This is a genomic window from Pseudoxanthomonas sp. (assembly GCF_035999195.1).
Taxonomy (GTDB): domain Bacteria; phylum Pseudomonadota; class Gammaproteobacteria; order Xanthomonadales; family Xanthomonadaceae; genus Pseudoxanthomonas_A.
The window spans coordinates 227,305-457,990 of the sequence record NZ_DASYGY010000009.1 but is presented as its reverse complement, the minus strand read 5'-3'; the positions used below and the strand labels follow the sequence as shown (position 1 = coordinate 457,990).

Sequence of the window (230,686 nt, the reverse complement as noted above, 5' to 3'; positions counted from 1 at the left end):
GTGCCGTTGCCGTTGGCGTCGGCGCAATCGTCCACGTCGGCCTGGTCCATGGTGGCGTAGGGTGCGAACTCGGGCACGGCGGTCGCCAGTGCCCGCTGCGCCGACAACAGGCCGGGCAGGCGGGTGCACAGTTGCGCGACCATCGGCTTGATCTTCGCCTTGGCCTGGTCGCCGACCTGCTTGCCGATATCGTCGCCGGACTGGCCGGCCAGCATGCCCTTGAGCGCGGAGGCCGCAGCGTCGATGCCGACTCGCGCGCCTTCCATGCCGATGGCCATACTGTCGCCGACCACGCCCAGCAATTCGTTGCGGTAGGCCAGCACCAGCGCCTTCTGTTCCGGCGTGGTGGCGATTGCCTTGCCCTCGATCAGCAACTCGCCGGCGGGCGTGATTTCCGCCTTCGGCAGATGCTCGGTGGTGTCGCGGTTCAGCGACAGGTTGGCGAGGGCCAGCTTCTCGCGCGCTGCGGCGATTTCCCCGCGCGCCTTTTCCATTTCCTGGCTGGCGTCGCCCAGGCTGTTGGCCGCTTCGTCCATCGCCTTGGCGACGACGCCCGTGGGCATCTTGTCCGTGTCCTTGTCGGCCGGCTGGCAGGCGGCGAGCGTCAGCACGCCGACCATCAAGAGGGGCCGCATCAGGGAAAGAGAGGTCTGCATGTCCGTGTCCTTGTCGGCGGCGGGCCGGTCGCGGCCCGCCTGAGGGAGTGGGTTTATTCGCTCTCGCGCCAGCGGCGCAGGTAGATCGCGCCGACGATCAGGGCGATGCCGATGACCGCGCCGATCCACAGGTCGGCCGAGGCGAAGGCCTGCCAGCTGCGGGTCAGGTCGATGGCATTGGCCAGGTCGTCCGGCGTATTGATCTCGGCCTGCGGGTTGGCGGCGCCGCCGGACAGGGTGGGGAACCAGGCGCCGGGAATCACGCTGGCCAGGCCGCGGTAGACCACGGTGTACCAGATCAGGTCGTGGCGGATCTCCAGGCCCGGCAGGATGTCGGTCATGCTGATGATCACGCAGGCCAGCACCGGCACCAGCACCGCCCACAGGAACGGCTTGCTGCGCGACCAGGCCGAGCAGAACATCAGCCAGCCCACCGCCGGCAGCGCCCAGAAGGCGTAGACCGGCAGCGAGGACAGCACGCCGCCGATGATGCGCAGCGGATGCGAGTGGGTGAAGATCGCGCCGCCCGCCGGCAACCCGTTGACGGTGATGGTCAGCGCCGAGATCAGCCACATCGCCAGCCCGATCAGGATGCCCACGCCGACCGCCAGCAGCGGGGCCAGCAGCAGTGCCCAGGTCAGCTTGGACAGCACCATGTGCGTGTCCGAGATCGGGAGCGACTTCCAGAACAGCACGCTGCGGTCGCGACGGTCGTCGTACAGCGTGCCCAGCGCATAGAAGAACACCACGAAGGCCAGCACCACGCAGGCCAGCATCACGCCACCCAGCAGCATGCCGTCGCCGATGCCGCCGACGATCATCTCCGCCTTGCGCGGCGCTTCATCGATGTCGAAACCGCCGCCCATCGAACCGCGTGCCGCGATGCTGCCGACGACCGCCAGGATTACGTTCAGCACTACGAAGATGCCGCCGGTGATGACCGGGGCCCAGAAGAAGCCGCCGCGGTTCTCCCAGAACTCGCGCTTCAGCAACCACGTGAACGCGCCCGGCTTGGAGGATTTGCCCAATGTCGATGTCACGGCGTTCATGCGTAGGTTCCTTTCATGATGGCGACGAACAGGTCGGCCAGGCCAGGGGTGCGGGTTTCGCCGAGGGCGGCGAGCTGTCCCTTCGGTGCGCCGTCGAACAGCAGCACGGTCTTGCCGAAGGGCAGGGCGCGCTCGTCGATGGGTTTCAGGGCGCGCGCCTGGTCCACGGCATCGCCGCTGACCAGGACTTCGGTGTAGCGTTCGGCCACGTCTTCCATCTGCGCGGTCAGCACGATCTTGCCGTCGCGGATGAACATCACGTCGGTGAGGATGTGCTCGATCTCCTCCACCTGGTGGGTGGTGACGATGATGGTCTTCTGCTCGTCGAAGTAATCCTCCAGCAGGCGCTGGTAGAACTGCTTGCGGTAGAGGATGTCCAGACCCAGCGTGGGTTCGTCCAGCACCAGCAGCTTGGCGTCGATGGCCATCACCAGCGCCAGGTGCAGCTGCACGATCATGCCCTTGGACATCTCACGCACGCGCAGGTTGGGCTTGAGCTGGGTGTTGGCGATGAAGCGCTCGCACTTGGCGCGGTCGAAGCGCGGATGGACGCCGGCGACGAAGTCGATGGCTTCCTTCACCCTCATCCAGCGCGGCAGCACGGCGACGTCGGCGATGAAGCAGACGTCCTTCATCAGTTCGTCGCGGTCCTTGCGCGGGTCCAGGCCCAGCACCTTCAGCTGGCCCTCGAACGGCGTCAGGCCCAGGATGGCCTTCAGCGCGGTGGTCTTGCCGGCCCCGTTGGGGCCGATCAGGCCGATGATCTTGCCCGCTTCGATCTCGAAACCGGTGTTGTCCAGCGCAAGCTTGTTCCGGTAAGCCTTGCGCAGGCCGTGGGCCGACACCACGGTGTTGGCGATTGCAGCATTCATCACTTGTTCCCCTTGGATTGCAGCAACTCTTCGACGGACAGGCCCAAGCGCTCGATGCGCTCGGCGACGGCCGGCCACTCTTCGGTCAGGAACCGCTCGCGCTCGCTGCCGCGAAGCTTCTTGGCGGCTTCGTCGGTGACGAACATGCCCAAGCCGCGGCGCTTTTCCACCAGCGCTTCGTCCGCCAGTTCCTGGTAGGCGCGCGAGACGGTGATCGGATTCAGCTGGTACTCCGCCGCCACCTGGCGGACGGACGGCAGCGCGTCGCCCGGCTTGAGGATGCCGTCCAGCATCATGGCGATCACGCGGTCCTTCAACTGACGGTAGATGGGAGCACCGTCGCTCCATTGGATGGGCGCCATGGCTCAGCTCCTCGGACGCAGGGATTGGCCGAAGGAGAAGTACGGCATGGCCAGGGAGGCCCGCGCACGACGCTTGTGCTGGGTGGGTTCCGGTGCGCCGTCGTCGCCGGTGATCTCGCGGACGTCGGACTCTAGCGCGCCCACCAGCGCGCCCGGGTCCACCTCGGAGGTGCGGGCGCCGGACACGGCGGCCAGGGCACCGGCCGCCAGCAGCAGGCCGCCGACGGCCAGGCTGGGCAGGGTGTGGGTGAGTCTCTGGTTCATGGCATCTCCCCGTGAGTTGGGTGAGTGGTGATGTATTCAACTATAACACCAAAACACGGGCCGTCAACTCCCTCGCAGGGTTTTGTCACCCAACTGAAGGCATACTTGTCATGTTCGTACTAGTGGAGTCCGTCGTGAAGTCCAGGTCATTGAAATTGTTCGCTTTTGTCGCGCTTCTCGGGGTATCGGCCGCGGCCCTGGCCGCCGGCCTGCTGGATGTCAGCTATCGCCCGCTGGCGGGCAAGGCCCCGGTCAACCTGAAGGAACGCTATGCCGGCCAGGTGCTCCTGGTCGTCAATACCGCCAGCAAGTGCGGCTACACGCCGCAGTACGAGGGGCTGGAAGCGCTGCATCAACGGTATGCGTCCCGGGGATTCGCCGTGCTCGGTTTTCCCTCCAACGACTTCAGGGGCCAGGAGCCGGGCAGCGAAAAGGAAATCCAGGAGTTCTGCACGCTGACCTATGGCGTGAAGTTCCCCATGTTCGAGAAGGTCGCGGTGACCGGCGACAAGGCGACGCCGCTGTATGCAGCGCTCACGAAAGCGACGGGCACCGCACCGGGCTGGAACTTCCACAAGTACCTGATCGGCAGGGATGGACGCGTGGTGGCCAACTTCCCCAGCAAGGTCTCGCCGGACGACCCTGCCGTGGTCGCCGCGATCGAGCGCGAACTCAAGGCGCCGCGCGCCACGCGTTGATGCAGTGCCTTCGCGGCGGGCGGGCGTGCCACAATATCGGTTTGGCGCCGCCATCGCGGCGCAGGTTCCAGGAGCAGAAAGGATGAAGCGGTCGGTCCGCGGCGCAGCCGTGTTGTTGGCAATCTCGTTTTCGATGCTGGGAGGCAGCGTGTCTGCACAGGAAAAAGCCGCGCTGGTGTCCGAGCGCGACAAGGTGAGCTACGCCATCGGCGTGGACGTGGGCAATTCGCTGCAGCCGGTCGGGCCGTTCATGGACCTAGACGCGTTCCAGCGGGCCATCGGCGATACGTTCGCCGGCAAGCCGAAGGCGATGAACGAACAGGAAGCGCAGGCCACCGACCAGCTGCTCCGCCTCAACATCGCCGTGGCCGACGGCCAGCCGATCCCCGGCATGCCGCCGGGCAGCACGCCGCCGCCGGTGGACAAGGCCAAGGTCGGCGTCTTCCTCGGCACCTATGTGATCGGCCCGTCACTGGCGCCGTTCAAGGACGAGATCGACGTCGCCGTCCTGACGCAGGCGGTGAAGGCCGTCGCCACCGGGAGCGGCACGCCGCTGCTGACGCTGGAACAGGCGCAGGCCGAGATGCAGGCCTACATGGCCAAGCGCCAGGCCGGTGCCGCACAGCGCAACCGCGACGAGGGCGCCAAGTTCCTCGCCGAGAACAAGACCAAGCCCGGCGTGGTGACCACGCAGTCCGGCCTGCAGTACATGGTGCTGCGCCAGGGCAATGGCCAGCGTCCGATGCCGACCAGCCGCGTGCGCGTCAACTACGAAGGCAAGCTGCTCAACGGCGACGTCTTCGACAGCTCCTACGCGCGCGGCGAGCCGGCCGAGTTCGGCCTGAACCAGGTGATCGCGGGCTGGACCGAAGGCGTGGCGCTGATGCCGGTGGGCGCGAAGTACCGCTTCTGGATCCCGTCCAACCTGGCCTACGGCCCCAACGGCGCGCCGGGCGGCAAGATCGGGCCGGACGCGACGCTGACGTTCGATGTCGAGCTGATGGGCGTGCTGCAGTAATCCGCATCGCGGTGTCCGGCGTTGAACTCTCACTGATGGAAATGGGCTGATGCGTGTAGCGATTTTCGGTACCGGGTACGTGGGCCTGGTGACCGGCACCTGCCTGGCGGAAGTGGGGCACGATGTGGTCTGTGTCGACATCGATCCGATCAAGGTCGAGGGCCTGAACAACGGCATCGTGCCGATCTACGAGCCGGGCCTGTCGCCGATGGTGAAGGCCAACCACGCGGCCGGGCGCTTGCGCTTCACCACCGACGCGGCGCAGGCGATCGCCCATGGCGAGATCGTGTTCATCGCCGTCGGCACGCCGCCGGACGAGGACGGCAGCGCGGACCTGCAGTACGTGCTGGCCGTCGCCCGCACCATCGGGCGGAACCTCGAGCGCGGCTGCACGGTGGTCAACAAGTCCACCGTGCCGGTGGGTACCGCGGACAAGGTGCGCGCCGCCATCCAGGCGGAACTCGCCACGCGGGGCGTGGATGTCGCCTTCGACGTCGTGTCCAATCCCGAGTTCCTCAAGGAGGGCGATGCGGTCAACGACTGCATGCGGCCGGACCGCATCGTCGTGGGCGCGTCCAGCCCGCAGGCGGTGGAGAAGCTGCGCCGCCTGTACGCGCCGTTCAACCGCAACCACGAGCGCATCGTGGTGATGGACGTTCGCTCGGCCGAGCTGACCAAGTACGCGGCCAACGCCATGCTGGCCACGAAGATCAGCTTCATGAACGAGATCGCGAACATCGCCGAGCGCGTCGGTGCCGATGTCGAGCACGTCCGCCAGGGCATCGGGTCGGACCCGCGCATCGGCTGGCACTTCATCTATCCCGGCGCCGGCTACGGCGGCTCGTGTTTTCCCAAGGACGTGCAGGCGCTGGCCCGCACCGCCCAGCAGCATGGCTATGCGCCCGCCTTGCTGGAGGCGGTGGAAGCGGTCAACGAGCGGCAGAAAGGCCATCTGTTCGAACTGATCCAGCAGCACTACGACCGGGGCGAGGATGAAGGCATCCGCGGCAAGACTTTCGCGGTGTGGGGTTTGTCGTTCAAGCCCAACACCGACGACATGCGTGCAGCGAGCAGCCGCCGGCTGCTGGCCGAGCTGTGGGACGCCGGCGCCCGCGTGCGCGCCTACGACCCGGAAGCGCGCGCGGAAGCGGCGCGCATCTTCGGCGAGCGCGAAGACCTGGTGCTGTGCGACGACGCGCGTGCCGCCACCGAAGGCGCGGACGCGCTGGTGGTCGTGACCGAGTGGAAGCAGTTCCGCAGCCCCGATTTCGCGCGCCTGCACGAGACGCTCGGCGACGCGGTGATCTTCGACGGACGCAACCTGTACGACCCTGCCGAGGTCGAGGCCGCCGGCCTGGCCTATTACGGGATCGGCCGCGGGAGGTCCGTGCGTGCAGACTGACCTGCCATTGTCCGGCGACGCGCTGGAGCGTCGCCTGGTGGAACTGGAGACCCGGCTGGCGTTCCAGGAGCATTCGCTCAACGAGATGAGCGAAGCCCTGGCCGATGCGCGCGCGGAGAACGAACGGACCGCCCGCCTGCTGCGCCACATGGTGGAAGAACTCGGCAAGGTGCGCACCGCACTGTACGAGGATCCCGCCAGCGAGCCGCCCCCGCCGCATTATTGATACGCTTGCCGGACGGCAGTCCCCCGCGAAAGACCGATGACCGATTCACTCCGTGACCAGCTGCTCGGCCTGGGCTTCAAGCCTGCGCCCAAGCCAGAACGCAAGCCCGAACGCCGTCCCGACCCGCGCCGCGACGCGCACAAGCCCGCCGGCAAGGGCACCGCGCAGCCGAAACCGGGGCAGGGCGGCAAGCCGCGTCCACCGCACGGTGCGCCACGTCCCAAGCGCAGCCAGGAAGACATCGACCTGGCCAAGGCGTACGCGATACGTGCGCAGCGCGAGAAGGACGAGCGCATCGAGGCCGAGCGCATCAAGCAGGAAGAGGCGCGCGTTCGCCGCGAGGCCAAGGCGGCGCTCGAGGCCTTCCTGAAGGACAAGGCACTCAACGACGCCGATGCGGATATCGCGCGTCACTTCCCATACGGCGGCAAGATCAAGCGCATCTACGTCAACGCGGCGCAGCTGAAGGCCCTGAACGCCGGTGAGCTGGGCGTGGTCCAGCAGAATGGCCGCTACCTGCTGGTGACGGCCGCCGTGCTGGCGGAAGCGGAAACCATCTTCGCCCCCGCCATCGCGCTGAAAGTCGATCCTGACGCGCCGGCGGCAGACGATCCCTACGCCGATCCCCAGTACCAGGTGCCCGACGACCTGGTGTGGTGACGATGCCCGGCCGGCCACGGCTCTGCCTGTTGCCGGGGCTGGACGGGACCGGGCGCCTGTACGCGCCCTTGTCGGCCGAACTGGCGGACGTGGCCGAGGTGGATGTGCTGTCCTACGACGGCACGCGGTTCCAGGACTATCCTTCGCTCGCCGATACGCTTGCGCAGTCGGTGCGGCGGCAGGGTGATGTGGTGCTCGTGGCGGAATCCTTCGCGGGACCGCTGGGCGTCCTGCTTGCCCATCGCCATCCCGACCGGATCCGGGCCCTGGTGATGGCGGCGAGTTTCGTCCGCTCCCCGCTGCCCTTTACCAGGATCGGCGCGGCCATCCTGCAGCGCGTGCCCGCCGTGGCTCCGCCGCTGTTCGCCCTGGAACGCGTGCTCGCAGGCAGCGGCCTGCCGCCCACGTTGCATGCGGAGTTCGATGCGATCGTGCGCAGCATTCCGCTGCAGGTATTGCGTCAGCGCGCCCTGGCCGCGCTGCGCGTGGATGTCAGGGAACACCTGGCGTCGCTGGACATGCCGGTGCTGTATCTGCAGGCCAGGCACGACAGGCTGATCCGGCCATCGGCCGGCCGTGAGGTGCTGCGGCTCGCGCGGCAGGCACGCCACGCCGTGATCGATGCACCGCATTTCCTGTTCCAGATGGCGCCACGCGCCGCCGCTGCGGGCATCCGGACGTTCCTGGGCGAGATCGGGGCGCGCGCTCCGAGCTAGGCCGGCGAGGGCTCCCGGACCAGCCAGCGCCAGACGATGGCGGCGGCGATCAACGCGATGCCCGACGAGCAGAGGAAAGCGGTTTCACCGCCGAAGCGCCACAGCTGTCCGGCCAGCAGGGCGCCGCACACGCCGCCGACGCCGGACGACAACCCGTAGAACACCCCTTGCCCGTGGCCGTTCATCCGCCCGGGGAAGAAGCGCACCAGCAACTGCATGGCGGCGGCGAAGAAGGCGCCGAAATTGAGCGCGTGGGTCAGCTGGGCGAGCACCATCACCGGCATGTTGTCGGGGAACAGCGCGGTGACCAGCCAGCGCAGCGAAGCGCTGAGCAGCGCGATCATCAGCACGCGGCTGGCATCCCAGCGCCGGAAGATGCGGCTGGACAGGAAGAACACGCCGATTTCCGCCAGCACGCCCACGGTCCACAGCACGCCCTGGGTGGCGGTCGGATAGCCGTGCTCGGACAGGTAGATCGAGAAGAACGTGTAGAACGGCCCGAACGATATCTGGATCAGGAAGGCCGCGACGAAGAACGCGATCACCTGCGGCTTCCGCAGGCGGGCGCGGAAACTGTCGTCCGCCGCGTGCGCCGGCACGGTGGGCTCGTGCGCATAGCGGTTGGCCAGCGCTGATGCCAGCACGCCGACGAGGACCGGCAGCATCAGCCAGGGAAGCGACCCCACGCCCAGGCGCCGCTCGTCGATCAGCCAGCCGAACGATGCCACCACCACGATGAAGCCGATCGATCCCCATACCCGGATCAGGCCGTAGCGATCGCTGCGCGCGCCGAGGTGCGACATCGTGATCGATTCGAACTGCGGCATCACGGCGTTGTAGGCGAAGCAGAAGCCCAGCATCACCGCGAACAGGCCCGCGTGCTCCAGCGGCAACAGGAACAGCGCGAAGCAGCCCAGCGCCAGCGCACACCCCCGATGCAACCACCGGATCGGATGCCCGGAACGGGCGGCCAGCGTGGTCCACAGGCTCGGCGACACGATGCGGGTCGCATACCACAGGCTCATCAACACGCTGATCGCCGCAACGCCCAGCCCGCGCGACTCCAGGTACAGGCTCCAGTAGGGCGTGAACGCACCCAGCGCGGCGTAGTAGAAGAAGTAGAAGCTGGACAGGCGCGCGGCGGGGTAGGGATGCGAAGGGACGGCGCCGGGCGATGTCATGGCGCATTGTAGCGGTGGGTGATGTCGGTCGAGCCGCGACCGGGTCTGCGGGAGGTGTGGTTTGCGGGAGCGGGTCGCGAGCTCTGGTGGTTTTGTGATGGTCACCAGACGACGTGAGTCGTGCGCATGGCGCACGCTACGGTCTGCATCGCGCGCTCGGCCCGTCAGGACGGCCGTCCTTGCCCGTCATTCCAGCGGAAGCTGGAATCCATTGCCCGGTGCAGGCCTGGTGTTCATCGCACAGGCAAGATGGATCCCATCGTTCGCTGGGGCGACCGAGGATTTGTCCACACTTCAGAAGCGAACGGGATCGCGACGGTTCGCCCTCACCCCTTGCCCGCTCCCGGCGGGAGAGGGGGAGCTGGTGCCATGCGGGTTCGGCTTCGGGAGGCGTGCTTGCGTCCGTGACGTTGAGGGGTCCGGTGAGTTTCTTTACTCGGGGTCGTAATCGAGGTTGGACGCCAGCCAGCGTTCCACCTGCGCCAGCTCGACGCCCTTGCGCCTGGCGTAGTCCGCGGCCTGTTCCTTGGAAACGCGACCGACGACGAAGTACTGGCTCTGCGGATGGCTGAAGTAGTAGCCGGACACCGCTGCCGTCGGCAGCATCGCGAAGCTTTCGGTGAGCGACATGCCGGCGTTGCCGGGTGCGTCGAGCAGGCGGAACAGCGTGTCCTTCTCGCTGTGCTCAGGACAGGCCGGATAGCCGGGGGCGGGGCGGATGCCGACGTACTGCTCGGCGATCAGCGCATCGTTGTCCAGCACCTCGTCCGGGGCGTAGCCCCAGAACTCCTTGCGCACGCGCTGGTGCAGGCTTTCGGCCAGCGCTTCGGCCAGCCGATCGGCCAATGCCTTGAGCAGAATGGCGTTGTAGTCGTCGTGGTCGGCCTCGAAACGGGCGACATGCCGGTCGATGCCGATCCCCGCGGTGACCGCGAACATCCCGATCCAGTCCTGCTTGCCGGAGTCCTTGGGCGCAATGAAATCGGCCAGGCAGAAGTCCGGACGCTCGACCGGCTTGTCGACCTGCTGGCGCAGGAAGTGCAGCAGCGTTCTGCCTCCTCCCCCGCTTGCGGGGGAGGATTGAGGTGGGGGCGAGCCCATCGCGTTGCCCCCATCCCAACCTTCCCCCGCAAGCGAAGGAAGGGGCTGAATCTCCACGTCATCCCCCACGCTGTTCGCCGGCCACAGACCGAAGACCGCCTTCGCCGTCAGCCACTTCTCCGACACGATGCGGTCCAGCATCGCCCGCGCATCGCGGTAGAGCTCGCTGGCCTGGGGGCCGACGACCTCGTCGGTCAGGATCGCCGGGTACTTGCCGAACAGTTCCCAGGCGTTGAAGAACGGCGTCCAGTCGATGCAGTCCACCAGCTCGGCGAGCGGGTAGTCGTCGAACACATGCAGGCCGGGGTGCTTCGGCACCGGCGGGGTGTAGGCATCCCAACCACCATCGAACTTCTGCGCGCGCGCCTTTTCCAGGGACACCAGCCGCTTGGCATCGCCGCGGTTGCGGTGGCGTTCGCGGATCTCGGCATAGTCGGCGTCGTTGGCGGCGACGAACGCCGCACGCATGTCGCGCGAGATCAGCGACTGCGCCACGCCGACCGCACGCGACGCATCCTTCACCCATACGGTCGGCGCGTCGTAGTGCGGGTCGATCTTCAGCGCCGTATGCGCGCGCGAGGTGGTGGCGCCGCCGATCAGCAGCGGCATCTCGAAGCCCTGGCGCTGCATCTCGCGCGCCACATGCGTCATTTCCTCCAGCGACGGCGTGATCAGCCCGGACAGGCCGATCAGGTCGGCGTTCTCGGCGCGCGCGGTGTCCAGGATCTTCTGCGTGGGCACCATCACGCCCAGGTCCACCACGTCGAAGTTGTTGCACGCCAGCACCACGCCGACGATGTTCTTGCCGATATCGTGCACGTCGCCCTTGACCGTGGCCATGACGATCTTGCCGTTGGACTTGCCCACGTCGCCGGTGCGCAGCTTTTCCGCCTCGATGAAGGGCAGCAGGTAGGCCACCGCCTTCTTCATCACGCGCGCGGACTTGACCACCTGCGGCAGGAACATCTTGCCGGCACCGAACAGGTCGCCGACCACGTTCATGCCGTCCATCAGCGGACCTTCGATCACGTCCAGCGGACGCGAGGCCTGCTGCCGCGCCTCCTCGGTGTCCTGGTCGACGAACGCATCGATGCCGTGCACCAGCGCATGCGCCAGGCGTTCGCGGACCGGCCTCTCGCGCCAGGCCAGGTTCTCCGCCTGCGCCTCGCCCTTCCTGCCCTTGTAGCGGTCGGCGATTTCCAGCAGCCGCTCGGTGGAATCCTTGCGGCGGTTGAGGATCACGTCCTCGACGCGCTCGCGCAGGTCGGCGTCCAGGTCGTCGTAGACCGGCAGGCCGCCGGCGTTGACGATGCCCATGTCCATGCCGGCCTGGATGGCGTGGTACAGGAAGACGGAATGGATCGCGGCGCGCACGGGCTCGTTGCCGCGGAAGGAGAACGACACGTTCGAGACGCCGCCGGACACGTGGCAATGCGGCAGCGTCCGCTTGATGATGCGCGTCGCTTCGATGAAGTCCACCGCGTAGTTGTCGTGCTCCTCGATGCCGGTGGCCACGGCGAAGATGTTGGGGTCGAAGATGATGTCTTCCGGCGGGAAGCCGACCTCTTCGGTCAGGATGCGGTAGGCGCGTGTGCAGATTTCCACCTTGCGCGCGCAGGTATCCGCCTGGCCGGTCTCGTCGAAGGCCATGACCACGGCCGCGGCACCGTAGCGCAGCACCTTGCGGGCCTGCTCGACGAAGGCGGCTTCGCCTTCCTTCAGCGAGATGGAGTTGACCACGCCCTTGCCCTGCAGGCATTTCAGGCCGGTTTCGATGACGCTCCACTTCGACGAGTCCACCATCACCGGGATGCGGGCGATGTCCGGTTCCGAGGCGATCAGGTTGAGGAAACGGTGCATCGCCTTCTCGGAATCGATCAGGCCCTCGTCCATGTTGACGTCGAGGATCTGCGCCCCGTTGGCGACCTGCTGCCGCGCGACTTCCACGGCCTCCTCGTAGCGCTCTTCCTTGATCAGCTTGCGGAACTGCGCGCTGCCGGTGACGTTGGTGCGCTCGCCCACGTTGACGAACAGCAGGTCCGGGGTGATGACCAGCGGCTCCAGGCCGGACAGGCGGGTATGGCGCGCGGCGCCGGTCATGCGGCCTGCTCCAGGCGGGCGGGCACCTTGCGCGGCGGAATGCCCGCGACCGCCTCGGCGATCGCCCTGATGTGCGGCGGCGTGGTGCCGCAGCAGCCACCGACCAGATTGAGCAGGCCCGACTCGGCGAATTCCTTCAGCGTGGCCGCCATCTCCTCGGGCGTCTCGTCGTACTCGCCGAAGGCGTTGGGCAGGCCGGCGTTGGGATGCGCGCTGACATAGGCGTCGGCGACGGTCGCCAGCGTCTCCACATGCTCGCGCAGGTCCTTGGCCCCGAGTGCGCAATTGAGCCCGATCGACAGCGGACGGCTGTGCGCCACCGAGGTGTAGAACGCCTCGGCCGTCTGGCCCGACAACGTGCGCCCGGAGGCATCGGTGATGGTGCCGGAGATCATCACCGGCAGGCGGCCGCCGCGCGCATCGAAGACTTCCTCGATCGCGTACAGCGCCGCCTTGGCGTTGAGCGTGTCGAAGATGGTCTCCACCATCAGCGTATCGGCGCCGCCGTCGATCAGGCCTTCGATGGCCTCGCGGTAGGTGCTGCGGAGTTCGTCGAAGCTGGTGTTGCGATAGCCGGGGTCGTTGACGTCGGGGCTGATCGAGGCGGTGCGGCTGGTCGGCCCGAGCACGCCGATCACGAAGCGCGGCTTGTCCGGCGTGGCCGCCTCGGCCGCATCGCAGCACTCCCGCGCGACGCGGGCGCCGGCCTTGTTCAGTTCGTACACCAGGTGTTCGAGGTGGTAGTCCGCCTGGCTGATCGAAGTGGCATTGAAGGTGTTGGTTTCGATCAGGTCGGCGCCGGCTTCCAGATACGCGGTGTGCACGCCGGCGATCACCTCCGGCTTGGTCAGCAGCAGCAGATCGTTGTTACCCTTCAGGTCATGGCCGCAACCGGGGCCGTGCGTGTGCGGATGCTCGGCATCGCAGCCGTCGGCGAAACGCTGCCCGCGATAGTCCGCCTCCTGCAGGTCGTGCTTCTGGATCATCGTGCCCATCGCGCCGTCGATGATGAGGATGCGCTGGGCCAGTGCTTCTTCCAGCCGCCGTTCGCGCTCGGGCTTCAGCCAGGGCAGGGGCTTCATGGCTTCACCGCCGTCAGGGAGATGACTTCGAAATGCGGAGGGCGGCGCTCGCGCGTGACCGTTTCGGCGTTGGCGATCTCCAGCCCGGCCTTCTCGGCGAACTTGCGCAGTTCCTTCTCCGAGAACCCCAGGTTCACGTGTCCGTAAGCCTCCACCACCGATCTGTGCTCGTGCTTGCCCAGGCTGCTGAGCAGCAGGCGGCCGCCGTGGCGCAGCACGCGCGCGGCCTCCGCGACGGCCTGCGCGGGCTTGGTGGAATAGGTCAGCGCATGCATCAGCACGACCAGGTCGAAGCTGGCGTCCTTGAAGGGCAGCGCATGCATGTCGCCCTCGCGGACTTCCACGTTCGGGAAGCGGCGCAGGCGCTCGCCCGCGGCGGCCACCACGCGGCTGCTGGTGTCGATGCAGACATAGCGCTTGGCGTGCGGCGACAGCAGTTCGGCCAGCACGCCGTCGCCGGACGCGATGTCCAGCACGTCACCGGTTTCCAGCAGGGGCAGGGCGGTGCGGGCCAGTGCTTCCCACGTCCGTCCGGGCGAGTAGTGGCGCTCCATGTCGCCGGCCACGCTGTCGGCCCAGTTCTGGTCGGCGGCGCGGTTCGCCAACACCGCGGCGATGCGTTCCGCGTCCTGGCGCAGCAGCGGATCGTCGCTGCCGTCGCGCAGGCTGCGCCACAATTCGCGCTGCACGCTGTCGAGATTGTCCTCGTCGAAGCGGTAGTACGCCGACACGCCGGCGCGCCGGTCGCGCGCCAGCCCGGCCTCCTTGAGCTTGGCCAGGTGCGTGGATACGCGCGGCTGCGCCAGCTGCGTGATGGCCGACAGTTCGGCGACGGTCAGTTCCTCGCGTGCCAGCAGCGCCAGCAGGCGCACGCGGGTGGCGTCGGCAAAGACTTTGAGCCGGGTCGACCAGGCTTCCAGATCCATAAATATCTCACTATCGCGATATAGAGATATTTTGGCTGGGGCCGCCCGATGCGGTCAACCCATGGCATACGCCTGCGCATGGCCGCGGGTTACAATTGGTATCTAGTTATCTGGTCGAGGGGTACCCGTGGACTTCGCATTCACCGAAGAGCAGTTGATGATCCAGGACGTGGCGCGCCGGATCGCCCAGGAAAAGATCGGCCCGAGCGCCGAGCATCACGACAGGACCGGCGAGTTCCCGCTGGAGAACATCCGCCTGCTCGGCGAGAACGGCCTGATGGGTATCGAGGTGCCGGCCGAGTACGGCGGCGCCGGCATGGACCCGGTCGCCTACGTGCTGGCGATGATCGAGATCGCCGCCGCCGACGCGGCGCATTCCACCATTGTTTCGGTCAACAACTCGCTGTTCTGCAACGGCATCCTGACCTTCGGCACCGAGGAACAGAAGCAGACCTACGTGCGCGCCATCGCCGAAGGCCGCGAGATCGGTGCGTTCGCGCTGACCGAGCCGCAGTCCGGCTCCGACGCCACCGCGATGCGCTGCCGCGCCGTGAAGCAGGCCGACGGCAGCTTCGTCATCAACGGCAAGAAGAGCTGGATCACCTCGGGGCCGGTGGCGAAGTACATCGTGCTGTTCGCCATGAGCGAGCCGGACAAGGGCGCGCGCGGCATCACCGCCTTCATGATCGACACCGAGAAGGCCGGCTTCCATCGCGGCAAGACCGAGCCGAAGCTGGGCATCCGTGCCTCGGCGACCTGCGAGATCGAGTTCACCGACTATGTCGCCACGGCGGACACGGTGCTGGGCAAGGAAGGCGAGGGCTTCAAGATCGCCATGAGCGTGCTGGACGCCGGCCGCATCGGCATCGCCAGCCAGGCCATCGGTATCGCCCGCGCCGCCTACGAGGCGACCATCGCCTACGTGAAGGACCGCAAGGCTTTCGGCGCGCCGATCGGCACCTTCCAGATGACCCAGGCGAAGATCGCCGACATGAAGTGCAAGCTGGACGCCGCCACGCTGCTGACCCTGCGCGCCGCGTGGGTGAAGGGCCAGGGCCAGCGCTTCAGCAACGAGGCGGCGATGGCCAAGCTGTTCGCCTCCGAGGCGGCGATGTGGATCACCCACCAGGCGCTGCAGATCCATGGCGGCATGGGGTACTCGAAGGAAATGCCGATCGAGCGTTATTTCCGCGACGCCAAGATCACCGAGATCTACGAAGGCACCAGCGAGATCCAGCGTCTGGTGATCGCGCGCAACGAGACCGGCCTGCGCTGAGCCGTGCGTTGCCCTGGTCGAATTGAGAACGCCGCCGCAAGGCGGCGTTCTTCGTTGCGGGACGCGGTTCTCGCGACCCCCGTCTTTCGTCACGGGACCGCCGGGACGGGGTCGGCTAGAGTGGCCCGATGCGGGGGTCCGTCCCCCGTTTCCCTCCTGGAGACCCCGATGCGCAAAACCCTGATCGTCTGTGCCCTCACCCTGGCCCTGGCCGCCTGCGACAAGGGCAATGCCCCCGCAGCCGGCGCGGCCGCCGATGCCCCGGCTCCGGTCGCGTCCGCCGCCGATATCGCCGCCGAGAGCAAGCGGCTGAACGAGTGGTTCGAGAAGAAGTACGAGGAGCAGCTGAAGTTCAGCCCCATCCAGCTGACGTTCCAGGGCCGCAAGGACCTGTACGACCAGGTCGACGACATGTCCGAGCAGGCCCAGCGCGACCAGGTCGCCTGGCAGAAGGCCAGCGTCGAGGAGATGGAAAAGTCGTTCGACTACGCCAAGCTCGACGACGAAACCAAGTTCTCCTACGACCTGTGGAAGCTGCAGTACGAGAACGCGCGCGATGGCCTGCCGTTCCTGCTGGACGGCTACGCGTTCGACCAGATGAACGGTGCGCAGGGTTTCTGGCCGACGTTCCTGATCAGCTTCCACAAGGTCGAGGAAGAGTCCGACTACACCGCCTACATCGCCCGCCTCAAGGCGACCCAGCGCGCGTTCGACCAACTGCTCGAGCGCGCGCGCGCGTCGGCCGCGCAGGGCGTGCGTCCGCCGAAGTTCGCCTATGAAGGCGTGATCGACCAGGCGAAGAAGGTCGTCGCCGGCGCGCCGTTCTCGGCCGGCAAGGATTCGGCGATCTGGGCCGACGCCCAGGCCAAGGCCGACGCGCTGGTGAAGGCGGGCAAGATCGACGCCGCCCGCGCCACCGCCCTGAAGGACGAGGCGCGCAAGGCGCTGCTGGAACAGTTCAAGCCGGCCTACGACCGCGTGATCGCGTGGAGCGAGGAAGAACTGCCGAAGGCCGCCGTCAACGCCACCGGCGTGGGCACGACCCACAAGAACGGCAAGGCGTACTACGAGTACCAGCTGCGGCAGATGACGACCACCGGCATGACCGCCGAGGAGATCCACGCGCTGGGCCTGAAGGAAGTCGAGCGCATCAAGGGCGAGATGACCGCGCTGAAGGACAAGGTCGGTTTCCAAGGCGACCTGGATGCGTTCTTCACCTTCATCGACACCGACAAGCAGTTCAAGTATCCCAACACCGACGCCGGCCGCCAGGCCTACATCGACGACGCCACGCGCGCCATCGACAACATCAAGAAGGTGCTGCCGGAGTACTTCGGCCTGCTGCCCAAGGCCGACCTGGTGGTCAAGCGCGTCGAGCCGTTCCGCGAACAGGACGGCGCCGCTCAGCATTACTTCCCGGGCACGCCGGACGGCGCGCGGCCGGGCGTGTACTACGCGCACCTGTCCGACATGGACGCCATGCCGAAGCCGGAGCTGGAGGTCATCGCGTACCACGAGGGCCTGCCGGGCCACCACATGCAGATCTCCATCGCGCAGGAACTGACCGGCGTGCCGAAGTTCCGCACGCAGTACGGCGTGACCGCCTACGCGGAAGGCTGGGGCCTGTACTCGGAATGGCTGGCCAAGGAAATGCCGGGCACCTACCAGGATCCGTATTCCGAATTCGGCCGCCTGAGCTCGGAGATGTGGCGCGCGATCCGCCTGGTAGTGGATACCGGCCTGCATGCGAAGAGCTGGACGGAGGAGCAGGCGGTGGAGTATTTCGACGCCAACAGCGCCGTGCCGCGCGCGGCGATCGAATCGGAAATCAAGCGCTACCTGATCATGCCGGGCCAGGCCACGGCCTACAAGATCGGCATGATCAAGATCCAGGAACTGCGCAGGAAGGCCGAGACCGAACTGGGCGACAGGTTCGACATCAAGGGCTTCCACGACACCGTGCTGGGCGGCGGTGCGCTGCCGCTCACGTTGCTGGAGCGTCGCGTGGACCAGTGGATCGCGAAGCTGAAGGCGGAGAAGGCGGCCTGACGTCCGATCCCTGCCAGGTATCACCGGGAACCCCGGCCTCGTGCCGGGGTTCTTCTTTTCCGGTTCAGTGCGCCTTGGTCAGTAGGTCGAGGTTCGCCGGCAGCCAGGCATCGAGTGCGGTCGGCGCCCGGCCCGTGAGCTGGCGGTAATCGTTCGTGACCTCACCGAGATCGCCGGCCGCGGTCGCAGCGTCGAACGAGGCGAACACCCCGGCCAGCACCGGCGGGAAGCCGTGTGCTTTCAGGCCGTCGCTCAGTTGCTCAGCAGTGATGTCGACCACAGCCAACGGTTTGCCGGTCAGGGCGGACACGTGGCGGGCGACGTCGCGTGCGGACCATGCCTGTTCGCCGGTCAGGGTGAGGATCCGGTTCGACGTATCGTCGGAGGCCAGCACGACCGCAGCGGCGCGGGCCAGATCGTCGCGGGCGATGTAGGCGATGCGTCCGTTGCCGGCGGCCGAGGCCCATTCGCCGGATGCCAGCGCGCCCGGCACCGAATAGGCGAGATTCTCGAAGTACCAGGCGTTTCGCAGCACCGTCCAGGTGAGCGGCGACGCGGACAGTGCCTGTTCGGTACCCCAGTGGTCCGGCGCGAACGACACCTGCGAGGTGTCGGCGGAGGGCAGCGAGGTGTAGACGATGTGCTTCACGCCGGCATCGACCGCCGCCTGCACGGCGGCGCGATGCTGGGCCAGGCGCTTGCCCGGTTCCATCAACGCGTCGGTGCTGACCAGCAGCAGGCGATCGACCCCGGCGAAGGCGGTAACCATCGAATCCGGCTGGTCGAAGTCGGCCGTCCGGACGGTGACGCCGCGTGCGGTCAATTCGTTCAGCGCTTCAGCGTTGCGGGTGGTGGCGATGATGCGTTCGCCCGGGATCTGCAGGGTGTCCAGCAGATGGCGGACGACGGCGCCGCCCAGGTGTCCGGAGGCGCCGGTGACCAGCAGGGAGGGGGCGGGGGAATTCATGCGGGCTCCTGATTCGGTAACGGAAAGGATGTCGGTTACGCTATGGTAGTAATGGCCGGTGCGCCCACAAGCAGGGCGGCCGAAGTAACCCGGTTATCGCCCGGTAACCATGCCCCGGACATCGCCCATGACGCTGCATCGCCAATCGCTGATCCTGACCGAGAACTGCCCGATCCGCGACGTGCTGGACCGGCTCGGCGACCGCTGGACCGTGCTGGTGCTGCATGAGCTGGCCGGCGGCACGCTGCGCTTCACCGAGGTGCGCAGGCGCATCGCCGACATTTCGCCGCGGATGCTGGCGCAGACGCTGCGCCGGCTGGAACAGGACGGGCTGGTGCGGCGCGAGGTGTTCCCGACCGTACCGCCGCGCGTGGAGTACACGCTGACGGCCCTGGGCGCGTCGTTCTTCGAGCGCATCGAAATGCTGGCGCAATGGGCGGCCGATCATCACGATGAAGTGCGGGCTGCGCGCCAGGCCTACGTCGCGCCGTCGGCCAACGCACCGCTTTGAGGTAGACGCGCCTGCAGGGCGGGGCCTCCGGAGCGGGATGGGTCTGGCCGGAAGAACCGCCTGCAAGGGGGTCGATATGTCGCGCAAAAGGAAACCCCGGCAGCGCCGGGGTTTCCAGATCTTGCGGAGAAGATGCCTATCGTGGCTCAGTGACCGGTCGCCGGCTCCGTCGGCAGAGCGTCGCGGTCGTCCTGTGTCGCGTTCTCCCGGTCATGCGCATGGTCGCGGGCCAGGTACAGGTAGAACGCCGGCAGCACGAACAGCGTGAACAGCGTGCCGATGGTCATGCCGGAGGCGATCACCACGCCCATCGAGAAGCGCGAGGCGGCGCCCGGGCCACTGGCGATCAGCAGCGGGATCATCGCGAACACCAGCGCGGCGGTGGTCATCAGTACCGGACGCAGGCGGATGGCGGCGGCTTCCTCGATCGCGTCGCGCTTGGACAGGCCGCGTTCGACCTGCAGCTTGTTGGCGAACTCCACGATCAGGATGCCGTGCTTGGAGATCACGCCGACCAGCGTCACCAGGCCCACCTGGGTGTAGATGTTGATGCTCATGCCGGGGAACGCTTCGATCTGCATGAAGCCCAGGATGCCGCTGAGGATCGCCAGCACGTTGACCGTGAGCAGCGCGCCGCTGATCGCCATCGGCACCGTGAGCAGCATGATCAACGCGTCGCGGAAGCTCTCGAACTGCGCCGCCAGCACCAGGAAGATCACGATCAGTGCCAGCGCCAGCGTCACCAGCATCGCGGCGCCTTCCTGCTTGAACTGGCGCGACTCGCCGGCGTAGTCCACGGAGTAGCCCTGGGGCAGGACCTCCTTGGCCGCCTGGTCCAGGATCGCCAGCGCCTCGCCCTTGCTCACGCCGGGGCGGGGGGCGAAGGTGATCGACACCGCGTTGAGCTGCTGGAAGCGTTTGAGCGACTGCGGCTGCGCACTTTCCTTCAGCGTCACCAGCGTCGACAGCGGGATCAGCTCGCCGTCGCGGGTGCGGGTGTAGTAGTTCTCCAGGTCGCTGGCATTGAGGCGGTCGCTGCGCTGCACCTGCGGGATCACCAGGTACGAGCGGTTCTGCATCGCGAAGCGGTTGGTGTAGCCGCCCGACAGCATGGCCGCCATGTCGGCCGCCAGCGTGCGCATGTCGATGCCCAGGCTGGCCGCCTTTTCGCGGTCGATGTTGACCTCGATGCGCGGCTTGTCGATCTTCAGGTCCTTGTCCAGGAAGATGAAGCGCTTGCTCTCCATCGCCTTCATCAGGATCTGGTCGGCGAGTCCGGCCAACTGGCTCAGCTCGCCCACGCCGCCGATGATGAACTCGCCGCCACCGCCGTCGCCGCCCGCGCTGGGCAGCGAAGGGGGCACCAGCGCGAAGATGTTCAGGCCGCTGACCTGGCTCATCTTCGGCTGCAGTTCCTGCTGCAGCACCGCGTTGGTCGAGCGCTCGCGCTCGCTCCACGGCTTCAGCACGAAACCGGCCATCGCCATCGGGCTGGCGCCGCCGCCACTGCCGCCGAAGCCGCCGTTGAACAGGAAGTAATCCTGCACTTCCGGTACGCCCTTGGCGATCGAGGTGACCTCTTCGGTGTAACGCTCCACGTAGTCCAGGGTGGAGTAGGGGTCGGCGCTGGCGACCGAGAAGATGAAGCCCTCGTCCTCCAGCGGTGCCGGTTCCTTCGGTGCGGTGATGTACAGGAACACGCACGACACCAGCACCAGCAGGCCGAACACGCCGACCACGGCCTTGGTCTCCAGGGTGCCGTGCAGCCGTCGCTGGTAGCCGGCGTTGAGTTTCTCGAAGCGCGTGTCTAGCCACTTCTCCAGCTTGCCCTTGCCGCCCTCGCTGTGCGGCTTGAGCATCTTGGCGCACATCATCGGGCTGAGCGTCAGCGCGATCACGCCGGACAGCAGCACCGACCCGGCCAGGGTGAAGGCGAACTCGGTGAACAGCACGCCGGTCAGGCCGCCCTGGAAACCGATGGGCAGGTACACCGCGACCAGGGTGGTGGTCATCGCCACGACAGGCCAGGCCAGCTCGCGCGCTCCCTTGATCGCGGCGTCGTACGGCGACATGCCTTCTTCGATATGCCGGTGGATGTTCTCCAGCACGATGATGGCGTCGTCCACCACGATGCCGATCGCCAGCACCATCGCCAGCAGGGTCAGCAGGTTGATGGTGAAACCCATCAGCAGCATCAGGAACAGCGAGCCCACCAGCGACAGCGGTACCGTCACCGCGGGGATCAGCACGCTGCGCAGCGAGCCCAGGAACAGGAAGATCACCACGATCACGATGATCACCGCCTCGACGATGGTGCTGACCACCTCGTCGATGGCGTCCTGGATCTGCTCGGTGCTGTCGTAGGGGATGGTCGCCTTGATGCCTTCCGGCAGCTGCGGGACGATCTCGTTGTCCCACAGCGTGCGCACGTTCTTGATGACCTCCAGCGAGTTCGCGTCCGGCGACACGAAGATGCCCATGAACGTGGCCGCCTCGCCATTGATGCGGACCGAGGTGCCGTAGCTTTCCGAACCCAGCTGCACGTCCGCCACGTCGCCCAGCCGCACGATTGCGCCGTTCTGCTCGCGGATGATCAGCTGGCGGAACTCGTCGGCATTGCGCAGGTCGGTGCGCGCGGTCATGTCGATGGCGACCATCTGGCCCTTGGTCGAACCCACCGCGGCCAGCACGTTGTTGGACGAGAGTGCCGTCGACACGTCGCTGGCCGTGACCTGCAGCGCGGTCATGCGGTCCGGCTTCAGCCACACGCGCATCGCGAACGTGCCGGCGCCCAGGATGTCGGCGCGCTGCACGCCTGCCACGGTCACCAGCTTCGGCTGCACCACGCGGGTTAGGTAGTCGGTGATCTGGTTGTTGTCGAGCGTCTCGCTGGCGAAGGACACGTACATGGCCGCGATCTGCTGGCCCTGCTGCAGGTCGATCACCGGATCTTCCGATTCCGGCGGCAGCTGGCCGCGCATCTTGTTGACCTTGGCGGCGATCTGGGTGAGCGCCTCGTTCGGGTCCTGTTCCAGCTTGATGTAGGCCTGGATCACGCTGACGCCGGCCGAGCTGGTGGAGCTGAGGTACTCGATGCCCTCGGCGCTGGCGACCTCACGCTCCAGCGGCGTGGTGATGAAGCCCTGGATCAGGTCGGCGTCCGCACCGTAGTACGTGGTGCTGATGTTGACCACGGCGTTGCGTAGTTCGGGGTACTGGCGCACGTTCAATTCGGTGAACGAGCGCAGGCCGAACAGCAGGATGAACAGGCTGACGACGATCGCCAGCACCGGCTTGTTGATGAAGATGTCGGTGAATTTCATGCCGTCGCTCCGTCAACGGTTTTCGGGCTTGGGCTGGGCATCGGTCACCGGCGGCACCTTGTTGTTGATCGTCACCTCGGCGTCGTTGCGCAGCTTCAGCAGGCCGGTGGTGGCCACGCGCTCGCCGGGCTTGAGGCCCTCGACGATGGCGATCAGGTCGCCGCGGGTGGCGCCGGTGGTGACGAAGCGCTGGCGCACGATCAGCTTCTTGCCGGTCAGCGGCTTGCCCTGCATGTCCTTCTCGCCTTCGGCGCGCGGCACTTCCTGGATCACGTACACCGCATTGCCGTAGGGATTGAAGCTGATCGCGGTCTGCGGCACCACGACGACCTTGCGCGCATCGCCGGTGTCGAAGCCGACGTGCGCGAACGCGCCCGGGCGCAGGTTGTACTCGCCATTCGGCAACGTGGCCTGGACCTTGAAGTTGCGCGTGGCGGGATCGACCTGCGGTTCGACCGCCGTGACCTCGCCCTCGAACACCTGGCCGGGCAGGGCGTCGACCGTGGCGCGGATCTTCGCGCCTGGCAGCACCTGGCCCACGCGCTGCTCGGGCAGGGTGAAGTCCAGGTAGATCGGGTCCAGCGCCTGCAGGCTGACGATCGGGTCACCCGGATTGATGAACTGACCCAGGTTGACCTTGCGGATGCCCAGCACGCCGTCGAACGGCGCGCGGATGGTCTTCTGTGCGATCAGCGCGCGCTGCGCCTCGACCTGCGCCAGCGAGGTCGCCGCCACCGTGGCGCGCTCCTCGGCCTCGGCCTGCGAGACCAGCTTGTCGCGCGCCAGCGCCTGCCAGCGGTCGCGCTGCACGGCCGCGAGCCTGGCTTGGGCTTCCAGCGATTTCAGCACGGCCAGCTCGTTGGCGGTGTTGAGCTGCGCCAGCACCGTGCCCGCCTTGACGGGCTGGCCGACATCGATCGACAGGCTGCGCACCACGCCGCCGGCCTCGGTGGTGACGTCGGTGCCATTGATGGCCACGAAGGTACCGACCGCCTGCTGCGCGTCGATCCATTCCTCTTCCTTGGCGGTCCAGTCGGTCACCGATGCGGCCGGCTGGGGCATGTTGTCGAAGAAGTCGTTCATGCCCTTGCCCATGAAGTACTTGACGACGAACACGCCGCCGAAGATCACCGCCACGACGATCAGCATCAGGATCATGCGCTTGGTGGTGGAGGGCGTTTTCCGTGCGGTGGGGTCTTTCCGTGTCATGGGATGTCTTCGGCTGGTCGGGGGATGTCGCCATGGCGACGAACGGGGAGGGGTGTGATCGACAGGATCAATCGGTGGATTATCACGGATTGAGACGGCTGCAAGAAGTGCATGACGGCATCATCCGTGGCACGGACGGCCGGCGCCGGTCGGTACGCCGGGTTGCGGACACCGGATGCACCGGGACGTCCGCGGCCGGCGCATACGAAAAGCCCCGGACATGCCGGGGCTCTCGTGGAAGGGACGGCGCTCAGCGCGAGGCCGGCTTCTCCTGTTCCAGCAGGTATTCCTTCGAGGGCTCGTCCATCTTGTCGCCCAGCACGCGCCGCACGGCGACGAAGAACACCGGGATCAGCAGCAGGCCGAGGAAGGTGGCGAAGAACATGCCGCCGATGACACCGGTGCCGATGGCGTGGCGCGCATTGGCGCCGGCGCCGGTGGAGATGGCCATCGGCAGCACGCCCATGATGAAGGCGAACGAGGTCATCAGGATCGGCCGGAAGCGGAGATGCGCGGCCGAGATCACCGCATCGCGCAGCGTCCTGCCCTGCTTGCGTTCCATCACCGCGAACTCGACGATCAGGATCGCGTTCTTCGCCGCCAGGCCGATGATGGTGATCAGGCCGATCTTGAAGAACAGGTCGTTCGACAGGCCCGGACGCAGCATGGTGAACAGCACCGCACCCAGGGCACCCAGCGGTACCACCAGCAGCACGGCCACCGGGATGGACCAGCTCTCGTACAGCGCCGCCAGGCACAGGAACACCACCACGATCGACAGCACCATCAGCAGCGTGGCGCTGTTGCCGGCCAGGATCTCCTGGTACGACATGCCGCTCCAGTCGTAGCCGAAGCCCTGCGGCAACTGCTCGGTGACGATGTTCTCCATCGTCGTCATCGCCTGGCCGGAGGAACTGCCCGGCGCGGCCGACCCGTTGATGTTCACCGCCGAATAGCCGTTGTAGCGCGACAGCGAGGGCGGCACCGACGACCACGACGACTGCACCACGTTGGACAGCGGGATCATCGCGCGGCCGCCGCTGGCATCGGTCTGCTGGCTGCTGGGCGAGTAGATCCGCGCCAGCGATTCGGCGCCGGTGCGGTACGGCGCATCGGCACGCATGTTGACGCGCTTGATGCGGCCTTCGTAGAAGAAGTCGTTGACGTACACCGGCGCCAGCATCAGCTGGATGCCGTTGTAGATGTCGCTCAGCGACATGCCCATCGACTGCGCCTGCACGCGGTCCACGTGCAGCTGCAGCTGCGGAGCGTTCTCCAGCGTGTTGGGACGCACGCCCATCAGGCTCGGGTCCTGCGAGGCGGCGCCCAGCAGCTGGTTGCGCGCCGCCATCAGGGCTTCCTCGCCCAGGCCCGCACGGTCCTGCAGCCACATGTCGAAGCCGCCGAACTGCCCCAGGCCCTGGATGGTCGGCAGGTTCACCACGAAGATCTGCGCGCCCTTGATGCCGTAGAAGCGCTGGTTCGCCTGCTGGATGAACTCCGGCACGGTGATGTCGCGTTCGTCCCACGGCTTCAGGCGGATGAAGGCCATGCCGACGTTCTCGCCGCGGCCCAGGAAGCTGAAGCCCGCCACTTCCATCACGCCGTCGAAGCCGTCCATCTGCTGTAGCGTGCCGCGGACCTGGTTGAACACCTGCTTGGTCTTCTGCAGCGAATTGCCCGGCGGCAGCTGGACGATGGCCAGCGCGTAGCCCTGGTCTTCTTCGGGCACGAAGCTGCTGGGCAGGCGGGTGAACAGGAAGCCCGCCAGCACCGTGAGCAATGCGAACACCACCATCCAGCGCGGCGCATGCCTGATGGCCGAACCGATGTGGCCGACGTAGGTCTTCTCGATCCTGCCGTAGTACTTCTCGAACGTGCGGAAAACGATGTTCTTCTTCTCGTGGCTGTCGTGCTCGTGCTGCTTGAGGAACGTGGCGCACAGCGCCGGCGTGAAGCCCAGTGCCAGGAAGGCCGAGAAGGCCATCGAGATGGCGATGGTCAGCGCGAACTGCTTGTAGATCTCGCCCGAGGCGCCGCCCTGCAAGGCGGACGGAATGAACACCGCCGCCAGCACCACGGTGATCGCGATGACCGCGCCGGTGATCTGGCCCATCGCCTTGATGGTCGCCTCGCGCGGCGGCAGCTTCTCTTCCGCCATGATGCGTTCGACGTTCTCGATCACCACGATGGCGTCGTCCACCACGATGCCGATGGCCAGCACCAGCGCGAACATCGTCAGCTGGTTGATGGTGAAGCCGATCAGGCTCAGGCCCCAGAACGTGCCCAGCAGGGCGACCGGGATGACCAGCGTGGGAATGATGGTGGCGCGGAAGTTCTGCAGGAACACCAGCATCACCAGGAACACCAGGATCACCGCCTCGATCAGCGTCTTGACCACTTCCTCGATCGAGATCTTGACGAACGTGGTGGTGTCGTACGGCGAGAACCAGCTGACGCCCTGGGGAAAGCTGGGTGCCAGTTCGTCCATCTTGGCGCGCACGGCGTCGGCCACGTTCAGTGCATTCGCGCCCGGCAGCAGCTGGATGGCGAAGGCGCCGACCGGCTTGCCGTTGAACTGGGTGTCGAAGCCGAAGTTCTGCGCCCCGAACTCCACCCGCGCCACGTCCTTCAGGCGCACGGTCGAGCCATCGTTGTTGGCGCGCAGGATGATCTGCTCGAACTGTTCGGGCGAGGTGAAGCGGCCTTCCGCCGAGACCGTGGCGGTGAACGCCTGGCCCTCGGGCGCGGGATCGGAGCCGACCGAGCCGGCGGCGAACTGCACGTTCTGCGCGCGCACCGCGGTCAGCACCTCGGTGGCCGACAGGTTGTAGCCCTGCAGCTTGCCCGGGTCCAGCCACAGGTTCATGGCGTACTCGGAACCGAAGTGCTGGGTGCTGCCGACGCCCGGCACGCGCGAGATCTGGTCCAGCACGCGCGAGGCGACGATGTCGTTCAGGCGGTTGCGGTCGATGCTCGGATTGTCGGACTGCAGGCCCACCACCATCAGGAAGCCGGCGTTGGCCTTGGCCACCACCACGCCCTGCGCCGTGACCTCGCTGGGCAGGCGTGGCGTGGCGAGCGACACCTTGTTCTGCACCTGCACCTGCGCGATGTCCGCATCGGTACCGGTCTGGAAGGTCAGGGTGATCGAGGCCTGGCCGGCGGAACTGGAGCTGGAGCTGAAGTACAGCAGGTTGTCGATGCCGGTGAGCTGCTGCTCGATTACCTGGGTGACCGAGCGCTCGGTGGTCTCGGCGCTGGCGCCCGGATAGGTGGCGCTGACCGTGACCTGCGGGGGCGCGATGGAGGGATAGGACTCGACGCCGAGGTTGAGGATCGCGATCACGCCGGCCAGCGAGATCAGGATCGACACGACCCAGGCGAAGATCGGGTGGTTGATGAAGAACTTGGGCATGGGGGCGGGTCCTTCTTACTCGGCCTTGCCTGGCGCCGGCGCGGCCTTGGCCTGTGCGGCCTTCGCGGCGGCGGCCTGTTCGGCGGTGACGCCCTTGGCCGGCGCGCCTTCCTTGACCTTCTGCAGCCCCTCGACGATCACCTGGTCGCCGGCGGCCAGGCCGTCGGTGACCAGCCAGTTCGCGCCGATGGCCTGCTGCGTGGTGACGTTCTTGCGAGCGACGTTGCCGTCCTTGCCGATCACCATGGCGTAGGCGCTGACCGTGTCGCGCTGGATCGCGCCCTGCGGGATCAGGAACGCGCCCTTCTGCTCGCCGAGGGTGGCGCGCAGGGTGACGAACGTGCCGGGCAGCAGGGTGCGGTCGGGATTGGGCACGGTGGCGCGCAGCGACACGCTGCCGGTGGCCGGATCCACGACGGTGTCCGAGAAGTCCAGCGTGCCGGTCTGGTCGATGGCCTGGCCGTCGGGCAGGATCACCTGCACCGTGCGCTGGCCGTCACCGGCCAGCTGCACCTTGCCGTCGCCCTGGGCCTGACGCAGCGTCTGCAGCTCGCTCGAGCTCATCGAGAAGTTGGCGTACAGCGAGTCGATCTGGTCGATGGTGGTCAGCAGCGTGGCGTCGCCCTGGCCGACCAGCGCACCTTCGGTGACCTGCTGCTTGCCGGCGCGCCCGGAGATCGGGGCGGTGACCGAGGCGTAACCCAGGTTGATGCGCGCGCTCTCGACGTTGGCACGGGCCTGCTGCACGGCGGCGGCGGCGCTGCGCTCGGCCGCCTCGGCGTTGTCCAGGTCGGAACGGGACACGAACTTCTGCGGCGCCAGCTGGCGGGCGCGGTCGGCGGCGACCTTCGCGTTCGCATAGGTCGCCTGCGCCGAGGCCAGGGTCGCCTGCGCGGCGCTGAGCGAGGCCTGCAGCGGCGCCGGATCGATCAGGAACAGCACCTGGCCTTCCTTCACGTCGCTGCCTTCCTGGTAGACGCGCTTCTGCACCACGCCGGCCACGCGCGCGCGCACGTCCGAGCTGCGATACGGCGACAGGCGGCCCACCAGGTCGCGTTGCAGCGGCACGTCCTGCGGCGTGGCGTTCAGCACCACCACCTCGGGCGGGGGCATCTGCTGCGGTTCGGGCTTGCTGCAGGCGGCCAGGATCGCCAGCAATGCGCTGGCCAGGACGAGGGAGCGGACGGGCGACGTCATGGGGAGACTCCGTTTCTTTTTCTTGTAGACGTGGGAGAGGAAAGCGGTGAGCGGATGCGGCGGCCCGCGGACGCGGCGGTCGGGGTGTCGTCGTCGGGGAGGGGCGCAAAGGCCTTCAGGAACGCATCGATCGCGAACTCGGCCCAGCGGCGGCGCGCACGTTCGCCTGCGCGATGGGCCACGCCGAAACGCTGCCGGTCGAAGTCCATTCCCACGATCATGCTGAGCAGCAGCTCCGCGGCGTAGTGCGGATCGTCATGCCTCAGCCGGCCCTGGTCCATCGCATGCTGCAGCCAGGTGGCGAGGCGCCGGACCAGAGTATCGCAGGCCTGCTGGTAGAGATCGCGTGCTTCTTCGGGAAATTGGTGCGCTTCCGCCGTCAGCAGTCGGCTGGTCGCCACGATGGCCGGATCGCAGAGGTGCCTGAGGTGTTCGATGGCGAACGCCAGCAGTGCGGCCCGGGGATCTTCCACGACCGGCGAGAGCGGCACAGTGGCCAGGTCCTGGTGTTCGGCGATCACGCTGCGCAGCAGTTCCTGCTTGCTGCCGAAGTGCGCGTAGAGCGTCTGCTTGGAACACCCCGCACGCACGGCGACGCTGTCCATGCTGATGCGGAACCCCTGCTCGGCCATCAGCTCGCGCACGGCCTGGTGGACGCGCGCGCGTCGCAGCTCGGATGACGAAGGGGGTGGGGGCGCGCGCATGGAATTGGACTATACCGTCCAGTTCAGAATTTTGACAGGTTTGAAAACAGGGCATTTCCGTGCACAACGCGCTTCGCACTTGTGAAAAACGCGTGACGAGGCGAGGTGCTGGTCCGTGCGGCGCCGAATGTTGTGGCGGTTCTCGTCGATCCGCCGAAGCGCGTGCCGACAAACGCTCCGGGAGCGTCGCGCTAGACAATCCGGCATGCGATTGCAAGCGCGCGCAATGACGCCTCGCAGCAAGTTTTGTCATCGCGTCGGGAGATACAATGACCATTCGACTACCACTTGTTGAGTCACTTCCTGCATGAACGCTGCACGCAGCCCGAAAAAAGCCTCGAAACCGTCGTCCAAACCGGAAGCCGCGAAGGCCGCCACCCCGGTGAGCCCGAAGGCAACGCCCACCAAGAAGGTGGCGGCCCGACCGGAGAAGGCGGCGAAGGCCGCAGCAGAGAAGAACACGTCGGTGGTCAAGGCAGGCGAGGCGTTCTCCCTGGCGCCCATCCTCGAAGCGATCCGCAAGCGCGTGTCCGGCACCGCCGCGCAGGCCGAGGCCCGTACCTTCGCCGAGGCGTTCTACAAGCGCATGGAAGAGGACGAATATCCGCACCACAGCGCGGACGGTTGGGCCGCGATCGCCGCCGATATCCTGGCGTTCGCGCGCAGCCGCAAGCCCGGCACCGCCAACGTGCGCATTTTCAATGCCGCGCAGAAGACGCACGGCTGGGAATCGCCGCATACCGTGCTGCAGATCGTCAACGACGACATGCCGTTCCTGGTCGATTCGGTCAGCATGGCGCTGGCGGAGATGGGCGTGGGCGTGCACGTGCTGGGCCATCCGCTGGTCCGTTTCGCCCGCGACAAGTCGGGCAAGGTCACCGCCGTGGGCGAGGGCAAGCACGAGTCGCTGATGCTGCTGGAGATCGACCGCCTGCCGCCGGACGAGATGGCGCAGGTCGAGAAGCGCATCCGCGGCGTGCTGGAGGAAGTCCGGGCCATCGTGCGCGACTGGTCCAGCATGCGCGAGAAGATGCTGGCACTGGCCGACGACATGGCCACCCGACGCATGCCGGTGGACGACGATGGCCGTCGCGAGGCGCAGGAGTTCCTGCGCTGGGCCGCCGCCGACCACTTCACCTTCTTCGGGTATCGCGAATACCGCGTCGAGAAGCGCACCGGCATCCTCGCCGCGGTCGAGGACAGCGGGCTGGGCCTGCTGCGCGAAGGCGACACCACCCCGCCGCGCAACATCAAGACGCTGGCCGCGCACTACCTGCCGCAGGGCGGCTCGGTGGATGCGCTGATCCTGACCAAGACCAACCGCCGCTCCACCGTGCACCGGCCGGGCAACATGGATTACATCGGCGTGCTGGAGTTCGACGCGCAGGGCAACCCGATCGCCGAACAGCGCTTCATCGGCCTGTACACCTCCAGCGCCTACAACCGCCGCCCGTGGGAAATTCCGCTCGTGCGCGAGCGCCACGAGTACGTCATGCAGAAGTCCGGCCTGTCGCCCAGCGGCCACAGCGGCAAGGCGCTGCGCCACATCCTGGAGACGTTGCCGCGCGAGGAACTTTTCCAGTCCAGCGACGAGGAGCTGTTCCGCACGGCGATGGGCATCCTCGGCCTGCAGGAGCGCGTGCGCAGCAGGCTGTTCCTGCGTCGCGACCGCTACGGCCGCTTCTATTCCGCGCTGGTCTACATCCCGCGCGAGCGCTTCAACACCGACGTGCGCCTGCGCATCGAATCGCTGCTGAAGGACGCCATGCGCGGCGAGTACGCCGACAGCAGCGTGCTGCTGGGCGAATCGCCGCTGGCGCAGCTGCACATCACCATCCGCCCGAAGGCCGGCGAACAGGTCGAGGTCGACACCTCCGCGCTGGAAGGCGACATCGCCCACCTGCTGCGCAACTGGCAGGACGACCTGCGCGAGACGTTGATCGCGCGCCACGGCGAGTCCAAGGGCCTGCTGCTGGCCGGCGGCTACGGCCGTGCGCTGCCGGCGGGCTACATCGAAGTGGTGTCGCCGGAAGGGGCTGCGCGCGATGTCGAGCATCTCGCCTCGCTGTCCGGCCCCGATGACCTTCGACTGAGCCTGCACGAGTCCCGCCGCAAGCGTCCGGGGCAGGGCCGGCTGCGCCTGAACCTGTATCGCCAGGAAGCCGACATCCCGCTGTCCGACGCGCTGCCGCTGATGGAGAACATGGGCCTGCGCGTGATCTCCGAGCATCCGTTCCGGCTGGAGACCGCACAGGGTGCGCGCTACATCCAGGAGTTCGAGGTCGAGCCGGTGGGCGGCGATTTCGACGTGGAGCGGCTTGCGCCCGCGTTCGAGGACGCCTTCGCCCGCGTGTGGCACGGCGATGCCGAGAACGACGGCTTCAACAAGCTGGTGCTGGGCGCGGGCCTGGCCTGGCGCCAGGTCGCGCTGCTGCGCGGGTACTGCAAGTACCTGCTGCAGACGGGTGTGCCGTTCTCGCAGAGCTATGTCGAAGAGACCCTCAACCGCTATCCGTTGCTGGCCCGCCTGCTGGTGGAACTGTTCGAAGCCCGCTTCGATCCGGCGACCGGCAGCGAGAGCAAGGCGCAGATCAAGGAAGGCCAGGAGCGCTTCGCCGCGCAGCTGACGTCGCTGGCAGGCGGCGACGAGTCGGCGCAGAAGACGCTCGCCGCGCTGGTCGAGGCCCGCGGCGGCAAGCGCGAGCAGCAGATCGAGGCCGCGCACCAGTCGCTGCTGAAACTGATGGACCGGGTGTCGAGTCTGGACGAGGACCGCATCCTGCGCGGTTTCATGGGCGCGATCGAGGCCACGCTGCGCACCAGCTTCTACCAGACCGGCAAGGACGGTAAGCCGGCGCACACCATCAGCTTCAAGTTCGATTCGGCCAGGGTGCCGGACCTCCCCAAGCCGCGTCCGTACCGCGAGATCTTCGTCTACGGTCCGCGCGTGGAAGGCGTGCACCTGCGCTTCGGCCCGGTGGCGCGCGGCGGCCTGCGCTGGTCCGACCGCCGCGAAGACTTCCGCACCGAGGTGCTGGGCCTGGTCAAGGCGCAGATGGTGAAGAACACCGTCATCGTGCCGGTCGGCGCGAAGGGCGGCTTCTTCGTCAAGCGTCCGCCGGCCGGCGGCGACCGCGATGCCGTGCTGGCCGAAGGCATTGCCTGCTACAAACTCTTCATCCAGGGCCTGCTGGACATCACCGACAACATCGTCGGCAACAGGATCGTGCCGCCGGTCGACGTGGTGCGCCACGACCAGGACGATCCGTACCTGGTCGTCGCCGCCGACAAGGGAACGGCCACGTTCTCCGACATCGCCAACGGCTTGGCCATCGCGCACGGCTTCTGGATGGGCGACGCGTTCGCCTCCGGCGGCTCGGTGGGCTACGACCACAAGGGCATGGGCATCACCGCGCGTGGTGCATGGGAGTCGGTCAAGCGCCATTTCCGCGCGCTCGGCCGCGATTCGCAGACGCAGGACTTCACCTGCGTGGGCATCGGCGACATGTCCGGCGACGTGTTCGGCAACGGCATGCTGCTGTCCGAGCACATCCGCCTGGTCGCCGCGTTCGACCACCGCCACATCTTCCTGGACCCGAATCCGGATGCGGCGAAGTCGTTCAAGGAACGCGACCGCATGTTCAAGGTGCCGCGTTCCAGCTGGGCCGACTACGACGCCAAGCTGATCTCCAAGGGTGGTGGCATCCATCCCCGCAGCGCGAAGTCCATCGAGATCACGCCTGAAGTGCGCGCCGCGTTGGGCATCGCCGACGGCGTGAAGGCGATGACGCCGAACGAGCTGATGAGCGCGATCCTGAAGGCGCCGGTCGACCTGCTGTGGAACGGCGGCATCGGCACGTACGTCAAGGCGGCCAGCGAGACGCACGCCGACGTCGGCGACCGCGCCAACAACGGCTTGCGCGTCGACGGCCGCGACCTGCGCTGCAAGGTGGTGGGCGAGGGCGGCAACCTGGGCCTGACCCAGCTCGGCCGCATCGAGGCCGCGCAGCATGGCGTGCTGCTCAACACCGACTTCATCGACAACTCCGCCGGCGTGGACACCTCCGACCACGAGGTGAACATCAAGATCCTGCTCAACGGCGTGGTGCAGGCGAAGAAGCTGTCGATGGACGCCCGCAACAAGCTGCTCGCCGACATGACCGGCGAAGTGGCCGACCTGGTGCTGTGGGACAACTACCGCCAGAACCAGGCCATCAGCCTGATGGAGCGGATGAGCGTGTCGCGCCTGGGCTCCAAGCAGCACTTCATCCAGACGCTGGAATCGCAGGGGCTGCTGGATCGCCAGATCGAGTTCCTGCCGTCGGACGCGGAGCTGGCCGAGCGCAAGGCGCGTGGCCAGGGCCTGACCCGTCCCGAGCTGTCGGTGCTGCTGTCGTACGCCAAGCTGGTCGCATTCCAGCAGCTGCTGGAATCGGACATCCCCGAGGATCCGTACCTGTCCAAGGAACTGCAGCGCTACTTCCCCCAGCCGCTGCAGAAGAAGTACGCCTCGGAGATGGAAAAGCATCGCCTGAAGCGCGAGATCATCGCCACGGCGGTGACCAACACCACCATCAACCGCATGGGTGCGACGTTCCTGCTGCGCATGCAGGAAGACACCGGCCGTTCGCCGGCGGAAGTGGCCAAGGCGTTCACCATCACCCGCGAGACGCTGGATGCGCGGGCGCTGTGGAACCAGATCGATGCGCTGGACGGCAAGGTGCCCGAGTCGGTGCAGATCGACGCGCTGCAGGTCATCTGGCAGGTGCAGCGCAACTTCACCCGCTGGCTGCTGACCCGCCAGGGCCCGATCCCGGCCATCGCCACCGCCGTGGAGCGCTACCACGACGGCTTCAACGAAATCCGCGCCGCCGACGGCGTGCTGCCCGACTCGCTGCGGCCGGCGTACAACGCCAGCCTGCAGGCGTGGAAGGACAAGGGCCTGCCTGCCGCGCTGGCCGGCCAGATCGCGGCGCTGCCGTACCTGGAGCCGTCCTGCGACATCATCGAGCTGGCCCGTGCGCGCAAGCTCAAGCCGGTCGAGGTGTCCAAGGTCCACTACCGGCTGGGCGAAGCCCTGCACCTGCCGTGGCTGCAGGACCAGATCGAAGGCCTCAAGGTGGATGGACGCTGGCATGCGGTGGCGCGTGGCGTGCTCCGCGACGAACTGGCTGCGCACCAGCGCACGTTGGCGAATCAGGTGCTGTCGCTGCCGGGCGGCAACGCCGAGGCCAAGGTCAAGGCATGGCTCGGCCGCGACGACGCCGGCCTGCGCTTCACGCTCAACATGCTCAACGAGCTGGCCGCGCAGAAGACGCTGGATTACCCCACGGCCTCGGTCGCCGTGCAGCGGCTGGGACAACTGGCGTCGCAGGGCTGATCGTCGCGATGCGGCCGGCGCACGCCGGCCGCGTTTACTGGCTAGAATCGGGGCGACCTGCGGGTTGCCCCTTTTTTTTCCGGAGATGCGGCATGCGCACGATCGCAGGATGGCTGTTGTTGTCCTGGGCCCTTTCGACCGGCGCCGCGGAGCCGCGGCGGCAGGTGGGGCAGGTGAGAGGACAGCCGGTCTATGCCGACCAGCTCATCGGGGACAGCACGCAGGCGCGTGCGGACAGCGCGCGCGCCCTGTTCATGGCGCCGACTCTGCGCGCCTGGATCCGCGACCATGCCGCGGACGCGCAGCCGACCATGCCCGAGAAACGCCGCGCCGAGACGGCGATAACGGCGTACGCCGCCTGCAGCGGCAACGGCTACACGCTGCCGGAGGATCCCGCCCTGAAGGACGGCGTGCTGGGCATGCTGCTCGGCAACGTGAAACTGCAGAAGCGGCTGCATGAGGAATACGGCGGTGGCCGCCTGCTGTTCCAGCAGGGTGGCATCGAAGCCTTCGATGCGACGCGAAGGATGCTGGAAACACGCGAAGCCGACGGCGCATTCGCCATCACCGATCCCGAGGTCCGCAGGCTGGCCTACGACTACTGGACCCGCGACCACGGCGCCTTCATCATCACCGACCCCGACAGGATCGCGGCGGCGCTCGACGTGACGTCGGCGATCGCCCGTTGTCCCGCCTGATCCAACGCGCCGTCCATCTGGAGCCACGGATGTCCCATCCCCGCATCGCCTTTCTCGCCAGCCCCACGCCGGAAGCGCAGGAGGCACTGGCCGCGCTGCAGTCCGAACACGGTGCGCACGCGCCCGACCAGGCCGACGTGCTGTGCGCGCTGGGTGGCGACGGCTTCATGCTGCAGACGCTGCACCGACACGGTGCGCTGGGCAAGCCGGTGTTCGGCATGAAGCTGGGCACGGTGGGTTTCCTGATGAACCATTACCGCGCTGACGGTCTGGTCGAGCGGATCGCCGCCGCGGAGCCGGCCAAGCTGCGTCCGCTGGAAATGCAGGCGCTGACCGAATCGGGCACGTCCACGTCGTCGCTGGCCTACAACGAAGTGTCGCTGCTGCGGCAGACGCGACAGGCGGCGCACATCCAGATCGACCTCAACGGCGAGACGCGGCTGGACGAACTGATCTGCGACGGCGTGCTGACCGCCACGCCCGCCGGCAGCACGGCCTACAACTTCTCCGCCCATGGACCGATCCTGCCGCTGGGCTCGCACACCATCGCGTTGACGCCGATCGCGCCGTTCCGCCCCCGCCGCTGGCGGGGCGCCATCCTCAAGGCCGATACCGAGGTGCGCTTCCGCGTGCTGGACCCGTACAAGCGCCCGGTCAGCGCCACCGCCGACTCGCACGAAGTACGCGACGTGGTGGAGGTGACCATCCGCGAATCGCGCGACCGCACGGTCACGCTGCTGTTCGACCGCGAGCACAATCTCGAAGAACGCATCCTCAGCGAGCAGTTCATGACCTGAGCGGGCCGCGCGCCGACGACGTCGTTTCGCCGCAGTGCGGCTTGCCGCGTCATGTAACACATGTTATGCAGCCCCGGTCGCCGTTCGGTCCGCATCCACCCGGGGAGGGGTTTCGATGCCGTTGAAGTGCGCTGTGGCGCTGTGCGCCGTCCTGGCCGTGGCCGATGCCGCCGCCTGCAACCTGTCCACCGGCATCATCCCGTTCGCGAGCGTGCCCGCCGCGAACGCGGCCGATGATGCCGGCCTGAAGGCACCGGTGCTGGAACTGGTCAGCCTGACGCGCGGCGTCGATGGCCGGGCCTCGTGCGATGCCAGCGGGCTGCTCACGCTGAGCGTGGAATGGCCGCGCGGTACCGATTACAAGCTGCGCGAGCTGGGCTTCGAGTTCCATGTGGTCGGCGACGACCCGCTGACCATCTTTCCGCGCGAACCGGTGGCGGGGCGGGTGGACGGGCGACGCAGCGAATTCGTCTTCCTGTGGCGCGATGGACCACCCGCGCAGCAGCTTCCCATCGACATGGTGGTGGAGGTGCGGGCGGTGACGGCCGACAACCGTCGCGGCCCGCCGGCCCAACTGCGGATCGCGGCGGCACCCGGCGGCTGAGTGCGTCTCGCCGTCCGCGCCAGGGATCGCCGATACTGTGCGCCATGGCCGACAACACCCCCCGCCTGCTGACCGTCGCGGTCACCTCGCGCGCCCTGTTCGATCTGGAAGAAAGCCACGCGCTGTACGAGCGCGAGGGCGTCGAGGCATACAGCGATTTCCAGCGCCGTCACGAGGACGACGTGCTCGCGCCCGGCATCGCGTTTCCGGTCGTCCGCAAGCTGCTGGCGCTGAACACGGGAGCGCCGGCCGATGCGCCGCGCGTCGAAGTGATCCTGCTCTCGCGCAACTCCGCCGACACCGGGCTGCGCATCTTCAACTCCATCCAGCACTACGGGCTGGGCATCGTGCGCGCCACCTTCACCGCCGGCGAACCGACCTGGCCCTACGTCAAGCCGTTCGGCACGGACCTGTTCCTGTCGGCCAACCCGGACTCGGTGCGGCGCTCGCTCGAGCACGGCATCGCCGCGGCGACCATCCTGCCCGCCGGCGCACCGCAGCTGCGCCACGAGCACCAGCTGCGCATCGCCTTCGACGGCGACGCGGTGATCTTCGGCGACGAGAGCGAGCGGATCTCGCGCGAGCAGGGTGTCGAGGCGTTCGGAAAGCACGAACAGGAACGTGCGCGCGAACCGCTGTCCGGCGGTCCGTTCCGCAACTTCCTGTCGGCCCTGCACCAGCTGCAGCAGGTGTTCCCGGCGGACGAACGCTCGCCGATCCGTACCGCGCTGGTCACTGCGCGCTCCGCGCCGGCGCACGAGCGCGTCATCCGCACGCTGCGCGAATGGGGCGTGCGCCTGGACGAAGCGCTGTTCCTGGGCGGGCGCCACAAGGGGCCGTTCCTGGAGGCCTTCGGCGCCGACATCTTCTTCGATGACTCGCAGCACAACATCGACAGTGCCCGGCATCACGTCGCCGCCGGTCACGTTCCCCACGGCGTCGCCAATCCGTGACGCCTGTCCCTCTGCGCCTGTCCGGGCGCAAGGGGGCGTCCCGATAGGTACAGGCACGAGCCATTCCGCAAACACGCGGAGCCCGGGGAGCGTGTCGTGTGCCTGGAAGAGCGCGAAGGTCGCCTGTATCTGGTCCACCGCCGGCGGGAGTGGGGCAGCCAGCGGATCATGGAGGAAAAGTTCTACGACCTCGAACTGCCGGCCGCCGGTTGCCGCGTGATCAGGCACGGCGGAGAGGGTCCCGATTTCTGGGCGTACGTCGAAAGCGGTCGGCGCCTGCATTACGTGAGCTACTGGTTGCCCAACAAGATCCGCGTGATGCGTCGTCCGCGTGCGGCGCCGGATGAGCTGCAGGTGCTGTCGCCGCACTTCGCGCGCATCGGTCCGTTGCTGTACTGCCGGGGCGCCTGGGTGCCGGACGCGGATGCCGAGCGTTTCCAGACGGTCCCCGAGACCCGCTTCGCCCATGACGGCGAGCGCGTCTATGCGTTCACCATCACCGAGGGACTGGACGTGCTGGAGGACGCGGTATGGCCGCTGCAGTTCCTGCGGCGCTGCGAGCATTTTGCCGATCGTCGCGATTTCTACTGGCAAAGCAGCTGGACGAGACGGATAGAGCGGGTGAGCGGATACACGCGGATCGACGCGTACGAAAAGAAGAACGTCCTGCTGGCCCATGTCTGGGGCGATACCGAGCCTGGCGACGAGACGGAGGCGCAGGCGCGCGACGAGATGATCGACCGCGTGCGCACGGTCGCCGACCTGTTCCGGCTCGTGGTGCCGGAGACCGGCATGGCATGGGCAGGCGCGCCCGTGGTCGACGGTCGGGCGTCGCCCGAACCGGCATCAGAGCGGCAGCCGGATGTCGGTCAGTCGCCAGCGCATCCCCTGGCGGGTGAGCACGAACACGACCGGATCGCCGTCGGCGTCGTGCACGGTGGCGGTGAAGCGCGATAGCGACTCGTAGCGGTGCTCGGCATCCTTCAGCGGCTCGGCCGGGACGGCCGGCGCATAGGTGTCGCCACCGACCGTCTCTCCGAGGGCGCGCTTCCACGTCGCGCGTCCCTGCAGGATGGCGGCGATGCCCATGGGCGTGACCAGGGTGTCCACGCCGCGCCCCAGCACCTGGTTGGCGATGGACAGCGCGGCCGCCCCGAACAGGTTGGACGACACGTCGGGTCCGGCGCGGCGCGCGAGGGAATCCTCCACCTGCGCCCGCAGGTTGACGCGCAGCGCCGGGAAATCCACATGCTTCTGCAGCCTGGCGGTGTCCTGCTCCGCCAGCGCCGTGCGGATGCCATGCAGGGCGAGATAGGGGCCAGCGACCACATACGTGGCCAGTCCCAGCAGGAAAACCAGCAGTACGCCGCCGACGAGCCACTTCTTCATCCGCACCGCCTCCAGGTCAGAATTCGAGATCCAGCGCCGCGCACAGGTAATCGACGAACGGTCCAAGCGTCTTCAGATCGCCCGCGAGCGTCTGGCGCAGGCGCGGCCCGCTCATCGTGGCATCGTCCAGCGAGCGCCAGAACACGAAGTTGCGGTGCTTCAGGTCGTCGATGAACTCGAAATCCGCCGGAAACCCGCGCGGCGGCCGCACCAGCTTCTCGCTCTCCTCGAACTCGAAGCGGCGCCGGAACGCGGGATCGTGCGCGGCCTTCTTCCAGCTGCCGGGGTTGTCGAGGATGAACTGGCGGACGCGGCGCTGCGTATCCGGCTCCGGATGCCACAGACCGGCGCCCACGAAGCACTCGCCCGGCTGCAGGTGCAGGTAGAACGACGGCGCAGGCACCTGCTTGTGGCGTTCGTGATACAGCCGCGCACCCTGCCACGATTTGTAGGGCGACTTGTCGCTGGAGAAGCGCGCGTCGCGGTAGATGCGGAACAGCGAACCGCCCACGGTCTTCGGATCGGACCGGAAATGCAGGCTGACGGCCGCCAGGTCCGGCTGCAGGTCGGTCAGCAGGCGCAGGAATGGCTGGCGTACGTGGTCTTCGTACTGCGCCTTGTGGTCGTTGAACCAGGTCTTGTCGTTGTGGCGCGCCAGCCCGCGCAGGAACCTGAAACTGGCATCGGAGAAGTAGGTGGCCATGGTCGCCATTCTAGACAGGCCGGTGTCATCGAACCGGCAAGATCGCCCTCGACGTGCAGCTACAGGCCGGCCTGCAGGTCGTCGCGCCAGTGCTGGATCCTGTCCAGCAGGGCCAGCTTTTCCGGATCGCCGGCCTGCGTGCGGCGCAGGTCGGCCACTTCCGCATCGAAGCGCTCGAAGCTGTACTCGGACAGCCCGCTGTCGGTGGACAGGCGCTGGCGCCGGTAGTCGTCCCAGCGCTGGCGTTCGCCGGCGGACAGGGTGTCGGGCCAGTTGCGTGCGCGATAGCGGAACAGCAGCTCCGGCAAGCGCGGGTCGCGGAAGCCGAAATCGCGCTGGCCCAGCAATGCGGGCGGGGTGGTGCGCACGTCGGAGAACCGGCGCTTGTCGGCGTCGGCCAGGAAGCCGTCGTAGAGCGATCCGTCCACATCGCCGGCCGGGAGGGCGCGTTCGCCGGCGAAGACCTGCCGCACTTTCTCGGCCAGGGCCGGACCGGCCTGGCGCAGGATCGCGGCGTTGCGCTCGCAGCGCACCGGATCGATGCCGAGCCGGTCCAGGTCCGCCGGGCGCAGGTGCGACCACGCGACCAGCGCCGGTGTGCGGTTGAGGTGGACCTCCTTCAGCGGAATGCGCTGTTCGCCTTCCGGAAGGTCGGCGGCCGGCGTGTAGAGCCGGTCCGCGATGTCGTCCGGCGACATCGACAGCAGCGGCGCCGGATCGCTGTCCAGGTCGAACACCACCACCCGGTTGTCGATGCGCGGATGCCGGGTCAGCGGCAGCACCGGCGCCGCGCACAGCCGGTGCGCAGGATAGCGCTGCGAGACGTGCAGGACCGGCAGCATGGCGATGCTGTCGAGCAGCCGCCCGGCGAAGCGCTTGTCGCGCAGCTGCAGCGCGTAGTCCCACAGGCGTGGCTGCGCCTGGCGCATCAGGCGCGCCAGGCCGATCGTCGCGAACACGTCCGACAGCGCCTCGTGCGCATCGCCGTCGCGCACGCGATTGGCCAGTGCCAGCTGCTCGAGCTTGAACGAGGTGGCGCCGTCCTCCCGCTTCGGCCAGACGATGCCGTCGGGACGAAGCGCATGCATCAGCCGCATCACGTCGAGCAGGTCCCAGCGCGAATTGCCGCCGCGCCACTCGCGCTCGTACGGCTCGTGGAAATTGCGGAACAGGCCGTGGCGGACGAACTCGTCGTCGAACCGCAGGCTGTTGTAGCCCAGCGTGCAGGTTTCCGGCCGGCCCATCTCGTCGGCGATGCGGGCGAAGGCTTCGGCTTCGTTCACGCCGTCACGCTGTGCCTGCTGCGGGGTGATGCCGGTGATCAGCGTGGCGACGGGCGAGGGCAGCAGGTCGTCGGCCGGCTGCACGAAGAAGCTGATCGGCTCGTCGATGACCTCCAGCGCGGGGGTGGTGCGTACGGCCGCGAACTGCGCCACGCGGCTGCGCCTGGGGTCGGCGCCGAAGGTTTCGAGATCGTAGAAGAGAAAGGTTCCCGCCATCAGAAGTCCACCATCGGCGCATCATTGTCATATGCCGTTGCGACGGCCTCATTGCCCCGCCAGCCGAAGATGCATGGTGGCGCGCTCGCGCTCACTCCCCGGCCTCCTCCAGGACCGGAAGCTGCGCGTGCACGTCGGCATCCACCCGGGCCCAGTCGATGCCGTTGAGCGATGCCCGGCCTGCGGTGTGCCGTACCAGCAGGTCGCGCTGCACATGGCTGCGGTGCTGCGCCAGCGCGTAGGGAATGCGCATGAAGCTGACCATCGTGTAGTGCGGTACGAAGCGCTGCGGATGGCGCGCCTGCAATGCCAGTTCCAGTTCGCGCTGCAGCAGGAAGCCGCTGTCGTCGACCTTGTCGCGCATCTCCACGTAGTTTTCCAGCGCCATCTCCTGGATCGCCAGCGCGTTCGGCTTGCGCTCGGCCTCGAAGGCGGCAAACGCAGCGGCCAGGTCGTCCGACGCCAGCAGATGCCGCGACAGCGCCACGCAGTCCTCGAACGCGCAGTTCATGCCTTGGCCGTGGAACGGCACCATCGCATGGGCGGCATCGCCCAGCAGTACCGCCTGGCCGCCGAGGTGCCAGCGGTCCAGGTACAGCGTGGCGAGCAGGCCGGTGGGGTTGGTCTCCCAGTCCCGTTCCAGCTCGGGGATGAGCGGCACGGCATCGGCGAAATCGCGCAGGAACAGCGCTTTCGCGTCCTCCCCCGTGCGCACGCTGGCGAAGCTCGGGTCGCCGTGATTGGGCAGGAACAGGGTCACGGTGAACGTGCGCTCGTCGTTCGGCAGCGCGATGCACATGTAGTGGCCGCGCGGCCAGATATGCAGCGCATTGGGCTCCATCATGAAGCCACCGTCCACGTCGGGCGGAATCTCGAGCTCCTTGTAGGAGTGATCGAGGAACTCCGTGCGCTCGCCGAGATCCTCGCGACGCTGCATCGCACCGCGCAGCGACGATCCGGCGCCGTCGGCACCGATCAGGGCGGTGAAACCCACGGCGTGCGCGCTTCCATCCTGTTCGTCGCCGAACCGGGCGATCCGTGCATCGAAGTCGACCGCATCCAGGCGGCGATGGAAATGCAGGGTCGCCCCTGCGCGCTCGGCCAGGTCCAGCAGCGTGACATTCAGGTCGCCACGGTGGATCGACCAGATGACCTCGGAATCGTCGCGCCCATAGCGCTGCAACTGTTGCCGCCCGTCGAGGGCATGCACCATGCGGCCGCGCATCATCACCGCCTGCCGCATCACCGCATCGTCGGCGTCGGCCATCCGCAGCGCGTGGCGGCCCCGCTCGGCCAGCGCCAGGTTGATCGAGCGTCCACCGGCATAGCCCTGCACGCGCGGGTCGCCGCGCTTCTCGAACACGTCCACCCGCCAGCCCGCACGGGCCATCAGCGTGGCCAGCAGTGCGCCGGCGAGGCCGGCGCCGATGATGGTGATGTGTCGCGATTCCCCGATGCTCAATTCAATACCCCGTCATCCCCGCGCAGGCGGGGATCCAGTGACTTAACGTTGTCCGATGATGTCGGGCCACAGATCGTTCCAATAGAGATTGGATTCTTCGATCAGTCTTATCTTCCATGCGCGATTCCACTTCTTGATGCGCTTCTCTCGGGTGATCGCGGCTTCCATGGTCGGATGGATCTCGTACCATACCAGCCGGGTCGCGCGATGACGCTCTGTGAAGCCAGGTACAGCATGCGTGCGGTGTTGCCAGATGCGTCCAATCAGATCGCTGGTGACCCCGACATACAGCGTGCCGTTCCTGCGGCTAGCCAGCATGTAAGTGGCGGGCTGCTTTTCCATAAGCAATCCTATCCAAGTAACGTCACTGGGTCCCCGCCTTCGCGGGGACGACGAATCACTGCATGACGGTCAGAACCCCCGCCACGTCTCGACTTCCTCGACGAAGCGGTGGACGTCCATGTAGCGGTTGTACAACGGGGCGGGCGAGATGCGGATCACGTCCGGTTCGCGCCAGTCGCCGACGATGCCCACCGACAGCAGGTACTCGAACAGTTCGCGCCCACGTTCGCGGCCGCCGCTCACGCGAAGCGACAGCTGCGCGCCGCGCTGGGTCGTATCGCTAGGTGTGATGATCTGCAGGACATCCGACAGCCGCGCCCGGATGAGCGCTTCCAGCAGGCCGGTGATCTTCAGCGACTTGGTGCGGATCGCCTCCATGCCGCCGGCCTTCTCGAACAGCTCCAGCGACGCCCGCAGGGGCGCCAGGCCCAGGATCGGCGGATTGCTGAGCTGCCAGCCTTCGGCACCCGGCGTAGGCACGAACTCCGGCGCCATGCGGAAGCGGGTTTCCTTCTCGTGGCCCCACCAGCCAGCGAAGCGCGGCCGATCCGTGTTCGCATGGCGCGCGTGCACGAAGCAGCCTGCCACGGCGCCGGGACCGGAGTTCAGGTACTTGTAGTGGCACCAGACCGCGAAATCGACGCCGCTGTCGTGCAGGCGCAACGGCAGGTTGCCGACCGCGTGCGCCAGGTCGACACCGACCACCGCGCCCTGCGCATGGCCGAGGCGGGCGATCTCGCCCAGGTCGAACGCCTGCCCCGTGCGGTACTGGATGCCCGGCCACAGCACCAGCGCCAGGCGCGGGCCGTGCTCGGCGATGGCGCGTCCGATCGCGGCCATCGACAGCGTGCCGTCGGGCTGGTCCGGTTCCACTTCGATCAGATCGGTGGCGGGATCGAAGCCATGGAAGCGCACCTGCGACTCCATCGCATGGCGGTCGGACGGGAACGCCCCGGCCTCCATCAGGATCGCCGGACGTTCCGTCGTGGGGCGGTAGAAGCTCACCATCATCAGGTGCAGGTTGGTGGTCAGCGTGTTCATCGCCACCACCTCGGCCGGCTCCGCGCCCACCAGGCGCGCCAGCGGGTCACGCACCAGTTCGTGGTAGGTCATCCACTGCGCGTTGCCGGTGAAGTGGCCTTCGACGGCTTCGGTGGACCACTTGTCCAGCACTTCGTTGATGTAGGTGCGCGCGCCTTTCGGCTGCAGGCCCAGCGAGTTGCCGCAGAAGTACACCTGGTCGTTGTGCTTGTGGCGGGGGATCAGGAAGTCGTTGCGCAGCGCGCGCAGCGGATCGGCGGCATCGAGGGCGATGATGTGGGTGCGGGACAGCGGGTCGGTCATGGAGGCGGGCGTGAGAATGATCGGTTGGTTGTAGGAGCGACGTCAGTCGCGACCGGACGCTGGCGGTTGAGACAAAACGTTTGTTTGGCGGAGGTTCCAACAGGGCAGGATGCCGACTTGGCCATGCCGTGCGGTCGCGACTGACGTCGCTCCTGCAGAGGGCAGCATCACGTGAACCTCGACGCCGGCAGCCCCAGCCATTCCAGCGCGGTGCCGTGGTACAGGCGGGCCTGTTGCTCCGCGTCCAGGCCCAGCGCGGCGATGCCGGCGCCCGGTTCCTGTTCGCCCAGCGGGAACGGGTAGTCGGTGCCGAGCATCACCCGCTCGTGGCCGACCGTATCCAGCAGGTAGCGCAGGGCGCGCGGATCGGCGACCCAGGAATCGAAGTACACGCGGCCCAGGTAGTCGCGCGGGTTGCGGGGATTGTCGGTGGCGACGAGGTCGGGGCGCATGTTGAAGCCGTGTTCGATGCGCCCGATGGTGTAGGGGAAACTGCCGCCCCCGTGCGCGAAGCAGACCTTCAGCTGCGGCAGCCGCTCCAGCACGCCGCCGAAGATCAGGCTGCAGGCGGCGCGCGACTGTTCGGCCGGCATGCCCACCAGCCAGGGCAGCCAGTACTTCTGCATGGACGCCGCGCCCATCATGTCCCAGGGATGCACGAGGATGGCGGCGCCCAGTTCGCTGGCGGCCTGGAAGAACTCGAACAGCTCGGGCGCGTCCAGGTTCCAGTCGTTGACGTGGCTGCCGATCTGCACGCCCTGCAGGCCCAGCTGGTCCATGCAGCGTTCCAGCTCCTGCACCGCCAGCCGCGGCGATTGCAGCGGCACCGTGCCGATGCCGGCGTAGTGGCGTGGATAGTCACGGCAGGCGGCGGCGGTGTGGTCGTTGAGCGCCTGATGCAGTTCCAGCGCGTGATGCGGCTTGGCCCAGTAGCTGAACATCACCGGCACCGTGCTGATGACCTGCACCTGCACGCCGAAGCGGGCGTAGTCGGCGATGCGTTCCTCCGGGTCCCAGGTCTTGGGCCAGATCTCCCGGAAGAACTTGCCGTCCTTGTAGATGCGGTGCCGGCCGTCGTCGCCGTGGTGGATCACCGGAAAGCGCGGATCGCCGTACTTGGCCGCCAGGTCGGGCCAGTCGCGTGGCAGGAAATGCGCGTGGGTGTCGATCTTCAGCATGATCGGATTGTAGAGGCTGCCCGCGTGGGTTTCGCGCTGCGTTGCCGCGTCGGCGCGAAGCTGGGCGAGGCGCTGCAGATCATCGTTCCAGCGCGTCGGAGACGCGTTCGCAGGCAGCGATCAGGTCGTTGACCAGACGACGGTCCACCTCCACATGGCCTTCGTACTCAGCCAGGTTGCGCAGGTCGTGCGCCTTGGCCAGCACGCGCCAGACCTCGGGGCCGAGTCCCAGCGTGTGGGGCAGCACCTGGAAGACGATGTAGCGGTGCCGTGCCCGATAGCCCCCGCGGCGCAGCGCCGCCAGGCTCAGCGCATGGGCGGCGTTGTAGGCCAGGTCGAAGCGGCTTTCCAGCGACAATGCGTCATTGTGCGCATCGGCCAGCCGCGCCAGTCCGGAGCGCAGCAGGCCGGCGACTTCCTTCCTGTCGGGGGGTTCGGCACTGAGCGGGCCGCTGGGACCGGCCAGATTCTCAAGCGGCGAGGTCATCGTCGCTCCCGATCAGCCACTGCCGCGGCTGCTGCAGCACGCGGGTGACGAAGCTGTTGCCCCCTTCGATACGGCTGCGCAACGCGTCACGGTCATAGACGGTGGGATTGACCTGCCGGCCCAGCCGTTCGGCCACCGGGTGCAGCGCCAGCATCACCTCGGCATAGGCCAGGTCGTCGGCGACCACCATCAGGTCGATGTCGCTGCGGGCGGTGTCGTTGCCCTTGGGGACCGAGCCGTAGAGGAAGGCAGCGTGGATGCGGTCGGCCAGCGGCGCCAGCGCCTCGCGCAGCGGTTCGGCCAGGCCGAACGTCTTGCGGACGATGGAGACCAGTTCGTCGTGGATGGGGGCGTCGGGGTTGGCGCGGTAACGCTTCTGGTTGCCGACGTGTTCGACGGTCAGCAGGCCGCTGCCGGCGAGGCGCGCCAGCTCCCGCTGGACGGCGCCGCTGCCGGCGCCGGTGGCCTGGATCAGTTCGTTGACCGCGTAGCTGCGTCCGGGGTCACCGAACAGGCAGGCCAGTACCCGCTGCTGGGTGGTGGTGAACAGGGCCCCCGACAGGCTGGCGGTCGCATAGCGCGCGGCCGCTTCACTGACCTTCCGGGATCGGGGTGTCTCGTTCATGCCCATATCGGGCACGATAATGCCCAGATTGGGCAAGCGCAAGCTCAGGTGATGTCGGCCTGCGAGTCGGCCTGCATTTCGTACCGGCTCGGGCGCGGATTCAGATGACCGCAGGCCTTGCAGGTGCGCAGGTCGTCGCTGCGGTAGAAGGCCTCGAACACGCGGAAGAAATCCTGCTCGATGTCGTTGAGGTGGAAGTACTCCTCGTAGACCTTGTGGTTGCAGCGCTCGCAGAACCACAGCAGGCCGTCGTCCTCGTGCGGCAGGCGCCTGCGCTCGATCACCAGCCCGACCGAGCCCGGCATGCGCTGGGGCGAGTGCGGCACGCGCGGCGGCAGCAGGAAGATCTCGCCGGCGCGGATCGGAATGTCGCGCACGGTACCGTCCTCCTGGATGCGCAGCACCATCTCGCCTTCCAGCTGGTAGAACCACTCCGGGCCTTCGTCCCAATGGTAGTCGGTGCGCGCATTCGGCCCACCCACCACCATCACGATGAAGTCGCCGTCATGGATGACCTTGTTGCCGACCGGCGGCTTGAGCAGGTGGCGGTGTTCGTCGATCCACGCCTGGAAGTTGAGCGGGTTGGGCAGCATGTCAACCTCCCTTGGCCGACGGCTTGGAAGCGCGCTTCAGGTCCTCGATCGTCGGTGCCGGGTCGCGGACCGGGATACCGGCGTTGCGGGCCATCTCCACGGTCTTCGCCTGCGATTCCGCCAGCGTAAGGCCGATCATTTTCTTGCGTTCTTCGTCGGTGACCGCGTCCACCGCCACGGGGTAGAGATACATGCCTTTCGCATCGCTCAGGAACTGCGTCCCGTACCACTGCGGCTGCTGCTGCCGCATGAGCAGGCGATCCCATGACGCGGCGACGAGCCAGCGGCGGCGTCCGCCGTCATCCGCGCCGATGTTCATTGCCAGCGTCGCCAGCGCATGGGCGATGCGGATGTCTTCGGCCGTATCGCCATGCTGGAACACCCACGCGGCGTTTTCATAGTCGGCGGCGGTGCGCATGGCGCCTTCGCGCATCAAGGCCCTCACCCGTGCGAGCCTGGCGGCGTCGCGGAGCGCCACCTCGCTCCAATCGATCTTGCCCTGACGGTCGGCCTGGTCCTGCTTGCGGAGAGCAGCCAGTTCGGCATGGTCTGCCGGCAAGCCCTCGGCGCGGGCGCCGGCATTCAGACAGAGAGCGAGGAGGGAGGCGAACAGTATCTTGCTCATCGGTGAGCGTCCTTTCCCAGCCATGCAATGCACTTCAGTTCGATGGCGATCGGCGTGGGCAGGGCGGTGATGCCCAGCGTGGTGCGGCAGGGCGCGGTGGCGGCGTCGGCGAAGTATTCCGCCCAGACCCGGTTGTACGCCTTGAAGTCGTGTGCCATGTCGGTGAGGTAGACGGTCACGTCCACCAAGTCCTCCCAGCGTGCACCACTGGCCTGCAGGACCGCGCGCACGTTGCCGAACACGGCCCGGCACTGCGCCTCGATGTCGTAGCTGATCAGGCGTCCGTCCGCATCGTGCACGTTGCCGACGATGGCGTTGGTGGCCGGATCGCGCGGGCCGATGCCGGAGAGGAACAGCAGGTCGCCGACGCGACGCGCATGGGGGTACTGGCCGACGGGCTTCGGTGCGCCATCGGCGTGGACGACCTCACTCATCGCGCTTGCCCTTGGGCGGCACGCCGGCGAGGGCGCGCTGGTAAGCGGGTTGCAGTTCGTCCGCGGCGCTCACGTCCATGCCCAGTTCGCGCACACGCCCGTCGAACAGGCTGTAGACCCAGCCGTGTACCGCCAGCGGCTGGCCCCGCGTCCAGGCGTCCTGGACCACGGTGGTCTGGCAGACATTGAAGACCTGCTCGATGACGTTCAGTTCGCACAGGCGCGCGTGGCGCAGCGATTCGGTATCCACCTGGCCCAGCAGGTCCGCATGCTTCATCGCCACGTCGGCCACGTGGCGCAGCCAGTTGTCGGCCAGGCCCACGCGCAGTCCGGTCATGGCCGCATGCACGCCGCCGCAGCCGTAATGGCCGACCAGCAGGATGTGCTCGACCTTGAGGATGTCGACGGCGAACTGGATCACCGACAGCGCGTTGAGGTCGCCGTGCGACATCACGTTGGCGATGTTGCGGTGGACGAACACCTCGCCCGGGTCCAGGCCCAGGATCTGGTTGGCGGGCACGCGCGAATCGGAACAGCCGATCCACAGGTAGCGCGGCGACTGCTGCTGCGACAGGCGCTTGAAGAAGCCGGGATCCTCCTGCTTGATGCGGTCGGCCCAGTCGCGGTTGTTCTGCAGCAGTTTCTCGAGTTCGGTCGGTTCAGACATCGGTGTGTTCATCCTCAGCGCAACGCCACGCAGACGTTCTTGGGTTCGGTAAAGAAACGCATGGCCTCCAGCCCGCCTTCGCGGCCGAGGCCCGACGCGCCCGTGCCGCCGAAGGGCGTGCGCAGGTCGCGGGTCATCCAGGTGTTGATCCAGACGATGCCGGCGCGCAGCTGCGTCGCCAGCCGATGGGCGCGATCCAGGTCGCGGGTCCACACGGTCGCCGCCAGTCCGTAGTCGCCCGCGTTCGCCAGCGAGAGCGCGTGGGCCTCGTCCTCGAACGGTTGCAGCGTCACGACCGGACCGAAGATCTCCTCGCGGTTGGTCGCCGCCTCCGGCCCCAGGCCTTCGATCACGGTGGGGGCGACGTACCAGCCGGGACGGTCCAGCGCGTGGCCGCCGGCCAGCACGCGACCGCCGTCGACGCGCGCGCGCGATATGCACGCCAGCACCTTGTCGTAATGCGCCTGCGATACCAGCGCACCCAGGCGGGTCGAAGGGTCGTCGAGCGGCCCGGCCTGCCACGTGGCGGCGCGTTCCACCAGGGCGTCGCGGAATTCGTCGTAGATCGCCTGCTGCACCAGCAGCCGGGAACCGCACAGGCAGATCTGTCCGGCGTTCTGGAATGCCGAGCGCAGCAGCGTGTCCAGGTGCGCCCGCCAGTCGCTGTTGGCGAAGACGAGCGTCGCGTTCTTGCCGCCCAGCTCCAGCGATACCTTCTTCAGCAGCGGCCCCGCCAGTCCGGCGATCCGCTTGCCGACCGCGGTGCTGCCGGTGAAGGAGACGGCCTTGACGGCGGGATGCAGCACCAGCGGTTCGCCGACCGCCGTGCCGCTTCCGTGCACGAGGTTCAGCACGCCGCGGGGCAGGCCGACCTCGGCCGCCAGGTCGCCCAGCATCGTGGCGGTGGCCGGCGTGACCTCCGATGGCTTGGCCACCACGGTGTTGCCGGCCGCCAGCGCGGGCGCCACCTTCCAGGTGAGCAGGTAGAGCGGCAGGTTCCAGGGCGAGATCGTCGCGACCACGCCCAAGGGCTGCCGCAGGGTGTAGTTCAACCCGGCCTCGCCATGGTGCGATTCGCTGGCGAACTGGGTGGCCGCATGGGCGAAGAACCGCAGGTTGGCGATGGCACGGGGAATCTCGATGTCGCGTGCCAGTGCCAGCGGCTTGCCGGTATCGCGCGATTCGGCGGCGGCGAACACGTCGCGCCGCTGTTCCAGCGCATCGGCCAGCCGTTCCAGCCAGCGTGCGCGTCCGGAGGTGGTGAGCGCCGACCAGGCCGGGAATGCCGCTTCGGCGGCCTGCACGGCCAGCAGGACGTCATGCTCGCTGCCGTCGGCGACCTCGGCGTAGACCTTTCCCGCCGCCGGTTCGAACACGGGACGCCAGGCGCTGCCCGGGCGCGGTTCGCCGTCGATGAAGTGGCCGAAGCGGTCCATGTCCATTAGCTTAACCCGGCCGGCAAGCCGCTTCCGTCAACGGACCTCAGATCGACTGCATGCGGCCGCCGTCCACCGCCAGGCTGACGCCGTTGATGTACGCGGCGGCGGGCGAGGCGAGGAAGGCGATGGCGGCGGCGATCTCGTGCGCTTCCGCGAAGCGGCCGGCCGGGACCGTGGCGAGCATCGTGGCGCTGACGGTGGCTTCGTCCTTGCCCGTCGCCTGTATGCGGTCGTGAAGGATCTGCTCCAGTCGCTGCGTGCGCGTGTAGCCGGGCAGCACGTTGTTCACGGTAATGCCGTCGGCACCCAGTTCCCTGGACAGCGTCTTGGCCCAGCTCGCCACCGCGCCCCGGATGGTGTTGGAGACGCCGAGGTTGGCGATGGGTTCTTTCACGGACGTGGATACGACGTTGACGATGCGTCCCCAACCGGCGGTGCGCATGCCAGGGACGGTGAGTTGCGCAAGCGCCTGGTTGGCCAGGAGGTGGCGCTGGAATGCCGCCAGGTAGTCGTCGGCGTCAGCATCAATGGCGCGCCCGCCGGGTGGTCCGCCGGTGTTGTTGACGAGGACATGCACCGGCCGCGTCGCCACGAGGCGACCGACGGCCTCCCGCAGAGCCACGGCATCGGCCACATCGAGGGCGATGGTTGCGTGCTGCTGGCTGCTCGCGACGCCAGGCAGTGCAGCAGCCACCTCGGCCAGCGCCTCGGGGCGTCGGGCCAGCACCGTCACGTCCGCGCCCAGCAGGGCCAGCTCATGGGCCGCCGCGCGGCCGATGCCCTCGGAGGCGCCACAGACCAGCGCGTGCCGGCCGGCGAGATTGAGGTCCATGCATCGTTTCCAGAAGGTCTTGTGCGTCGAGTGTAGCCCTGCATGATGTGGGGCGTGGGAGCGACGTACGTCGCGATGCTTTTTTGCCGCGCCGATGTGCGGGACAGAGATCCCGCTTCGCGACTTAGGTCGCTCCCACATCCTGCTTCCGACGGGTCAGGCGCTCAAGCATCAGCTCGGATACCAAGGTGTTGTTTTCGCCGCCCAGTCGCTGCAGCGCGGCCGCCGCCCCCGCGACGTTGGCGACCGGATGGTTCTGGCTGAGCTTGAACTTCAGCTCGACGCGTTCGACGTCGAAACGGAAGCCGATGATCCCGCGCAACTGGCGGAGGTGGTCGTCGCGGTCGTGCTCGAAGCGCCAGTCGTTGCCCACCCGTGCCTCATTGACCCGGCTGAGGCGGTCGACGATCGAGGCCAGTTCGGCGGTGTCGTCGGTGATCGCCAGCGCGCCGTGCAGGTGCGCGACCGCGTAGTTCCAGGTCGGCACGCGCGCGGCTTCTTCCTTGTCCGCGTACCAGCCCGGAGACACATAGGCATGCGGGCCGTGCACGATCAGCAGGGCAGGGCCGCCATGGCGTGCCTGCGGATTCGGCTTCGCCCAGTGGCCCTCGAAGACGATCCGGTCGCCGTCACGTGCGTAGAGCACCGGCAGATGGCTGACCACGGGCACGCCGTCGGCGACGGTGACCAGGGTGACGAACGCATCCTGCGCGATCAGCCGATCGAGCTCGGCCAGGTCGGTTTCGACGAACGCGCGCGGCGTGTACATGGACCGATCAGGCGCGTGCGCCGAGCGACTGCACCATCAGCGGCACCAGGGTGGCATCGTCGTCACCGCGCGGGGGCTGCACGCCGGCCAGCGAGAAACCGCGCGCCAGCGCATCGTCCTCGTCCAGACCGTCGAAGGCGACGAACTCCGCATCGAACAGCGCCGCGCGGGCGCTGTCTTCGCTGTCGTAGGCCAGCGTATTGCCATCGCTGTCCAGCACCTCGGCGGTACCGGCCTCCAGCAGGCGAAGGCGCGCCCAGATCAGCGTGCGGCCGAGCGAGGCGAGGTACCAGTCTTCACGGAGGTACGGATTCATGCGAACGCCTCCGCCCACAGCGCCAGCAGGCCGGCCATCGCCAACCCGAATACGATGACGCACAGCGAGATGCGCGCCGGCGTGGCCAGGCCCGACAGCGAGGTGTCCGGAATGCGCCGGTAATCGCCGGACAGCAGCCAGCGCAGTGCGACGGGCTTCAGGAAGGCGCCTTCGCCCCACTGCGCGCCGAGTGCGCCGTGGCGGTCGCGCACATGCACCAGCGTCAACGGCCAGAAGATGACGAACGCGCAGAAACCGGCGATGGCCACGCCGACGAAGCAGAGGGCGAAGAACAGGAGCATCAGAACTCCGCGTTGCCGGGTGCGCGCGGGTAGGCGATGGCGTCGCGGATGTTGCTCAGCCCGCACACGTACACCACCAGGCGCTCGAAGCCGAGACCGAAGCCGGCATGCGGCACCGAACCGTAACGGCGGAAGTCGCGGTACCAGCCGTAATGCGCCGGATCCAGACCGAATTGCGCCATGCGCGCATCCAGCACGTCCAGGCGCTCTTCGCGCTGGCTGCCGCCGATGATCTCGCCGATGCCGGGCGCCAGCACGTCCATCGCGGCGACGGTCTTGCCGTCGTCGTTCAGGCGCATGTAGAAGGCCTTGAAGTGCTCGGGATAGTTGGTCACCACCACCGGGCGGCCGACATGCTGCTCGGTCAGCCAGCGCTCGTGCTCAGTCTGAAGGTCCAGGCCCCATTCGACCGGGAACTCGAACTTCTGCCCCGACTTCTGCAGCAGCGAGATCGCATCGGTGTAGTCGATGCGCTCGAACGGCGAGTTGACGAAGGCTTCCAGCCGAGTCAGCGCGGTCGGTTCGACGCGCTCGGCGATGAAGGCCAGGTCGTCGGCGCGTTCGCTCAGCACGGCACGGAACAGGTATTTCAGGAAGTCCTCGGCCAGCTGCGCGTTCGCGGCCAGGTCGTTGAAGGCGACCTCCGGCTCGATCATCCAGAACTCGGCCAGGTGGCGCGTGGTGTTGCTGTTCTCGGCGCGGAAGGTCGGGCCGAACGTGTAGACCTTGCTCATCGCCAGCGCGTAGGCCTCGGCATTGAGCTGGCCCGACACGGTCAGGAAGGTTTCCTTGCCGAAGAAGTCGCGCGAGAAATCCACTGCGCCTTCCTTGTCGCGCGGCAGGTTGACCAAGTCCAGCGTGGAGACGCGGAACATCTGGCCGGCACCCTCGGCATCGGACGTGGTGATGATCGGTGTGCTGATCCAGAAGTAGCCGTTCTCGTGGAAGAACCGGTGCACCGCCTGCGCCAGCGAATTGCGGATGCGCGTGACCGCGCCGAACAGGTTGGTGCGCGGACGCAGGTGCGCGAACTCGCGCAGGTATTCCAGCGAGTGCTGCTTGGGCTGCATGGGGTAGGTGAGGGGATCCTCCACCCAGCCCACGACCTCCACGGAGGAAGCCTGTATCTCGAAGCTCTGGCCCTGGCCCTGCGAGGGCACCAGGGTGCCGGTGGCGACGACGGCGCAGCCGGTGGTCAGGTGCTTGATCTCGGACTCGTAGTTGGCCAGTGCGGCGGGCGCCACCACCTGGATCGGCGCGAAGCACGAGCCGTCGCTGACGTTGACGAAGGACAGGCCCGCCTTGGAATCGCGCCGCGTGCGCACCCAGCCGCGCACCGTGACCTCGCCGCCGGCCGGGAGCTTGCCCGCCAGCGCATGTTCGACGCTCACCACCGTCATGGCTTGAATCCTTCGATAACAGACTTATTAATGGAACGCGGAGTTTACAAGAGCCGCGCAGCCCCCGGCAGACCGGCGGCTATAATCGCCGACGTTGCACAGGAGACACGCATGGCCATCACCCTCACCCCGGTCGCACTCGAGCGCGTGCAGCGCTTCGTCGAGCAGACCCCGGCCGCGCTGGGCCTGCGCTTCGGCGTGACCCGCACCGGCTGTTCCGGCTGGGGCCACGTGGCGGACCTGGCCCGCGATGAGCGCGAGGGCGACACCGTGTTCGAGTTCGCCGGCGTGAAGATCTACGTCGATGCCACCAGCCTGCCGCTGGTCGACGGCACCGAGATCGACTTCGCCAGGCAGGGGCTGTCCGAAACCTTCGTCTTCCGCAATCCCAATGCGGCGGCCGAATGCGGCTGCGGCGAGAGCTTCACCACGGCCGCCGACGCCGCCTGACGCGTCCGCGGGGCAGGTTGCCCCTAAGTGGTTGACGTGTCATAATTTCCGGCTCCCGGAGGCCCGTCAGGCCGCCGGTTCCTTGCCCCACCGTGTCCGCTCAGGTCATCGGGGGGCTGTCCGTCCGGCCTTTTCCCTGGCCGGACCCACATCCGAAAGGTAAAAACGATGCGTCACTACGAAGTCGTGTTCCTGGTCCACCCGGACCAGAGCGAGCAGGTGCCGGCCATGATCGAGCGCTACAAGGCGCTGATCGAGGGCGGCAACGGCACCATCCACCGTCTGGAAGACTGGGGCCGCCGCCAGTTGGCGTACCCGATCCAGAACCTGGTGAAGGCCCACTACGTCCTGCTCAACATCGAGGCCGACCAGGCCGTGCTGAACGAGCTGGTCGAGAGCTTCCGCTTCAACGATGCGGTGCTGCGCAACCTGGTCATCAAGCGCGATGGCCCGGACACCGAGCAGTCCCTGATCATGAAGAACAAGGACGAGAAGGGCGACAAGCCCGAACGTGGCGAGCGTCGCCGCCGTGACGACGACGAGGCCGGTACTGAAGCCTCGACCGATTCCGACACCGCCGAAGCCGCCTGAGGAGCACCCCCATGTCCAAGTTCTTCCGTCGCCGCAAGTTCTGCAAGTTCACCGCCGAAGGCGTGAAAGAGATCGACTACAAGGATCTCAACACCCTGCGCCAGTACCTGACCGAGAACGGCAAGATCGTGCCGAGCCGCGTCACCGGCACCAAGTCCCGTTACCAGCGTCAGTTGTCCACCGCGGTCAAGCGCGCGCGTTTCCTGGCGCTGATCCCGTACACGGACAACCACGACGTCTGAGTGGAGAAGTGAGTGGCGGCTCGCGCCGCAAGTAGTGAGAAGTGAGTGGCTTTTCCTTACTTCTCACTCCTCTCCGCTCACTCCCAGCCTCAAACATCCCGTCCATTCGGACAGCAACCAGTTGCGGTCGCACAGCGGCCGCTAACGAATCGGAGATACACGATGGAACTGATTCTTCTGCAGAAAGTGACCAACCTGGGCGTCCTGGGCGACAAGGTCAAGGTGAAGCCGGGCTACGGCCGCAACTTCCTGGTGCCGCAGGGCAAGGCCGTGCCGGCCACCGCCGCCAACGTCGCCGAGTTCGAAGCCAAGCGCGCCGAGTACGAAGCCAAGGCCAAGGCCGTGCATGACGAGGCCGAAGCCCGCGCCGCCAAGCTGGAAGGCGCCAGCGTGACGATCACCGCCAACGCCGCCACCGAAGGTAAGCTGTTCGGTTCGGTCGGCCCGCGGGATATCGCCGACGCCTTCACCGCCGCCGGCCTGCCGCTCGAGAAGAGCGAGGTCATCATGGGCGAAGGCGCGCTGCGCAACATCGGCGAGTACGACATCGTCGTGAAGCTGCACGCCGACGTGCAGACGACCGTCAAGGTCGTGGTGCAGGCTGAAGCCTGATCCACCCCGCGCATCATCCCTGATGCCGACAGACGGGCGCCGAAAGGCGCCCGTCCTGTTTGGGCGAGCCTTCGCGGGCCTCGCCACTCTCCGACCGATGGACCGCACCGTCGCAGCGGATGAGATGCACACCGGTTATCCACAACCTTATCTGCAACACCCCCGGGCAAGGACTGCCTACCATGGCCGGCCGTGCGGACCTCCGTCCGCATGCGCCGCAGGAGTGCTTTTCCGACATGCCCGCACGCACCGGTTTCCGCCAGGATCCGCACGACGCCCGTATCGAACAGTTGCGCGTGCCGCCCCATTCCATCGAGGCGGAGCAGGCGGTGCTCGGCGGCCTGATGCTCGCGCCGGAAGCCTACGACCGCATCAACGACAAGCTCACGCCCAACGATTTCTACCGGCGCGACCACCAGCTGATCTACCGCGCCATCGGTGAACTGGCCGAGCGCAACCGGCCCTTCGACGCGGTGACGCTGGGCGAATGGTTCGAGTCGCAGGGCCAGATGGAGCTGATCGCCGGCGGCGCCTACCTGGTCGAACTGGCCAGCACCACGCCGTCGGCCGCCAACATCACCGCCTATGCGGAGATCGTCCGCGACAAGGCGGTGATGCGCCAACTGATCGAGGTGGGCACCGAGATCGTCAACGACGCCTTCCAGCCCGACGGCAAGGAAAGCGACGAGATGCTGGCCGTGGCCGAGCAGAAGGTGTTCGCCATCGCCGAGCAGGGCGCACGCGGGCGCACCGACTTCGTCGCGATGAACGATGCGCTGAAGGACGCCTTCGAAGTCCTGCGCGTGCGTTCGGAAAGCGGCGGCACGGTCACCGGCCTGCCGACCGGCTACACCGAGTTCGACCAGATGACCGCGGGCCTGCAGCCGACCGATCTGGTGATCCTGGCGGCGCGCCCGGCGATGGGCAAGACCACGTTCGCGCTGAACATCGCCGAGTACGCGGCGATCAAGTCGAAGAAGGCCGTCGCGGTCTTCTCGATGGAAATGTCCGCCGGCCAGCTGGCGATGCGCCTGATCTCCTCGGTCGGCCGCATCAACGCCACCCGCCTGCGTACCGGTGCGCTGGAAGACGAGGACTGGAGCCGCGTCACCAGCGCCATCCGCATCCTCAAGGACCAGGCCAAGGTCTTCATCGACGACACGCCGGGCCTGTCGCCGGACGTGCTGCGCTCCAAGGCGCGTCGGCTGAAGCGCGAGCACGACCTGGGCCTGATCGTCATCGACTACCTGCAGCTGATGTCCGTACCCGGCAACAGCGAGAACCGCGCCACCGAAATCTCGGAGATCTCGCGCTCGCTGAAGGGCCTGGCGAAGGAGCTCAACGTGCCGGTGATCGCACTGTCGCAGCTCAACCGCTCGCTGGAAACGCGTACCGACAAGCGCCCGGTGATGGCCGACCTGCGCGAGTCGGGCGCCATCGAACAGGACGCGGACATGATCGTCTTCATCTACCGCGACGATTACTACAACAAGGAAACCTCGCCGGACAAAGGGCTGGCCGAGATCATCATCGGCAAGCAGCGTTCCGGTCCCACCGGCTCGTGCAAGCTCCGGTTCTTCGGCGAGTACACCCGCTTCGACAACCTGAGCCACGACAACATCGGCGCGTTCGAATAGCAGGCTAATTGCGGATGAAGTAACTCACGAAGACGTTGCCCGTCGCGTCGGTGGCCACGGTGGTGCTGGCGTCGAAGAAGGATTCGCGGAACCAGGGTTCCTGCATCATGTAGCCGACCAACCTCTGGTAGTCACTCGGTCCTGGCTGCTGCGGGTTCCGCGCGACCGCCACCGCCGTCAGCATGCACAGACTCCTGCTGCAGCGCGGCCGTCCGATCTCCAGCTGCCCGAACTCACCCGCATGGCGATCGATCGTGCGCTGGATCAGGGCCTCCAGTCGAGGCGACCAGTCGGGGTCCGCCGGCTCCGACCGGCCCAGGGTTTCGTAGTCCTTCGCATCCGTGCTGGCATTCCGCAGCCCGGCCAGGAATTTTTCCAGCCGACGTTCCCCTTCTGCAGACAAGGGGCGTGCGCCCGCCCGCGTGCCAATGACCGGTGCGGGCAATCCTGCGGGCGCGGGGGGCTGGGCTTCCGCGACCGGCTTGCCGGCTGCGTCGTGCCTGCCGGTCGCGACCGCTGGCGTATCGATGGCGGGTGCCGGCGCGGACGACATCGACGTCGGCACAGGCGCGAGGGCGGCCGATGGGCCCTCGGCAGTCGATGCGGCACTCATGTGGTCCGTGCGTGTCCACCACCACGAGCCGACGGCGGCCAGGATGATCACGCCAACGACGATCATGGCGGTGGATTTCGTGCGTAGCGCCATCGGGCCCGCTCCCTGCAACCGGACGCCAGCCTACCGCAGGCGTTCGCGTGATGGCATGAACGGGAGCGAAGGCGCCGACGCTACAATCACCGCATGGATAATCCGGTGGACGCCGCCTTGCCAGATCCACACCCCCGTCCTGAGGCGAACGACCGCCCCACGCGCATCCATGTCGACCTGGATGCGCTGGCCCACAACCTGCGCGCGATCCGCACCCATGCCGGCGTGCCGGTCATGGGTATCGTCAAGGCCAACGCCTATGGGCACGGGCTGGTACCGGTGGCCCTGCACCTGCAGGCCGAGGGGGTCGAGCAACTGGGGGTGGCGTTCGTCGAAGAAGGCATCGCGCTGCGCCATGCCGGCGTGACGGTGCCGATCCTGGTGCTGGGGGGTATCCATGCCCCGCAGGTGGCGCAGTTCCTCGCCCACGACCTGGAAGTGACAGTCTCCTCGATCACCAAGCTGCGGCAGGTGGAACAGGCCGCGGCGTCGCTGGGGCGCAAGGCGGTGGTGCACCTGAAGATCGATACCGGCATGGAGCGCATCGGCGTGCACAGCGAGAACGCGGGTGCCTTCATCGACGCTGCGGTTTCGTCGCGCTGGTGCACCGTGAAGGGCATCTACTCGCACCTGGCGTGCTCTGACGACCCGGCATCGCCGATGACGCGCGAGCAGTTGCAGCGCTTCCTGTATGCCTGCAGCCACTTCGATCGCATCGGGGCGCCGATGCCGGTTCGCCACCTGGCCAACTCCGGTGGCGTGCTGCACTTCCCCGACACCTGCCTGGATATGGTCCGCCCCGGCATTGCGCTGTACGGGGTGATGCCGGATCCCGCCTCGCGTCCGACGGTGGCGCTGAAGCCCGCGCTGTCGCTCGTCTCTAAGGTGGTGTACTTCAAGGTGGTGAAGGCGGGTCGCAGCGTCAGCTACGGCGCCACCTGGACCGCGCCTGTCGATACGCGCGTGGTGACCGTGCCGATCGGCTATGGCGACGGCTACCCGCGCGCGCTGTCCTCGCGAGGCGAGGTGCTCGTCCGCGGCATGCGCCGGCCGATCGTGGGACGGGTCTGCATGGACCAGCTGATGGTCGACCTGGGGTCGGCAGGCACGGCGTACAACGGGGACGAGGTCGTACTGATCGGCCGCCAGGCGGGCGAGACGATCTCGTGCGAAGCGGTGGCGCAGGCGGCCGGGACCATTCCGTACGAGATCCTCACCGGCTTGAACGCACGCATTCCCCGCGAGTACGTCCGCCATGCATCCGGGGCAGGGTCGGCCGCGTAGACCCCGCATCGTATTGCCGAGCCTCTTCATGCCCAACGCCCTCGTCTGGTTTCGCCACGATCTGCGCCTGGACGACAACCCGGCGTTGCGCGCCGCGCTCGACGGCGGCTACACGCCTGTCCCGGTGTATGTGCATGCGCCGGAAGAAGAAGGGGAATGGGCGCCTGGCGCTGCATCGAACGCCTGGCTGCACCGCTCGCTGTCGGCGCTCGACGCCGACCTCCGGCACCGCGGATCGCGTCTGTTGCTGCGCCGCGGTCCCAGCGCGGCTGCGCTGGACACGCTGGTGTCCGAGACCGCGGCCCAGGCCGTGTTCTGGAACCGCAAGTACGAGCCGGCCACCCAGCCGCGCGATGCGGCGCTGAAGAAGGCCCTGCGCGAACGCGGGCTGCAGGTCGAGAGCTTCAAGGGCGTGCTGCTGTTCGAGCCTTGGGACCTCGCCACGCAACAAGGCAGTCCTTACAAGGTGTTCACGCCGTTCTGGCGCGCGGCGCTGACGCAGTGGCGCGTGCCCGACACATGGACGGCGCCGGAGCGGCTGCCGTCTGTCGATCCGGCGATGGGGAGCGAGCCGCTGGAGGCATGGAACCTGATGCCGTCGCTCGGCTGGGACGCCAGCTTCTGGGACGCTTGGACGCCGGGCGAGGCCGGTGCGCGCGAGACGCTGGAGGTCTTCATCGACGGTGCGCTCAACGGCTACCGCAGCGATCGCGACCGGCCCGACCGCGTCGGCACCTCACGCCTGTCGCCGCACCTGCACTTCGGCGAAATCGCACCCTGGCGGATCACGGCCGAGCTGGAGCGCGTGCGTACCGCCGCCAACAGCGCCGACATGGACGGCTACATCCGCGAGCTGGGCTGGCGCGAGTTCGGCTACCACCTGCTGCACCATTTCCCGCAGACCACCACGCAGAACCTCAATCCGCGGTTCGAGCATTTCGACTGGGCGAAGGTCGATCCGGCGTCGCTGGCGGCCTGGCAGCGCGGCCGCACCGGCGTGCCGATCGTCGACGCCGGCCTGCGCGAACTGTGGACCACCGGCTACATGCACAACCGCGTGCGCATGATCGTCGCCAGCTATCTGACCAAGCACCTGCGCTATCACTGGCTGCACGGTGCGCGCTGGTTCTGGGACACGCTGGTGGATGCCGACCTGGCCAACAACACGCTCGGCTGGCAATGGACCGCAGGCACCGGCGCCGATGCCGCGCCGTACTTCCGCGTGTTCAACCCGGTGACGCAGGCGGAGAAGTTCGATCCCAACGGCACGTACATCGCGCGCTGGGTGCCGGAACTGGCGCCGGTTCCGCTGCCGCTGCGCTTCGCGCCATGGCAGAAGCCCGACGTGTTGGCGAAGCTCGCGCCCGGGTATCCGCGCCAACCCATCGCCGACCTGGCGGCGGGCCGCGACGGCGCACTGGCCGCCTATCGCAAGACGTGAGCTGAGCCGCGTTGACGCCTTTCGGCGCCGCGTGCTTCACTCGGCGCGGGAGAGGAGGGCAAGCATGGCAACGAAGAAAGCGCCGCCGAAGCCGCGTCGCGAGCCGATGTCGCGGGTGGATACCGCCTGGCTGCGGATGTGCCGCCCGACCAATCCGATGATGATCACCGGCGTGCTGATGTTCGACGAGCCGATGACGCTCGACCGGCTCAAGCAGGTGATCAGGAAACGCTTCCTGGCCTATCCGCGCTTTCTGCAGAAGGCGGTGGACACGCCCGCCGGCGCCTCGTGGGTGACCGACCAGGACTTCGACCTGGACTGGCACGTGCGTATCTCGGCGCTGCCCGGCCGGCACGATGCCAAGGCCGAGAAGAAGGCGCTCGAACGCTTCACCAGCCAGATGGCATCGACCCCGCTGGACAAGACCAAGCCGCTCTGGCAGTTCCACCTGATCGAGCGCTATGGCACCGGTTCGGCGCTGGTGGCGCGCATCCACCACAGTTACGCCGATGGCATTGCGTTGGTGCAGGTGTTGCTGTCGCTGACCGACACCAGCCGCAAACCCGACGCCGGCAAGGACCTGCGTTCGGCTTGGTTGAAGAAGGACGGCGCGGAGGTCGTGCGACGCGTCGGGGCCATCGATCGCTATGTGCAGATCGGCGGCAAGGTGATCGGCAAGGGCATGGAGATGATGCAGGACCCCACGCTGGCGACCATGCTGGCGAAGGAGGGCGGCGAGATCGGTCGCGAACTGCTGCACGCCCTGTCGCTGTCGGACGATCCGCCGACCCTGCTGCGCGGCAAGCTCGGTGTCAGCAAACGGGTCGCGTGGGCCGAGCCGCTGGACCTGGAGGAGGTGAAGGCGGTCGGGCGCGCCTGCGACTGCACGGTCAACGACGTGCTGATGGCCGCCGCCGCCGGTGCGCTGCGCAGCTACATGCTGGAGCGCGGCGAGCAGCTCGATGGCGTGACTCTGCGCGCGACCGTTCCGGTCAACCTGCGTCCGCTCGAACACGCGCGCAAGCTGGGCAACCATTTCGGCCTGGTGTTCCTGGACCTGCCGGTGGGCGAGGACAACCCGATCCGCCGTCTGGAGCGCGTCGCCGAGTGCATGCGTGATCTCAAGAACTCGCGCCAAGCCATTGTTGCGTTTGGACTTCTTGCCGCACTCGGCATGGCGCCTTCAGCCATCCAGAGCGTCGCGCTGGAGCTGTTCTCGCGGAAGGCGACCGCGGTCGCGACCAACGTTCCCGGCCCCCAGCAACCGCTGTACATGGGCGGCTCGCGGGTCCGCGACATGATGTTCTGGGTGCCACAGACCGGCTCCATAGGCATCGGCGTGTCCATCCTCAGCTACAACGGCCGCATGCACTTCGGCCTGATCGCGGATGCCAAGCTGATTCCCGATCCGGACGCGGTGATCCGCCGCTTCGGTCCCGAGTTCGACAAGCTGCTGTACCTCTCGCTGATGGGCGACTGGGAGCACTCGCTGGACGCGGACGCCGCCCGCCGGCTGCTGGCGTGATGCCCCACGGCACCTGAATGAACAGGGCTCAAATCGCGTGGTGTGAACATTTTGCTGGGTAGGCTTGCCGCCGTTCCGGGATTTCCCCCGCACCACCCAGGAGGATGTATGAACGCGATGCTCAAGACCGGCGCCCTCGCGGCGCTTACCGTGACGATGCTGGGCGGCTGCGCCAGCTACACCGGCCAGACCAGCGACCCGAACGACCCCAACCGCACCCGCACGGGCGCCCTGATCGGTGCCGGCATCGGTGCGGTCGCCGGCCTGCTGAGTGGCAGCGATGCGACCGAGCGTCGCCAGCGTGCGCTGGTCGGCGCGGGCATCGGCGGTATCGCCGGTGGCTCCATCGGCGCCTACCAGGATCGCCAGGAAGCCGAGCTGCGCCGCCAGACCGCCGGCACCGGCATCGACGTCAGCCGCGACGGCGACGTCATCAAGCTCAACCTGCCCGACGGCGTGACCTTCGATTTCGGCAAGGCCGACCTGAAGCCGCAGTTCTATCCCGCCCTCAACAACGTGGCCGCCACGCTGCGCGAGTACAACCAGACCATCGTGGAAGTCAGCGGCCACACCGACAGCATCGGTTCGGATGCGGTCAACCAGCGCCTGTCCGAGCAGCGTGCGGCTTCGGTCGGCAACTACCTGATCGGCCAGGGCCTGCAGCGCGAGCGCTTCGAGATCGTCGGCATGGGCAAGCGTTACCCGGTCGCGAGCAACGACACCGAGGCCGGCCGCGCGATGAACCGTCGCGTCGAGGTCCGCGTGCTGCCGGTGCGTTCGTAAGCCGTCCTCGCATCGCATGCAGAACGGGCCGCGCGAGCGGCCCGTTTTTCTTTGGCGATTCCCCGGTCCGCTGTCAACCCGTTTCCAGCGCGCCCGCCGGTTGCCACAATCGGGATCCCACCCGGTCCATCGGGTTCTCCAGTACGGACGCAATGCAAGACCGCAATCCCAAGATCGCCCAGCACATCGCCGCCACCATCGCCGCCGAGATCGGCGCGCAGCCCGCGCAGGCCAAGGCCGCCATCGCGCTGCTGGATGAAGGCGCCACGGTTCCCTTCATCGCGCGCTACCGGAAGGAAGTCACCGGCGGGCTGGACGACATCCAGCTGCGCGACCTCGAGACGCGCCTGACCTACCTGCGCGAACTGGAAGACCGCCGCGTCGCCGTGCTGGCCAGTATCGAGGAGCAGGGCAAGCTCACCGACGAACTGCGCGCCGATATCGAAGCGGCCGACAGCAAGGCGCGCCTGGAGGACCTGTACCTGCCGTACAAGCCCAAGCGCCGCACCCGCGCGCAGATCGCGCGCGAGGCCGGGCTGGAGCCGCTGGCCGATGGCCTGCTGGCCGATCCCACCCAGGTGCCGGAAGCGGCGGCCGCCGCGTATGTCGATGCGGACAAGGGCGTGGCCGACGCCAAGGCCGCGCTGGACGGTGCGCGCGCGATCCTGATGGAGCGCTGGGGCGAGAACGCCGCACTGGTCGGCGAACTGCGTGCGTGGATGGCCGAGGTCGGCGTGATCCGCGCGAAGGTGGCGCAGGGCAAGGAGAACGAGGGCGCCAAGTACCGCGATTACTTCGACCACGCCGAGCCGCTGGCGAAGATTCCCTCGCATCGCCTGCTGGCGCTGTTCCGCGCGCGCCGCGAGGAGATCCTGCTGCTCGACCTGGACCCGGGCATGGACGCCGAGGCCGGCCACCAGCAGGCCGAAGGTCGCGTCGCCGTGCACGCCGGCGTGGCGGCACAGGGTCGCGCCGCCGACAGGTGGCTGCTGGACGCGTGCCGCCTGACCTGGCGCGCCAAGCTGCACATGCACCTGCTGCTGGACCTGTTCAACCAGGCGCGCGAAAAGGCCGAAGCCGAGGCCATCGCCGTGTTCGGCGACAACCTCAAGGACCTGCTGCTGGCGGCGCCGGCGGGACCGAAGGCCGTGCTCGGCCTCGATCCGGGCCTGCGCACCGGAGTGAAGGTCGCGGTGGTGGACCGCACCGGCAAGCTGGTCGACTACGCCACGATCTATCCGCACGAGCCCAAGCGCCAGTGGGAGCAGTCGCTGCACGTGCTGCGGGGGCTGTGCGCAAAGCACCAGGTGGAGCTGATCGCCATCGGCAACGGCACCGCCAGCCGCGAGACCGACAAGCTGGCCGGCGACCTCATCAAGCAGGCGCCAGAGCTGAAGCTGGAGAAGATCGTCGTCAGCGAAGCCGGTGCCTCGGTCTATTCCGCCTCCGAACTCGCGTCGAAGGAGTTCCCGGATCTCGACGTCAGCATCCGTGGTGCGGTATCGATCGCGCGCCGCCTGCAGGACCCGCTGGCCGAGCTGGTGAAGATCGAGCCGAAGGCGATCGGTGTGGGCCAGTACCAGCATGATGTCGACCAGTTCCGCCTGGCGCGTGCGCTGGATGCGCGCGTCGAGGACTGCGTGAACGCCGTGGGTGTGGACGTCAACACCGCCTCGGCCGCGCTGCTGGCGCGGGTGTCCGGCCTGTCGTCGACGGTGGCCGAGAACATCGTGCGCTTCCGCGACGAGCACGGCGCCTTCCGCTCGCGCAAGGCGCTGCTGGGCGTGCCGCGCCTGGGCGAGAAGACGTTCGAGCAGTGCGCCGGCTTCCTGCGCATCGCCGATGGCGACGAGCCGCTGGACGCCTCCTCGGTGCACCCGGAAGCCTATCCGGTGGTCGAGCGCATCCTGGCCGGCAGCGGCCGGCACGTGAAGCAGATCGTCGGCGACATCGTGTTCCTGCGCGGCGTGAAGGCCGAGCAGTACACCGACGACACGTTCGGCGTGCCGACCATCCGCGACATCCTGAAGGAACTGGAAAAGCCCGGCCGCGATCCGCGTCCCGAGTTCAAGGCCGCGCGCTTCGCCGACGGGGTGGAAGACATCAAGGACCTGCGCGAAGGCATGATCCTGGAGGGCGTGGTCAGCAACGTGGCCGCGTTCGGCGCCTTCGTCGACATCGGCGTGCACCAGGACGGCCTGATCCACATTTCCGCGCTGGCCGACCGCTACGTGAAGGACCCGCGCGAGGTGGTGAAGGCCGGCGACATCGTCAAGGTGAAGGTGCTGGAGGTCGACGTGGCCCGCAAGCGCATCGCGCTGACCCGTCGGCTGGACGATGCGCCGGCGCCGCAGTCGCCGCGCGAGGCGCGGACGCACGATGCGCGTCCGCCGCGCGGACCCGAACGCGGCGCCGCGCGCGACCAGCGGCGCGGTCCGGGACCGGCCAAGCCCAGCGCACCGCCGGCCGACAATGCGCTGGCGGCGGCGTTCGCGCGCGCGAAAGGCCGCTGAGGCCTCGCCGATACCGTAGAGCGGAGCCCGCTCCGCTGCTTTTCCTGCAGGGTCTGGCGATCCGGCGTCGAGCAAGCTCGACGCTACGGCGCGTCAGGCGGCGCTGCTCGGGCGGGTTGCACGCGCGCGGACTTCCCCATCCGTCTGGACGCGCCGCGTGCGCCGCCGCCTCTCCTCAACGCGCCGGAGGCGCGGCGAGATAGGCATTGAGTCCACCGGCACGCAGGCGGTCGGCCGCAGCGGTCCAGTCCACGGGACGACCGCTGCGCAGCGCTTCCAGCACGGCCACCACGGACAGCTCCACTTCCGGCAGGCCGGCTGCGCCCGGCGCGTTGCGGCGCTGTTCGATGGCCTCGAACAGCACTGCATTCGCTTCGGCATACGTCAGTGGCGCGGTGGTGCCTTGCGCATCGCGCCATGCCGGCGTCTCCAGCACGCCGTTGACGTGCGAGAGGATCAGCCAGGTGGCGCGGCCGATAAGTTTCAGGTTGCCGGGCTGCACGCTGGTCATGGTGTTGCCCACCACGCGGCCGAGCTTGGCCATCACGCCGGTGGAATGCGCGTTGATCAGCATCTTCAGCACGATGGTCTGGTCCAGTTCGAATGCGTCGCGCTGCGGCACCGTCACCGCGATCACCGGCACCGGGCGGGGCAGGGCGGCGACATCGCGCAGCACGTCCGAGTCAAGCGGCCGCGCAGACACCGACACCAGCACCAGCTCGGCACCGGCCTGGGTGGCGGCCTGCAGCCACTCGCGGTTCGCCTGCTGATGGGCTTCGTCGCCGAGCAGGATCAGCGCGCCGGAGTCTCCGGCCACGGGCGCATTGCGCTGCATGTTGGCCGGCGAGTAGGACAGGTCGTACAGCGCCTGCTGTTCGTCGCCCGCATTCGACAGGCCGCGCAGCGCGGCTTCGCGCAGGTAGGGATCGGGAATGCCGGTCTCGAACGGCGGCAGGTACAGCGCCTTGTCCAGGCCATGGAACGGCCGGTGCAACAGCGCCTGCCACGCCTGTGCGCCATCGGCGGCCGGCGTCCATACCTGGATCCACGAGCGGCGCTCGACGGCATTGACCGGATCCAGGGGCGCGAGGCGGAACGTCGGGGCGCGTTCGGTCACGTCGACGAACACCGGCATCAGCGCGCGCGTGGCGAGATAGGTGCTGCGGTGGCCGTTGGCATAGCTGGCGGCCTCGCGGTCGGTCCACGCGGCCAGCTTCGGCGCAGCGGCCGCTGCGGTCCGCTGCAGAGCGGTGAATCCGCGCAGGCGCTCGGCGATGCCGGTGTCGTTGAAGCCCAGCGATGCCAGCTCCTCGACGGTCAGCACTTCACTCAGCAGCGCGCGGGTGGCGTCTTCCAGCACCACGCCCAGCACGTACAGGCTGGTCGTCGTCGCCTGCATGCGGGTGGAGCCGGTGATCGCCTGCGGGCCGGTCGGCAGGGGGATCTTGGTGATGCGCGCATCGTCCAGCACACGGCGGCTGCGCTCGAACGGGCGCAGCACCTCGTCCGGGTTGTTGTAGACGAACCAGGTACGGCGCGCGTCCGCGCCCGCCTGCTCGGCCGCGGCCAGCGCGGTGCCGATCACGGCCGACGTCTCGCCGCCTTCGGTCACCGCGAACACCAGGTCCTGCGGCCGGATGCCGTTGTCCTGCAGCTGCAGGCGGCCGATCTCGGGAATGTCCTCGAAGCCTTCCAGCGAAGCGATCAGCGCGCGGTCGCCGCCGGTGATCTCGCCGCGCACGCGCTCGCCCAGCGCCGGATAACGCGCCTCGATCCTTCCCATCAGCGGCGATTGCGAAGTCCGCTGCCAGAAGGGCCGCCACAGGCCGCTTTCGATGGTTTCGGCCAGGCGCCCGGTGGAGCCGGTGCCGTAGACGTACAGGCGATGGCCTTCGCGCAGCGCGCGGGTGATCTCCCGCGATGCCGCCTCCAGCGTGGCCAGGCGCGCCGGATCGTCGGCCACGCCCTGCAGCGCTTTCGCGATGTCCTCGTCCACCGCCAGCAGCGAAGCCAGGCCGTCGGCGGTATCGGCGGCGATACGCGTGCTCAGGTCGAAGCTGCGCGGATGGAGCTGTTCGGTCAGCAGGCTGTGCAGCTGGAACTGCTGCTTGTTCGCCACGAAGTCCTGCGACTGCGCGGAAGGCGGAACACCCAGGCGGTTGGACGCCGGCTGGGATGCCGCGGGGGCCAGCACGCCGGCCATGACAAGGAAAGACATGCTGCGCATGATGCGTTTCGCCGTACGGGACATCGGTGTGCTCGCCTGACAACGGAAGAATGCGGCGTTGCCGGCGGGTTGCGCGGCGACGGACGCAGGCTGCTATCGTCGTGACAACGATAGCAAACGGTCGTGACACTATGCCCCGGTTCCATCGTCCCCTGCATGCTGCACTGCGCCCGGCCCGCGCCGGCGTGCTGTTCGCCCTGCTGTCGCTGGCGTCGTTCTGGTCGCATGCGGCCGCTGCCGCAACGGCCGTGGCACCGCGTCTGGGCATCGAGGTGCTGCTGGAACAGCGGCTGGACCTGCTGCGCGGCAAGCGGATCGGGCTGGTGACCAACGCCACGGGACTGGACAGCCAGCTGCGCAGCGACGTGGACCGCTTCGCCACGCATCCGGAGTTCCGCCTTGTGGCCCTGTTCGGGCCCGAGCATGGCGTGCGCGGCGATGTGCAGGCCGGCGACAAGGTGGCCTCCTCCCGCGATGCCGCGACTGGCCTGCTGGTGCACAGCCTGTACGGCGAACATCGCGAACCGACACCGGCGATGCTGGCCGGCATCGACGTGCTGGTGTTCGACATCCAGGACGTCGGCGCGCGCTTCTACACCTATCCGTACACACTGGCGGGCGTGATGCGTGCCGCCAGGCGCGCCGGCATTCCGGTAATCGTTGCCGACCGACCCGATCCACTCGGCGGCGTGGAAGTGGAGGGGCCGGTGCTGGACCCCGCGCTGGCGTCGTTCGTCGGCCTGTTCCCGATTCCGCTGCGCCACGGCATGACCATCGGCGAACTGGCCTCGCTGTTCAACGCCGAATTCGGCATCGGCGCCGAGCTGCACGTGGTGCCGATGCAGGGGTGGCAACGTGGCGACGAACCGCTGCGCGGCGCGCTGCCGTGGGTGCCGCCGTCGCCGAACATGCCGACACCGGACACCGCCCTGGTCTATCCGGGCATGGGGCTGCTGGAAGGCACCAACGTGTCCGAGGGTCGCGGCACCACGCGCCCGTTCGAAACCGTGGGTGCGCCGTGGGTGGATGCGCCTGCGCTGGCCGCGCGGCTCAACGCGATGGCGTTGCCGGGCGTGCGGTTCCGTCCCACCTGGTTCACGCCCACGTTCTCCAAGCACGCCGGCCAGGCCTGCGCCGGCGTGCAACTGCACGTGACCGACCGCGATGCGTTCCGCCCGGTGCGCACCGGCCTGGCCGTGCTGAAGGCCTTGCATGACCAGCACCCGAAGGACTTCGCCTTCCTGCCGGGCGAGCCGTCGTTCTTCGACAGGCTGGCGGGCGTAGGCGACCTGCGTGCCGCCATCGAACGCGGTGACACGCTGGAGGCCATCGAAGCGCGTTGGCAGCCGGGGCTGTCTGCGTTCGAGGCACTACGCCGGCAGCATCTGCTGTATCCCTGAGCTGGACCGGCGAAGCCATGGGGTCGGCGTCTGTCGTGATGACGCGTTAAAGCTTCTCGCCCATTGCCCGCTCCTGTAGGAGCGCCCCATGGGCGCGATGCTTTTTCATTCGATGAGGCGAAAGCATCGCGGGCATGGCCCGCTCCTACAGACGCGCCGCGCGGTCGCGGTAACGCCTTATCGCGACTGACGTCGTTCCCACAGCTCCAAACAGGCGCCAGCGGGATTGTTGTGGCCCGCATGGAACGGACTGCGCGGTGGGATCGGGGCACGACAGGCTTCGTGGGAGCGACGTCAGTCGCGATGGGTTGTCGGTAACGCCCTGTCGCGACTGACGTCGCTCCCACACCCTCGCCAACGCCAACGGTCGGGAATTCTTGCGTCAGCTCGCGGCAGGTTTCCGTTTGCGCGGTGCGCGCCTGGCGGGGCGCGGCGTATCCGTGGCCGTGAGCAGCGCCGCCGCCTGCTGGAGCTGCTCCAGCGAAGACAGCGTGTCGGCATAGGCAATGAAGTGCTGCAGGTAGCCCGGCGACGCGGCTCGCATCAGGTGCAGGGCGCGATGCACCAGCATGCCGGAGTTGAGCGGACCGGCGTCGGCGGGCACATCGTGCAGCGACGCGCGCAACTGGCTGTCGGTGCGGACCTGCGCCCACGCCTCCCGGGCCTCGGTAAGCGCGGACGGGGCGACCGGCGACGGGCCTGGCGCAGGGGCGTCGCCGTGGCGCGCCCGCAGTGCGGCGACCAGGCCCCGCAGTCCGCTTTCGCGTGCCGGGGCCGGCGCGGCGGACGCGTGCGTGCGTGCCAGGCCTTCGGCATAGGCGCGCATCAGCGCGGCCAGTCGCGTCTCCAGCAGGCGGCGGGCCTCGCCGTCGTGCGTGCCGAGCCGGGCGGCCAGCGCCTGCAGGATGTCGAAACGCACGGGATCCGCACGGTCCAGGCCCTGCGCGCGCCACGCCTGCAACTGCGCCAGCGGCGGCAGCGCGTCACCGTCCATCGTCAACGCGGCGCTTGGCAGGGCGGGGAATGGGCGCGATCTCCACGCGACGGTTGCGCGCGCGGCCTTCCTCGCTGGTGTTGGCGCTCACCGGCTGCTCGGCGCCGAACGCGGCGGCGAACACCGACGCGGACGGCACGCCTTCGGCGATCAGGGTGCGGGTCACGGTGAGGGCGCGCTGCGCGGACAGATCCCAGTTGTCGTCGAACTGGCGGTTGCTGCCGCTGACTTGGCGGTCGTCGGTGAAGCCGCTGACCATCAGGATTTCCTCGCGCGTGCGCAGGTAGCCCGCCAGCGGCGCGGCCAGGCTCTTCAGCAGGTCGCGACCCTCAGGCTGCAACTGGTCGGAGTTCAGCGCGAACAGCACGTTCCCGCGGATGCCGATGCGGCCGTCCACCAGCGTCACCCGGCCCTCGGCCAGCGGCGCGGCCAGCGCGTCCTCCAGTGCCTTGCGCTGCTGCGCTTCCTGTTCGCGCCGGCGGGTTTCCTCGTCCAGGCGCTGGGCCAGCTGCGCCTGCACGGCGATCACGCCCACCAGCACCAGCACGAACGCGCCCAGCAGCACCGACATCAGATCGCCGAAGCTGGCCCAGACGGGCGCGCCCAGATCGGCGTCGTCTCCGGTCTCCACGCTCATGCGGCGTCGGCCCCGGCCAAGCGCTGCAGGTCGATGGTGATCTGGCGCTGTGCGGAGAGGCTGAGGTCGACCACTTCGCGCGCCTGCGCCACGTAGTAGGCCAGCTGCTCATCGCTGCGCACCAGCGAGCGCTCCAGCGCGCCTTCGATGGCCTGCAGGCGTTCCAGCAGCGCGTCGTTGGTCTGGCCGAAGCGTTCCACCACGCTGCCCAGCGCATCGCCCAAGCCGGCGACCTCGGTGGCGCCGGCGGCGACCTGCGCAGCGACGTGTTCCAGCTTGCCGGTCTCGGCCTGCACGTGGTCGGTGAAGCGGGTGCCGACTCGCTCCAGCAGGTCGGCGGACGTCGCCACCAGCGCATCGATGGCGGTGCGCTGTTCGGTGGAGGCGTGGTTCACCGCATCCAGCAGCGTCTGCAGCGTACTCATCATCTGGGTGCGCTCTTCCAGCAGGGCGGTGTCGCGCACCATGCTGTCGGAGAGCTTCTGGCGCAGTTCGGCCACCACGTCGGCCGCGGCGCGCGGGGCTTCCGAGGCGACCTGCACCAGCTGGGAGATCTCGGCGATGGTCTGCTGCGCGTGGGTCTGTGCCTGCGCGGTGATGTCGTTCGCACTGCGGGCCAGGGCATCACAGATGTCCTGCTGCAGGCGCGCGGCTTCGGCGGCAGTGCGCTCCCAGTCGCCGCGCAGCGTGGTGCTCATCGTGGCCAGTTGCTCGGCCCAGGCGGCCAGGCGGGCATCGTCCTGTTCGGCCAGCGTGCGCTGCAGCGCGGCATGCGAGGCGTCGACCGCTTCGACCAGGGCGGTGGCCTGCGAGCGGAAATCAGCGCCGGCCGCGGACAGGGCGTCCGCGTGGCGCGTAGCAATGCTATCGGCGGTGCTGGCCTGCTGGCTGAGTGCCTGCGCCCAGCCCTCCGCCAGCGTGGTCGCGGTGTGTTCGAGCTGGCCGGCGGCGGCGTCGAGCCAGGCTTGCGAGCGCTGGTCAAACTGGGTCGCCTGGCGCTGGGCGTGGTCTTCCAGGCGTGCGACCAGCGCGTCGTGGGCGTCCTGCTGGCGGGTGAGGGCGGCCTGCCATGCCGCGGCCGCCGCCGTGGTTGCGGTGCCGAAGCCGGCCGTCAATGCCTCCAACTGCTGCTGCACGGCGGTGCCGACGGTCTGCTGCAGGGCGCCGGCCTCGCGCGCCACGCCTGCCAGCGTGGCCTCCACCACCGGTTGCAGCGCCGCGCCGACCGCGCGTGCGCTGCTGTCCACGCCGGCCCGCATCGTGGCCACCAGCGTGGAGGCGAGCTCGGCCTGGGCCGCTTCGGTGCGGGCGTGGAAGCTTTCCTGACGCGCGGCCTGCTGCGCGGCGGCGTCGGTGGTCTGGCGTTGGATGCCGGCGACCATGGCCTGCAGGCGTTCCACCAGTTCCGGCATCAGCGCGGCCTGCTGATGCAGCAGGCGGAACGATTCCTCACGCTGGTACGACTGCGAATGCACGTGCAGCGAGGTGGCGATCGCATCGTCCAGCCGCTGCGCGACCAGCACGCGCTCGCGCCGGCTGAGCGCGGACAGCAGGCCGAGGATGGCCGACGCGGCCACGCCCGCGATCGAGGTGCCGAAGGCGAAGCCCAGCCCCTTGACCGGCGCGGCCAGCGAGCCGCGGATCGCATCGATGTCGGTGGCGCCTTCCAGCGCCAGGCCGGTGCCGCGCAGGGTCACCATCATGCCCAGCAGCGTTCCCAGCATGCCCAGCAGCACCAGCAGGCCGACCAGGTACGGCGTGAGCGAAGGGGCGGGCAGGGCGACGCGTTCGCCTTCCACGCGCAGGCGCACGGCCTGGCGCAGGCTGGGATGCAGCGGTGCCAGCCAGGCCTGCAGGCCGTTGCCCGCGGGCGCGGTGTCGTCCAGCGCGTGGGCGAGCGATGCGGTGGCCTGGCGATAGCGCTGCAGTTCCACGGCACCGGCCGCGTAGCACGCGCCGATCACCAGGGTGACCACCACGCCCAACGCGTGCGTGCCGACGTAGCCGACGCCGATCCAGCCGACGATGGCCAGGCCGGCGAGGAAGAGGGCGGTGGAGAAGGGCTGTTTCATCAAAGGCATCCAGGCATCACGGGGTACGAAGCGCGGCGAGCAGCGCGTCGATGAGGTGGAAACGCAGGTCGAGTTCGGCCAGCAGGGCGTCCTGCAGGTCGCGGCGGAACAGCGTCCGCCAGGCGCTGTCGGGGCTGCCGTCCGCGGCGGCGCGCAGACGTTCGAAGTGCAGGCCGAGCAGGGTGGGGGTGTGGGCCAGCAGGGTCTGTTCGCGCGGGCTGAGGGTCATTTCCATCACGGCGTCGACCTCGGCCAGGCGGGCCAGGTCGCCGCCGCGCTGGGCCAGGGCATCACGCAGGCGTCCGCGCAGGGGGCCGGTGCCGGTGAGCATGGCGCGTTGGCGTTCCAGGCAGTAGCGGCGGAAGGGTGCGAAGTCGTCGCCATCCGCGTCGTCGGGTGCGCCGCGCTGGATGGCGTCCGTCAGCGAGGTGCGGACCCGGGCGACGGCCTCGGCATGCGCGTCGATACCCGGCGCGGCGCCAGCCGCAGGCGCAACGGCGCCATCGAGCGCTCGCGACAGCGAGACCGCACGGTTCCAGTCGATCCATTGGCCCAGCCGCTCGGACAGCACCGGGCCGGCATCGGGCAGGTCGGCCCCGCCCAGGCGGGCGAGGAGACGGACGAAGGCGGGGGCCGCCGTGGGCGTCCGGTACTGCACAGTGGTCACACAGAGGCTCAAAAGAGCGGGGATTTTACAGGAAGGGGCTGGGCGGTGAGCCGTCTCACGAAACCGGCCAAGGGAAAGGGCGGAAGCATGCAGGCCCGACCTTTGGGCTGAATGGTGGTGGGCACTATGGAATCGGGACCAAGAGATGCCCTATTTGCGCGAAAACTACCCGGCGTAGCTGGGGCGGGTGCCCCCTTCGGTGCCCCCGTTGCTGACTCGGACAGGCGGGGGGCTGAATGTGTCGTCCTCCGGGATCTGCATGCCGAAAGCTCGGGCTTCGGCACCGTTGTCGTCGCGGACTGCTCGGATGGCTTTCTGAAGAACGAGATCGGCGACCGCATGGGAATAGGTGTCCATCGCACCCAGCAGCACGAAGTCCGCGATGATCGAGAAGGTTGCGATCTCGCGTTGGTCGAACGTGCCTGTCCAGTCACCTGGAGAATGGCGGCGATTGATCTGCGGCATGTCCCCGTGGGTGAACTTGTGGAACGGGCCCTGCGACCTGCCAATCGTCTCGATGTTCGCCCCGATGACTGGGAGCCTGGAGCATCGAGCAAACATCTTCCCCGCACTCGGAAGGAACGACTTACCGCCTTCGAGCTGAATGGCGTGAGCCTCATCCTTGAGGTGCAGGATGTAGAGAGCGGACAGAGCGCCCTCCATGACCAGCCGCATCATTGCCGCGGCAGCCCCGTAGTGCTGGTCATTCAGCAGGAAGAGCTGACTTCGGTGCAACTCAGCAACATAGTCGGTGGCCTTGACGGTCAGCCGATCTCGGGAGTCGGTGAGCGAATCCGTGGACCTCTTCGCCAAAATGCCGACACAGACGTGATTGAGGTGCGCCGAGCGGGCAAAGCGCGCATCGAGGAGCGACATGTCTTATCCCTCGTTCGGTGGTACCGCGATTGTGGAGGTGCAGCTCCTAGCTTAGATCCCAAATTCTGGGGCAGAACCATGCACTCACGTCCCAAATTTGGGCGCAATAGAACGCGTTCTACAACCAATCAAGTGCGGTAGCCAAGAGGCCCTAACGGCACTAGTGATGCAGATAGGGTCTGTATCACTACTGTACAGATGGACAACCACTCGGCTCCGTCCGCCACCCAAGCACGGTGTGCGAGAACCAAGCGCCTACTTCGTTGCCACGGACATGAGTGCGATCCCACAAATGGGGGCATCACGCCGCCCCGTCGCTAGGCGTAGACGAAGCAAGGCGAAGCTTTGCCAGTCATTGCACGCGCTTAGTCCACCTGGACCAGAGCGAGAGGCGCCGGGCGGAAACATCGGCGAGTACGACATCGTCGTGAAGCTGCACGCCGACGTGCAGACGACGGTGAAGGTCGTCGTGCAAGCTGAAGCTTGATGCACCTGCGCATTACCTCGTATTGCCGACAGACGGGCGCCGCAAGGCGCCCGTCCTGTTTTGTGGGCGCGTCCGTCGCAGGCGCTGAGATTCCCACCGGATATCCACATGCTTATCTGCAACACCCTTGGGGAGAGTGGGTGGAATCATGGGTACGCAACACCAACCACCACTGGAGCATCGAAAATGAGCTGGAACAGCGAAGACAACAAGCACTACCGCGGGCCGATTGATCGGGTATTCGTGTCGCAGACCGAACAGTACGAGGTGAAGCACTTCATCGATCAGTACCTCAAGACCAGGGGCTACGACATGACTGACGCCAATCGTCGCACCGTCGGCCAGAAGATGGAGCAGTATCCGGGTCGCGCGCCCGTGCTTCGCAAGGATCTCGAGGCCTTCCTCGACAAGCGCCGGAAGACCTAAGTGGTCTCTTGGTAGGTCGGGGGCTGCAACATCGGCCCCCGGTCATTCGCTACAGCGCGCCCTCATCCCGCAAGCTGATCTCCCGACGGGTTAGCTGCGCTACCAGTAGACGTCCGCCACCCGCCGTGCCCTCATTGCGCAGCCAGCTTGCCTAGTGCTCGGCGAACCATCGGATGTTCTCGTGGCTATCCGGCACGCGCGCCGCCTCCGTGTCTTGCCAACGCGCTACACGCGCGCCCAGCTCGTCGACGTCGTAGCCGTATTCGTCGGTCCTGCCTACGTACCAACGGCCGCACACGCGCTGCTGTGCTGGCGACCAGCCCACGATCCCGAACTGGTAGTCGAATGGGTTGCGCCCATCTTGGCGGAGGCCTTCTGGCGCCTTCCACGTGCGCTCTGCCAAACAAAAAAGCCGGATCCTTTCGGGCCCGGCTTTTTGCTGAATGGTGGAGGTGGGCACCCTCAATTTGGAGTCCAAACCCCCTAATTTGCGCGAATAGACGCAAATCGGCCCCGAGACCTACTGTCACGGCTACTGTCACGAGAATTCAGGAAGCGGGTGCGATTCCAGAATCCCGCATGGCGACCCTCTGGGCCACCCACGCATCCACCTCCGCATCTACCCAGGCGGACGAGCGTTCACTTAGCTTCACCTGGCGGGGAAACCTTCCCTGAGCGATCAGGCTCCAGATGGTGCTCCGGCCCAGGCCGGTACGGATCAAAACTTCAGGCAGGCGCAGGAGCTGCACCGGCTTCGTTGCATTGGTCATTGAGTCTCACGGTAAGGGGTACTCCTGCGGGGACGCGAGGGAGTTCCTAGGGTTCGGTGAAGGTTGAAAGCACACATCACAGCGGGGCGCTATCGGATGTCTATGCAACCCCGCATACACATCCGGTGATGTGGATTTTTTTCTTGTTTTGAGCGTGATCTAATCGCTCCGCCATCGGCAGGAGGGACCTGCTGAGACCACCCGAAAGAGCACAGGGGGCCGGTGCTCGACCACAGGGGAATGTGATGTTCGGAATGGATTTTGCGATGGAGAAGCTTCTGGCCGGTGAGGCCGCGGCGCGGTACGTGGTAAGTGAGATTCCTGGGTGGAGGAATCACGCCTTGCGCGTCCTGGGCTACAGATTGATTCTCTCCAGGCCCGTGCGGACCTGAGAGACCACGAAGGGGAGGCGAAAGCCTCCCTTTCGCTTTCTACTTGCGCGGAATTACATCCTCTGCGCGCGAAGCCCCAACGGTTGGAGGCATACCCCCACGCCGTACCACTTCAAGTTCACGCAGCCACGCCTCAGAGCCCACGCCGTAGTCACAGGAGGGAGGGGTAGAAGCCGCCTCAGGGATCGCAGTGGCGGCTCGCACAGGGTCAACCCTGGTGTACTGGAGGATCACTCTGGGTGCTGGGCGGCGAGTCGGCATAGGCGCAGGATCGCGCGCGGCGACGGCAGCCAGATAAGCATCCCGTTCCCGTTGTGCCTGCTTTACACGCGCAGTGCATTCCGCCATCGCCTCGGCGCTTTGTGCCTGCTTGGCGTGAAGGGACTGCTCCAGAAGTTCGCCACGGGCGAGTACATAGCCCAACTCCTCCAGGTGAGCTTCGATCCATCGCAGACTCGGGGTGCACCCCTGTGCAGCGTCGGCCTTGATGCGCGCAAGACGCGGCTCTAGGCGCTTCCAGAGTTGTGCCTGTTTGTCCCGGAGTGCGATGAAGAGGAGGTCGTGGGGGCGCGGAATGTCTAGCGTCCGGCGGAACTCCAACACTGCTGCGTGGACACGTCGCAGGCGGTTGTCCAAAGCCTTGCGTGTGGGTGACCCGATCATGCCTGTGCAGTGCTAGAAGCGAAGCGAGTGCGCTTACTCCCACTCTTTGCGGCGGTGTTGAGCTTGGATCGGAGGTAGGCGCCGCCCTCGACGAGTATCAGTGGCAGCACCTTTCTCACAACGTGTGAAATATCCGCCGGCATGCGGTCGAATCCTCCCGGCTTCATGCCTTCTCGCAGCCAGAGGCAAACGCGCTCTCCTTTGAGAGTGGGTACGTTTAGGCCTTCGTCGCGGGACAAGGGGCAGGCCGGTGCGTTGCAGCCCTCCCATTTGGGGCAGCGCATCTGCGGCGTATCCATCTAGATGCGCCCCTTTGTTGCGATCTCGGGGTGGGTAAGTAGTAACTCATCTAACACCATTCCCAAGGTGTAGGTGCGACGGTCCCGGTGCACCATGTAGCGCTGATACCGCTTCAGCGCATCGAAAGCATCCATCTGAATCAGCACATTTCGCTGCACAAGCTGGGGTCGTGTGGGGCCAGTCGAATTTTCAGCTGTCAAGTTCATCATCTCTGTAAGTTGAACCCCAGACACCCACGGTTATCTCGCCGGAGCCGCCGTAGAAGCGCCGGGTCTGGCCGTGAGTGGCTGGCGGTGGTGAGGGGTTAGGCTTCGGCGAAGACGCCGGCATTGAGCCCAGCAGGGCGCCGGACGATCACGGTTCGCGGGCCTTGGATCACGCGGTTAGGGCGTGCCTTGGTGAGCGTGAGTGATTCGCCGGCGTCGTCGAAGGTGGGCGAGGGTGAGCCTGGGGTGACCTGGAGGATGTAGGCCGTGTGGCCCGACTCTAGGCCGGCACCCTCGGTATACAACCCGATCACTGCCTGCGCCCCGGCCTTCACTTCTAGCGGCGTGGAGTCGGCTGCATCTGTGCCGATCTCCAGCAACGTGCGAAGGCTCAACCGCCTACCTTCTTGCTAGCTTGCTCGGCAATGACCTTGGCGCGGCGCTCGACTTCCGCTTCCTCCGCCAACTCCACTGCGCGCTCCTGGGCCAGTTTCTCGATGCGTTGGGCGCGCTCCGCGGCAGCATGCTTGCGCTGTGCCTGGATACGTTCGGCATCGGCACGGTCCCGACGCGCCACATCCAGTGCGAAGCCTTTGCTTTCGAGCTGGGTCTGAGCAATCTGACGCGCCCGGCCCTGGAGCTTGTAGATGGGCTTTCCCTCGGTGTCGTATCCGGTGAAGTCGGCCAAGCGCTTCTCCAGCGCCGAGACCTCACGTTCCAGTTGCTCAGTCAGGCGAGGAGGGTAGGTGTTGGCGAGCTGCTCCTGATAGGCGTCAGCGGACACCATGTGCGCGCTTTCGTCACACACGCGGACTCCGATCTGGGCCACCCGGCCGTCTGGCAGTACGTATTCATGGGTGGCTCGCTCGGTCTTGCTGATTCCAAGCTGTGTGCTGCCGTGCTCGCGAATCCACTGACCGGGCTGGGGGATATTGTCGTTACTCATCTGTGCGGTGTTCCTATGTTATTGCGCCGGGGAGAGACGCCTGCGGGTAGCGCATGCCGCAGACGGAAAGAGCCCTGCGAGGCTCCCTAGGTCACCCTCCTGTGCCGCCGCACACGGCGTGGAGGAGAACGCTAAGGAACCCCGCAGGGCTCTTTCAGGGGTACTGCTGGTGTTCGGCTAGTGGGCCGGTGAACCGTCGGGCGGGTCGTCGAAGTTGGGCATGGTGTCTGCCAATCGATCGCGCAGCTTCACGGCTCGTGACGGGGCGTCGATGCCGTTGTCCTTCAGGTACTTCAAGACCTGAGAGAAGAACTGCGGCGGTATCGGCTCACCTTTGGAGATGTAGCGATTGAACTCGTCCAGCAGCGTCTCGCCTAGCAGCCCATGTAGCGCGTCGAGCTGCTCGTCCGTGGCGCGCCCCACTAGCGCACGTCCTCCGACATTGGAACGTCTTCCAGCGCCTTCTTAAGTGCTTGTGAGGCGAGTGCCGGCCCGTGGATGGTCTTCTCAACGTCGTCCCAGAACTGAGCTGCGAAGAGCCCGAGATTGTCCCGAAGAATCTGGCCGTAGCTCTCGCAGACGCGAGCATTGAGTCCATAGCTGTACTCTCGGCCGCTGGTTGAGACACGCTTACCCATCGGAACCGTAAGAAGTACCGCGCGGCCCAGGTTGAAGGTCGCCACCACATCACGTCCAATCGCATGCGCGTTGAAGTGCATGAGGCCGAACACGGCAAGGAATCTCAGCAACATTTCAAGCGGCTCGGCACCTTCACCGTAAAGGCGCCGCATCTCTGTCTGAACCGCGGCCGGAAGTGCGGGAGAAGTCAGGCAGGTATGCATGTAGCGGCTCGCAGCGAGGACCGCTGGATGGTTCCGCTTACGGATCAGATGGTCTGCCGCCATCTCGCGGTAGGCTTTCAGCTCTTTAGGGGAGAAGACACGCCCATTGGGGTCGCGGGTCTTTTGCATACGACGGGCGTGCCTCGTGCAGTAGCGGCTCCAAGAACGGCACTCACCGCGACATCCTTCGGCCGCGCAGGCATTGGTCCGCCGCGGCAATTTCACCGTGGGTGATTTCAGGTCGTACATTGGGTTTCCTTGTGTGGAAATGAAGACGGCCCCGAAGGTCCGCCGTTGTCTACTGGAAGAACCACTCGGCCTCGTCCGGGTTCTCGTCATCGTGACGAGAGGGGAGGTCGGCGGTGATGGCGTTGAACGCCGCGTCCATGCCCAGGAGGTTCTGGAAGGGCAGTAGCCGGCGCAGCGCTCGGGCGTCACTCTGGGTGAACTGACGGTCACTGCGGGTCGTCGAGTCCCAGGCCGCCTTAGCCACCTGGAGCACGTTTTGACCTAGGGCATACGTCGGAATGCCCTCCAGCAGGTTGCTCTCCAAACCGGAGGTGCGGTTGTCGAAGAGCTTCTTGTCCGTGAGGAACACCAGGGGCGTGTCGATGACGGCCGGCAGGAGCGACGCATAGCTCGACCGCGAGAACGATGCGGCGGCCTGTGCGTCCCAGCTCAGGTAACGCTCACGCATCTCCTCCCGCTTCTCCTCGGGCGTCTGCGCCAGGCGCAGCTCCCACTGCACGCGATACGAGATCGCGGCGAGGCCCATCGAGACGATGGCGCGGGTGGCGGTCTCGGCATCCTTGTGAGCAATGCCGTGGAGCACCTGCTTGGTGTAGGACACCAGCGCGAAGCGCCGGAACTGAGCGATGAGCTTGCCCATGTTGGAGTGCATCCACTTGGACGTGTCGCCCAGGTCTTCCTCCTGCACCAGGCGGCGGGACTCGCGGAACACCGCGTTGAGCATCGCATCGCGAGCTTCGAGGTCGTCCCACTTGTTCCAGTTCACCCGGCGCACCTTGCGGCCGGCTTCGTTGTTCACGAAGGACGTGTGCGCCTTCAACTGCTTGCCGATGCGCTCGGACATCGCCGCATCCAGGCCCAGGTCCGCGGAGCGACGAGCGCTGAACGCGCCGCCTTCCAGGGTTTCCTTGGCGAGGCGCTGCACGATGGCTTTCGCGGTGAGCCGCTGGGCAAACGACGTGATGAACGCCATGCCCGAGAGCGACTGCGTACCGCGGCCCAGCACTCGCGCGGCGTGGCCGGCGGCCCCGAGCCCACGCTGGAAGCGTGTGGCGTCGTGGTCGTAGGCGGAGAACACCGCGTTGTTGTGGTAGTCCGTGCCGATGCCGATCCACTCTTCCATCTCGCGGGCGAACTCGTCGTCCAGCGTGCCGTCCTTCCGGCGCATGGCCTTGAAGGCCCACGGAAGGTTCTCCATGGTGTGGCGGAGGTAGCCCTTGGACAGGAGTCCGGCGAGGTCGGGTATCTGTGCGAAGCCGGCCTGGTTCATCGTGGTCGCGAAGTTCCAGTCGCGCATCGTGCGGGAGAGCTTCATGAAGCCCTCGCTCTCCTCGATAGGCTGGCCCGTCACCAGACGGTAGGCCATGTCGGCGTGCGCCTTGACGCGCTTCAGCTCGTCCAGGTCGCCGGCCAGCTCGTTCTCCGCGACATGGATCATCGCGTCGAAGTCAGCGCGGCTCTTGATGCCCACCTTCGCCAACCCGATGTGCCCCGATACCGTCCTCGCGTAGCGCTGGAAGAGCGCCTCGGCGTTGTTCTCCAGGAGATCGGAGAACCGCACCTCGACCCACTCCGGCTCGGCCAGGCGGTTGCCTGCCTCGTCGTTCGCGCGGTAGAGCTTCAGGGAGAACGACTCGTCGATGGCTTGGCGCTTCTTGGCGTACCGGAAGTTGCCCTCGGTCTGCCTCTCGCGCTTCGCGTTCAGTTCGGCGAACTCGTCCACCACGCGGCTGACCTCGACGTCGTCCATGCCGGACTCGGAGAGGAAGCGCCGCAGGAAGCCCACGTCGTCCCACTTCACGCCGGCCAGGAGATGGGCATCGCTGCCCACGCGCATGCCTCGCATCTTGCCGACGTAAGCCTTGGCGATCTTCTCGGCCAGCTCCTCAGTGATCTCTTCGTCGCCCGCACGGATCGCGCCGGCGACCAGCTTGCGCAGGCCGTCGGTGCCGTACTGGTTGTCCACTCGGCGGAGCTGCTCGAAGTCGAAGACGCGGGGCAGGTAGCGCCCGTTCTGCTCGACGTTCTCGAAGCCCTTCACGCCGGCGTCCTTGGCCTCCCGGAGGAAGTCCGCCAGCAGCTCGGACTGGCGCGCGGCCAGCTTCTTCACAGCGGGGTCGATCTCGTCCACCAGCTCGCCGCGGATCGCACGGCCCACCTGCTGCATGAACTCGTCACGCACTTGGCGGGTCTGCCGATCCACGATGCCGTAGCCGGCACGCTCGGCCCACTCACGGTAAGCAGGGGTCGCCACCGAGTTCCACTTCGCAGTGGTCGTCTCGGCCAGGCGCGCGGCGATCTCGGATGCGCCTACGGCGACCGCAGAGCCATCCTCGTTGCCGACGGAGTTACCGACGATGCGTCCCAGGGTGGAGCGCACCTTCTCGCTTGTGGAGCCACGCAGGACGCCTGCGAAGGTGTTGCCGATGAGCTTCGTGGCCGAGGCGTACTGCATGCGCGCCTGGGACGGCATCTCATTGACCGACGGCTTCAGCACGTCGTGGATGTCGTCGATCACGCCGGCGGCCTTTGCGGCCGACAGGGTGTCGCCTCCGAAGGAGCTGGGGGCTCCTGCGGTGTACTGCTGGTCAGCGGCGTTGCGCACGGTGTCCAGGTTGTCCAGCTTGGTCAGCGTCTCGCGCTGCGGGGCAGCGGCGTCGATGCGCTCTCGCATGCCCAGGGCGGCACGGAGGGACTCCGCCTCTTTGACCTTCGCGGTTCCTTCGGTGTCCTTGCGGAGCGCCTTGCGGAAAGCATTCTCGGTCTTCTGGCGCTGCGCCTGCGACTCGACGTTGCGTCGGCCTTGGGCTTCCGTGAGTGCATCGCCGAGTGTCTTTCGGGCGGCCTCGGTCTCGCTCTTGGCGGACGAGTTGCGCAGCTTGGTGCGCTGTTTGCTGTTGGCGACCTCCGGCCCGAGCTTCTCGATGTCCTCCTGAAGCATGCGCGCGGCGCGGGGCTCCGGTGACTCCAGCTCGGCGAGCTGCTTGCGCAGGCCGTCGATCTCCTTGTTGAGCTTCTTCAGTGCCGGCGAGCGGGAGACGTTCTTCTCGATCTCCGCCCGGCGGGCTACCAGGTAGTCGTCCAGCTCGGCCAAGCGCGCCTTGGCGGCGGGCACGTCGATCTTCGAGGGGTCGAACCCCTGCTTGACCAGCGCTTCCACCTCCGCATCGAGCGCCTGGAGCTGTGCACGCACAGAGTCAGGGTCTCCGCCCAGCTTGGGCAGCAGCTCTGCGCGGCGCGTAGCGAGCGTAGCGTCCAGCTCGGCCAGCTCGGTGAGCCGGCGCTGCTGTCCCCATGCGTTGCGAAGGGCGCGCTGTTCGCGTCCGGACATCATGCGTCCGACGCTGGTACCCAGCAGCAGGCCGCCGGTCGCGGCGTAGACCACGTCCCAGCCGTCCCGCGTGGGGTCGGTAGCGACCAGAGCCGTCTCCAGCGCAGCGTTCTCCGCGGAAGCCAGGAGGCCCGTGCGGATCGCGGTACGGAGGGGCGACTGCTGCGCGACAGCTTCCAGCGAGGTGAGCGCCATGCGCGCCTCGGGCAGGTTGCCTGCGGCACGTGCAGCGACGACGGCGCGCTCCAAGCGCTCCGCCTTGGTGGCGACGCTCAGGCCGCCGGTAGAGATTGCCAGGAGGACGTTGGTCGGATCGGCGATGCTCGTCGTAACGCGCCCGGCCACGCCCCAGCCGCCGTAGGAGGCAAGCTCCTGCTCGGCTTGATTCGCGCTGGTGATGCGATCCACCAGCCAGTAGAGGTGACTGCGAGAGCGGGCCATGCCCAGGCCCTCGATCTGGTCTTCCTCCATGCCCTGCGTGATGTCGTCCCACTCGCGCGGGTCGATGTCCCTTAGATCGAAATTGGGGTCGTACTCCATGCCCATGTCCACGGCGGTTGCGGCCATCCCGTAGACGAGCCAGTCGCGCTTTGCCGCGGTCTTGAAGAAGGGGATGACGCCGCGGTCTGGTTCAGGGCCAGCCGCAGCAGCGGCCTCCCGTTGCATCGCGGAGCGCGAGGCGGCGGGTTGTTCGATTCCTGCGGGCGTCTGTCGGGACGCCTGGAGGATCGACTCCACGTCAGCCAGTGAAGCGAATTCTGACAAGGTCTAGTTCTCGAAGGGTTGAAATGGAAACGGCCCCGAAGGGCCGTTGGAGATCACCGGAGACCCGGCTGCAAGCTGTCGAGTACCCGTCGGTCGTTACCTTCCAGATTTCGGAGTTGCTCCTGGAGGCGCTCCTGGTCGAGTCGGTTCGTCTTACGGATGACGAACAACTGTTCGGCTCGCTTGCGCGCATCCGCCGGGATGGTCTTCCGATAGTTCTGCAGAAGGGCACCGAAGGTGATCGGGTCGGTGTTCAAGAGTTCGCCTGAGGGGCTCATAAAGAACACCTCAGGTTCGCCGCCGTTGGTGATGTCGATGGTCAGGCGGGCATGGTCCGCATCCGGTGCGCCGGCCTTCTCGGCGAAGGCGCGCGCAGCGCCGCCCATCCACTCCAGGGCCGCTGCAAGCTCTGCTGAGTGGTACCTAGGGGACTCAGGGACGATGAGGATGCGCCCTCCCACCTTCACCGGGAAGTGCGTGTCGTCGAACTTCTCCTTTGCAAAGGCCAGAGCGTCGCTAGCCGGGAGACCACGACTCAACCCAAGCTCCGCGAATGCGGCGACCCGTGCACGCATGTAAGGCTGGTTGGCGATCTCGCGCGCGTTTACATCCCAGAACGAGTTCACCACATCGAACTCCCCGGAGCCTAGCTGCTTCAGGATCGCGGATCGGTTCTCTTTCACGAAGGCAACCCTAGCGGGGTCTTGAAGGCGACCCAGAGATGTCGCGATTTGCTCAGGATTCTCACCGGCGCGCTGCATCGTCAGGGCGGACTCGTATAGGGCGTGAGTGTCTGCGTCGAGGTACATGCCCTGGAGGTTGTTCTGCTTCAAGACCTGATACATCGGCAGCCGTTGCACGATGCCGTTCGGCTGGGCCGCAGAGACTTGCGTGAAGAATGCCTTCAAGGGCGTATAAGGGAGCCGCATGTCCTTCGAGGCGTCGAGAGCGACGCGAAAGGCGAGGCTCTCCGGGCCTTGCTGGAGCATCGCCGGCCCGTCGTACACGGCCTCAACGCCGGCCGCTCTAGCGGCTGCTGTCAGGTACTCATGAATGGACTTGTCGGTGAACTTCTGGGCTTCGGCAAGTGTCTCCGGACCGTTCTCCAGGCCAGTGACATCAAGCCAAGAGCGACCGCCGCCAGCGAATAGAACCGATTTGGCTGCGCTCCACTTGCCGGCTTCCTCCTGGGCCTTTCGGCTCGCTTCCTGCGAGCGCATGACGATGGAGCTTGCTTGTTCGGGCGAGAGTGTGCCGTCTCGGACGAAGGCTTCCACCTCGGCCGGAATGACCATGTCGCCCTTTGCGATTCGCATCTCGAAGCCGTTGCGTGTGCTGAACTCGCGGAAGGCACGCTCGGGCCCCAGATAGTCATTCCGAGCCTTTGCGGCGCGGGCTTGAGACGCTTGGATAAGGTCGTTGTATCGCGGCGTATTGCGCGGGCCGGGGAGGGGCTTCCCGTCAGCAGTGGTGACCTGCGTAGGAATGAGCGAATACACCGCTTCAGCATCCCCTCCAGTGGCCGCAACGGTCTCTGCGCGGTCGAGGATGATGCCTACAAGCTCCGCGGTGGCCTTCTGGCCGCCCATGACTTGGGCAAGGCGCTGGTGTTGCTCCTCATAGGAGCCGAACGTGCCGCCGGCCAGGGACTCGACAATGTCGGTGCCAACCGTATCCGATGCCAGGGCTTCGTTCTCAGCGATGGTCTGCTCGACCTCCGCATTGGCGTAGCGGTTGAGGAACTCCGCATAGCGCGGGCCGATCATGGCGCGTGCTTTCGGGTCGTTCACCACATCGCCCATCTCTTGGGCGAACCATGCGTCGATCTGGGCGACCTTCTGGTCTACCGGGAGCGTCTGGTCGAGTTCAGTTGAGGCTCGCTCCGCGATTTCCCGTGACGCTGTCTGCCAGCGGTTCAACGTGCGGACGCTGAAGACGCCGTCGGCGTACTTCTGAGAGGCGGCGATCTTTTCGCCGTCGGCCTTGCCGAGCTGCTCGTCGGCGGCGCCCTGGTTGAGGTCGTGGTTGTCGCGCACCTGCTTGTTCTGGGCGTACAGCTTGCCGCCCTCGGACAGGGCATTGGTCAGCGCTTGCCAGCGATGCGCCCCCTCGCTCGGAGCGGGTCGGATGTCCATCGGTGCAACTACGTCGAGGTCGGGTGTCGGCTGCTGCACCTGTACTTGGACCCGGCGTGACTTGCCGGTGCTGGTGGGTCGTGTCATAGGGGAACGGCCTTGAAGGATTGGCGTGCGTTGAGGAACGCTGTGATGAGTTCGCTGCAAGAGATCAACTCGCAGCCATTGATTGCGGACACACCACGTTGGCGCTGCTCGATCAGGTCAGCGATCTCGACTTGGAGGGCGTAGAGCGGCACTCGGTCTTGGCTCACTTGTAGGCGGCCAGGGTCGGCGGAGTCAGTCACTCGGCCGGGCCGTTGATCTCGATAGCGCCATCTGTGACGACCGCGGCATGTAGCCGGCCGGTGGCGAAGCCGTGCTGCTGGTATTCCACGCGGACCTCGCCCAGGCACTTTGCGGAGATCGCACGGATGATCTGGATGGGCCCTTGGGTATCTTCGATAACGATGCGGACGACGGCCTCCAGACGGCCGGGGCGGCGCTTGGTGTTTCGCTCGGCGGCGTCATGGTCGATGGAGATCACCTTGCGGGTACCGGCGGGGAGGGTGGAGGCGGGGTGTAGTGCGGACATGCGGTTTTCCTTTGGTGGACTGTGGGTTTGCCTCGGGCACGGCAAAGCACCCCGTCTGAGGCCCAGGCGGGGTACTGCTGCGGGGTTACCGCAGGGGGAGGAAAGGTGGGGCGAGGTGTTCGCTAGGTGACGCTAGAGCGTCTGAGTGTCAGAGCACTACCGTTGCGTGCGACCAGCGGGCTCCGTGATCGGCGATTAGGCGTGGCGCAATGTCCACGATTTCATTGATGGATGTGGGGGCGTGCCGTCCGCCGTCCTTGAAGGAGGCCCCTGACTGGAACACTCTCGCATGGTCCAGAATCAGGTGCCGATCATGGATCGTCTGATTGGGCATGCTTCGCACCGCAATGGAACCTCCGTGCTGCTGCATGTAAACCCCAGCGCTGGCCGCAAGCTGTGCTGCTTGCCCCTGCGAAGTGAGAAGCCGTATGACCACGCCCGGGGGAACGAGCGGCACATAGCGGCTTACAAATTCCGCATTTAGGTAGGGATCGATGAAGAGAATGTCGCTTGTGGCGCTCGTCACCAGCTGACGCACTTCCTCGAAGTAGTCGAAGACCTGCCCCCGGCCAACTTGTGCCGTAACAAACGCATTGGTCTCCAACTTGAGCCGGGTGAGGATGGCGAGAACCTCCATGTAGAACTGCCTGCGTGCACTGTCGCGCTGCGCATCGGCGATAGCGCTGAAGAATCCATCGCCGTTGGAAGATATGCGCGGAAGTAGCACGCTTAGGGGGATCGACAGACTGCCGTTGAAGGCACCGACTATCCCGGTTACCTCAGCAAACCAAGCCTGCCCCTCGTCAGAGTCGGGATTCTCTGGTCTGCTCGCCATGCACCGTTCGAGGTGCTCGATGCAGGTTTCAGCGGAGATCGCCATGGTGTCCTTACCCTCGCCCTGGATCGCCTGACTATAGCGGCATCCGTAGCGCCCAGATGGTCCCCCTGCGAATGTCGCACCTGGGGCTGGGCCGAAGGGGTTCGGAAGGTGGACTTCACGCAGCGGAGGGGGCTGGAGTCGATCCAGGCTCGCGGCTGCGGCGGCGTTGTCCTTGCTATGGGTGGCAGTAAACGGCTTCGGAGGGAGTAGAGCGGGGCGCGCGGAGGCGTGAACTCGCGCGCGGAGGCGCGTGGCGCAACTACTTCCAGGGCGCGCCTGCGGTGGCGTCCCCGGTAGCACGTCGATCCTTGGCCTGGACGCGGGAGCGTGCTGCCCATACTAGGGTGGGCTCTAATTCTGCGGCGGCGTGGGCGTGACAGTACGTATGACAGTAAGTGCCGCTGGCCTTGGAGGGTGCTCTAGCTGTTGCAAGCCATTCGAGCCCAATGTGAGGGACCCAGGGACACCGAGGGTGAGTCCTAATCGTGTTCGGGTCCCACCTCCGGCACCCTAGCTGGGCCTCAGCACTCCTCCAGGGCACCCCGCCGCGAGGGCAGGGCCGGTGTTGGGAAAGTGGGGCCGCCGGTGGTCTGCGGGTGCGCTGCGGGGTGGGGTACGGGGGAAAGCGGGACTGGTTGCTCCATCGAGACCCCTCCGGAAATTTTTTCTAGATTCCGCCGCTAGTCGTCGGGTCGCCCACTGTGGGTGGGGTGAGTGGTATCTGCTTGGGGTCATCCTTGCGAACGATCCTGACGTGGAGAACGTGGAAAGATCGCGGGCCGCCCACACCGCCGCGTAGTTGCTGCTTCTCCTGAGCGGCATACACTCGCAAATCGAGTCGTTCCAGTTCCGCCATGTCGTCCGCTATGGAACGTTGGGCCTGAATTCGTTCTGACGGCTCGGAGATGCCTAGGTCGCACCAATCGGTTAGGTTCTGCAAGAAGCCGCCGACGGAAGACAGTTCATCTTCCGTGAGGTCTCCCGGATAGTCGTCATAGCGTCCATCACAATCTGCCGCAAAATCAAGCATCGTCTTAGCATTCGGCACCATGATGAGCACCTCGGGAATCTCCGCGCGTGCTCGCACGATCCTGACTGGCTCTGGCTCGCACATCGGCGTTAGCCGTTCCTTGACCCACTTCTCGTGGTTCCCTTTGAGTTCCCTCAGGCTCACCGCGGAGAAGGTCTCCGCCTGGTCGTCGATCAGCTTGTGGTGGACCCGACAAAGCAACAAGAGATTGTCGAGGTCGTCGATCTCGGCGGCCGGGAAGTTCGGGTCGTGACGGGGGCCACCCCGTGCGCCCGAGACAATGTGGCACTCATCGCCGACGACAGATTCTCGGTCCTCTTGCGAAGCATCCAGGACGAGGTGCGCCTTACAGAACGCACACAGGTTCCCGGAGCGACCCCACAGAACCTTTCTTGTCTTATCGGTGATTGCCATGGGTGGCGAGAGGTGCTCCTCAGGTGCTACCTAGGGGTACTACTACACCAACACCTTCAGAGAGAGACCTTGAGTACACCTAGGTTTCTTTAAGTATTTCTAGGGTAGCAGGGACTTTTCCCTTTGTAAGGGGGGTGTCTGGTCTGCGATGTCAGCGCCGCCGGCGCGCCTTCGCTCGGGGATGTCTGCTGTTCACTTCGGGCGCACCTGAAGTGGCCGCCAAGTGAGCAAAAGGGGAGGCTCTGTTGGACATGCGAGAACGTATCTCTGCCTCCCACCGCTGCGCCCATGCCGTCATGTAGCGGACGCAGGATGCCTCGGAGGAGAGAAACACGTAGCGGGGTGGTCTAGCAGGCGACAGGCAAAGCCGCCATGGAGCGCCTGAGTCGCTGTTGGCGGGGCAGGCGTGGGCTATCCACACGCCCTGGAAGAGAAGTCCGGGGCCGTCGAGGTAAGGCTGAAATGAGAAGTCGGCTGGAAGCAAGAGGCACCGTGCCAAGAACCCAGCGCCAGTTTCATTGGGTACGGTCTCTGACTTTGCGACAACGTCATCTCTTGATGACGTAAGAGCCCTCTAATGGTTCCGCGAGTTGTGCGTTACAAATCGCCGTCTTTGGCTCCACGTTAGCAATGACAAAACCATGCCCCGGCAATTCGACGACATGATTCAAGAGGAGAGTGGTGGCCAGCTTTGCCCACTTCTCAAGTAGGACGGCTTTGGCTCGGTAATCAATCTCAGGACGGAACGGACTTGGTGCATGCAAGAGCTCGCCAGCGCTTTCATAAGCTTCGACGAATAGGTCGCGCGTCAGATGATGGTTGTCCGCATCGTCGAGGTGGGTGCCTGTCGCGTCCATCCTTATGGTGAACGGCCAGGGATAGAAATTTGGATTCACGGCCTCAATGTCACGCAGTATGCGTCTGGCGTGCCAATCCTTGTCGCCATCGGGGCGAGCGGCCAGGTAAGCGCTGCGATTTGTAGCTAGGGTTGCGTAAGCTAGGCACTCCAGAGCCGAACGCAGTTGGAGGGCCATCTGCTCGCACCCGAGGACCAAGGATAGGTCTTCCTGCGATCTTTTGACATCCAACGCCACCGCTTGAACTCTGTTGAGGCGGCTTTGCGTCCATCGAATCTGATGAACATAAGTTTCAATGGCTACATGAGCATCCCGCGTTGCCACCTTATTTGCCTCGGTAAAGGCCAGTATCAGGACTTTGCTCGTAGAGCTTTTCGTCCGCCAAAGCTTTTACATGATTCTGAACTTCCGTTCGGAAGGTAGATTCGATTTCGAGCTGTCGCCTATGAACGCGATTTTCCCGGATCTGTTTCGAAATTTGTTGTTCTCCCGCACCTATTGCCCTCAGTAAGCGCTCTAGCTCTGGACGCGCCGGAGGCAATTGGTCATCGGGGAGGCGTTCCGCCTCCGCGTAAGCCTGGCGCGCACGTTGCTGCGACGCTCTTATGCCGTCTAGTGCCTTATCCAGTGATTCTTTTAAAATAAGCCGATCTAGTGGGCGCAAGTTGGACAGGGTAGGCGACCCCACAATGCGTTCGCGGACACATTCAGAAACGTCGCTTCGCATAAATACACCGGTTCGCTTGCGTCGCTCTGGATCGTTTATCGCCGGCATCGGCTCCATCAAACCTGTGCAGTCGGGCATCGCGGTGTGAGCCAGCATGCGCAGCATCCTTTGGCGCTGCTCATGATAGTTCTGCGCGGCTTGCGCGCGCAGTGCCTCCAACTCCTTTTCTTGCCTGGCGATGGCCTCTTGCAGGCCCGCGGTCTGGTAGAGCGGTATGACAGTGTAGAAGAGCGTAAAAATCGTCAGGATAAATAGGCCCGCCTGGGCGAGATGGCTGCCGCGTTGCAACCAAACATCGAACGTCGATTGCCCTGACTGGTTGGGAATTTGTGGGGCGGACTTAGGGGTGGGTGACGATGCAGCAGCTTTTCGCTTCCTTGGTGCGGTCGGCGGGGGCTTGCTCGACATGGCGCTATCCCTTCTACCTGAGCGAGTCTAAGTGGTCGGCCCAAGATGCCATCATCTTGCGTCGCTCTGGCAGGTGGGCTGTTCGATTGTATGCGCGTCCATTGGGATCACGCACCGCGTGTGCTAGTTGCTGTTCTATATAGTCGGGTCGAAAGTGCAGGGTCTCGTCCAGGATAGTTCGAGCCATGGCGCGAAAACCGTGGCCGGTCATTTCGTCGTTGGCGTAGCCCATCCGTCGCAGGGCTGCGAGAACCGCATTATTGGACATTGGCCGGTCCCCGCCGCGCGCGCTAGGGAACACATACCGCCCCCTTCCGGTCACCTGCTGCAGCTCCTTCAATACCTCCAACGCCTGGTGCGCTAGGGGCACGATGAGCGGCTGGCCCATCTTCATCTTGCTGCCCGGAATCTCCCACTGAGCCGCCTCTAGGTCGATCTCGGACCACTCGGCGTTTCGTAGCTCACCGGGACGCACGAACAAGAGCGGGGCGAGCTTCAGGGCGCACTTCGTGACGAACGCGCCTTTATACCCGTCGATAGCGCGGAGGAGGGCGCCGACCTCCTTCGGGTTGAGGATGGCGGCATGGTGGGTGGGCTTCACGGGCGGCAAGGCGCCCCTTAGGTCGGCCGCGGGATTCCTCTCGGCTCGCCCGGTGGCGATGGCGTAGCGGAATACCTGGTTGCAGTTCTGGAGGATACGGTGGGCAGACTCGACGGCCTCGCGATCCACGACGCGATTCAGGGTCGCCAGCAGTTCCTTCGCGGTTACGTCGGCGATAGGGCGCTTGCCGAGCCACGGGAAGATGTCGTTCTCCAGGCGGAGGATAATCTTGTCGGCGTGGGACTTAACCCAGGTGGCGCGCCGGCCCTCAAACCACTCACGCGCGACCACCTCCAGGCTGTTGCCAGCCTTTTCCAGGTTGGCCGCCTTCGTGGCCTTCCGCTGGAGGCTAGGGTCGATCCCGTTGGCGACCAGGCGGCGAGCCTCCTCGCGGCGCTCCCGGGCATCGGCCAGGCTCACGTCTGGGTAGACCCCCATGCTCAGGGTCTTCCGGGTTCCCTGGAAGCGGTAGTCGAACCGCCATAGGTGGCGGCCGGTGTCCTGGAGGAGGAGATAGAGGCCCCCGCCATCGCGGAGGACTTTGGCGGCGGGTTTGGCGCTGCGGATCGCGGCAACCGTAAGCGGGGCAATGGTCTTAGCCATGACAGTAGGAGTATCGGCAATGGGCCGGGTACTGTTAACGCTACTGTCACCTACTGTCGGATTGCAACGGACCCGACTGGACGACTAGAGACAAAAAAAGACCGGAAAGCTTTGATTTCTCTAGGCTTTCCGGTCTTTCTAGGGCGTCCTAAGACGCTTAAATGGTGGAGGTGGGCGGAATTGAACCGCCGTCCGAAGGCACTCCATCCCCGGTACTACATGCTTATCCCGCCGTTGAGTCTCGTCCTGCAGCAGCACGGTGGGCCAAGCGCACCGCAGAACCAGCCTGTTTTAGGTTAACCGGGTGCTGACAGGCAACCACTCCCGGCGATTCCGTGATGATGACCTTACGCTGCGAGCACGGACACAAGCAGTTTCAGGGCTTACGCCTTAAGCGGCGAGAGCGTAGTTGTCGTCGTTGGCAACTAGAGTTTTGCCGCTGGATTTACGAGGAAAGCTGCCCCCTCGGCATGCACCAGGAAACTTTGCAACCCCCGTCGAAGCCAGTGCACCCCCGGGAGTCAGAAACTTCCTGACAGGGGCCAGTGTAGGGGCGGGCGCCCCGCTTCACAAGGCGCAGCGGCGCGGCCATTCAGCCTCTGGGGTCAAGCCATCGTGGTTTCGAGCCCAGCCCCCTTGGTAAGGGGGCGAATTCGCGCGTCAGCGCGAATGGGGGATCGGCAGCGCGCGTCGGGGCCCGAGATTTGCGAAGCAAATCTTGGGGGCTTCATCGCGAAGCGATGGAGCTACGCATCCTTGTTGTGCTGGCGCATGACGCGCGACTTTTCGCGGGCCCAGTCGCGGTCCTTCTCGCTGGCGCGCTTGTCGTGGGTCTGCTTGCCCTTGGCCAGCGCCAGCTCGGCCTTCACCTTGTTGCCTTTCCAGTACAGCGACGTGGGCACCAGCGTGTAGCCGTCGCGCTCGACCTTGCCGATCAGGCTGTCGATTTCGTTCCGGTGCAGCAGCAGCTTGCGCGTGCGGCGGTCGTCGGCCACCACGTGCGTGGAGGCCTGGATTAGCGGCGTGATCTGCGCGCCGAACAGGAACAGCTCGCCATGCCGGATCACCGCGTAGGCCTCGGTGATGTTGGCGCGGCCGGCACGGATGGCCTTCAGCTCCCAGCCCTGCAGGGCGATGCCGGCTTCGTATCGCTGCTCAAGGTGGTACTCGTGCCGGGCGCGCTTGTTCAGCGCGATCGTGCCTGTTGCTTTATTCTTGTAGGGTTTCTTTGCCATCCGTCCTATTGTCGCCGAAGGCGGAACCCCACGCGAGCCACATGCATACGATCCGCCGCAGCGCCCTGGTCGAACACTCGGCCACCCGGATGTTCGACCTGGTCAACGACGTGGCGGCCTACCCGCGACGGTTCGACTGGTGCAGTGCCGCCGACCTGATCGAGCAGGGCGAGGCGAGGCTGGTGGCGCGGCTGGACCTGGGATTCGGCTCGCTGCGTACCTGGTTCACCACCGAGAACGTGCTGGACCGTCCGCACCGCATCGACATGAACCTGGTCGACGGCCCGTTCCGCAAGCTGCACGGGCGCTGGGACTTCCACGCGCTGGACGAATCGGCCTGCAAGGTGACCCTGACGCTGGAGTTCGAGCCGGCCAGCCGTCTGCTGGCGCCGGCGATGGCCTTGGGGTTCCAGGGGCTCGCGGACCGCATGGTGGACGACTTCGTGCGTGCCGCCGACCGCGGGGAATGACGTGCGCGTGGAAGTGATCCGCGCGTGGCCGCACCGGTTCGAGTCGGTGGAGCTGGACCTGCCGGCAGGTACCACCGTGGGTGATGCGCTGGCAGCGAGCGGGTTCGCGGATGCCGGGCATCCGGCGGTGGCGGTCCATGGCGTCATCGCCACGCGGGGCACGCTATTGAACGAAAACGACCGCGTGGAAGTGCTGCGGCCGTTGCTGGTGGATCCGAAAGAGGCGCGCCGTCGGCGCGCTCGGGGCTGACGGCGGAAAGCTGGCCCGGCCTCAGCGGCGGCGGCCGCCCTTCTTCTTTTCCTTGGCCAGGTTGGGGCCGAACTTGCGCACATCGCGCGACAGCTGCAGGTCGGCTTCGGGGAAGTATTCGCCTTCCCAGCTGGCGAGCCTGTCGCCGTCGAAGATCAGGGTGAGGTTCTTGATTTCGGTCGTGCCGCGGCGGTTGGTACGGTTGCTCGCCGTGTAGTCCCAGCGGTTGGCATGGAAAGGATCGGCGATCGACGGGCTGCCGAGCAGCGACTGCACCTGTTGCTTGCTCTGTCCCGCCTGCAGCTGGTCCACGGCGGTCTTCTCGATCAGGTTGCCCTGGTAGATCGGCTGCTTGTAGAGGATGCCGCAGCCAGTGGTGGCGGAAGCGAGGACGGCAGCCAGCAGGAATTTGCGCATCGGGACAGGTACGGTGGGAAACCGGGCCGATGATACACTCCCACGGACCGCCGCAACCGCGCTTCAGGCAGCTGGCGCTAAACCGAGAGTGAACGGAGACGCCATGGAATCGCAGGACCTTCGCAAAGTCGGCCTCAAGGTCACCCATCCGCGCATGCGCATCCTGGAGCTGCTGGAGCAGAAGAATTCCCAGCACCACCTGAGCGCGGAAGACATCTATCGCCAGTTGCTGGACCACGGCGACGAGATCGGTCTGGCGACGGTGTACCGGGTGCTGACCCAGTTCGAGGCCGCCGGCCTGGTGCTGAAGCACAACTTCGAAGGCGGCCAGGCGGTGTACGAGCTCGATCGCGGCGGTCATCACGACCACATGGTCGATGTGGACACCGGCAAGATCATCGAGTTCGAGAGCGCCGAGATCGAGAAGCTGCAGCGCGAGATCGCCGCCAAGCACGGCTACGAGCTGGAAGAGCACTCGCTGGTGCTGTACGTGCGCAAGAAGCGCTGACTACCGGCAGTTCGCTGCTTCAGGATGTGGGAGCGACGTAAGTCGCGAAGCAGCACCGTCAGAGCTTCATCGCGACTGACGTTGCTCCCACACTAAGAAGTACGAGTGTCAGACCGCGTTGGCCAGCAGCCGCTTCGCCGCGGCATGCGCTTCCTTGCTGACCTCCACGCCCCCCAGCATGCGCGCCAGTTCTTCCTCGCGCTGCTTCGCACCGAGCTTCTCGACCGCGCTCTGCGTCATGCCATCCACCGGCGCCTTGCTGACCCGGTAATGGGCGTGGCCCTGCGCGGCCACCTGCGGCAGGTGGGTGACGCACAGGACCTGCCGCTGGGCGCCGAGGGCGCGCAGCTTCTGGCCGACGATCTCGGCCACGGCGCCGCCGATGCCGGTGTCCACTTCGTCGAAGATCATGGTGGGCACGGCGTCCAGGCCGAGCGCGGCCACTTCGATGGCCAGCGAAATGCGGGCCAGTTCGCCCCCTGACGCCACCTTGCGCAGCGGGCGCGGTGGCTGTCCCGCGTTGGCGGAGACCAGGAATTCGACCCGTTCGGCGCCGGTGGGATCCGGTCGTTCGCCGTCCTGCGGCTCCAGCGCGATCTCGAAGCGTCCACCGCCCATGCCCAGTTCGGCGATCAGCGCCGTCGTGGTGTCGCCCAATGCCTTCGCGGCGCGCTGGCGCGTGCGGGTCAGCGCAGCCGCGGCCTCGCGCCACTGCGCCCGGGTCGTCTCGATCTCGCCGTTGAGCAGGAGCAGGCGCTCGCCGGCGCCGCGCAGCGATTCCAGCTCGTTGGCCAGGCGGTCGTGCTGGTCCTGCAGCCCGTCCAGCGGTACCCGGTGCTTGCGCGCGAGGTCGTGCACGCGCGCGAGTCTGCGTTCCAGCGCATCGAACTGCATGGGTTCGGCGTCGAGGTCGTCGCGTACCTGCCCGAGCAGGGACAGGGCTTCCTCGATCTGGATCGCGGCGCCGTCCAGCAGCGCGTCCACGTCGCGCAATCGCGGCTCGTGCTCCGCCTGGCGGGCCAGCTCGGCACGTACCTGCTGCAGCTGCCGGGTCAGCGAAGGAGTGTCGTCGCCGGCCAGCTGGCCCAGTGCGGCATCACATGCCTGGATCAGGCCGGCGGCATGCGCCTGCCGGCGGTGGCTGGCCACCAACGTCTCCAGCGCGGCGGGCGCAAGGTCCTCACGCTGGAGTTCCGCCAGCTGGTGCTCCAGGTAATTGATCCGGTCGGACACGTCGCCCTGGCCGGACAGCTGCTCGTGCTCGCGCAGCAGCGCGGTCCAGCGGCGGGCGGCGTCGCGCACGGCCGTGCGTTCGCCGTCGTTGCGGGCGAAGGCGTCCAGCAGGTCCAGCTGGCTGTTGCGGGCGAGCAGGGCCTGGTGTTCGTGCTGGCCGTGGATTTCGACCAGGCGGCCGGCCAGGTCGGCCAGCTGCGACAGCGTCACGCTGCGGCCATTGATCCAGGCGCGCGAACCGCCATCGGCACGGATCACCCGTCGCAGCTGGCACTGACCGTCGTCGTCCAGCTCGTTGTCCGCCAGCCAGGCCTGCGCCGGCGACCCGGGTGCAGCGACGAATTCGGCGGACAGTTCGGCGCGTTCCGCACCATGGCGGACCACGCCGCTGTCGGCGCGCAGGCCGGACAGGAAGCCGAGCGCGTCCACCAGCAGCGACTTGCCGGCACCGGTTTCACCGGAGATGACGGTCATGCCGTCACCGAATTCCAGTTCGGCGGCACGGACGACGGCGAAATCCTTGAGGGCGAGGTGTCTGAGCATGGCGCGGATTGTAAGCGGAGCCGGCTCATCGGCTGAGACGCCGGCGGGGTCGGCTTGCAAAGGTCCAGGCGCGACGCTATCTAGCACGCATGAACCCGTCGTCGCCCCCGCTGGATCCGCGCGCCCGCCAGCTGCTGCGGACGCTGATCTCGCGGTACATCCGCGATGGCGAGCCGGTGGGGTCGCAGACCCTGGCCCGGCACGCCGGCCTGGAGGTCAGCCCGGCCACCATCCGCAACATCCTGTCGGAGCTGGAGGAGGTCGGGCTGCTGAGTTCGCCGCATACCTCGGCCGGACGCATCCCGACCGCGCAGGGCTACCGGGTGTTCGTCGACAGCCTGGTGCAGGTCAAGTCGCTGGGTGAGGGCGAAGTGGCACGGCTGCGGGCCGAACTGTCGGCCGGCGCGGGCACCCAGGCCCTGCTCGGCAACGCGTCGGAACTGCTGTCGGCGATGACCCACTTCGTCGGCGTGGTCAGCGTGCCCCGGCGGGAACAGTTCGCCTTCCGCTACATCGATTTCGTGCCGCTGGATGGACAGCGGGTGATGGCGATCCTGGTGTTCGCCGACAACGACGTGCAGAACCGGGTCATCGAGACGCGGCGGCCGTACGAGCGGTCGGAACTGGAGCGCATCGCGAACTATCTGAACAGCCAGTTCGCCGGCCGGCCCCTGGCCGAGATCCGGGCGAACCTGCTGCGCGACCTGCGCCGCGCGCAGACGGAAATGGAAGGGCTGCTGGCCGAGTCCATCGAACTGGCCGAGCAGGCGCTGACGCCCCCCGGCGACGACGTGGTGCTGGCGGGCCAGACCCGGCTGATGGGCGTGCAGGAACTGTCCGACCTGGAGCGGCTGCGCGAACTGTTCGAGGCCTTCGCCCGCAAGCGCGAAATCCTGCAGCTGCTCGAGCGCACGATCCGCGCGCCGGGCGTGCGCATCTTCATCGGCGAGGACACCGGGCTGGCGCCGCACGACGGCGTTTCCGTGGTCACGGCGCCGTACATGGCCGGCGGGCAGGTGCTGGGCGTGCTGGGCGTCATCGGGCCCACGCGCATGGCCTACGACCGGGTCATTCCGGTGGTGCAGGCCGCGGCCGATGTGCTGGGCGCGGCCTTGAATCCCGAATCGACGGCCCCATAGGTGTCCGGTCGGGCGGCCGGACCTGCCGCCAGGGAACCGAAATGAACGAACAGCACGACCAAGACACCGCCCAGGGCCAGACGCCCGAATCCTCCGATACCGATGCCGCGCTGCTGGCGGAACTGGAAACGCTGCGCAACGAGCTGGACCAGCTGCGCGCCACCACACTGCTGGAGCGCGCCGACCTGGAGAACCAGCGCAAGCGCGTGGCCCGCGACATCGAGCAGGCCCGCAAGTTCGCCAACGAGCGCCTGCTCGGCGACCTGCTGCCGGTGTTCGACAGCCTGGATGCCGGCCTGGCGGCCGCCGGCACCGAGCCCAGTCCGCTGAAGGACGGCCTGGAGCTGACCTTCAAGCAGCTGCTGAAGGTGGCCGGCGACAACGGGCTGACGCAGATCGACCCGACCGGCGAGACCTTCAATCCCGACCACCACCAGGCCATCAGCGAGGCCGACGCGCCCGACGCGGCGCCCGGCAGCGTGGTGCAGGTGTTCCAGAAGGGCTACGTGCTCAACGGGCGCCTGCTGCGCCCGGCGCTCGTCGTGGTCGCCAGGCACGACTGAACACCGCCGCGATGGCGCTTGAACCGCGTCATCGCATCCCTATATCGGGACCATCCACCCGGCCGGGCGCCGGGTCCAACATCAGCATCTGCTAGGGAGCGAGATCCATCATGGGCAAGATCATCGGCATCGACCTGGGCACGACCAACTCGTGCGTGGCGATCATGGACGGCGGCAAGGCCCGCGTCATCGAGAACTCGGAAGGCGACCGCACCACGCCCTCCATCGTGGCCTACACGAAGGACGGCGAAGTGCTGGTCGGCGCCTCGGCCAAGCGCCAGGCCGTGACCAATCCGAAGAACACCTTCTACGCGGTGAAGCGCCTGATCGGCCGCAAGTTCACCGACGCCGAAGTGAAGAAGGACCTGGACCTGGTGCCGTACGGCATCGTCGCGCACGACAACGGCGACGCCTGGGTGCAGACCAACGACGGCAAGAAGATGGCGCCGCAGGAAATCTCCGCGCGCGTCCTGGAGAAGATGAAGAAGACGGCCGAAGCCTTCCTCGGCGAGACCGTGACCGAAGCGGTCATCACCGTGCCGGCCTACTTCAACGACAGCCAGCGCCAGGCGACCAAGGACGCCGGCAAGATCGCCGGCCTGGACGTCAAGCGCATCATCAACGAACCCACCGCCGCCGCGCTGGCCTATGGCCTGGACAAGGGCGAGGGCGGTGCCGACCGCAAGATCGTCGTGTACGACCTGGGCGGCGGCACCTTCGACGTGTCGATCATCGAGATCGCCAACGTGGACGGCGAGAAGCAGTTCGAAGTGCTGGCGACCAACGGCGACACCTTCCTGGGCGGCGAGGACTTCGACAAGCGCGTCATCGACTACCTCGTCGAGGAATTCCAGAAGGACCAGGGCATCGACCTGCGCAAGGATCCGCTGGCCCTGCAGCGCCTGAAGGACGCGGCCGAGCGCGCCAAGATCGAGCTGTCCAGCTCGCAGCAGACCGAAGTGAACCTGCCGTACGTCACCGCCGACGCCTCGGGCCCGAAGCACCTCAACATCAAGCTGACCCGCGCCAAGCTGGAAGCGCTGGTGGAAGACCTGGTGAAGAAGACCATCGAGCCCTGCCGCATCGCGCTGAACGACGCCGGCCTGCGCGCCAGCGACATCGGCGAGGTGATCCTGGTCGGCGGCCAGACCCGCATGCCGAAGGTGCAGCAGGCGGTGGCCGAGTTCTTCGGCAAGGAACCGCGCAAGGACGTCAACCCCGATGAGGCGGTCGCCCTTGGCGCCGCGATCCAGGGCGGCGTGCTGGCCGGCGACGTCAAGGACGTGCTGCTGCTCGACGTGACCCCGCTGTCGCTGGGCATCGAGACGCTGGGCGGCGTGTTCACCAAGATCATCGAGAAGAACACCACCATCCCGACCAAGGCTTCGCAGACCTTCTCCACCGCCGAGGACAACCAGTCCGCGGTTACGGTGCACGTGCTGCAGGGCGAGCGCGAGCAGGCCCGCTTCAACAAGTCGCTGGCCAAGTTCGACCTGGCCGGCATCGAGCCGGCGCCGCGCGGCATGCCGCAGGTGGAGGTGTCGTTCGACATCGACGCCAACGGCATCCTGCACGTGTCGGCCAAGGACAAGAAGACCAACAAGGAACAGAAGGTCGAGATCAAGGCCGGTTCCGGCCTGTCCGAGGACGAGATCGCGCGCATGGTCGCCGACGCCGAGGCGCACCGCGAGGAAGACAAGAAGTTCCAGGAACTGGTGCAGACGCGCAACCAGGCCGACGGCCTGCTGCACGCCACCCGCAGTGCCATCACCGAACACGGCAGCAAGGTGCCGGGTGATGTCATCGGTCGCGTCGAAGCCGCCATCGCCGAGCTGGATACGGCGATGAAGGGCGACGACAAGGCGCAGATCGAGGCCAAGGCCAAGGCACTGGAAGAAGCCGCCCAGTCGCTGTACGCGGCGGTGGCGTCCACCGAGCAGCCAGGCGCCGGTGCGGCCGACGGCGGCTCGGCAGCGGCCGACGACGTGGTCGACGCGGAGTTCACCGAGGTGAAGGACGACAAGAAGTCGTGATGGGTGATCCGGGATCGGTGATTCGGAAAAGCGGAGCGCAAGCTCCGCTTCTTCCGTTCCCGTCCCGGTCCCGCGCCGTGCTCTTGCTTCCACCGTCCCGAATCCCGAATAACGAATCCCGGCTTCCATGAGCAAACGCGATTACTACGAAGTCCTTGGCGTGGCGCGCAACGCCAGCGACGAGGACCTGAAGAAGGCCTATCGCCGCTGCGCGATGAAGCACCACCCGGACCGCAATCCCGGCGATGCCGCGGCCGAGGCCGCCTTCAAGGAATGCAAGGAGGCCTACGAAGTCCTGTCCGACGGGGCCAAGCGGCGCGCCTACGATGCGCACGGACATGCCGCGTTCGAGCACGGCATGGGCGGAGGCGGCGGTCCCGGCGGCCCGGACATGGGCGACATCTTCGGCGACATCTTCGGCAACATCTTCGGCGGAGGCGGCGCGCGCGCCGCACGTCGTGGCGCCGACGTCGGCTACGTGATGGAGCTGGACCTGGAAGAGGCGGTCGCGGGGATCGAGAAGCGCATCGAGCTTCCGTCGCTGGTGGCCTGCGAACCCTGCAAGGGCTCCGGTTCCGCCGACGGCAGGATCGAGACCTGCGGCACCTGCGGCGGACGCGGCAACGTGCGCATGCAGCGCGGCATCTTCGCCATGCAGCAGGCCTGTCCGGCGTGCGGCGGCCGCGGCCAGACCATCAGGAATCCGTGCACCGAGTGCCATGGCGCCGGTCGCGTGGAGGAAGAGAAGGTCCTGTCGGTCAAGATTCCGGCCGGCGTGGACAGTGGCGACCGCATCCGCCTGACCGGCGAAGGCGAGGCGGGCCCGCCCGGCACACCGCCGGGCGACCTGTACGTGGAAGTGCGCGTGCGCGAGCACGACATCTTCCAGCGCGACGGCGACGATCTGCACTGCGAAGTGCCGATCCGCATTTCGCAGGCGGCGCTGGGCGATACGGTGCGCGTGCCCACGCTGAAGGGCGAGGCCGAGATCCGCATTCCTGCCGAGACCCAGACCGGCAAGCTGTTCCGCCTGCGCGGCAAGGGCGTCAAGTCCGTACGCAGCCGCAGCGAAGGCGATCTGTACTGCCGCGTGGTGGTGGAAACGCCGGTCAACCTGACCCCCGAGCAGCGCGAGCTGCTGGAGAAGTTCGAGGCCACCTTCAGCGGCGAGGAAGCGCGCAAGCATTCGCCGAAGTCGGCGACCTTTCTCGACGGCGTGAAGGGCTTCTGGGACCGCATGACGTCCTGAGGCCCTGCCGGATCCTGTCAACCCGCCGACGCCCGGTCCCTGCCGGGCGTCCTGCGTTCTGGCGCCGAACCGTTGCTAGGATGGCGCGTCGCCAGCCGGCGGCCTACGCATGCGGACAGGGAGGACGTGGGGAATGCGCAAGCACTTGGGGAAGGTGGCCGGGTTCTGCCTGGTCGCGGCATCGGTACTGGCCCACGCGGCATCGGCGCAGGCCGCCGAAGAGCGGCCGTTGCAGGTCGAGCATGAGCATGTGGATTACGTCGTCGACGCCGACGGCCGTTACGTGGAGACGCGCGAGACCGCGACCAAGGTGTTGAAGGAGGCTGCGCTGGAAGCGGCCAAGACCGCGTCGGTCGGCTACAGCACCAGCATCCAGAAGGCCGAGGTGGTGACGGCCTACACGCTCAAGGCCGACGGTCGCAAGGTCGTGGTGCCGCCCGGCAACTACCAGGTGCAGTCCGCAGCCGGGCACGAAGGCGACTCGCCCGTGTACTCCGACAACACCACGCTGACGGTGGTGTTCCCCGACCTGGCCGTCGGCGACACCACCGTGTTCGCCTACAGGTTGACCGCCCTGCAGCCGATGTTTCCGGGTCAGTTCTCGGTGATCGAGAATTTCAACCCCGCCGAATACTACGGCGACGTGAAGATCACGCTGGACGCGCCGGCCACGGTGCAGGCCGGCCACCAGTCCTGGCAGATGCAGGAGAGCACGCGCGAGCGCGACGGCCGTCGCGTGATCGAGTGGCGCTGGCGCAACCGCACGCCGGTGCCCCGAGAAAGCTTGCGCGACAGCGTGTACAACCCCGAGCGCTATCCCGGCTACGCCTACTCCACCTTCCGCGACTATGCGCAGATCGCGCAGGCATACGGTGGTCCGGCAAACGCGAAGGCGGTGCCGACGCCGCGCATCCGCACGCTGGCCGACGAGATCGCCGGCGACGCGCGCGAACCGCGCGAGACCGCCAGGCGTCTTTACGAATGGGTGTCGCGCAACATCACCTACGCGGGCAACTGCATCGGTCTGGGTGCCGTCGTGCCGCGCGACCTGGACCAGGTGCTGGACAACCGCATGGGAGACTGCAAGGACCACGCCACGCTGTTGCAGGCGTTGTTGGCCGCCAGGGGTATTCCGAGTACGCAGGCCCTGATCAACGCCGGTGGCACCTACACGCTGCCAAAGATACCGGTGGCATCGGTGGTCAACCACGTCATCACCTACATTCCAAGCCTGGATTTATACGCCGATTCCACCGCGGCCACCGTGCCGTTCGGGTCTCTGCCGAACGGATCCGCGGGCAAGCCGGTGCTGCTGGTGGAGGGCCATCATCAAGGCGCATCGACGCCGTTGCGTGAAGCGGGCCGCGATGGCCAGAAGCTGCGCACGACGGTGCGGATCGCCGCCGACGGTTCGGTCAAGGGCAGCCAGCAGGTGGAACTCAGCGGCAGGCTGGCGGTGATGGCGCGCGACCAGTTCCGCGAGCTGCCCGCAGCCGAGGCGGCCAAGATGGTGCGGCGCTACTTCGAGCGCATGGCCCTGCGCGCCGACGGTACCGTTCGCTATCCCGACGCCCGACCGCTGCAGGACGACTTCAGCATCGACGCGGACTTCGAGGTCGCACGGATGCTGCCGGCGTCGGGTGGCCTGCAAGCGCAGCCCTGGTTCATCAGCTACGCGCCGATCGCGAGCATCGTGGCGCGCAACCTGGGGAGCGTGGACCAGCCCGCGGGCGAGAGCGGCTGCGGCGGCATCTACTCGGAGGAGGACTACACGATCGAACTGGCCCCGGGGATGCGCATCGCCTCGCTGCCCGGCAACGTGGATGTCGAGGAGGGCAACGTCGCTTTCCGCGCGACCTACCGGCGCGAAGGCAACCGCATCCGCATCAACCGCCGGCTGGACGACCGCACGCCTGGCCCTGTCTGCTCGCCGGAGTACAACACCGCCTACGCGCGCACGATGCAGAAGATCCTCCCCGGCCTGCGCGAGCAGATCGTCTATCTGGCGGCGGATGTCCGTGCCGACTGAACCTGCCGTTCCGCAGGACGGCGCTGCGGCAACCGATATGCCGCAGCGCCCGTTGGTGGGCATCGTCGGCAGCGCGGGTGCCTATGGCCGCTGGCTGCACCGGTTCTTCCGGGCCCGGATGGGGCTTGGGGTCATCGGCCACGATCCGGCGGACGCGCGGTCCATCGATGAAGCGGAACTCGTCCGGCGCGCGGATGTGCTGGTGTTCTCCGCGCCGATCCGCCACACCCCGGCACTGATCGACCGTTATGTCGCCCTGGCCGGCGGGAGCGAAGCCGGCAAACTCTGGCTCGATGTCACCTCCATCAAGACCGCGCCGGTGGCTGCGATGCTGCGTTCGCGGGCTGAAGTCGTCGGCCTGCACCCGATGACCGCACCGCCGAAGGCGCCCACCCTGAGGGGCAGGGTGATGGTGGTCTGTGAGGCGCGCCTGCGGCGGTGGCGGCCGTGGCTGGCCGACCTGTTGACGGCGCTGGAAGCCGAATGCGTGCATGCCACGCCCGAACAGCACGACAGGGTGATGGCCCTGGTGCAGGCGATGGTCCACGCGACGCACCTGGCCCAGGCCGGCGTCCTGCGCGGACAGGCGGCGCAGGTCGGCGATCTGGCGGCAGTGATGCCGTTCCGTTCGGCCTCGTTCGAGATGGATGCGGCCATCATCGCGCGCATCCTGTCGCTCAATCCGGCGATCTACGAGGATATCCAGTTCGGCAATCCCCACGCCGGCGACATGCTGCAGGCGCTGGGCGACCAGATCGCCCGGATGGCGGCACTGGTGGGCGACGGCAGCGACGCTGCGCGTGCCGCCTTCCGCGACGAGTTCCTGCACGACAACCGCATCGCCATCGGTGAGGCGTCGCTCGCCGAAGGCAACTACAGCTACGAGCGGATCGGATACCTGCTGGCCGATCTCGCGGCCGGCGAGGCCCTCAGCGTGCATCTGCCGGAGGACCGGCCCGGGTCGTTGCGCGCGCTGCTGCACGTGTTCGAGCGGCATGCGGTGAGCCTGTCGTCTATCCACTCCTCGCGCACGCCCGAGGGCGAGGTGCATTTCCGGATCGGGTTCGAGGCGGGCGTGGATCTGGCCGCGCTTGGGCGTGCGGTGGAAGAGATCGCGGCGGGGCGGCTGGGTCGCGTCCTCTCCTGACGCGGGCACTCCACGCTCATGGTGCGCCGCCAGATAAACCGGTGTACTCGACAACTGTGACATGACGGGCCTAGCATCGTGCCCATCGGGATGCAGGCGTCAACGCGCTCCCGTCATCATCCTCAGGGAGTGAAGGAGATGGTCCGCGATACCAAACCGATCCCACTGCCGGCGGCGCGCCCGCCGGAGCGGGCAATGAGCGAGGCGGATGCAGTCGCGCTGCTCATGCGCATCGTGGCGGCCCAGAGCGAGATCGCCGCCGCCGGGCCGGATCCCCAGGATGTCGTCGATGCCGTCACGCATCGCGCACAGGAACTGACGCGCTCTGCCGGTGCGGTGCTGGAGATCATCGACGGCGACCGGATGCGCTACTGGTCGGCCAGCGGCATCGCGGCCCACCAGGTCGGCATGACGCTGCCGGTGCAGGGCAGCCTGTCGGGGCGCTGCATTGGCGAGCGCAAGGTGATGCGCTGCGACGACAGCGAGACCGATCCGCGGGTGAACCGCGATGCCTGTCGCCAGGTGGGACTGCGTTCGATGCTGGTGGCGCCGCTGCAGTTCCGCCAGCAGACCGTGGGCGTGCTCAAGGTCATCTCGACGTTGCCGTCCGCGTACACCGACGCCGACTGCCGCATCCTCGAGCAGTTGAGCACGCTGGTGGCCGCCAGCCTGTACAAGGCCATCGAACACGCGCAGATGCGTGCGGCACTGGAGGGGCGTCGTAGCCACGCCGAACGCGACCGGCAGCGATCGAGCGACGTGCGTGCGCGCATCGAACAGGTGCTGGGAGAATCGAGACTGCAGTCCGCGCTGCAGCCCATCGTGCGGCTCGCAGATGGCGCGGTGGTCGGCTATGAAGCCCTGGCGCGCTTTCCGGTGGAGCACGACGTGTCCACGTCGGGCTGGTTCGAGGATGCCGCCCGCCTCGGCATGAGCGTGCCGCTGGAACTGGCGGCGGTGGAAGCGGGGCTGGCAACGATGCCGCACGTGCCCGAACACGCGTATCTGGCGCTCAACGTCTCGCCCGAGACCGCATGCCACCCGCGCCTGCAGGCGCTGCTGGCCTCGCAGGCGCCGCATCGCCTGGTGCTGGAAATCACCGAACACACCGCCGTCGACGACTACGGGCGCCTGAACGACTGCTTGGCGGCGCTGCAGGCGCAGGGCGTGCGCATCGCCGTGGACGACACGGGGGCCGGGTTCGCGAGCCTGCGCCATGTCCTGCGACTCGCGCCGGACATCATCAAGCTCGACATCACCCTCGTGCGCGAAGTCGACCAGCGTCCGCGCATGCAGGCCCTGATTTCGGCGCTGCTGACGTTCGCCGAGGGTACGCGGGCGCAGCTGATCGCCGAGGGCGTCGAAACCGAGGCGCAACGATTGACGCTGAAGGCGCTCGGCGTGCCGTTCGCGCAGGGCTACCACCTGGGCAAGCCGCAGGTGCCGGCAGCGTGATCGGTTCCGGGAAGGTCCGTCCTTTCGCAGAATGCCGGACCCCGTCGCTCCCGCCCGCTGTCGTGCCTGAGACATCGCCGGACGTGGTCGTCTGACGCCATCCTCGCGCGACGGTCGCGCGTCCACCGGCCGGCGGCTACCATGCGGTCATGAACATGCTTCGTGTCCTCGTCCATGGCGCCTCCGGCCGCATGGGCCAGTCGCTGCTCCGCCTGTCGGCCGAACAGCCCGATCAGTACCAGGTGGTCGCGGCGGTGACGCGACGCACGCCGTCGCCGCGCGTGGTGGACGGCGTGCCGCATTTCGCCGCCAGTGAACTGGCCGGCGTGCCGGCGTTCGATGTCGCCATCGATTTCAGCTTGCCCGACGGGTTCGATCCCATCCTCGCGCTGTGCGTAGAACGTGGCGTGCCGCTGGTGTCCGGCACCACCGGCATCTCCGCCGCGCAGATCGAGGCGGTGGGGCAGGCGGCCGCCAGGATTCCGGTGGTCTGGGCGACCAATTTCAGCCTGGGCGTCGCCGTGCTGGCCGAGCTGGTGGAGCGCGCGGCCGCCGCGCTGCCGGGCTGGGACGTGGACGTGGTGGAGTCGCACCACGTGCACAAGAAGGATGCGCCCTCGGGTACCGCACTGACGCTCGGGGAGGCGGCCGGCAGCGCGGGCGCGCCGGTGCATTACGCCAGCCTGCGTGCCGGCGACATCGTCGGCGAGCACACGGTGCAGTTCGCCGGCCTGGGTGAACGCGTCGAACTGATCCACCGCGCGACGCACCGCGACGTCTTCGCGCGCGGCGCCCTGCATGCGGCGCGCAAGCTCGCGGGCCGTCCGGCCGGGCGCTACCGGGTGCGCGACCTGCTGGATTGAAGGTACCGCCGCGCGGCAGGGTCGTGCGGCAACCTGAACACGCAGGATGGCGGCGGTCTGCCAATGGTCTGGCGGGCAAAAAAAGGTGGCGCTGAACAGGCCGTTTCCGTACAATTCCCGCTCGCCTGTTACCCATCGCCACGGACCGGATCGACGCCGCGTCCGCGGTTTCTTGCAGCCGCAAGCCGGTGGGACAGGGTTCCTCCACCCCAAGGCGAACCCCGTGACACGACCCGCAATGCTCGTACTCGAAGACGGCACCGTATTCGAGGGCGAATCCGTAGGCGCAGACGGCCTTTCGGTCGGCGAAGTGGTGTTCAACACCGCGATGACCGGCTACCAGGAAATCCTGACCGATCCGTCCTATGCCCGCCAGCTCGTCACCCTGACGTATCCCCATATAGGCAACACCGGCTGCACCGATCAGGACGACGAAGCGTCCAGGGTGTGGTGCGCCGGCCTGATCGTGCGCGACGTGCCGCGCCGTCCCAGCAGCTGGCGCAACCAGCAGGCGCTGCCGGAGTGGCTGTCCACGCGCGGCATCGTCGCCATCGCCGGCATCGACACCCGCAAGCTGACCCGCATCCTGCGCGAACGCGGCGCCCAGAACGGCGCGCTGATGGCCGGCGACGGCCTCGATGTCGAGCAGGCGCTTGAAGCCGCACGCAAGTTCCCCGGGCTGAAGGGCATGGACCTGGCCAAGGTGGTGACCACCGACACGCCGTATCCGTGGCGCGACGGCCAGCTCGACCTCGACCGTAATGCCTTTGTGCAGGCGCCGGCGAAGTTCAAGGTCGTGGCCTACGACTTCGGCGTGAAGCACAATATCCTGCGCATGCTGGCCGAGCGCGGCTGCGACGTCACCGTGGTGCCCGCGCAGACCAGCGCCGCCGACGCGCTGGCGATGCAGCCCGATGGCGTGTTCCTGTCCAACGGACCCGGCGATCCGGCGCCGTGCGATTACGCCATCGCCGCCATCCGCGAATTCATCGCGAAGAAGATCCCGACCTTCGGCATCTGCCTCGGCCATCAGTTGCTGGCGCTCGCCGCCGGCGCTCAGACCATGAAGATGGGCCACGGCCACCACGGCGCCAACCACCCCGTGCAGGACATCGACACGGGTCGCGTGATGATCACGTCGCAGAACCACGGCTTTGCCGTGGACGAAGCGACCCTGCCGGCCAACGTGCGCGTGATCCACCGCTCGCTGTTCGACGGCACCAACCAGGGCATCGAACTGACCGATGCGCCGGCGTTCTCGTTCCAGGGCCATCCGGAAGCCTCGCCCGGACCGCATGACGTGGCGCCGCTGTTCGACCGGTTCGTCGCCGCGATGGGCGCGGCGCGATGACCGTTGCCATCCGCGGGCTGGCGGTCCTGCTGGCGGCACTTGCCGTGCCGGCAGCGGCATCGGTGCCGACCGACGACCAGGTGCGCCGTCTGCAGCAGACCCTCGGTTTCGACAACGCGATGGACCGGGTCCTGGACGAGAAGATGGACGAGCAGCCGGCCCTGACCGAGCTGAGCGCCACCGAGCGCGCGTGCATCGTGGGTGAGCTCAAGCCGGTGATGAAGCGCAAGCTGGATGGCGCGTTCAAGCAGCTGTTCGGCGACGAACAGACCGCCGGCGCGTGGCTTGCCTTCGCCGAGACGGACGGGGGCCGCACGTTGATGGCGTTCGTACGCGACGGCGTGGTCGCCAAGCTCGAGGAGCGGCCGGCGCCGTCGCCGGAGGCCGCGCTGGGCGGCATGCCGCTGGAGGCGATGGGCGAGGTGGCTGCCTTCATGTCCACCCCGGAGGCCAAGGTGCTGGAACGGGAGTTCCCGGACGTGGACATGGACGACGCCGAGATGGATGCCTTCATGGCGGCGGTCGCGGACACCTGCGGCATCGACGAAGCAAGACTCTGAGCCGGCGGCCCGCCGACCACTTCCCGCGTCGCGCAGCGCATCGCGCGCGACGGATACGCAACAGATCGAGGACATCATGCCCAAGCGTCAAGACCTCAAGACCATCCTGATCATCGGCGCAGGCCCGATCGTCATCGGCCAGGCCTGCGAGTTCGACTACTCCGGCGCCCAGGCCTGCAAGGCGCTGCGCGAGGAGGGCTACCGGGTGGTGCTGGTCAACAGCAACCCCGCCACCATCATGACCGACCCGGAGATGGCGGACGCGGTCTACATCGAGCCGATCAACTGGCAGACGGTCGAGAAGATCATCGCCAAGGAGAAGCCCGACGCGCTGCTGCCGACGATGGGCGGCCAGACCGCACTGAACTGCGCGCTGGACCTGGCCGACCACGGCGTGCTGGAGAAGTACGGTGTCGAACTGATCGGCGCCAAGCGCGACGCCATCCGCATGGCCGAGGACCGCGAGCTGTTCCGCGTGGCGATGGGCGAGATCGGGCTGGAATGTCCGAAGGCCGCCGTCGCGCACACGCTGGAGGAGGCGCTGGAGATCCAGACCCGCGTCGGCTATCCCACCATCATCCGCCCCAGCTTCACCCTGGGCGGCAGCGGCGGCGGCATCGCCTACAACCGCGAGGAACTGGTCGACATCGTCACCCGTGGCCTGGAGCTGTCGCCGACCACTGAAGTGCTGGTGGAAGAGTCGGTGCTGGGCTGGAAGGAATTCGAGATGGAAGTGGTCCGCGATACCGCGGACAACTGCATCATCGTCTGCTCGATCGAGAACCTCGATCCGATGGGCGTACACACTGGCGACAGCATCACCGTCGCCCCGGCGCAGACCCTGACCGACAAGGAATACCAGCGCCTGCGCGACGCCTCCATCGCGGTACTGCGCAAGATCGGCGTGGACACGGGCGGCTCGAACGTGCAGTTCGGCATCAATGCGCAGACCGGCCGCGTGGTCGTCATCGAGATGAACCCGCGCGTGTCGCGCTCGTCGGCGCTGGCCTCCAAGGCCACCGGCTTCCCGATCGCCAAGGTCGCGGCCAAGCTGGCCGTCGGCTACACGCTGGACGAGCTGAAGAACGAGATCACGGGCGGCCTGACCCCGGCCTCGTTCGAGCCGGCGATCGACTACGTCGTCACCAAGATCCCGCGCTTCGCGTTCGAGAAGTTCCCGCAGGCCGATGCGCGCCTGACCACGCAGATGAAGTCGGTGGGCGAGGTGATGGCGATGGGCCGCACCTTCCAGGAATCGTTGCAGAAGGCGCTGCGCGGCCTGGAGACCGGCAAGGTCGGCCTGGACCCCACCGGCCTGGACCTCGCCGACGAGGACGATCTGGCCACACTGCGCCGCGAACTGAAGGCGCCGGGTCCGGAGCGCCTGTTCTACGTGGCCGATGCGTTCCGCGCCGGCATGAGCGTCGAGCAGGTGCACGCGCTGTCGTTCATCGACCCGTGGTTCCTCGACCAGATGGAAGAGATCATCGCCGCCGAGCAGCAGCTCGCCGCCGATGGCCTGGGTTCGCTGGACAAGGCGCGCATGCGCAAGCTGAAGCGCATGGGCTTCTCCGATGCGCGCCTGGCACAGCTGGCCAACACCGACGAAGCCGCCGTGCGCGTGCTGCGCAGGGCGCTGGGCGTGAAGCCGGTCTACAAGCGCGTGGACTCCTGCGCGGCCGAGTTCGCCACCAGTACCGCCTACCTGTATTCGACCTACGAGGACGAGTGCGAGGCGCAGCCGACCAACCGCGACAAGATCATGATCCTCGGCGGCGGCCCCAACCGCATCGGCCAGGGCATCGAGTTCGACTACTGCTGCGTGCACGCCGCGCTGGCGCTGCGCGAGGACGGGTTCGAGACCATCATGGTCAACTGCAATCCGGAAACCGTCTCCACCGACTACGACACCTCCGACCGCCTGTACTTCGAGCCACTGACGCTGGAAGACGTGCTGGAGATCGTCGAACTGGAACAGCCGAGGGGCGTCATCGTGCAGTACGGCGGGCAGACGCCGCTGAAGCTGGCGCGTGCGCTGGAAGCCAACGGCGTGCCGGTGATCGGCACCAGCCCGGATTCCATCGACCTGGCCGAAGACCGTGAGCGTTTCCAGCAGCTGGTCGATTCGCTGGGCCTGAAGCAGCCGCCGAACCGCATCGCCCGCAACGACCAGGAAGCCCTGCTGCTGGCACGCGAGATCGGCTATCCCCTGGTCGTGCGTCCGTCGTACGTGCTGGGCGGCCGCGCGATGGAGATCGTGTACGGCGAATCCGACCTGGCCCGTTACGTGCGCGACGCCGTGAAGGTCTCCAACGACTCGCCGGTGCTGCTGGACCGCTTCCTCGACAACGCGGTGGAAGTGGACGTGGACATCATCGCCGACGCCGAGGGCCACGTGCTGATCGGCGGCGTGATGGAGCACATCGAGGAAGCCGGCGTGCACTCGGGCGACTCGTCGTGCTCGCTGCCGCCATACTCGCTGTCGGCGAAGACGCAGGACGAGCTGCGCCGCCAGGTCGTCGAGCTGGCCAAGGCGCTGAAGGTCGTCGGCCTGATGAACACCCAGTTCGCCATTCAGGCCGGCGAAGACGGCAGCGACGACATCGTCTACCTGCTGGAAGTCAATCCGCGCGCCTCGCGCACCGTGCCGTTCGTCTCCAAGGCCACCGGCATGCCGCTGGCCAAGATCGCCGCCCGCTGCATGGCCGGCAAGACGCTGGCCGAGCAGGGCGCTACCAGGGAAATCGTGCCCGACTACTACTCGGTCAAGGAAGCGATCTTCCCCTTCGCCAAGTTCCAGGGCGTGGATCCGATCCTCGGTCCGGAGATGCGCTCCACCGGTGAGGTGATGGGCGTGGGCCGCAGCTTCGGTGCCGCCATGGCGCGGGCGCAGGAAGCCGGCGGCATCAAGGCGCCGCCGGTCGGCAAGGTGTTCATCTCCGTGCGCGATCCCGACAAGAAGCGGGTGCTGCCGGTGGCGCAGGAGCTGGTCGGCCGCGGCTACAGCATCGTGGCCACGGCGGGCACGGCGGCGTGGCTGGGCGAGCACGGCATCGCCTGCGAGCAGATCAACAAGGTGCTCGAGGGCCGTCCGCACGTGGTCGACCTGATCAAGAACGGCGAAATCGTGTATATCGTCAACACCACGGAAGGACGCCAGGCCATCGCCGACTCCTTCTCCATCCGGCGCGAAGCCCTGCAGCATCGCGTCACCTATTCGACCACTGTCGCCGGCGCCAAGGCGCTGGTGCATTCGCTGGAATACCGCGGCACCGGCCCGGTACTGGCGTTGCAGGAACTGCACAAGGAGCTTCAAGGGTGAGAGCCCCATTGACCATGCAAGGCGCGCAGCGCCTGCGCCAGGAACTGGACCAGCTGAAGACGGTCAAGCGACCTGAAGTGATCGCCGCCATCGCCGAAGCGCGTGCGCACGGCGATCTGAAGGAAAACGCCGAGTACCACGCCGCGCGCGAGCAGCAGGGCTTCATCGAAGGCCGCATCAAGCAGCTGGAAGGCGAACTGTCGCACGCCGAGATCATCGACGTCAGCAAGCTCAACGCGGGCTCGCGCATCGTGTTCGGCGCCAAGGTGGTGCTGGCCGACGTGGATACCGACGAGGAGAAGCGCTACCAGGTCGTCGGCGACCTGGAGGCCGACATCAAGCAGGGCCTGATCGCGATCTCCTCGCCGCTGGCCCGCGCCCTGATCGGCAAGCACGAGGGCGACAGCGTCACCATCGACGCGCCGGCCGGCCAGCGCGAGTACGAAATCGTCAGCGTTTCCTACGCCGACTGACGGACCGATGGCCCAGGCCACCCTGCTGCTGCCTGCGCGCACCCGCCTGGTCGGGCAGCTGTTGCCGCCCGACGTCGCGAAGGCGTTGGGGCGCGCGGACCGCAGCGAGGGCGAGGGCGGCGAGCGCGCGCAGCTGCGGCGGCAGTTCCAGCTGGTGCCGGACCACTGGCCGGTCGCCGCCCTGACGCGCCAGCGCGATGCGCAGGATGCGGCGGGCGCCCGGTGGCTGCGCGCGGATCCGGCACGCGTCTCCCCCGACATGACGGGCGCCCGCATGCTGGCCTACGGCGAAGCGCTGGCGCTCACCGACGAGGACACCGCGCACCTGCTTCCCGCGTTGAAGCCCCTGTTCGGCGATGCCGGCATGCTGCTCGACGCACCGCAGCCGGCGCGCTGGTACCTGCGCCTGCCGATGGAGGCGAAGCTGCCGACGTTCGCACCGGCCAGCGAGGTGCTGGGCGACGATCTGTTCGCCCATCTTCCCGAGGGCGATGCGGGCCGTCGCTGGCGCGCCCTGCTCAGCGAAGCCCAGGTGCTGCTGCACAACCATCCGTGGAACGCGCAGCGGGTCGCCCAAGGCAAGCCGCCGGTGAACTCGCTCTGGTTCTGGGGCGGCGGCGTGCTGCCGGATGCCGTGCGCACCGGCTTCCGCCAGGTGAAAGGCAACGACGTGCTGTTGCAGTCGCTGGCGCAGGTCGCCGGCGTGGAAGCGACGCATGCCAATGGCGAAGGCGGCGTGGATGCATTGATCGACCTGCGCCACCTGCGCAACCTGGACCTGCTGTGCCGCGATGCGCTGCGGCCGCTGCTGGACGCCCTGCGCACGCGCGAACTCGACGCGCTCACGCTCGACTTCGAGGATGGCGCCCTGTTTTCGCTGCGCCGCGAACAGCGCTGGCGCCTGTGGCGCGGCGCATTGCAACGTCTGGATACGGCGCGCCCGGACCACGTTCCCGCATGACGTCATCCCCGCGGATCCGCCGTCGCGCTATCGCCGCGGGCGGACACTGGCCGGACACGGTGCCGCCGCTGCTCCGACGCATCTACGAGGCACGCGGCGCGCTGTCCCTCGACCAGGCGCAACCGCGGCTGGCGCATCTGTTGCCGCCCGATTCGCTCGGTGGACTGGGTGCCGCCACCGCCTTGCTGGCCGATGCGATCGCGCAGGACCGCCACATCGTCATCGTCGGCGACTTCGACTGCGACGGCGCCACCGCCTGCGCGGTCGGCGTGCGGGGGCTGTGCCTGCTGGGCGCGCGCCGGGTGACGCCTGCCGTGCCCAACCGCATGGTGCATGGCTATGGCCTGTCGCCTTCGCTGGTGGACGAGCTTTCGGCATTGCAGCCAGACCTTCTGGTCACGGTCGATCACGGCATCGCCTGCCACGCCGGTATCGCGGCGGCGAAGGCGCGAGGCTGGCAGGTGTTGGTGACTGATCACCACCTGCCCGGCGACCAACTGCCACCGGCCGATGTCATCGTCAATCCGAACCTGCGGGGCGATCCGTTCCCCAGCAAGGCGCTGGCCGGGGTCGGCGTGATGTTCTACGTGCTGCTCGCGCTGCGTCGCGTGCTGCGCGAACGCGGTGCGTTCGACGGCGCGGAACCGGACCTGTCCACGCTGCTCGATCTGGTCGCCATCGGCACCGTCGCGGACCTGGTGCCACTGGATGCGAACAACCGCGCCCTGGTTGGTGCCGGCCTGCGCCGCCTGCGCGCGGGGCAAGGGTGCGCGGGCCTGCAGGCGCTGATGCGGGTGGCCGGACGCGATCCCGCGCGCCTCACCGCCGCGGACATCGGCTTCGCCATCGCGCCGCGCCTGAATGCGGCGGGACGGCTGGAGGACATGGCGCTGGGCATCGCGTGCCTGCTGACCGACGACGCCGCCCAGGCCGACGAGATGGCGCGCGTGCTGGAGGGCATCAATGCCGAACGCCGTGGCGTGCAGCAGCAGATGGTCGACGAGGCGCACGCGGCGCTGGCCCGTATCGACAATGCTGGTGATGCGCCCGTACCGCTGGCGCCTTGCCTGTTCGATCCGGAATGGCACCCGGGCGTGGTGGGCCTGGTCGCATCGAAGATCAAGGAACGCCTGCACCGGCCGGTGATCGCGTTCGCACCGGCGGAGCCGGGCAGCACCATCTTGCGCGGTTCGGCGCGTTCGATCCCCGGTTTCCACATCCGCGACGCACTGGCGGCCATCGACACCGCGCACCCCGGCCTGATCCAGCGTTTCGGCGGTCACGCCATGGCGGCAGGCCTGTCGCTGGACGAAAGCGCGCTGCCGTCGTTCCGCCTCGCGTTCCACCAGTACGCACACGCGATGCTCGACGACGACCTGCTGCGCGAGGAGGTGCTGAGCGATGGCGAGCTGGCGTCCGAGGAGTTCGATCGCGCGCATGCCGACGTGCTGCGCAGTGCCGGACCCTGGGGGCAGGGTTTTCCGGAGCCGGTGTTCGATGGGATGTTCGACGTGCTGGACTGGCGCGTGGTCGGCGAGAAGCACCTGAAGTTCTCGTTGCGCGCGGCCGGGCATGCCTCGCCGTTGAATGCCATCCAGTTCAACGGCTGGCACGACGTGCCACCGCCCACCCGCATCCAGGCCGCGTATCAACTGGACACCGACGACTGGAAGGACCGTCGTGGCATCCAGTTGCTGCTGCGTCATTGGCAGGCGGCGGACTGAGCCGCCGTCACCGCGGCTCGGTCGCCAGCGGCGGTCCGTTGCGCACCGCGCCTTCCGTGGGTTTCGACCCGAACAGCGGCCGCAGCCAGCGTACGCGCCGGATCACTTCGTAGCCCGCGAAGCACGCGGCGAAGGTGATCGCGACCAGCAACGGGCCCTCGAAGGCGGGCGGAATCGCCAGCGGCTTCAGGTGGTGCGCCACCACCACGATGACGGTCTGGTGCAGGATGTAGACGGGGAACACCGCGGCCACCAGATAGCGCAAGGCGCGGCTGTCGCCGGGTCGCCAGTGGTACGCGAAGCCGAGCACCGCGAGGATGGCGCACCACTGGTTCAGTGCCCAGCCCATGCGCATGGCCATGCGCAGCGCTTCCGGCGGATCGGCATCGGCATAGCGGGTGAAGTAGGCTATCAGTGCCGCCCAGCTGGCGAGCCACGTCGCCAGCGCCGGCCAGCGCAGCCGGTCGATCGCCTGCCATACCCCTTCTGCACGGGCGACGAGGAAGCCGAACAAGAAGACGCCGAAGTACTGCGCATGGTTGTACCAGTCGTCGACCAGGGCATGTGTCTGCTCGAAGCGGCCGACCAGCAGGACCCGTGCCATCCCCAGGAACAGGACTGGCCAGACCAGCACTCCCAGCCCGGACAACGCGCGCGCGAGCAGACTGCCAGACGCGTCGAGCGCCCGCGGCGCCAGCCGCCATAACAGCCACAGCACCAGGGTATAGACCCAGAGATAGGCGACGAACCACAGATGGTTCCATGTGGGGACGTCCAGGCAACCGTCGGCATCGCAAAAGCCGTCGTAGGCGGTCAGGTAGCGCCCATAGAACGCCAGGTAGCCGTCGTGGTAGCCGCCCGGCAACTGCTCGACCACTTCGTAATAGGCCTGCGGCGGCACGATCACCAGCATGCCGAAGACCAGCGGCACCAGCAGCCGCCATGAGCGGCCGCCCAGGAAGCGCGTGCGGGTTCCGGCCGCTTCCGCCCGCCGCTGCGCCTTGCCCAGCAGGAACGCGGTGGCCGTGCCCGAGACCAGGAACAGCAACGACAGCCGCCAGGGCGAGCTGAGCAGCATGAAGGGCTCCAGCGCCTCGCTGGCGGCCGGGCTTTTGACGTGCCAGTCCCAGGTCACGTAGTACATGCCCACGTGGTACAGGACCAGCAGCGCGAACGCGCATACGCGGACCCAGTCCAGGTCGTGGCGACGTTGCATGGCGAACTCCCTCTTCATTGGAACCGGCAGCCTCTGGGCGGCGAGCGTTGCCGATCATCGCAGAGTGACGAACGTCAGGCGCCCGGTGACGAACTGCGGGCCCTCGGGGACGAACTGCGGCGCGTGTCCCGGGAACGGTCGCTACACTGCGCGCATGAGCGACAAGGATGCATTGACCTACGAGCGCTACCTGCCGTGGAAGGGATGGGTGGAGGCGGGATTCTGGATCGCGGTGACCGCAGCCAACTGCATCGCCAACAGCCTGACCACGCTGATGGAGCTCCGGCGCGGTGAGTCGGGCATCCAGGCATGGGAGCCGATGGTCTGGGAAACGAGCAGTGCGCTGGTATGGCTGCTGGTGCTGATTCCGGCCATCGTCTGGTACACCCGCGAGCGCCCGCTGCACTGGGACACCTGGCGCACGCGGCTGGGCGAATACGCGCTGGCCAGCGTGCTGGTCTGCCTGGTGCACGTGGCGGGCATGGTCGCCTTGCGCGTGCTGGCGTACCGGACGCAGGGCATGACCTACGACTTCGGGCCGTGGCCACGCGAGTTGGCCTACGAGTACCTGAAGGACGCGCGCAGCTTCGCCACCATCGTGGTGGTCGTGGAGGGCTACCGCTTCCTGCTGCGCCGCTGGCAGGGCGAGGCCAGCCTGCTCGCCGAGCCAGACGAGGGGCCTCCGCTGGAACCGGTGGACCAGCCGGAACGCTTCCTGGTGCGTAAGCTCGGCCGCGAGTTCCTGGTGGCCGCCAACGACATCGAATGGGCCCAGGCGGCCGGCAACTACGTCAACCTGCGCGTGCGCGGCCATGACTACCCGCTGCGCAGCACGATCGCCGGCATCGAGGCCCGTCTCGATCCCCGTCGCTTCGCCCGCATCCATCGCAGCTACATCGTCAGCCTGGAACAGGTGGCATCGATCGAGCCGATGGACACCGGGGACGCCCGCGTGCACCTCAAGGACGGCGGCGTGCTGCCCTGCAGCCGTCGCTATCGCCAGGAACTGCGCCAGCGCACGGGCGCGGAGGCGTCCTAGGCCGCGCGTGCCGCCGGGACCTGCGGGAGCCGTTCCACTGCGTAACTGGCCACCAGTCCGATGACACCGCTGCGAACAGCGTCTTCGGGCGCATCGAGCAACTGCGGCGGTGTGACGACGGCCGGCAACGCACGACCCCACAGTCCGGCCCAGGCATTGCGACGATCCTTGGCGGCGTACAGGGCGCGGTCGGCCATGCGCAAGGCGTAGTCCCACCCGCCGGCAGCGTTGTCGAAGAACGGGAACGGCGCGAACCCCAGCGACACGGTCAATGGCCAGCGCTGGTGCGGCGCCACTTCATGCACTTCGCACAGCGCTTCGTGCAGGCGGGAGGCGACCGTGCAGGCCTGCGCTTCGGTGAGATCCGCGCAGGCCATCAGGAACTCCTCGCCGCCCCAGCGTGCGATGACGTCGTCGGCGCGCGCGATCTCGCGCAGCCGCCGCGCCAGCGCGACCAGTACCTGGTCGCCGGCATGGTGGCCGAAGCCGTCGTTGACCTGCTTGAAATGGTCGATGTCGATCAGGAACAGCACATGGCGCGTGCCGGCCGCAGGCGAGTGCGCTGCGATCGCCTTCATTCTTTCGGTGGCGGCACGTCGGTTGCGCAGCCCGGTGAGCGGGTCGGTGGCGCTGACGCGGCGCAGCTGCCGGTTCTTGCGCCGCTGCAGCAGGCCGAAGCCCACGCCCGCCAGCACCAGCAGCAGAAGGAGCGCGACGCCCGCACGCCGCAGCAGCGTCGATTTCTCGTCGTTCAGCAGGCGGATCTGCGCCTGGTGGCGCATGGCCTGCAACTCGCGCTGGGCCGCGGCGCTCTCGCTGCGTGCCTGCAGGTCCGCCAGCAGCTCCAGCCGCTGCGCCTTGACGGACTGCATCTCCAGTCCATGCAGGCGCGTACCGACCGCCATGGCCGCCTCGGCCTGGCCGAGCGCGGCGTGCGCGGCCATCCAGGCGCGCAGCACCTCACGCTGCTTCTGCGGCTGCGGCGTACCGTCCACGTACGACCAGGCCCGCTTCGCCGTCGCCAGCGCACCGGCCGCATCGCCGGACAGGCGTTGCAGCGTGGACCGCTTCGCCAGCGATCCTGCCAGGCCGGGACGGTCGGCGCTGCGCTCCTGCGCACGGATGACCGCATCGAGCACCGGGCCCGCCTTCGCCAGCTGTCCGTCGGCGATCCACAGGCCGGCGCGTTCGGCACGCAGGCGATCGACCACCGACTGCGCCTGCTTGCGGCGCGCGACGGCTTCGGCCCGGTCGATGGCCGCCATGGCATCGGCGGTGCGGCCCAGGCTGACCAGGTTGAGCGCATGGTTGTGGAGGATCAGGGGATCTTCCAGGCCGACCGCCGCGGCGGCCGCAAGCGCCCGGCGATGGTAGTCGTCCGCGATCTCAGGCGAATCCAGGTAGTCCGCATGGATCAGGCCGATATTGCTGAGCGTGGTGGCCTGGAACAGGCCGGCCTCGTCCGCCGGCAGGTGGGCCGCCAGCGCCTGCACCTGCAGGTAGGCCGCTTCCGCGCGGTGGATCTGGCCGGCGCCATGGAAGATCGAACCGGCCTGCGAATACGCGCGCGCCCGGAAGGCCGCCGGCAGGCGCGGGTGTTCGCGGACCAGCCGCTCCATGTGCGCGCCGGCCTCGGTGGCCCGGACCTGGTCGCCGGCAAGTCCGGCCGCGATGCCGAGGCAGCTGTAGACCTTCATCTCGTCTTCGACGGTCAGGTCGGGCGCACGCAGCAGCGATTCCGCCAATGCGACCGCCACCGGTGGCGCATCGCGCCGCAGCTGCAGGCAGCGCTTCACGTCGTCGGCGCGGGCGTTGGCGCCCGCGGCATCCTGGGCGCGCGAAGAGGGCAGGCCCAGCAGCAGGGCGAGACCGACCAGCCAGGACAGCAGCGGCGCGGGCAGGGCAGCGGTGGGAGTCGGCATGCGCGGACGGCTCATGGGAGGACGCACGGTAGAACATGCAAGTCGCATTCCAGCCTGGCCGCGCGCGCCGCGGCCGCCGGGGCGCCTCTGGTATCCTTGCCGACCGTTTCCATCCCCCGCGACACGACCCATGATCGAGCTCAATCCCATCCGCCAGCGCATCGCCGACCTGCAGGACAGGCTGGCCTCGCTTCGGGGGTATCTTTGACTACGATGCCAAGCGCGAGCGCCTGGAAGAAGTAAACCGCGAGCTGGAAAGCCCGGACATCTGGAACAACGCCGAGTACGCCCAGCAACTGGGCCGCGAGCGTTCGCTGCTGGACAAGACCGTCAACGGCATCCGCGACATCGAGGAAGGCCTGACCGGCGCCGGCGAACTGCTGGAACTGGCCGAGATGGAGAACGACGAGGACACCGCGCACGCCGTGGTGGCCGACGTCGAGCGCTATGCCGCGCACGTGGACAAGCTGGAGTTCCAGCGCATGTTCTCCGGCAAGATGGACAGCGCCAACGCCTTCGTCGACATCCAGGCCGGTGCCGGCGGCACCGAGGCGCAGGACTGGGCCGAGATCCTGCTGCGCATGTACCTGCGCTGGTGCGAGTCGCGCGGCTGGAAGACCGAACTGATGGAAGCCAGCGGCGGCGACGTCGCCGGCATCAAGTCGGCCACGCTCCGCGTGGAGGGCGACTTCGCCTACGGCTGGCTGAAGACCGAGACCGGCGTGCACCGCCTGGTGCGCAAGTCGCCGTTCGACTCGGACAACCGCCGCCACACCAGCTTCACCTCGGTGTTCGTGTCGCCGGAAGTCGACGACAACATCGACATCGACATCAACCCGGCCGACCTGAAGACCGACGTGTATCGCTCGTCCGGCGCCGGTGGCCAGCACGTCAACAAGACCGAATCGGCCGTGCGCATCACCCACGTGCCGACCGGCATTGTGGTCGCCTGCCAGACCGGCCGCAGCCAGCACCAGAACCGCGACAACGCGATGAAGATGCTGGCCGCCAAGCTGTACGAGCTGGAGATCCAGAAGCGCAACGCCGAACGCGACGCGGTGGAAGCTACCAAGTCCGATATCGGCTGGGGCAGCCAGATCCGCAACTACGTGCTGGACCAGAGCCGCATCAAGGACCTGCGCACCGGCGTGGAGCGCTCGGATACGCAGAAGGTGCTGGACGGCGACCTGGACGAGTTCGTCGAGGCCAGCCTGAAATCCGGCCTGGAAGCCGGCGCCAAACGCATCGACGCCTGACGCGACCGGAAGCTCCCTTGTGGGAGCGACGTGAGTCGCGAAGTTGCGCCGAAACAGCTCGCGACTCACGTCGCTCCCACGTCCAAGAACACGATAAGAACCGATGACCGACCACACGCCTCCGCAGGACGAGAACAGCCTCATCGCCGAGCGTCGCGCCAAACTGACCGCGCTGCGCGGGCAGGGCATCGCCTTCCCCAACGATTTCCGGCGTACCGACTACGCGGGCGACCTGCAGACGCAGTACGAGGATGCCGAGCTGTGGACCGGCGAGGCGCTGGAAGCCAGCGGCCGGCGGGTGAAGCTGGCCGGGCGGCTGATGGCCAAGCGGGTGATGGGCAAGGCCAGCTTCGTGCAGATCCAGGACGAGTCCGGCCGCATCCAGCTGTTCCTGCAGGCCAACACGCTCGGCGAAACGTACGACGCCTTCAAGGGCTGGGATATCGGCGACATCGTCGGCGTGGAAGGTGGACTGACCCGCACGCGTACCGGCGAGCTGTCGGTGAAGGCCGACGCGTTGCGCCTGCTCACCAAATCGCTGCGTCCGTTGCCGGACAAGTGGCACGGCCTGTCCGACGTCGAGCAGCGCTACCGCCAGCGTTACGTCGACCTGATCGTCACGCCGGAAGCGCGCGACGTGTTCATCAAGCGCTCGCGCATCATCCGCGCGATCCGCGAGTGGCTGGACACCCGGCGCTTCCTCGAGGTCGAGACGCCGATGATGCATTACATCCCCGGCGGCGCCGCGGCCAAGCCGTTCACCACGCACCACAATGCGCTCGACCTGGACCTCTACCTCCGCGTGGCGCCGGAGCTCTACCTGAAGCGTCTGGTGGTCGGCGGCCTGGAGCGCGTCTACGAGATCAACCGCAACTTCCGCAACGAAGGCGTCAGCACCCGCCACAACCCGGAATTCACCATGCTTGAGCTGTACGAGGCCTACGCCACGTACACCGAGATCATGGACCTCACCGAAGGCGTCATCCGCGATGTCGCGCACGAGGTCCTGGGCACCGGCCAGGTGGCGTGGGACGGCCAGGACATCGACCTGGAGCCGGCCTTCCGCCGCTGGCGCATGGACGAGGCGGTCCGCCACCACAATCCCGAGATCACGCTGGCCGACTGCACCGACCGCGACGCGCTGGTGCGCCACTGCGAGCGCCTGAAGATCCACGTCAAGCCGTCGTACGGCTGGGGCAAGCTGCTGCTGGAGATCTTCGAGAAGACGGTCGAACACACCCTGGTGCAGCCCACCTTCATCACCGACCATCCGGTGGAAGTGTCGCCGCTTGCGCGGGCCAACGACGACCAGCCGGGCTACACCGACCGCTTCGAGCTGTTCATCAACGGCAAGGAGATCGCCAACGGCTTCTCCGAACTGAACGACCCCGAGGACCAGGCCGCGCGCTTCATGGCCCAGGTCCAGGCCAAGGAGGGCGGCGACGACGAGGCCATGCACTTCGACGCCGACTACATCCGCGCCCTGGAGGTCGGCCTGCCGCCCACCGGCGGCCTGGGCATCGGCATCGACCGGCTGGTGATGCTGCTGACCGGGTCGGAGTCGATCCGCGATGTCCTGCTGTTTCCCTACATGCGCCCGGAAAGCCAGGGGTGAAAGAACAGGCCCGGCACGTCAATCGGGTGACGCTCCGGGGCAGAATGGGCGCTCGCCGGCATGACGCGGCGGGTCCGGCGGCACCAGGCGAGGCCGTCGCCGGTGCCGGTTTTCCCGTCGCGCCACCCGTCACGGAGGGACGGACAGGCCCAAAAACGCGTTACGGAGGTCCCTTTGCTCAGCCCTGACAGGCCCTTGCGACGGCTGGCACGCTTCCTGCGTCGTGTCACGGGCAGGACGGTCAATTTTCCGCCGCCCGCGCCGATAGAGATCAGGGGAGGGGGCCCCGGGATACGCATCGGTTCCCTCCGTGGATCGCGGACCCCGACGGGGGCCGTGCCGCCGAACAGGACTGACGACATGTTGGATGCGAGCGCCGCCGGAGTATCCTTGCCCGATAGCCACGTGACGTGGCCACAAGGGGTGGGCAACGCTTTGAACATCGTCATCGTCGACGATCAGACGTCCGCGCGCACGATGTTGCGCCATGTCATCGAGGACATCGCGTCCGAACTGGCCGTCCACGATTTCGGCGATCCCCTGGCCGCACTGGAGTGGTGCGAGCGCAACCGGACCGACCTGCTGCTGCTGGACTACCGCATGCCGGGCATGGACGGGCTGGAGTTCGCCCGGCGCTTCCGTCGCCTGCCGATGCACCGCGACATCGCCATCATCCTGATCACTGTGGTCGGCGACGAGCCGATCCGCCAGGCGGCGCTGGAAGCCGGCGTGATCGATTTCCTGGTCAAGCCGGTGCGTCCGCGCGAGCTGCGCGCCCGCTGCCGCAACCTGCTGCAGCTGCGCCAGCAGTCCGAGAACGTCAAGCAGCGCGCCCTGTCGCTGGAGCAGCGCCTGCTGTCCAGCATGCACGAGGTCGAGGAACGCGAACGCGAGACGCTGTCGCGCCTGGCCCGCGCCATCGAATACCGCGACAGCGGCACCAGCGCCTACCTCGAGCGCATGGCGCACGTGGCCGGCCTGATCGCCGAGCAGCTCGGCCTGCCGGAAGACGAAGTGCGCACCATCGAGATGGCGGCGCCGCTGCACGACATGGGCAAGATCGCCATTCCGGATTCGGTGCTGATGAAGGCCGGTCCGCTGACCGCCGACGAGACCGAGGTCATGCGGCGCCATCCCAAGATCGGCCATCAGCTGCTGTCCGGCAGCCAGAACCGTTTCATCCAGACCGGCGCGCTGATCGCGCTGCGCCACCACGAACGCTACGACGGCAGCGGCTACCCCGATGGCCTCGTCGGCGAGCAGATCCCGTTGGAAGCGAGGATAGTGGCGGTGGCGGATGTGTTCGATGCGCTGATTTCGCCGCGCCCGTACAAGAAGGCGTGGGAGAAGGATGCCGCGCTCGCGTACCTGTACGCCCAGCGTGGTCGCCTGTTCGATCCTGCATGTGTCGACGCGCTGATCCGTGGGCGGGCGCGGCTCGACGACATCTGCGAACGCTACTCGACGGTGCAGAGCCGTCCAGGGATGGAGTGAGCCATGACCAATCCCCTCAGCTGGATCAAGTCCCGCCTGGCGCATCGCGGCGACAGTGAACACGGCCAGGCGCTGATCCGCGTCGCGCTGATCTCGATCATCCTGGCCTATGCGCTGCTGCCGTCCTCGCGCGCGGCGCTGCCGTCCGACGAATACGCCATCGTGCTGGCCATCATCACCTCGGGGCTGGTCAACGGCCTGGGTATCTTCGCGTGGCTGCTGGTGCAGCCGGGCAAGTCGCACGTGCGACGGGGCCTGGGCATGGTGGCCGACTACGGCCTGCTGGCGGCCGCGATGATCGGCATGGGCGAACCGCTGTCCTGGGCCTACGTGGTGCTCATGTGGATCACGGTCGGCAACGGCCTGCGCTACGGCAACCGCTATCTGGTGGTGGCGGTGGCGATGGCCAGCACGGCGTTCGCCGCCGTGGTGGCGATGAACGACTACTGGCGCGGCAACCTGACCCTGGGCGTGGGCCTGGTGCTGGGCCTGATCGCGGTGCCGATGTACCTGTCCGGCCTGCTGCGCGACCTGACCCGCGCCACCGACGAGGCGCGCCGGGCCAACGAGGCCAAGAGCCGTTTCCTGGCCAACATGAGCCATGAATTCCGCACGCCGCTCAACGGCCTGGCGGGCATGTCCGAGTTGCTGGCGACGACCCGCCTGGATGCCGAACAGCGCGAATGCCTGTCCACCATCCAGGCCTCGACGCGCACGTTGCTGGGCCTGGTCGAGGACGTGCTGGACATCTCCGCCATCGAGGCGGGCAAGGTCAAGCTCAACGTGGTGGAGTTCTCGCCACGCGAACTGGTCGAGAGCATCGGCCTGATCCTGATGCCGCAGGCGCGCGGCAAGCAGGTCCGCTACGAAGGCGTGGTGGACGATGCCATTCCCCTCAAGCTGCGCGGCGACGCCGGCCACCTGCGGCAGGTGCTGCTGAACCTGGCGGGCAATGCGGTGAAGTTCACCGACGAGGGCGAAGTTCGCCTGGTGGTGGCACCGGCGCAGGTCGAGGAAGGTCGGATCCGCCTGCGCTTCACCGTCACCGACACCGGCATCGGCGTCCCCGTGGCGTTGCGCGAGCGGCTGTTCGAGGCGTTCGAGCAGGCCGACGGCAGCCTGTCGCGCCGCTACGGCGGCACCGGCCTGGGCACGACGATCGCCAAGGGCCTGACCGAGGCGATGGGCGGCACCATCGGCTTCGAAAGCCATGAGGAGCGTGGCAGCTGCTTCTGGGTCGAACTGCCGTTCGAGGCGGTGCCGGAGCGCGTGATGGTGCCGGCCGTGCATGGCCACGACGAATGGCTGCAGGAAGAGCCCGAAACATCGAGCGCGGAGAACATCATCGCGTTCTCCGATCCGTTCCTGCGCCATCGCGCGCGCGTGCGCAGCATGCAGATCCTGGTGGCCGACGACCACGAGGCCAACCGTATGGTGGTCCAGCGCCTGCTGCAGAAGGCCGGCCATCGGATCACCTGCGTCAATGGCGGCGAGGAAGTCCTCGATGCGCTGGAATCGGCGTCCTACGACGCTGTCATCTGCGACCTGCACATGCCGGGCCTGAGTGGCCTGGACCTGCTGAAACAGCTGCGCGTGATGGAAGCCGGCAGCGGCAGCCGCACGCCGGTGCTCATCCTGAGCGCCGACGTCACGCCGGAATCCATCCGGCGCTGCGAGCAGGCCGGCGCGCGCGCGTTCCTGGCCAAGCCGGTGGTCGCGACGCGGCTGCTCGATGCGCTGGCCGACATCGCCACCTCCGGTCGCGTCACGGCCACCGCCACCAGTGCGGCGCCGGTGCGCACGGAAGTCTCGGACGGTGTGCTGGATGTCAGCGTGCTGGACGAACTCACCGCGCTCGGCATGGGCGAAGCCTTCGAGCGCGAGTTCATCGAACAATGCCTCAACGACGCCGATGGCTGTATCGGTGCCATGGCGCACGCGATGGAGCGGGGCGATGGCGAACACCTCCGCGAGCATGCGCATGCCCTGAAGGGCGTGGCCAGCAACCTGGGCCTGGTGAAGCTGGCCGCGGCGGCCGGCGAAATGATGAGCCTGGCGGACTGGCAGATCACGCGCGAGTGGCGGCATCGCCTGGCGGCGCTGAACTCGCACCTGAGCCATGGCCGTGCCGCGCTCGATGCACGCCAGCGCGTGCGCAATGCGGGCGGCAAGGGCAACGAGAACTCGTCTTCCTGATCGCCGGGGGTCGTGTCGACGCCGACGGAACAGGAGGGAAGGCGGGCAGATGCCACGCCCTGCGCAAGGTAGGGTCCGAGGCGAGTACGGTGGCCCGGACTCGCCCTTGAAGGCGCCATGCGCGCTTCAACCCCCTGGTTGTCCCCTGTAGGTTCCTGCGATGGACGCAGGCGTGCAGGCGATCAGGCGGCGCGGATGGACCGCTTCTCCTGCGCGCGGACGATGCGCTCCATCATCTTCAGCGACTTGTCGCCCAGCGTCAGCGCGGTGTCGACCCACACCTCGGTGATGCCCATCAGTTCGTCGTAGCCGACCGGCTGGGCGAGGTTGCGGCAGGCGTTCAGCGCCAGGTGCGCATGCGGCGAACGGCGCTGCCTGTCGATGATGGTCTGTACCGCGGCGGCACCCTGGCCCTTCGGCACCAGCACGTCCACCACGCCCATCGCATGCAGTTCGTCGCTGGTGTAGATGTTGCCGTCCAGGATGATCTTTTCGGCGACCTGCGGCGACACGCGCTTGCACAGGAACGAGTAGGCGCCCATGCCCGGGAACAGCCCGAACAGCACTTCCGGCAGGCCCATGTCCACGCCTTCCTCGGCGACGATGGTGTGGCAGGAGAGCGCGATCTCCAGGCCGCCGCCCAGCGCATCGCCCTGGATCAGCGCAATCGTGCGCACGTCGCCACCCAGTCCGGTGTTGAGGTGATGCACGCCATCGATGCAGCGGCGCGCGTAGCTCAGCAGGCGGTCGCGGTTGTTCTCGCGGATCAGCTGCGAGAAGAGTTCGAGATCGCCGCCGAGATTGAAGGCGTTGGCGTCGGACGCGACCACCAGGTGCCGCAGCTTGCCCGGCTGGCGCTGGGATTCGCGCAGGGTGATCGAATTCATGAAGCTCAGCACGTCGTCGAGCATCTGGCTGCGGAAGCACGGGCGCACGCCCGGCGCGGCATCCGAGTGCATGTACATCCAGTGCGCATCACCGCTGGGTTCCGATTCGACGCGGATGGTCGGGAAAGCACGGGTGCGCTGCAGTTTTTCGACGTTGTTCATGGAAAGCTCCTTGGAGGGGTATTGCCCGCGCGGCAGGGGAAGCGGGTGATGGATTTGTGTGACGCAGGTGGCATCACGCGCCGATCCTACACCTGAACGAATAATTAAAATCCAGTGCACGCGCGCGCTTGTCGCACCTTGGCAGCGTGGAATCGCCACGACGCTCCATATTTGTGACGCCCGTCTAGAATTCCCCACTAAAGGCCTGAACCCAAAGAAAAAGGCCGGCGCAAGGCCGGCCTTTCCTGATCCGCTGAACAGGGCTTCACGCGGTTTTCGCGGGCTCCCGCAGTTCCTTGCGCAGGATCTTGCCGACGTTCGTCTTCGGGAGTTCCGTACGGAACTCGATGTGGCGGGGCTGCTTGTAGCCGGTGAGGTTGTCGCGGCAGAACGCCTTCACCTGCTCGGCGGTGAGGGAGGGGTCCTTCTTCACGATGAAGACCTTCACGGCCTCGCCGGACTTGTCGTCGGGCACGCCGATCGCAGCCACTTCCAGCACGCCGTCCATGCCGGCGATCACGTCCTCGACCTCGTTCGGGTACACGTTGAAGCCGGACACCAGGATCATGTCCTTCTTGCGGTCGACGATATAGAAGAAGCCGTTCTCGTCCATCTTCGCCATGTCGCCGGTGTGCAGCCAGCCGTCGGCGTCCATCACGTTGGCCGTTTCCTCCGGACGCTGCCAGTAACCCTTCATCACCTGCGGACCCTTGATGCACAGCTCGCCGACTTCGCCGACCGGCACGACATTGCCGTCGTCGTCCTTCAGGCAGGCATCGGTGGACGGCACGGGCAGGCCGATGGCGCCGTTGTAGTCGTGCAGATCCATGGGATTGATGCACGCCGCCGGCGAGGTTTCCGTCAAGCCGTAGGCTTCGACCAGCGTCACGCCGGTGACCTTCTTCCACTTCTCCGCCACGGCGCGCTGCACCGCCATGCCGCCGCCCAGGGTCATCTTGAGGTTGGAGAAATCCACCTCGTCGAAGCCGGGCGTATTGAGCAGTCCGTTGAACAGCGTGTTGACGCCGGTGATCGCGGTGAAGCGCGTGGCTTTCAGTTCCTTCACGAAGCCCGGCATGTCGCGCGGGTTGGTGATCAGGTGGTTGAGGCCGCCGAGCTTCATGAAGACCAGGCAGTTCGCCGTCAACGCGAAGATGTGGTACAGCGGCAGCGCGGTGATGATGACCTCGTTGCCGTAATCCAGGCCGGTGCCTACCCACACGCCGGCCTGCTGCATGTTCGCCACCAGGTTGCGGTGCGTGAGCATCGCGCCCTTGGCCACGCCGGTGGTGCCGCCGGTGTACTGCAGGAAGGCGATGTCGCCGGAGTCGATGTCGATCTCGGGCAGGGTGTGCAGCTGGCCCAGCGTCAGCGTGTCCTTGAAGCGCACGGCGCCCGGGATGTCGTAGTCCGGCACCATCTTCTTCACGTACTTCAGCACGAAGTTGACGATGGCCCCCTTCGGGAAACCGACCAGGTCGCCCAGCGCGGTGGTGATGACCTGCTTCACCTGCGTACCGGCGAGCGCTTCCTGTGCGGTCTTGCCGAAGTTGTCCACCACCAGCAGCACGCTGGCGCCCGAGTCGACCAGCTGGTGCTTCAGTTCGCGCGGCGTGTACATCGGGTTGACGTTGACCACCGTCAGGCCGGCGCGCAGCACGCCGAAGATCGCGATGGGGTACTGCAGGCAGTTCGGCATCATGATGGCGACACGGTCGCCCTTCTTGAGCTTGAGCTCGCCCAGCAGGTACGCGGCGAACTGCCGGCTGAGCGTGTCGATCTCGCCGTAGGTCAGGGTCTTGCCGAAGTTGCGGAACGCGGGGCGGTCTCGGTATTTGCTGATCGCCTCATCGAAGACGGACACGATGGAGCGGTACTGCTCCAGGTCCACCTGCTGCGGCACGCCTTGCGGATAGCTCTTGAACCACGGACGTTCCTGACTCATCGTTCCATTCCCTCCCCAGGGTCTTCGGGTTGCCTTGCGGCGCTCAATGGGCAAACGCCGCACGCGGCGCCTGTCGGGAGCATACCGTTCCGGATGGAAAAGGCGAAGGTTTGGATGGCGAAGACCGGAATCACGTTTCGCGGCGGGTTGCTCGCCTGTCTCTCGCTGCTCGCTGCCTGCGCCTCCGATACACCGGAAGCCCGGTTGCGGCAGCAGTTCGACACCATGCAGGCGGCGGTGGAGGCGGGCAGCCCGAGCGATTTCATCGAGGGTGTCAGCACGGATTTCGTGGGCGAGGACGGCCTCGATCGTGCTGCATTGCACAACCTGCTGCGCGCGCGTGCGCTGACGAACACGCGCATCGGCGCCACCACCGGTCCGCTGGATGTTTCGGTCGATGGCGACAATGCGGAGGTGGCGTTCGACCTGCTGCTGACCGCCGGCCAGGGTGGCGTGCTGCCGGACCAGGCGGGCACGTATCGGGTGGTGACGGCCTGGCGCCTGGAGGCGGACGACTGGCGCGTGCACCACGCGCGATGGGAGCGCGGCCGTTAGCCGCCGTCATTTCAACGGGCTGAGCGCTCCCGCCGTCCAGCGATAGCGCAGCGTTTTGGGCACGGTGGGACAGCAGCGCGGATCATGGGGCCCTGGCCACTTCGTCTTCAGCTCGATCACCCCGCCTGCCACGGTCATCCCTTCCACCAGGCCCAGGGCGTCCTGCGTTTCTCCCGCGGGGACGTAGCGCGATCCCCGTTTCGCCAGCACGGCGACGCCATGGTCCCAGTAGGTCGGACCGTACATGGTCCAGAGGACGACGATCTCGGCCTGGCCATCGCCGTCGAGATCGGTCGCGACCACCTCGCCGGCCTCCCGGCTCTCCTGCGGGTTGCCTGCCGCCGCCTGCTGGCCGGCGACGAACTGATCGGCGATGCGCCGTGCCTGCTCGGCATCGGGATGGGCCGCAAGGCATCCGCAGGCTGCCAGCATGCCGAAGCAGATGCCCGCGTACCGAAATACCGGACGCTGGATACGTGGTGTCATGTGCGGTCTCCGTGGCCCCGATGCGAAGGGCTTCAAGAGCCGCAACGCCGGGAGCATGCAGAACCGGCAACGTGTCGGCGTGTGCCGGGCGACAAGGGCGGGCAGGGAAGCGCCTGGCCCGTCGTGGCCGGACAACACCGGTATCCGGTCGCGACTCACGTCGCTCCTGCAGGGGAACGCCCGCCGTGCCTCGGCGGGCGTTCTTCCGCGGACCTCAGGCCGCCTTGCGCGACGCCAGCTGGCGGAGCACGTAGTGCAGCAGGCCGCCGTGGCGGAAGTACTCGACTTCCTTCGGCGTGAGCAGCAGGACCGTGGCCTGGAACTCGACGGTCTTGCCGTCGGCCTTGCGCGCCGTGACCTTGGCGGTCTTCGCCGCGCCATCCTCCAGTCCGGTCACGTCGAAGGTTTCCGAGCCATCCAGCCCCAGCGACTGCGCATTCTGGCCGTCGACGAACTGCAGCGGCAGCACGCCCATGCCGACCAGGTTGGAGCGATGGATGCGCTCGAAACTCTCGGCGATCACCGCCTTCACGCCCAGCAGGTTGGTGCCCTTGGCGGCCCAGTCGCGCGACGAGCCGGTGCCGTATTCCTTGCCCGCGATCACCACCAGCGGCACGCCATCGGCCTGGTACTTCATCGACGCGTCATAGATGGACATCTTCTCCGGCGGGGTGCTGCCGAAGTACAGCGTGTTGCCGCCTTCCTCGCCGCCCAGCATCAGGTTCTTGATGCGGATGTTGGCGAAGGTGCCGCGCACCATCACGTCGTCGTTGCCGCGGCGGCTGCCGTAGCTGTTGAAGTCCGCCGGCTGCACGCCGCGCGAGACCAGGAAGCGGCCCGCAGGCGAGTCCTTCTTGATGTTGCCCGCCGGGGAGATGTGGTCGGTGGTGATGGAATCGCCGAACAGTCCGAGCACGCGCGCGCCATGCACGTCGTCGATGCTGCCGACGTCCATCGACATGCCGTCGAAGTAGGGCGGGTTCTTGATGTAGGTCGAGTCGCCATCCCAGGCGTACAGATCGCCGTCGGGCGAGGCGATGGTGTTCCAGCGCGCATCGCCCTTGAACACGTCGGCGTAGTTCTTGGCGAACATCTCCGGTCCGACGGTGCGGGCGATGAAGTCGCCGATTTCCTTGTTGGTCGGCCAGATGTCCTTGAGGTACACCGGCTGGCCGTCGCTGCCCGTGCCCAGCGGCTCGGTGGTCAGGTCGATGTCGGTGGTACCGGCGATGGCGTACGCCACCACCAGCGGCGGGCTGGCCAGGTAGTTCATCTTCACTTCGGGATGCACGCGGCCCTCGAAGTTGCGGTTGCCGGACAGCACCGAGGCGACGACCAGATCATCGGCGGCGATCGCCGCGGAGACATCGTCTGGCAACGGGCCCGAGTTGCCGATGCAGGTGGTGCAGCCGTAGCCGACCACGTAGAAGCCGAGCTTCTCCAGGTCGTCCAGCACGCCGGCCTTGTCCAGGTAATCGGTCACCACGCGCGAGCCCGGACCGAGCGAGGTCTTGACCCACGGCTGCGCCTTCAGCCCCTTCGCCACCGCGTTGCGGGCGAGCAGGCCGGCGCCCAGCATCACCGCCGGGTTGGAGGTGTTGGTGCAGGACGTAATGGCGGCGATCACCACATCGCCGTCGCGCAGCTTCTTCGCACCGCTGTCGGGGGCGGATTCGTGCGCGGCTTCCTTCGCACCGACGGCCGTCCCGCCGCCGCCCTCGTTCTTCAGCCGGTCTTCCTGCACCAGGTCGATGCGCTTGCGGCGCGCATCGGCGAACGGCACCAGGCTGTCGCGGAAGTTCTGCTTCACGTCCTGCAGCAGCACGCGGTCCTGCGGGCGCTTGGGGCCGGCCAGCGAGGGCTTCACGTCGCCCATGTCCAGGTGCAGCGTGGCGCTGTATTCGGCATGCGGGCTGTCGGCGTCGTGCCACAGTCCCTGCGCCTTGGCGTAGGCCTCGACCAGCGCGATCTGTGCTTCGCTGCGGCCGGACAGGCGCAGGTAGGTCAGCGACTCGCGGTCGATCGGGAAGATGCCGCACGTCGCGCCGTACTCGGGCGCCATGTTGCCGATGGTGGCCCGGTCGGCCAGCGGCAGGTGCTGCAGGCCGTCGCCGTAGAACTCGACGAACTTGCCCACCACGCCCAGCTTGCGCAGCATCTGGGTGACCGTCAGCACCAGGTCGGTGGCGGTGGCGCCTTCCGGCAGCTTGCCGGTCAGCTTGAAGCCGACCACCTGCGGGATGAGCATCGACGAGGGCTGGCCCAGCATCGCCGCCTCGGCCTCGATGCCGCCCACGCCCCAGCCCAGCACGCCGATGCCGTTGATCATCGTGGTGTGGCTGTCGGTGCCGAACACGGTGTCGGGATAGGCGATGGCCTGTCCGTCCTGCTCGCCGGTCATCACCACGCGGGCGAGGTTTTCCAGGTTCACCTGGTGGACGATGCCGGTATTCGGCGGTACCACCTTGAAGTTGTCGAACGCCTTCTGACCCCAGCGCAGGAAGCCGTAGCGCTCCCTGTTCCGCTCGAACTCGATCTTGCCGTTGAGGTCCAGCGCGTCGGGGCTGCCGAACACGTCCACCTGCACCGAGTGGTCGATCACCAGCTCGGACGGAATCAGCGGATTGATCTGGTCCGGGCTGCCGCCCAGCTTGACCACGGCATCGCGCATGGCGGCCAGGTCCACCACGCAGGGCACGCCGGTGAAGTCCTGCAGCACCACGCGCGCCGGCATGAAGGCGATTTCCGTGTCGGGTTCCCTGGTCGCTTCCCAGGCGGCCACCGCCCGGATGTGCTCGGGCAGCACCGTGACCCCGTCCTCGCAGCGCAGCAGGTTCTCCAGCAGGATCTTCAGGGAATAGGGCAGGCGGGCGAAGCCTCCCTCCGGGTCCAGCCGCTCGGCGAGCGCCGGCAGGCTGTAGTACGCGTAGGACGTGCCGTTCACGTCCAGGGTTCGGCGGGTGGCGAAGGAATCGCTCATCGCGGAGGCTCCTGTAGCTGGGAAAAGGGGTGCGGGAGCAGCATAAGGCGTCTGTCCCGCGCGTCTTGTCGAGGCTTGCCCGGATTATCCGCCAACCCCGGCCAGGGCCGGGACCCGACCAACGGACGGGGTAGCGGAACGGGTTCGCATTCGGTACGTCAACGAAAGTATGTATAATTCATCCATACTCAAGAGGGCGTGACGATGGAAGCCACCGTGGCCGAACGCGGCCAGATCACCCTGCCCAAGGCCGTGCGCGATGCGCTGGGCCTGACCAAGGGCAGTGTGCTGAAGGTCGAACTGGAGGGTAGCCGCATCGTGTTGCGGAAGAGCGTCGACGACGCGATTTCGCGCGTGCGCGGCAAGTTCGCCCTCGACGCGGATGCCGCCAAGGGCACCACCCGCGAATGATCGCCGTCGACGCGCCCGTCCTGATCGAGCTGCTGACCGACGGCCCGCGTGCCGATGCGGTCGAGGCCGGCCTGCGCCAGAGCCTGGGCAGCGGACGCGTCGTGGTCTGCGATGCCGCACTGGCGCAGCTGTGCGCCTCGTTGCGCAACGGTGCCGATGCCCTGGCCGCGCTGGAGGAGATGGGTGTCCACTTCAGCGCCGTCGAAGCCAAGTCCGCGCTGCGGGCCGGCGAGATGCAGCGCCGGCACCGCCAGCGCAGTGGCGAACCGCGGCCGATCGCCGACTTCCTGGTCGGCGCGCACGCGCTGCTGCAGTGCGACGGTCTGATCACCTTCGACACCGCCTTCCACCGCGACTATTTCAAGGGCCTGAAACTGATCGTGCCCGCGAACGAATAAGCAGCACCCCGCTTTCCCATTCCACCGCATCAACGAACGACCGGAGCCACCCATGTTGGAAGCCTATCGCCACCACGTAGCCGAGCGCGCCGCGCTGGGCATCCCGCCGCTGCCGCTGTCGGCCCAGCAGACGGCCGAGGTCATCGAACTGCTGAAGAATCCGCCGGCCGGGGAGGAAGACTTCCTGGTCGAGCTGATCACCCACCGTGTGCCTGCCGGTGTCGACGATGCCGCCAAGGTGAAAGCGTCCTACCTGGCCGCCGTCGCATTCGGCACCGAGAAGACCCCGCTGATCACGCCCAAGCGCGCCACCGAGCTGCTGGGCACGATGCTGGGCGGCTACAACATCCACCCGCTGATCGAGCTGCTGGACAACGCCGAGCTGGGTGCGACCGCCGCCGAAGGCCTGAAGCACACGCTGCTGATGTTCGACAGCTTCCACGACGTGCAGGAGAAGGCCGAGCAGGGCAACGCCCACGCCCAGGCAGTGCTGAAGAGCTGGGCCGATGCCGAGTGGTTCACCAGCAAGCCGGAAGTGCCCCAGTCGCTCACTATCACCGTGTTCAAGGTGCCCGGCGAGACGAATACCGACGACCTGTCGCCTGCACCCGACGCGACCACGCGCCCGGACATCCCGCTGCACGCGCTGGCGATGCTGAAGAACAAGCGCCCCGACGCGCCGTTCGTACCCGAGGAAGACGGCAAGCGCGGTCCGGTGCAGGAAATCCTGTCGCTGAAGGAGAAGGGCCACCTGGTCGCCTACGTCGGCGACGTGGTCGGCACCGGTTCCTCGCGCAAGTCGGCGACCAATAGCGTGCTGTGGTTCACCGGCGAGGACATCCCGTTCATCCCTAACAAGCGCTTCGGCGGCGTCTGCCTGGGTTCCAAGATCGCCCCGATCTTCTACAACACCATGGAGGACGCAGGCGCGCTGCCGATCGAACTCGACGTGTCGCAGATGAACCACGGCGACGTGGTCGAGCTGCGCACGTACGAGGGCAAGGCACTGAAGGACGGGCAGGTGATCGCCGAGTTCCAGGTGAAGTCCGAGGTGCTGTTCGACGAAGTGCGTGCCGGTGGCCGCATTCCGCTGATCATCGGCCGCGGGCTGACCGCGAAGGCGCGCGAAGCGCTGAAGCTGCCGGCGACGGACCTGTTCCGCCAGCCGCAGCAGCCGGCCGACAGCGGTAAGGGCTTCTCGCTGGCGCAGAAGATGGTGGGCCGCGCCTGTGGCCTGCCGGAAGGCCAGGGCGTGCGCCCGGGCACCTACTGCGAACCGAAGATGACCTCGGTGGGCTCGCAGGACACCACCGGCCCGATGACCCGCGACGAGTTGAAGGACCTGGCCTGCCTGGGCTTCTCGGCCGATCTGGTGATGCAGTCGTTCTGCCACACGGCGGCCTATCCGAAGCCGGTCGACGTGAAGACGCACCACACGCTGCCGGAGTTCATCTCCACCCGTGGCGGCATCTCGCTGCGCCCGGGCGACGGCGTGATCCACAGCTGGCTCAACCGCATGCTGCTGCCCGACACCGTCGGCACCGGCGGCGACTCGCACACGCGTTTCCCGGTGGGCATCTCGTTCCCGGCCGGCTCGGGCCTGGTCGCATTCGCCGCGGCCACCGGCGTGATGCCGCTGGACATGCCGGAATCGGTGCTGGTGCGCTTCAAGGGCGAGATGCAGCCCGGCGTTACCCTGCGCGACCTGGTCAATGCCATCCCGTACTACGCGCTGAAGTCGGGCCTGCTGACCGTCGCCAAGCAGGGCAAGAAGAACATCTTCTCCGGCCGCATCCTCGAGATCGAAGGCCTGCCGGACCTGAAGGTGGAACAGGCGTTCGAGCTGTCCGACGCCTCGGCAGAACGCTCGGCCGCCGGCTGCACCGTGCGACTGAACAAGGAACCGATCATCGAGTACCTCACCAGCAACATCACGCTGTTGAAGTGGATGATCGCCGAAGGCTATGCCGACGCCCGTTCGCTGGCCCGCCGCATCGCCAAGATGGAAGCCTGGCTGGCCGACCCGCAGCTGCTGGAGCCGGATGCCGACGCCGAGTACGCCGCCGTCATCGAGATCGACCTGGCCGAGGTGCACGAGCCGCTGCTGGCCTGCCCGAACGATCCGGACGACGTGAAGACGCTGTCCGACGTGGCCGGCACCGCGATCGATGAGGTCTTCATCGGCTCGTGCATGACCAACATCGGACATTTCCGCGCGGCGGCCAAGCTGCTGGAAGGCAAGCGCGACATTCCGACCCGCCTGTGGGTCGCGCCGCCGACCAAGATGGATGCGTCCGAGCTGACCAAGGAAGGCGTCTACGGCACCTTCGGTACCGCCGGTGCGCGCATGGAAATGCCGGGCTGCTCGCTGTGCATGGGCAACCAGGCGCAGGTGCGCGAGGGCGCGACGGTGTTCTCCACCTCGACCCGCAACTTCCCCAACCGCCTGGGCCGCAACTCCAACGTGTTCCTCGGCTCGGCAGAGCTGGCCGCGATCTGCTCGCGCCTGGGCAGGATCCCGACCAAGGCCGAGTACATGGCCGACATCGGCGTGATCAACGAGAAGGGCGCCGAGATCTACCGCTACATGAACTTCGACCAGATCGAGGAATACCAGGACGTGGCGAAGACCGTCGCGGCCTGATCGGCAGGCAGTAACGAAAAGGCCCGGCAATGCCGGGCCTTTTTCTTGCGCGATGGCGGGTCAGGGCAGCCAGTCGTCCACGGCGTCCAGCATCTGCCGCCGGCTGAAGACGAAGTCCCACATCGTGCCGCCCAACTGCCGCCACAGCACCGCCGAGCGCACGGCGGCGAGCAGGATGGCGCGGATCTCCGCCACCACGCCGGGCTGTCCCAAGTAATGCGGATTGCCCTGGACCATCACGCGCGGACGCAGATGGCTGATGGTGTCGGCGTACAGGCCGCCCAGCGCGGACAGCACGTCCGGATGCGTGCTGCCCTGCTGCTCGGCGCGGGGCGCGATCTCGGCCAGGCCACGCGTGACCGCATGCACCGTGTCCTCTTCGCGCACGAACCGACGCTCCAGCTGCAGCACGGCCATGGCCAGGCGGGAGAGGCCGTTGTCCTGCGTTTCCTTGGCCAGGTAGCCGCGCAGTACGCGCAGGCCCGGGGCGAGGTCGCCGATACGGCCGTACACGGCCAGCGGCGTGGCGGCGTCGATGCGGAACACGCTGTCCAGCGCCGCCTGCACGGCCGCACCTTCGGACTGGCCGGTCTCGGCGATGCGGCGGACCTGGTGGAGGGACTGCGCCAGCCCGGCCAGGGCCAGTACGCGGTCGGAGTATCGATTGCTCAAGCTGCTTGCTCCGCGAGTTTCGTTTCGAGAGGGGCGTCCGTGCGCGCGATCACCGCGCCTCCCAGGCATTCGTCGCCAGCGTAGAGGACCAGCGACTGGCCCGGCGTGACGGCGCGCTGCGGGCGCGGAAAATGCACCGACACCGTGCCGTCGTCGTGGACCTCCACGTCACAGGCTTCATCCGGCTGGCGGTAGCGTGTCTGTGCGGTGCAGGCGAACCGCGCGGCGGGCGGACTGCCCCCCACCCAGTGCGCGGTTTCGGTCCACAGCCGCACCGACATCAGGTACGGGCTCTGCGTGTCCTGGTCGACGTACAGCACATTGTTCGCCACGTCCTTGCCGACCACATACCACGGCGCCTGCGGACGCCCGCGCACGCCGCCGATCTGAAGGCCTTCGCGCTGGCCCAGGGTGAAATAGAACACACCGGGATGCTCGCCGATCACCTGGCCCGCCGGGTCGCGCATCTCGCCTTGCTTCGCCGGCAGGTAGCGCCCGAGGAATTCGCGGAAGTCGCGCTCCCCGATGAAGCAGATGCCGGTGGAATCCTTCTTGTCGTGCGTCTGCAACCCTGCCTCGCGCGCGATGCGGCGCAGCTCGGTCTTCTGCAGCCCGCCGATCGGGAACAGGGTGGCCGACAGCTGTGCCTGGCCAAGCTGGTGCAGGAAGTAGCTCTGGTCCTTGCTGCGATCCATGCCGCGCAGAAGGCGCCAGCGGCCACCCTGCTGGTCGATGCGTGCGTAGTGGCCGGTGGCGATCTTCTCGGCGCCCAGTTCCCGTGCCGCATCGAGGAAATGCTTGAACTTGACCTCGCGATTGCACAGCACGTCCGGGTTGGGCGTGCGTCCGGCGGCATATTCGGCGAGGAAGTGCTCGAACACGCCCCGCCAGTACTCGCCGGAGAAGTCGCGGAAGTGGAACGGAATGCCCAGCCGGCCGCAGACCGCGACCGCATCGCGGCGATCGTCTTCCGCGCGGCACTCGCCGGTCCCGTCGTCGGCCCAGTTCTGCATGAAGAGGCCGGCGACGGACTCACCCGCCTGCACCAGCTGCAGGGCAGCGACGGACGAATCCACGCCACCGGACACGCCGACGATGACGCGCGGGGCGCTCATGCGATCTGCTGCAGCGTCGACAGCGGCGAGCGGCGCCCGGCCAGGAAGTCCTGCACCACCTGCCACACCAGCGGGCTGCGGTGACGGTCCGACTGCGCCTGCAGTTCGGACGGCGTCAGCCACAGCGCCTGCACGATGCCGTCGTCGAGCGGCCGCTCGGGCAGATGGCGCACGGGATCCGCGGCGAAGGCGAAGCGCAGGTAGTGGCGGCCGGTCTCGGCCTTCCACTGGTAGGCGCCGATGAAGGCGGTCGGCGCGACCTCCCAGCCGGTTTCCTCCAGCGTCTCGCGGCGGGCGGCTTCCAGCAGGCTCTCGTCGGGTTCCAGGTGGCCGGCCGGCTGGTTGAACACCAGACGGCCCTGCGCGCGTTCCTCCACCATCAGCAGCCTGCCATCGCGGACCACGACCGTGGCCACGGTGACGTCCGGCTGCCAGAAGCGTCCCTCGCGATAGCTCACTTACAGATCGTCCTTGTCGCCGGAGAGCTCGATCTCCTTGTTGTCCGCCGTTTCGGAGGCGATGTCCATCGCCGCCTCGAGCGCGGCAGCGTCGATGCTGTCGGGCAGCTTGATGACGAAGTAGAGGACGTCGCCCGCGATCTCCCAGCTGCCGAGCTTCTTGCTGCGGCTGTCGGCCAGCAGGGCGAGCGCCTTGGTGCCGTCGATGCCGTCAGCCGCCACACGACCGGCGGGCGAAAAGACTTCGCGGATGCTGATGCCGTTGACCTGCTCGGTTCGGCCGGACACGAACACCAGCTGGCTTCGGTTTTCCTGCTGGTAGGAGTAGGTCACCTTGTAGTCGCCGTCCCCGTCCACCTCGAACTGGATGCCACGCGCGGTGAGGCGGGCATCCACGGAGGCATCGGCGGCCAGCACCGGCGTCGAGAGCATGGCGGCGCCGAGGAGGAGAACGGCAGGCAGGTGGCAGGATATGGGCTTCATGGGAGGCATCGGGCTGGGATGGCGCATTGTGGCCGGGGTCACGCATCGCGTCCATGCGGCCGACACGGGCTGGCGCCTATAATCGGCACATGCCCCGCAAGAACGAAAACGAACGCGACCATGGCCTGATGGTGGAGACCAGCCGGCCCGAGGTCGCGCCACCGCCGCTGTACCAGGTCCTGCTGCTCAACGACGACTACACGCCCATGGACTTCGTGGTGACCGTGCTGCAGCAGTTCTTCGCGATGGACCTGGAGAAGGCCACCCAGGTGATGCTGCACGTCCATACCCGCGGCCGCGGCGTGTGCGGGGTGTACACGCGCGAGGTGGCGGAGTCCAAGGTGGCCCAGGTCAACGAGTTTTCCCGTATGAACCAGCATCCCCTGCTGTGCACGATGGAAAAATCCTGATGGGGACCGGCGCGGGTACGCCGGGCCGGATTACGGTGTGGGGGCACCGCCGCGAGGCACAAGGCAACGATCCCTGAACACTGAAATCCGGTAGGGTGATGGAAAACCGCCCGCCAAGCCGCATATTGTCGGCATCGGCCCCGGAGGCAACCATGTTCAGCAAAGATCTCGAGCAGACCATCGGCCAGTGCTACAAGCGCGCCCGCGAAGCTCGGCACGAATTCATGACCGTCGAGCACCTGCTGCTCGCCCTGCTCGAAAACCCGTCCGCCCAGGCCGTCCTGAAGGCGACCGGCGCGGACGCCAACCGCCTGCGCGCCGACCTGGAACAGGCCATCGAGGCCTCGGTGTCGCGCCTGGCGGAAGACGACGGCCGCGATACCCAGCCGACCCTCGGCTTCCAGCGCGTGCTGCAGCGCGCCGTCTACCACGTGCAGTCCTCGGGCAAGAAGGAGGTCACCGGCGCCAACGTGCTGGTGGCGATCTTCGGCGAGAAGGACTCGCACGCGGTGTACTTCCTCAACCAGCAGGACGTGACCCGTCTCGATATCGTCAACTACCTGTCCCACGGCATCGCCAAGCAGGGCGAGGAGAACGAGGCGGGCGGGCCGCCCGAGGGCGAGGGCAAGGCCGAGGGGGCAGAAGGCGAAGGCAAGGGCGATGCCCTGACCGAGTTCGCCAGCAACCTGAACGACATGGCGCGCCAGGGCCGGATCGACCCGCTGGTCGGTCGCGGCGACGAGATCGAGCGGACGATCCAGGTCCTGTGCCGCCGCCGCAAGAACAATCCGCTCTACGTCGGCGAGGCCGGCGTGGGCAAGACCGCGCTGGCGGAAGGCCTGGCCAAGCGCATCGTCGAAGGCGAAGTGCCCGATGTCCTGCTGGACGCGGTCATCTATTCGCTCGATCTCGGCGCCCTCGTCGCCGGTACCAAGTACCGCGGCGATTTCGAGAAGCGCCTGAAGGGCGTGCTGGCGGCGATCAAGAAGATCCCCGGCGCCATCCTGTTCGTCGACGAGATCCACACCATCATCGGCGCGGGCTCGGCCAGTGGCGGCACCATGGATGCGTCCAACCTGATCAAGCCGGCGCTGGCGTCGGGCGAACTGCGCTGCATCGGTTCGACCACGTTCCAGGAATATCGCGGCATCTTCGAGAAGGACCGGGCCCTGGCGCGGCGCTTCCAGAAGATCGACATCGTCGAGCCCACCGTGGGCGAGACCTACGAGATCCTGCAGGGCCTCAAGCCCAAGTACGAGTCGCACCACGGCGTGACGTATGCCGACGATGCGCTGCAGGCGGCGGTGGACTTGTCGGTGAAGCACATCGGCGACCGCCTGCTGCCTGACAAGGCCATCGACGTCATCGACGAGGCCGGCGCCCGCCAGCGTCTGCTGCCGGAAGGTACGCGCAAGGAACTGATCGATGTCGAGGAGATCGAGACCATCGTCGCCAAGATGGCGCGCATCCCGGCCAAGCAGGTGTCCTCCTCGGACAAGGACGTGCTGCAGCACCTCGAGCGCAACCTGAAGATGGTGATCTTCGGGCAGGATCCGGCCATCGAGACGCTGGCCTCGTCCATCAAGCTGGCGCGCAGCGGCCTGGCCAATCCGGAGAAGCCGATCGGCAACTTCCTGTTCGCCGGCCCCACCGGCGTGGGCAAGACCGAGGTGACCAAGCAGCTTGCGCTGCAACTGGGCATCGAACTGGTGCGCTTCGACATGTCCGAATACATGGAGCCGCATTCGGTCAGCCGCCTGATCGGCGCGCCGCCCGGCTACGTCGGCTTCGACCAGGGCGGCCTGTTGACCGAGAAGATCGTCAAGACGCCGCACTGCGTGCTGCTGCTGGACGAAGTGGAGAAGGCGCACCCGGACATCTTCAACATCCTGCTGCAGGTCATGGACCGCGGCGTGCTGACGGATACCAATGGCCGCGAAGCCAACTTCAAGAACGTCATCCTGGTGATGACCACCAATGCCGGTGCCGCCCAGGCGTCGCGGCGGACGATCGGCTTCACCCAGCAGGACCACTCCACCGACGCGATGGAAGTGATCCGCCGCAGCTTCACGCCGGAGTTCCGCAACCGGCTGGACGCCATCGTGCAGTTCCAGGGCCTGGGTTTCGACCACATCCTGCGCGTGGTGGACAAGTTCGTCATCGAGCTGGAGATGCTGCTGCAGGAGAAGCACGTCAGCCTGTCGGCCACGCCGGCGGCGCGCGACTGGCTGGCCCAGCACGGCTTCGATCCGCTGATGGGCGCCCGCCCGATGGCACGCCTGATCCAGGACAAGGTCAAGCGCCCTTTGGCCGACGAGCTGCTGTTCGGCAAGCTGGTCAACGGTGGCCGCGTCAGCATCGATGTACGCGATGGCGAACTGGTGGTCGACGCGCAGGCGGAGCCGGAACGCTTGCTGCCGGCCACGGTATGACCTGGCGAGTGCGGCATGCCTGAAACGGAAAAGGCGGCCTTCGGGCCGCCTTTTTCCTGCCGGGTCTTGCCGCTCAGCGCGAAGCGCGCTTCTTGCGGGTGGCGAATTCTTCCGCCGTCATCGTCTCCACGGACGCGACGCGGCAGGTGTCGCGCTTGGTCTTCACACGCGTATCGGCGGCGCACAGGCGATTGGCCTGCCCCTGCGTGCTGATGTCGACGCGCGGCGTGGTCAGGATGGAGTCGCAGCTGTGCTGGAACGACACCCGGTAGTGCTCGTTGCCGTTGCGGAGGAAGAACTGCTGTCCGCCGCCGGCACGCACGATCTCCTGGTCATCGCCCAGGTCGACGCAATCGGTGACGGCCTCTCCGGCGAAGGCGGCGATGGGCGCACCGGCCAAGGTCAGGGCAAGCAGCAGGCGGGTGGGGCGACGGGAGTTCATGGCGGCTCTCTTCGGGGTCTGCGCCCGGGAGTGGACGCCTGGCCATGCTGCCGTCGCAGGGGCGAGCGTGAATCTGCCTGAAGTCGGCGTGACCACCGGCCCGGTGCCTCTGGTCATGCGCGGAAAGGTGCCAAGAACGCGAAAAGCGGCCAGTGGCCGCTTTTCGATCAATCACTTATGAAGATTACTTCATGCGATAGGTGATTCGACCCTTGGTGAGGTCGTAAGGGGTCATTTCGACCTTCACCTTGTCGCCGGTCAGGATGCGGATGTAGTTCTTGCGCATGCGGCCGGAAATGTGGGCGATGATTTCGTGCCCGTTCTCCAGCTTGACCCGGAACATGGTGTTGGGCAGCGTCTCGGCGACGGTGCCCTCGAATTCAATGGAATCGTCTTTCGACATGTAAGCCTATGCTGTGCCGCGAAGGATGGCGGGTGCCATGAAGCCGGGCATTGTACGCGAGCCGCGCCTCCGGTGCAAAAATTCCGTTATGCGGCCGAGAGTTGCGAGAGCGAGGCGGCCTGCAACACGCCAAACCTCTGGGTCCAGCTGCCCGCGGCGGAGGGCAGGTCCACCAGATCGGCGACCGCCCGCAGGAAGTCCGCGCGCCGCATCAGGCAGCCTCCGAGGGAATGCAGGTGGCTGTTCTCGACCTGCGCATCGATCAGCGGCCACCCCCATTCGGACAACCGCCTTGCCAGCGCGGCCAGGGCGACCTTCGAGCCGCCGGAGCGGCCACTGAACATGCTTTCTCCGAAGAACATCCGGCCCACCGCGACACCGTAGATGCCACCGGCCAGCGTGTCGCCCTCGAACACCTCAACGGAATGGGCGTATCCCTGCCGATGCAGGTCGATGTAGGCCTGGCGCATGCCGGAGGTGATCCAGGTGCCGTGCTGCCCGGGGCGCGGCGACTGCGCACAGGCGGTGATGACCCGGTCGAAGCAGGTGTCGGCGCGCACCTGCCAGGGGCTCTGCTTCAACTGGCGACGGAAGCGCGATGACAGCCGCACGCCATCGGTCCGGAACACCATGCGCGGGTCGGGCGACCACCACAATGGCGGCTGGCCGGACGAGAACCACGGGAAGATGCCGTGCCGATAGGCGTTGAGCAGGCGGGGCACGGACAGGTCGCCGCCGATCGCGAGCAGGCCGTCGGGATCGCGCATGGCGCTGCCGGCGGGCGGAAACGGCGCGTGGGGATCGGTGGACAGGACGAACGGCCGCTGGCGCATGCCGGCATTGTAGGGGGACATCCGTCCCGCTCAATCGGCCCCGCGTTGCTTGAACGGCGAATGCGCGTGCAGGGTCAGGGCGTACCGGCGCACGGCCAGCGCCTCCTCGTTGCACCAGCGGGCGAGCGCCTGGGCGAACTCCGGATGCGCGATCCAGTGCCGCGAATGCACGAAGGTCGGCAGGAAGCCACGCGCGATCTTGTGCTCGCCCTGGGCGCCGGGCTCGAAGGCGGAGAGGCCTTCGCGCAGGCAGTAGTCGATCCCCTGGTAATAGCAGGTCTCGAAGTGCAGCGCGGGGACCTGGGCCGTGGCGCCCCAGTAACGGCCGTAGAGCGTGTCGCCGCCCCGCAGGCAGAGGGCGCCCGCGATGGTGCGCCCGTCGCGTTCGGCAAGAAACATCACCAGGTTGCGCGGCATGGCGCTCGCAAGATGGCGCAGGAAGGCGAGGGTCAGCGCCGGCGAGTTGCCGTAATCGTGGAAGGTCTGCAGGTAGAAGCCGAACATCGCCTGCAGGTCCGCATCGCTGGCCTCGTCGCCGTGCACGGTGCGGAAGGTCACGCCGGCGCGCTGCACCTTGGCGCGCTCCTGGCGGATGTTCTTGCGGTGCTTGTGGTCGAAGTCGGCGAGGAATCCGTCGAAATCCGCCCAGTGCCCCGGATTCCGCCAGTGGTACTGCACGTCGATGCGTGGCAGCCATGACGCGGGGAATCCGGCGTCCTCGGCGGGCATCGGGAAGTTGACATGCGCCGACGACAGGCCGAGCCGACAGGCCTCTGCTTCGATGGCCGCCAGCAACGCAAGCCGCGCGTGGTCCTCGCGCGCGAGCAGTCGCGGGCCGGTGACCGGCGAGTACGGCACGCCGCCCAGCCACTTCGGGTAGTAGTCCAGCCCGTGCTGCGCGTACGCATGCGCCCAGGCGTGGTCGAACACGAACTCGCCGTGCGAGTTGTCCTTCAGGTAGCCGGGCGCGGCGGCGATCAGCCGGTCTCCGTCCCACAGGGTGAGGTGGTGTGGCTTCCAGCCCCAGTCTTCGCGCAGGCAGCCGTGGATTTCCATTCCGCACAGGAAAGCGTGAGACACGAATGGATTGCGCCCGTCGTGCAGGGCGTCCCAGTCGGAGTCAAGGATGTTCGACAATCCCGGCGTGGCCTGAAAGCGCATGGTTCATGCCTTCGGCAGCTTGTAAGCCAGTTTGTTGCCCGACATCAGAATGGCGGTCCGCCTCTTCAGTTCGGCAACCACCGCATCCAGCCGGTTGGTGTCCTTCGACGATAGCCAAGTGCCGACCATCCGGCGCAAGCTGGCTTCGTTCCTGGGCAAGTTGTTCGGCATGCCAGCCAGCATCCTGATTACTTTGTCGGCATCGGAAGTCGCTTCGACAGCGGAGGGCCCCACCGTCGCGGCGACCTTCTTCGCTGGTGTCGCCTTTTCAGGTTCAACCGTGATGACCAGCGATTTCTTGGCTACGACTTTCTTTGCCGGCGTCGGCTCTGCGACGGGAGAGTTCCCGGTTTTTGCAGTCTGTTTCAGAGCGGCAATCCGCTTCGTCGCGATGCCTTGTGCATTCAGGTGAGCGATCAGTGGGTCGTAGCCACTGTCTGCGGTCACCAGAACGTAACTGGCTTGTGGGTCACGCTCGCTCAACTTGCCGAGATAGTAGGCAATGTGGAAATCCAGCGCGTTCTTGCCGCTGCCACTTATCCGTATGAACCTGCCGCGTTCACCCAGCGTCTGCACCGCCTCGATCAAGCTGATTGCCACCTTCTGATGGGCGCCGGTGAAGACAAGGACGCAGACCTTGTCCGCGTTCAAGCCGGCGAGATCCGCCGGCTGCACGTTTTCATGGTCGATGAGGACGTACTGCAACGGGGGCTGGATCAGCCGTCCTTGTCCAGGAAACGTTCCGCGTCCAGGGCCGCCATGCAGCCGAAGCCGGCCGAGGTGATGGCTTGGCGGTAGTGCTGGTCGGTGACGTCGCCGGCGGCGAACACACCGGGAATCGTAGTAGCGGTGGCGTTGCCCTCGATCCCGGACCGGATCTTCAGGTAGCCGTTGCTCATGTCCAGCTGGCCCTCGAACAGGCCGGTATTCGGTGTATGGCCGATGGCGACGAAGAACCCGTGCACGTCGATGTCGCGCGTGCTGCCGTCCTGCACCGACTTCACCCGGATGCCGGTGACGCCGGCGTCGTTGCCCAGCACCTCGTCGACGGTGTGGTGCCACACCGGCTCGATCTTGCCGGCCTGGATCTTGGCGAACAGCTTGTCCTGCATGATCTTCTCGGCGCGCAGCGTGTCGCGACGATGGACCAGGTAGACCTTACGGGCGATGTTTGAGAGGTACAGCGCTTCCTCGACGGCGGTGTTGCCGCCGCCGATCACCGCCACGTCCTGGTCGCGGTAGAAAAACCCGTCGCAGGTCGCGCAGGCCGACACACCGCGCCCCTTGAACGCCTCTTCCGACGGCAGGCCCAGGTACTTGGCGGTGGCGCCGGTGGCGATGATCAGCGCGTCGGCGGTGTATTCGCCGCTGTCGCCGATCAGCTTGAAGGGGCGCTTGGACAGGTCGGCGGTGTGGATGTGGTCGAAGATCACCTCCGTCTCGAAGCGCTCCGCATGCGCCTGCATCCGCGCCATCAGGTCAGGACCCATCAGGCCGTGCGCATCGCCGGGCCAGTTGTCCACTTCCGTCGTCGTCATCAGCTGTCCGCCCTGCTGCAACCCGGTGACCACGACAGGCTTCAGGTTGGCGCGGGCGGCGTAGACCGCCGCGGTCCAGCCGGCAGGGCCTGAGCCCAGGATCAACAGGCGGCAGTGCTTCGAAGTGCTCATGTATACTCGCGTGAAGGGGTGATCGGGCGATCGACGATGCCTTGGCGCACCGTTCGCAGGGACATAGAGTGGCGGTGCGTATCCGGCGAATCAAGGCACGCGGATGGAAAGCGCTGATGCTGTCCGGAGCCCGGACGGATCGAATGACGACGCTGCGCGACTGCGCGGCGTTTTTGCTATCCGGGCTTCCGCGTCGATCGGTGTTGTCCCGAAAGTCCTGCTGTCGCAGCACGCACGATTCGTTTACTATCAATCACTAACAGAAATTTCCTAAGGTCTGGTCCAAAGGTGGCGAAGCAGCTCCCGGACAACGGCAAATCCAAGGGTGGCAATGCGGCTGCACGCAAGCAGGCAGCGCCACCAAATCCGCGCCGGCAGCGCCTGTGGCGCGACCTCGCGCTGATCGCCATCGCGCCCCTGCTGCTGTACCTGCTCGCCAGCCTCTTCACCTTTTCACCGCAGGACCCGAGCTGGTCGCAGTCCGGCAGCCTGACCGCGCCGGTGCAGAACATGGGCGGACTGGCCGGCGCGTGGCTGGCGGACATGCTGCTGTGGCTGTTCGGCTATGTCGCGTTCGTGCTGCCGCTGATCCTGGGCGCGATCGCGTGGATCGCCCTGTTCGGCATGGATACCGACGGCGATGGTCACGCGGACCTAGGACCGGCCCTGCGGCTGGTCGGCATGGTCGCCTTCCTGATCTCCGCCGCCGGTCTTCTGCACCTGCGCGGCGTGTCCGCCGACCATTTCTCGGCAGGGCCCGGCGGCATCCTCGGCACGCTGGTGGGCAAGTCGCTGCTGAAACTGTTCGGCGGCCTGGGCGGCAACCTGTTCCTGCTGGTGCTGTTCCTGGCGTCGGTGACGCTGGCCACGGGCCTGTCGTGGTTCGCGGTGATGGAACGGATCGGCAAGTACGTCTTGATGCTGCCCGACCTGTTCCGCCGTGGCAGCCAGCAGGCCAACGAGTGGCAGCAGACCCGGGCGATGCGCGAGGAACGCGAGGTCGTCCGCAAGACCGATGCCGTGCAGCGCGCCAAGCGCGAGCCGGTGAAGATCGAGCCGCCCGCGCCGGCGGTGGTGGAGAAGAGCGAGCGCGCGAAGCGCGAGCAGCAGATTCCGCTGTTCCACGGCACCGGCGGCGACGAGTCCGGCCTGCCGCCGCTGTCGCTGCTGGACGATCCCAAGCCGCAGACCAAGGGCTATTCCGAAGAGACCCTGGAAACGCTGTCGCGCCAGATCGAGTTCAAGCTCAAGGACTTCCGCATCGAAGCGCAGGTGGTCGGCGCCTATCCGGGCCCGGTGATCACGCGCTTCGAGATGGAACCGGCCCCGGGCGTCAAGGTCAGCCAGATCAGTTCGCTGGACAAGGACATCGCCCGCGGCCTGTCGGTGAAGTCGGTGCGCGTGGTCGACGTGATCCCCGGCAAGTCGGTGATCGGCCTGGAAATCCCCAACACCAGCCGCGAGATGATCTTCCTCTCCGAGCTGCTGCGGTCGAAAGAGTACGACAAGTCCGGCAGTCCGCTGACGCTGGCGCTGGGCAAGGACATCGCCGGCCGTCCGACGGTGGCCGACCTGGCGCGCATGCCCCACCTGCTGGTCGCCGGTACCACCGGTTCGGGCAAGTCGGTGGCGGTCAACGCGATGGTGCTGAGCCTGCTGTACAAGGCCTCGCCGAAAGACCTGCGCATGCTGATGATCGACCCGAAGATGCTGGAGCTGTCCGTCTACCAGGGCATCCCGCATCTGCTGGCGCCGGTGGTCACCGACATGAAGGAGGCCGCCAACGGCCTGCGCTGGTGCGTGGCGGAGATGGAGCGCCGCTACAAGCTGATGAGCGCGGTGGGCGTGCGCAACCTGGCCGGCTTCAACAAGAAGGTCAAGGATGCGATGGACGCCGGCCAGCCGTTGATGGACCCGCTGTTCAAGCCGAATCCGGACCTGGCCGAAGCACCGCGTCCGCTGGAGCCGATGCCGTTCATCGTCATCTTCATCGACGAATTCGCCGACATGATGATGATCGTCGGCAAGAAGGTCGAAGAACTGATCGCCCGCCTGGCGCAGAAGGCGCGTGCCGCCGGCATCCACCTGATCCTGGCCACGCAGCGACCCTCGGTCGATGTCATCACCGGCCTGATCAAGGCCAACATCCCGACGCGCATCGCGTTCCAGGTCAGCTCGAAGATCGACTCCCGCACCATCCTCGACCAGTCCGGCGCGGAAACGCTGCTCGGCCACGGCGACATGCTGTACCTGCCGCCGGGCACGGCCATGCCCGAGCGCATCCATGGCGCCTTCGTCAGCGACGAGGAAGTGCACCGGGTGGTCGAACATCTCAAGGCCAGCGGCACCGCCGACTACATCGAGGGCGTGCTGGAAGAGATCCAGACCATGGGCGACGGCACGGTCGTCGGCCCGACCGGCCTGCCGGAATCCAGCGGCGGTGGCGGCGACGAATCCGATCCGCTGTACGACGAGGCGGTGAAGATCGTCACCGAAAGCCGTCGCGCCTCGATCTCCGGGGTGCAGCGGCGCCTGAAGATCGGCTATAACCGCGCCGCACGCCTGATCGAGGCGATGGAAGCGGCGGGCGTGGTCAGTCCGCCGGAACACAACGGCGACCGCCAAGTCCTGGCGCCGCCTCCGCCGCGCTGATCCAGCGCAATGAAAGCGGGTCGTGGGAGCGACGTCAGTCGCGATCAACGTCCTGTAGCGCTTCATCGCAACTGACGTCGCTCCCACAACGGCCGGGCGCCACCCCCCGTTCAGTTTCGCCCGGCCACACTCCGCCCAACGCCCTTCAACCGGAACGCACCATGCTCCGCACCGCACGCTACGCCGTCCTCGCCACTGCCTTGCTCGCCACCAGCGCTTTCGCCGGTGCCCGCGATGAACTGAAGACCTTCACCACCGGCCTCAAGGGCCTGGACGGGCAATTCACCCAGAAGGTGTACGACGGCGGCGGCAAGCTCAAGGAGACCTCGAACGGCCGCGTCGCGCTGTCGGCGCCGCGCCTGTTCCGCTGGGAGTACAACAAGCCCTACGAACAGTTGATCGTCGCCGACGGCAAGCAGGTGTGGGTCTACGACCCTGACCTGCAGCAGGCCACGGTGCGCGAGCAGGGCATCGAGGAAGAGAACAGCCCACTGGCCGCGCTGATCGATCCCGGCAAGCTCGACCAGCAGTTCAAGGTCGCAGAGGCCGCGGGGCAGGGGGGCGTGCAGTGGCTGACGCTGACGCCCAGGCAGGAGGGCGATGCCAGCTTCCAGACCGCGCGCCTGGCGTTCGCCAACGGCACGCTGGTGAAGATGGAAGTCAAGGACGCCGTGGGTCAGCGCACGGAGATCAGCTTCGCCGGATGGAAGCGCAATCCCGCCTTCGCTGCCGGCACGTTCAAGTATGCGCCCGCCAAGGGCGTGGATGTGGTGGGCGGTCCCTGACACCACGTCGACTAACCGGTTGGGCCACGACGTTACAATGACGCGTGGCCAGGACACGCACCCCTCTCGAACCTCAGGTTGACCTGCTGAGCGCGGACACCGACGCGCTGCGGCCGCTGGCCGAGCGCATGCGGCCGCGCACGCTCGACGAGATGGTCGGGCAGCGGCGTCTGCTGGCGCCGGGCAGCGCACTTCGTCGCGCCGTCGAATCAGGGCACGTGCATTCGATGATCCTGTGGGGGCCGCCCGGCTGCGGCAAGACCACGCTGTCGCTGCTGCTTGCCCGCTATGCCGACGCGGAGTTCAAGGCGATCTCCGCCGTGCTGTCCGGTCTTCCCGAGGTGCGGCAGGTGCTGGCCGAAGCGGCGCAACGCTTCGCCGGCGGTCGGCGTACCGTGCTGTTCGTCGATGAGGTGCACCGTTTCAACAAGGCGCAGCAGGATGCGTTCCTGCCGCACATCGAACGCGGCACGATCATCTTCGTCGGCGCCACCACGGAAAATCCGTCCTTCGAGCTGAACTCCGCGCTGCTGTCACGCTGCCGCGTGCACGTGATGGAAGCGGTGTCGCCGGAGGACATCCGGCACGCGCTGCGTCTCGCGCTGGCGGACGCGGAGCGCGGACTCGGCGATCCTGCGCTGGAGGTCGACGACGAGGCGCTGCTGGAAATCTCCACGGCCGCCGACGGCGACGTGCGTCGTGGCCTGACGCTGTTGGAGATCGCCGCGGAACTCGCCGCCGACGAAGGTGGGCGCATCACGCCGCAGACGCTGGCGCAGGTGTTGGCGGACCGGACGCGGCGTTTCGACAAGGGCGGCGAACAGTTCTACGACCAGATCTCGGCGCTGCACAAGTCGGTGCGCAGCTCCAATCCCGATGGCGCGGTCTACTGGCTGGCACGCATGCTGGACGGCGGCTGCGATCCCGCCTACCTCGCGCGACGCATGACGCGGATGGCGGTGGAGGACATCGGCCTGGCCGATCCGCGCGCCCTGCAGATGGCGATCGATGCCTGGGACACGTACGAACGTCTCGGCAGTCCGGAGGGTGATCTGGCGCTGGCGCAACTGGTGATCTACCTGGCCAGCACGGCGAAATCCAACGCGGGCTACATGGCCTTCAATGCCGCCAAGGCCGACGTGCGCGAGTACGGCACGCAGGACGTGCCCATGCACCTGCGCAACGCGCCGACCAAGCTGATGAAGTCGCTCGGCTACGGTACCGGCTACCAGTACGACCATGATGCGGAAGGCGGCATCGCGCTGGACCAGACCGCGTTCCCCGATGCCATGGGGGAGCGGGTGTACTACGCGCCGGTCGAGCGCGGGCTGGAGATCAAGCTGAAGGAAAAGCTCGACCGCCTGCGCGAGGCGCGCAGGCAGGCCCGCCACAACGCCGGTCGCGACGACTGAGCCTTTCGGGAGGACACGACACATGCCGGTGCAGGCCTGGGTGTGGTGGCAGCAGCTGATGCTGGTGATGGCAGGGGGCGCGCTGGGAGCGGCGGCACGCTTCTGGCTGGGCGGACTGCTGCTGCGGCAGTTCGGCAGTGGATTTCCCTGGGGCACGTTCGCGGTGAACATGATCGGTTCGTTCGCCGTCGGCTTCCTGGCCATCTGGCTGGAAGGACGTGGTCCGTCCGCGCTGTACTGGCGCGCGTTCCTCATCGTCGGCGTACTGGGCGCGCTGACCACGTACTCGGCGCTGATGCTCGAGTGCCTGATGTTCGCGCGGAGCGAGCGGCAGGGTGCGGCCCCCGGCTACCTCGCCGTAACCCTCGCAGTGGGCCTGCTGCTGGTCTGGCTGGGCGCGCGCGCCGCCGGCGCCATGCGGCCTGCGGTCTGGTAGTCGCGCGTTGCCAAAACGCCGGCCGGACGCCTGCCCGGTCACACCATGTCTCCGTATGACCGTCCCGCAGTGCATGCGGACAGACGGTCGTGGCGCTAATGAATTTTTAACGTGGGCGCCGGCACATGCTAACGAATCGTGTGCAAGTGTGACACGCGTCGCTTTTTAGGGGCTTCCCCTGGGCTCCGGAGCGACCACAAGGAGACTCAACATGTGCACACGCAAGACACTGATCGCTTCGGCAGTACTCCTGGCGCTCGGCATGACGGGACAGGCCTCCGCTCAACAGACGAACACCGAGAACGGGAATGGCGATGACATCCTCGTCAACCTCGCGGCGGACATGAGCAACAACAGCACCAATACCGACAACTCTGACAACTCCGACAACTCGGACAACAGCGACAACCGTTCCTACGACGGCGACAACCGCGACAACCGCGGACGCGCCACGGCGGAGGGCTACGGCTCCACCGCAGCGAACAACGGCAGCACCGCGACTTCGACGTTCTCCAACTCCTTCAACCAGAGCAAGGCCGTGGCCGAAACGAAGCTGATCGGCTCCGTGTCCGGCGTGACCGTGCACGACATCGGCAACGTCGCCCAGAACTGGGGCGATGCGAACGGTGGCGATGGCGGCGAGGGCGGTGCGGGCTACGGCGGCAAGGGCTACGGCGGCAGCGCGTCGGGCGGCACCGGCAACGGTGGCGACGGCGGCGACGGCGGCAATGGCGGAAACGGCGGCAGCGGCGGCAGCGCCAACAACGGCAGCGCGACCGCAGGCGATTCGTCGAACGGCAGCGCCAGCATCGGCGACGCGACCGCGGGCAACGGCGGCCGGGGCGGCAATGCCAACGATGCCGGCGGCGCCAACGGCGGTGACGGTGCGGGCTGGGGCGGCGACGGCGACGCGACGGCCGGCAACGGCCGTGGCCGCGGCGGCGATGCCGGTGGCTGGGGCGGCGACGGCGGCGGCGCGACCGGCGCCTCCGGTGGCGACGCCGGCAGTGCCAGTGGCGACACCGGCGCGATCGCAGGCGCGTCCGGCGGCGATGCCGGTGCAGGCAGCGGCAATGTGCGTGAGCGCGGCGCCGGCGACGGCACGAGCGGCGATGGCACCGCCACCGGTGGAGCGGGCACGTCGGGTGCCGCGACATCCACGGGTGGCGCAAGCACCGCCACGGCCGGCGCAGGCACGTCCGGCGACGCGACCGGCACCGGCGGCGACGGCATGGGGACGGGCGGTGCCGGTTCCGGCACGGGTGGCGACGCGACCGCCAGCGGTGGCGCGGGCTCCGGTACCGGCGGTGCAGGCGGCACGGTGACCGCGACCGCGGGGCATGGCGGCGATGGCGGCGATGCCAGCAACGGCGACGCCACCAACGGCAGCGCCTCGTCCAGCGCCAGCAATGGCGATGCCACCGCCGGCAACGGCGCCAGCGGGGCGGTCGGTGCGACCGGCGGGGCGGGCGGCGTCGGCAATGGCGGCGACGGCACGGGCGGCGACGGCAACGGCGGCGTCGGCAACGGCGCGACCGGTGGTGCAGGCGGTGCAGGCGGTTCGGTCGCGGTCGATGCGGGCGCGTTCGACATGTCGAACAACATGACCAGCGTCGGCCAGTCGGCCGCCGGCATCATGGTGGCCGCGCAGAACAGCGGCATGGCCTCGCTGATCCAGCAGGGCATCACCGTCCAGGCCAACCTGACCGTCGGTCCGTAAGCGCTCCGTCGATGTCCCGGCCGCCTTGGCCGGGACATCCCGCGTGGGCGACGGTGTCGTGCCTGGTGCAGGACACCGCACGGTCGCGCGGCGGGCGCATGGCAAGGGAGCCATGACCATGCATACGCACCAACAGACCTGGCTGCGCATAGTGGCCGGGGGATGTTTCTTCGTCGCCGTCGGCGCGTGGGCCACCGACGACGTCGCACCTCGCATCGATACCGCAGCGGTGTCCGACGCCGCGAACGTCGGCGCGCAACTGCCGGACATCGCCATCAGCGAACTCGGGCGGGCGATCGCCATCGAGCGCCTTTCCGTCCTGCGCGGCGGCGACAACCGCGTGGTGGACAACCTGATCGACGTCGATGGTGCGGTCGAGGACAACACGGCGCACCACATCACCAGCGGCTCCAACAGCATCGCCGACGGCGCCTTCCGCAACGCCAGCGGGATCAACACCGTCATCCAGAACACCGGCAGCAACGTGCTGATCCAGAACGCGATGATCGTGACCGTCGATTTCGGGGCCGTGCCGCAATGAAACGCCGCCTGCGGAGTACGCACTGGCTGGCGCATGCCGCGCTGGCCTGCGCGTTCTTCTGCCTGGGAGGCGCGTCGGCCGCGACCAGCGACCTGCGCGTGCCCGGTGGCGCCTACAGCGTCCGCCTGACCAGCCTGAAGGAAGCGCGCTTCAAGACCACGCTGCCGCAGCAATACGACTTCAGCTGCGGCTCCGCGGCCACGGCGACGCTGCTGACGCACCAGTACGGCCATCCGGTCAGCGAGGTGGACGTGTTCGTGCAGATGTACAACAACGGCGACCAGGCGCGCATCCGCAAGGAAGGGTTCTCGCTGCTGGACATGCGGCGCTACCTGCGCTCCAAGGGCTACGAGGCCGACGGCTTCGAGTTGCCGCTGGACAAGCTGCAGGAAGAGAACGTGCCGGCGATCGTGCTGCTCAACGACCGCGGCTATCGCCACTTCGTCGTCGTCAAGGGCCTGCGCAACGGCCGCGTGCTGCTGGGCGACCCGGCCCGCGGCACGCGCGCGATGCCGCGCTCGCGGTTCGAAGCGCTGTGGGACAACCGGGTGATGTTCGTGGTGCACAACCGACGCGAACACGCCCGCTTCAACCAGGCCAGCGACTGGAAGACCGCACCTCCGGCGCCGCTCGACATGGGAATCCAGCGCGATGGTCTGCGCAACATCACCGTGCCGCGGCGCGGACCGGGAGACATCTGACATGCATGCGCACCGACACCCGATGGCGCGCGCCGTCCTGCTGGCCATCGTCCTGCTCGCGCCCGCGGGTGCATGCGGGCAGGGCGGCGACTTGGGCAGCGAATGGCAGCCGGTGGATCCCGGCCGGCTGGCGCAGATGCGCGGCGGCTTCCAGATGCCGTCCGGCATGATGCTGTCCTTCGGCATCGAGCGCGTCGTCCTGGTCAACGGCGAACTGACCGCGCGCATCGCGGTGCAGGTGCCTGACGTGGCCCGCATCACCCCCGAGCAGGCGCAGGCGCTGGCCGACTTCAACCGTGGCCTGGTCGTGCAGATCGGCGAGGGCAACCGCTTCGATCCCGTCCAGGCCGGCGGTGGGCTGGTCATCCAGAACACCCTCGACGGCCAGGACATCCGCACTGTCACCCGCATCGACGTCGGGGTCGACACGCTGGGGGCCTACCAGAACCTCAATGCTGGCGCCGCGCTGACCGACGCCCTGATCCGCGCACCCGGCGTTCCGTGACACGCATCCGCCGACGCCGCACACGACAAGGGGAACATCATGAAGAAAGGGACGTCTCTGATCGAAGTCGCACCGCTGGCCCTGGCGGTCGGCCTGGGCGTGCAGGCCGGACAGGCCGGCGCGCAGGAGGCGCCGCTGCCCGTGGCGCCGTCGCCGCCGATCCCCACCCAACCCTACGAGATCACCGCCGACGCGCGGCTCGATGCGCTGCAGCGCCAGCTCAACGAGCAGACGCAGCGCTTGCAGCAGATGCGCGAACTGATGCATGCGCAGGAGCAGCAGATCTTCAGCCTGCAGAACGCGTTGAACGACGAGATCCTCGCCAATGCGCGCGCGCGTGGCGCGCCCGCGCCGGTCATCGTGCCGTCGTTGAGCCAGGCGCCGACATTCCGTGATGGGCAGGCGGGTTCGCCGACCTACCTCGTCGTCGGTCCCGCACCGGCATCCGGTTCCATGCCGGCGACCCGCGACGCTGCGCCTCCCCACGACGCCGGGATGCAGGTGGCGCAGGCCGCTGCGCCGACGCGCAGTCCACAGGGCACGCAGGCGCAGACCGTGCAGGCCACCGCCGGAGCTGCGCAGGCACCACCGCCCGTGGGACAGGCACCGGAGAGCGATTCGCGGCCGCCGGAAGTGGCGCAGATCTTCGACCAGCCCGGCGTGCTGACACCGAAAGGCAAGCTGGTGGTCGAGCCCGCCATCCAGTACGGATACTCGGCCAACGACCGCGTGGCGCTGGTCGGCTACACCATCATTCCCGCCATCCTGATCGGCCTGATCGACGTGCGCCAGGTGAAGACGACCACGGCGGTGGCCACGTTGACCGGCCGCTATGGCCTCAGCCGACGCATGGAGCTGGAAGCCAAGTTGCCCTATGTCTACATCCACAGCGACACCGTCAGCCGCGAGATCTTCACCGGTTCGGCGCAAGACCGCGTGTTCAACGCGCGCGGCAGCGGCCTGGGCGACGTGGAACTGACCGGGCGCTACCAGCTCAACCGGGGCGGTGCCGACAAGCCGTTCTACATCGCGTGGCTGCGCTACAAGAGCCGCACCGGGCGCGACCTGTTCGACGTGACCACCGACTGCGTGACGCGCTGCGTGGCCAACACCACCGGCACCGGCCTGCCGCTGGACCTGCCCACCGGCAGCGGTTTCAATGCGGTGCAGCCCGGCATCACCTGGCTGTATCCGTCCGATCCGGTGGTGTTCTTCGGCAGCCTCAGCTACCTGCACAACTTCAAGCGCAGCGATGTGTCGCGGCGCGTGCTGGGCGGACAGACCGAGTTCCTCGGCGACATCAAGGCCGGCGACATCCTCGGCTTCAACCTCGGCATGGGCCTGGCGCTCAACGAAAAGGCCGCCATCAGCATCGGTTACGACACCAGCATCGTGGACAAGACCGAACAGAACGGGGACGAGGTCGCCGGCGCGGTGCGCACCACGCTGGGCACGCTGCTGCTGGGCGGCACCTACCGTTTCAGCGACCGCATGTCGCTCAACGTCGCGCTGGGCGTCGGCGTGACCCGCGACACACCGGACATGACGTTCACCGCGCGCCTGCCGATCAATTTCTGAGCATGCGCATCACACCGCGCGACCCTGCCACCAGAGCCATAGCCCCGCCAGCAGCATCAGCCATTCGGTCGCCGCCAACAGGAGCGTGGTGGACTCCACCGGCCACCAGCGCATCAGGCTGAGGCTGCGGTAGAGCACGATGGGGGCGTACAGCGCGAGCGCGAGCACCAGGCCGGTACGCATCTGCTGGCTCCACGCAAGCCAGGCGAACAGCAACGCCAGACCGAGCTGCAGGCCGCCATAGATCGTCAGGTATTCGGTCTGCCCCGAGCGGGTCAGCGAGGCATAGCCCAGCGCGGTGGCGGTGCGCGCGGGCGCGAGCGTGCACCAGCCCGCGAGCAGCAGGTACACCAGCGCATTGAGATAGAGATAGGCGGCCGTCATGGGGGAGGTTCCGATGGGAATGCCCGCCCATCTCGCAGGGTCGGCGGTGACGAGCCGGTGAACGTGCGGCAAACCCCGACAGTGCGGCGCGGCGTGTGCCGATCCCGCTGCCGCTGCCCGGCCCGGATGCTGCGGGCTCCTTCCCGAGGAGCCCGTCATGCCCCGATCCTCCTGCGCCTGTCGCCTCGTGCTCGCCTGCGTGCTCGTCACCGTGGGCAGTGCCACCTGGGGGAGCGACCCCGTCCACAAATGCCGCGGCGCGGACGGGCAGTCGCACTACCAGTCGTTGCCGTGCGCCTCGACGCAGCGAACGGAGTGGGTACGCGAGTACCCGCCGGACCCACCGGCTCCCCCGGCCACCGCCGCGTCCACGGAGCCATCGGATCGCGCGCGGAACGCGCCATCCGCACGCTCGCGGAGCCGCGGCGGCACAGGACGCCCGCGCGCCACGCCGACCGGGGCGGTGATCTCGATGCATCGCGATGCCGCCGCCTGTGCGCGCGCAAAGCAGGCGCGCGACCAGACCCATGCGCGGCTGGGTCTGAAGCGGGATTTCGCAACCAGCCGCAGGCTCGACGACCGCGTCAACACAGCCTGTCGCTGAGGCGCGGGCTCAGATGGTGTTCGAGAACCGGGGTACATCCGGCGAGGCCGGTGGCAGGTAGCGGTCGAAGCACATCGCGATCACCCGCAGCAGCAAGCGTCCCTTCGGCGTGGCGTGCAGGCCGACCCGCGTGAAGGCCAGCAGGCCATCGTCCGCCAGTGCCTGCAGGCGGGGCAGGGCATCGGCGAAGTAGGTGGCGAAGTCGATGCCGAACCGGTTGCCGATGCGCGCATAGTCCAGCCGTCCGTGGCACATCAGTTCCTGGATCACCTCGGCGCGCAGCACATCGTCGCGATCCAGCGGCATGCCGCGCCAGACCGGCAACCGGCCCTCGTCGATCGCGCGCTCCCAACCGGGGAGGTCGCGCGGATTCTGGCTGAAGCTGTCGCCGACATGGCTGATCGCGCTCACGCCGAACCCGACCAGGTCGCTGTCGGCGTGGGTGGTGTAGCCCATGAAGTTGCGGTGCAGGCCGCCGCGCGACTGTGCCCGCGCCAGTTCGTCGTCGGGCAGGGCGAAGTGGTCCATGCCGATGTACACGTAGCCCGCCGCGACCAGCCGTTCCACCGCGCACTGCAGCAGCCCCAACTTGGCTTCCCGGCCGGGCAGATCGCCCTGCGCGATGCGCTGCTGCGGCTTGAACAGGTGCGGCAGGTGCGCATAGCTGTACACGGCGATGCGGTCGGGGCGCGCCTGGATCACGATGTCCAGCGTGCGCTCGAAACCGGCGCGCGTCTGCTTCGGCAAGCCGTAGATCAGGTCGATGTTGACCGAGCGCAGGCCGTGCTCGCGGCAGGCCGCCATGATGGCCAGCGTTTCGTCCACGCGCTGCACGCGGTTCACCGCCTTCTGCACGTCCGGATCGAAGTCCTGCACCCCGAGGCTGGCACGATTGAAACCCACCCGCGCGAGTTCGCCGATGTCCGCCGGCGTGACGAAGCGCGGATCCAGTTCGATCGAGAAGTCCATCGTGTCGGCGGGTGCGAAACTGAACTGGCTGCGCAGCTCCGCCACGCAGTCCGCGATCTGCGCCGGAGCGAGGAAGTTCGGTGTGCCACCGCCGAAGTGCAGCTGCACCACCGGCCGCCCGCTGTCGAACAGCGGCGCCATCCGCGCGATCTCGCGGTACAGGTAGTCCATGTACAGCTCGCCGCGCGCCTTGTCGCGCGTGATCACCCGGTTGCAACCGCAGTAGAAGCAGGGGCTGGTGCAGAACGGCACGTGCACGTACAGCGAGAGCGGGCGCGCCTGGTCCTGCCGGTTGGTGGCAGCCGCGCACTCCCGCAGTTCCTGCGCACCGAAGCGGGCGCTGAACTGGGGTGCGGTCGGGTACGAGGTGTAGCGCGGACCCGGCGTGTCGTAACGCCGAAGCAGGTCCGCGTCGAACAACGGAGAAGGAGAGACGATGCCCATGACGTCCATGCTGGGGCGTGTGCGGGCAGGACGCATTGATCGGGATCAATTCCCGCGGGGAGCGTCCGGCCGGGCTTCCGGCGCATCCGGGATCTCGGGCAGCATCTCGAGCGCGGCGGGCGTGGTGCGCAGCATCGGATGGAACCGCGCGTGATGGAGCAGTTCGCGTACCTTGAACAGCCGGCGCCCACCGGCCACCACCGCCAGCAAGCCCAGCGTGCCGGCGAAGAACACCGGCAAGGCCTCCGGACCGAAGCGCTGCATCAGGGCACCGGCCGCCGCCGGACCGATGGCCGCCCCGATGCCGTTGAGCAGCAGCAGGGCACTGCAGCCGGCCAGCAACTGCTCGCCCGGCAGGCGGTCCAGCAGATGCGCCACCGCAAGCGGATACAGCGCGAAGGCCAGCCCGCCGAACAGGAAGAACACCGCCTGCGCCTGGGCCTCGAAGCGCAGGACCAGCAGCGAGGTCGCGGCGCCGGCCGCGGCCACCAGCGCCAGCGTGCTGCGACGGTCGCCGTGGTCGGACAGTCGCCCGATGGGCAACTGCAACGCTGCGCCTCCGATGATGGTGACGGCCATGAACACGCCGATGCCGGCACGATCCAACCCCAGCGATGCCGCGTACACCGCGCCCAGGCCCCAGAACGCACCGAGCGCCAGTCCGGCCAGTACCGCGCCCGCGGCCGCACTCGGCGCCGCGCGGCAGATCTGCAGCAGATGGATCTTCGGCGCGACGGTCATCACCGGCGGCGTGAGCCGCGTCGCGCTGACAGGCAAGATGGCCAGCGCGAACAGGATGGCCACGATGCTGAAGAGCACCGGGCTGCGCGGCGGCTGCAGGTCGAGCAGCAACTGTCCCGCCGCGAGCGCCAGCAGCGACACCACCATGTACACGCCGAACACACGGCTGCGGTGCTCGGGCGCGGCCTGCGCGTTCAACCAGCTTTCGATCACCGTGCACAGCCCGACCAGGGCCATGCCGGTGACCACGCGCAGCGCCATCCAGCCGATAGGTTCCAGCCACAACGGATAGACCAGCACCGCCGCCGCGGCGAGCGCGGCGTGGAAGGCGAAGGCGCGGATGTGGCCGACGCGCCGGATCAGCGGCGGTGCGGTGAACGTGCCGAGGAAGAAACCGATGAAATAGCCCGACATCACCAGGCCGGTCGTGCGCTCGCCCCATCCCTCCGCCTGGCTGCGCATCGCCAGCAGCGTGCCCAGCAGTCCGTTGCCGCCGAGCAGCAGGGCGACGCTGGCGAGCAGGGCGGTGATGGGAAGCAGGAGGCGGAGCACGGGCGGGAACGGTTCCTCGACGATGACGCCGCCATGCTAGCAAGGCGATGCTGAGCGACCGGTTCACACGTAGGCGGACACATCGTGAAGGCACTTCGCACGATGCCTTCGGGTATCCTGCGGCGACCGCCACGAGGGCGTACGGATGACGGAATGTTCCGATGACTGAGCGCAAGATTCCGGGCATCGACGAGTACGACGGCGCCGCCGGTGGCTGGGGCGCGCTGGCCGCGGTCGCACGTGCCGTGCAGGGGCAGATGGCGGTCGGGCGAGAGACATCCGCGCTGCGTCGGGTCAACCAGCCCACCGGTTTCGATTGCCCGGGGTGTGCGTGGCCCGATCCGAAACACACCTCGTCCTTCGAGTTCTGCGAGAACGGTGCAAAGGCAGTGTCGTGGGAGGCGACCGGCAAGCGTGCGACACCGGACTTCTTCGCACGCCACACGCTGGCGGAACTGTGGGACTGGAGCGACCACGCGCTGGAGGACGAAGGCCGTCTCACCCATCCGATGGCCTACGACGCGGAGTCGGACCGCTACGTGCCGATCGGCTGGGACGAGGCGTTCGCGCGCATCGGCGAGGCACTGCGTGCGCTTCCGCATCCGGACATGGCCGAGTTCTACACCTCCGGCCGCACCTCGAACGAAGCCGCCTTCCTCTACCAGCTGATGGTGCGCGAATACGGCACCAACAACTTCCCCGACTGCTCGAACATGTGCCACGAGGCGACCAGCGTGGGGCTGCCCGAGTCCATCGGCGTGGGCAAGGGCACGGTGACACTGGACGATTTCGCCCATTGCGATCTGCTTTTCAGCTTCGGTCACAACCCAGGCACCAACCATCCGCGCATGCTCTCCACGCTGCGCGAGGTGTCCAGGCGCGGCGTTCCCATCGTCGCGGTGAATCCGCTTCGCGAGCGCGGACTGGAGCGCTTCACCTCGCCCCAGCATCCGGCCGAGATGCTGACCAACACCGCCACGCCAATCGCGCAGACCTACTACCAGGTGAAGATCGGCGGCGACCTCGCGCTCTTGAAGGGCATGATGAAGTGGTTGCTGCAGGCCGACGCCGACGACCTCGCCGCGGGCGGCGCGGGCGTGCTCGACCACGCCTTCATCGCCGAACACACCGAAGGTCTGGAAGCGCTGCGCGAGGACCTCGCGCGGACCTCGTGGGACGAGATCGTCGCGCGGTCCGGCCTGTCGCGGGACGACATCGCCGAGGCGGCCGGGCGCTACGCGAAGGCCGAGCGCGTGATCCTCTGCTACGGCATGGGCATGACCCAGCATCGCCGTGGCACGCAGAACGTGCAGCAGATGGCCAACCTGATGCTGTTGCGCGGGAACATCGGCAAGCCGGGGGCCGGCATCGCGCCCATCCGCGGGCACTCCAATGTGCAGGGCGACCGTACGGTCGGCATCACCGAGAAGCCGACGCAGGCGCTGGTGGATGCGATCCGTCGGCGTTACGGCTTCGAGTTCCCGCTCACCCACGGACACGACGCGGTGGAGGCGGTGCGCGCGATCCGCGATGGCCGCTCGCGTGCACTCGTATGCATGGGCGGTAACCTGGCCGTGGCGATGCCAGATCCGGACACCACGATCCCGGCGATGCGCAATCTGGACCTGGCCGTCCACATCGCCACCAAGTTGAACCGCTCGCACCTGATCCCCGCGCGGCAGGCCTTCCTGCTGCCCTGCCTGGGCCGTACCGAGCGCGACGTGCAGGCCAGCGGGCTGCAGTCCGTGACGGTGGAGGATTCGATGTCGATGGTGCACGCCTCGCAGGGCGGCCTGACGCCGGCATCCGAACACCTGCGATCCGAACCGGCCATCGTCGCCGGCATCGCCAAGGCGACGCTGCCGCAGACGAAGGTCGACTGGGACGGGCTGGTCGGCGACTACGACCGCATCCGCGACGACATCGAAGCGGTGTTTCCGATCTTCACCGACTTCAACCGCCGCGTACGCGAGCCGGGCGGTTTCCGCCTCTACATCGGCGCCTCCCAGCGCGACTGGGGACCGGCCGGCAAGGCGCGCTTCCTGGTGGCGCCCGGACTGGGCGAGGATCCGGATCCGGCAGGCGCGGACCTGCTGACGCTGACCACGGTCCGTTCGCACGACCAGTACAACACCACGATCTACGGCTTCGACGACCGTTATCGCGGCATCCGCGGCCGGCGCGATGTGGTCTTCCTCAATCGCGACGACATGCGGGAGCGTGGCGTGGCGCATGGCGATCCGATCGAGGTGGTATCGCACATTGCCGGCGACGACGCGACGCGCACGCTCTCGGGTTTCATCGCCGTCGAGTACGACCTGCCGCGCGGGTCGGCGGCGATGTACTACCCCGAAGGCAATCGCCTGGTGCCGCTCGACAGCCACGATCCGCAGTCGGGTACGCCGGCGTACAAGTCGATCCCGGTGCGGGTGCGCGGGCTGCGCATCGCGGATGGACATGCCGGCTGAGCGCATCGACGGCGTCGCCTGGCGCCAGGTCGTCGACATCACCGGCGGCATGGCCACGCGGCGTCAGGACCGGCTGGCCGAAGAGGTGCCGCTGGCGATCCATGTCGATGGCGAACCCTTGGCGGTGATGATGGTCTCGCCGTGCGACCTGGAGGATTTCGCGCGCGGATTCGCCCTGACGGAACTCGGGATCGCGGGCGACGATGTGGCCTCGATGGAGGTGCGGACGCTGCTCGAAGGCGTCCAGCTCGACCTCCGTACGCGCCATCCCCTCCCGACCAACGCTCCGGATCGGCAACGCGGACTGCCGGGCCGCAGCGGGTGCGGCATCTGCGGTCAGCGGAACCTGGAGGACGTGCTCAGGCAGCCGGCGCGCGTGGGGCAGGGTGCGGTACTCGGGGCGCCGGTACTCGACGCGGCACTCGCCGCGCTGGCATCGCACCAGCCCCTGAACCGCATCACCGGCGCCGTCCACGCCGCCGCCTGGGTGACGCTGGACGGCGTGCCGACCCTGGTCCGCGAAGACGTCGGTCGCCATAACGCCCTGGACAAGCTGATCGGTGCACTGGTGCGTCCGGAGTTCGATCCCGACACGGGCTTCGCGCTGATCACCAGCCGCGCCAGCTACGAGATGGTGGCGAAGGCCGCCGTCGCGGGCATACCGCTGCTGGCGGCCCTGTCCGCGCCGACGGCGCTGGCCGTCGATCTCGCGAACGCCTGCGGCATGACCCTGGTCGGGTTCGTGCGCGACGGGCGCCATGTCGTCTACAGCCACGCCCACCGCCTGCAGGCGGCGAGCCGCTAGGCGCGGATCGGCGGCAACGCGGCCACCAGGCCATCCAGGCAGGCCACGCAGCGGTCGCCTGCTGCGGTCAGGGGTTCGACGCCGCCGGTGAACCGGGAGAACGCGGGCAGGATCGTCGTCGCGGTACGCAACCAGAAGGCCGGCCAGCGGCCCGGCAAACCGGGAAACCGCACACGCGGATGCACATGACCGGCGATGACATGGCCGCTGCCCGCATCGGGAAGGTGGCGCAGCTCGAACGGCCCGCGCCGCAGGCCCTCCGGCACGATGTGCAGGTCCCAGTCCGCCGCCTGTCGCTGCAGGTGGCGGTCGTGGTTGCCGGCCACCACGGTGATGGCGAGGCCTGCATGATGCGCGCGCCACGCCCGCCAGTCCTCCTGCCACGCGCCACCGGACGCGGCGCCATGCAGGAAGTCGCCCAGCACGCACAGCTCGCGTGCGCCGGTGTCGGCCAGCACGCGTTGCAGGCGTTCGAGGTCCTCGCGCGTACCGCCGCGCGGAACGGCAATGCCACCGCGGCGCAGGGCTTCGCCCTTACCCAGGTGCAGGTCGGCGATCAGCAGCAGCGAGGCCGCCGGCCAGAACAGCGCCCGGTCGGCAAGCAGGTGCACGGATTCCCCCGCCAGGTCGAGAGCGAGGCTAGCCCGCATGCCGGCGCTCCAGCTGTTCGGCCGCGCGCCGCACGCGCGCCTGCCAGTCTTCCGTGCTCAGGTGGGCACGCATGCCGTCCGCCCACAAGGGAAAGCCCAGCGGCGTGAGGCTGGCCGGCGCCACGATATGCAGGCGCGCGTCGCGCAGGCGGCGCAACAGGTCGCCGAGGTCCGCGACCTGCAGGTCTTCCTCCAGCGCTTCGCGGCGTGCGAGCTGCAGCAGCAGGTGGTCCGGATCATGGCGCGACAGGACGTCGAACAGCAGCCCGCTCGAGGCCTGCAGCTGGCGCAGGCTGCGCGGCGTGCGCCCCGGCAGCGACGGCGGCAGCAGGCCGGCGACACGCGCGATGCCGCGGAACTGCCGGCGCGCCAGTTCGCCGAGGTTGGCGCCGTGGGCGAGGTCCTCCACCAGCCGCTCCTCCGTGAGCAACGCGCGCAGCGTGTCGGCCTCGAGCGTCAGCGGCCGTTGCGGCGACAGCATGAAGCCCAGGTCGTTGGCCGACAGCGAGAATGTATTGGGCTCGCGCTGACCGAGCCGCCATGCCAGCAGTGCCGCGAGGCCTTCGTGCGCGCGGCGGCCGGCGAACGGAAACACGAACAGGTGCTGGCCGTCGCGCCGGCGGACGACTTCCACCAGCAGGTCTCCGGCCGCCGGCACCCGGCTGAGCCGTGCCTGCACGGCAAGCAACGGCTGCAGTGCCCGCATCTCGGGGGAACGCCGGTCACCCGCCAGCGTCGCCTGTACATGGGCCGCCAGGCGCGACGACAGCGGCATCCGCCCGCCCATCCAGCGCGGCACGACGCCATCGCCCTGTTTGACCATGCGCACGTAGGCGGTCATGTCCTGCAGGCGCACGAGTTCGAGCAGGCGTCCGGCGAAGCGGAAGCGGTCGCCCGGCCGCAGGCGGCTCAGGAACGCCTCTTCCACCGTGCCCAGGCCGCCCCCCCGCAGGAATTTCACCGCGATGTTGCCGTCGCTGGCGATCGTGCCGATGGACAGACGATGGCGCAGCGCCACCGTGCGGTCGTGCACGCGATGCACGCCGTCGGCATCGCGCACGACGCGGCGGTATTCGGGATAGTGTTCCAGCGCGTCGCCGCCGCGCACGATGAAGTCCAGTACGCGCCGCCAGGTCGCCGCGTCGAGGGCGGAAAACGCGTCGGTGGCGCGGACCTCGCCGAACAGCTCGTCGTCGGTGAATCCGCCGCCGAGCGCGACGGTGACGCAGTGCTGCGCCAGCACGTCGAGCGGCAATCGCGGTGGATGCCGCGTCTCCACCTCGCCTTCGGCGATCGCCGTGCGGGTGGCGGCGTATTCGGCCAGCTCCAGCGCGTGCGTCGGCACGCACAGCACGTGGCCGGTCTCGCCCGGGCGATGCCGCGCACGGCCCGCCCGCTGCAGCAGGCGCGCCACGCCCTTGGGGCTGCCGATCTGGATCACCTGGTCGACCGAAGGAAAGTCCACGCCCAGATCGAGGCTGGAGGTGGCCACCACGCAGCGCAGCGTCGCATCGCGCAGGCCGGCCTCGGCCTGCTGGCGTACCGCCGGATCCAGCGAGCCGTGGTGCAGGGCCAGCGTGCCGGGATTTTCGGGCCACACCGCCGCCAGCGCCTGGTGCCACAACTCTGCATGCGCGCGCGTGTTGGTGAACAGCAGGGTGGTCCGCACCGCGAGCACGCGCGCCATGACGCCGGCCAGCTGGCTCAGGCCCAGGTGGCCGCTCCACGGGAACCGCACCATGTCCTCGGGCAGCAGCGTTTCCAGCGTCATCGGGCGGGGCCGGGCGGCCGATATCACCTGCGGTGGAACGCCCGGCGGCAGCAGGGCGCGGCAGGCATCGTCGAGATTTCCGAGGGTGGCGGAAAGTCCCCAGGTGCGCACGCGCGGCGACCAGCGGCGCAGACGGGCCAGCGCCAACTGCGTCTGCACGCCGCGCTTGCTGCCCATCAGCTCATGCCACTCGTCGACCACCACGCAGCGCAGGTCCGCGAACATCGGGGCGGTGTCGGGATGGCTCAGCAACAACGACAGCGATTCGGGTGTGGTCACCAGCACATCCAGCTTGCCCCCGCGTGCCAGCCGCTTGTCGCGAGCACTGGCATCGCCGGTGCGCTGCGCGACGTTCCAGGCCAGTCCCAGCGCCTGTGCAGTGTCGGCGAGCGCACGCGTCGTGTCGGACGCCAGGGCGCGCAGCGGCGTGATCCAGACCACCCGCAAAGCGCGCGCCGCATTGCGCTTGCGGCTGGCGGGCGAGGGCGGTTCGGCCAGTGCCTCCAGCAGGACGCCGCCGAAGGCTGCCAGCGTCTTGCCACTGCCGGTCGGCGTGTGGATCAGGCCCGATTCGCCGGCGAGGTAGTGCCGCCACGCCTGGCGCTGGAACGGCAGCGGTTTCCAGCCACGCGAGGCGAACCAGCCCTGCAGCCGCGCGAGCGGCGTCACCGCGCCAGCGCCTTCAGCGTCGCCAACCGGTCGGCCTCGGCCGCGGGCTTGTCGCGGCGCCAGCGCAGGATGCGCGGGAACCGCACCGCGACGCCCGATTTGTGGCGGCTGCTGACATTGACGCCTTCGAAACCAAGCTCGAACACCTGCTCGGCGACCACCGAGCGTACCGGCCCGAACCGCTCGCGCGTATGCGAGCGGATCCACTGGTCCAGCGCCAGGATCTCCTTGTCGTCGAGGCCGGAATACGCCTTCGCGACCGGGACCAGCTCGCCGTCCTCGTTCCAGACGCCGAACGTGTAATCGGTGTAGAGCGTGCTGCGGCGCCCGTGGCCGGCCTGCGCATACAGCAGCACCGCATCGAGGGTGAGCGGATCGATCTTCCACTTCCACCAGTCGCCGCGTCGGCGGCCGCTGCGGTAGGGCGAGTCGCGCCGTTTCAGCATCAGGCCTTCCACGCCGCGCCCGCGCGCGGTCTGGCGCAGCACGGCCGCTTCGTCCCATGTCGCGGCCGCGGTGTCGGGCGACAGCACCAGGCGCGGATCCGCGTGCGCACCCAGCAGATCTCGCAGGCGCTGTCGTCGCGCATGCAGCGGCCATTCCCGCAGGTCGTCCCCGTCCAGTTCCAGCAGGTCGTAGGCCAGCACCCGCGCCGGTGCCGCGGCCAGATGCCTGCTGCCCGGCCGTTTGCGCTGGATGCGCGTCTGCAGCGCCGAGAAGGGCAGCGGCGCGTCGCCGTCGTCCCACGCCAGCAGTTCGCCATCGATCACCGCATCCTGCGGCAGCGTGGCCGCCGCGGATTCGATCTCGGGAAAGCGGCCGTCCAGCCGCTCCTCGCCGCGCGACCACAGTGCCACTTCGCCGCGCCGGCGGATGATCTGCAGGCGGATGCCATCCCACTTCCATTCCAGCAGCCAGTCGCCGATGGCGCCGAGCTGCTCCGGCGCACTCTCCAGTGGCGAGGCGAGGAAGAACGGGTAGGGCTGTTCCCGGTCGCTGTCCTGTGCATCGGGCGACAGCAGCGAGGCGAGGAAGTCCGGCGTCGGGGGCCAGTCGCCGAGCATGCGCTGGGCGAGCAGGGCGATGGGAACTTGGGAGAGATCGGCGAGTGCCTGTTGCACCAGCCGCAGCGACACCCCGATGCGCAGCGCACCGGTCAACAGCTTGTTGAACACGAGGCGCTGGCCGTCGGGCAACTGCGTCCACGCGTCCACCACGGTGCGCCGTCTCGTTTCGGCGTCGGCCCCGGCCACGCGCAGCAGTCGCTGCTCGATCCAGACGTGCAGCGGGACCTCGGCATCCGGTGCAGTGCCTGGCGGCAACAACAGCGCCAGCGTCTCGGCGAGATCGCCCACGTGCGCATAGCTGTCGTCCACCAGCCATGCCGGTAATTCCGCGATTTCGCCGCACCAGGTGCGCAGCTCGCCGCTGCCGGCGATGCGGCGCAGCTTGTTGCCGGCGAGCAGCCACAGGGCCCACGCGGCATCGGCACGCGGAGCCTGGCGGACGTAGTCGGCGATGGCGGCGCGCTTGTCCAGCGTGCCCGTGCGGTGCTCGAGCACTTCGTACAGCGCGGCGAAGGCCTTCATTCCTCGCCACCGAAGTCGGTGGCGAATGCCTGCGCGTCCCGTCCGCGTTCGCGCAGGAAGCGGATCAGCGCATCGGTATTGCCGTGGGTGGCGATGATGCGGCGTGCGCCGGTCTGTTCGATGGTGTCGAGCAGGGCCGGCCAGTCGGCGTGGTCGGAAATGACGAAACCGCGATCGTAGTTGCGGCGCCGGCGGTTGCCGCGCAGGCGCATCCAGCCGGACGCGAAGCCGTGTTCCGCATCGCGGAAGCGGCGCGTCCACGTGGAACCGGCTGCGGACGGCGGCGCGATCACGAGGCGGCCGGCGTAATCCTTGCCTTTGGGCTGCTCGCCGACGGGTTCGGTGGCGATCAACGGCACGCCGGCGGCGCGATAGACCTGCACCCCGCTGTCCACCGCACCATGCACGTAGACAGGCGGTTCGTCGAAACGGGCCAGTTCGGCCAGGATGCGTTGCGCCTTGCCCAGCGCATAGGAGTACAGGATCGCCGCGCGTCCACGCGCCTCGCAGGCGCGCCGCCACTGCACGATGCGCGCCACTTCCGCCGGGGTATCGGGCCAGCGGTACACCGGCAGGCCGAAGGTCGCTTCGGTGATGAAGACATCGCACGGCACCACCTCGAACGGCGGGCAGGTGGGGTCGGCCTGGCGCTTGTAGTCGCCGGACGCGACCCACACCTGGCCACCCACTTCGATCCGGACCTGCGCCGATCCCAGCACATGGCCGGCAGGATGCAGGGAGACCGTGGCATCGCCCAGCCTGAAACGCTCGCCATAGGCGTGCGCGTGGAAGGTCTGCTCGCCCAGCCGCCAGCGCAGCACCGGCAGGCCGTCGGCGACGGCGTGATACACGCCCATGCCGTTGCGCGCATGGTCGCCATGCCCGTGCGTGATGACGGCGGTGGCGACCGGGCGCCAGGGATCGATGTGGAAATCGCCCGCCGGGCAGTACATGCCTTCGGGTCGCAGCACGATGAGATCACGGGGGGGCGCCGTCATGCCGACAGACTGCGTAATCCGGTGTACAAGGGCGGTGAAGTGAGGCCGTGCTAACGGCCCTTGTCGCCCGCCCCGGCTTCTTCCGCTGCCTTGTCCCTGACCGAGTCGCGTGCGACCAGCTGGTGCGGCACCACGTGGTTGACGATCACGCGCGGGGACGACGGCGTCCGACGGATCTCGCGCAGCAGGATGTCGATGGCGGCATCGGCCATGGCGGCGACCGGCTGGTGGATGGTGGTCAGTTCCGGCCACACCATGGTCGCCGCGGACGTGTCGTCGAAGCCGACCACCGAGAGGTCGCGCGGCACGTCAAGGCCGCGGCGATGCGCGACCGACACCACGGCCGACGCCATGTCGTCGTTGCTGGCGAAGATCGCGCTGGGAGGACGGCGCAACGCGAGCAGTTTTTCCGCCGCCTCCAGGCCGGAGCGGTAGGTGAAGTAGCCCGGCTGGACCAGCTTGTCGTCGTAGGCAATGCCCGCTTCGGCCAGCGCGTCGCGGTAGCCTTGCCAGCGGTGCGCGCTGGCGGTCTGGTTGGGATCGCCCTTGATGTAGCCGATACGCGTGTGGCCGCGCGATATCAGGTGCGACACCATGTCGTGGCTCGCGCGATGGTCATCGATGCGCACACAGGAGATGGTGTCGCTGAAGTGCCCCGAGGCGATGGATACCACCGGCACGCCCGCATGCCGGAACTCCGACACGATGGCCCTGGACTCGCAGAGCGGGGGAGGGAGGATGACGCCGGCCACGCTGTTGGCCAGTTGCCTGGCCGCCGCACGGCGACCCTCCGCATCCAGTCCGTCCCAGGTGGCGATCGCCAGTTGCGCCGCCGCCCGTGCCGAGCCCCGCAGCGCGCCCACCAGCAATTCGCGCAGGTAGCTTGAACTGGGATTGGTATAGATCAATGCGATGCAGGTGTGCTGCGCGGCCGCCAGCGAACTCGCGGCGAGATTGGGGCGGTACCCCAGTTCGCGCACGCTGCGCATGACGCGCTCGCGGTTGGCATCACGCACCCCCGCATGGCCGTTGACCACGCGCGAGACGGTCATCGGCGATACGCCGGCGTGCGCCGCCACCTCGTCGATGGTGACCGCACCCCCCTTCCTGCGCACGGCTTTGCTGTTCTTCTTCACGCAGTTACTTCCGTTGGTCCGAGTCCCGGTGTTGTAGCGAAATCTGTATTACTTGCGCGCTGGCGAGAAAAAGGGCGTTTTCACGAGCCTTCGCCGCCGAACGCTGCGTGCCGTGTCGACACCATGTGCGCTTTGTTGCGCTGCATGGTGACAAGCACGAACACGCGTGATTAGTCTGCGCTCCAACGCGATGGTAGCGCTACCACTCGATCACTGCCCACTGTGATCCGTGGTCGCATCCCCATCGCGTGATCGTCGTCTTACCACGCTTGAATCCGGAATGCGGAGCAGGGGCCTTCGGGGGCCCGCTTCCGTCCTCCGGCTGGAAGACGGGCACTGCCCGTGGGCGCCCCCGGGAGGGGCGGTACATCACATACGAACGTAGCGAGAGGGGAGATCCATGAACGCGTGCAGTTTCCGTACGACTCCAGACCTGAGGGCACGTCAATGAGCCGCAAGCTGGCGAAATTCAAATCGAGGGCCATGTTCACCTTCGTCGGAGGCGTGCTGGTCATCAATCCCGCCTTCGGCCAGGACGCGCCCGCACCGGCGCCGACCGCGCAGGAACAGACGCAATCCCAGCAGGCGACCGATCTGGACACGGTCGTGGTGACGGGCATCCGCAACAGCCTCAGCCAGGCGATGGACATCAAGCGGGACTCCGCGGGTGTGGTCGACGCGATCAGCGCCGAGGACATCGGCAAGTTCCCCGATACCAACCTCGCCGAATCGCTTCAGCGCATCACCGGCATCTCGATCGAGCGCCGCGATGGCGAGGGCGCGCAGGTCACCGCGCGCGGCTTCGGTCCGCAGTTCAACATGGTCACCCTCAACGGCCGCCAGATGCCGGGTGCGGATGCCTTCGGCGCCTCCGGCCAGGTCGCCATCGGTGGCGTGGACGGCGGCACCCGCGCGTTCAACTTCGCGCAGTTGGCCGCCGAGGCGATCAACGGCATCGAGGTCTACAAGACCAGCCAGTCCCAGGTACCCAGCGGCGGCATCGGCGCCACCATCAACATCCTGACGGCGCGGCCGTTCAACTACGACGGCTTCGTCGCCAACGCCGGCGCCAAGCTGGTCTCCGACCGCAGCCAGCCGTTCGAGAACGACCTGACGCCCGAGCTGTCCGGCATCTTCAGCTACACCAATCCCGACAAGACGTTCGGCGTCAGCCTCAGTGCGAGCAAGCAGGAGCGCAAAGGCGGCTCGGTGCAGGCCACCGAGAACTACTGGAACGTCCAGCCGTGGACCGGCACCATGCCGGGCAATCCGACGGTGGTGAATGCGCCCGGTGTCGGCGACCTGTACGCGCGTCCGAACGACCTGCGCTACGCCTTTTCCGAGTTCGAGCGCGATCGCGTCAACGGCCAGGCGGTGGTGCAGTTCGCACCCACCGACAGCCTCACGCTGACACTGGACTACACCTACTCGACCAACGAGATCACCGAGAATCGCGGTGAGCAGGCGATGTGGCTGCAGAACAGCAACTACACCGACGTGGAGTTCGACACCAGCGGCGCGGTGGCCACGCCCATCTACATCCGCGAAATCGCCGGCACCAAGGACTTCGGTCTCGAGCAGCAACGCAGCATGCAGAAGTACAAGCTGGGTTCGCTCGGCCTGAATGCGGTGTGGGACGTCAACGACCGCTTCCGCCTCAGCTTCGACGCGCACAACTCGAAGAACGAAAGCCGTCCGAACGATCCACTGACCGGCGGCGGCTCGATCTTCATGAGCATCGCCGGCACCAACAACTGCACCACCGGCCCGCACTGCGGCGGCACCTGGGTGCAGGAACTGCAGTTCAACAACGGCCTGCCGATCGGCACGCAGACGTGGTATCCGACCAACGCCGATGCGATCGCCGGGACCAACGGCGTAGTCAATCCGGGTTTCGTGGAAGGCGAGATCGGCTCCCAGGTGCTGCGCATCAACGCGCAGACCCAGGTCAGCGAGATCAAGCAGGGCCGCATCGACGGCGAGTGGAACTTCGACCAAGGCCGCTTCCAGTTCGGCGTGGACAGCGCCAAGTCGTCGACGCACCGGCTCCAGGCCGCGGAAAACTACTCGACCCTGGGCGACTGGGGCGTGGGCAACGTCAACGGCGACGTCGCCGACGGGCTGATGGACCTGATCCGTCCGTACGACATCGCCGGCCTGTTCAACGACTACAGCGTGCCGAGCAGCAACGGCGCCTGGCGCGGAAACGCCGCCGAGCTGGCCCAGTGGGCCGCCGACAACTACGGTGCCGGCATCGGCGTGAGTCCGCAGAACTCGGCCGACGACCGCGTTGAGGAGGACACCAAGTCCGCCTACGTGCAGGTGGAGTTCGAGGGCGAACTGGGCGGCATGCGGACCAATACGCGCGTCGGCGTGCGCTACGAGACGACCAAGGTGGTCTCGAACTCGGTCATCGCCATCCCCGAGGCCATCGAATGGTCGGCCAACAACGACTTCCGCATCGTGCTGTCCGACGAGAAGCAGCCGTTCACCGAAAGGGCCAGCTACAGCTACATCCTGCCCAACCTGGACTTCAGCATCGACTTCACGGATGAGCTGAAGGGCCGTGCCTCGTTCGGCAAGAGCATCGCGCGCGCGCCCTATGGCAACCTCTATGCCGGTCCCGGCACGGCACAGCAGCCGTTCGGTTCGGTGCTGCTGGATCCGTCGGTCCGTGCCAGCGGCAACGATCAGAATCCCATGCTGAAGCCGCTGGAGTCCGACAACCTGGACCTGGCGCTGGAGTGGTACTTCGCCGACGCCAGCTACCTGTCGGTGACGTACTGGAACAAGTCGGTCGCCAACTTCATCGGCAACGGCGTCTCCCAGCAATCGCTGTACGGCCTGACCGATCCGACCTCCGGTCCGGATGCGCAGGCGGCGCTGGCCTTCCTGCAGAGCGCAGCCTGCGCGGTGCAGGTGGGTCCGGCCAACGCCGCCGCGTGTTCGGGCAACGACACCTCGCTGTTCACCGCACTGGCGCTGTTGCGCAACGATCCCGCCGGGCTGGCGGCGTTCGACGGCACCGGCGCGCAGGCACTGGCGACCGAAGCGGCCTACAACCTGGTGGGCGAAGCGGACGATCCGCTCTATCTGTTCAACGTCAACCGTCCGGTCAACCAGAACCAGGCGAAGTTGAACGGCTGGGAGATCGGCGGCCAGTACTTCTTCGGCGACAGCGGCTTCGGCATCCTGGCCAATTACACGGTGGTCAATGGCGACGTCGGCTACGACAACGGCGGCGACCCGGGCATCGACCAGTTCGCGCTGACCGGCCTGAGCGACACGGCCAACGCGATGTTCATGTTCGAGAAGTACGGCTGGTCGGTGCGACTGGCATGGAACTGGCGCGACGAGTACCTGATCCTGGCCAACCAGGGCGCCAGCCGCAACCCGTACTACGTGGAAGAGTACGAGCAGTGGGACCTGAGCGTGAACTACACGCTCAACGACCACTGGTCGTTCGGGCTGGAAGCGATCAACCTGACGGGTGAGGACGTGCGCTGGCATGCACGCACCGACCAGATGATCGTCAAGCTGGCCGACCAGAGCCCGCGCTACATGGTGGGCGTGCGATACAAGTTCTGAGTTTGGCGACAGACGCCCTCTCCGGATGTCGCCGAGGGGACCGCTGCGCGAGCAGCGGTCCTTTTTTCGAGGCGCGCCGGCGTACTGGCACCGTGGAGTCGGCCTGGCGGTACCATGGCGACGCACGCCTGATGACGGAATTGGACAAGACGATGGGCCGTTACGAACTTCTCAACAACATCGCGCACCGCGACCTGCGCGTGGCGACCGCCTTCGGTCCCGAGTACGGCGACGACGTGGGCATGGTGCCGGCCTTCCCCAGCGAGTTCGCCGAGCTGCAGCGGGAGTACCCGATCTTCCTGCGCAAGGACGCCACGACCGGCGACTGGCAATCCGTCGTGCTGCTGGGTTTCGAGCAGCGCGAGAACCTCTTTCTGCAGGACGGCCGCTGGAATGCGGCATACCTGCCGGGCGCGGTCGCCAAGGGGCCGTTCCTGATCGGCTTCCAGGAACAGCGCATCGACGGCGAACTCATCCAGGAAGCGGTGATGCACGTGGATATCGACCATCCGCGCGTGAACGCCGCAGATGGCGAGCCGGTCTTCCTGCCGCAGGGCGGCAACAGCCCGTACCTGGAGCACATCGCGACCGTGTTGCGCGGCATCCGCGATGGCAGCGCCTACGGCACCGCGATGTTCGGCGCGTTCGACGCCCACGGCCTGATACAGCCGGTCAATCTCGACGTGCAGATCGACGAGCGTCATCGCGTGGTGGTCAACGGGCTGCACGGGATCGACCGCGAACGACTGGCGTCGCTGGAGGGGCCTGCGCTGCTCGAGCTCAACCGCGCCGGCTACCTGGAGGGCGCCTATCTGATGCTCGCATCGCTGCACAACATGCGTCGCCTGATGGCCGAGAAGCAGCGCCGCCTGCGCGCGCAGGACGCCGCCGCTGCCGGCAAGAACTGACCGATGGCGGACGGCACTCCGATGCGTGCGCTGGACGGCCTGGATGCGGACACCCTGCCGCTGGATGCGCTGCTGGCCGAGGGGAAGCCGGTGGTGCTGCGCGGCATCGCGCGCGATTGGGGCCTCGTGCAGGCAGGGGCGCGTTCCACGCAGGACGCCATGGCCTACCTGCGCGATTTCGATGCCGGTGCGCCGATCCAGTACTCGTTCGGAGAACCGGAGATCGCGGGACGTCCGTTCTACAACGACGACTTCACCCGCCTGAACTTCGAGGTCAGGCGCGGCGTGCTGGCGCAGGTGCTTGACGGGATCGCGCACCATCTGCAGGATGCCCGGCCGCCGACGTACTACGTCGCGTCGCTGCTGATCGATCGCGCGCTGCCCGGTTTTTCGCAGGCGAATGACCTGGGGTTGGCCGCACGCGGTATCGAAGCGCCACCGAGCATCTGGATCGGCAATCGCGTCGTGGCGTCCTGCCATTTCGACGCACCCGACAACCTGGCGTGCTGTGCGGTGGGCAGGCGCCAGTTCACCCTGTTTCCGCCGGATCAGATCGAAAACCTGTACCCCGGCCCGTTCGAGCCCACGCCGGGCGGACAGGTCGTCAGCGTGGTCGATTTCGACCAGCCGGACTTCGACCGCCACCCGCGGTTCCGCCTGGCGCTGGAGCATGCGCAGACTGCGCTGCTCGAGCCCGGCGACGCCATCTTCATCCCCAGCATGTGGTGGCACCACGTGCGCAGCCTCGAGCCGTTCAACGTGCTGGTGAACTACTGGTGGCGCCGGTCGCCGGCGTTCCTGTCCTCGCCGTTGCCCGCGCTGCATCACGCACTGTGGACGCTCCGCGACCTGCCCGCAGCCGAAAAGCAGGCGTGGGCGAAGATATTCGACTACTACGTGTTCGGTCCCGGCGAGCGGGCAGGGGAACACCTGCCCGAACCGGCCCGCGACCTGCTCGCACCGATCGATGAAACACAGGCACGGCGCATCCGCGCCATGCTGCTTGGCCGACTCAACCGCTGACGGGAGCACTTGCCTTGGACGCTACGACGACACCCGAAGGATACATCCGCAAGGTCGTCATCGCCGGCGGCGGCACGGCCGGCTGGCTTGCCGGCTGCGCGCTGGCGCACCAGTTCCGCGACCGGCTCGAGATCACCCTGGTCGAATCGGAACAGATCGGCACCGTGGGGGTCGGCGAGTCCACCGTGCCCCCGATCCGCACGTTCCACCGCTTCCTGCAGATCGACGAGCAGGAATTCCTGCGCGCCGTTGCCGGCACGTTCAAGCTCTCCATCTCGTTCGAGAACTGGCGGCGTCCCGGCGAGCGCTACATCCATCCCTTCGGCATCACCGGGCAGGGCACGTGGGCGGTGGCGTTCCATCATCTATGGCTGGACAGCCTGCGGCGCGGCATGACGTCGGAACTGGGCGATTTCTGCCTGGAAACGCTCGCCTCGCGCGGCGACCAGTTCTCGCTGCAGACGCAGCCGCAGGTCAACTACGCCTACCACTTCGATGCGGGGCTGTACGCGAAATTCCTGCGCCGCATCGCCGAAGGACATGGACTGCGGCGCGTTGAGGGCAAGATCCGCGAGGTGCGCCAGCACGCGCACGACGGCGCCGTGCAGGCGATCGTGCTGGAGGACGGCCAGGTCATCGAGGGCGACCTGTTCATCGACTGCACCGGCTTCCGCGGGCTGCTGATCGAACAGACGCTGCACACCGGCTACGAGGACTGGAACGAGTGGCTGCCCAGCGACCGCGCCGTCGCCGTGCAGACCGAATCGGTCGGGCCGCCCGTGCCGTATACCCGCGCGATCGCGCACGAGGCCGGCTGGCGCTGGCATATCCCGCTGCAGCACCGGGTGGGCTGCGGGTTGGTGTTCTCCAGCCGGTACATGTCCGACGACGAGGCGCGCGCGAAGCTGCTGCGCGATGTGGGGGCTCCCGCGCTGCGCGATCCGTGGCTGGTGCCGTTCCGCACCGGGCGCCGGTTGAAAGCATGGAACAAGAACGTGGTGTCGCTGGGCCTGGCCAGCGGCTTCATCGAGCCGCTGGAATCGACCAGCATCCACCTGACGATCAGCGCAGTGGTGCGGCTGGTGCAACTGTTTCCGTTCGACGGCATCGCCTCGTCGCTGGCGGACCTGTACAACGAGGTCAGCCGCGCGGAAATGGAGCACGTGCGCGATTTCATCATCCTGCATTACCACGCCACCCAGCGCGACGAGCCGATGTGGAAGGCCTGCCGCGAGATGGCACTGCCGGACTCGCTGGAAATCCGCTTGCGCGCCTGGCGCGAGCGTGCGCATGCGTGGCAGGACCCGGATGAACTGTTCCGCGTGGATTCCTGGACCCACGTGCTGCTCGGCCAGGGCATCCAGCCCGGAGCGCCTCATCCGCTTGCGCGCGCCCTGGCGGATGAGGACCTGCGTACGCTGTTGAACTCGATCCGGCAGCCGATCGAGCGCGCCGTGGCGCACATGCCTTCGCAGCAGGCCTTCATCGACCGCTACTGCAAGGCCGCGCCGGAAGTGTGGCCGTCCCGCGCCGTGACCGCGTAGGGGGCGGGGAGCGCTCACGCATGCTGATCACGCCGCATCCGAACATCCGGACCCGCCGCCGCGTGGTCGGCCACGAGGGCGCGCCGCTGCTGGTGATCGACGACGTGCTGGTCGATCCCGAGCGCATGCTGCGCAAGGCGGCGAGCCGTCCTTTCGAGAAGATGCCGACCCTGTTTCCCGGCCTCCGTGCGCCTGCACCGCTGTCCTACCAGTCGTTCCTGGAGGCGCTGTTGAATCCGCTACTGCGCGAGACGTTCGATCTGGAGCCGGGTCGCTTCGCGTTCCCGATGTGCCACTTCTCGCTGGTGACGCAGCCACCGGAGACACTGCAGTTCCTGCAGCGGGTGCCGCATATCGACTCCGTCAGCGCGCAGGGCCTGGCCACGGTGCACTACCTGTTCCGCGGCGGCTGGGGTGGTACGGACTTCTACCGGCATCGACGCACGGGCTTCGAGTACATCGACGAAAGCCGGCATGCGGCGTACTTCGACTGCCTGTCGCGGCAGCGCCGCGAAGCGTCGGCGGACGTCAGCGGCTACATCGATGGCGATACGCCGCTGTACGAGCGCATCGCCGGCGTGGAGGGCGTGTTCAACCGGCTTGTCGTTTACCGGCGCAACGCGCTGCATTCGGGGCGGATCGACAACGGCCGGCCATTGCCTGCCGATCCGTTGCAGGGTCGCCTGTCGATCAACGCGTTCATCGATGTCGCACGGTGAGTCCGGCGTCGCCCGCGTCGGCGGCAGCAGGTATCGGACCAGCGCAAGTCCTTGCCTGGGAATGGTTTTTGCGGCGCAGCAGGCTTTTTCTCCGGCTGCTGGTTACAGTGCGCCATCGCGGCCGCCGAGCACCATGGCCGTGCGGAAGAAGGGAGCGGAAGGGCGGTTCCCTTTTTTTGGAATCCGAAATGGTAGCGCTAACTTTTCGTGGATCGGAGGCGGTGGTCGATGGGTTTTGTCGCCGGGATTGATGCAGGCACGCAGAGCGTGAAGGTGGTGGTGTACGACCCCGCCACGCGCGTCGTCGTCGCCGCCGCCAGCGAACCGCTGGAGCTGATCGGTCGCGACGATGGCAGCCGCGAGCAGCACCCCGCCGACTGGGTCGCTGCGATGCAGGCCTGCTTCGCGCGCGTGGCTCCTGCAGTGCGTGCGCGCATCGATGCGCTGGCGGTGTCGGGCCAGCAGCACGGGTTCGTGCCGGTGGATGCGTCGGGCCAGGTGCTGGCTCCGGCGAAGCTGTGGTGCGACACCAGCACCACCGCCGAGTGCGGGCAGATCATGGACGCGGTGGGCGGCCCGACTGCGACGATCGCGCTGGCCGGCAACCCGATCCTGGCCGGCTATACGGCGTCCAAGCTGCCGTGGACCCGGACGCACCGGCCCGACGCCTATGCGCGGCTGGCGACGATCCTGCTGCCGCACGACTACCTCAACTTCGTGCTGACCGGCCAGCGCTTCTGCGAGTGGGGCGATGCCTCCGGCACCGGCTGGCTCGACGTGCGCACGCGCACGTGGTCGAAGGAACTCCTGCGCGCCACCGATGCGGACCGTGATCTTGCCGACTGCCTGCCGCCGATCGCCGCGCCCGATGCGCTGTTCGACATCGATCCGGCTGCGGCCTCGCAGTTGGGCCTGCCCGCGACGGTGAAGGTCGCCGTGGGCGGCGGCGACAACATGATGGCCGCCATCGGCACCGGCTGCGTGAAAGAGGGCCGGCTGGCGATGAGCCTGGGCACCTCCGGCACGCTGTTCGCCTATTCCGATACCCCGGTGGTCGATGCGGAAGGCGCATGGGCTGCGTTCTGTTCCTCCACCGGCGGCTGGCTGCCGCTGGTCTGCACGATGAACTGCACCGTCGCCACCGAACAGGTGGCCAAGGCCTTCGGCTTCAGCACGCGCGACGGCGATGCGCACCTGCAGGCGACGCCGCCGGGCGCCGACGGGCTGGTGATGCTGCCGTTCCTCAACGGCGAACGCACGCCCGATCTGCCGCGCGGCAAGGGCGTGCTGGCCGGGCTGGACACGACCAACATGACGCCGGCGCACGTCTACCGCGCGGCGATGGAAGGCGCCACCTACAGCCTGAAGTACGGCTACGACGCGTTCGTCCGTGCCGGGATGCGCTTCGAGCGCATCGTGCTGACCGGCGGGGGCAGCAACAGTGCGGCGTGGCGCCAGTTGGTCGCCGACGTGTTCGGACTGCCCGTCGATGTGCCCGCACAGGCTGAAGGCGCTGCGCTCGGCGCGGCACTGCAGGCGCTGTGGGCGCGCGGTCGTGCGCGAGGCGAGGGCGCGTCCGTCGCCGATATCACGCGCCAGCACGTTGCGATCGATCCCGCGCTGTCCGCCACGCCGGACGCGGCGCGCGTGCCGGCCTACGCGGCGGCTTACCAGCGCTTTCTCCAGTATCTCGACGCCGTCTCGCCGCTGCAGCGCGGCTGACGTTTCCCCCAGACACCACGCATAACCACAGGACCCTCGCATCATGAGCACCCAGCCCTTCATCGGCGCCAAGGAATACTTCCCCGGCATCGGCCGCATCCCGTTCGAGGGTCGCGGCTCGGACAACCCGCTGGCCTTCAAGGTCTATGACGCGCAGAAGAAGATCGGTGGCAAGACCATGCAGGAGCACCTGCGCTTCGCGGTCTGCTACTGGCACACCTTCTGCAACGCCGGCCACGACCCGTTCGGGCCGGGCACGCGCCACTTCCCGTGGGAAGCCGGCTCGCCGATGGCGACCGCCGAGGCCAAGGTCGATGCGGCGTTCGAATTCTTCACCAAGCTCGGCGTGCCGTACTGGTGCTTCCACGACATCGACCTGGCGCCGGACGCGGACGACATCGGCCAGTACGAGAGGAACCTGAAGCACATGGTGGGCCTGGCCAAGGCGCGCCAGGACGCCACCGGCATCAAGCTGCTGTGGGGCACGGCCAACCTGTTCTCGCATCCGCGCTACATGAACGGTGCCTCCACCAACCCCGACTTCGCCGTGGTCGCGCGTGCGGCGGTACAGGTGAAGGCCGCACTCGATGCCACCGTCGAACTGGGCGGCGAGCATTACGTGTTCTGGGGCGGCCGCGAGGGCTATGCCTCGCTGGTCAATACGAACATGAAGCGCGAGGTCGAGCACTTCGCCCGCTTCCTGACGATGGCGCGCGACTACGGACGCAGCATCGGGCTGAAGGGCAATTTCCTGATCGAGCCCAAGCCGATGGAGCCGATGAAGCACCAGTACGACTTCGACAGCGCCACCGTGGCCGGCTTCCTGAAGGAGCACGGTCTGGCGAAGGACTTCAAGCTCAACATCGAGGCCAACCATGCCACGCTGTCGGGCCATACGTTCGAGCACGACCTGCAGGTGGCCTCCGACCATGGCCTGCTGGGCAGCATCGACGCCAACCGCGGCAATGCGCAGAACGGCTGGGATACCGACCAGTTCCCGACCGACCTGTACGACACCGTCGGCGCGATGCTGGTGGTGCTGCGCCAGGGCGGCCTGGAGGGCGGCCTGAACTTCGACGCCAAGGTGCGCCGCGAGTCGACCGACCTGGAAGACCTGTTCATCGCGCATATCGGCGGCATGGATGCGTTCGCGCGCGGGCTGGAGGTCGCGCACGCACTGCTGACCGAGTCGCCGTGGGAACAGTGGCGCGCCGAGCGCTATGCCAGCTTCGACAGCGGCAAGGGCAAGGACTTCGAGAACGGCGCACTGGGACTGGCCGAGCTGGCCGCGCTGGCGGCCGGGCAGGGCGAGCCGAAGCAGATCAGCGGCAAGCAGGAGCGCTTCGAGAACCTGCTCAACCAGTACCTGCTGCGCTGAACGCGCCGCGCATCGAGACACCGGGATCGGGGAGGGGGAAGGCGATGAACCAGGCAATGACCGGGGGAGAGAACACCAGGCTGATCATCCTGATCAGTCTGGTGGCGACGATCGGCGGCTTCCTGTTCGGCTTCGACAGCGGGGTCATCAACGGCACCGTGGACGGGCTGAAGGCGGCGTTCGGATCCGATGCGGCGGTGACCGGCTTCAACGTGGCCTCCATGCTGCTGGGCTGCGCGGTTGGCGCCTGGTTCGCGGGTACGCTGGCCGACCGCTACGGCCGGCGGACGATGCTGCTGTGGTCGGCGGTGTTCTTCCTCGTGTCCGCGTGGGGCTCGGGCATCGCGACCTCGTCGGCGGAGTTCGTGGTGTACCGGATCATCGGCGGATTCGCCGTCGGCGCCGCCAGTGTCATGTCGCCGGCCTACATCAGCGAGGTCTCGCCGGCGCGCTACCGCGGGCGTCTTGCCACGGTGCAGCAGATCGCGATCATCTCCGGCCTGTTCGCGGCGTTCCTCAGCAACTATGTCCTGGCCAAGTTCGCCAGTTCGTCGCTGGCGCCGCTGTGGCTGGGGTACGAAGCGTGGCGCTGGATGTTCTGGGTGGAGATCCTGCCGGCGGCGCTGTTCCTGGTGGCGCTGCTGTTCATTCCGGAGAGTCCGCGGTACCTGGCCGCCAAGGGCAGGAAGGAGCCGGCGCTGGTCGTGCTGAAGCGGCTCTACGGCGAGGCGGCCGGTGCGCGCAAGCTCGCCGAAATCGATGCCTCGCTCGCGTCGGATCACCATGCGCCGCGGCTGTCCGACCTGATCAGCAAGGCCACCGGCAAGGTGCGGCCCATCGTGTGGGTGGGCATCGGCCTGGCCACGTTCCAGCAACTGGTCGGCATCAACGTGGTGTTCTATTACGGCGCGGTGCTGTGGCAGGCCGTAGGCTTCTCCGAGAACGATGCGCTGCTGATCAATGTCATCTCCGGTGCGTTGAGCATCGGCGCCTGCATCGTGTCGATGCTGCTGGTCGATCGCATCGGCCGCAAGCCGCTGCTGTGGACGGGGTCGGCCGGCATGGCGGCGACGCTGGGGCTGGTGGCGTTCGCGTTCGCCAGCGGCACGCTGGATGCGGGCGGCAAGCTGCAACTGTCCGACAGCATGGGCGTGCTGGCGCTGGTGGCGGCCAACCTCTACGTGGTGTTCTTCAACCTGTCCTGGGGCCCGGTGATGTGGGTGATGCTGGGCGAGATGTTCCCCAACCAGATCCGCGGTTCCGGCCTGGCGGTGGCCGGGCTGGCGCAATGGGGCGCCAACTTCCTGATCACCTGGACCTTCCCCATGCTGCTGACCGGCATCGGCCTGGCCGGCGCCTACGGCCTGTACACGCTCGCGGCTGCGATCTCGGTGGTCTTCGTGCTGAAGTATGTGCACGAGACCAAGGGTCGTGAACTGGAGCAGATGGAAGGATGAAGACGATGAACGCTGGAAACATCCCGCGCGCCCGCGGCGGCCTGGTGGTGGCCGCGCTGGTGCTGGCCCTGGGTGCCTGCAAGGGCCAGGACACGTCCGCCGCAGCGGCAGCCGTGGCCACCGACGCCACGCCGTGGCCGCAGGTCGCCTGGCCGTTGGCCGAGGACGCCGCGCTCGAGAAGCGCATCGCCGACCTGATGGCCACCATGACGGTGGAGGAGAAGGTCGGCCAGCTGGTGCAGGGCGACATCGCCAGCATCACGCCGGACGACATCAGGAAGTACCGCCTGGGCTCGATCCTCGCCGGCGGCAATTCCGATCCCGGCGGCCGCTACGACGCCTCGCCGGCGGAATGGCTGGCGCTGGCCGACGCGTTCTACGAGGCGTCGATGGACACCTCACAGGGCGGCAAGGCCATCCCGATCATCTTCGGCATCGACGCGGTGCACGGGCAGAGCAACATCGTCGGCGCCACGCTGTTCCCGCACAACATCGGACTGGGTGCGGCGCGCAATCCCGAACTGCTGCGCCGGATCGGCGAGATCACCGCGCTGGAAACACGCGCCACCGGCATGGAGTGGACGTTCGCGCCGACCGTCGCCGTGCCACAGGATGACCGCTGGGGCCGCACCTACGAGGGCTATTCGGAATCGCCCGAGGTGGTGGCGAGCTATTCCGCGGCGGTGGTCGAAGGCCTGCAGGGCAAGGTCGGCACACCGGCCTTCCTGGACGGGCGCCACGTGATCGCGTCGGTCAAGCACTTCCTGGGCGATGGCGGCACCACCAACGGCAAGGACCAGGGCGACACCAGGATCAGCGAAGCCGAGCTGGTGCGCATCCACGCCGCCGGCTATCCGCCGGCGATTGCCGCCGGCGCGCAGACGGCGATGGCCTCGTTCAACAGCGTCAACGGCGAAAAGATGCACGGCCACAAGCCGTACCTGACCGATGCACTGAAGGGCCGCATGAACTTCGGCGGCTTCGTCGTCGGCGACTGGAACGGCCACGGCCAGGTGAAGGGCTGCACGAACACCGATTGCCCGGCCACGATCAACGCCGGTCTCGACATGGCGATGGCGTCGGACAGCTGGAAGGGCTTCTACGAAAGCACGCTGGCGGCAGTGAAGGCCGGCACCATCAGCCAGGAACGGCTGGACGATGCGGTCCGCCGCATCCTGCGCGTGAAGTTCCGCCTGGGGCTGTTCGAGGCGGGCAAGCCGTCGTCGCGAGCGGTCGGTGGCCAGTTCGCGCTGCTCGGCGCGCCCGAGCATCGCGCGGTCGCCCGGCAGGCGGTACGCGAATCGCTGGTGCTGCTCAAGAATCGAGGTGGCGTGCTGCCGCTGGCGCCGAAGCAGCGCATCCTCGTCGCCGGCGATGGCGCGAACGATGTCGGCAAGCAGGCCGGTGGCTGGACGCTCAACTGGCAGGGCACCGGCACCACGCGCAAGGATTTCCCGAACGCCGACTCGATCTATGAAGGCATCGCGCAGCAGGCCAGGGCGGCCGGTGGCGACGCGATCCTCGCCATCGACGGCAAGTACACGCAGAAGCCCGACGTGGCGGTGGTGGTGTTCGGCGAGAACCCGTACGCCGAATTCCAGGGCGACCTGACCACGCTGCTGTACAAGCCGGGCGACGACACCGACCTGGCGCTGATCAAGCGCCTGAAGGCCGAGGGCATTCCGGTGGTGGCGGTGTTCCTGAGTGGGCGTCCGCTGTGGATGAACCGCGAGATCAATGCGGCCGATGCGTTCGTGGCGGCCTGGCTGCCGGGTTCGGAAGGCGGGGGCATCGCCGACGTGCTGTTGCGCAAGGCCGACGGCACCGTGCAGCACGACTTCAAGGGCAAGCTCAGCTTCAGCTGGCCGCGCACCGCCGTCCAGTACGCCAACAACGTCGGACAGGACGGCTACGACCCGTTGTTCGCGTTCGGCTACGGCCTGACCTACGCCGACAAGGGCGATCTGGCCGCGCTGCAGGAGGACTCGGGCGTGACCGGCGACGAAGGCGCGCCCGGCGTGTTCTTCGCCCGCGGCGACACCGGCGCCGGCATCGCGATGCGTCTGGAGACGGCGGACGGGCAGGGCGTGACGGTCACCAAGGTACCGGAGGCATTGGCGGGCGACCTCCTGAAGGTCGCCGGTGTGGATCACACGGCGCAGGAAGATGCGCGCCGCTTCACGTGGTCCGGCAAGGGCGAGGCGACCGTCGCGCTGCCGTCGCACACCGCGCTCGACCTGCAGCGCGAGAGCAATGGCGATGTGATGCTGCTGACCACGCTGCGCGTCGATGCTGCGCCGAGCGGGGATGCATGGCTGTCGGTCGGCTGCGGCACCGGCTGCACCGCGCGCGTGGCGCTGGCGCCGACGCTGGCCACGCTGCCGGTCGGCCAGTGGACGCGCGTCGGCGTTCCGCTGAAGTGTCTGGCCAAGGCGGGAGCCGATGTCGGCAAGCTGGATCGCCCCTGGGCCATCGGCACGGCGGGGACGATGACGGTGTCCGTGTCGCGCGTGGCGTTGGGCGCGTTGAACGAAGCCGAGGCTACCGTCGCATGCCCCGGCGCGTGAGCCCCGTGCTTCCGCGGTCGATGACGCCGCAGGACGGCGTCATCCCGGCGTCGGTGCGGTCCGCGCGCGAACCGGGTGCGGAGGCGGCGTGATCTCCCGCCGCGCGCTATCGCCGTTTGGGTGGCACCGCCACCGAGTCGCGGACGACCAGCCGGTGCGGCACCACGTGGTCCATCAGCACGCGCGTACTGTCGCTCCTGCGCTTGATGCCGCGCAGCAGGATATCGATGGCCGCATTGGCCATCGATGCGATGGGCTGGTGGATGGTGGTCAGTTCCGGCCAGACGGTGGTCGCGGCCGAGGTGTCGTCGAACCCCACCACCGACAGGTCGCGCGGCACGTCCAGGCCGCGGCGATGCGCCACCGAGATCGCCGCCGCGCCCATGTCGTCGTTGCTGGCGAATATGGCGGTCGGCGGCTTGCGGTGGGCCAGCAGTTTCTCCGCGGCCTTCAATCCCGAGCGGTAGGTGTAGTCGCCCTGCTGGACGAGGGCGGGGTCCACCTCGAGTCCCGCCTCGTGCAGCGCGGTGACGAAGCCGTCGTAGCGCCGCGAACTGGCGCTCAGGTCGCTGCGTCCGCGGATGAAGCCGATGCGGCTGTGGCCCTGCTGGATGAGGTGTTCGGCCATTTCGCGGCCGGCACGGAAGTCGTCGATGCGCACGCACGAGATGTCGTCGCTGAAGCGTCCGGACGCGATGGCGACCACCGGGATGCCGGCCTTGACCAGTTCGCTCACCGCCGCACGCGATTCGCACAGTGGCGGCGGCAGGATCACGCCGTCGACGCGCCCGGCCAGCGCACGGGCGGCCTTGCGTTCGGCCTCGGCGTCCAGGTCGTCCCAGTAGTCGATCACCAGTTGCACGGCGGTGCGCGAGGCGACGCGCAGCAGCCCCACCAGCAGTTCACGGAGATAGGCGCCGCTGGGATTGGTGTAGATCAGCGCAACGCGCGTGTGCTGCGCGGCGGCCAGCGAACTGGCGGCCAGGTTGGGTGTGTAGCCGAGTTCCCGGACGGCCCGCATGACCTGCTCGCGGGTGGCGTCGCGGACCTTGCCCTGGTTGTTGATGACCCGCGACACGGTCATCGGCGACACGCCCGCCCGGGCGGCCACCTCATCGATCGTCACGCCGCTGCTCTTGCGGCGGATCGACTTCTTCGGCTTGTCCAATACGCGTTCCCTTCTTCCACGATGGCGGCGCCGCGCGGCGGTGGGCCGGCACGGAGCGGGTACCAGGGGGGATGATGGAACAGTTCGCGCCCGCCTGTCCCCTGGACATCCGAATGTTACCGCTAACCCTCCGGCGCGGCGACGGACGGCGGCGCTGGCTGCTGGCGGCGGTGCTCGTGCTGCTCGGCTGCATGGGCAGCGTGCGTGCGGAGGATGGCTACGACCTGTGGCTGCGGTACACGCCGGTCGGCTCCACCCTGACGGACGCATACCGCATGCGTTTGGGCGACGTGGTTGCGCCGGACGCGACGGTGACCCAGCGTGTCGCGCGCGACGAACTGATGCGCGGCCTGTCCGGCCTGCTGGGCAGTGCGCCGCGTCAGCGTACTGACGGCGCAGGGCAGTCGTTGCTGGTGCTGGGCACGCCGCAGTCGTCGCGCTGGGTCGCGCCGTTCCGGCGTGAGCTGGATGCGATCGGCGACGAGGGCTATCTGCTCCGCCGGGCGAAGCTCGACGGTCGCGACGTGCTGCTGGTGGCGGCGCGTCAGGACATCGGCGTGCTGTATGGCGTCTTCCATCTGCTTCGCCTGCTGCAGACGGGGACGGCGCTGGAGGGCCTGGACATCCGCGAGTCGCCGGCGATGCGGCTGCGCGTGCTCAACCACTGGGACAACCTCGACGGCTACGTCGAGCGCGGCTATGCCGGTGGTTCGCTGTGGGACTGGCACACGCTGCCGGACTGGCGCGATCCGCGGTACACCGACTATGCGCGCGCCAATGCCTCGCTCGGCATCAATGGCACCGTCCTCAACAACGTCAACGCGAATGCCCTGAGCCTGTCGCCGGAGTACCTGCGCAAGGCGGCGGCGCTGGCGGACGTGTTCCGCCCGTACGGCATCCGCGTGTACCTGAGCGCACGCTTCAGCGCGCCCATCGAGATCGGCGGGCTGGCGACGGCCGATCCGCTCGATCCCGACGTGCAGCGCTGGTGGCGGAAGAAGGCGGACGAGATCTACGCCGTGATCCCGGATTTCGGCGGCTTCCTGGTCAAGGCCAATTCGGAAGGCCAGCCAGGTCCGCAGGACTACGGCCGCTCGCATGCCGACGGCGCCAACCTGCTGGCCGACGCGCTGGCGCCGCATGGGGGCGTGGTGATGTGGCGCGCCTTCGTCTACGCGCACGACGTGCCCGAGGATCGCGCCAAGCAGGCGTACAACGAGTTCGTCGGCCTCGACGGCGCGTTCCGCCGCAACGTGCTGCTGCAGGTGAAGAACGGTCCGATCGATTTCCAGCCGCGCGAGCCGTTCCATCCGCTGTTCGGTGCCATGCCGAAGACGCCGTTGATGATGGAATTCCAGATCACCAAGGAATACCTCGGCTTCGCGACCCATCTGGTCTATCTCGGACCGTTGTACGAAGACGTGCTGGGCGCCGACACGCATGCGCGCGGGCCGGGCTCCACCGTGGCGCGGGTGATCGACGGTTCGCTGGACGGCCATTCGCTGACCGGCATCGCCGGCGTGGCCAACATCGGCGACGACCGCACGTGGAGCGGATCGCATTTCGATCAGGCCAACTGGTACGTGTTCGGCCGGCTGGCGTGGAACCCGCGGCAGTCCACGCGCGCCATTGCCGCCGACTGGGTGGCGATGACCTTCTCGCGCGACGCCGGCGTGGTGCAGCCGGTCGTCGACATGATGATGGCCTCGCGCGAAGCGGCCGTGGATTACATGACGCCGCTGGGCCTGCACCACGTGATGGCGCGCGGGCACCATTACGGCCCGGGCCCCTGGGTGGACGGGGGTCCGCGCGCAGACTGGACCTCGGTGTACTACCACCGCGCCGACCGCGACGGCATCGGGTTCGACCGCAGCAGGCGCGGCAGCGATGCCGTGTCGCAGTACGCACCTGCCGTGGCTGGCACGTTGGACGATGTCGCACGCGTGCCGGAATCGCTGCTGCTGTGGTTCCACCATGTGCCATGGGACCATCGCATGGCCTCCGGACGTCCACTCTGGGACGAACTGGTGCACCGCTACTCGCGCGGTGTGCGTCAGGTGGAGGCGATGCAGGCCACGTGGGACGGCATGCGCGACAGGGTGGATGCGCCACGTCACGCGCATGTCGCCGCCTTCCTGCGCATCCAGCGCAACGAGGCGCAATGGTGGCGCGACGCCAGCGTGGCGTATTTCCAGTCGATCAACGGGCGCCCGCTGCCGGCGGGCGAAGCGCCGCCGCCGCATCCGCTCGCGTACTACCGGTCGCTGCAGTTTCCGTTCGCACTGGGGGACGGTCGATGAACCGCGCGGGCGCGCTGGCAGGCAAGGCCGTGGCGCTGATGCTGCTGTGCTGCAGCGCGGCCACGCATGCACAGGACGCCGCGCCAGCGCCACTGCTGCACGCGATGTTCCAGGATCACGCGGTGCTGCAACGGGACAGGCCGATCCCGGTATGGGGCGCGGCCGGCGCAGGCGAAACGGTCACGGTGACGTTGGCGCGCCAGACGGTCACGACGCGCGCGGCGGCGGACGGCCGGTGGCGCGTGTCGCTTCGACCTCTCGCCGCAGGCGGTCCCCACACCCTGACCGTCAGGGCAGGGCGGGCGACGCAGGTCGTTCGCGACGTCCAGATGGGCGATGTGTGGCTGTGCTCCGGCCAATCGAACATGGAACTTCCGGTCTGGCGCGCGCTCGACGCAAGCAGCGAGATCGCCTCGGCAACGCATCCGCGTATCCGGTTGTTCACTGTGCCGCAGGCGGCCGCTGTGACCCCCAGCGCTTCGTTTGCTGCCGCGACCGCATGGAAGCTGGCATCGCCCGAGACGGCAAGGGACTTCTCGGCCGCCTGCTTGTATTTCGCGCGCGAGTTGCAGCAGACGGTCGACGTACCGATGGGCCTGATCCAGGCCGCGTGGGGCGGTTCGCGGATCGAAGCCTGGACCCGTGCCGCCGCCCTGCGCGCCGGCGGTGGCCGCGATGAGGTCCTCGATGTGCTGGAAACTTACGCAGACGATCCTTCGGCAGGGATCGCGCAGTGGGGCCGACATTGGGAGACCTGGTGGACCACGCGCAAGGACGCCGTTCCCGGCGACCGGCCATGGCGCGCCGACGCCTCCGGCACCGGCTGGCACGATGCGCCCGCGTCGCTTGGCGCGTGGGAGCGCTGGGGCGTGCCGGCGCTGGCCGACTACAACGGCATGGTCTGGTACCGCACGCAGGTGACGCTGACCGCGGCACAGGCCGCGACCGGCGCGACGCTGGAACTGGGCGCGGCCGACGAGACCGACATGACCTGGGTGAACGGCGTGGCCGTCGGCAGCCGCTATGGCGCGGGCGAGGCGAGACGGTATCCGCTGCCGGCCGGCGTGTTGAAGGCCGGGGTCAATACCGTGGTCGTCAACGTGCTGGACACCTATCGCGACGGCGGCCTTGCCGGCCCGCTGGACGCGCAGGCGTTGCGCTTCGACGACGGTACCCGCGCGGTGCTGGATGCGCCCTGGCGCTACCGCGTCGCGCCAGCCGCCGAGGCGCCACCGGGTGCGCCGTGGCAGGCCGCCACTGGCCTGTCGACGCTCTACAACGGCATGATCGCGCCGCTGGGGGATTACGGCCTGCGCGGCATGCTGTGGTACCAGGGCGAATCCAATACCGGGGAAGCCGCCGCTTACGCCGCGCTGTTGCGCACCCTGCGCAACGACTGGCGACGGCAGTTCGGTTCCCGCATGCCGCTGCTGGTCGTGCAACTGGCCGGCTATGGCATGCCGCCAACTGCACCGGTCGACAGCGGCTGGGCGCAGCTGCGCGAGGCACAGCGTCAGGTGGTCGCGGAAGATCCGCATTCGGGACTGGTGGTGGCCATCGACATCGGCGATGCCTACGACATCCACCCGCCCAACAAGCAGGAACTCGGGCGCCGACTGGCACGCGCTGCACGTCATGTCGTCTATGGCGAGCGAGGGTTGGCGCCGTCGGGACCGACCGCACGCGTCGCGTCGCGTTCACCGGAGGGCGTCAGGATCGCTTTCGGCGGCATCACCGGCACGCTGGCGACGACCGGCGCGAACGGACCCATCGGCTTCGAGCTGTGCGATGGCGGCGCGAAGCGCTGCGCCTACGCCGATGCCGTCCTCGACGGCGACCGCGTGGTCCTGCGCAGTCCGCATGCGGGCAGCGCCACCCACGTGCGCTACTGCTGGGCCGATGGTCCGGTCTGCACGCTGCGCGATACCGCCGGGCTCCCGGCCGGTCCCTTCGAACTTTCCCTCCCTGCCGCCGAGGTGCCCCGATGAAATTGTTCTCCCTGCGCGTCCGCCCGGACGATCGACGCGAAGTCCGGGCAGATCGGACCGGCGTGCGCGGCGTGCTGGTCGCCGCTCTGCTGTCGCTGGCTGCGCACGCGTCGGCACAGTCGCCTGCCGCGCCACCGGTGTATTTCGACTGGTTCGAGTACCGCGGTCGCGATGTCGCGTTCGAGGCGCCGCTGCCGGCCGGCCATTACCGCAATCCGGTGCTGGCGGGGTTCCACGCGGACCCCAGCATTGTCGCGGCCAACGGCAAGTTCTACCTGGTCAACTCCAGCTTCACCTACTTCCCGGGCATTCCCGTGTTCGAGAGCACGGACCTGGTGCACTGGAAGCAGATCGGCAACGTCATCGACCGGCCCACGCAGCTGGATTTCGACGGACTGAGCGTGTCGCGCGGCATCTTCGCGCCGACCATCGAATTCCACGATGGCGTGTTCTACGTGGTGACCACGGCCACCGACAGCGGCGGCAACTTCATCGCCACCGCGCGCGATCCCGCCGGTCCCTGGTCGGATCCGCACTGGCTGCCGACCATCGGCGGCATCGATCCGTCGCTGTTCTTCGACGACGACGGCAAGGCCTACCTGCTCAACAACGACGAACCGCCCGGTCCCGCGCGCTACGACGGCCACCGCGCCATCTGGATGCAGCAGATCGACCTAGCGCGTTTCCAGCCGGTCGGTCCGCGCAAAGTGCTGATCGATGGCGGCGTGGAGCCGGAAAAGAATCCCATCTGGATCGAAGGCCCGCACATCTACAAGCGCGACGGCTGGTACTACCTGTCCGATGCCGAAGGCGGCACGGGGCCGCAGCATTCGCAGGTCGTCCTGCGCAGCCGCGACGTATGGGGCCCGTACGTGCCGTACGCGGGCAACCCCATCCTGACCCAGCGCGACCTGCCGGCGGACCGGCCGCTGCCGATCACCAACGCCGGCCATGCCGACCTGGTGGAAGGACCGGACGGTTCGTGGTGGGCGGTGTTCCTGGCCAGCCGCAATTACCAGCAACGCCACTACAACACGGGACGCGAAACCTACCTGCTGCCCGTGCAGTGGCGCGACGGCTGGCCCGAGATCCTGCCGGCCGACCAGGCCATTCCCTACGTGGTGAAGGCGCCCTCATGGATGCGCGGCGAGGCCATGCAGGCGCCGTCCACCGGCAACTTCGTGCATCGCGACGAGTTCGATGGCCCGGCGATCGCCTCCGACTGGTTCCGCGTGCGGGTGCCGAAGACCGCCTGGGCCGACCTGGCCGCACGCCCGGGTGCACTGGCCGTGCATCCGCTGACCGAAGGGCTGGAGACCCTGCGCAACCCGGCGTTCCTCGGCCGTCGCCAGCAACACCTGCGCTTCGAGGCCAGCACGGCGATGACGACACCGGCGCCGGGCGTGGCCGCGGGCCTGGCCGCGTTCCAGAGCGAGGCGTACTGGTACTTCCTCGGCGTGCGCCGGCTCGATGGCGACCGTGTCGCGGTCTTCCTCGAGGGCCGCGACGGCAGCGGCACCACGCGCACGCTGGCCACGCGCGAGGTAGCGGCGACCGACGCACTCCGGCTGAAGATCGAGGGCGACGAAGGCGACTACGGGTTCGCCTTCGACACCGGCGACGGCCGTGGTTGGCAGACGCTGGCGGGTGAGGTCGATGGCACCGTCCTGAGCACCGATCGCGCCGGCGGTTTCGTCGGCGCCCTGTTGGGACCGTTCGCGCGCGACGAGCGCGCTTCGAGGAGCGAATGATGACGACGACACGTTCCATCTCCATCGCCCGGCGCACGCTGCCGGGCCTGTGCGCATTGGCACTGTGCGTGGCCGCATGGGCGGCGCCGTCCGCGCAGGCCGCCGATGCGAAACCCTGGCTCGACACCTCCCGCAGCTTTGAGGCGCGCGCCGCAGCGCTGGTCGCGGAGATGACGCTGGAGGAGAAGGCCGCGCAGATGCAGAACGCCGCGCCGGCCATCGAGCGCCTCGGCGTGCCCGCCTACGACTGGTGGAACGAAGCGCTGCACGGAGTGGCGCGCGCCGGGCAGGCGACGGTGTTCCCGCAGGCCATCGGCCTGGCGGCGACCTTCGACGTGCCGTTGATGAGCGAGGTGGCCACCACGATCAGCGACGAGGCGCGCGCCAAGCATCACCAGTTCGTCCGCGACGGCCAGCACGGCCGCTACCAGGGGCTGACCTTCTGGTCGCCGAACATCAACATCTTCCGCGATCCGCGCTGGGGCAGGGGCCAGGAGACCTACGGCGAGGATCCGTACCTCACCGCGCGCATGGGCGTGGCCTTCGTGCGCGGCCTGCAGGGCGACGATCCGGTCTACCGCAAGCTGGACGCGACCGCCAAGCACCTGGCCGTGCACAGCGGCCCCGAAGCCGACCGGCACCACTTCGATGCGAAGCCGAGCAAGCGCGACCTGTACGACACCTACCTGCCCGCGTTCGAGGCGCTGGTGAAGGAAGGCGACGTGGACGCGGTGATGGGCGCCTACAACCGCGTCTACGGCGAATCCGCCAGCGCCAGCAGGTTCCTGCTGCGCGACGTGCTGCGCCGCGACTGGGGCTTCAAGGGCTATGTGGTCTCCGACTGCTGGGCCATCGTCGACATCTGGAAGAACCACAAGATCGTCGCCACCCGCGAGGAAGCCGCGGCGCTCGCGGTGAAGAACGGCACCGAACTGGAGTGCGGCGAGGAATACTCCACGCTGCCCGCCGCCGTGCGCCAGGGACTGATCAGCGAAGCCGAGATCGATGACGCGGTGACGCGCCTGTTCGCCGCGCGCATGCGGCTGGGCATGTTCGATCCGCCGGAACGCGTCCGCTGGGCGCGCATTCCGTACTCGGTCAACCAGGCGCCGGCGCACGATGCGCTGGCGCTGAAGGCCGCCCGCCATTCGCTGGTGCTGCTGAAGAACGACGGCATCTTGCCGCTGTCGCGCGACCTCAAGCGCATCGCTGTCGTCGGCCCGACCGCCGACGACACCATGGCCCTGCTGGGCAACTACTTCGGTACGCCCGCCGCGCCGGTGACCATCCTGCAGGGCATCCGCGACGCCGCGAAGGGCGTCGAGGTGAGCTATGCGCGCGGCGTGGACCTGGTGGAAGGGCGCGACGATCCGGCGGCGACGCCGCTGATCGAGGCCGCCTATCTGCGTCCGTCCGCCGATTCGCCCGAGCGCGGGCTGCGCGGCGAGTACTTCCGCACGCAGGACCTGTCGGGCACCCCGGCGCTGGTGCGGACCGATGCGCAGATCGGCTTCCGCTGGGACCGCGGCTCGCCGACCGACAACCTGCAGGCGCGCGGCGAGGCGGGCCCGGGGCAGGGCGTGCCGAACGACCGCTTCAGCATCCGCTGGAGCGGACAGCTGCTGCCGCCGGTGTCGGGCCGCTACCGGATCGAAGCGGCCGCGGATGACGGCTTCCGCCTGTACGTGGACGGCAAGCGCGTGCTCGACCACTGGACCGACAGCGATCGCCTGCGCAGCGATGGCGTGGACCTGGACCTGGAAGCCGGACGCGCCTACGACCTGCGGCTGGAGTACTACGATGCCGAGCGCGATGCCGGCGTGCGGTTGGCCTGGCGCATGCCTGGCGCGAAGCCGCCCTTCGAGGAGGCGGTGGAGATCGCGCGCAACGCCGACGTGGTGGTCTTTGTCGGCGGCCTGACCGGCGACGTGGAAGGCGAGGAGATGACGGTCAACTACCCGGGTTTCGCCGGTGGCGACCGCACCGACCTGCGCCTGCCGGCCACGCAGCGGAAACTGCTCGAAGCCCTGCATGCCACCGGCAAGCCGGTCGTGCTGGTGCTGACCGGCGGTTCGGCGCTGGCGGTGGACTGGGCGCAGGCGAACCTGCCGGCGATCCTGATGAGCTGGTATCCGGGCCAGCGCGGCGGTACGGCCGTGGGCGAGACGCTGTTCGGCGATGCGAATCCGGCCGGACGCCTGCCGGTGACGTTCTACACCGCCGACCAGGCCATGCCGGCGTTCGACGACTACACGATGGAAGGGCGTACGTACCGCTATTTCCGCGGTACGCCGCTGTATCCGTTCGGGCATGGCCTGTCGTACACGCGTTTCGACTACACGGCGCTGCGCACCGATGCGACCAGGGTCCGCGCCGACGGCCGCCTGCGCGTGCAGGTCGACGTGGCGAACACCGGCAAGCGCGCCGGCGATGAAGTGGTGCAGCTGTACGTGCGTTCGCTGCAGGCCGGCCCAGGCGATCCGCAACAGGAACTGCGCGGCTTCCAGCGTATCCATCTTGCGGCCGGTGAGCGCCGCACGGTGGCGTTCGAATTGCAGCCGGCGCAGGCCCTGCGGCGCTACGACGAGGCGCGCGGCAGCTACACGGTCCCGCCGGGCCGCTACGAAGTGCGCGTGGGCGGCTCGAGTGCCGATGCCCGCGTGCGCGCGACGTTCGAAGTGGAGGCGCGATGAGCGACACGCACCCCGCACCTCGCCTGTCCGCTCCTCCCATCGTCCAGGATCCCTGACGCATGTCCAGCACTGACCACACGTTGTCGATCCAGGAAAAGCTGGGCTACAGCCTGGGCGATCTGGCGGCCAACCTGATCTTCCAGACTCTGATCACCTACCTGGCGTTCTTCTACACGGACGTCTACCGGCTGCCGGCGGCGACAGCGGCGACCATCATCTTCGTGGTGGGCCTGCTTGGCGCGTTCGTGTTCACGCCACTGATCGGCATCCTCGCCGACCGCACGGCGACGCGCTGGGGCCGGTTCCGTCCATGGATCCTGTGGACCGCCATCCCGTTCGGCGTGCTGTCGCTGCTGGCCTTCAGCACGCCGGATTTCGGCGAGCGCGGCAAGGTGGTGTACGCGCTGGCGACCTACACGCTGCTGGTGCTGGTCTATGCGGCCAACAACCTGCCGTACTCGGCGCTCAGCGGCGTACTGACCGGCAGCATGGCCCAGCGCAACAGCCTGTCGGCGTACCGGTTCGTGGCGGTGATGATCGCGCAGTTCATCATCCAGGTACTGCTGATGCCGCTGGTGCTGATCCTAGGCGACGGCGACCGCGTGCAGGGCTTCGAGCGGGTGATGACGCTCTTCGCCGTGGTGGGCACGGTGTTCTTCCTGATCACCTTCGCCACCACCCGCGAACGCATCGTGCCGACGAAGGAACAGTCCGGTGGGGTGATGCAGGACCTCGCCGACCTGGTGCGCAACCGACCCTGGCAGGTGATGCTGGCGCTGACGGTGCTGGTGTTCATCAACCTGGCGTTGAAGGGCGGCACCTACATCTACTACTTCCAGTACTACATGAGCGAAGCGGCGCTGGCCGCGTTCCTGGAGAACTCCGGATTCAACGGCTTCATCGCGGCGCTCAATGCCGCGCTCACCGGCGCGGGACTGGCCGGGTTCACCTGGCCCGAGGATCCGGCCACGTCCACCTTCAGCCTGTTCAACGGCAGCGGGATCCTCTGCATGATCCTGGGCATCGGCGTGTCGCGCCGGCTGGCCGACCGGTTCGGCAAGCGCGACGTGTTCGGCGGCGCGCTGTTCGTGTCTACGCTGTTCCTGCTGGTGTTCTATGTGTTTCCGCCGACGGCGGTGGCGCTCACCTTCGTCGCCTTCATGCTGCACGGCTTCTGCTACGGCATCACCATTCCGCTGCTGTGGGCGATGATCGCGGACGTGGCGGACTACTCGGAGTGGAAGAACCACCGTCGCGCCACCGCCATCATCTTCTCGGCCATGTTGTGCGGCCTGAAGATCGGTCTCAGCGTCGGCGGTGCGCTGGTCGCCGGCATCCTGGCGCACTACGGCTACCAGGCCGGTGCCGCCGAGCAGTCGCCGGCCGTCGTCGACGGCATCCGCATGACCGTCAGCATCTACTGCTCCCTTCCTTTCCTGGTCGCGGTGGCGCTGCTCTTCCTCTACGAGATCGACAAGCGGATGGAGTCGCGCATCGAACACGACCTCGACCAGCGTCGCCGCGCCGCGGGTGCGGCCGCGTGACCACCATGCCTGCGACCATGAACGACACCTCCCACCCTGACGAAGGCCAGCCGAGCGAAGCCGAGCTCGCGAACCTGGCAGAACGCGCCATTTCGAAACCCCTGGTCACCCACATCTACACGGCCGATCCCTCGGCGCACGTGTTCGACGGACGGCTCTACATCTATCCGTCGCACGACATCGACAGCGGCGGCGCCTTCGATGACGAGGGCGGCCACTTCGGCATGGAGGATTACCACGTGCTGCGGATGGACAGCCCCGACGGCGAGGTCACCGACTGCGGCATGGCGCTGCACGTGCGCGACGTGCCGTGGGCGGACAAGCAGATGTGGGCACCGGATGCGGCCGCGCGCGACGGCCGCTACTACCTCTATTTCCCCGCCAAGGACGGCGGTGGCCTGTTCCGCATCGGCGTGGCCGTCGCGGATCGGCCGGAAGGCCCGTTCAGCGCCGAGCCGGCGCCCATCGACGGTGCGTACTCGATCGATCCGGCCGTGTTCGAGGACGACGACGGCACGCACTACCTGTACTTCGGCGGCATCTGGGGCGGGCAGCTGCAGAAGTACCGCGACAACACGTACCACGCGTCGCACGAGGAGCCGGTCGGCGATGCGCCAGCGCTCGGTCCACGCATCGGCCGGCTGGACGCCGGCATGACGTCGCTGGCCGAAGCCACGCGCGAGATCGTGATCGTGGACGAACACGGCCAGCCCCTGCGCGCCGACGATCATGCGCGCCGGTTCTTCGAGGGACCGTGGGTGCACAAGTACGACGGCCGCTACTACCTGTCGTATTCGACCGGCAATACCCACCTGCTGTGCTACGCGGTGGGCGACAGTCCGTATGGGCCCTTCACCTACGGCGGCGTGATCCTGACGCCGGTGGTCGGCTGGACCACGCACCATTCGATCTGTGCGTTCGAGGGACAGTGGTACCTGTTCTACCACGACGCGCTGCTGTCGGGCGGCGTGACGCACCTGCGTTCGATCAAATGCACGCCGCTCCACCACGAGGCCGACGGCCGCATCCGCACCATCGATCCCTATGGCGGCTGAGCTGCGGTCGCCGCGCGACGATGCCCTGGCGCCCATGCCGGCAAGGCCGCTGCACGGGTTGCGCGCAGGGCGGCTTGAGGTCGTGCTGGCGCCGGAGGCCGGCGGCCGCATCGCGCAGATCCGCTACGACGGCGTGGACTGGCTGATCGGACCCGATGACGGCGCACCCGCGACCATCGCCTGGGGCTGCTACCCGATGGTGCCCTGGGCCGGACGCGTGCGCGGCGGACGCTTCGACTTCGACGGTCGCGCCCACGCATTGCCGGAGAACTTCGGGGGGCATGCGATCCATGGCGTCGGCTTCTCGCGGCCGTGGACGATCGACACACTGGACGCCGACAGCGCCACGCTGTCGCTGGCGCTTCCGACCGACGCCTACTGGCCGTTCGGCGGTACCGCGACGCAATCGGTGCGGTTGGAAGACGACCGCCTTCACCTCGAACTCGCCGTGCGGGCGGGCGAACAGGCGATGCCGGTGGTGCTGGGCTGGCATCCCTGGTTCCGCAAGCCCGAGCGATTGGAATTCACGCCGACCGCGATGTATCCGCGCGACGGGCAGGGCATCGCCACGCTGCCGTACGTGCCGCCGGTGCCCGGCCCGTGGGACGACTGCTTCATTGCGGGTGGGGAGATCACGCTCACGCGCGGACGCCAGCATCTCCAGCTGCAGGCGGACACCGATCACTGGGTGGTGTACGACGCCGCTTCGCATGCCACCTGCGTCGAACCGCAGACCGGCCCTCCCGATGCCTTCACCCTTGCGCCACGCGTGCTACAGCCGGGACAGCAGCACCGGCTGTCCTTCGAACTTGCATGGCAGGCCGTCAACGAATGACAGCGCTAAGGAAGTTGGATGCCACGCGGTCGGTTCCAGCTCCTGGAGAAATGACGATGCGTCCGAATCGCGGTCTCCCTACCACGCTTTTCTGCATCGCACTCGCGGCGATGGCAGCGCTGCGTGCAGCTCCAGTCCTTGCACAGGACGATGCGATGACCGTCATCGCCACGCCGGACCAGCCCACGGCGATCGAACTCGGCACAGGACCGCTGCCGGGCGCCCGGCATGCCGAAGCCTGGCATCGCCAGTACGGCAGCGTGTTCGCGCGCAACGTCAGCGTGGCCACGCTCACGCCGTTCCTGCCCGATCCCGCCCAGGCCACCGGCACTGCCGTGATCGTCGCGCCGGGCGGCGGCTTCCGCTCGCTTTCCATGCAGAACGAAGGCTGGGAGGTGGCGCGTGCGTTGGCCGAGCGCGGTGTCGCGGCGTTCGTGCTGAAGTACCGGCTGGAACCGACGCCCGACGATCTCGACGGGTTCGCCCGTTCGATGCGCGAGGTGCTGTCGGGCCCGGTGCCGGCGCACCGCCTGGACCCGGCGGCATCGGTCGCCCGGCTCGGCCCGCAGATCGCCGATGCACGCGCGGCGTTCGTGCTCGTGCGCGCCCGGGCGGACGCGTGGGGCATTGATCGACAGCGCATCGGCATGGTCGGTTTCTCCGCCGGCGCCATGCTGACGCTGGCCACGGCGCTCGCCGGCGAAGACGCCAGACCCGCGTTCATCGGCAACATCTACGGTCCGCTGGCACCGCTGGATGTGCCGGCGGATGCGCCGCCGCTGTTCGTGGCCATCGCCGCCGACGATGGCCTGTTTGCCGACGGTGGATTCGGCTTGATCGAACGCTGGCGCGCGGCGCGGCGCCCTGTCGAGTTCCATCTGTACGAGCAGGGCGGGCATGGCTTCGGCATGTACCGGAAACCCACGACGAGCACCGGCTGGTTCGATGCCTTGGCGAGCTGGATGAAGATGCATGGCTGGCTGGAACGGGCAGGGCAGGCGCCTGGCGTGGATATCGAGGAGAACGCACCATGACGTCGCACCGCACCGCAGTCGCGCGATCCCTTGTCGCCTTGATGGCACTGACCGTGGCGGGCGCCGCCGCCGGGCAGGAGCCTGCTCCGCCCACGCCACGGTCGAACCCGCTGATCCGCGACAGGTTCACCGCCGATCCGGCACCGCTGGTGGTCGGTGACCGTCTGTATCTGTATGTCGGCCACGACCAGGCGCAGCGCGACGAGATGTTCAACATGCGCGAATGGCTGGTCTATTCGACCACCGACATGGCGACGTGGGTCGACCATGGCCCCATCATGAAGGTGGCCGACTTCGCCTGGGCCAAGGCCGATGCGTGGGCGTCGCAGGCGATCGAGAAGGACGGGAAGTTCTGGTTCTACGCCGCCGTCGAGCACGACGACACGCAGCCGGGCAAGGCCATCGCGGTCGCCGTGTCCGACAGCCCGACAGGGCCGTTCGTCGATGCCAAGGGCTCCGCGCTCATCACCAACGCGATGACGCCCAAGGGCACGCACAGCTGGGAGGACATCGATCCCACGGTGTTCACCGACGACGATGGCACCACGTGGATCGCCTGGGGCAACCGGCAGTGCTACATCGCCCGGCTCAAGCCCAACATGATCGAGATCGACGGACCGATCACCGAGATCACGCCGCCGCATTTCGAGGAAGGTCCGTGGCTGCACAAGCGCGGAGACCTCTACTACCTCACCTATGCCTCGCTCGACCGCGCCACGCACCGCGACGAGAAGGTGTCCTACGCCACGGCGACCTCGCTGCCGGGGCCGTGGACATATCGCGGCGAACTGACCGGTTCGGGCAAGTACAGTTTCACCATCCATCCGGGCATCGCCGAGTTCAAGGGCCGCTGGTATCTGTTCCTGCACAACGCCGCGCTCGCCATCGGCGACCAGCACGGTGCCATCGGCCGGCGCGCGGTCACGGTCGAGCACCTGCAGTACAACGCCGACGGCAGCATGAAGCCGGTGGTGCAATCGGAGGCCGGGATCTCCGTTCCGCCTCCGCGCTAGCGTCATCGCACGACGAGAAACGACATGGACATGCCACGTGCGCGCAATCCTGCTGCGGTAGCCGCGTGCGCACGCGCAGGTTATGCGCCCTGGGTCACAGCGAAGCGTAACGGACCTCTGCGACCATACCGCCTGCAGTCATCGGATGGCGCGCGTTCGCTCGGGGAATGAAGCGGACGCGTCGCCGGCGTTCCCCACGCGTCCCCACGGAGTCGGTCCCGATGTATTCCCTTGCCCATGAACGCGGCCGCCGCGTGCCGGTGGTGTTCGTCCTGCTGTCCGTCCTGTCGCTGTCCGCCTGCACCGCGCAGACCGACGAGGCGCGCGATGCACCTTTCTGGAGCAGCACGCGTCCGACCCGTGCTTCGTCCGCGCTGCCGCACCTGGCGATGGGCAGTGGCGCCACGGCAGCCGCAGCGGAAGCGCAGGCCGCGCCGCCGCAGAACATCAACGTGGACCCGGTGCCGTCCGGCCGCTACCGCATCGCCAGTGCGTCGAGCGGGCTGTGCATCGAGATCCGGGAGGGCAGCGCGGCCAACGGCACCCCGCTGGTGCAATCGCCCTGCGACACCACGCTGCACCGTCAGTTCTTCGACATCGCCGAGACGAGCACCGGCCAGTACCGCCTGCGCAACCTGGCCACGCAGAAGTCGGCCGACATTCCCGCCGGCTCCGGCGCGGACCACGTGATCGTGCAGCAGTGGGACGACAACGGCAGCGGCGCCCAACGCTTTCGCCTGCAGCGGGTCGACACCAGCGACCGCTACCGCATCGTCAACGTCAACAGCGGCAAGTGCCTGGGCATCGTCGGCGCATCGACGACGGCCGGTGCCAGCGTCGAACAGATCACCTGCGCCACGGTCGCCGCGCAGCAGTTCCGCCTGGGCGCGGGCGAGCCGCAAGCGGTGCGGCAGAACGGGTCGCAGCCGCTGCTCCCGCCACCGCCGCCGGTGCCGCCGTCGGCCACCTACCAGCCCTTGCTGTGGCCGGACGACGCCGCGCCCATCCACTACACGCAGGACGATGGCACGCTGGTCACGCATGTCGGTGGCCGCGTGCGCGACCGGCATGCGCGCGAGCCCATCGTCGACGACAGTTACCAGGTGTTCCCGCCGCATTACTTCGAACGGCGCACGCACGAGATCGTCATCCACGACGACGCGGTGCCCGGCACGTCCGGCGAGCAGCGCATCCTGACCATCGTGGTGAGGCCGCAGCACTACTGGTACGGCACCAACTTCCGCCATGGCTACATCGGCCGGCGCAGCGAGGATCCGCTGGAGCCCACGTCGGTGGCGCTGTACGCGGACAATGGCGGCATGAAGGTGCTGCCCGGCGGCGTGGTGGCGCAGACGCCCATCGCCAACTACGCGCAGTTCGGCCAGGACCCCAACAGCAACTACACGCCACCGGCCGGCACGCCGGGCAATGCCTTCGTGCTGGTGAAGGAGATCCGCACCGCCGCCAACGAAGGCCACCGTCCACTGCGCAAGGGCGACCTGGTGGAGTTCGAGCTGGGCATCTTCCTGGCGGGCAACCCGGACGTGATCGGCCGCTTCAACTACTACGCCGAAGCGCTGGTCTATCGCGCGGGATCACACGGCATCGTGTCGTGGTTCCGTGGCCCCGGCTACGGCGTGCAACGCCCGCTGGATTCGCTGCCCATGCCCGGCGAAGCGCTCAGCGCCGGTCCGTGGATGACGCTGCACGAGGACACCTCGAGCGAACCGTTCCGCATGCTGCAGCAGGCCTCGCACAACATCGCCGGCTACAACATGCAGCCGTGGGCGGAAGGACGCCGACTGATCCATACCTCGTTCGCCAGCGGTCGCCATTCCGAGGAGAGCAACACCGTCTTCACCGCGCATGCGGGCAAGACCGCACCGCGCTTCTCGCAGACGCGCTGCGTGGACTGCCATGCCGGCAACGGCCGCAGTTCACCGGTGGTCGGGGCGCCGCTGAACCGGCTGGGCGTCTTCGTCGGTGCCGCCGGGGCAGGGGGGCAGGCGGCAGATGCACGTTTCGGACTGCGCCTGCAGCAGGGCACCTATCGCGAGGGCGGCGCGAACCTCGACGGGCGCGAAGCCGAACTTGTGCTCACCGGCTACACCGAGCTTCCGGGCCGTTACGCCGACGGCACGGGTTACGTGCTGCGCCGGCCGAACTACGCCCTGCGCGACCGCAACGGCCAACCGCTGGCCATGCCGACGGCATTGTCGGTGCGCGTGGCGCCGTCGCTGATCGGCCTGGGTCTGCTGGAAGCCGTGCCGGAACAGCAACTCGAGCGCCTGGCGCTCGCGCAGCGCGGCGATCCCGACGGCGTGGCCGGGCGGCTGCAGATCGTCGCCGATCCGCGCGACGCCGGCGTCAGCCGCGTGGGCCGCTTCGGCTGGAAGGCCGCCGCCGCCACGCTGGAACAACAGGCGTCATTGGCGTTCAACACCGACATGGGCGTGACCTCGCCGCTGATGCCATCACTCGAGTGCGCACGGGGCAGCCAGGGCACGGCCTGCGCGCAGGTCGACACCGGCAGCGCGAAACTGACCGCGTCCGACATCCACCAGACCACGCTGTACCTCAGCCTGCTCGGCGTACCGCCGCGGCGCGACTTCGACAACCCGCTGGAACAGGATGCGCAGGCGCGGGCGCGACAGCTGCGCGTCAAGCGCGGCGCGCAACTGTTCGAGGCGGCCCGCTGCAGCACCTGCCACACGCCGGAACTGCGCACCGGGCACCACCGGTTCGCCGAGCTGCGCTACCAGACCATCCGTCCGTACAGCGACCTGCTGCTGCACGACATGGGCCCGGACCTGGCCGACACCTACCTCGAGGGCCGCGCCACCGCCCGCGAGTGGCGCACGCCGCCGCTGTGGGGCCTGGGCCTGGCGGCGTCGATCGATCCGAACGTGCGCTACCTGCACGACGGTCGCGCCGCGACGCTGGAAGAAGCCGTGCTGTGGCACGGAGGGCAGGGCACCGCCGCCAGGCAGCGGTTCGAGGCCATGAGCGCGGAAGACCGACGGGCGCTGGTGGATTTCCTCAAGTCGTTGTGATGGCTCTTCCGTGCACTGCGACATGAGCCTCCCCACCATTGACCGGGGTGCGGCACCGCAGGCGGGCACGTCACCGTGCCCGCCGTCATGCGTGCTCAGAAGTCCCAGCGGCCGGTGATGGACACGGGCGTCGAAACACGGCTGCCGGTGTCGTTGATGGTCGCCAGACCGAGCCCGGCGATCGCCGAATCGTCGTCGGAAAGATCGCCGATGTAGTTCACCCCCGCGGCGAGCGTCATGCTGAAGCGGTCGGTGAACGGTATCTGCACGCCCGCCTCCAGCCCGCCGCTCAGCGCCCAGCCCTTGTCGTAGAACGCTGCATCGGGGATCGTGATGGCGGCGTCGGGAATCTCGAAGGTGGCACGGATGACGTCGGTTTCGGTCGCACCCAGGCGCGCCGCGACGAACGGCTTCACCCGCCCACCGCCGCCGAAGAAGTGGCGGTAACCCACCTCCCACGTGTAGGCGTCGTAGCCCGAGAACGTGCCGAAGACATCGAGTTCGGTAGCGAGCGCAGGCACGTACGCCGCTCCGACGCGCACACGCCCATCATCGGCGCTGGTCTCCCTGGCCTGCAGGAACATTTCGCTCCGGTCGCTCAGTCCATAACCCACTTCCAGGCCCCACGACGTGGCATTGCCGTAGATCTGGTCATGGCTCCGGGAACGGATTCGCAACTCCGCGCTGACGCCTGCGAGCGCTGGATTCAACGGACCGAGATCCGGCACCGGCGCGACGGCGCCGGTATGGACGTCGCCGCTGACCGGAAAATCCGCGCCGCCGAGCACGGACATCGAGAACCTTCCCTGCTCGGGACCTGCCGCGAACGCCGGGCCCGCCACCATCAGCAAGGCCGCGCCAAGGAGTCTGATCTGCATGTGCCTCTCCCATCACATCGGTGACGCCTACCCAGCGTAGGCACACGCTCTACGCAGGACGGGTCCATGCGGATTCAACGAGGCAGGGGACGTAAGCACGCTTTTGCAGGGCTTCACGCCATGTCCACCTTGCTGTACGCAGTCGACGTTCGTTGGCATTTCCCGGACCGCGAGCAAGGCACGGACACGGGCGTCCATCTCCGCGTCGACAACACGGAGCCAGCCGCTCGGATAGACTGCCGTCACGATGGGGTCCGGCTCGCGACTCTCTCCATGACGCCGACCACGACCACCTGCGGTTCCTGCCTGGGAACACCTCGATGCCCCATCGTTCTGCCGACCTCTCTCCCGACATGCTGGACAGCGAGCGCATCCGTGTTGCGCTGACGGCCGGCGCCATCATCGGCACATGGTTCTGGGACGTGACGTCCGACAGAGTCACGATGGACCCGGCCCTGGAGCAGGCGTTCGGCCTGAGCCGGACCGGCGACGGATGGAAGCTGCGGGACCTGGTGGACTCCGTCCATCCCGAGGACCGGTCCGATCTCCAGTCCGCGATCGACGCAGCCGTCGCGCGGGGCGGGCAGTATGCCCATCGCTTCCGGACCCATGACGCCGGCGGCGATTGGCGGTGGGTCGAGGCACGTGGCTGGGTGAACATCGACGCAAGCGGTGCCGCCCACAGTTTTCCTGGCGTCCTGATCGACATCGCTGAGACACGGCGTGTGGAAGAGGCCCGCGATCGCGCCGAAAGCCTGTTGAACACGTTCGTAGAGGCCGTGCCGGGCGTGGTCTACGCCAAAGACCGGCAGGGCCGTCTGCTGATCGGCAATCGCGGAACGACCGAGCTGATCGGCCGGCCACCGGAGGAATACCTGGGCCGGACTGATGCCGAGTTGCTGCACGACCAGGCGCAGGCGGCGGCCATCATGGCGGCGGACGCGCGCATCATGGCCTCCGGCCGGATCGAGCAGCTGGAAGAGGAAGTGAACTATCCGGACGGGACCCGCGCCTTCTGGCTGTCGACCAAGGCACCGCTTCGGGATGCGCAGGGCGAGGTCATCGGGCTGATCGGCGCGTCGCTCGACATCACCGACAGGAAAGCGGTCGAAGCGAGCCACCGGGAGATCGAGGAGCGTTATCGGCTGGCCGCGCTCGCCACGAACGACGCCATCTGGGACTGGCGGATGGCGGACGGCCACGTGATCTGGAACGAAGCGCTGGCCACGCTCTTCGGGCACGAACGGTCCGAGAGCAGTGCGCAGTGGTGGCTGGATCACATCCATCCCGACGATCGCGAACGGATCGGCGCCAGCATCCACGCCGTCATCGACCACGGCGGCGACGCCTGGCAGGACGAATACCGCTTCGAACGGGCCGATGGCGGATACGCCCACATCCTGGATCGCGGCACGGTGCTGCGCGGCCCGGGCGGCGAACCGGTGCGCATGATCGGCGCGATGCTCGACCTGACCGGACGCAAGGCCGCCCAGGCCGCGCTCGCCGAAAGCGAGGAGCGCCTGCGCCTGGCCACGGAAGCGTCGGACATCGGTTTCTGGGACGTGGACCTGGTCAATGACCTGCTCATCTGGCCACCGCGCACCAAGGCGATGTTCGGCATGTCCGCCCACGTACCTGTTTCGTTGGCGGATTTCTACGCCGGCCTGCACAGCGAGGACCTGGCCCGGACGAGCGATGCGTTCGCCGCCGCCTGCGATCCGGCGCGACGGGCCCTCTACGATGTCGAGTACCGCACGATCGGCAAGGAGGATGGCGTCGTGCGTTGGGTCGCCGCCAAGGGCAGGGGACTGTTCGACGGCGAACGGTGCATCCGCGTGGTCGGCGTCGCGATCGACGTGACCGAAAGGAAGGCCGTCGAAACGCAGTTGAAGGAACTCAACGAGCAGCTCGAAAGCCGCGTGCAAGCCGAAGTCGCCGAACGGGTCCGCGTGGAGGATGCGCTGCGCCAGAGCCAGAAGATGGACGCGGTGGGCCAGCTTACCGGCGGCATCGCCCACGACTTCAACAACATGCTGGCGGCGATCATCGGCCCCCTCGATCTGCTGGCGGGCCGGCTGGATCCGGGCGATGAACGCGCCCGCCGGTACGTCGACATCGCCATGGAGGCATCGAAGCGGGCCGCCCAGCTCACCCAGCGGCTGCTCGCGTTCTCGCGCCAGCAACCGCTGCAACCCGAAGCGCTGGATGCGAACAAGCTGGTATCCGGGATGTCGGAACTGCTCGCGCATTCGCTCGGTGGCGACGTACAGCTGGAAACCGTCCTTGCCGGCGGCCTCTGGCGCACCCATGCCGATCCCAACCAGCTCGAGAACGTGATCCTCAATCTGGCGGTCAATGCGCGCGACGCGATGCCCGAAGGCGGGCGCGTGACCGTGGAGACGGCCAACTGTCATCTCGATCACGCCTACGCCGACGACAACCCGGGCATTTCGCCGGGGCAGTACGTGCTGATCGCCGTGTCGGATACGGGCAACGGCATGCCGGCCGAGGTCATCGCGAAGGCGTTCGATCCCTTCTTCACGACGAAGGAGGTCGGGCGCGGCACGGGACTCGGTCTGTCCCAGGTCTACGGGTTCGTCAAGCAGTCCGGCGGCCACGTGAAGATCTATTCCGAAGTCGGGAACGGCACGACCGTCAAGGTGTATCTGCCGCGCCTGCACAACGCGAGCATCGAGGCTGCGCCGCCGGAGACCGTTCGCCCCGTCCCGCGGGGCGAGGCACAGGAGGTCATCCTGGTGGTGGAAGACGAAGCGGCGGTACGACAGTTCTCGGTCGATGCGCTGACCGAGCTGGGCTACCGCGTCTTCGCCGCCGACAGCGCCGCGGCGGCGCTGAGGGTCCTGGAAGCCGAGCCCTCGATCGGCCTGTTGTTCACCGACGTCGTCATGCCGCAGACCAACGGGCGCAAGCTCGCCGATGAAGCGACCCGGCGCTGGCCCCATCTCAAGGTGCTTTTCACCACGGGCTACAGCCGCAACGCGATCATCCACAACGGCGCCCTCGACGCCGGCGTCAACCTGATCGGAAAACCGTTCACGCTCCAGGAGCTCGCGCATCGTGTGCGTGAGGTGCTGGAGGGCCGCTGATCGAGAGCTGATCGTGCCGGGGGCTTGTGTGGGCCAAGCGGACGCTAGGTCGGACGCCGGCATCCGCACAGGGAACCGTCGTGGCCTGCCTAGACAACTTTACATAATAGGCAGTCATCGCGAAGGAACCGGCCACGCCGGCGTCTGATTTCTCGCGAGCAGTTCCGCGATGCCCGTGTCTTCTCCGGGCTCGATCGGGAGGCCGCAGCCGGTCTCCTCGGCGTCAGTGTTCGTACCGTTGGTCACTGGGAGACGGGGAGGGCAGCGCCTTCCTACGCCGCCTTCCGTCTTCTCCGCATCCTCCGGCATGGCGAGCTACCTGACCCTGCCTGGTCGGCCTACAGGCTCGTCAGGGGCCGTCTGGTGACGCCTGAGGGCCACACGTTTGACCCCTCGGAAATGGCCTGGCAATCCCTGTTGGTCAGGCAGGCCAAGCAGTTCCGGACCGTCTATGCGGAGCTGCAAAGCATGCGCGGACGCGACGGCGGCGAAGCCGCCGCGCGGCTTGGGCTTGTCTATTCTATCGATAAGAGACAAACGTCTATTGTCACCCCTTTGACAGCAGGCATTTCCCGTGTTTTAGTGGGGCCAATCGGGGGCCAAGAGTGGCCCCACAATTCAGGGGGTCCCAATGGCGATACCTCCCAAGGTGAAGCGCAACCTTCGGATGAAGGAAGAGCTGTGGGAGCGGGTCGATGCGTTGGCCGACAAGGAAGAGCTGTCGAGCAATGCGGTCCTGGTGCAGGCGGTCGAGAATTGGCTGACGTATCGGGAGCGGCATTACGCGGAGAAGGGCAAGAAAGCTCGCCGGAGCGCGTCACGCGTCATCATCGAGCAGGCCGGCGTTCCCGTAGCGGTGTATCACCAGCCTTCCGCTGGCGTGTACGCGCCGTGTCCTTGCGGGAGCGGGCAAAAGTGGAAGTTCTGCCACGGGCAGAATTAGCTGATATGTTTCCTCGGCGGGAGTTGACCAGTACGGCGATCACGGGGCATGTCGATAGCTCCGCCGCTGTTGGCAACAGCAGTGGAATAGGGCGTGTACAGACTGGCTCTGACGCTCCTCCCGCCACCTTCTACCAGGCTGAAACAGCCGGCACCTGCAGGCGAAACGGCCGTCTCGATCGCGTCAACAAAGGGGGTGCACGGTGAAGCTCACCCAGTGGCCCCCAGGGCTCTTCTACGCAGGTCATAGCGGCGCCCGGTTCTCCGCGTCGGACCTTCCCAAGCTGCGTGCGCTGCGCGATGCGTACCGCCAGCTGATCGCCTCTGCACGTGCGCTCCAGGCCAGCGAACGAGATCCCGTCGCGCTGCTTGCGGGCGTCTCTGTGATCTCAGATCTGGAAGCTAAGTACACCGCCTGCGGCCAGGCGTTGGACATCATCGAGCGCACGCCCGCGCGGTGGCGTCCATGATCGTCGGTTGCAGGATAGGCACACGGTACCGTGGTGTTTACATAACCCGGACCGGGGGTGTCGGGGGCGTGCCCCTGACGCCTATCGCACATGGATGTGCGGCTGTTGCGTTAGCGGTTGGACCCGCGAAGGGAGCGGGTCAGAGCTGGGCGGCAACCCAGCCTGCTGACCCGCTTTATCTGGCCCATGAGAGCAAGAATTGCCGGACGGCTTTTAGCCAAGCCAAACCCGGCCCCGTCAAAGCCGCGTAGGAGGCGGCCCACCAATGAAAGCACATAGTGCCTCTGGACATAATAGGCATTATGCGAAATTAGATGCCGCCCGCAGGACTCAGTCCTTTCGGTTCTGCCTGTACCAGGCCACCGCTGTTCATCGCAGACATTCTGGGATCGCCGACGCAAAGATTCTGTCCTTCGACGCGGACAATTCTGCTTGGTCGGAAACCAATGCAAACAATTTCGGATGATCTCGCTACCAACGCAGAAAAAAGCGGTCAACTCGACGCAGTAGAACGTTTCTTCAGCCGCCTTACCCATTGCAACAGTTCCTCGTGCGGGATCGTCCGCCCAGCGTCGACGTCGGCCAAGCCCTCGCGGGTCCGACGCTCCTTCTCTGCCGCGGACAGCTCCGGCAGCAAAGCCAATAGTTCTTCTTCTCGTGTCATCTACGTTGAGAAACAGGTGCTTAGGTCGGACTGTACCTGGAGAAGATGGGACGGATCTTGGGATCAGCCAGGTGTTCGGGCAATGGTTGGCGGGCATCGTGGACCGCCAAGTCGACCACGACGTCCAGTTCTGCGCCTCGGGACTGAATAGCCGTACTCACCAATCGGGCTGCCCGTTCGGCAAAGGCTAGGTCGGCCACCAGCCAGATGAGTAGTCCTGGCTGATCTTCTGTGGGCGATGTAAAGGCATCCAGGAGATAGGCCGCCGTTACAAAGCTGGCGTCCTGGAGGCACTCGCTAATGAGTTGACCAAGCCACGCCGGCGCACTTTGGGCCGGACGGACGTGCACCTGGGCGTGAGGCGTCTTATCTATCCGAGCCACGAAGCCAGTGTCCAAAAGGGAGGCGATCTCCTCCGGATATAAGACCGCCCCTCCATCGTTGGGGTTCATCATCAGGGTCGCCCCCTTGGTGCCGGCCAAAAGGTCGCGCCCTCTCACCTGCACAATCTTCACCGCCGATGAGGACGCGAACCGGGCCTTTTCCCAACCGGTAAAGAACGGGATGGCATCGAAGCCGTCGGGATGGCGGAATTGCACTAGGCGGGTCCTGCCTGAGTCGTCAGAGACGGGCACATGCACGTAGACCAGAGCGTCCAGCAACCGCCGAAAGAAGGCCGGTTCCTCGGCTGGATTGGTGCGTGACCGTTCCAGCCAAGCTTCCAACTCCCGTTCTGCCCGGCTCCCTCTGCCTGCACGCTGACGTGTCCGGGTCACGGTCAGAGCCTGTGCGGGCCTTGGGGATAGCCACGAAACCAGTCCGGATCGATCTTGCTGGTCAGATACGGCGTGCGAAAGAATGATTCGGTGCGCTGCCAGAGCTCTTCTTCGTGCTGGGCAATGGCCTCAATGTCGCTCAGTGTCGGGTAATGCCGCAGCAGCCGGTACGCTTCCTCTCGCACCTGCTTAGGTACGGCCTTGCTGGCGGCCAGCTCTTTCAGAAACGCGCCGGCTTGCAGTACGTTCCGGGTTCGCTCTTCAGGCATGGTCATGTACGGGACCAAGAAGACTAAGGAAAACTTAGTTTACCGCGGCCGGCGGTACAGGGAGCTTAAGGAGTAACGACCTTGCAAACGGAACTAAAGTCCAATATAATCAATAACTTACTTCGCATAACATTCCTTATGTTAGGCGCGGCCCGTTCCGGCCCGCTAAGTGATAACGCACGCCTCTTCGAACGCCGATGCTCGCAGCCTGCCCAACACCCATGGCACCCGCGAGGCCAATTCGGGGGGCGTCACTCCCCCCAGTGCTTCTACGTAACTGGCCGGTGTCAACGCCAAGCGCATCAATCGTGGTTCCAGATGGCCCAACAATGCCCGCAAACGTTCGGCTCGCTCATCGGTCGTCTTGCCGGAAATCACGTACTCACGTTGGATCAATTGCGCAACAGCATGCACCTGCACCAACGCATGATCACAAGCATCAATGATGCGTCCAGCAAGCGGTCCTTGCATCGTCGAGAATCCGCGGGCAGCGTGCTCATTGATGAGCTTTTGGATAGCTAGCTGAAGATCTTGCTCGCAACGTGCAAGTTGCGAGTCCAACTGAGAGGCTACGATCCTGTCTAACATGTCGGTATTCCTGGCATTCGAAGAATCTTGCGAGGTGTCCGTCGCAGATGCTGAGACCTGGCCGATCGATCGCTCACGTCTCAGAGACTCATGGGTTGGACCGTTTGCGATCTAGCCTCGTCCTCCACTCCGTTGGGGCGCACTGGCTGCAGATGTCGTATGCGTTGTGGCCATGATAGACATTGAAAAGCTTATCAAGCATAGCTCTCGTCTCTTCTTGATGGGACTCGATACCGAACACTGCGAAAGCCGATCCGAAATCCTTCAGAAAGAGCATCAGGCTCGGGAAATCGGGGATAAAAACTTCGTAGACGCTGCTACCGTCATGACTGACGCTGGCATAGAAGCGCTCGCCATCGGTCGAGTTGTGGATCTCAATAGAGGCGCCGTGTTCATGTCCGAACCGGTGCATGATCTGAGAGTATCCAATGCGCGCTATGTACGCTGAAAAGTCTTCGTTCTCATCCCAGTCGGGCGCAGTACTACCCTTAGTCCAGGTTCCCATCGAGTAAGTATGGCGAGACATTGATTCTCCGTTAGTTGCCTGGCTTAGGATGATTGCACTATGCAATCACACACAATAAGTTCTGTGCCTGCGAAGTGCTTCAGGGGGTTCGGAGGGAGCCTGCCAGTCGATGCATGGGCGCCTACTTGTGACGAAACAATAAATTGTACTGATAACGACGAGTCACTTTGGTGGTGATCCTTGCAGCGTCAGCATGCTGGGCATTGATCAAGACGATTCGCTCCTCGGGAACAATCACGGACGGCAGCTCGATAATTGCGCTCGATGCACCCACGTACCATCCTGACCCAGCCTCGATAGACGCCAAACCATGAGGAATGGCGTCCCATCCTCCACCCAGATCCGCTGGATCAACGATCGTGCGGCCTAGCCATAGGTCATCCGGGACGTCGATTTCGATCACATACTTATTCAGCGGAAGCCCGCCGTCGTCTATGTGTGCAGCCGTTTCCAGCACCGCCATCGCCAATGTCTGCGCAGCGTAGATCACTTTCTCGCCAGGCCGATTCCAGCGCCCCGGAGCCGCTGCAGCACCGGCTCCCGTCATGTCGTCCGGCTTCCATGTAGGGCCAGAGGAGCCGATCCGGAACAGCTTCATTGATAGGCGCCGCTTTGGATTGCCCCCAGCACACGCATGACGGAGGCGCGACCAGTGGGGGTGTCCATCACTTCGGCAGGCGCCAGTCCCCCCAAAGCCGGTTGAGGACGTTCGATCCACTCCCCTACCCATCTTTCGACATCGAAGTTCTTGGCATCAGGATTATCAGGATCGGCAGCAAGCATGTCCTCGACTTGATTTATCAAGTCGAGGATTCCGACAACAGATTGACCTTGCGTGCCCGAAAAGAGCAGCTTGTCTCTCATGCGTAGGGTAAAAGTGGCTTTGGGAATGCCTGCATAGCGCTGAAAGTTGTTGGTGCTAACCCCAATGACGGTGATCAGGTCGCTGACAACTTCCGAGGGGACGCCCTCTCGCTCTAGCTTGATTCGCTCGGCAAGCGTTGCTCGGCGCAAGTAGTTTCGGAAACCCGCCGCCTTTACCGGAATTTTTTTTTGCTTGATGGCTGAATCGACGGCACCTTGCTCTTTGAGCTTGCCAATGACTCCGCGGCTCACTTTACGAGTTGCAAGGGATGGCGACTTGCCCTGTGCATTGCTCATGGCATCTCCTTCTGGCTAAAATTAGCCGATCTTTGGAGCAATTGTATCACGAGCGTTCCAGTCAAGCCTTAATGCCCGCTCGGCTTGGAGGGGGCGATCCAGCCCGATACACGACGGGGTGTAGAGTGTGAAGAGGGGCAATGTTCTGCAAACGGATGGCGGGGGCTGACAGTGGCGCGACGCAAGGGGCATGGGGGCGGGATTGGGGCGTTACTGCTTGGTGCCCTAGTGGTCATTCTGCTGATCCCAAAAGAAGTCTGGATCGCGCTGTTCTGGTTCGCCGTAGTTGCCCTACTTGGCTGGGTCGGCTGGCGCCTCTACCGCCACTGGCGAATAGCCCAACAGGCCTTTGAGTTGCCCCCTCCACCAGAAGAAGGGGGAAAAACCCTAGCGGAAATCCTTGACCAGTCCCCGCCAAAGCGCGCAGCCTCACGGTCGAGTACCCACTTGCCCGTATCCCCTCAGCCTCACGTTCCGGCCCCTCCCCCGCCCCCATCCGCTGTGGAGGCGGCGCCACCCCCGGTGAAGGAAGCGCCTGTCCCCGGTGCCGCCGTGCCGCCTAGCCGGCCGGCGCCCGCGCTGGAGCCGGTCGCCGTCCGCACCACCTCCCCGCTACGCGCCGTTGCGGATCTGGCGAGCCCCCTTCGGCAACCCGCACCGCCACGCTGGATACCCTTCGGTGAGTCGGTGACCATCCGAGGTCAATCGATCTCCGGTGGCGGCTTCTATCTCGGTACGCCCCGCGGCTACCAAGACAGTCGGCTGCCCACCATCGATCCCACTCTGCCCTTCTCTGGCCTGGCCGATTGGCGCGGGGAAGGACTGGGATACTGGCCGCGGTATGCCGGACTGAGTGATCGTGAACGCGGCACGCTGCTCGCTTTTCTGAACTCCGAGCGTCGTGCCGCCACGGTCGGTATTGGCTACGTGTTTTTGTACTTCTATGGTCTGGAGCACCGATTGCTGCGTGGTCTAGCGGGTGGAGCTAATGCCCAAGCCGAGGGCCAGCAGATCCTGGAGGAAGTGCAGCGACTTCAGCAGCACTATGGCCACCACGGCTCGTTCCGCCGCTACAGCCAAGAACTGCTGGCGGTGGGTCGCTTCAAGCTGGGATTGGTTAACGCAAACATCGATGAGGGCGATGACTGGACGCTCGAGCAGCATGTGCGCGCAGCGCAGGCAGTGGTGCGTCATCAGCCACTGCCATCGGGACTTGCTTTCGCATGGGCCCAGGCGCTGACGGATGAGGCGCGCTCCACTACGTGGGATGTTGTGCGGCCAGAGATGAAAACACGCTTCGCCCAGCTTTATTCGCAGCGTTTCGGCGAGGGCTTGGTCATCAAGCCAGGGCGCTCCAGATTGGCATTGAACTACCGTTGGGCAGGTCCTGGCGAAGGCATTGAGACAATCCAGACCGAGCTGCCAGATATCACCCGCAGCCAAGCGCCCGTGCGACCCGTGATCACGCTGGTCCAACAGGCGATGGGCGAGTTGGAAGCGTTGCGACGAGTGCGACGCAGCAAGAACGGCACGCCCATGGCCGAGCTCGCGGCGATGCCCGAACCCTTGCGCGGCAACCAGGTCCCGCCGACGTTCCGCGCCTTGGTGTCGGACCTGGACGCGGCGTTGGCCCAGCAAGCCGTGGCCGTGATGGCGACCTCGCGCCTGACCCAGGGATGCGGGATGGGCTCACCCGAACGGCTGGGCAAGCGCGAGGCGACCTCGCTGATTCAAGCGTTGGAAGCCTTGGGGTTTGCGATCGAGCCTGATGTCCGCTTCCATGGCCCTTCGCCCACACCTGATGGCCACGTGATCGTGTTCCGATTGCCTAACCAGGCAGCGCGCACGCCCAGCGCTGCGTATGCGGCCGCCTTGTTGATGCTGCAGGCCGCGCTTGCCGTGGCCGGCCAAGGCAGTGAGATCAACCAGTCCGAGCTGGATGTAGCTGTCGCCGCGATCGAGCGGCAGTTTGCGTTGCCCGAGAGTGAGCGGCGACGCATCGAGGCACACCTAAGGTGGCTGCAGCTCAATCCGGTCACCTTGGCGCGTCTGGAGAACCGTGTGCGTCTTCTGCCAGCCAGCGAGCGCAAGGCTTTCGCAGGCGTGTTGCTGGAGATCGCCGCGGCTGATGGCCACGTCAGCCCGGCCGAAATACGGGTGATCGAGCGGTTCTACCGCGCTCTGGAACTGGATCCGGCCCGAGTACCGGCCGACCTCCACCACGCCAGTGTCGGCGGACGTCCCAAGACTGCCGCAGGCGGTGGACTCAACGCCGATGTGATTGCCCAGAAGCTTGCCGAAACCCGCCGAGTGCAATCGGTGCTAGCGCAGATCTTCGATGACGCCGAGACAGCCGCCACGGCCGAGATAAGCTCCCCTACTCCCTCAGTCACTCCAGCGAGTGTGTCCGCGACACCAGTAGCAGAAGCTCCAAGTGACTCAATACCTGGGCTGGATGCTGAGCATATGGCCTTGCTGGAGCGCGTACTGGGGGTGGCCGGCGACCAATGGTCTCGTGCCGACTTCGAAGCCGCCTGCGATGCATTGGGCTTGCTGCCCGACGGTGCGCTCGAAATGCTCAATGAAGCGGCGTTCTCCCTCGCCGGCGAACCGCTGCTGGAAGGAGAAGACCCGCTGTTCGTGAACGATTACGTGCGCGATCAGCTCGCGCAAACCCTGTCCGACCATAAGAAGCTACGCCCATGACAAGCGCTGTTCGAATTCCGCCTCGTGATCGCGATGCCGTGCTCCAAGCCCTGCGGGCCGGCGTGGTGCCGCGTCGTGGTCTGCAGTACATCCAGGTGGGTCGCGCCCGTGAAGTCGAGGCCCTGATCAAGGATATTGATCGCATCAATCAGGCCGGTAGCGCGATTCGCTTTGTGATCGGCGACTTTGGCGCGGGCAAGACCTTCTTCCTGAGCCTGGTGCGCGCGGTGGCGCTGGAGAAGGGTCTGGTCACGATGGCCGCCGACCTCAATCCGGATCGTCGCTTGTATGGCAGCGGTGGCCAGGCGCGCTCGTTGTACAGCGAGCTGACCCGCAACATCGCCACGCGGACCAAGCCCGAAGGCGGCGCGATGGCGAGCGTCGTGGAGCGGTTCATCACCACAGCCTTGCAACAGGCCAAGAGCACGGGCGAAGCGGTGGAGTCGATCATTCAGCAGCGGCTTCAGTCGCTGACCGAGTTGGTGGGTGGCTACGACTTCGCTCAAGTCATCGAGTGTTACTGGCGTGGCCACGACCAGGGCAACGAGCAACTCAAGGCCGATGCGGTGCGCTGGCTGCGCGGTGAGTTCACCACCAAGACCGATGCGCGCCAAGCGCTGGGGGTACGCACCATCATCGAAGATGACCAGGTCTATGATGGGATCAAGCTACTGGCGCGGTTCATCCGCTTGGCTGGATATGGCGGCCTATTGGTATGTCTGGACGAACTGGTGAACCTGTACAAGCTGCCGCACGCCACGGCACGCAATACCAACTACGAGCAGATCCTGCGCATCCTCAACGATACCTTGCAGGGCAGCAGCGAAGGCGTGGGCTTTGTGTTTGGTGGCACACCAGAAACGCTGATGGATGCCCGTCGCGGCTTGTACAGTTACCAGGCACTTCAATCACGTCTATCCGAGAATGCGTTTGCCGCCCAGCAAGGGCTGCAGGATTTCGGCGGTCCGGTAATCCGGCTGGCCAACCTCACCCCGGAAGATCTGTACGTCCTGCTCACCAAGCTGCGACACCTGCATGCCAGCGGCGATGCAGCCCAGTACGCGCTGCCCGATGAGGCCCTGCCCGCCTTCCTGAGCCACTGCAATCAGCGTATCGGCGCGGCGTACTTCCAGACGCCGCGCAATACCGTCAGGGCCTTTCTCGATTTGCTCAGTGTCCTGGAGCAGCATGCGGACCTGGATTGGAACCATCTAATCGAAGAGCTGGATGTCAGTCAGGAGCTCAATACCGATCGCGACATCGAAGAGGACGGTACGGCTCCTGCTCCGGCTGCAGTGCAGGCGGGAGCGGCCGATCCGGACGATGAGCTCTCATCGTTCCGGCTCTGAGATGGCCATCGACCCGTTCGAGCAGCTGCATCCAGGGATCCAACGCTGGGTATGGCAACAAGGATGGCCGGCCCTGCGCCAGATCCAGGCGCAGGCCATTCCGCTCGTGCTGGGGAGACAGAGTGATGTGGTGATCTCGGCGCCAACCGCCGGGGGCAAGACCGAAGCCGCTTTTCTGCCGATCATGAGTGATCTGGCGCAGTTCGAAGGCCCAGGACTGCGCTGTCTGTGCGTGTCGCCGCTGCGCGCCCTGATCAACGATCAGACCCGTCGCCTCACCTCGATGGCCGAGGCGGTGGATCTGCGTGTGCAGCCTTGGCACGGCGATGTGTCAGCTGGACGCGCGAGCTTCTGGAAGCGACCGGCCAATATCCTGATCACCACGCCGGAAAGCTTGGAGGCTCTGCTGATGCGTCGTGGCGCGCAATTCGGCGGCTTGCTGGGCGAGCTTCGCTATCTGGTTGTCGACGAGTTGCACGCGTTCTTCGGCAGCGAACGCGGGGCCCAACTGCGCTCGCTGCTCCAGCGCGTGGAACGCCTAGTGCCCCATCCCCTGCCCCGTATTGCCTTGTCGGCCACCTTGGGAGAGCCGGCACGCGCCGGCAACTTCTTGCGTTCGCGGGGAGGATTTCCATGCCAGGTGCTGACTACGGCCTCCGACGGCGGTGAGCTGCGCTTGCAGGTGCGCGCCATCCAGCAGCGACGAGAGTATGACGGAGGCCCAATGCCCACCATGGAGGCCGCTGGGGATGCGGTAGAGAAGCTGCTGGCCCAGATCGCACGCCAGCCGATGGATGAGCCGGTGCAGCTGCCGGCCTCGCCTGAGACCTTTGAGGAACTGGAGGATAACGAGCAAGCACCAGCCGATCGCTACACGACCGCGCTGGACGAGATTGCGGACCACCTTTTCGAACGCCTGCGGGGCGAGAGCCATTTGGTGTTCGCCAATGCGCGTGCGCAGGTGGAGATCGTGGCCGACCAGCTGCGTGAGCGCGCTGAAGGTCGTGCGCTACCCAATGAGTTCTTCCCGCATCACGGCGCGTTATCACGCGAACTGCGTTTGAGTGTGGAGGAACGGTTGCGGGAAGGTAAGCTGCCCACCACGGCCGTGTGCACGTCCACGCTGGAGATGGGCGTGGACCTGGGCGATGTCGTATCGGTGGCCCAGATCGGCCCGGCACCTTCGGTGGCGGCTCTGAAACAGCGCATTGGACGCTCCGGACGCCGCCCGGGTCAGCCGCAGATCCTGCGCCAGTATGTCGTCCTGCCAGCCCTGACCTCACGCAGTCATTCCGTGGACTGGCTGCGCTTGAGCCTGCTGCAAGCTATCGCGGCGATCGAGCTGATGCTGGCTGGGCGCTTCGAGCCTCCTATGCAGGAGGACCTCCATCTATCGACCCTGGTCCAACAGATCCTGTCATACATCGCGCAAAGCGGCGGCGGCTGTACGGCGGCCGAGCTGTACCGGGAACTGTGTCAGCGCGGCGCATTCTCCAACATCGATCAAGCCATGTTCGCCGAGGTGTTGAGATCGTTGGGGAGCGCGCAGCTCATTGAGCAGGTCAATGATGGCAGCCTGCTGCCGGGCGCGGTCGGTGAGCGGATCATGGAGCACTTCAGCTTCTACGCCACTTTCTTCACCCCCGAGGAGTACCAGCTGCTGTGCAATGGCAAGCGATTGGGCACGGTGCCGGTCATTGAGCCGCTCGTGCCGGGGCGTTTGATGCTGTTTGCCGGTCGGCGCTGGCGCATCCTGGAGGTTGATACCGAGGCTCGCGTTGTCCTGCTGGCGCCCTCCAAGGGGGGTAAACCTCCCAGCTTTGGTGGCGGTCCGCTGGGCGTACACCGCATCGTGCATCAGCGCATGCGACAGCTCCTTGAGGAGTCCTCCATACCGGTCTATCTGGACCCGCTGGCTCAGCAGGGATTGATGGACGCTCGCGAAGCCTACAACTTGTTCGGATTTGGCCAGAGTCCTCTGACAGCCTCTGGGGATGCCGTCTATCTTGCCCATTGGGCTGGACACCGGGTTGGCCTGGCCATCGCATTGTGGTTGCAGTGGCTGGAGGTGGAGGCCGTCAACGCTGGGCCGTTCGTAGAGTTGATTGGGCTTGCCGAAGAAGCTGTGCCTCAGCTGATCGAGTTGGCCCTGCAGCGGATACCCGCAGATGCGACGATCTTGGCGGCGCGCAAGGAAGGTTTGGAGCGGAACAAGTTCGACCAATTTCTGCAGCCTGAGCTACTGGTTCGTGGCTATGCGGCGGCCGAACTGGACCTAGACGGTGCGATCGCTGTGATGAAGCAGTGGCACGAGGCACTGACTAAATGATCGCCGTACTCCGGATGCACGTCTGGGGTCCGAAGGTTCCCTTGATAACACAAGCCGTCTTGGAGTCGTACAAGCTTGGGATTCTCGGGTGTCTAGGCATTCTCTGAATGTCAGTAGATATCAGTGCGTTCCTAGATCAGTGAGCAATCGGGCACCCTTTTACGCTAGATCCGTTGCAGCCGCGGCAGTGTGACGCGTGCTACCTACGCACCATCGCGCCCTGCCGCGGTGGGCGATTCCACCGCTGCGGAAGCCCCAGGTGAGCCATGGATTCTTCTCAGGTACTTGCTCGTGACAGGTGGGTTATAGGCGTGGTGGAGCAAACCTCGCTGATCAAACTGGTTTTGTGGACGCATACCCTGCAGCATGATCCCGGCCGGTTGGATCTTTTGCTGCCGATGCAGGTTCACCTGGTCGCCCGCATTCGGCGTAATGAGGCTCGTCTGAGTCGGCTGAAAGCGTGTCGAGCTGATTTGGTCAGGGCGTTGAAGACGGGGCGCCCGGCCAAAGAGCACGCCAATGCGCTGCGTGGCGACCTGAATCAGGTCGAAGGCGCGATAGGCCAAGCGCAGAGGCGACTGCGGATGTGGCGCAACTTTGGAGATGCCATCGCTCATATCTATCAGAACAAGTACTCACTCAAACATCTTTGCCTGGATGCCGAAACCAATCACCTGAAGCCGTCAGCGGGTAGTCTGTCCGGGAAGACTGGATTCGCCAATGAATGGGCTTTGCTTAAGAAGGCACTGGAGCACGGCGTGCCCGCCGTCCTATGCGACTTGACGAATGTCTTGCGATTCGGCGATCTGTGCTTGTTGGCAGGGCAGGAGCCGTTCGTGATGGAGTGCAAGAGCAGCGCTCGTTTCAATAGTCGGGGTAAACGTCAGGCCATCCAGCAGAAGAAACTGATGGACTTCCTAGCCAACGATGGAGCAGTCGAGTATGCCGGGATGCCTAACGTTACCCGGCGAGCACTAGCGACGCAGGAAGTGACGTACAGCGCGCAACTTGATGCATGCATCACTGCCTTCGGCAAGGACGCCCGTGCGCCTGTCAGCCCAGAACCTGGGCTGACCTACACCCTCCTGCATGCTGACATCACCCGACACGAGCTGCAGGCACTTGTTAACGAACCGCCATTAAGCACGCTCTCATGGCTTGTTGACGGTACCGACGAGCACTGGTGCCTGTTCTATCCATTCCTGCTGTCGCTGTCGCCCGCCAACGCATTGACCTTCTTATCTGGAAGTTTGTTGCTGCTGGTCCAGATCAACCTGGACGCTTTGTGCTTGCTTCGCGACCCATGGGGTGACAGCGAAGCCACTTCTGGATGGGGAACACGCTTTGGAACTGACGCGAGTGGGCAAGCCTCCCAGTGAAGGCATCTTCTGGCTGTCTGAGCGTCTGCTTGCTCGCATCGTGTTCGAGCAACAGTCCTTGACCTGGTTTGCGGCCGAACATGCCCGTTGTCTGACCGAGCCGTTCTCGGCCCCGCCGGGTGGCTGGAGGGAGGCGGAACCGCCGGTTCTCATTCGCGCCAAGTTGGATCGCGCCTTGGCTGACGAACTGCCGCCAGCAGCAGTGGGATCATCTGGTCCCGAGATCGAACAGCAGGATTGATCAGTGATCTGGTGAGGACTTGCTCTGCAATTCTGAAAGGAATGAGCCCAATGATCGAGCCGGAACCTGGCGCCTCAGAAGGTCTTCGCCCTATCCGATCGGGCGCCGCCCGCGTCAACCCTCACCATTGGCGGCACTCTGATGTCCCCAGTTTCAACGGCCGCGTCGTGCTTCCCTAAAAATAACGCTAACGCAGACAGAAAAAGAGGGCCGCGCAGCGCGCGGCCCTCTTCACACGAGATCGCGTGGGATAAAGGACTTAGATCATCTGAACGGCGAACATAGTCGTGTCGCGATGCTCGGACCGTGACATGGACAACATGTCTGCTCCTCCGCCGGAACCAAAGCCGGCCATGGCCGAAATGAGCCCTTCGAGTTGTCGGATATCGGGGCTCGGGTCGCCATGTACGGCAGGAACGTCATGCGGCCATTGCTCGCCCCAGCCAGCGTCATTCGAGAAGTGCCCATCCCACGGCATTTCCCCGTGCTCCCAACGCTCCAGCAGCGGCACCAGACCGCCTCCCGTCGTTGCCGGCGGATCAACCAGCGTCGGCTGCCCGGAACCGCCGGTGATTGCCGGCTTGCGACCTGTCTCAGCTGCGCCAAGCGGTATTTCCTGAATCACGGCAACCCGTTGGATACCAACCTGGCTGTCCGTACGGGCAGGCAAGCTTTGCGTCGCACGGCCATGGCCCGATGTAAGGTCGGCACTGGAGGTATTTGACTCTTGTGCGATGAGGGCAGATGAATTGCCTGAGGAAACTGCAGCAAAGCCCTGCGGCAGCGACGTGAGCAGTCCTGGGATTTGGGATGCTGGGATGGCATACCCGCTACCCGGCTGCACGTAACTGATGGCTTGGCCACCGCCAAGGAAGTGCCCCAGCACCCGAACCTGTGACGCTGCGCTGGCATCGACCCGGATCAGCAAATCATCACCGTCTTGGTGGAAGGAAAGTCGTTCGCGCGCGATACCGTTGAAGAACACCCAATCAGTGCCGCCGCCTACGTTGTCGATCGTGTCGCTCCCCGAGCCAGCGGAGTAGTAGTAATCATCATCGCCGGCTCCGCCAATCAGCATGTCAGCGCCATCCTCACCAACCAGCGTGTCATTGCCATTGCCGCCGATCAGGATGTCATTACCCGAGCCATTGAACGAACCATTACCTCCGGAGATGTAATCATCCCCATCACCGCCTTCGAACTTGTCGTCACCGCCGAAGCCAAAGAGGGTGTCATTGCCGCCCAGCCCACGAATCAGATCGCGACCTGAGGTCCCAAGCAACTGCTCGCCTGACCCTGTGCCGGTGACCACATTGGAGTAGTCATTGTCGTTGCCTTCATTGCCGCCCCCGCCCGGGTTGCCACCGTGATCTTCAGCCAAGGCATTGATTGCGGCGGTGTTGAGCGAGCTGCCCGAAGCCGGCTGGACGAAGTCGATGGCATAGTCGCCGCCCAGGAAGTGATTGGTAACCCGAACCGTGGCACTGGCATTGCCATCGACGGTGATCAGCAGGTCATCCCCGTCGCGGGTGAAAGCCAGATCGTCGGCCAGAATGCCGTTGTTAAAGAAGACGCCATCGTATCCACCACCAGTATTGTCGATGGTGTCTTGGCCTCCGCCGTAGACATAACTATCGTTGCCGGCACCACCAATCAGGGCGTTGGCCCCATCTTGGCCCGCCAGGGTGTCCGCCCCTGCCCCGCCCTCGAGGCGATCATTGCCAGAGCCGCTGCCACTGCCATTACCCCCAGCTAGGTAGTCGTCGCCGTCGCCGCCCTGCAGAGTGTCGTTTCCGCCCATGCCGAATAGCTGATCGTTGCCCGCCAAGCCCTTGATGAGGTCCTTGCCGGTGCCACCCACCAGCTGCTCGCCCGAAGCCGTACCCTCGATCACCTGGTCGTACTCGCCACCGGTGCCACCTCCTGCCACGATCTGGTTGATCTCCGTGGTGGTCAGGTAGAAGCCGCCATCGGGCTGTACGTAGTCGATGGCGGCATCGCCCCCCAGGAAGTGGTTCAGCACGCGCACTGATGGGGCGGTGGCCGCATCGATGAAGATCAGCAGGTCGTCACCATCGCGTGAGAAGGACAGGCGTTCCCTGGTCACTCCACCGGTAAAGAATACGCCATCGAAGCCGCCATCGCTGTTATCGACGACGTCGCTTCCCGAGCTTTCATCAAAGACATACTTGTCATCGCCGGTTCCACCGATCAGCGTATCGTCGCTGCCACCAGCCACGAGCGTGTCGCTACCAGCACCGCCGTCGATCACATTGGCATCGCTATTGCCCGCAATGTAGTTGTCCAGTGCGTTGCCTGTGCCATCGATGGCACCGCCTTCCATCAGGAACAGGTTCTCGATGTTGGCTGACAGTGCATACGAAGCGGTCGTCTGTACCTGATCGATGCCCGCGCCTGCGGCCTCGACCACCACATCGGCACTGTCATCGATGATGTAGACATCGTTGCCCGAACCGCCCTCGAGGAGATCCACGCCCGCACCGCCATCCAGATAGTCGTTCCCAATGCCGCCCAGGAGCGTGTCGGTCCCATCGCCACCAAAGAGCGCGTCATTACCGTCCAGTCCATGCAGGAGGTCATCACCATCCCAGCCACCCAGGGTGTTGTCCTCGGCATTGCCGGTAATAGTGTTATCCAGCCCGTTGCCGTTGCCGGTTGTGATGCCGGCACCAAGGACCAGGTTCTCAACATTGCTTTCCAGAACCAAGTTGGTCTCGAACACGCGCTCTACGGTATCAATACCCTCACCAGCGTACTCGTGGACACTATCATCCGCCGATACAGCGACGTAGTAGTCGTCGCCTGCGCCACCAGAGAGGGTATCCGCACCATCTCCGCCTTCAATGAGGTTGCTACCCTCGTTACCTTGGATGACGTTGTCGCCGTCATTGCCCGTGGCATTGAGGTCGGCGCTTCCCAGCAGGGTCAGATTATCCAGCGTCGAGCTGAGCGTGTAGCTGATGCTCGACTCGACTGTGTCGATCCCTTCGTCGGCGTTCTCGACGATCACATCGCTCACCGAATCAATGACGTAGGTATCGTTGCCCAGGCCGCCAATCAAGCTATCGGCACCGGCTCCACCGTCGAGGCGGTTATCGTTGCTATTGCCCGTCAGTACATTGGCCAACGAGTTGCCAGAACCCTCGTAGGAACCAGTGCCCTCGGCCAAGGTCAGGTGCTCAACGTTCATCGATAGCGTGTAGCTATAGGCCGTCGATTCGACCGTATCTGCACCCTCTCCATCGTGCTCAACGATGATGTCACTAGCATCATTAACCCGATACAGATCATCACCCAGGCCGCCAACCGCTTGGTCGATCCCCTCGCCTCCATCTAGCGTATCCAACCCGGCCCCACCGTACAGCGTGTCGTACCCGTCGCCGCCCTCAAGCTGGTCGTCACCGAGCCCACCGTCCAGAATGTCGTCCCCAGCAGCACCTGCCAGCACATCATTCCCCGCTAGGCCAGTCAATCGATTGTTCCCCCCGTTACCGGCAACTTCGTTGTCCGTGTCATTGCCCGTAGCATTTATGTGGCCGCTTCCAGTGAGGACCAACCTCTCGATGTATTGATTGAGGGTGTAGCTGATGTTGCTACTCACGACGTCATTTCCGTCGTTCTCGAGCTCCGTGACAGTATCCCCAGCGTCGTCAATGACGTAGGTGTCGTCTCCGACACCACCGGAGAGCTGGTCAGCGCCCGAACCGCCATTGAGAACGTCATCTCCGTCCCCGCCGAGCAGCACATCTGACCCATCCTGCCCGTACAGAGTGTCGTTGCCAGCGCCTCCCTGCAGATTGTCGATCCCCCCGCTTCCGAAGATTGTGTCGTTTCCAGCGAGGCCACTGATTGAATTCTCCAGAGAGTTTCCATGAAGGACATCGTCAAGCGCGGTGCCGGCCATCGATGCGGCATCCAACTCCGTCGGGCTTAAGCTCCAGGTCTGGCCACCTCCCATATCGAAGCGAAGTCCGAACCTAGCCAGCTGAGTGGCTGGGTCGAAGAAGTTCTCAAGGTGGATACGATCATCAACGGAGTTGAGGAAGTAAACAGCCAGGGAAGTCCCCTCGCGCCGGAAGATAAGCTCGTTCAGAGGTAGTCCGGCGAGGAAAATGGTCGTTAGACCATTGCTATCATTGATGACGTCGTGGCCACCCCCGGCTGCGAAGTAGTAGTTGTCGTCGCCCTCTCCGCCTTCGAGTCGATCATTGCCAAGCCCACCTGAAAGGAGATCGCTGCCGGCTTCGCCGTAGAGGATGTCATCGCCAAGCCCACCCTCCAGTACATCGTCTCCTACGTTGCCATTGAGCTGATCATTTCCATCGCCTCCATTGAGTGAATCTCGCCCAGCTCCACCTTCGAGATGGTCACTACCGAGGCCGCCAAGAAGAATGTCGTCACCACTACCGCCGGAGAGTGTGTCGTTTCCTTCCCCTCCGTCGACTTGGTCGTTTCCATCGCCACCCTGCATAACGTCGATGCCCTGACCGCCGAGAATCTGATCATTACCTGATCCACCCTCAAGGGAGTCGTGCCCGTCGCCACCGTCCAGAATGTCGTCACCTCCATTCCCGAACAAACGATCGTCTCCAGCAAGACCCACGAGACTATCGTTCGTGTCATATCCATACACGGTGTCAGAACCAGAGCTCGCTTCAAGTACCCGACCCTTGATCTCCTCAATCCCCCAAATCGTCCCGTCATCGAACACGATCTGGTCAATGGCTACACCATTGTTCCCGTGACCACTGAAGTATCCGACCACTCGAATGCTATCGCTCGCCGAGGTCTGGATGATGAGGTCACCCTCTGCTCGCCTGACAGTTACCGACGCCGGACCGATACCTGCACCGAGCGCAATCCGGTCAACCTTGACGCCGGCGACCTCTGCGGCATTGCTGATAGTGTCGTTTCCGTGACCTACCTCGAAGACATAGGTGTCACTGCCGCGGCCACCAACCAGGGAGTCGTCCCCGACACCTCCCACAAGGACATCGTTTCCGTTATCACCCATCAGATTGTCGTTGCCTTCCCCGCCAGAAATGTGATCATTCCCGGCTAGGCCGTGGATACTGTCGTGCCCGGAAAGCGAGTCGATTGTGTCGCTTGCAGATGTACCGAATACGAGGTCATCGCCTGTGGATACAGATGAGGCTGTGAGAATCGCAAGGATCTGCTGTTGGGTCATGCTGCTGCCGTCGGCGAAGCGGATCAGCTCAACTGCGCCGAAATCTACGGTGCCATCGAAGTCAAAGAAGTTATCTATCCTGACGGACCCAGCGTCACTTCCATCTGAGTTTCTTACATGCATCCAGACCGTGGTGACGTTTCTGGTAAAGATCAGATCCGTAGCAGAGATTCCTTCGCTAAGCACGATCTGATCCAGCCCTCCGCTATCTAGGACGGTGTCGTTCCCGTGACCCCTCGAGAAGTGATAGCTGTCCCCGTTGTGGCCGCCGTAGAGCCGATCATCACCTGCTAGGCCATAGAAGATACCGTTGCCAAAAAGCGTATCGTTGTTGAGGGTACCGATCTGACTGTTCAGATCGAAGAATGGTGCCAGCTGAGGATTGGTAGCGGCGATGGCCTGGAATGCGGCGTCGCGCTGGGCACGATAGCCCGATGAGTAAACACCAAGATCTGTCAGAACGGTCACCAGAGCGCGGATTCGGGTTTCCTGACCCGACGCCAAGAGGGCGGTCAGCTTTCCCTGCAGTGCATCCCAGTCAACAGAGACCCCATTGGCATCGGATCCGAAGGCGGATTGAATGATATCCAGCTCTTCTGAAAACTCGGTTTGTGCTAGAAGTTGTGCCGCCGTGAAGCGCTTGAACTCCAAGTACTCACTTATGAGCAGTGGCGCCGCCTGGCCATGAGGATTTGGATCGTACTCGCCCCAGCACCATATCCCCATATAGCCATGCCCAACAAGATTCTCGAGCGTGACCAGCTGGCGCGCATCCATGACGTGGCCATACACACGGCTTGGATCCCGGCTGTATGGATCCACGTCCGCTGCACCAGCCCAGCGATAGATCAAGCTATCCAGTAGTTGATTCTTCGCGTTGGGATCCGTCTCAGATAGGTACTGGAGGAGGAGCTCCTTTAGCTGTGGGTCCAACGCCATGGCTTGCCGAAGGTCTTGAACCCTGCCGAAGCCTCTTGCGTTGGGTAGCATCAGCAGATCGGCAGAAAGCTCAATCTCACCGCTGTTGGTTCGTTCCCCCGCGTCCACTCGGAACCAAACATCTGAGGCGGTTGACGCTGTCCCGTCGCTCAACACCACAGCGCCGATCTGCCGGTGTTCATGACCATGCGCATCAACCTGTGTCGATACGTTGTAGCTCGTAGCGATGGATACCACACCCGCTTCCGACAGGCTCTGAAGCTCGCCGACATCACTGACGCCGTTCCTGTTCAGATCTCTCCACACCCTCAGCTGCCCATAGGAGCCATCCTGCGAGTTGATGATCCCATCGCCGTTGTCATCGTACTCAGCCAGCGCCTGAAATCCGTTACTGGCGAGCTCCCCACTTTCGAGGACACTGTGACTGCCAAACAACTCCCCACCGTTGTTGATGCGTCCGTCGCCATTCCTGTCGTGTGCGAGAACTCCGTCATCGGGGGACACCCAGCCTGACTGCTCCCGCAGACCATCACCATCGTGGTCAAAGTTAACCGCGCCAAGCTCGAGAGTCTCGACGCCGTCGCCATCAAGATCAATCACGATTGGTGACGTTCTTGTTGAAGCCTCATCGGTACTGGGACGCTCGTCGTCTGTCTCCTCCTCGTCCTCAGGGTCTTTCAGTACGATTTGGAGGCTGTTGTTCTCCTTGTCGAAGTTCTGGATGGTCAGCATGCCGTTGATGATCAACGTCGTACCATTGAGAACATAGATATCTCCGTTCCCATAGTAGACGTTATCAGGCCCGTCCTCAGGGCGGGTTCCGCCCGTCAGTTGCTTGTTGCCGTAAAAGACAGACCCCTTGCCATCTGAGTCGTAGATGGTGTCGTAGTCGTCAACCTTGTACGTGTCTACTCCATCGCCGCCCTGCAGAAGGTCAACACCCTCACCGCCATCCAGATAGTCTCTTCCTCCGGAACCGTAGAGAGTGTCATCATTATCGCCGCCGTACAGTCGGTTCTCGCTTGTGTCCGAATCTTCGGTACTCGATCCAGAGTACAGGATGTCGTTTCCGTCACCGCCATGGATCTCGTCACTACCAGCTCCTCCGCGGAGAGTATCTGATCCGTCCCAGCCAAAGATGAAATCGTCGCCACCGCCCGCCGAGGCCGTGTCATTTCCAGTGCCGCCGAGAATCAGATCATCCGTGTCCTGCTGGGCTTCGAACTGGAGGCCTCCCTGACCCGATTGCACAACAAAGCTACTGAACCTAAATACGTCAGTTGATACTTCTCCCTCCTCTGCGAGCCATTCCGTAACGCTGTTACGGAGGCGGTCTTGTCCTTTTCGATCAGAAGTCGAGGAGATATTCGCAAGATCAAACTGAGTGCCCGCGTGCACTCTTTCAATGAATCCTTCATAGCTGCCGCCAGTCTGAAAGTAATGGTACTCAGCCAGCGCGGCCAGGATGCCCCGATTCAACGTCTCCTCGAATGCTGCCCCTACGTCTCCTATGTCTTGGAGATCTTGACCAAGAACATCCAGTGCACCTTCACCACCTGCTGCGTTAGCAAGGTGTCGATTGTGAATCCTGGCCATGAAGTCAGGCCGGTCGAGTCGACTGTCCGACCCGTAAAGCCCCTCATCAGAGAACACCTGGAAGGATCTTGTTTGCTCCACGACGCCAGTATTGAACTGGCTGGATCTCATCACAGCGCTCAACAGGTCCATGGAATGCAACCCAACCATTGTGCTGATGGGATTGGCTTCAGTCAGTGGAGGCTTGCCTACGACGTATGTGTGATGGGAGCCTTGGACGGTGGGAAGAGCTGCCCGTAGAAGTTCCAGCACTTCTCCAGCCACGCTGTACCCGACGACCTGGGATTCCCGCTGGGGGAATAGCGCCCCGCCGCTGGACGTGTAGGCATCGAGCGCTGCATTCCTGTAACCACTCGGGTGTGGCCAGCCATCTATAAGGGCGAGGAATTCTTCGCTTCTTGCAGTGAGTTCAAACGGAGCTGGGTCGAAGACAGTGGCAGCGACGTCGAACATCACTGCCATTACCGAGGCCAGACCACCGCCAAGGGAGTGACCCGTAAACGTGAACGTCGCGCCTGGATTCTGCGACATAACATTTAGCACGTAGCTAATCGCTGTGAGGACCTGAGGCGCTGTAATGCCAACGCCTGCCGGAACATTCGTTGTCCAGTCTATTGGCGATTGGTTTGTTCCGGCAAAGGAGATGACGATCTCGCCACCTCGAACGTAGGAGCTTGCCGAGAAGCCCCACTCGTCATCGTCTTGTCGAGCGAACTGTGACCACCCACCCGTAAGAGGGGTCTTGTTCGAGTTGGGCCGCGCGTACACATGCGTAGCCAGCTGAGCCAGTTCCAAATTCGTAGCCATCACCTAATCTCCTAAGTCCGTTTTAGTAGGTGTCACAGTAGTTCTCTTGCTCTTTTCCCCACGTACGCAGCACGCTTTGAAAAATGGGAGCCGCACTACGGCGCTTGAGCTCCTTGTCCGAGTCCGTCACCAATCGAGGCTCGCCATCGGCGCGCGGCCCCGTCAGAAGGTTCGCTTTCTTCTCTAGAAATCTTTCTTCGAGTGCCACCGGTGTCCAATGGCCGCCATTCTTGGATTGATACTCGAGGTACGGCGGCCTGGGGCGGCCGGCCTCGTACCAACTCTCGCAAGATGAGAAAGTCGCGATCAAAGACCACGTACCGGCTTCTTGTTCGTAGTCGAGGATCATCGGGACGGCTGTGCCCACCCATTTCGGTGGGAGCGGGGCAACCCTGCCTGAAATGTCGAACACCTCCACCGTC

At 66.9% G+C, this 230,686-nt stretch carries 186 protein-coding genes, 1 other RNA gene and 3 pseudogenes (2 of these 190 running past the window's edge); 97 read left to right on the top strand and 93 right to left on the bottom strand.

The features are described 5' to 3' along the window. The 5 genes in view from VGN58_RS09275 to VGN58_RS09255 are tightly spaced (at most 53 nt apart) and all read right to left on the bottom strand, a layout consistent with a single transcriptional unit that may run on beyond the window. On the bottom strand, nt 1-656 hold the 5' portion of the coding sequence (locus VGN58_RS09275) for a hypothetical protein (RefSeq protein WP_327482961.1). Its footprint begins 13 nt before the window's first position; only the first 656 of its 669 coding nucleotides appear in the window; it begins with the start codon at nt 654-656; its stop codon lies off the left edge, out of view. Between the two features lie 53 nt (nt 657-709). Further along, the gene (locus VGN58_RS09270) at nt 710-1,705 is read right to left on the bottom strand and encodes an ABC transporter permease (protein WP_327482960.1); all 996 of its coding nucleotides are present in this window, start codon (nt 1,703-1,705) and stop codon (nt 710-712) included. After that, nucleotides 1,702-2,577 carry an ABC transporter ATP-binding protein gene (locus VGN58_RS09265; protein ID WP_327482959.1) on the bottom strand — a complete coding sequence of 292 codons (876 nt, stop codon included), beginning with the start codon at nt 2,575-2,577 and terminating at the stop codon, nt 1,702-1,704. Before VGN58_RS09265 ends, VGN58_RS09270 begins: the two co-directional genes overlap by 4 nt. Continuing rightward, a complete protein-coding gene (locus VGN58_RS09260) occupies nt 2,577-2,939 on the bottom strand; it encodes a GntR family transcriptional regulator (RefSeq protein ID WP_327482958.1) in 363 nt (120 codons plus the stop codon). The genes VGN58_RS09265 and VGN58_RS09260 overlap by 1 nt, the downstream gene beginning before the upstream one ends. Nucleotides 2,940-2,942: 3 nt before the next feature. Next, nucleotides 2,943-3,203, bottom strand: coding sequence for a hypothetical protein (locus VGN58_RS09255; RefSeq protein WP_327482957.1), 261 nt, complete (start codon nt 3,201-3,203; stop codon nt 2,943-2,945). 149 nt (nt 3,204-3,352) lie between these two features. On the opposite strand from VGN58_RS09255, the gene VGN58_RS09250 reads away from it, so the two are divergent. The 6 genes from VGN58_RS09250 to VGN58_RS09225 all read left to right on the top strand — a co-directional run bounded on the left by VGN58_RS09250 (nt 3,353) and on the right by VGN58_RS09225 (nt 7,923). Continuing rightward, a complete protein-coding gene (locus VGN58_RS09250) occupies nt 3,353-3,901 on the top strand; it encodes a glutathione peroxidase (RefSeq protein WP_414710776.1) in 549 nt (182 codons plus the stop codon). 82 nt (nt 3,902-3,983) lie between these two features. Continuing rightward, on the top strand, nt 3,984-4,919 hold the full coding sequence (locus VGN58_RS09245; RefSeq protein ID WP_327482955.1) for an FKBP-type peptidyl-prolyl cis-trans isomerase: 936 nt from the start codon (nt 3,984-3,986) through the stop codon (nt 4,917-4,919). A 49-nt stretch (nt 4,920-4,968) separates the two neighbouring features. After that, on the top strand, nt 4,969-6,321 hold the full coding sequence (locus tag VGN58_RS09240; RefSeq protein ID WP_327482954.1) for a UDP-glucose/GDP-mannose dehydrogenase family protein: 1,353 nt from the start codon (nt 4,969-4,971) through the stop codon (nt 6,319-6,321). Beyond that, on the top strand, nt 6,311-6,547 hold the full coding sequence (locus VGN58_RS09235) for a SlyX family protein (protein ID WP_327482953.1): 237 nt from the start codon (nt 6,311-6,313) through the stop codon (nt 6,545-6,547). The genes VGN58_RS09240 and VGN58_RS09235 overlap by 11 nt, the downstream gene beginning before the upstream one ends. 36 nt (nt 6,548-6,583) lie before the next feature. After that, nucleotides 6,584-7,207 (top strand): DUF2058 domain-containing protein, encoded by a 624-nt coding sequence (locus VGN58_RS09230; RefSeq protein ID WP_327482952.1) that lies wholly within the window; start codon nt 6,584-6,586, stop codon nt 7,205-7,207. Between the two features lie 2 nt (nt 7,208-7,209). Beyond that, nucleotides 7,210-7,923: an alpha/beta fold hydrolase gene (locus tag VGN58_RS09225; RefSeq protein WP_327484619.1), complete on the top strand. Its 714-nt coding sequence runs from the start codon at nt 7,210-7,212 to the stop codon at nt 7,921-7,923. Here the strand turns inward: VGN58_RS09225 and VGN58_RS09220 are convergent. The 4 genes from VGN58_RS09220 to VGN58_RS09205 all read right to left on the bottom strand — a co-directional run bounded on the left by VGN58_RS09220 (nt 7,920) and on the right by VGN58_RS09205 (nt 14,313). Further along, the gene (locus tag VGN58_RS09220; RefSeq protein WP_327482951.1) at nt 7,920-9,104 is read right to left on the bottom strand and encodes an MFS transporter; all 1,185 of its coding nucleotides are present in this window, start codon (nt 9,102-9,104) and stop codon (nt 7,920-7,922) included. The two genes, VGN58_RS09225 and VGN58_RS09220, sit on opposite strands and share 4 nt — an antisense overlap. A gap of 432 nt (nt 9,105-9,536) precedes the next feature. Next, on the bottom strand, nt 9,537-12,305 hold the full coding sequence (gene metH, locus VGN58_RS09215; RefSeq protein ID WP_327482950.1) for a methionine synthase: 2,769 nt from the start codon (nt 12,303-12,305) through the stop codon (nt 9,537-9,539). After that, nucleotides 12,302-13,387 (bottom strand): homocysteine S-methyltransferase family protein, encoded by a 1,086-nt coding sequence (locus VGN58_RS09210; protein ID WP_327482949.1) that lies wholly within the window; start codon nt 13,385-13,387, stop codon nt 12,302-12,304. The genes metH and VGN58_RS09210 overlap by 4 nt, the downstream gene beginning before the upstream one ends. Further along, entirely contained in the window at nt 13,384-14,313 is a 930-nt protein-coding gene (locus VGN58_RS09205) for a metalloregulator ArsR/SmtB family transcription factor (RefSeq protein ID WP_327482948.1), read from the bottom strand. Before VGN58_RS09205 ends, VGN58_RS09210 begins: the two co-directional genes overlap by 4 nt. A gap of 127 nt (nt 14,314-14,440) precedes the next feature. Here VGN58_RS09205 and VGN58_RS09200 point away from each other — a divergent pair, with 127 nt between their 5' ends. Together VGN58_RS09200 and VGN58_RS09195 are read left to right on the top strand one after the other, a co-directional pair. After that, nucleotides 14,441-15,589, top strand: coding sequence for an acyl-CoA dehydrogenase family protein (locus tag VGN58_RS09200; protein WP_327482947.1), 1,149 nt, complete (start codon nt 14,441-14,443; stop codon nt 15,587-15,589). Nucleotides 15,590-15,757: 168 nt separating this feature from the next. Further along, the gene (locus tag VGN58_RS09195; protein WP_327482946.1) at nt 15,758-17,638 is read left to right on the top strand and encodes a DUF885 domain-containing protein; all 1,881 of its coding nucleotides are present in this window, start codon (nt 15,758-15,760) and stop codon (nt 17,636-17,638) included. 64 nt (nt 17,639-17,702) lie between these two features. Here the strand turns inward: VGN58_RS09195 and VGN58_RS09190 are convergent, their stop codons facing one another. After that, nucleotides 17,703-18,605: an SDR family oxidoreductase gene (locus VGN58_RS09190; RefSeq protein WP_327482945.1), complete on the bottom strand. Its 903-nt coding sequence runs from the start codon at nt 18,603-18,605 to the stop codon at nt 17,703-17,705. 127 nt (nt 18,606-18,732) lie between these two features. Here VGN58_RS09190 and VGN58_RS09185 point away from each other — a divergent pair, with 127 nt between their 5' ends. Next, nucleotides 18,733-19,116: a helix-turn-helix domain-containing protein gene (locus VGN58_RS09185; protein ID WP_327482944.1), complete on the top strand. Its 384-nt coding sequence runs from the start codon at nt 18,733-18,735 to the stop codon at nt 19,114-19,116. A gap of 146 nt (nt 19,117-19,262) precedes the next feature. Here VGN58_RS09185 and VGN58_RS09180 read toward each other — a convergent pair whose 3' ends face one another. The 5 genes from VGN58_RS09180 to VGN58_RS09160 all read right to left on the bottom strand — a co-directional run bounded on the left by VGN58_RS09180 (nt 19,263) and on the right by VGN58_RS09160 (nt 28,967). After that, entirely contained in the window at nt 19,263-22,439 is a 3,177-nt protein-coding gene (locus VGN58_RS09180) for an efflux RND transporter permease subunit (RefSeq protein ID WP_327482943.1), read from the bottom strand. A 12-nt stretch (nt 22,440-22,451) separates the two neighbouring features. Then, nucleotides 22,452-23,648: an efflux RND transporter periplasmic adaptor subunit gene (locus VGN58_RS09175; RefSeq protein ID WP_327482942.1), complete on the bottom strand. Its 1,197-nt coding sequence runs from the start codon at nt 23,646-23,648 to the stop codon at nt 22,452-22,454. A 250-nt stretch (nt 23,649-23,898) separates the two neighbouring features. After that, a complete protein-coding gene (locus tag VGN58_RS09170; protein ID WP_327482941.1) occupies nt 23,899-27,066 on the bottom strand; it encodes an efflux RND transporter permease subunit in 3,168 nt (1,055 codons plus the stop codon). Between the two features lie 15 nt (nt 27,067-27,081). Further along, entirely contained in the window at nt 27,082-28,263 is a 1,182-nt protein-coding gene (locus VGN58_RS09165; protein WP_327482940.1) for an efflux RND transporter periplasmic adaptor subunit, read from the bottom strand. Next, nucleotides 28,260-28,967 carry a TetR/AcrR family transcriptional regulator gene (locus VGN58_RS09160; RefSeq protein ID WP_327482939.1) on the bottom strand — a complete coding sequence of 236 codons (708 nt, stop codon included), beginning with the start codon at nt 28,965-28,967 and terminating at the stop codon, nt 28,260-28,262. Before VGN58_RS09160 ends, VGN58_RS09165 begins: the two co-directional genes overlap by 4 nt. A 307-nt stretch (nt 28,968-29,274) precedes the next feature. Here VGN58_RS09160 and VGN58_RS09155 point away from each other — a divergent pair, with 307 nt between their 5' ends. The 6 genes from VGN58_RS09155 to VGN58_RS09130 all read left to right on the top strand — a co-directional run bounded on the left by VGN58_RS09155 (nt 29,275) and on the right by VGN58_RS09130 (nt 38,356). Beyond that, nucleotides 29,275-34,347 carry an NAD-glutamate dehydrogenase gene (locus VGN58_RS09155; protein WP_327482938.1) on the top strand — a complete coding sequence of 1,691 codons (5,073 nt, stop codon included), beginning with the start codon at nt 29,275-29,277 and terminating at the stop codon, nt 34,345-34,347. A gap of 92 nt (nt 34,348-34,439) precedes the next feature. Next, nucleotides 34,440-35,045 (top strand): hypothetical protein, encoded by a 606-nt coding sequence (locus tag VGN58_RS09150; protein WP_327482937.1) that lies wholly within the window; start codon nt 34,440-34,442, stop codon nt 35,043-35,045. A gap of 29 nt (nt 35,046-35,074) precedes the next feature. Then, a complete protein-coding gene (locus tag VGN58_RS09145; RefSeq protein WP_327482936.1) occupies nt 35,075-35,842 on the top strand; it encodes an NAD kinase in 768 nt (255 codons plus the stop codon). Between the two features lie 115 nt (nt 35,843-35,957). Continuing rightward, a complete protein-coding gene (locus tag VGN58_RS09140) occupies nt 35,958-36,446 on the top strand; it encodes a hypothetical protein (protein WP_327482935.1) in 489 nt (162 codons plus the stop codon). Between the two features lie 44 nt (nt 36,447-36,490). After that, a complete protein-coding gene (locus tag VGN58_RS09135) occupies nt 36,491-37,399 on the top strand; it encodes a 5'-nucleotidase (protein WP_327482934.1) in 909 nt (302 codons plus the stop codon). A gap of 96 nt (nt 37,400-37,495) precedes the next feature. Continuing rightward, nucleotides 37,496-38,356: a hypothetical protein gene (locus tag VGN58_RS09130; protein ID WP_327482933.1), complete on the top strand. Its 861-nt coding sequence runs from the start codon at nt 37,496-37,498 to the stop codon at nt 38,354-38,356. Here VGN58_RS09130 and VGN58_RS09125 read toward each other — a convergent pair. The 19 genes from VGN58_RS09125 to asnS form a co-directional block, all read right to left on the bottom strand. Beyond that, nucleotides 38,246-38,788, bottom strand: coding sequence for a DUF2939 domain-containing protein (locus VGN58_RS09125; protein WP_327482932.1), 543 nt, complete (start codon nt 38,786-38,788; stop codon nt 38,246-38,248). The genes VGN58_RS09130 and VGN58_RS09125 overlap by 111 nt on opposite strands. A gap of 16 nt (nt 38,789-38,804) precedes the next feature. Beyond that, nucleotides 38,805-39,491: a DUF2461 domain-containing protein gene (locus VGN58_RS09120; protein ID WP_327482931.1), complete on the bottom strand. Its 687-nt coding sequence runs from the start codon at nt 39,489-39,491 to the stop codon at nt 38,805-38,807. A gap of 59 nt (nt 39,492-39,550) precedes the next feature. Then, a complete protein-coding gene (sbcB, locus tag VGN58_RS09115) occupies nt 39,551-40,990 on the bottom strand; it encodes an exodeoxyribonuclease I (protein WP_327482930.1) in 1,440 nt (479 codons plus the stop codon). A gap of 91 nt (nt 40,991-41,081) precedes the next feature. Beyond that, nucleotides 41,082-42,452 (bottom strand): NAD(P)/FAD-dependent oxidoreductase, encoded by a 1,371-nt coding sequence (locus VGN58_RS09110; RefSeq protein WP_327482929.1) that lies wholly within the window; start codon nt 42,450-42,452, stop codon nt 41,082-41,084. Nucleotides 42,453-42,494: 42 nt separating this feature from the next. Then, nucleotides 42,495-42,794 carry a GIY-YIG nuclease family protein gene (locus tag VGN58_RS09105; protein WP_327482928.1) on the bottom strand — a complete coding sequence of 100 codons (300 nt, stop codon included), beginning with the start codon at nt 42,792-42,794 and terminating at the stop codon, nt 42,495-42,497. Nucleotides 42,795-42,863: 69 nt separating this feature from the next. Beyond that, nucleotides 42,864-44,138 (bottom strand): kynureninase, encoded by a 1,275-nt coding sequence (gene kynU, locus VGN58_RS09100; RefSeq protein ID WP_327482927.1) that lies wholly within the window; start codon nt 44,136-44,138, stop codon nt 42,864-42,866. A gap of 167 nt (nt 44,139-44,305) precedes the next feature. Then, on the bottom strand, nt 44,306-45,316 hold the full coding sequence (locus tag VGN58_RS09095) for an amidohydrolase family protein (protein ID WP_327482926.1): 1,011 nt from the start codon (nt 45,314-45,316) through the stop codon (nt 44,306-44,308). A gap of 79 nt (nt 45,317-45,395) precedes the next feature. Continuing rightward, nucleotides 45,396-45,803: a hypothetical protein gene (locus VGN58_RS09090; protein WP_327482925.1), complete on the bottom strand. Its 408-nt coding sequence runs from the start codon at nt 45,801-45,803 to the stop codon at nt 45,396-45,398. Beyond that, the gene (locus VGN58_RS09085; protein WP_327482924.1) at nt 45,787-46,428 is read right to left on the bottom strand and encodes a transcriptional regulator; all 642 of its coding nucleotides are present in this window, start codon (nt 46,426-46,428) and stop codon (nt 45,787-45,789) included. Before VGN58_RS09085 ends, VGN58_RS09090 begins: the two co-directional genes overlap by 17 nt. Before the next feature lie 44 nt (nt 46,429-46,472). Next, the gene (locus tag VGN58_RS09080; RefSeq protein ID WP_327482923.1) at nt 46,473-47,021 is read right to left on the bottom strand and encodes a 3-hydroxyanthranilate 3,4-dioxygenase; all 549 of its coding nucleotides are present in this window, start codon (nt 47,019-47,021) and stop codon (nt 46,473-46,475) included. 1 nt (nt 47,022) lies between these two features. Continuing rightward, nucleotides 47,023-47,646: a hypothetical protein gene (locus tag VGN58_RS09075; RefSeq protein WP_327482922.1), complete on the bottom strand. Its 624-nt coding sequence runs from the start codon at nt 47,644-47,646 to the stop codon at nt 47,023-47,025. Further along, nucleotides 47,643-48,080: a RidA family protein gene (locus tag VGN58_RS09070; protein WP_327482921.1), complete on the bottom strand. Its 438-nt coding sequence runs from the start codon at nt 48,078-48,080 to the stop codon at nt 47,643-47,645. The genes VGN58_RS09075 and VGN58_RS09070 overlap by 4 nt, the downstream gene beginning before the upstream one ends. Further along, nucleotides 48,073-48,747, bottom strand: a complete 675-nt coding sequence (can, locus tag VGN58_RS09065; RefSeq protein WP_327482920.1) for a carbonate dehydratase — start codon at nt 48,745-48,747, stop codon at nt 48,073-48,075. The genes VGN58_RS09070 and can overlap by 8 nt, the downstream gene beginning before the upstream one ends. A gap of 14 nt (nt 48,748-48,761) precedes the next feature. Then, a complete protein-coding gene (locus tag VGN58_RS09060) occupies nt 48,762-50,189 on the bottom strand; it encodes an aldehyde dehydrogenase (RefSeq protein ID WP_327482919.1) in 1,428 nt (475 codons plus the stop codon). Nucleotides 50,190-50,229: 40 nt separating this feature from the next. Beyond that, nucleotides 50,230-51,018, bottom strand: a complete 789-nt coding sequence (locus tag VGN58_RS09055) for an SDR family oxidoreductase (RefSeq protein ID WP_327482918.1) — start codon at nt 51,016-51,018, stop codon at nt 50,230-50,232. 124 nt (nt 51,019-51,142) lie between these two features. Then, entirely contained in the window at nt 51,143-51,787 is a 645-nt protein-coding gene (locus VGN58_RS09050; RefSeq protein ID WP_327482917.1) for an FMN-binding negative transcriptional regulator, read from the bottom strand. A gap of 7 nt (nt 51,788-51,794) precedes the next feature. Beyond that, a complete protein-coding gene (locus VGN58_RS09045) occupies nt 51,795-52,103 on the bottom strand; it encodes a hypothetical protein (RefSeq protein ID WP_327482916.1) in 309 nt (102 codons plus the stop codon). Next, on the bottom strand, nt 52,100-52,405 hold the full coding sequence (locus VGN58_RS09040) for a hypothetical protein (protein ID WP_327482915.1): 306 nt from the start codon (nt 52,403-52,405) through the stop codon (nt 52,100-52,102). Before VGN58_RS09040 ends, VGN58_RS09045 begins: the two co-directional genes overlap by 4 nt. Beyond that, complete coding sequence (asnS, locus tag VGN58_RS09035) at nt 52,405-53,805, bottom strand: asparagine--tRNA ligase (RefSeq protein ID WP_327482914.1); 1,401 nt, start codon at nt 53,803-53,805, stop codon at nt 52,405-52,407. The genes VGN58_RS09040 and asnS overlap by 1 nt, the downstream gene beginning before the upstream one ends. Nucleotides 53,806-53,916: 111 nt before the next feature. Here asnS and VGN58_RS09030 point away from each other — a divergent pair, with 111 nt between their 5' ends. The 5 genes from VGN58_RS09030 to VGN58_RS09010 all read left to right on the top strand — a co-directional run bounded on the left by VGN58_RS09030 (nt 53,917) and on the right by VGN58_RS09010 (nt 57,337). Next, a complete protein-coding gene (locus tag VGN58_RS09030) occupies nt 53,917-54,255 on the top strand; it encodes an iron-sulfur cluster assembly accessory protein (protein WP_327482913.1) in 339 nt (112 codons plus the stop codon). 168 nt (nt 54,256-54,423) lie between these two features. Continuing rightward, the gene (gene rpsF / locus VGN58_RS09025; protein WP_296280725.1) at nt 54,424-54,846 is read left to right on the top strand and encodes a 30S ribosomal protein S6; all 423 of its coding nucleotides are present in this window, start codon (nt 54,424-54,426) and stop codon (nt 54,844-54,846) included. A gap of 11 nt (nt 54,847-54,857) precedes the next feature. Continuing rightward, entirely contained in the window at nt 54,858-55,088 is a 231-nt protein-coding gene (gene rpsR, locus VGN58_RS09020) for a 30S ribosomal protein S18 (RefSeq protein WP_055942998.1), read from the top strand. A gap of 162 nt (nt 55,089-55,250) precedes the next feature. Further along, a complete protein-coding gene (rplI, locus tag VGN58_RS09015; protein WP_327482912.1) occupies nt 55,251-55,700 on the top strand; it encodes a 50S ribosomal protein L9 in 450 nt (149 codons plus the stop codon). Nucleotides 55,701-55,936: 236 nt separating this feature from the next. After that, nucleotides 55,937-57,337, top strand: a complete 1,401-nt coding sequence (locus VGN58_RS09010) for a replicative DNA helicase (RefSeq protein WP_327482911.1) — start codon at nt 55,937-55,939, stop codon at nt 57,335-57,337. A 4-nt stretch (nt 57,338-57,341) separates the two neighbouring features. Here the strand turns inward: VGN58_RS09010 and VGN58_RS09005 are convergent, their stop codons facing one another. Beyond that, complete coding sequence (locus VGN58_RS09005) at nt 57,342-58,043, bottom strand: hypothetical protein (RefSeq protein WP_327482910.1); 702 nt, start codon at nt 58,041-58,043, stop codon at nt 57,342-57,344. A gap of 93 nt (nt 58,044-58,136) precedes the next feature. On the opposite strand from VGN58_RS09005, the gene alr reads away from it, so the two are divergent. From alr to VGN58_RS08980, 5 genes are all read left to right on the top strand, one after another. Continuing rightward, nucleotides 58,137-59,327, top strand: coding sequence for an alanine racemase (alr, locus tag VGN58_RS09000; protein WP_327482909.1), 1,191 nt, complete (start codon nt 58,137-58,139; stop codon nt 59,325-59,327). A gap of 28 nt (nt 59,328-59,355) precedes the next feature. Continuing rightward, entirely contained in the window at nt 59,356-60,768 is a 1,413-nt protein-coding gene (locus VGN58_RS08995; protein WP_327482908.1) for a deoxyribodipyrimidine photo-lyase, read from the top strand. A 64-nt stretch (nt 60,769-60,832) separates the two neighbouring features. Continuing rightward, entirely contained in the window at nt 60,833-62,293 is a 1,461-nt protein-coding gene (locus tag VGN58_RS08990) for a wax ester/triacylglycerol synthase family O-acyltransferase (protein ID WP_327482907.1), read from the top strand. A 108-nt stretch (nt 62,294-62,401) separates the two neighbouring features. Continuing rightward, complete coding sequence (locus tag VGN58_RS08985; RefSeq protein WP_414710775.1) at nt 62,402-63,076, top strand: OmpA family protein; 675 nt, start codon at nt 62,402-62,404, stop codon at nt 63,074-63,076. A 152-nt stretch (nt 63,077-63,228) separates the two neighbouring features. Continuing rightward, complete coding sequence (locus VGN58_RS08980) at nt 63,229-65,589, top strand: Tex family protein (RefSeq protein ID WP_327482906.1); 2,361 nt, start codon at nt 63,229-63,231, stop codon at nt 65,587-65,589. A gap of 175 nt (nt 65,590-65,764) precedes the next feature. On the opposite strand, the gene VGN58_RS08975 is transcribed toward VGN58_RS08980, so the two are convergent. Beyond that, the gene (locus VGN58_RS08975; RefSeq protein ID WP_327482905.1) at nt 65,765-67,807 is read right to left on the bottom strand and encodes a hypothetical protein; all 2,043 of its coding nucleotides are present in this window, start codon (nt 67,805-67,807) and stop codon (nt 65,765-65,767) included. A gap of 140 nt (nt 67,808-67,947) precedes the next feature. On the opposite strand from VGN58_RS08975, the gene VGN58_RS08970 reads away from it, so the two are divergent. Further along, the gene (locus tag VGN58_RS08970) at nt 67,948-69,216 is read left to right on the top strand and encodes a DUF1343 domain-containing protein (RefSeq protein ID WP_327482904.1); all 1,269 of its coding nucleotides are present in this window, start codon (nt 67,948-67,950) and stop codon (nt 69,214-69,216) included. A 382-nt stretch (nt 69,217-69,598) separates the two neighbouring features. On the opposite strand, the gene VGN58_RS08965 is transcribed toward VGN58_RS08970, so the two are convergent. From VGN58_RS08965 to VGN58_RS08945, 5 genes are all read right to left on the bottom strand, one after another. Beyond that, nucleotides 69,599-70,210 carry a DUF2894 domain-containing protein gene (locus VGN58_RS08965; RefSeq protein WP_327482903.1) on the bottom strand — a complete coding sequence of 204 codons (612 nt, stop codon included), beginning with the start codon at nt 70,208-70,210 and terminating at the stop codon, nt 69,599-69,601. Continuing rightward, complete coding sequence (locus VGN58_RS08960; protein WP_327482902.1) at nt 70,200-70,847, bottom strand: OmpA family protein; 648 nt, start codon at nt 70,845-70,847, stop codon at nt 70,200-70,202. The genes VGN58_RS08965 and VGN58_RS08960 overlap by 11 nt, the downstream gene beginning before the upstream one ends. Continuing rightward, nucleotides 70,844-72,919 carry a DUF802 domain-containing protein gene (locus tag VGN58_RS08955; protein ID WP_327482901.1) on the bottom strand — a complete coding sequence of 692 codons (2,076 nt, stop codon included), beginning with the start codon at nt 72,917-72,919 and terminating at the stop codon, nt 70,844-70,846. The genes VGN58_RS08960 and VGN58_RS08955 overlap by 4 nt, the downstream gene beginning before the upstream one ends. Before the next feature lie 16 nt (nt 72,920-72,935). Then, on the bottom strand, nt 72,936-73,586 hold the full coding sequence (locus VGN58_RS08950; protein ID WP_327482900.1) for a DUF3348 family protein: 651 nt from the start codon (nt 73,584-73,586) through the stop codon (nt 72,936-72,938). A gap of 165 nt (nt 73,587-73,751) precedes the next feature. After that, nucleotides 73,752-74,462, bottom strand: a complete 711-nt coding sequence (locus tag VGN58_RS08945) for a hypothetical protein (protein ID WP_327482899.1) — start codon at nt 74,460-74,462, stop codon at nt 73,752-73,754. Between the two features lie 403 nt (nt 74,463-74,865). Between VGN58_RS08945 and VGN58_RS08940 the strand changes: the two are divergent. After that, nucleotides 74,866-74,949: pseudogene (locus tag VGN58_RS08940) on the top strand (50S ribosomal L9 C-terminal domain-containing protein); the annotation flags it as partial. 186 nt (nt 74,950-75,135) lie between these two features. Beyond that, nucleotides 75,136-75,375 carry a hypothetical protein gene (locus tag VGN58_RS08935; RefSeq protein ID WP_327482898.1) on the top strand — a complete coding sequence of 80 codons (240 nt, stop codon included), beginning with the start codon at nt 75,136-75,138 and terminating at the stop codon, nt 75,373-75,375. Nucleotides 75,376-75,526: 151 nt separating this feature from the next. Here the strand turns inward: VGN58_RS08935 and VGN58_RS08930 are convergent, their stop codons facing one another. From VGN58_RS08930 to smpB, 16 genes are all read right to left on the bottom strand, one after another. Further along, nucleotides 75,527-75,835 (bottom strand): hypothetical protein, encoded by a 309-nt coding sequence (locus VGN58_RS08930; protein ID WP_327482897.1) that lies wholly within the window; start codon nt 75,833-75,835, stop codon nt 75,527-75,529. Between the two features lie 88 nt (nt 75,836-75,923). Further along, nucleotides 75,924-76,145 carry an AlpA family transcriptional regulator gene (locus VGN58_RS08925; RefSeq protein ID WP_327482896.1) on the bottom strand — a complete coding sequence of 74 codons (222 nt, stop codon included), beginning with the start codon at nt 76,143-76,145 and terminating at the stop codon, nt 75,924-75,926. 1,659 nt (nt 76,146-77,804) lie between these two features. Further along, nucleotides 77,805-78,101: a hypothetical protein gene (locus tag VGN58_RS08920; RefSeq protein WP_327482895.1), complete on the bottom strand. Its 297-nt coding sequence runs from the start codon at nt 78,099-78,101 to the stop codon at nt 77,805-77,807. Beyond that, nucleotides 78,098-78,652: a hypothetical protein gene (locus VGN58_RS08915; RefSeq protein ID WP_327482894.1), complete on the bottom strand. Its 555-nt coding sequence runs from the start codon at nt 78,650-78,652 to the stop codon at nt 78,098-78,100. The genes VGN58_RS08920 and VGN58_RS08915 overlap by 4 nt, the downstream gene beginning before the upstream one ends. Nucleotides 78,653-78,829: 177 nt before the next feature. Beyond that, nucleotides 78,830-79,075: a hypothetical protein gene (locus tag VGN58_RS08910; protein WP_327482893.1), complete on the bottom strand. Its 246-nt coding sequence runs from the start codon at nt 79,073-79,075 to the stop codon at nt 78,830-78,832. After that, nucleotides 79,075-79,743, bottom strand: a complete 669-nt coding sequence (locus tag VGN58_RS08905; RefSeq protein ID WP_327482892.1) for a hypothetical protein — start codon at nt 79,741-79,743, stop codon at nt 79,075-79,077. The genes VGN58_RS08910 and VGN58_RS08905 overlap by 1 nt, the downstream gene beginning before the upstream one ends. A gap of 49 nt (nt 79,744-79,792) precedes the next feature. Then, nucleotides 79,793-83,839, bottom strand: coding sequence for a hypothetical protein (locus VGN58_RS08900; protein WP_327482891.1), 4,047 nt, complete (start codon nt 83,837-83,839; stop codon nt 79,793-79,795). 53 nt (nt 83,840-83,892) lie between these two features. Next, on the bottom strand, nt 83,893-86,061 hold the full coding sequence (locus VGN58_RS08895; RefSeq protein WP_327482890.1) for a hypothetical protein: 2,169 nt from the start codon (nt 86,059-86,061) through the stop codon (nt 83,893-83,895). Nucleotides 86,062-86,257: 196 nt separating this feature from the next. Then, entirely contained in the window at nt 86,258-86,548 is a 291-nt protein-coding gene (locus tag VGN58_RS08890) for a hypothetical protein (protein ID WP_327482889.1), read from the bottom strand. Between the two features lie 148 nt (nt 86,549-86,696). Continuing rightward, entirely contained in the window at nt 86,697-87,428 is a 732-nt protein-coding gene (locus VGN58_RS08885) for a hypothetical protein (protein WP_327482888.1), read from the bottom strand. A gap of 667 nt (nt 87,429-88,095) precedes the next feature. Then, entirely contained in the window at nt 88,096-88,872 is a 777-nt protein-coding gene (locus tag VGN58_RS08880; RefSeq protein WP_327482887.1) for an HNH endonuclease, read from the bottom strand. A 548-nt stretch (nt 88,873-89,420) separates the two neighbouring features. Continuing rightward, the gene (locus VGN58_RS08875) at nt 89,421-89,906 is read right to left on the bottom strand and encodes a hypothetical protein (RefSeq protein WP_327482886.1); all 486 of its coding nucleotides are present in this window, start codon (nt 89,904-89,906) and stop codon (nt 89,421-89,423) included. 148 nt (nt 89,907-90,054) lie between these two features. Further along, the gene (locus VGN58_RS08870) at nt 90,055-90,864 is read right to left on the bottom strand and encodes a hypothetical protein (protein ID WP_327482885.1); all 810 of its coding nucleotides are present in this window, start codon (nt 90,862-90,864) and stop codon (nt 90,055-90,057) included. 13 nt (nt 90,865-90,877) lie between these two features. Next, nucleotides 90,878-92,068 (bottom strand): tyrosine-type recombinase/integrase, encoded by a 1,191-nt coding sequence (locus VGN58_RS08865; protein WP_327482884.1) that lies wholly within the window; start codon nt 92,066-92,068, stop codon nt 90,878-90,880. Nucleotides 92,069-92,230: 162 nt separating this feature from the next. Continuing rightward, nucleotides 92,231-92,584: a transfer-messenger RNA gene (gene ssrA, locus VGN58_RS08860) on the bottom strand. Nucleotides 92,585-92,814: 230 nt separating this feature from the next. Further along, nucleotides 92,815-93,303, bottom strand: a complete 489-nt coding sequence (gene smpB, locus VGN58_RS08855) for an SsrA-binding protein SmpB (protein ID WP_327482883.1) — start codon at nt 93,301-93,303, stop codon at nt 92,815-92,817. A gap of 41 nt (nt 93,304-93,344) precedes the next feature. Here smpB and VGN58_RS08850 point away from each other — a divergent pair, with 41 nt between their 5' ends. Next, entirely contained in the window at nt 93,345-93,773 is a 429-nt protein-coding gene (locus tag VGN58_RS08850; RefSeq protein WP_327482882.1) for a type II toxin-antitoxin system RatA family toxin, read from the top strand. A gap of 1 nt (nt 93,774) precedes the next feature. Further along, entirely contained in the window at nt 93,775-94,023 is a 249-nt protein-coding gene (locus VGN58_RS08845) for an RnfH family protein (protein WP_327484617.1), read from the top strand. Nucleotides 94,024-94,044: 21 nt separating this feature from the next. Here the strand turns inward: VGN58_RS08845 and VGN58_RS08840 are convergent, their stop codons facing one another. After that, nucleotides 94,045-94,440, bottom strand: coding sequence for an outer membrane protein assembly factor BamE (locus tag VGN58_RS08840; RefSeq protein WP_327482881.1), 396 nt, complete (start codon nt 94,438-94,440; stop codon nt 94,045-94,047). Between the two features lie 103 nt (nt 94,441-94,543). On the opposite strand from VGN58_RS08840, the gene fur reads away from it, so the two are divergent. Then, complete coding sequence (gene fur, locus VGN58_RS08835) at nt 94,544-94,948, top strand: ferric iron uptake transcriptional regulator (RefSeq protein ID WP_327482880.1); 405 nt, start codon at nt 94,544-94,546, stop codon at nt 94,946-94,948. 108 nt (nt 94,949-95,056) lie between these two features. On the opposite strand, the gene recN is transcribed toward fur, so the two are convergent. Continuing rightward, nucleotides 95,057-96,724, bottom strand: coding sequence for a DNA repair protein RecN (recN, locus tag VGN58_RS08830; RefSeq protein ID WP_327482879.1), 1,668 nt, complete (start codon nt 96,722-96,724; stop codon nt 95,057-95,059). Between the two features lie 89 nt (nt 96,725-96,813). Between recN and hrcA the strand changes: the two genes are divergently transcribed. The 14 genes from hrcA (at nt 96,814) to recJ (ending at nt 115,593) form a co-directional block, all read left to right on the top strand. Next, a complete protein-coding gene (hrcA, locus tag VGN58_RS08825; protein WP_327482878.1) occupies nt 96,814-97,863 on the top strand; it encodes a heat-inducible transcriptional repressor HrcA in 1,050 nt (349 codons plus the stop codon). A 41-nt stretch (nt 97,864-97,904) separates the two neighbouring features. Further along, complete coding sequence (gene grpE, locus VGN58_RS08820; protein WP_327482877.1) at nt 97,905-98,426, top strand: nucleotide exchange factor GrpE; 522 nt, start codon at nt 97,905-97,907, stop codon at nt 98,424-98,426. A gap of 110 nt (nt 98,427-98,536) precedes the next feature. Further along, complete coding sequence (gene dnaK, locus VGN58_RS08815; protein WP_327482876.1) at nt 98,537-100,459, top strand: molecular chaperone DnaK; 1,923 nt, start codon at nt 98,537-98,539, stop codon at nt 100,457-100,459. Between the two features lie 127 nt (nt 100,460-100,586). Beyond that, entirely contained in the window at nt 100,587-101,708 is a 1,122-nt protein-coding gene (gene dnaJ / locus VGN58_RS08810; RefSeq protein WP_327482875.1) for a molecular chaperone DnaJ, read from the top strand. A 133-nt stretch (nt 101,709-101,841) separates the two neighbouring features. After that, a complete protein-coding gene (locus tag VGN58_RS08805) occupies nt 101,842-103,737 on the top strand; it encodes a DUF3857 and transglutaminase domain-containing protein (protein WP_327482874.1) in 1,896 nt (631 codons plus the stop codon). A gap of 37 nt (nt 103,738-103,774) precedes the next feature. Beyond that, a complete protein-coding gene (locus tag VGN58_RS08800) occupies nt 103,775-104,884 on the top strand; it encodes a prephenate dehydrogenase (RefSeq protein ID WP_327484616.1) in 1,110 nt (369 codons plus the stop codon). Nucleotides 104,885-105,079: 195 nt separating this feature from the next. Beyond that, nucleotides 105,080-106,339 (top strand): sensor domain-containing phosphodiesterase, encoded by a 1,260-nt coding sequence (locus VGN58_RS08795; protein ID WP_327482873.1) that lies wholly within the window; start codon nt 105,080-105,082, stop codon nt 106,337-106,339. Nucleotides 106,340-106,488: 149 nt separating this feature from the next. Beyond that, nucleotides 106,489-107,202, top strand: coding sequence for a 4-hydroxy-tetrahydrodipicolinate reductase (gene dapB, locus VGN58_RS08790; RefSeq protein ID WP_327482872.1), 714 nt, complete (start codon nt 106,489-106,491; stop codon nt 107,200-107,202). Between the two features lie 223 nt (nt 107,203-107,425). Then, nucleotides 107,426-108,553 (top strand): glutamine-hydrolyzing carbamoyl-phosphate synthase small subunit, encoded by a 1,128-nt coding sequence (gene carA / locus VGN58_RS08785; RefSeq protein WP_327482871.1) that lies wholly within the window; start codon nt 107,426-107,428, stop codon nt 108,551-108,553. Beyond that, a complete protein-coding gene (locus VGN58_RS08780) occupies nt 108,550-109,113 on the top strand; it encodes a hypothetical protein (RefSeq protein ID WP_327482870.1) in 564 nt (187 codons plus the stop codon). The genes carA and VGN58_RS08780 overlap by 4 nt, the downstream gene beginning before the upstream one ends. A 76-nt stretch (nt 109,114-109,189) precedes the next feature. Then, nucleotides 109,190-112,435 (top strand): carbamoyl-phosphate synthase large subunit, encoded by a 3,246-nt coding sequence (gene carB / locus VGN58_RS08775; RefSeq protein WP_327482869.1) that lies wholly within the window; start codon nt 109,190-109,192, stop codon nt 112,433-112,435. Next, the gene (gene greA, locus VGN58_RS08770; RefSeq protein WP_327482868.1) at nt 112,432-112,908 is read left to right on the top strand and encodes a transcription elongation factor GreA; all 477 of its coding nucleotides are present in this window, start codon (nt 112,432-112,434) and stop codon (nt 112,906-112,908) included. The genes carB and greA overlap by 4 nt, the downstream gene beginning before the upstream one ends. A 7-nt stretch (nt 112,909-112,915) precedes the next feature. After that, nucleotides 112,916-113,869 carry a phosphoglycerate mutase gene (locus tag VGN58_RS08765; protein WP_327482867.1) on the top strand — a complete coding sequence of 318 codons (954 nt, stop codon included), beginning with the start codon at nt 112,916-112,918 and terminating at the stop codon, nt 113,867-113,869. Beyond that, the gene (gene recJ / locus VGN58_RS08760; protein WP_327482866.1) at nt 113,866-115,593 is read left to right on the top strand and encodes a single-stranded-DNA-specific exonuclease RecJ; all 1,728 of its coding nucleotides are present in this window, start codon (nt 113,866-113,868) and stop codon (nt 115,591-115,593) included. The genes VGN58_RS08765 and recJ overlap by 4 nt, the downstream gene beginning before the upstream one ends. Nucleotides 115,594-115,600: 7 nt before the next feature. On the opposite strand, the gene VGN58_RS08755 is transcribed toward recJ, so the two are convergent. Continuing rightward, complete coding sequence (locus VGN58_RS08755; RefSeq protein WP_327482865.1) at nt 115,601-116,809, bottom strand: acyltransferase family protein; 1,209 nt, start codon at nt 116,807-116,809, stop codon at nt 115,601-115,603. 154 nt (nt 116,810-116,963) lie between these two features. Here VGN58_RS08755 and VGN58_RS08750 point away from each other — a divergent pair, with 154 nt between their 5' ends. Continuing rightward, nucleotides 116,964-117,848 carry a LytTR family DNA-binding domain-containing protein gene (locus VGN58_RS08750; RefSeq protein ID WP_327482864.1) on the top strand — a complete coding sequence of 295 codons (885 nt, stop codon included), beginning with the start codon at nt 116,964-116,966 and terminating at the stop codon, nt 117,846-117,848. On the opposite strand, the gene VGN58_RS08745 is transcribed toward VGN58_RS08750, so the two are convergent. After that, entirely contained in the window at nt 117,845-119,770 is a 1,926-nt protein-coding gene (locus VGN58_RS08745; protein WP_327482863.1) for a GGDEF domain-containing protein, read from the bottom strand. The genes VGN58_RS08750 and VGN58_RS08745 overlap by 4 nt on opposite strands. A 130-nt stretch (nt 119,771-119,900) precedes the next feature. Between VGN58_RS08745 and prfB the strand changes: the two genes are divergently transcribed. From prfB to VGN58_RS08725, 4 genes are all read left to right on the top strand, one after another. Continuing rightward, nucleotides 119,901-121,026, top strand: a protein-coding gene (gene prfB / locus VGN58_RS08740) for a peptide chain release factor 2 (RefSeq protein ID WP_327482862.1) whose coding sequence is annotated in 2 segments (ribosomal slippage) — nt 119,901-119,975 and nt 119,977-121,026 — 1,125 coding nt in all. Because the reading frame shifts where the segments join, the coding sequence is not laid out codon by codon here. Nucleotides 121,027-121,129: 103 nt separating this feature from the next. After that, nucleotides 121,130-122,641, top strand: coding sequence for a lysine--tRNA ligase (lysS, locus tag VGN58_RS08735; protein ID WP_327482861.1), 1,512 nt, complete (start codon nt 121,130-121,132; stop codon nt 122,639-122,641). A gap of 360 nt (nt 122,642-123,001) precedes the next feature. Next, complete coding sequence (locus VGN58_RS08730) at nt 123,002-124,135, top strand: two-component system response regulator (protein ID WP_327482860.1); 1,134 nt, start codon at nt 123,002-123,004, stop codon at nt 124,133-124,135. 3 nt (nt 124,136-124,138) lie between these two features. Beyond that, nucleotides 124,139-126,331: an ATP-binding protein gene (locus VGN58_RS08725; RefSeq protein WP_327482859.1), complete on the top strand. Its 2,193-nt coding sequence runs from the start codon at nt 124,139-124,141 to the stop codon at nt 126,329-126,331. Nucleotides 126,332-126,513: 182 nt separating this feature from the next. Here the strand turns inward: VGN58_RS08725 and VGN58_RS08720 are convergent, their stop codons facing one another. Next, nucleotides 126,514-127,380 (bottom strand): crotonase/enoyl-CoA hydratase family protein, encoded by an 867-nt coding sequence (locus tag VGN58_RS08720; RefSeq protein WP_327482858.1) that lies wholly within the window; start codon nt 127,378-127,380, stop codon nt 126,514-126,516. Between the two features lie 265 nt (nt 127,381-127,645). After that, a complete protein-coding gene (locus VGN58_RS08715; RefSeq protein WP_327482857.1) occupies nt 127,646-129,325 on the bottom strand; it encodes a long-chain fatty acid--CoA ligase in 1,680 nt (559 codons plus the stop codon). Nucleotides 129,326-129,439: 114 nt separating this feature from the next. Here VGN58_RS08715 and VGN58_RS08710 point away from each other — a divergent pair, with 114 nt between their 5' ends. After that, nucleotides 129,440-129,880 carry a nuclear transport factor 2 family protein gene (locus VGN58_RS08710; protein ID WP_327482856.1) on the top strand — a complete coding sequence of 147 codons (441 nt, stop codon included), beginning with the start codon at nt 129,440-129,442 and terminating at the stop codon, nt 129,878-129,880. A 6-nt stretch (nt 129,881-129,886) separates the two neighbouring features. Here VGN58_RS08710 and VGN58_RS08705 read toward each other — a convergent pair whose 3' ends face one another. Both VGN58_RS08705 and acnA read right to left on the bottom strand, forming a co-directional pair. Next, complete coding sequence (locus VGN58_RS08705) at nt 129,887-130,366, bottom strand: hypothetical protein (protein ID WP_327482855.1); 480 nt, start codon at nt 130,364-130,366, stop codon at nt 129,887-129,889. A gap of 214 nt (nt 130,367-130,580) precedes the next feature. Further along, nucleotides 130,581-133,346: an aconitate hydratase AcnA gene (gene acnA, locus VGN58_RS08700; RefSeq protein ID WP_327482854.1), complete on the bottom strand. Its 2,766-nt coding sequence runs from the start codon at nt 133,344-133,346 to the stop codon at nt 130,581-130,583. Nucleotides 133,347-133,550: 204 nt separating this feature from the next. Here acnA and VGN58_RS08695 point away from each other — a divergent pair, with 204 nt between their 5' ends. Genes VGN58_RS08695 through acnB form a run of 3 tightly spaced genes read left to right on the top strand, consistent with a single transcriptional unit; the run spans nt 133,551 to nt 136,799 of the window. Further along, complete coding sequence (locus VGN58_RS08695; RefSeq protein ID WP_327484615.1) at nt 133,551-133,757, top strand: AbrB/MazE/SpoVT family DNA-binding domain-containing protein; 207 nt, start codon at nt 133,551-133,553, stop codon at nt 133,755-133,757. Beyond that, complete coding sequence (locus tag VGN58_RS08690) at nt 133,754-134,155, top strand: type II toxin-antitoxin system VapC family toxin (RefSeq protein WP_327482853.1); 402 nt, start codon at nt 133,754-133,756, stop codon at nt 134,153-134,155. The genes VGN58_RS08695 and VGN58_RS08690 overlap by 4 nt, the downstream gene beginning before the upstream one ends. 52 nt (nt 134,156-134,207) lie before the next feature. Further along, nucleotides 134,208-136,799 carry a bifunctional aconitate hydratase 2/2-methylisocitrate dehydratase gene (acnB, locus tag VGN58_RS08685; RefSeq protein WP_327482852.1) on the top strand — a complete coding sequence of 864 codons (2,592 nt, stop codon included), beginning with the start codon at nt 134,208-134,210 and terminating at the stop codon, nt 136,797-136,799. A gap of 60 nt (nt 136,800-136,859) precedes the next feature. On the opposite strand, the gene hflD is transcribed toward acnB, so the two are convergent. Genes hflD through VGN58_RS08665 form a run of 4 tightly spaced genes read right to left on the bottom strand, consistent with a single transcriptional unit; the run spans nt 136,860 to nt 139,527 of the window. After that, entirely contained in the window at nt 136,860-137,471 is a 612-nt protein-coding gene (gene hflD, locus VGN58_RS08680) for a high frequency lysogenization protein HflD (protein WP_327482851.1), read from the bottom strand. After that, nucleotides 137,468-138,586, bottom strand: coding sequence for a tRNA 2-thiouridine(34) synthase MnmA (mnmA, locus tag VGN58_RS08675; protein WP_327482850.1), 1,119 nt, complete (start codon nt 138,584-138,586; stop codon nt 137,468-137,470). Before mnmA ends, hflD begins: the two co-directional genes overlap by 4 nt. After that, nucleotides 138,583-139,044, bottom strand: coding sequence for an NUDIX hydrolase (locus VGN58_RS08670; RefSeq protein ID WP_327482849.1), 462 nt, complete (start codon nt 139,042-139,044; stop codon nt 138,583-138,585). The genes mnmA and VGN58_RS08670 overlap by 4 nt, the downstream gene beginning before the upstream one ends. After that, complete coding sequence (locus tag VGN58_RS08665; protein WP_327482848.1) at nt 139,045-139,527, bottom strand: hypothetical protein; 483 nt, start codon at nt 139,525-139,527, stop codon at nt 139,045-139,047. A gap of 89 nt (nt 139,528-139,616) precedes the next feature. Between VGN58_RS08665 and clpS the strand changes: the two genes are divergently transcribed. After that, complete coding sequence (gene clpS, locus VGN58_RS08660) at nt 139,617-139,937, top strand: ATP-dependent Clp protease adapter ClpS (RefSeq protein WP_185896076.1); 321 nt, start codon at nt 139,617-139,619, stop codon at nt 139,935-139,937. Nucleotides 139,938-140,089: 152 nt separating this feature from the next. Then, on the top strand, nt 140,090-142,369 hold the full coding sequence (gene clpA, locus VGN58_RS08655) for an ATP-dependent Clp protease ATP-binding subunit ClpA (protein WP_327482847.1): 2,280 nt from the start codon (nt 140,090-140,092) through the stop codon (nt 142,367-142,369). A 73-nt stretch (nt 142,370-142,442) separates the two neighbouring features. Here the strand turns inward: clpA and VGN58_RS08650 are convergent, their stop codons facing one another. The 6 genes from VGN58_RS08650 to trxB form a co-directional block, all read right to left on the bottom strand. Then, entirely contained in the window at nt 142,443-142,811 is a 369-nt protein-coding gene (locus VGN58_RS08650) for a hypothetical protein (protein ID WP_327482846.1), read from the bottom strand. 184 nt (nt 142,812-142,995) lie between these two features. After that, nucleotides 142,996-143,214, bottom strand: coding sequence for a translation initiation factor IF-1 (gene infA / locus VGN58_RS08645; protein WP_055943174.1), 219 nt, complete (start codon nt 143,212-143,214; stop codon nt 142,996-142,998). An 86-nt stretch (nt 143,215-143,300) separates the two neighbouring features. Beyond that, the gene (aat, locus tag VGN58_RS08640; protein ID WP_327484614.1) at nt 143,301-144,047 is read right to left on the bottom strand and encodes a leucyl/phenylalanyl-tRNA--protein transferase; all 747 of its coding nucleotides are present in this window, start codon (nt 144,045-144,047) and stop codon (nt 143,301-143,303) included. Nucleotides 144,048-144,077: 30 nt separating this feature from the next. Continuing rightward, a complete protein-coding gene (locus tag VGN58_RS08635) occupies nt 144,078-145,208 on the bottom strand; it encodes a GNAT family N-acetyltransferase (protein ID WP_327482845.1) in 1,131 nt (376 codons plus the stop codon). Nucleotides 145,209-145,211: 3 nt separating this feature from the next. Next, nucleotides 145,212-145,913 carry a PIN domain-containing protein gene (locus VGN58_RS08630; protein WP_327482844.1) on the bottom strand — a complete coding sequence of 234 codons (702 nt, stop codon included), beginning with the start codon at nt 145,911-145,913 and terminating at the stop codon, nt 145,212-145,214. Between the two features lie 11 nt (nt 145,914-145,924). Further along, nucleotides 145,925-146,878, bottom strand: coding sequence for a thioredoxin-disulfide reductase (trxB, locus tag VGN58_RS08625; protein ID WP_162109334.1), 954 nt, complete (start codon nt 146,876-146,878; stop codon nt 145,925-145,927). 288 nt (nt 146,879-147,166) lie between these two features. Here trxB and VGN58_RS08620 point away from each other — a divergent pair, with 288 nt between their 5' ends. The 9 genes from VGN58_RS08620 to VGN58_RS08580 all read left to right on the top strand — a co-directional run bounded on the left by VGN58_RS08620 (nt 147,167) and on the right by VGN58_RS08580 (nt 157,208). Further along, nucleotides 147,167-149,530: a DNA translocase FtsK gene (locus VGN58_RS08620; RefSeq protein ID WP_327482843.1), complete on the top strand. Its 2,364-nt coding sequence runs from the start codon at nt 147,167-147,169 to the stop codon at nt 149,528-149,530. A 161-nt stretch (nt 149,531-149,691) separates the two neighbouring features. Beyond that, nucleotides 149,692-150,315, top strand: a complete 624-nt coding sequence (lolA, locus tag VGN58_RS08615) for an outer membrane lipoprotein chaperone LolA (RefSeq protein ID WP_327482842.1) — start codon at nt 149,692-149,694, stop codon at nt 150,313-150,315. 44 nt (nt 150,316-150,359) lie between these two features. Continuing rightward, complete coding sequence (locus VGN58_RS08610) at nt 150,360-151,727, top strand: replication-associated recombination protein A (RefSeq protein WP_327482841.1); 1,368 nt, start codon at nt 150,360-150,362, stop codon at nt 151,725-151,727. 28 nt (nt 151,728-151,755) lie between these two features. Next, a complete protein-coding gene (crcB, locus tag VGN58_RS08605) occupies nt 151,756-152,163 on the top strand; it encodes a fluoride efflux transporter CrcB (RefSeq protein WP_327484613.1) in 408 nt (135 codons plus the stop codon). 211 nt (nt 152,164-152,374) lie between these two features. Next, a complete protein-coding gene (locus VGN58_RS08600; RefSeq protein WP_327482840.1) occupies nt 152,375-153,883 on the top strand; it encodes a hypothetical protein in 1,509 nt (502 codons plus the stop codon). Between the two features lie 118 nt (nt 153,884-154,001). Next, entirely contained in the window at nt 154,002-154,424 is a 423-nt protein-coding gene (locus VGN58_RS08595; protein ID WP_327482839.1) for a hypothetical protein, read from the top strand. Then, nucleotides 154,421-155,125, top strand: coding sequence for a C39 family peptidase (locus VGN58_RS08590; protein WP_327482838.1), 705 nt, complete (start codon nt 154,421-154,423; stop codon nt 155,123-155,125). Before VGN58_RS08595 ends, VGN58_RS08590 begins: the two co-directional genes overlap by 4 nt. 22 nt (nt 155,126-155,147) lie before the next feature. After that, nucleotides 155,148-155,630, top strand: a complete 483-nt coding sequence (locus VGN58_RS08585; protein WP_327482837.1) for a hypothetical protein — start codon at nt 155,148-155,150, stop codon at nt 155,628-155,630. A 39-nt stretch (nt 155,631-155,669) separates the two neighbouring features. After that, nucleotides 155,670-157,208, top strand: coding sequence for a transporter (locus tag VGN58_RS08580; protein ID WP_327482836.1), 1,539 nt, complete (start codon nt 155,670-155,672; stop codon nt 157,206-157,208). A 9-nt stretch (nt 157,209-157,217) separates the two neighbouring features. On the opposite strand, the gene VGN58_RS08575 is transcribed toward VGN58_RS08580, so the two are convergent. Beyond that, complete coding sequence (locus tag VGN58_RS08575; RefSeq protein WP_327482835.1) at nt 157,218-157,592, bottom strand: DUF4345 domain-containing protein; 375 nt, start codon at nt 157,590-157,592, stop codon at nt 157,218-157,220. Nucleotides 157,593-157,749: 157 nt separating this feature from the next. On the opposite strand from VGN58_RS08575, the pseudogene VGN58_RS18350 reads away from it, so the two are divergent. Together VGN58_RS18350 and VGN58_RS08570 are read left to right on the top strand one after the other, a co-directional pair. Then, nucleotides 157,750-157,947 (top strand): annotated as a pseudogene (locus VGN58_RS18350) (DUF4124 domain-containing protein); the annotation flags it as partial. A gap of 117 nt (nt 157,948-158,064) precedes the next feature. After that, on the top strand, nt 158,065-158,196 hold the full coding sequence (locus VGN58_RS08570) for a hypothetical protein (protein WP_327482834.1): 132 nt from the start codon (nt 158,065-158,067) through the stop codon (nt 158,194-158,196). 9 nt (nt 158,197-158,205) lie between these two features. Here the strand turns inward: VGN58_RS08570 and hemN are convergent, their stop codons facing one another. After that, nucleotides 158,206-159,609, bottom strand: coding sequence for an oxygen-independent coproporphyrinogen III oxidase (hemN, locus tag VGN58_RS08565; protein WP_414710817.1), 1,404 nt, complete (start codon nt 159,607-159,609; stop codon nt 158,206-158,208). Nucleotides 159,610-159,654: 45 nt separating this feature from the next. After that, nucleotides 159,655-160,890: an MFS transporter gene (locus VGN58_RS08560; RefSeq protein ID WP_327484611.1), complete on the bottom strand. Its 1,236-nt coding sequence runs from the start codon at nt 160,888-160,890 to the stop codon at nt 159,655-159,657. A gap of 173 nt (nt 160,891-161,063) precedes the next feature. Between VGN58_RS08560 and VGN58_RS08555 the strand changes: the two genes are divergently transcribed. Then, complete coding sequence (locus tag VGN58_RS08555; protein ID WP_327482833.1) at nt 161,064-163,370, top strand: FdhF/YdeP family oxidoreductase; 2,307 nt, start codon at nt 161,064-161,066, stop codon at nt 163,368-163,370. Beyond that, complete coding sequence (gene fdhD, locus VGN58_RS08550) at nt 163,354-164,175, top strand: formate dehydrogenase accessory sulfurtransferase FdhD (RefSeq protein WP_414710774.1); 822 nt, start codon at nt 163,354-163,356, stop codon at nt 164,173-164,175. The genes VGN58_RS08555 and fdhD overlap by 17 nt, the downstream gene beginning before the upstream one ends. Here the strand turns inward: fdhD and pdeM are convergent. From pdeM to VGN58_RS08525, 5 genes are read right to left on the bottom strand one after another with little or no spacing between them, the layout of a single operon-like run. Then, entirely contained in the window at nt 164,172-164,825 is a 654-nt protein-coding gene (pdeM, locus tag VGN58_RS08545) for a ligase-associated DNA damage response endonuclease PdeM (protein ID WP_327482831.1), read from the bottom strand. The two genes, fdhD and pdeM, sit on opposite strands and share 4 nt — an antisense overlap. Continuing rightward, the gene (locus VGN58_RS08540) at nt 164,815-167,265 is read right to left on the bottom strand and encodes a ligase-associated DNA damage response DEXH box helicase (RefSeq protein ID WP_327482830.1); all 2,451 of its coding nucleotides are present in this window, start codon (nt 167,263-167,265) and stop codon (nt 164,815-164,817) included. The genes pdeM and VGN58_RS08540 overlap by 11 nt, the downstream gene beginning before the upstream one ends. Then, on the bottom strand, nt 167,262-168,854 hold the full coding sequence (locus VGN58_RS08535) for an ATP-dependent DNA ligase (protein WP_327482829.1): 1,593 nt from the start codon (nt 168,852-168,854) through the stop codon (nt 167,262-167,264). The genes VGN58_RS08540 and VGN58_RS08535 overlap by 4 nt, the downstream gene beginning before the upstream one ends. Next, nucleotides 168,851-169,852 carry a ligase-associated DNA damage response exonuclease gene (locus VGN58_RS08530; RefSeq protein ID WP_327482828.1) on the bottom strand — a complete coding sequence of 334 codons (1,002 nt, stop codon included), beginning with the start codon at nt 169,850-169,852 and terminating at the stop codon, nt 168,851-168,853. Before VGN58_RS08530 ends, VGN58_RS08535 begins: the two co-directional genes overlap by 4 nt. Before the next feature lie 50 nt (nt 169,853-169,902). Then, complete coding sequence (locus VGN58_RS08525) at nt 169,903-170,988, bottom strand: LacI family DNA-binding transcriptional regulator (protein ID WP_327482827.1); 1,086 nt, start codon at nt 170,986-170,988, stop codon at nt 169,903-169,905. A 447-nt stretch (nt 170,989-171,435) separates the two neighbouring features. Here VGN58_RS08525 and VGN58_RS08520 point away from each other — a divergent pair, with 447 nt between their 5' ends. The 9 genes from VGN58_RS08520 to VGN58_RS08480 all read left to right on the top strand — a co-directional run bounded on the left by VGN58_RS08520 (nt 171,436) and on the right by VGN58_RS08480 (nt 185,894). Next, nucleotides 171,436-174,576: a TonB-dependent receptor gene (locus tag VGN58_RS08520; protein WP_327482826.1), complete on the top strand. Its 3,141-nt coding sequence runs from the start codon at nt 171,436-171,438 to the stop codon at nt 174,574-174,576. Between the two features lie 152 nt (nt 174,577-174,728). Next, entirely contained in the window at nt 174,729-175,484 is a 756-nt protein-coding gene (locus VGN58_RS08515) for a SapC family protein (RefSeq protein ID WP_327484610.1), read from the top strand. 3 nt (nt 175,485-175,487) lie between these two features. Further along, nucleotides 175,488-176,507 carry a cupin-like domain-containing protein gene (locus VGN58_RS08510; RefSeq protein WP_327482825.1) on the top strand — a complete coding sequence of 340 codons (1,020 nt, stop codon included), beginning with the start codon at nt 175,488-175,490 and terminating at the stop codon, nt 176,505-176,507. Between the two features lie 14 nt (nt 176,508-176,521). Next, on the top strand, nt 176,522-178,051 hold the full coding sequence (locus tag VGN58_RS08505; protein ID WP_327482824.1) for a tryptophan halogenase family protein: 1,530 nt from the start codon (nt 176,522-176,524) through the stop codon (nt 178,049-178,051). Nucleotides 178,052-178,071: 20 nt separating this feature from the next. Further along, a complete protein-coding gene (locus VGN58_RS08500) occupies nt 178,072-178,770 on the top strand; it encodes a DUF6445 family protein (protein WP_327482823.1) in 699 nt (232 codons plus the stop codon). 228 nt (nt 178,771-178,998) lie between these two features. Next, nucleotides 178,999-180,492, top strand: coding sequence for a xylulokinase (gene xylB, locus VGN58_RS08495; RefSeq protein ID WP_327482822.1), 1,494 nt, complete (start codon nt 178,999-179,001; stop codon nt 180,490-180,492). A 43-nt stretch (nt 180,493-180,535) separates the two neighbouring features. Next, the gene (gene xylA, locus VGN58_RS08490; RefSeq protein WP_327482821.1) at nt 180,536-181,870 is read left to right on the top strand and encodes a xylose isomerase; all 1,335 of its coding nucleotides are present in this window, start codon (nt 180,536-180,538) and stop codon (nt 181,868-181,870) included. Between the two features lie 44 nt (nt 181,871-181,914). Further along, a complete protein-coding gene (locus VGN58_RS08485) occupies nt 181,915-183,327 on the top strand; it encodes a sugar porter family MFS transporter (RefSeq protein ID WP_327482820.1) in 1,413 nt (470 codons plus the stop codon). Nucleotides 183,328-183,332: 5 nt separating this feature from the next. Continuing rightward, a complete protein-coding gene (locus VGN58_RS08480; protein WP_414710773.1) occupies nt 183,333-185,894 on the top strand; it encodes a glycoside hydrolase family 3 protein in 2,562 nt (853 codons plus the stop codon). A 106-nt stretch (nt 185,895-186,000) separates the two neighbouring features. Here VGN58_RS08480 and VGN58_RS08475 read toward each other — a convergent pair whose 3' ends face one another. After that, the gene (locus VGN58_RS08475; protein WP_327482818.1) at nt 186,001-187,062 is read right to left on the bottom strand and encodes a LacI family DNA-binding transcriptional regulator; all 1,062 of its coding nucleotides are present in this window, start codon (nt 187,060-187,062) and stop codon (nt 186,001-186,003) included. A 113-nt stretch (nt 187,063-187,175) separates the two neighbouring features. On the opposite strand from VGN58_RS08475, the gene VGN58_RS08470 reads away from it, so the two are divergent. The 10 genes from VGN58_RS08470 (at nt 187,176) to VGN58_RS08425 (ending at nt 204,328) form a co-directional block, all read left to right on the top strand. Next, nucleotides 187,176-189,362 carry an alpha-glucuronidase family glycosyl hydrolase gene (locus tag VGN58_RS08470; RefSeq protein ID WP_327482817.1) on the top strand — a complete coding sequence of 729 codons (2,187 nt, stop codon included), beginning with the start codon at nt 187,176-187,178 and terminating at the stop codon, nt 189,360-189,362. Then, nucleotides 189,359-191,350 (top strand): sialate O-acetylesterase, encoded by a 1,992-nt coding sequence (locus VGN58_RS08465; RefSeq protein ID WP_414710772.1) that lies wholly within the window; start codon nt 189,359-189,361, stop codon nt 191,348-191,350. Before VGN58_RS08470 ends, VGN58_RS08465 begins: the two co-directional genes overlap by 4 nt. Further along, nucleotides 191,347-193,101: a glycoside hydrolase family 43 protein gene (locus VGN58_RS08460; protein ID WP_414710771.1), complete on the top strand. Its 1,755-nt coding sequence runs from the start codon at nt 191,347-191,349 to the stop codon at nt 193,099-193,101. Before VGN58_RS08465 ends, VGN58_RS08460 begins: the two co-directional genes overlap by 4 nt. Further along, the gene (locus tag VGN58_RS08455) at nt 193,101-195,794 is read left to right on the top strand and encodes a glycoside hydrolase family 3 protein (protein ID WP_327482816.1); all 2,694 of its coding nucleotides are present in this window, start codon (nt 193,101-193,103) and stop codon (nt 195,792-195,794) included. The genes VGN58_RS08460 and VGN58_RS08455 overlap by 1 nt, the downstream gene beginning before the upstream one ends. 59 nt (nt 195,795-195,853) lie before the next feature. Beyond that, the gene (locus tag VGN58_RS08450; RefSeq protein WP_327482815.1) at nt 195,854-197,338 is read left to right on the top strand and encodes an MFS transporter; all 1,485 of its coding nucleotides are present in this window, start codon (nt 195,854-195,856) and stop codon (nt 197,336-197,338) included. A gap of 17 nt (nt 197,339-197,355) precedes the next feature. Beyond that, nucleotides 197,356-198,393 carry a glycoside hydrolase family 43 protein gene (locus tag VGN58_RS08445; protein WP_327482814.1) on the top strand — a complete coding sequence of 346 codons (1,038 nt, stop codon included), beginning with the start codon at nt 197,356-197,358 and terminating at the stop codon, nt 198,391-198,393. Beyond that, entirely contained in the window at nt 198,383-199,228 is an 846-nt protein-coding gene (locus VGN58_RS08440) for an aldose epimerase (protein ID WP_327482813.1), read from the top strand. Before VGN58_RS08445 ends, VGN58_RS08440 begins: the two co-directional genes overlap by 11 nt. A 155-nt stretch (nt 199,229-199,383) precedes the next feature. After that, a complete protein-coding gene (locus VGN58_RS08435) occupies nt 199,384-200,262 on the top strand; it encodes an alpha/beta hydrolase (RefSeq protein ID WP_327482812.1) in 879 nt (292 codons plus the stop codon). Then, complete coding sequence (locus VGN58_RS08430; protein WP_327482811.1) at nt 200,259-201,275, top strand: glycoside hydrolase family 43 protein; 1,017 nt, start codon at nt 200,259-200,261, stop codon at nt 201,273-201,275. Before VGN58_RS08435 ends, VGN58_RS08430 begins: the two co-directional genes overlap by 4 nt. Before the next feature lie 221 nt (nt 201,276-201,496). Further along, the gene (locus VGN58_RS08425) at nt 201,497-204,328 is read left to right on the top strand and encodes a di-heme oxidoredictase family protein (protein ID WP_327482810.1); all 2,832 of its coding nucleotides are present in this window, start codon (nt 201,497-201,499) and stop codon (nt 204,326-204,328) included. A 95-nt stretch (nt 204,329-204,423) separates the two neighbouring features. Here VGN58_RS08425 and VGN58_RS08420 read toward each other — a convergent pair whose 3' ends face one another. Next, nucleotides 204,424-205,122, bottom strand: a complete 699-nt coding sequence (locus VGN58_RS08420) for a hypothetical protein (RefSeq protein ID WP_327482809.1) — start codon at nt 205,120-205,122, stop codon at nt 204,424-204,426. Nucleotides 205,123-205,559: 437 nt separating this feature from the next. Between VGN58_RS08420 and VGN58_RS08415 the strand changes: the two genes are divergently transcribed. From VGN58_RS08415 to VGN58_RS08405, 4 genes and pseudogenes are all read left to right on the top strand, one after another. Beyond that, entirely contained in the window at nt 205,560-208,313 is a 2,754-nt protein-coding gene (locus VGN58_RS08415) for a PAS domain-containing hybrid sensor histidine kinase/response regulator (protein ID WP_327482808.1), read from the top strand. A 144-nt stretch (nt 208,314-208,457) separates the two neighbouring features. Continuing rightward, nucleotides 208,458-208,763 (top strand): annotated as a pseudogene (locus tag VGN58_RS18345) (VC1465 family Xer recombination activation factor); the annotation flags it as partial. A gap of 199 nt (nt 208,764-208,962) precedes the next feature. Next, nucleotides 208,963-209,256: an SEC-C metal-binding domain-containing protein gene (locus VGN58_RS08410; protein ID WP_327482807.1), complete on the top strand. Its 294-nt coding sequence runs from the start codon at nt 208,963-208,965 to the stop codon at nt 209,254-209,256. 202 nt (nt 209,257-209,458) lie between these two features. Further along, entirely contained in the window at nt 209,459-209,725 is a 267-nt protein-coding gene (locus VGN58_RS08405) for a hypothetical protein (RefSeq protein WP_327482806.1), read from the top strand. A 684-nt stretch (nt 209,726-210,409) separates the two neighbouring features. On the opposite strand, the gene VGN58_RS08400 is transcribed toward VGN58_RS08405, so the two are convergent. From VGN58_RS08400 to VGN58_RS08375, 6 genes are all read right to left on the bottom strand, one after another. After that, entirely contained in the window at nt 210,410-211,114 is a 705-nt protein-coding gene (locus tag VGN58_RS08400) for an SseB family protein (RefSeq protein ID WP_327482805.1), read from the bottom strand. 53 nt (nt 211,115-211,167) lie between these two features. Continuing rightward, nucleotides 211,168-211,440, bottom strand: a complete 273-nt coding sequence (locus VGN58_RS08395) for a BPSL0761 family protein (protein ID WP_187572641.1) — start codon at nt 211,438-211,440, stop codon at nt 211,168-211,170. 159 nt (nt 211,441-211,599) lie between these two features. After that, nucleotides 211,600-212,022 carry a hypothetical protein gene (locus VGN58_RS08390; RefSeq protein WP_327482804.1) on the bottom strand — a complete coding sequence of 141 codons (423 nt, stop codon included), beginning with the start codon at nt 212,020-212,022 and terminating at the stop codon, nt 211,600-211,602. 88 nt (nt 212,023-212,110) lie between these two features. Continuing rightward, on the bottom strand, nt 212,111-212,548 hold the full coding sequence (locus VGN58_RS08385; protein ID WP_327482803.1) for a hypothetical protein: 438 nt from the start codon (nt 212,546-212,548) through the stop codon (nt 212,111-212,113). 121 nt (nt 212,549-212,669) lie between these two features. Further along, on the bottom strand, nt 212,670-213,146 hold the full coding sequence (locus tag VGN58_RS08380; protein WP_056878718.1) for an RES family NAD+ phosphorylase: 477 nt from the start codon (nt 213,144-213,146) through the stop codon (nt 212,670-212,672). After that, nucleotides 213,143-213,709 carry an antitoxin Xre/MbcA/ParS toxin-binding domain-containing protein gene (locus tag VGN58_RS08375; RefSeq protein ID WP_081420128.1) on the bottom strand — a complete coding sequence of 189 codons (567 nt, stop codon included), beginning with the start codon at nt 213,707-213,709 and terminating at the stop codon, nt 213,143-213,145. The genes VGN58_RS08380 and VGN58_RS08375 overlap by 4 nt, the downstream gene beginning before the upstream one ends. Nucleotides 213,710-213,880: 171 nt before the next feature. Between VGN58_RS08375 and VGN58_RS08370 the strand changes: the two genes are divergently transcribed. The 5 genes from VGN58_RS08370 (at nt 213,881) to VGN58_RS08350 (ending at nt 221,713) form a co-directional block, all read left to right on the top strand. Further along, nucleotides 213,881-216,415, top strand: a complete 2,535-nt coding sequence (locus tag VGN58_RS08370; RefSeq protein ID WP_327482802.1) for a TerB N-terminal domain-containing protein — start codon at nt 213,881-213,883, stop codon at nt 216,413-216,415. Next, a complete protein-coding gene (locus tag VGN58_RS08365; RefSeq protein ID WP_327482801.1) occupies nt 216,412-217,764 on the top strand; it encodes an ATP-binding protein in 1,353 nt (450 codons plus the stop codon). The genes VGN58_RS08370 and VGN58_RS08365 overlap by 4 nt, the downstream gene beginning before the upstream one ends. A gap of 1 nt (nt 217,765) precedes the next feature. Continuing rightward, a complete protein-coding gene (locus VGN58_RS08360) occupies nt 217,766-220,093 on the top strand; it encodes a DEAD/DEAH box helicase (RefSeq protein ID WP_327482800.1) in 2,328 nt (775 codons plus the stop codon). A 266-nt stretch (nt 220,094-220,359) separates the two neighbouring features. Further along, nucleotides 220,360-221,472: a hypothetical protein gene (locus VGN58_RS08355; RefSeq protein WP_327482799.1), complete on the top strand. Its 1,113-nt coding sequence runs from the start codon at nt 220,360-220,362 to the stop codon at nt 221,470-221,472. Beyond that, nucleotides 221,453-221,713, top strand: coding sequence for a hypothetical protein (locus VGN58_RS08350; protein ID WP_327482798.1), 261 nt, complete (start codon nt 221,453-221,455; stop codon nt 221,711-221,713). The genes VGN58_RS08355 and VGN58_RS08350 overlap by 20 nt, the downstream gene beginning before the upstream one ends. A 259-nt stretch (nt 221,714-221,972) precedes the next feature. Here the strand turns inward: VGN58_RS08350 and VGN58_RS08345 are convergent, their stop codons facing one another. Both VGN58_RS08345 and VGN58_RS08340 read right to left on the bottom strand, forming a co-directional pair. After that, nucleotides 221,973-230,264 (bottom strand): calcium-binding protein, encoded by an 8,292-nt coding sequence (locus VGN58_RS08345; protein WP_327482797.1) that lies wholly within the window; start codon nt 230,262-230,264, stop codon nt 221,973-221,975. A 22-nt stretch (nt 230,265-230,286) separates the two neighbouring features. Next, nucleotides 230,287-230,686 carry the 3' portion of a hypothetical protein gene (locus VGN58_RS08340; RefSeq protein WP_327482796.1) on the bottom strand. Its footprint extends 95 nt past the window's final position, so 400 of the gene's 495 nt are visible here — the last part of the coding sequence; its start codon lies beyond the right edge, outside the window; it ends in the stop codon at nt 230,287-230,289.

What these genes read in the sequence shown, in the direction of transcription:
- VGN58_RS09270 (WP_327482960.1), bottom strand. Translation starts at nt 1,705, where the DNA reads ATGAACGCCGTGACATCGACATTGGGCAAATCCTCCAAGCCGGGCGCG.
- VGN58_RS09265 (WP_327482959.1), bottom strand. Translation starts at nt 2,577, where the DNA reads ATGAATGCTGCAATCGCCAACACCGTGGTGTCGGCCCACGGCCTGCGC.
- VGN58_RS09260 (WP_327482958.1), bottom strand. Translation starts at nt 2,939, where the DNA reads ATGGCGCCCATCCAATGGAGCGACGGTGCTCCCATCTACCGTCAGTTG.
- VGN58_RS09255 (WP_327482957.1), bottom strand. Translation starts at nt 3,203, where the DNA reads ATGAACCAGAGACTCACCCACACCCTGCCCAGCCTGGCCGTCGGCGGC.
- VGN58_RS09245 (WP_327482955.1), top strand. Translation starts at nt 3,984, where the DNA reads ATGAAGCGGTCGGTCCGCGGCGCAGCCGTGTTGTTGGCAATCTCGTTT.
- VGN58_RS09240 (WP_327482954.1), top strand. Translation starts at nt 4,969, where the DNA reads ATGCGTGTAGCGATTTTCGGTACCGGGTACGTGGGCCTGGTGACCGGC.
- VGN58_RS09230 (WP_327482952.1), top strand. Translation starts at nt 6,584, where the DNA reads ATGACCGATTCACTCCGTGACCAGCTGCTCGGCCTGGGCTTCAAGCCT.
- VGN58_RS09225 (WP_327484619.1), top strand. Translation starts at nt 7,210, where the DNA reads ATGCCCGGCCGGCCACGGCTCTGCCTGTTGCCGGGGCTGGACGGGACC.
- VGN58_RS09220 (WP_327482951.1), bottom strand. Translation starts at nt 9,104, where the DNA reads ATGACATCGCCCGGCGCCGTCCCTTCGCATCCCTACCCCGCCGCGCGC.
- metH (WP_327482950.1), bottom strand. Translation starts at nt 12,305, where the DNA reads ATGACCGGCGCCGCGCGCCATACCCGCCTGTCCGGCCTGGAGCCGCTG.
- VGN58_RS09210 (WP_327482949.1), bottom strand. Translation starts at nt 13,387, where the DNA reads ATGAAGCCCCTGCCCTGGCTGAAGCCCGAGCGCGAACGGCGGCTGGAA.
- VGN58_RS09205 (WP_327482948.1), bottom strand. Translation starts at nt 14,313, where the DNA reads ATGGATCTGGAAGCCTGGTCGACCCGGCTCAAAGTCTTTGCCGACGCC.
- VGN58_RS09195 (WP_327482946.1), top strand. Translation starts at nt 15,758, where the DNA reads ATGCGCAAAACCCTGATCGTCTGTGCCCTCACCCTGGCCCTGGCCGCC.
- VGN58_RS09190 (WP_327482945.1), bottom strand. Translation starts at nt 18,605, where the DNA reads ATGAATTCCCCCGCCCCCTCCCTGCTGGTCACCGGCGCCTCCGGACAC.
- VGN58_RS09185 (WP_327482944.1), top strand. Translation starts at nt 18,733, where the DNA reads ATGACGCTGCATCGCCAATCGCTGATCCTGACCGAGAACTGCCCGATC.
- VGN58_RS09180 (WP_327482943.1), bottom strand. Translation starts at nt 22,439, where the DNA reads ATGAAATTCACCGACATCTTCATCAACAAGCCGGTGCTGGCGATCGTC.
- VGN58_RS09175 (WP_327482942.1), bottom strand. Translation starts at nt 23,648, where the DNA reads ATGACACGGAAAGACCCCACCGCACGGAAAACGCCCTCCACCACCAAG.
- VGN58_RS09170 (WP_327482941.1), bottom strand. Translation starts at nt 27,066, where the DNA reads ATGCCCAAGTTCTTCATCAACCACCCGATCTTCGCCTGGGTCGTGTCG.
- VGN58_RS09165 (WP_327482940.1), bottom strand. Translation starts at nt 28,263, where the DNA reads ATGACGTCGCCCGTCCGCTCCCTCGTCCTGGCCAGCGCATTGCTGGCG.
- VGN58_RS09160 (WP_327482939.1), bottom strand. Translation starts at nt 28,967, where the DNA reads ATGCGCGCGCCCCCACCCCCTTCGTCATCCGAGCTGCGACGCGCGCGC.
- VGN58_RS09155 (WP_327482938.1), top strand. Translation starts at nt 29,275, where the DNA reads ATGAACGCTGCACGCAGCCCGAAAAAAGCCTCGAAACCGTCGTCCAAA.
- VGN58_RS09150 (WP_327482937.1), top strand. Translation starts at nt 34,440, where the DNA reads ATGCGCACGATCGCAGGATGGCTGTTGTTGTCCTGGGCCCTTTCGACC.
- VGN58_RS09145 (WP_327482936.1), top strand. Translation starts at nt 35,075, where the DNA reads ATGTCCCATCCCCGCATCGCCTTTCTCGCCAGCCCCACGCCGGAAGCG.
- VGN58_RS09140 (WP_327482935.1), top strand. Translation starts at nt 35,958, where the DNA reads ATGCCGTTGAAGTGCGCTGTGGCGCTGTGCGCCGTCCTGGCCGTGGCC.
- VGN58_RS09135 (WP_327482934.1), top strand. Translation starts at nt 36,491, where the DNA reads ATGGCCGACAACACCCCCCGCCTGCTGACCGTCGCGGTCACCTCGCGC.
- VGN58_RS09125 (WP_327482932.1), bottom strand. Translation starts at nt 38,788, where the DNA reads ATGAAGAAGTGGCTCGTCGGCGGCGTACTGCTGGTTTTCCTGCTGGGA.
- VGN58_RS09120 (WP_327482931.1), bottom strand. Translation starts at nt 39,491, where the DNA reads ATGGCCACCTACTTCTCCGATGCCAGTTTCAGGTTCCTGCGCGGGCTG.
- sbcB (WP_327482930.1), bottom strand. Translation starts at nt 40,990, where the DNA reads ATGGCGGGAACCTTTCTCTTCTACGATCTCGAAACCTTCGGCGCCGAC.
- VGN58_RS09105 (WP_327482928.1), bottom strand. Translation starts at nt 42,794, where the DNA reads ATGGAAAAGCAGCCCGCCACTTACATGCTGGCTAGCCGCAGGAACGGC.
- kynU (WP_327482927.1), bottom strand. Translation starts at nt 44,138, where the DNA reads ATGACCGACCCGCTGTCCCGCACCCACATCATCGCCCTCGATGCCGCC.
- VGN58_RS09095 (WP_327482926.1), bottom strand. Translation starts at nt 45,316, where the DNA reads ATGCTGAAGATCGACACCCACGCGCATTTCCTGCCACGCGACTGGCCC.
- VGN58_RS09090 (WP_327482925.1), bottom strand. Translation starts at nt 45,803, where the DNA reads ATGACCTCGCCGCTTGAGAATCTGGCCGGTCCCAGCGGCCCGCTCAGT.
- VGN58_RS09085 (WP_327482924.1), bottom strand. Translation starts at nt 46,428, where the DNA reads ATGAACGAGACACCCCGATCCCGGAAGGTCAGTGAAGCGGCCGCGCGC.
- VGN58_RS09080 (WP_327482923.1), bottom strand. Translation starts at nt 47,021, where the DNA reads ATGCTGCCCAACCCGCTCAACTTCCAGGCGTGGATCGACGAACACCGC.
- VGN58_RS09075 (WP_327482922.1), bottom strand. Translation starts at nt 47,646, where the DNA reads ATGAGCAAGATACTGTTCGCCTCCCTCCTCGCTCTCTGTCTGAATGCC.
- VGN58_RS09070 (WP_327482921.1), bottom strand. Translation starts at nt 48,080, where the DNA reads ATGAGTGAGGTCGTCCACGCCGATGGCGCACCGAAGCCCGTCGGCCAG.
- can (WP_327482920.1), bottom strand. Translation starts at nt 48,747, where the DNA reads ATGTCTGAACCGACCGAACTCGAGAAACTGCTGCAGAACAACCGCGAC.
- VGN58_RS09060 (WP_327482919.1), bottom strand. Translation starts at nt 50,189, where the DNA reads ATGGACATGGACCGCTTCGGCCACTTCATCGACGGCGAACCGCGCCCG.
- VGN58_RS09055 (WP_327482918.1), bottom strand. Translation starts at nt 51,018, where the DNA reads ATGGACCTCAATCTCGCCGGCCGGCACGCGCTGGTCTGTGGCGCCTCC.
- VGN58_RS09050 (WP_327482917.1), bottom strand. Translation starts at nt 51,787, where the DNA reads ATGTACACGCCGCGCGCGTTCGTCGAAACCGACCTGGCCGAGCTCGAT.
- VGN58_RS09045 (WP_327482916.1), bottom strand. Translation starts at nt 52,103, where the DNA reads ATGAATCCGTACCTCCGTGAAGACTGGTACCTCGCCTCGCTCGGCCGC.
- VGN58_RS09040 (WP_327482915.1), bottom strand. Translation starts at nt 52,405, where the DNA reads ATGCTCCTGTTCTTCGCCCTCTGCTTCGTCGGCGTGGCCATCGCCGGT.
- asnS (WP_327482914.1), bottom strand. Translation starts at nt 53,805, where the DNA reads ATGACGGTGGTGAGCGTCGAACATGCGCTGGCGGGCAAGCTCCCGGCC.
- VGN58_RS09030 (WP_327482913.1), top strand. Translation starts at nt 53,917, where the DNA reads ATGGCCATCACCCTCACCCCGGTCGCACTCGAGCGCGTGCAGCGCTTC.
- rpsF (WP_296280725.1), top strand. Translation starts at nt 54,424, where the DNA reads ATGCGTCACTACGAAGTCGTGTTCCTGGTCCACCCGGACCAGAGCGAG.
- rpsR (WP_055942998.1), top strand. Translation starts at nt 54,858, where the DNA reads ATGTCCAAGTTCTTCCGTCGCCGCAAGTTCTGCAAGTTCACCGCCGAA.
- rplI (WP_327482912.1), top strand. Translation starts at nt 55,251, where the DNA reads ATGGAACTGATTCTTCTGCAGAAAGTGACCAACCTGGGCGTCCTGGGC.
- VGN58_RS09010 (WP_327482911.1), top strand. Translation starts at nt 55,937, where the DNA reads ATGCCCGCACGCACCGGTTTCCGCCAGGATCCGCACGACGCCCGTATC.
- VGN58_RS09005 (WP_327482910.1), bottom strand. Translation starts at nt 58,043, where the DNA reads ATGGCGCTACGCACGAAATCCACCGCCATGATCGTCGTTGGCGTGATC.
- alr (WP_327482909.1), top strand. Translation starts at nt 58,137, where the DNA reads ATGGATAATCCGGTGGACGCCGCCTTGCCAGATCCACACCCCCGTCCT.
- VGN58_RS08995 (WP_327482908.1), top strand. Translation starts at nt 59,356, where the DNA reads ATGCCCAACGCCCTCGTCTGGTTTCGCCACGATCTGCGCCTGGACGAC.
- VGN58_RS08990 (WP_327482907.1), top strand. Translation starts at nt 60,833, where the DNA reads ATGGCAACGAAGAAAGCGCCGCCGAAGCCGCGTCGCGAGCCGATGTCG.
- VGN58_RS08985 (WP_414710775.1), top strand. Translation starts at nt 62,402, where the DNA reads ATGAACGCGATGCTCAAGACCGGCGCCCTCGCGGCGCTTACCGTGACG.
- VGN58_RS08980 (WP_327482906.1), top strand. Translation starts at nt 63,229, where the DNA reads ATGCAAGACCGCAATCCCAAGATCGCCCAGCACATCGCCGCCACCATC.
- VGN58_RS08975 (WP_327482905.1), bottom strand. Translation starts at nt 67,807, where the DNA reads ATGTCTTTCCTTGTCATGGCCGGCGTGCTGGCCCCCGCGGCATCCCAG.
- VGN58_RS08970 (WP_327482904.1), top strand. Translation starts at nt 67,948, where the DNA reads ATGCCCCGGTTCCATCGTCCCCTGCATGCTGCACTGCGCCCGGCCCGC.
- VGN58_RS08965 (WP_327482903.1), bottom strand. Translation starts at nt 70,210, where the DNA reads ATGGACGGTGACGCGCTGCCGCCGCTGGCGCAGTTGCAGGCGTGGCGC.
- VGN58_RS08960 (WP_327482902.1), bottom strand. Translation starts at nt 70,847, where the DNA reads ATGAGCGTGGAGACCGGAGACGACGCCGATCTGGGCGCGCCCGTCTGG.
- VGN58_RS08955 (WP_327482901.1), bottom strand. Translation starts at nt 72,919, where the DNA reads ATGAAACAGCCCTTCTCCACCGCCCTCTTCCTCGCCGGCCTGGCCATC.
- VGN58_RS08945 (WP_327482899.1), bottom strand. Translation starts at nt 74,462, where the DNA reads ATGTCGCTCCTCGATGCGCGCTTTGCCCGCTCGGCGCACCTCAATCAC.
- VGN58_RS08935 (WP_327482898.1), top strand. Translation starts at nt 75,136, where the DNA reads ATGAGCTGGAACAGCGAAGACAACAAGCACTACCGCGGGCCGATTGAT.
- VGN58_RS08925 (WP_327482896.1), bottom strand. Translation starts at nt 76,145, where the DNA reads ATGACCAATGCAACGAAGCCGGTGCAGCTCCTGCGCCTGCCTGAAGTT.
- VGN58_RS08915 (WP_327482894.1), bottom strand. Translation starts at nt 78,652, where the DNA reads ATGAGTAACGACAATATCCCCCAGCCCGGTCAGTGGATTCGCGAGCAC.
- VGN58_RS08905 (WP_327482892.1), bottom strand. Translation starts at nt 79,743, where the DNA reads ATGTACGACCTGAAATCACCCACGGTGAAATTGCCGCGGCGGACCAAT.
- VGN58_RS08895 (WP_327482890.1), bottom strand. Translation starts at nt 86,061, where the DNA reads ATGACACGACCCACCAGCACCGGCAAGTCACGCCGGGTCCAAGTACAG.
- VGN58_RS08890 (WP_327482889.1), bottom strand. Translation starts at nt 86,548, where the DNA reads ATGTCCGCACTACACCCCGCCTCCACCCTCCCCGCCGGTACCCGCAAG.
- VGN58_RS08885 (WP_327482888.1), bottom strand. Translation starts at nt 87,428, where the DNA reads ATGGCGATCTCCGCTGAAACCTGCATCGAGCACCTCGAACGGTGCATG.
- VGN58_RS08880 (WP_327482887.1), bottom strand. Translation starts at nt 88,872, where the DNA reads ATGGCAATCACCGATAAGACAAGAAAGGTTCTGTGGGGTCGCTCCGGG.
- VGN58_RS08875 (WP_327482886.1), bottom strand. Translation starts at nt 89,906, where the DNA reads ATGGCCCTCCAACTGCGTTCGGCTCTGGAGTGCCTAGCTTACGCAACC.
- VGN58_RS08870 (WP_327482885.1), bottom strand. Translation starts at nt 90,864, where the DNA reads ATGTCGAGCAAGCCCCCGCCGACCGCACCAAGGAAGCGAAAAGCTGCT.
- VGN58_RS08865 (WP_327482884.1), bottom strand. Translation starts at nt 92,068, where the DNA reads ATGGCTAAGACCATTGCCCCGCTTACGGTTGCCGCGATCCGCAGCGCC.
- smpB (WP_327482883.1), bottom strand. Translation starts at nt 93,303, where the DNA reads ATGGCAAAGAAACCCTACAAGAATAAAGCAACAGGCACGATCGCGCTG.
- VGN58_RS08850 (WP_327482882.1), top strand. Translation starts at nt 93,345, where the DNA reads ATGCATACGATCCGCCGCAGCGCCCTGGTCGAACACTCGGCCACCCGG.
- VGN58_RS08840 (WP_327482881.1), bottom strand. Translation starts at nt 94,440, where the DNA reads ATGCGCAAATTCCTGCTGGCTGCCGTCCTCGCTTCCGCCACCACTGGC.
- fur (WP_327482880.1), top strand. Translation starts at nt 94,544, where the DNA reads ATGGAATCGCAGGACCTTCGCAAAGTCGGCCTCAAGGTCACCCATCCG.
- recN (WP_327482879.1), bottom strand. Translation starts at nt 96,724, where the DNA reads ATGCTCAGACACCTCGCCCTCAAGGATTTCGCCGTCGTCCGTGCCGCC.
- hrcA (WP_327482878.1), top strand. Translation starts at nt 96,814, where the DNA reads ATGAACCCGTCGTCGCCCCCGCTGGATCCGCGCGCCCGCCAGCTGCTG.
- grpE (WP_327482877.1), top strand. Translation starts at nt 97,905, where the DNA reads ATGAACGAACAGCACGACCAAGACACCGCCCAGGGCCAGACGCCCGAA.
- dnaK (WP_327482876.1), top strand. Translation starts at nt 98,537, where the DNA reads ATGGGCAAGATCATCGGCATCGACCTGGGCACGACCAACTCGTGCGTG.
- dnaJ (WP_327482875.1), top strand. Translation starts at nt 100,587, where the DNA reads ATGAGCAAACGCGATTACTACGAAGTCCTTGGCGTGGCGCGCAACGCC.
- VGN58_RS08805 (WP_327482874.1), top strand. Translation starts at nt 101,842, where the DNA reads ATGCGCAAGCACTTGGGGAAGGTGGCCGGGTTCTGCCTGGTCGCGGCA.
- VGN58_RS08800 (WP_327484616.1), top strand. Translation starts at nt 103,775, where the DNA reads ATGCCGCAGCGCCCGTTGGTGGGCATCGTCGGCAGCGCGGGTGCCTAT.
- VGN58_RS08795 (WP_327482873.1), top strand. Translation starts at nt 105,080, where the DNA reads ATGAGCGAGGCGGATGCAGTCGCGCTGCTCATGCGCATCGTGGCGGCC.
- dapB (WP_327482872.1), top strand. Translation starts at nt 106,489, where the DNA reads ATGAACATGCTTCGTGTCCTCGTCCATGGCGCCTCCGGCCGCATGGGC.
- VGN58_RS08780 (WP_327482870.1), top strand. Translation starts at nt 108,550, where the DNA reads ATGACCGTTGCCATCCGCGGGCTGGCGGTCCTGCTGGCGGCACTTGCC.
- carB (WP_327482869.1), top strand. Translation starts at nt 109,190, where the DNA reads ATGCCCAAGCGTCAAGACCTCAAGACCATCCTGATCATCGGCGCAGGC.
- VGN58_RS08765 (WP_327482867.1), top strand. Translation starts at nt 112,916, where the DNA reads ATGGCCCAGGCCACCCTGCTGCTGCCTGCGCGCACCCGCCTGGTCGGG.
- recJ (WP_327482866.1), top strand. Translation starts at nt 113,866, where the DNA reads ATGACGTCATCCCCGCGGATCCGCCGTCGCGCTATCGCCGCGGGCGGA.
- VGN58_RS08755 (WP_327482865.1), bottom strand. Translation starts at nt 116,809, where the DNA reads ATGCAACGTCGCCACGACCTGGACTGGGTCCGCGTATGCGCGTTCGCG.
- VGN58_RS08750 (WP_327482864.1), top strand. Translation starts at nt 116,964, where the DNA reads ATGAGCGACAAGGATGCATTGACCTACGAGCGCTACCTGCCGTGGAAG.
- VGN58_RS08745 (WP_327482863.1), bottom strand. Translation starts at nt 119,770, where the DNA reads ATGCCGACTCCCACCGCTGCCCTGCCCGCGCCGCTGCTGTCCTGGCTG.
- lysS (WP_327482861.1), top strand. Translation starts at nt 121,130, where the DNA reads ATGACCGACCACACGCCTCCGCAGGACGAGAACAGCCTCATCGCCGAG.
- VGN58_RS08730 (WP_327482860.1), top strand. Translation starts at nt 123,002, where the DNA reads ATGTTGGATGCGAGCGCCGCCGGAGTATCCTTGCCCGATAGCCACGTG.
- VGN58_RS08725 (WP_327482859.1), top strand. Translation starts at nt 124,139, where the DNA reads ATGACCAATCCCCTCAGCTGGATCAAGTCCCGCCTGGCGCATCGCGGC.
- VGN58_RS08720 (WP_327482858.1), bottom strand. Translation starts at nt 127,380, where the DNA reads ATGAACAACGTCGAAAAACTGCAGCGCACCCGTGCTTTCCCGACCATC.
- VGN58_RS08715 (WP_327482857.1), bottom strand. Translation starts at nt 129,325, where the DNA reads ATGAGTCAGGAACGTCCGTGGTTCAAGAGCTATCCGCAAGGCGTGCCG.
- VGN58_RS08710 (WP_327482856.1), top strand. Translation starts at nt 129,440, where the DNA reads ATGGCGAAGACCGGAATCACGTTTCGCGGCGGGTTGCTCGCCTGTCTC.
- VGN58_RS08705 (WP_327482855.1), bottom strand. Translation starts at nt 130,366, where the DNA reads ATGACACCACGTATCCAGCGTCCGGTATTTCGGTACGCGGGCATCTGC.
- acnA (WP_327482854.1), bottom strand. Translation starts at nt 133,346, where the DNA reads ATGAGCGATTCCTTCGCCACCCGCCGAACCCTGGACGTGAACGGCACG.
- VGN58_RS08695 (WP_327484615.1), top strand. Translation starts at nt 133,551, where the DNA reads ATGGAAGCCACCGTGGCCGAACGCGGCCAGATCACCCTGCCCAAGGCC.
- VGN58_RS08690 (WP_327482853.1), top strand. Translation starts at nt 133,754, where the DNA reads ATGATCGCCGTCGACGCGCCCGTCCTGATCGAGCTGCTGACCGACGGC.
- acnB (WP_327482852.1), top strand. Translation starts at nt 134,208, where the DNA reads ATGTTGGAAGCCTATCGCCACCACGTAGCCGAGCGCGCCGCGCTGGGC.
- mnmA (WP_327482850.1), bottom strand. Translation starts at nt 138,586, where the DNA reads ATGAGCGCCCCGCGCGTCATCGTCGGCGTGTCCGGTGGCGTGGATTCG.
- VGN58_RS08665 (WP_327482848.1), bottom strand. Translation starts at nt 139,527, where the DNA reads ATGAAGCCCATATCCTGCCACCTGCCTGCCGTTCTCCTCCTCGGCGCC.
- clpS (WP_185896076.1), top strand. Translation starts at nt 139,617, where the DNA reads ATGCCCCGCAAGAACGAAAACGAACGCGACCATGGCCTGATGGTGGAG.
- clpA (WP_327482847.1), top strand. Translation starts at nt 140,090, where the DNA reads ATGTTCAGCAAAGATCTCGAGCAGACCATCGGCCAGTGCTACAAGCGC.
- VGN58_RS08650 (WP_327482846.1), bottom strand. Translation starts at nt 142,811, where the DNA reads ATGAACTCCCGTCGCCCCACCCGCCTGCTGCTTGCCCTGACCTTGGCC.
- infA (WP_055943174.1), bottom strand. Translation starts at nt 143,214, where the DNA reads ATGTCGAAAGACGATTCCATTGAATTCGAGGGCACCGTCGCCGAGACG.
- aat (WP_327484614.1), bottom strand. Translation starts at nt 144,047, where the DNA reads ATGCGCCAGCGGCCGTTCGTCCTGTCCACCGATCCCCACGCGCCGTTT.
- VGN58_RS08635 (WP_327482845.1), bottom strand. Translation starts at nt 145,208, where the DNA reads ATGCGCTTTCAGGCCACGCCGGGATTGTCGAACATCCTTGACTCCGAC.
- trxB (WP_162109334.1), bottom strand. Translation starts at nt 146,878, where the DNA reads ATGAGCACTTCGAAGCACTGCCGCCTGTTGATCCTGGGCTCAGGCCCT.
- lolA (WP_327482842.1), top strand. Translation starts at nt 149,692, where the DNA reads ATGCTCCGCACCGCACGCTACGCCGTCCTCGCCACTGCCTTGCTCGCC.
- VGN58_RS08600 (WP_327482840.1), top strand. Translation starts at nt 152,375, where the DNA reads ATGTGCACACGCAAGACACTGATCGCTTCGGCAGTACTCCTGGCGCTC.
- VGN58_RS08595 (WP_327482839.1), top strand. Translation starts at nt 154,002, where the DNA reads ATGCATACGCACCAACAGACCTGGCTGCGCATAGTGGCCGGGGGATGT.
- VGN58_RS08590 (WP_327482838.1), top strand. Translation starts at nt 154,421, where the DNA reads ATGAAACGCCGCCTGCGGAGTACGCACTGGCTGGCGCATGCCGCGCTG.
- VGN58_RS08585 (WP_327482837.1), top strand. Translation starts at nt 155,148, where the DNA reads ATGGCGCGCGCCGTCCTGCTGGCCATCGTCCTGCTCGCGCCCGCGGGT.
- VGN58_RS08580 (WP_327482836.1), top strand. Translation starts at nt 155,670, where the DNA reads ATGAAGAAAGGGACGTCTCTGATCGAAGTCGCACCGCTGGCCCTGGCG.
- VGN58_RS08575 (WP_327482835.1), bottom strand. Translation starts at nt 157,592, where the DNA reads ATGACGGCCGCCTATCTCTATCTCAATGCGCTGGTGTACCTGCTGCTC.
- VGN58_RS08570 (WP_327482834.1), top strand. Translation starts at nt 158,065, where the DNA reads ATGCATCGCGATGCCGCCGCCTGTGCGCGCGCAAAGCAGGCGCGCGAC.
- hemN (WP_414710817.1), bottom strand. Translation starts at nt 159,609, where the DNA reads ATGGGCATCGTCTCTCCTTCTCCGTTGTTCGACGCGGACCTGCTTCGG.
- VGN58_RS08555 (WP_327482833.1), top strand. Translation starts at nt 161,064, where the DNA reads ATGACTGAGCGCAAGATTCCGGGCATCGACGAGTACGACGGCGCCGCC.
- fdhD (WP_414710774.1), top strand. Translation starts at nt 163,354, where the DNA reads ATGGACATGCCGGCTGAGCGCATCGACGGCGTCGCCTGGCGCCAGGTC.
- pdeM (WP_327482831.1), bottom strand. Translation starts at nt 164,825, where the DNA reads ATGCGGGCTAGCCTCGCTCTCGACCTGGCGGGGGAATCCGTGCACCTG.
- VGN58_RS08535 (WP_327482829.1), bottom strand. Translation starts at nt 168,854, where the DNA reads ATGAAGGCCTTCGCCGCGCTGTACGAAGTGCTCGAGCACCGCACGGGC.
- VGN58_RS08530 (WP_327482828.1), bottom strand. Translation starts at nt 169,852, where the DNA reads ATGACGGCGCCCCCCCGTGATCTCATCGTGCTGCGACCCGAAGGCATG.
- VGN58_RS08520 (WP_327482826.1), top strand. Translation starts at nt 171,436, where the DNA reads ATGAGCCGCAAGCTGGCGAAATTCAAATCGAGGGCCATGTTCACCTTC.
- VGN58_RS08515 (WP_327484610.1), top strand. Translation starts at nt 174,729, where the DNA reads ATGGGCCGTTACGAACTTCTCAACAACATCGCGCACCGCGACCTGCGC.
- VGN58_RS08510 (WP_327482825.1), top strand. Translation starts at nt 175,488, where the DNA reads ATGGCGGACGGCACTCCGATGCGTGCGCTGGACGGCCTGGATGCGGAC.
- VGN58_RS08500 (WP_327482823.1), top strand. Translation starts at nt 178,072, where the DNA reads ATGCTGATCACGCCGCATCCGAACATCCGGACCCGCCGCCGCGTGGTC.
- xylB (WP_327482822.1), top strand. Translation starts at nt 178,999, where the DNA reads ATGGGTTTTGTCGCCGGGATTGATGCAGGCACGCAGAGCGTGAAGGTG.
- xylA (WP_327482821.1), top strand. Translation starts at nt 180,536, where the DNA reads ATGAGCACCCAGCCCTTCATCGGCGCCAAGGAATACTTCCCCGGCATC.
- VGN58_RS08485 (WP_327482820.1), top strand. Translation starts at nt 181,915, where the DNA reads ATGAACCAGGCAATGACCGGGGGAGAGAACACCAGGCTGATCATCCTG.
- VGN58_RS08480 (WP_414710773.1), top strand. Translation starts at nt 183,333, where the DNA reads ATGAACGCTGGAAACATCCCGCGCGCCCGCGGCGGCCTGGTGGTGGCC.
- VGN58_RS08470 (WP_327482817.1), top strand. Translation starts at nt 187,176, where the DNA reads ATGTTACCGCTAACCCTCCGGCGCGGCGACGGACGGCGGCGCTGGCTG.
- VGN58_RS08465 (WP_414710772.1), top strand. Translation starts at nt 189,359, where the DNA reads ATGAACCGCGCGGGCGCGCTGGCAGGCAAGGCCGTGGCGCTGATGCTG.
- VGN58_RS08460 (WP_414710771.1), top strand. Translation starts at nt 191,347, where the DNA reads ATGAAATTGTTCTCCCTGCGCGTCCGCCCGGACGATCGACGCGAAGTC.
- VGN58_RS08455 (WP_327482816.1), top strand. Translation starts at nt 193,101, where the DNA reads ATGACGACGACACGTTCCATCTCCATCGCCCGGCGCACGCTGCCGGGC.
- VGN58_RS08450 (WP_327482815.1), top strand. Translation starts at nt 195,854, where the DNA reads ATGTCCAGCACTGACCACACGTTGTCGATCCAGGAAAAGCTGGGCTAC.
- VGN58_RS08445 (WP_327482814.1), top strand. Translation starts at nt 197,356, where the DNA reads ATGAACGACACCTCCCACCCTGACGAAGGCCAGCCGAGCGAAGCCGAG.
- VGN58_RS08440 (WP_327482813.1), top strand. Translation starts at nt 198,383, where the DNA reads ATGGCGGCTGAGCTGCGGTCGCCGCGCGACGATGCCCTGGCGCCCATG.
- VGN58_RS08435 (WP_327482812.1), top strand. Translation starts at nt 199,384, where the DNA reads ATGACCGTCATCGCCACGCCGGACCAGCCCACGGCGATCGAACTCGGC.
- VGN58_RS08430 (WP_327482811.1), top strand. Translation starts at nt 200,259, where the DNA reads ATGACGTCGCACCGCACCGCAGTCGCGCGATCCCTTGTCGCCTTGATG.
- VGN58_RS08425 (WP_327482810.1), top strand. Translation starts at nt 201,497, where the DNA reads ATGTATTCCCTTGCCCATGAACGCGGCCGCCGCGTGCCGGTGGTGTTC.
- VGN58_RS08420 (WP_327482809.1), bottom strand. Translation starts at nt 205,122, where the DNA reads ATGTCCGTGCTCGGCGGCGCGGATTTTCCGGTCAGCGGCGACGTCCAT.
- VGN58_RS08415 (WP_327482808.1), top strand. Translation starts at nt 205,560, where the DNA reads ATGCTGGACAGCGAGCGCATCCGTGTTGCGCTGACGGCCGGCGCCATC.
- VGN58_RS08395 (WP_187572641.1), bottom strand. Translation starts at nt 211,440, where the DNA reads ATGACCATGCCTGAAGAGCGAACCCGGAACGTACTGCAAGCCGGCGCG.
- VGN58_RS08390 (WP_327482804.1), bottom strand. Translation starts at nt 212,022, where the DNA reads ATGTTAGACAGGATCGTAGCCTCTCAGTTGGACTCGCAACTTGCACGT.
- VGN58_RS08385 (WP_327482803.1), bottom strand. Translation starts at nt 212,548, where the DNA reads ATGTCTCGCCATACTTACTCGATGGGAACCTGGACTAAGGGTAGTACT.
- VGN58_RS08380 (WP_056878718.1), bottom strand. Translation starts at nt 213,146, where the DNA reads ATGAAGCTGTTCCGGATCGGCTCCTCTGGCCCTACATGGAAGCCGGAC.
- VGN58_RS08375 (WP_081420128.1), bottom strand. Translation starts at nt 213,709, where the DNA reads ATGAGCAATGCACAGGGCAAGTCGCCATCCCTTGCAACTCGTAAAGTG.
- VGN58_RS08365 (WP_327482801.1), top strand. Translation starts at nt 216,412, where the DNA reads ATGACAAGCGCTGTTCGAATTCCGCCTCGTGATCGCGATGCCGTGCTC.
- VGN58_RS08360 (WP_327482800.1), top strand. Translation starts at nt 217,766, where the DNA reads ATGGCCATCGACCCGTTCGAGCAGCTGCATCCAGGGATCCAACGCTGG.
- VGN58_RS08355 (WP_327482799.1), top strand. Translation starts at nt 220,360, where the DNA reads ATGGATTCTTCTCAGGTACTTGCTCGTGACAGGTGGGTTATAGGCGTG.
- VGN58_RS08345 (WP_327482797.1), bottom strand. Translation starts at nt 230,264, where the DNA reads ATGGCTACGAATTTGGAACTGGCTCAGCTGGCTACGCATGTGTACGCG.